Below are 189,000 nucleotides of genomic sequence, written 5' to 3'. Positions count from 1 at the left end.
CTTCGCTAAACATGGAACAACCCTAGCACAAATCCAAAATACTGATTTTGTCCACCAATTTATACGCTATTTTGCCTCCTACTCTAAAGACAAAAAGCGAACTTCACATTGTGAAAAAATATATTTGTTAAATCTTAATTCTTCCTAATGCGATACATATCGGGAGAGAGCTCCGCCTCGAGGGTGGGATGAGCCCAGCTTTGTGCGAAAGCGATTAATTTTTCTTGAATTTTCGTCTCTTTGTTTCAAGACAAAGCGACAAAAATATGTTACGAAATAAAAATTGATTACGCCTTGTACCCTTGTACAAATCTGAAAGTAACAAGATCGAAAAAAGCCCCAAAAGAGGTATATTTAAAATCGAGGAAACCTTAGTTTAATAGGATTGAGATCCCAGCCAGGGCTGGGCCCAGCTTGCCCGTCTAGATCCGTGGTTGGGGCTTTTGGCTTGTTTTCGCCGCCTGTCCCGAAATTCATCATCGGGTGGTACTCAAAAAAAATGAACAATTATTAAATAATACATTGTATATCAATTATTTGCAAAACATCTATCGATGTTCTTTAAACGTTATTCAAGTATTATTAGGACTAATACCTACCTGTATTAAAATGAAACAAAAGCATGTAGTAAAGATTCTAGGAAAAGTACAGATAAGGTAATTTCAGATGATACCTGAAAGCCAAGTCATGGCAAGGACAATAGTAAGTACGATATCCGAGTCCAATTGAACATACTTCTTTAAGGTCTTCAAAGCTGCAACCATGTGGTTTTTGACAGTATTGGGTGAAAGTTCCAATTTTTGGGCAATTTTTCTATGTGATAATCCTTCCTCACGGCTCATTTCAAAAATAATTTTTTGTTGAGGTGTGAGTTGATTGATGGCTTTTTCCAGGGTATTATCGTATTCTTTTTTGAGAATTTGGTCAAAGGTGGAAACTTGTTTTTGAGAGATTACATCCCACATTTCTTTTCTTAAATTTTGATCTTTTGCCCTCTTTCGTAGGAGATCGATCACTTTGTGGTGAGTGATTTGGAAGATAAAGGAACGAATATTATTTATTTTCGAAAGGTCCTTTTGACAAAGGGCAAGAAAAACTTCCTGGACAATATCGTTCGCTGCACTTTTTGATTTTAGGTTTTTAAAAGCAAAACCAAAGACCTGTGTGTGGTAGGCTTTAAAAAGTTCTTCAATTGAAGCATTATTTTTAAGAGATTTAATACTATTATTCTTCTCCATCTTCACATAGATATAATCAGTTGTGTAATTTAAATAAAAAATAATGAAAAAACAACTAGTCCTGTTTAGATGTTTTTTCGACTTGGTTATATAATTTAGGGATACAATTAAAAAAAAGTGGGTAGAATACAATATTTGGAATTATACAAAAAGTTTCTCGAGAATCGTATTTCTGAGGCAGAGTATAAGGAACTAATGGAATGGGTGCAGCAATCGGAAAATACAGGACAATTGAGAAAGTATATGGAGAAATATTGGGAACTAGAAGATCTGACCGTTGAGGAAAGGGGGATAAATTGGGAAAAGTTTGTATCAAAGGTAGAAGGTAAAGATGATGACCGGGAAGTACAAAGTAAGAAAAGCCTAATGCCAAAAATATGGTATTATGCGGCAGCATCTTTAGTGATTTTGATATCTATTGGCTATGGTTTGTCCCAATTCACCGGTACGGATATCGTAGAATATCGGACGGGCTTTGGTGAAACTCAAAATATTGTTCTTGAAGATGGTAGCACAGTTATTCTAAATGCCAATTCTACCTTGAGTTGGAATGGTAGCTGGGAGCGTGAGGAAATTAGGAATGTGGAGTTAAAGGGTGAAGCTTTTTTTGATGTGGTGCATTTGGAGGAAGATATTGCTTTTGAAGTAAAGACAAATGAATTAAAGATCAAAGTCCTGGGGACTTCATTCAATGTAAATAGCAGACGTGATGTAACGGATGTATTCTTACAATCGGGAAAGATCGAGCTCAACCTTGACCGTCAGGAAGAGAATATCTTGAGTATGGTCCCCGGGGATCGGGTGGATTATTCAAAGAAATCGAATACATTGGTTAAAGAAAAGGTTGAGGAAATTGACGAATCTATTGACTGGGTTAATGGGGTATTACGATTTGAGGAAGTCAAGGTAGATGAGATGTTTAAAAAAATGGAGGATTTATACGGAAAGAAATTTATTATAGACGACAAAAAATTATTATCCCGTAAGATGTTTGCCGGTATTCCATTCGAAGATTGGGAAGTAGCGTTGGAAGCCGTTGAATTATCGCTGGGAGTAAAATTCGAAGAAAATGAAAAAAATGAATTAAGAATTAAAAGTGAGTAAGCTTACCTTTTGGTGAAAGGGAGTCAAAGTTTGGCGGCTTTATCCTTTTCGAAGAAAAGCTTACCCAGCATTAGAAAACCTATTTAATAGATTTGAAGGTGAAATTAACTTATTTTACTCAAATAAAGGTAATGATTTCTTTATTAATATCATTTCTGTTCTGTTTACAGATGCCCCAAGTCCAGGGAGAGAATGTAAATACAGAAGAGAGTGATGATATTTCTTTTATGGAAGCAATCCGGGATATTAGTGCTAGGTTCAACGTGTTTTTTACTTTTGACCGGGCACTGGTTGAAGGCCTTACGGTAGAAAAAAGTTATACGGAAATTCCGAATGTCGATGATGCAGTGGCTTTTGTGTTGGAGGACACCAATTTGAAATACCGTATTATTCAGAAGCGGTATGTCATCATATACCAAAACAATGAAGACGATGTTAATTCCATGGAAGAGATGATTCGCCACATGGAAGGAATGATCGAGGTAGAAAGTAAAAAGAGTAAAATTCGGGCAAATAATAAGGAAGTAGGCTTGTTGAAAACAAAAGAATTACGTAAAATCTTCAATAAGCGTTTAGTGTTAAATATATCTGGAACTATAGTAAATGAATACGGTGGTCCTTTGGTTGGGGCCAATGTAATCGTAAAAGGAACGAAAAAGGGGACAGCTACTGACTTTGATGGGAGTTTCCTTTTGGAAGATGTAGGTCAAAATGCTGTTTTGACTATTACGAGTATAGGATATCGATCGGAAGAAGTAAAGGTTTCCGGAAGGTCATCCATTGATATTAGATTATCTTCCAATGCCCAGAAGCTTGATGAAATTGTGGTGACCGCGCTCGGAATTAAGCGGGATGAAAAATCTTTGACCTATGCGGCTCAGAAGGTTGATAACAATGATTTTTCAGTGGCAAAGGAAATCAATGTAGTAAATTCTCTACAAGGAAAAATTGCCGGGGCCGTGATTTCGCGAAGTGCTACCGGACCAGGTGGCTCTTCCAAAGTAATACTGAGAGGTAACAGATCTATCACTGGTGAAAATGAGCCATTATACATTATAGATGGCGTTCCATTGAATACGGGTCGGCGATCCTCGGGAGGGGGTGATTTCGGAGGTCGAGATGGAGGAGGGGGAATTTCAATGCTCAACCCGGACAATATTGAAAGTATGACCGTACTCAAAGGAGCCTCAGCTGCTGCTCTGTATGGAAGTGCCGGACAAAACGGAGTTATTGTCATCAATACAAAGAGCGGAAAAGCGGGTAAAATTCAACTTGAGTATAACGGAAGTGTTATTTTTGACAGGGCTTTTTATCTCCCGGAATTCCAATCGCAATACGGGCAGGGGGATGGCGGTGTATATTCCCCTAATTCTGAACATAGTTATGGTGCGAAAGCTGATGGAAGAGAAGTGGTCTTGTGGAATGGAGATAAAGTACCTTATAGTAACCACACCGATAATATGGCCAATTTTTTCAGAACTGGAATTACTTACAATAATAGTTTTTCTGTTACCGGAGGCAATGACAAAATGAGAACCTTTTTTTCCTATGGGAATGTGACAGCTGGTGGAATTATGCCAAATAATGATATGGTCCGGCATAATCTTGATCTTAAAATTGATAATGAAATAAATGACAAACTTTCTTTAACTACCAAATTGACGTACATATCACAAGAGATTGATAATATGCCTCATACCGGTGAAAGAGGGTATGCTCTTGCCTCTATTTATCGTGCTCCACTTTCAATTCCTCTTGATAAAATGAAAGAGTTTAATTATTTTGATGAATCTGGAGTAGAACGACAGAACTATTGGAAGCCAAATTCGGCAATTTTAGAGAATCCTTATTGGGGTTTAAATCGGGTACTATTTTTTGAAAAAAAGGATAGGGTGCTGGGGTTGATTCAAGCCCGTTACCAATTTACAGATTGGTTGGATTTAATGGTAAGAGCAAATATTGATCGCACATTTGAAAAAATTGATGATCGTTTCTATAACGATACCTACCAGGCTTTTGGACTGGGTTCTAACCTAAGTGTAGGTGATTATTTTAGAGAATCAACGAATATAGATGCTTTACTCACAATGTTAGATCGAAGAATATCAGATGAATTGAGATTGGACTTGCGAGCCGGTGCTTCAATGCGTCAGGGCAATGCAAATTCCTCAACAACTGATGCAAATGGCTTGTATAAAGTAAACTATTTCTTTTTGTCGAATGCAAAAAATCCGATTTCATCCCAATCAGCTTCAAAGTCACCGCAAGTTCAATCCTTATACGGACTTGCCACTCTTTCATATAGAGATTATCTTTATTTAGATCTTACGGCCAGAAATGATTGGTCTTCCGCTTTACCCAAAGACAATTGGTCTTATTTTTATCCTTCCATTGGGATCTCTTGGTTGGTCTCGGAAATGGTGAATCTGCCCTCTTGGGTTAATTATGGTAAAATCAGACTCTCGTATGCAGAATCGGGAAACGGAGGTGGTGCCTACCGTACTCGTGATTACTATTCTGTAGTCGCTGGGGGAGGTATACAAACTCCGACAACAAAGAATCTTCCGGATTATAAACCAGAACTTACTTCATCTTATGAGATTGGTGCGGAATGGTGGTTTGTGAATAGAAAATTAGGTTTTGATTTTACCTATTATACAACAGATACAAAAAATCAGTTAATTACTATTACTACGCCTCCATCTTCTCTTTTTAGTTCACAATATATAAATGCAGGCTTGATTAATAATCGCGGTATAGAAACCTCTTTGTTTCTCACCCCTGTGAGTGTGGAAAATTTTACCTGGCGCTCAACTTTTAATTTTTCAAAAAATATAAATACTGTAAAAAGATTGTCTCCTGATTTGAAGAGATTTATTATAACAGATGAAAGGGTGGTCATGGTTACAGTGGATGAAGGAGGAAGTTATGGTGATGTTTATGGTACCGGTTGGAGGAGAGATGAACAAAATAGGCCATTGGTGGACGCAGAAGGAATGCCCCTACTGACTGGAGGGAAGGATGTATATCTGGGAAATTACAATCCGGATTATATGCTGGGATTCAATAATACTTTACGATTCAAAGGAATAAAATTAAGTTTTCTAATCGATTACAGGAAGGGAGGGGTAGTGACGAGTCAAACGCAAGCTTTGTTAGATGCAGATGGTCATTCGAAGGCATCCCTTTGGGGAAGAGAAGATGGAATTGTTCTCGATGCCTATACGGTAGATGGGGAGAAGAATACGCAGAGAATTGATCCCCAATCTTATTTTGGGTTGATCGGAGAACGATATGCTTCCGGTGAATTTTACTCATATCAGGGAACCAATGTTAGACTGAGGGAAGTGACCATTGGGTATGATTTTAATAAAGTTATGAGCAAGGATAATGTGTTGGCGGGTTTACGGGTGTCTCTAGTGGGTAGAAATTTGTTTTTCTTATACAATGAAGCTCCTTTTGATCCTGAAGTTCTTACTGGTATAGGAAATTATGGAGCTATTGAATATGCGGCTCTTCCTACATCCAGGAGTATAGGAATTAATGTGCAATTGTCCTTTTAATGAGTATGAAAATGATAAATGATTGATTCAACAAAAATAAAAAAATATAGAATGAGGCAAATTCCTGTTATAGGATTGCTTTTCATGATTGTTGTGCTTTTACACTCATGCACGGAACATTTTGAAGAAAGGAATACGAGTCTTACTGGATTGGATGAACTTACTCCACTGGATGTCCGTGCTTTTTTTCCCACTGCTGTGTATGGTGGAATGTCTTTGGCCTACCAAACAGGTCAAAATCTGGCGGCAGGAATGTATTGTCAATATTATTCGTGTACACAGGTAGCGTTCTCCTCTCATCGATACGTAATGAATCAACAATGGTGGGCGAATACCTGGAATGGACTTTATGTAAATGTAATTTCACCACTTACAGTGATTATAGACGAAACAGAGGATAAGCCAACGATGAATGCTATCGCACGAATATGGAAAGCATTTATGTATCATCGCTATACCGATTATTTTGGTCCGATTCCTTATTCTAAAGTGGGGAATTACAGCATTGGGGAGGGCGTTCCTTTCGATAATCAGAAAGACATATATTATAATTTATTTTCAGAATTAGAAGAGGCTGCTACCCTATTAAAGGATAATATAGAAGTACCTTCTTTTACCAATGGTAGTGATTATATTTTTAATGGAGATAATAGGAAATGGTTGAAGTTCGCTAATTCTTTACGATTAAGACTAGCCCTGAGAATATCATTTGTGGAACCAATTAAAGCCAGGCAGGAAGCATTGGGAGCTCTTGCAGGTGGGGTAATGGAGAATGCCGGGGATGATGCTTTTATGGCCGCTGGTGTAACTCATAGAAATTATCTGAATTATATATCTGCCTGGAATGAATTTAGAATGAGTGCCAACTTTGAAAGCCTTTTTAAAGGATATAAGGATCCGCGGATGCCTTTATATTTTTCTCCAGCAGTAGAAGATGAAGAATACCGTGGGGGGAGAGCGGGTTTAATACCCGGGGAACAAATAATGACCTATAACAGCTATAATTGGCTTTCTGATCTGGGACCAAGATTTGATCCCAATGATATGTTTGAAAATCCCTTTCTGGCAATGTATGCTGCGGAAACTTATTTTTTGCGTGCGGAAGGTGCATTAAATGGATGGGATATGGGAGGGACTCCTAAAGAATTGTATGAGAAAGGGATCGAAACCTCAATGCAATCCTGGGGAATAACTGAACAATCAGTCATCGATGAATATATTAATGGAACCAGCCTTCCCGTGACTCCGGCTCCGGAAAGTGGTTGGAATACGCCTCCTTTAACTGATATACCCGTTAAATTTTCTGAGAGTGAAGAGGAACAACGCGAGCAAATTGGAACACAAAAATGGATTGCCCTTTTTCCAAGTGATATGGAAGCATGGGCAGAGATGCGAAGAACAGGATATCCCCGGATGTACCCTTTGATACATTCCGACAATCCCGATATGCCTAGAAATCAAATGATTAGAAGGATCGTATTCCCGGATCTTGCAAAACATACAAACGGTCCTGCAGTTGAGGAGGCGATACAACTATTAGATTCAGGTGAGGATAAAGTAAGTACTCGCCTATGGTGGGACGTAAAAGAATAGATATATGAAAGATTAGATATATGCTAATATAATTTTGAAACAAGCGCAATAATCATATAGGTACCCAATGCTAAAGATGGCAGTAATTGGGGGTAGATAGTATTGCCCCAAAAACATTAATAACATGAAGAATACATTTCAGTTTTTACGAAAAACGTTATTTCACTCAGATCTTTTTGGAAGTGAAGATGACGTAAGAAAAAGTTTGTTTACTAATAAATCAATAATTGACATTCAATAAAATGTGACTATGAAACTAATTTTTACAATAGAGTTAATGCTTGTGTCAATGTTTATTTTTGCACAAGATCACGGTGAGATTCAAGGAGTAATTCGCGATGCAAAGTCAGGTGAGCCAATATCTTATGCCACGGCTCATATAGAAGGTACGGCGATGGGTGGAATTTCTGAAGATAATGGGTTTTATTCCATTGTAAATGTCCCTCCGGGAACATACGATCTGGTAATCTCTTATATCGGATATGAAAAAATGTCAAAAACGATAGAGGTGCAATCCGGACAGGTGACAGAGCAGGATTTTGGATTGACTTTTACCAGTATTGTGGGAAAAGAAGTAACTATTACTGCTATGGCATTGGGACAAGCGAAAGCTATTAATACGCAATTGTCATCTACGAATATCAAAAACGTGGTTTCAGAACAAAAGATTCGGGAATTGCCAGATGCCAATGCGGCTGAAGCACTGGCCCGTCTACCAGGGGTTTCTGTGACAAGGGATGGAGGAGAAGCCGTAGCGGTAAAAGTCCGTGGTGTCAGCTCAAATACTATGTTTGTAAACGGAATGCGATTGGATGGTGGTTTAGGTTCAATAGCTTCCTCTATGATCGGAAGCATTGAACTTAGTAAGGCTTTTTTGCCGGACCAGGATGCGGATGTACTTGGAGGGAATATTGAATTTAAAATGCGGGGGGCCGAGCCGGGATTTAAAAAGGATATTTGGCTTCGGACAGGCTATAATGGATTTACCAATTCATTTAAAATGCATGATGTGAACGCCCTTTTGAGTAATCGGTTTTTTGATGATAAACTTGGCGTGATGTTGAGCTTGAATTATGATAAAAAGGACAGAGGGCGTGATGTGTTGACAGCGGGATATCAATCGATAGGTAGTTCTGAGAATTCGAATGAAGTTTTACCTGTTAGAATTACCAGCTCAGCATTAGATAGGACTGAAAATCAAAACAACCGATATGGTGCTACTTTATACACCGACTTTAAACTAAAAAATGGTAAACTTTATTATCAGGCATTTTTCAGTAAGTTCGATTCAGAAAATTATACGGTAAGCAATAATTATACTACTGCCGCCAGCGTGACTTACAGTGCATCTTTCGATAAAAGTGTTCAGCAGAGCTTTTTGCAAGGTGTGGGTGGAGAACATAATATTTTTGGAGCCAATGTAGAATGGTCTGTGTCTAAATCCAACCGGGATACTGAAACTCCGGAAAGACTCAGTTATTCAGCCATTAACAGGGAGGCAGTTTCCGGGGCTGGAACAATTGATACTACCAGTACCATCAATGATCTTGTTGGGCTGGCAACGCATGATCTGGATGTTACGGGTGCCTCTACCCTGGGAGTGACCAGAACGAAGACTTATTCAGAAGAACTTGCCGCCAGGTTAGATATAAAAGTACCATTTAATTTAGGGAATAATATTAGTGCCTATTTTAAATTCGGAGGTAAGTTCAGAGATTTAAGTCGTGGAAATGATGCAAATTTCAGGGCTACAGGTTTCCAATTTCAAAATGGAGACAATGTAGCGGATGAAATTAAACAGAGAATGCCGGATTTTGGGTGGACCTTTATTCCCGATGGTAACATAAGTCACAAGGTCTTTGCTTCCGGGACGACTGTACAGGACTTTTCAATGTTTGGTCTTAAGACCTATATGGAACCCAATTTTGACAGAGTAAGAGTAGCCGCGAACTCAGTAAATGATTTGTTGAACAAAAGGTTGACAACGGATGTGAATGATTATACAAATAGTGAGCAATACTTTGCCGGCTATGTGATGGCAGGATTTGATATTGGCCAGTTGATTACATTTACACCAGGTATCCGATTTGAAAAATATGATTATTCTACTACCGCTAAGTGGGCCTCTTCCACTATTGGATATGGTCCCTACGAGACACAAGGAATTATAAGAGATACTTCTGCCGGACATTTTTATGATCAGTTTTATCCAATGTTGCATTTAAAGGTAAAACCTTTTGAGTGGTTTGATATTCGTTTGGCAGCTACCAAAACTACTACGAGACCAGGATTTACGCAGATGAGTCCCCGATACTACAAAAATGCGAATCTGGATTTAGTAACCGGAGACATTTTTCTCAGGCCTCAAACCAATTATAATCTCGATTTATACTTGTCCTTTTATACACGTAAATCGGGTTTGTTTACGGTGGGTGCCTTTTATAAACAGTTGACTGACCAGGTGCTTGATTATACAGTACGTGTTATTAATCCTGAACAGTATGGGCTGACGGAGGTTTTTAGGAATAAAAATTACACGTTCCCTCAGAACAATCTACATGATGGATTTGCAAGGGGACTGGAATTGGATTGGCAAACCCACTTCTCTTATCTCCCCAAACCTTTGCACGGTATAGTTCTTAATCTGAATTTAACCCTTATGGAGTCTGAAACGAAATACCCATTTTATAGTTTTACCACGGTTGCCATCTCTGAACCTCCTTTCCGGAAAACAGAAGGGAAAGACGATTTTCGTGTCAACAAGGTAATAGGGATGCCCGATGTAATTGGAAACATAGCACTAGGATATGAGTTGGGCGGATTTGCCGGAAGGATTTCTGCGTACTATCAGAGTGGTACCATTACTACCGCGCAGGCGAGTAACTTGACATTGGACGTAGATAAGGACGAATTACTTAGGTTGGATATGCAGCTTTCTCAAAAAATAGAGAAAATTCCTGGTTTAGCTATTTATTTAAATGTCAATAATATAACAAACAATAGAGACCGTAACATCTTAACACATTATCCCGACCGAGTAACAAGACAGGAGCTCTATGGTGTTTCAGGAGATATTGGTGTTAGGTTTAAATTCTAATAAGTACTATGAATTCAATGAGACGACCAGGAATTAAAATATGAATTGTTTTTAATGTTAAAATTTAGAGGATAGGATATTATTATTTATTATAAAAATCATATGAAATGAAAAAAAATTTACTAAAAATTAAGAGAATAAGCTTTGTGTGTGCATCACTGATGATGCTGACGTTTGGTCTCGTAAATGGACAGACGAGAGTTACCGTTGAACCTGGCTTTAATACCTTGAATGATGCTGTTGCAGCGAATCCAGGGGATACCTTACTACTTCTAAGGGGTGGATCTTATGTAGTTGACCAGGAGGTGGAGATTACAGTTCCCACTGTCATTATCGGAGAAGCAGGTCCAGAGGAAGATCCACCTGCTGTAATTAGTCTTTTTGCTGATCCGGGAGAGGCTGCAGGTCAATATATGGTGGCGCTATCTGCGGATTTTACGTTAATGAATATAGGTGTGCAGGGAATGACATTTGATGGACAACAAGCCAATGGATTTATCCGGGTTCTTGCAGAAGATTTAACAGTCAGGATAGATGGTTGTGTTTATCAAAGTGTTCGTTTCCAAATAAATACTGGAGGAAATAATGGTTTACACCTTATTCAGGAGAACAATATTTATTTCAATCAGGGGGGACCCATTTGGGATAATTCAGTCGGTTATGGCCCTATATTTGGGGGAGACAACCATATTGTTGAGAATACCAACAATACCTATTTCGTAGGTGGACGTATTTTTGGTAATGCGGGTTCAGGTCCTAATGGTGGTCAGTTTATGAATCACAACTCTTATATAGCTACATGGGGAGACCAATTCTTTCCTGTAACGGACAAAGACTTTGAATTAAAAAACAGCCTTTTTTATGATGCTGAGATTAGGGGATATGTAGGGGTTCGTACCAATGAAAATCAAGATACCATTTGGGCTGGCGATTTTATCGACTGGGCATATGGAGAAGATAGTATGTCCGGTAATTGGTGTGTTTATCCACATGCGCTGGATTCTACCGATGGCCGACTCGTAAATGTTGTTAACAATTTGCAGATGTTGAGCCCTACTGTCCAGGCATTTCATGAAGCAAACAACGTAACCCCGATGACTTTTACCGCAGCCAGTGTGTGGGATTTAGCAGAAGAGTTTGATTGGACGATTGCGAATAATTGGTTACAAGAGAATGGAACTGAAATAGATCCGGGCATTGATTTGGAAGATGGAGTTTATACGACTTCTTTTGAACAGCGGATTGCACGTATGGATACAGATCTGGATAATGTGGAAATCGCATGGCGACCTGGAGGAGAAGAACGTGGAGTGTGGATCTGGCCGTTACCGTTTGATTTGAAACCAACCAATGAAGAAATTTGGAATTTAGGAGATGACGGATATCCTCTTGGAGATCTTAACTGGTTTGGAGAGGAAGTGGTTCAAGCCTGGAAAGATGGTCTTCCAAATCCCCTTTTAACAAGTTCATTACAACCTGAGAAATTTGACTTTAAATTGTATAATTATCCGGATCCATTTAGTTCAAGTACCATGATAAAATATGAGTTACCTAATAGTAGCCATGTAACTATAAAAATCATTAATATCTCAGGGATAGAAGTCGCGACATTAATTGATCGAAATCAGGTTGCGGGTACTCATCAACTTGAATTTAACAGTGACAGTTTATCTCCGGGCATGTATTTCTGTAAAATAGTGGCTGATAATAACTTGACACAAGTTCATAAAATGTCTGTAGTAAAATAATTATTGATTTAGTGTTGAACGCGTTCCGTTTACATTATTGAAAAAATACCGATTGGGAATGAAAGATAGTTAATATTTGGAGTCATTTACACGATAAAATGTTGTGTGATTGGCTCCTTCATTCCTACAATGGGATTTTGTTGACCACAATTTCATGGGGAGAAGAAAATTACAATTTACCAGGCCGGATAAGGCACGCATCTATCGGGTTGGATTATTGGTTTTGAGTAATTGGTGTTTTAAAAAAAATTGTGTTAGGGCTTTATAAGATTGCGAAAGAAATGGGTTTGTCTTATGGTGATTTAGTATGATTATGAAATTTCAATGATTTATATAGAAGCTGATTTGGACAACCTGGTAATGATATAGAGACTATTTCTAATTTGCGAGTAAAAGTCCAGGACGCAAAAACATAAGTGGAAAAGGTTCAATTGGTCCTACAGAGAGTGCAGATAGGTTACATTTTAATAATATCAATAAAATTGTTAATATTTTTATTTTGAAAATGTCAAAAGTAAGAAGGATTTTAGTTGTGGTGGGATTCCCATTGTACATGCTATGTTTTGTACAATGTAATAGCAACAATGAGTTACTTCATGGAGACACTGATAATGGAGGTTTAAACTTGCCCGATGGTTTTGATGCAATAGCTGTGGTGGATAGTATCGGTTTTGCCAGACATATTGCTGTGAACACAAATGGTGATATTTATGTCAAATTAACGCGTACGCTGGACAGAAACAAAGGAAATGTTGCACTAAGAGATACCGATGGGAATGGTACAGCGGACAGCGTTGTGTATTTTGGTGATTATGAAGCGAAAAGTACGTATGGTGCTACTGGAATGCGTATATATAATGACTACTTGTATTTTGGTTCAGACTATGCGATATATCGCAATAAGTTGACACCAGGTAAATTGGTTCCTGAAAGTGAGATCGAGGTTATACTGACCGATGATTATGAAAACAGCGTTCATGGATATGAGCATATTGCCAAAGCTATGACCTTCGATACAGAAGGGAATATGTATGTTCCATATGGCGCTCCGGGAGATGTTTGCCGTATAGAAACAAGGGTTCCTGGATCACTAGGTATGGATCCTTGTCCGGAATTGGAAGAGCATGCCGGAATTTGGAAATTTGATGCGAGTAAGAAAAATCAGACCCAAAAGGATGGAGTCAGATATGCGACAGGATTGAGAAGCATTCTGGCATTGGATTGGAATCGTACTAATAGCACTCTGTATGCCGTTCAGCATGGGAGAGACGGGTTCCTAAATTCATGGCCAGAACTATATGATGCCTGGGACAACGCCATGTTGCCGGCTGAAGAGTTTTTTGAAATACCTGAAGGTTCAGATGCTGGTTGGCCATATTACTACTACGATCAGATTCAGGGGAAAAAAATTCTGATGCCAGAATATGGGGGAGATGGTAAAAAGGAAGGAAACGGGAAGGATTATTTGCAACCACTGATAGGTTTTCCGGGGCATTATGCACCCATGGATATGCTGTTCTATACAGGAGATCAATTTCCGGACCGATATAAAAATGGGGCTTTTATCGCTTTTCATGGTTCGAACATTCGAGCACCCTATCCGATGGCGGGAAATATGATTTGTTTTGTTCCATTTGAAAAGGGAAAACCCTCAGGACCATGGGAGATTTTTGCCGATGGTTTTGCAGGACGAGATACAGTACTAAGTTCAAGTGAGTTTGCTTATCGCCCCATGGGACTTGCTATGGGTCCAGATGGGTCTCTTTATGTGACGGATAGTAACAAAGGAAAAATCTGGCGGATTTTGTTCAATGGAGACAAAAAACAGTTTGGTGCAGAGCAGTTAGCTGGTATGGAACGTAAAAGGCAGTTATTAAATATAAAGACACCTGATAAAACCAAGGATGATTTCAGTATGGGCAAGCCCGCAGTGGGTGAAAATCTTTACAACATCCATTGTAGCTCTTGTCATCAAAAAGACGGTAAGGGAGATGGGCTCAGGTTTCCACCTATTGAAGAGTCAGAATGGGTATCCGGAGATAAAAGTGATTTGATTGATATAGTATTGAATGGCTTACAGGGTTCTATTGAAGTAAAGGGTAAAAAATACACGGGGGTAATGCCTGCTTTTAATGCACTTTCTGACGGTGAAATTGCCAGGATATTATCCTACATCCGGCTAAATTTTGGTAATACTTCGAGTGCCGTAAGAACCAAAGAGGTAACAAAAGTCAGAACAGGTCAAAGTACTATTAATTAAAATTATTAAGTAAAATTTTTATGTGTATGAAACCTAGAATAATTAGCCAGACTCGACGCGATTTTATGGAAAAATCATTGGTTGGAATGATTGGCTTATCTGCGTTTCCTTATTTAGCAAATGGGAAAGATATCGATAATAATTCTGCAAATGCATCTGCCATGACGGATGATGATAATACCCTTAAGATAGCGTTGATATGCCAATCCTATTTTAGACTTTCTCATGCAGATGTGATCGGAACTAAATTCTTTGTTGGGTTTCCTACGGATGATGGGATGTTATCACCAAAGGTGAAAATTACATCTATGTTTCTAGAACAAACCGGACCAAAAGACATTGGTGTCCGGATTGCTAAAATGAATGATATCGAAATATATCCTACCGTTGCAGATGCATTAATGATGGGGGAAGAGAAATTGGCTGTAGATGGAATCATTTATATCGGAGAGCACGGAGATTATCCCTATAATCGTCTCGGACAAAAATTATATCCTAGAATGCATTATTTGGAACAAATCTTTAGGGTATTTGATGCATCCAACAAGTCGGTTCCTGTATTTTCTGATAAGGCGCTGTCTTATAGTTGGTTGGATACGATGTGGATATATAACCGCGCCAGGGAGTTAAATGTCCCTATGATGGCTGGTTCCTCAGCCCCGTATTGGTGGCGTAATCCCAATTTAGTACATCCGCTTGGTACGAAAATCTCGGATGCGGTAGCTATAGGGTATGCTTCTCTTGATGCATATGGCTTTCACGTCGTAGAAATTCTCCAATGTATGGTTGAACGCAGGGCTGGTGGTGAAACAGGTGTCTCTATGGTTGAGGGTCTTAGAGGAAGGCAGGTCTGGGATGCCCTGGATTCAGGAAAAATCTCACAGGATTTGGTCGATTCTGCTTGCGATACAATAAAAAGCAAAGCCGATGGTTCAATGCGAGAATTAGTTAAAGATCCTTCCGCTGTAGTTGTTCATTATAACGATGGAACCAGGGGGGCTTGTCTTATGTTGGATGAATATGTAAACAGGGGGTGGGCATATGCTGCTATAGCTGATGGTAAGACCGTAGCAACAGAATTTGTTTACGATCAAACCACTCCGGTATATGCGGCTTTTAGTTATTTGGATCTCAATATTCAGGAATTACTCGTAAATGGGAAACCCCCTGTCCCTATAGAGCGGAATGTTTTGACCAGTTGTGTAATTGATTTGGCCATTCGGTCAGCTCATGAAGGAGAAGCAAAAGAAACGCCTTTTTTGAATATAAATTATAATGTAGAGGATTACCACTCCATCAGACCTTCACTTACAGGTCCCAGAGGACAGAGTTTAGGTCCGTGGCCACCAAAAGGGTATGAGTTTGTCATACCGGATCGCTTTAAGAATAAATAGAATGATTTTGTGTCAATGTGGTGTCTTTAAAATGAAAATATGAACCGTAGAAAATTAATTAAAAATTTGGCTTTAATGCCTTTGGCCGGGAATGCATTTACAAAAACGGCTTTATCCAATGTGGATTTGTTAGAAAAAAGTTCTATAACTTCCTTACATGAATCATCCGGGATTCATTATCCGAAGTTTGTAATGGACGGACACATACATGTAATGTCCAGACAACTTTTGGAAGGACTTGATATCGGGCAAAGATATTCTGACGGTATGGTAGATTTACCCAGAATTAAAGATGGGAAAATTAATGCTATGTTCTTTTCAGTGTATACCCCAGAGGTATATTATCCCAGGCATTTTGAAGTAAAGAACACCTTTCGAGTAATTGAACTTGCACTTGAACAGATACAAAAGAATAGCGACATAATTGAGTTGGCAACAAATGCGACCGAAATTGTGGATATTAATAAAAGAAATAAAATTGCGGCTTTTTTGGATCTGGAGGGAAGTTATGATATGGAGGGAGACCTATATCTCCTGAGAGCACTATATCGATTGGGATTGAGATCAATGCAACTAACTGCACATAACGAATCCAACAGCTTTATTGACGCTTGTTCAGGCGAACGGTTGTGGAATGGGATTAATAACAAAGGCCGGGAGATTATTGCAGAGATGAATGATCTCGGGATGGTCATCAATGTAGCCCATGCCTCATCGGAAGCAATAGTTCAGATAGCTGAGGCGAGTCGTCAACCCGTAGCATATACCCATGGAGGCTTCCGAGGAATGATAGATATTAAAAGGAATATTTCCGATGAGGCTGCTAAAGCTGTAGCATCAAGGGGCGGTGTTATTGCATTACAATTCGGTCACTATTTCAATTATCCCAAGTATTATAACTGGGAAACTTCAAAGCCCAATGCCCTGGCTTTAATTGAAAAACCGAAAGATGTAAAATCAATTGAGGAGGCGGATAAAGAGGTAGCCAAGGATTTGCCCTTTGTTTCTCATCAAGTAATTCCTGAAGAATACAAAATGAGTGTTCATGACTTTGTCGAAGCTATTGATTATGGAGTACAGCTAGTCGGAGAAGATCATGTTGCATTGGGCTCTGATTTTGATGGTGGGCTATCTTTACCAAAGGAAATGAAAGATGCAAGTGATTATCCTCAAATGTTTATTGCTTTGAAAGATAAAGGGTATTCTCAATCAAGAATTGATAAAATAATGGGATTAAACTGGCTTCGATTAATTAAAAAAGTCACTGAAGGGAAATGATGTATTATGTTTCTTATTACAGGTTTTTCAATAATCAAAGTTGTTAAAATATATAATATGATGATTAAAATTTTCAATTCATTTTGTGTACTCATTCTTTTATGTATTGTGTTTCCTCAATTCTCTTATTCTCAGGCTACAGATCCTGAAACGCGAATACAGGAACTTGGTATTTCGCTTCGGACCCCAGGACCTCCAACTGCTAATTTTGTCGGTGCAGTCCGGGTAGGTAAAATGGTATATCTTTCAGGTCATGGGCCACTCCAGGCCAATGGAAAATATATGATAGGAAAAGTAGGTGAGGTCTTTAACCTTGAGCAGGCTCAGGAAGCGGCCCGATTGACAGGGATCAATTTACTGGAAGCTTTGAAGGCCGAAGTGGGCAATTTGAACAATGTTAAAAGAATTGTAAAAGTATTAGGGATGGTTAATGCCACACCCTCTTTTGATAATCATTCGCAGGTAATAAATGGTTTTTCTGACCTTATGGTAGAAGTGTTCGGAGAGAATGGTAAACATGCTCGATCTGCTATTGGTTTGGGATCTCTTCCGAGAAATATACCTGTAGAGATTGAAATGATTGTTGAAATGAAAGAATAGAACCTCAAAATCAAAGAAGTAAAATTGTGAACTTACACAAGACATTTATAATAGTTGCCATTGTATGTGGAGTAGTTGGCATTGTTTTAGGATTAGCTAATAACATTGAACATGCAGGTCCTTTTTTTATCGGTTTTTTTCTGTTCTTAGCTATTGGCTTTAGAAAGTATCAAATTCTTAAAGGCTATTCCTATTCTTTAATCATATTTTCTGCTGTGACGTTGGCTCTATATTATCCCTCTAACTTTGTTGTGTTTAATGGCTTTAAATTGTCTAATCTCATCATTCCTCTGATCCAGATTATTATGTTTGGTATGGGGTCGTCCATGAGTATTAAAGACTTTATCGGCGTGATTAAATCTCCCAAAGGGGTAGGGATAGGAGTTATGTGTCAAATAACGATTATGCCAATTTTGGGATTGGTTTTAGCAAATTTGAGTGGTTTTCCACCCGAAATTGCGGCAGGTCTTATTCTTATTGGATGTTCTCCGAGCGGTCTTGCCTCCAACGTAATGAGTTATTTAGCGAATGCTAATTTAGCACTATCTATCACCATCACTACGGTATCGACCCTCTTAGCTCCTTTTTTAACCCCCTTATTGATGCAAGTTTTGGCAGGAGCATTTGTAGAAATTGACATGATGGCTATGATGTGGGGGATTGTTAAAATGGTCATTTTCCCTATCGGCGCCGGTTTAATCTTCAACAAGGTATTTAAGAACAAAGTGAAATGGATTAATGAAATAATGCCTTTAATTTCGATGTTTGGGATTGCAGTAATTATTGTCATTATCACTGCCGCAGGGAGGGACAGCTTATTAAGCATGGGACTTTTATTGATATTATTGGTTTTTATTCATAATGCATTGGGATATCTTTTGGGCTATTGGGCTGGCAGGATATTTAGATTGAGCGAAAGGGATTGTCGGACACTATCTTTTGAAGTCGGGATGCAAAATGGTGGATTAGCCTCCGGAATTGCAAAAGAAATGGGGAAAATTGCCACACTTGGACTTGCTGCCGGGGTGTTCGGTCCGTTAATGAATATCACAGGCTCAGCGTTAGCATCCTATTGGCATCGAAATGTACCAAATAATAAAACCTCGTCAAATTTAGAATGATATGGATGGATTAATTAAGTATACAATGTTTTTCGGACTGGTGGTTTTTATGATTTTTAGTCCCAAAGAGCCAGAGGAGTCCGATAGTCAGGAAATTGTGTCTATTGTTGAAGATTTTAATAATGCCTTAATTCACTTGAATAAAAGCGGGCTCAAAAAAATGACTTCAGAAGATTTGAGTTATGGTCATTCCGATGGCTCGGTTCAGGATAAAAATGAATTTATTGAAGGAGTAATGAATGGTTCTTTCCGTTTTGTAACTATTGATATGTCCGAGCTCTCAGTTCAAATGGTGGATGATATTGCCATCGTTAGGCATGTGTTGGATTCGGATTACCAGAATCAACAGGATGAAGGGCATTTGCAAATAGGAAATTTAATGATTTGGCGAAAGGATGGCCGGAAATGGAAATTACTGGCAAGACAGTCATTTAAACTATAACAAGACTGAAAAAAAATAGTAACAACCTAATATTTTAATGAATGAATTCTACGATAACATACAAGTGGTCTCTTATTGGATCTGTTATTTCTTTACTGGTTGCCGTATTAATTAGTATAATAGGTAGTATTAGTCAGGCAGGTCCTTTTTTTATTATCTTTTTCCTATTACTAGCCTTTGGTGTACGGGGTTATCCATCGGTAAAGGGGCTTTCATTTACTATTTCAATTTTAGCAGTAGTGACCACAGCCATGTATTATCCTTTTCTTTTTGATAAAATCAATAATTTTGAATTGGCATTGTTAATTACCCCGCTTATTCAAATTATAATGTTCGGTATGGGGTCTTCAATGGGCTTGGGGGATTTTGTAGAATTACTTAGGCGACCAAAATCGGTTATTGTAGGAGTAGCTTCTCAATTCACTATCATGCCGGTGATTGGTTATATTTTAGCGAGTATAAGCCAATTTCCATCAGAAATTTCTGCCGGTTTAATTTTATTGGGAACTGCCCCTACGTCAGTCACCGCCAGTTTATTTTGCTACCTGGCGAAGGCCAATGTAGCATTAGCCATCACCATTACGGCTATAACTACCTTGTTGGCTCCGTTTTTACTTCCATTAATGATGAAAATATTTGCCGGTGGATTTATTGAAATAAATGTACTAGATATGATGTGGGGGATGATTCAAATAATTATTATCCCTATTGGAGCGGGTTTGTTGTTTAATCATTTCCTAAGTGGAAAAGCCAAATGGTTGGATAATGCTATGCCTGTAGTATCTATGGTAGGAGTAGCATTTATAGTGGCTATAATTATTGCGGCAGGGAGAGAGAGTTTGTTGAATATCGGATTCTTTTTGTTATTCATTGTCACGGTTCACAATATTTTAGGATATATAGCCGGCTACTGGGTGGGGCGGTGGTTTCGATTGGATGAAAGAGACTATAGGGCAATTGCTATTTCTACGGGTATGCAAAACGCGGGACTGGCTTCGGGTATAGCGAAAGTGATGGAAAAGATTGCTACAGTAGGTTTGGCTCCCGCGGTTTGCGGACCGATCATGGGATTTACTGCATCCATTGTAGCGTCTTACTGGAGCCATTCCACGGTAGAAAATAAGGACCCAGAGGAAGAAATGATTAAGGGAGAAAAAGAACAATATGTATAAATGCGAAGTCTCAGGGAATAATTCATTTCTGGTTTTGTCAGTATATGGACAATTATGAATTAGGCAAAATGGGTGGAGTCCATGGTTACATTGGAAGTGTGAATATGTTGCTGTAAAACTAAATCGTAAGTTATGAAGAAAAGAATTGCCCTAATGGGCATATATCATGAATCAAATACTTTTGTACCTCAAAAAACCACGCTTGAGCATTTCATGGGAGGAAGGTATTATAAAGGAAAAAAAATTTATAAGGAATATCAAAATGCCCATCACGAAATTGGCGGCATGATTGAGATGCTTGATCGGGATGATTTTGAACTGCTTCCTATTTTTTATGCTGAAGCTACCCCGGGTGGCCCTATTACGAGTGATACCTATGAAAAAATGAGGCAGGATTTAATGAAGGAATTGGAAAAAGTACTTCCGGTGGACGGTATTCTGGTGGTTCCCCACGGAGCGGGTGTAAGCGATATACACAGAGATATGGATGGGCATTGGTTGAGCGAACTCAGGAATAAAGTAGGTTTAGAAATTCCAATCGTAGGCACTCTGGACCTTCATGCAAATGTCAGTCCACTCATGGTGTCGTCCACTGACGCTTTAGTTTCTTATCGTCAAAATCCTCACGTGGATCAACGACAAAGAGGGCGCGAAGCTGCCAACCTTTTGATAAAGAGGCTTAACCACGAAGTGGCGTTGTCACAGGTATTAATCCAGGTTCCTGTAGCCATTAGTATTGAACAACAATTGACTGCTAGTGAACCTTGCAAAAGCCTTTATGCTTTTGCTGAAGAATGTAAAAAAGAAGGTAATATCCTATCTATTAGTATTCAACTCGGTTTCCCATATGCTGATGTAGAGGAAATGGGGACCTCTGTAATAGTAGTTTCTGATGGAGATCCAGATCTTGCGATGGAGATCGCTCAAAAAATAGAAAATTATATCCTGGATCGAAAACAGTCTTTTGTAGGAGAGATGTTGGATGTTACGGCTGTTATTCCAAAGATCGAAAAAAGTGAAAAACCAGTGTTGTTACTTGATATGGGAGACAATATCGGAGGAGGAGGACCCGGTAATAATATTTGTATTATGGAAGCACTGGAAAAGGATGGGAGGTACCCATATTTTGTATGTATATACGATCCGGAAGCAGTGCTTACATTGCAAAATCAAAATAGGAATGAATTTAGTGAAATACAAATTACGGGCGTTAATGGACGGGGAAGTGTACAATATACAATACACGCTAAATTAGTACAATTAACGGATGGAAATTTTCACGAAGAAAGCCCGAGGCATGGTGGACAGGTTAATTATAAAATGGGAAATACAGCCATTGTAGAAACTCAAAATGGGAGTGTGATCATGTTAACATCAAAACGAACTCCACCCTTTAGTCTTCAACAACTGATGGCTTTTGAAATTGATCCTGTACAATTTGATGTTATAGTCGCCAAAGGGGTAAATGCACCCATAGCTGCATATGCACCGGTTTGTCCCACAGTATATCAGGTAAACACTCCTGGTGTTACCCAGGCAGATATGACTATGTTCAATTTCGATCATAGGCGAATCCCTTTATTCCCATTTGAAAAATAATGCTTTTGTGTAACGCATCTAAATAGATCTGGATAGGAAATAAAGAAAGTATTAACCATTAAAAAATTTAAAAGGTATCTAAAATGAAAAATAATAATCGAAGGGAATTTATTAAAAAATCAGTGCTAGCCTCTACAGGTTTGAGCCTTGCACCCGGCGCGATATTTTCACAAAGCATGGATCGAGATGTATCGATTCAGGCCAATCAACACGTTGCAAAAGAAAAAGCTGGTAAGAATATAGCTTTTATTACGAATATCTATCGGAATAGTGCACATGCGGATGTGATCGGTACAAAGCTTTTTTTGGGAATTCCAAGCGATGAGGGTATGGTCGAACCGGCTGTTAATATTGTATCCATGTGGATTGATCAGATCGGCGAAAATGATACGGGTGTTCGTATTGGTAAAATGAACAACACCAGGGTTTATCCCACGATTGAAGAGGCTTTGTGCCTGGGAGGAGAAGAGTTGGCAGTAGACGGGGTGGTTTATGTGGGTGAACATGGGGATTATAAGTACAATAGGTTGGGGCAGAAAATGTATCCGAGAATGAATTACCTGGAGCGGATTTTTCGGGAAATCGATGCCGCCGGAAAACCTGTTCCCGTTTTTACAGATAAGGCATTATCATATAATTGGCTGGACAGTAAATGGATTTATGAGCGAGCCAAAGAGTTAAAGGTCCCTATGATGGCGGGATCATCATTGCCCTATTGTTGGCGCGATCCAAATCTGGTTCATCCCCTTGGGACTCAAATAACCGAAGCAGTAGCTATTGGGTATGCTTCGCTTGATGCTTATGGCTTTCATGTCACCGAAATTTTACAGTGTATGGTCGAACGCAGGGCCGGGGGGGAGACTGGAGTGAAGAGTATAGAAACACTCAAAGGAGATGACGTATGGTCTGCCATTGATTCAGGGAGAATCTCTAAAAAGTTGGTTGAAGAAGCTTGTAATGCCATAAAAGATAAGGCGTCCGGGGCAATGCGCGAAGTCGTTAAAGAACCTTATGCTGTTTTAGTGCAATACCTGGATGGTACGAAAGGAGCAATTCTTACTCTGGATGAATATGTAAATCAAGGGTGGGCATATGCTGCCATAGCAGATGATACTTTAGTAGCTACTGAATTTGTATTGGACCATAGTATGAGTTATTCCCACTTTAGTTATCTATCCCTAAACATTCAGGAATTTATGGTGACAGAAAAACCACCTGTCCCCATTGAAAGGAACCTACTTACCAGTGGTATAATTGATATGGGAATCCGTTCCCTGGCTGAAAATAAAAAGATAATGACGCCCTTCTTGAATATTGAATATTCGGTAGAAGGCTATGAATCAATACGACCAAAAAATCCGCGTCCCACGGGCCAAAGTGTAGGCCCTTGGCCACCAAAAGGGTATGAGTTTATTATACCGGATAAATTCAAAAAATAATCACCTCTAATATATTAGAGAAATGATATACATATGGTGAATAGTTGTGGTTTTCCAATGTCCGGCTTATTGAATATATTTTTATTTTTTTAAATAATTGAAAACAGTTAAAATTTTTTAAATGACCAATCAGATTTTTGCCATATTTATGTTGTTAATGGCTTTCCTTACCTCCGATAAGGAATCCAATATTAGTACTGAAATCAGAAAGTTTGTGATATCAAGCGAGGAAAGTTATAAGGTGAAAGAAAGGGGTGGGCCCATCGTCATTGATGCAGACTGGGATAAGCCTGTATGGAAGCGAATTCCAATAATAAAGTTGAAAAACTATATGGGTAAAGTTCCTTCTTTTCGCCCCAAAACAGAAGCTAAAGTGATGTATGACAAAGAAAATATATATGTTATTTTTCGTGTCAGGGACAAATTTGTGCGCAGTGTAGTCCGGGAATACAATGGGAATGTTTCAGGAGATTCCTGTGTCGAATTCTTTTTTGCCCCGGACGCTAATGCCCCGGAAAAATACTTTAATCTTGAGATAAATGCAGGCGGGACTCCCTTGATATTTTTTGTGTCAAAACCCTGGACCGATTTTGTTAAACTAGACCCTGTTGACATAGCAAAAATAGAAATAGCTCATTCTATGCCAGAGGTAGTTGATCCAGAGATAACTGATTCTGTTACCTGGACTATTGAATATCGGATTCCTATTGCCATCCTTGAAAAGTATTCCCCTGTAACTACTCCAGAATCAGGAGTTATCTGGAAGGCGAATTTTTATAAAACAGCCAGCAAAAGCACGAATCCGCACTGGATTACATGGTCTCCGGTGGAGTATCCAAAGCCCAATTTCCATTTGCCTCAATATTTTGGCAAATTGGAATTTCAATAGATATTTGGATGTGATAGAGGGGTTGAATTTGTAAATGATATCAGTACTAATAATGAATGTAATAATATTGTAAATGGACCAAAATTTGAATTGCGTGGGAATCCTACTTTACCGTAGGATGAAAGCAGTGACGAACCAGTAATTTCCAATGAGAGGTACCAAAATAAATTTTAGGTGTCGATAGAAAACAAAAACATGAATATTAATTTTAAAGATTTAACCGATCGGCTGTATTCGGCAGTAATTTGCGATGCACTGGATAGTATGGGGTATTCAGCCCAATCACCCCGTATCGAATTTTCGGGGTATACAGGGGTTCAAAAATTGATGGGAAGAAGTAAAACAACGCTATGGGTTGATATGTACCACGAAGATCCCGAACCGTATGATTTGGAATTGCAAGCAGTCGATTCTTGTCAACCCGGGGATGTCCTTATTGCAGCAGCAGGAGGATCCGTGAGGTCAGGTATCTGGGGAGAATTATTGTCTACCGCTGCCTTTAATTCAGGATGTAGAGGTGCCATTATTCATGGAGCCATACGGGATATTGATAAAATGGAAAGAATGAAATTCCCGGTATTTGCCACTTCCAGATGTGTTTATGACAGCCAGAACCGGCAAAGAGTAGTAGATTTGGACGTACCTGTGGAGATTGGGGACGTTAGAGTATATCCGGGTGATCTGGTCTTTGCTGATAAGGACGGATTGGTTTTTATCCCTCAAAAAATTGAAGTCGAGGTTATAGAGAAAGCACTAGAGAAAGTATCTGCTGAAAATATTACCCGGGATGCTATAAAAGCCGGAATGAAAGCTACAGCAGCATATGATAAATATGGGGTTTTGTGACCAAATATTCTGTTGATTATCAATAGTAAATAGGGAGTTGTCTAACCAATGATAGACAAACTTAAGCCTGACAGGAAGGAAAAAGTCCAGGAATGGGTCGAATAAAAAATAGGAAATTGGATTAAATTGAGCCGATTACACCCCTAATTGAAAATATACATAAGTGCTAGAAGGGTGAAATTTTGAGTGATACTTAGACGTATTAATGTATTATTGTTTCGAATCGGTATTCGAATTTGCACTTAATGGGGATAAATATTGTTCTTTTTTTCTGGATCACTATAACATGAACAAAATCTAATATCAAATTGATTATTGGCTGTAGCATAAACTTGAAAAGTATTTTCTTTGATAGTGAGGTAAAAAACACCCCGAAGGGATCACTTTTTGGTAGCCATCTAATTAGGATAGGGGATGACGAGGATTTTTAATGATGTTACTGCATAAATGCAATTCCATTTAAACAGTATTTTATAGTCTATTGGGTGTAATATGGCAAAATGGCACAAGACCTGATGATAATCAGTTCAAAATTTGAACACATTGTTGATTTATTTTTTCTGATGGACGAATGTAATAGGCTTTATAAATTATAAAATGTTAGAAGATAGAATTATGATTTCTACTATTGAGAAAGTAATAAAAACAAATTCAAATTACCTGGAATTCTTACGAAAAGTATTTTTACCGGGTCTAATATTATTCGCTTTTGTACCGATCGTTGTGGGCCAGAAGGTGCCTGCAGGAGAACTTTATATTGCTAAGGTCTTTACTCCTCCAAATATTTTTACCTCCGGAATAGAAGGACCTGCGGTAGATAAGAACGGGAACTTATATGCGGTAAATTTTAATCAGAAAGGTACCGTTGGGATGGTCAATTATAAGGGGGAAGCTAGTTTGTTTATCAAGTTGCCAGAAGGAAGTACTGGTAATGGAATACGGTTTAATTCCAGGGGGAATATGCTGATTGCAGATTACGTGAAGCATAACATTCTTGAGGTAGATATGAAATCCGGAAAGATTAGGGTGTTGGCTCATGAACCTCATATGAATCAACCTAATGACATCGCTATTGATAATAAGAATCGCGTGTATGCCAGTGACCCGAATTGGAAAAACGGAAGCGGAAAAATTTGGAGGATAAGTGACAAAGGGGAGGTTACGTTGGTCAGGGATAGTCTGGGAACCACAAATGGAATAGAATTGAGTCCTGATGATAAAATTCTCTATGTAAATGAAACCGTGCAAAAAAAGATTTGGGCTTTTGATATTAATCCGGATGGATCATTAAAGAATAAGCGACTATTTATTGAATTTTCTGACTTTGGAATGGATGGTATGCGATGTGATGTAAAGGGAAACTTATATGTCACTCGTTATGGAAAAGGATCTGTGGTGATGTTGTCCCCTAAAGGTAATCTCTTGAAGGAGATTAATTTGAGGGGTAAAAACCCCAGTAATATTGCATTTGGTGGGGAAGATGGTTGTACGGTATATGTAACTTTACAGGACCAGGGAAATATAGAATCTTTTCGCGTGCCCTTTGCCGGAAGAGCGTTTCGAATGAATAACATGGAAAGAGAATAAATTAAAGTTTAATTTTTTGAAAAATTAAATTTTATGGACAAGATACAAACGGGGCAATCCAAAACATCCCGGGTGTATTTTAGTATATTTCGTCATTTGATTTTGTATTGCGATTAATGGGCTATGCCTGGATTAAGACTAGGCTTGACAATTTTTATGAATGCCAGAGGTGATCGAATAAAATCGATAGAATAATGGTAAATCAGATTCGGTTGTTTTAGAAGAACAAATTTTTATCGATAAATTTTTTCTGTACACACCTATTTTTTCTATTGACTCCGGAGTAAAAATCGAATTAGGATCCCTATCTATATTTGAAAGGATGGTAGGCGTACACTGGAATAGTTACTACCTTTTATCGTTTAGGGTTTTCAATGGATAAGTAAGAACATTACATTTATCATTTTTTTGTTATGTTGGATTCAAAGACCGAAAGTACAGAGCCGCATTGCCATCCTAGTGAATAAGCCGATAGCCAGGGTGCTAATGATCCCGGAGGTGGGCCATTTCCGGTAGTATGAATTATTGGAATCGCCGGTAAGGTCCTAAATATGGTTTTTACCGGGCGACTTCGTGGCGGAATATTTGTGAATTTAGCGTGTTTACACACCGAATTGCCCGCTAAAAGGTACTTTTTTGCGCTCGGCAACGCCACTTTCATACGCTGCTTTCTTAACAGCCTGGGCGACCATACGGGCTACCTTTTTATTGAATACACTGGGAATAATATACTCTGTCCCCAGATCATTTTCATCGATACAATTGGCAATAGCATGTGCTGCAGCTAGTTTCATGGGTTCGTTTATATCCGTAGCCCTGCTATTCAATGCGCCCCGGAAAATACCCGGAAACGCCAAAACGTTGTTAATTTGATTGGGATAATCACTGCGGCCTGTGGCCGTAATACGGGCAATGTCAAAGATGGCCTCAGGTTGAATTTCGGGAACCGGGTTGGCCAGTGCAAATACCATTGGATCCTGTGCCATTGCTTCTACGTCTTCGCGGGTAATAATCCCAGGTCCACTTACACCTATCAATAGATCGGTATTTTTCATAGCATCGTGTACGGTTCCTGATTCATTGAGGGGATTGGTATTTTCGGCCAGCCATTTTTTAATACCATCAGTTATGTCGCTTCGTTTTCGATCTATTACTCCTTTGCTATCACACACCAAAATTTCTTTGGCACCCGCTCCCAGCAAAATACGAACAATAGCTACCCCTGCAGCTCCGGCCCCTACGATGACAATACGTATATCTTCCAGTTGTTTTTTCACTACTTTTAAAGCATTTATGGTTGCCGCGAGGGTTACCACTGCTGTGCCGTGTTGATCATCGTGAAAGACAGGAATATTGAGCTCTTTTTTAAGGCGCTGCTCGATCTCAAAACAACGTGGAGAAGAAATATCTTCCAGGTTTACAGCCCCAAAGCCCGGTGCCATCCATTTTACAGCGGAAACAATCTCATCTACCTCCTGTGTATCTAAACAAATAGGATAGGCATCAATATCCGCGAATTCTTTAAATAGCATGGCTTTCCCTTCCATCACTGGCATGGCAGCTTCAGGTCCTATGTTGCCAAGACCCAATACGGCCGATCCATCACTTATCACAGCTACAGAATTTTGCTTGATCGTAAGTGTATTGGCCTTTTCCTTGTTTTTTGCAATGGCCTCACATACCCGACCAACTCCCGGAGTATAGGCCATGGAAAGCGCATCCCTTGTGTCTACGGGTACTTTGTTTTCAATGCGAATTTTTCCTCCAAGATGCAGTAAGAAAACCCGATCCGAAACATTCCGAACTTTGATGCCTTCGATTTTCCTGACCGCCTCTACAATATTTTTTGAGTGGCTTTGATCTCTCGCGCTTACGGTGATATCCCGAACCTTATATTTTCCTTCTACTTTGACTACATCCACTGCGCCGGGATCTCCTTTTTCTTGTCCAATGGCTTCCAGTACTTTAGCCAGCATGCCCGGTTTATTTTCAATATATAAACGCATCGTAAAACTGTAACCTGCACTGGGCTGAATTTCAATCATAATCCTTTTTTTTATACTCCTCTATTTGAGCATGATGTATTTTTATTACATGCTAATATAACTTCAATGGCCGAAAGATACGAGTCTTAGTAACAAACGCAAAGAATATTTTTGTTTCAGATACCATGCGGCTATAAACAATATCCCCTGTCTCGAAAAGGTCGAAGTGGTGGAAAATACGTAACTTTACTCATATAGTAAGTCAATGGAATAAATTCTTTCAACCTAACAAATACTGTCAACACTATGACCAAACGTAGATCCTTTATTAAAAAATTGGTAGCAGGTACGGTTGCATATCAAACGTTACCCGAATTATTAAAAGCGAATAAAAAAAATAGTGTTTCTACTTTTTCAATCGGTAAAAGGGGAACTGACTCCATACGCCTGGGACTTATAGGAAAGGGGGGAATGGGAACTTCCAATGCGCGGACTGCCCTCCGGGTGGAAGATACCGAATTGATAACTGTATGTGACCTGTACGACGGCAGATTGGAAGAGGTAGCAAAAACCTGGGGAGATAAAATATCAACTACCAGGGAATACAGGGAAGTATTGGATAATCCGGACGTTGATGCCGTCATTGTAGCTACTCCTGATCATTGGCACCAAAAAATTGCCATTGACGCGATGAAAGCAGGGAAACATGTGTATTGTGAAAAACCTGTAATACACAAGTTACAGGAAGGAGCTGACTTGATAAAAGCACAGGAAGAAACCGGGAGTTTATTCCAGATGGGAAGCCAGGGGATGGCTTCTTTGGGAAACCGGGTAGCGAAAGTATTGGTCCGGAATGGGGCAATCGGTAGTGTAAATTCAGTGGAAGCAAAATTTACCCGCCCACCGGGATCGTTGGATCCATTTGTGGCGCCTGATGGGGCTAGCCCGGAAACGATTTGGTGGGATCGATTTATTGGCCCTGCACCAGATCATTCTTATGATGCACAGCGGTTTTTCTCATGGCGGAATTGGCGGGATTACGGAACGGGTTTGGCAGGTGATTTATTTGTTCATGTCATTTCCAGTCTCCATTTCATTACAGACTCTTTGGGGCCTCAAAAAGTGTATACTACGGGGGATATCTATCATTATACCAATGGTAGCAGGGACACACCGGATATTATGCTTGGTTTTTTTGATTATCCCAACCGGAATAATTTGGGGGCCTTTACTATGTCCCTGGGCGCCAATTATGTCGACGGGATATCCGGAGAATGGGGTAGTACAGACTTTGATATTATAGGGAATAAAGGGAAGTTGGAAGTGGGATGGAATACAGTAGTGCTGAAAACGGTTGATTCGGCTGATATGGATACTTTCAGAGAATTAAGTAGTGTGGGGCAAGGGATGGACCATCCCCGAAAGGTTTCGGATAAAGAATTTGTTTTTCAGGCGGAAAAAGGATATAAAGGGGGACATTACGACCATTGGAACAATTTTATCACCGGGATCCGTAAGGGAGGAGGCATTGAGTCAGATGTGAAATTTGGCGTAAGAGCTTCGTCGGCTGCATTATTAAGCTTTAATAGTTACCTAAAAGAACAGCCGGTTTTTTGGGATCCGGAGAACATGAAAGAGATATAGAATTAAGAAACTTCTCATAGGTAATTAGTGCTTGATATAAAAATTATATGGTATATGAGAAAGTATAATTGTAAAAGAGGAGATAAATTTACAGTTGAATTTTCTTAAGCATAAATCATATCCAATTGATGAAATTTTACCAGTAGGATGATTAACTGAATTTGCCGCCACAATGATTGAAAATTCGAAAACTATAATAAATAGTCTAAAATCTTTGCCAAGAAAGTATTTCTTTCACAGAAGAATCGTAAAAAGTGCTTAAATTATTGAAGAATGAAAATGTATTAAACAAATTTTTTATATGTCAAAAACCCTTTACCCTTTGTACGGAATTGTGACCGTATTGAATACTCCTTTTGATAGATATGGCAATATTGATAGGAAGGGAATAGAATTAAATGTTGCCTATGCATTGGAAGCTGGTGTTTCCGGATTTTTGGTTCCCGGGCTGGCGGCTGAAGTAACCAAACTATCCAATGCTGAGCGATATCAACTGGTCGAATGGGTAATGGAAGCTGTAAACGGTTCTGTTCCCGTCATTGTAGGAGCCGGCGATCCTGATTTTGAAAATGCATTGGAAATTTTAGATACCTTTTTACAAATAGGATGCGAAAATGTATTGTTTAATTATGCCTTTTCAGATGAAGAGGACTATCGCTCTCAATTTTTACGTTTTGCAGAACTCAACCCTGAAATGATAATGATCCAGGATTGGAGTGCGAGTGGATATGGACTACCAGATGCGTTAATATGTCAACTTTTTGAAGAAGTAGAGGCCTTTCGCTGTCTAAAAGTGGAGACCGTACCGGCAGGGGTAAAGTATTCTCGTATCCTGGACCTTACTGATGGTAATTTAAACATTAGTGGGGGGTGGGCCGTGACCCAAATGATAGAAGGTCTCGAAAGGGGTGTTCATGCTTTTATGCCTACTGGGTTGCATTATACCTATGTCGCAATTTATGAATCGTTTCATGCCGGGAATGCAGAAAAGGCTTCAGATCTTTTCGAAAAACTCATTCCTATTCTCGCTTTCTCCAATCAACATTTGGATATTTCTATACACTTCTTCAAGAAATTACTTTTTTCGCAAGGAATTTACCCCACAGACAGGGTTCGCGAACCGATACTCCCATTCGATTCTAATCATGATAAAATGGCAAAAAAAATGATAAAAAGGTCAATGGAATTGGAGGCAGAAACAATGGGGTGAACTCGTATATTATGTTCTTTGTTGAATTCCATTGAAATTATTATTGTTTTCCCCCTAAAATTTAAATATATCCTGTGTGTAATTTGAATACATTCCGTATAATTGCTGCCTGATTACTGTATTTTTTTCTTGGATGGTTGTTAAGGACCATATTCTAATTGAACCTATGATTTTGAAAACTTTCTCTTTTGGTATTATATTTAGCTTTTTATTTATAAACTTTAGTTGTTTCAATATGGATTCACAGCAAGATGATGATGAAATCAGGTGGCAAGACCGACTTTGGAATGAATTGCCTTTATTGGGGCACCGCAATTGGATTCTCGTAGTGGATAAAGCATTTCCACTGCAATCTGCTAAGGGGATAGAGGTCGTTTACACCAATGAAAGTATGGACAGTGTATTGACAGAGACGTTGGATTACCTTAGTACGCAAAACCATATTCATCCTATCGTTTATACAGACGCAGAATTGGAATACTTGTCTGATAAAGAAGTACCGGGGATCGTTTCCTATAAGAAAATGCTGGATGATCAATTATCTGAATTCAATGTTCGATCGATCCTTCACGATACTGTATTTACTAAAATAGATGAGGCTTCGAAGCTATTTAAAATTTTTGTATTGAAAACCAATGCTGTATTGCCTTATTCTTCAGTGTTTTTTGAGTTGGATTGTGGGTATTGGGATGGGACGATGGAACAAAAGTTGCGGGAAAAGATGGGGGCTCTACAGTAGGGCAAAGTGGAAGACCATGGGATTTGACTAGTATTTTCCCAGGGAGTATCCCCGTGGTTATGGGCCTTGAGATCTGCAGGTCTGAAAGCTTCTTTGTGCGCTTCGACCGAATGTACCGTATAGATCTCAGCCTCGGGCCGCTTGTCAAAAGTCCTCGAAAGGAGTTGCCTGAAGAAGAAGACAGTGCCTGTCAAAAGTTCTTGATGGCTACGTTAATAAGAATCATAAACACTCAAGACCTACAAAGCCATAGATTTTTGTAATTCTATCAGAATGCAATAATCTGCGAATTTGGTATCAATTCTATAAGGAGGAACCGAGGACAGAAGTAACTATAAACCTGATAACATTCAGTTGTTGAATTATGGGATTTCCACTATTACTGTCCTGCTGCTATATCCTGACTGGTCGAAGGCTTTCAGTTGGATCACCTGAAAATCATTGGATAAAGTAATAGGTTCGGTATACGTTTTGGAATTTCCGTCGGGTTCTGAACCATCCGTTGTATATTTGATCGTTACCCCCGGCCAATAGGCATTAGCGAGTACTTGCTCTTTTTCGATTTTACCTCCGGGAGGTGCCAATCTGTAATTGATCTTATCATCGTATACTGATTTTAACATAGGGATTTGATATTTACCTATATTGTATCGGAAGTTTTCCCAGTCAGTTGCGAAAGAACGGGATGAAGGTTTACCCTCCCATTTTGGAGATGCGTTCCAGGCTCTTTCAAATAATCCGAAAGCTTTAGGAACAAGGTAATACTGAAGAGCAGAAAAAGTGGATACTGTTTCAGACCACAATTGTCCCTGTATTCCAAGGATATTTTCTTTCTTTTCAATATTGGTTTTGCCTGCAGAACTTTGATCCAATGGATGGCCAAAAGGATCTACACTTGTACTGGTGTAAATATTATAAGGCTGCATTGTAAAGGTCTTTTTCATGTCCAGGAATCCGGACCAGTAAAATCCGGGTTCATCTGGATGTTTGTCATAAGCAAAATCAAAATAGAGGTTGGGAGCACTGCTTATTACTACCTTAAAGTCATTATTAGCCAATTTATAAGCCAATTCCTGACTGTCGTCTGGGCTATCGGGATCCCCGGGCATTGTGTTCCAGACATAAGGTATGACCTGTCCTGACTTGTCCGGATCAAGGTGGTGTTCACTATCCAGTGCCACCTCTTGCCATCCGGCCATAATCATACCTTTATCAGTTAAAATTTGTTGGATCCTGGTAAGGAAATCACTCCACAATTGATTTTTGGGAATATTGTTTTCACGAATCCATTGTTCGCATGCGGGGGATGCAGTCCAGACGCCCCGGGGAACTTCGTCTCCTCCAATATGTATTATTTCAATTTCAGCTCCGGCTTTATCATAATAGGATTGTATTTCCGTAACAACTTTTTCAAAAAACCGATAGGCTGAGGGTTGGCATACATTAACGACATTGTCATTATAGTTTTGGATAGAACGGTATTCAGACTGATCCTCCGGGTCGTGAAGCAGATATTCTATAGCTTTATCAGGTTCAGAATCTTTATATTTTTGATATCGATAATCCATACTTTTTATAGCTGCCCTGGAATGACCAGGGAGATCAATTTCGGGAATAACCTTTATGTGTCTTTTCTTAGCATATTGTAAAATTTCAACAAAGTCCGAACTTGAAAAATAACCGGAACCCGGTGAGCTTTCCACATCCGAGCCGGATCCGTACGAAGGTTGTAAATTTTTGCTTTCATCCGGAGAATAGCCTCTTTGGGCGCCAAATTCAGTAAGCTCAGGCAGGCCTGGTATTTCTAACCGCCATCCTTCATCGTCCGTCAGATGGAAGTGAAAGGTGTTGAGCTTGTATCTACTCATAAGGTCCAGAACCCACAATACCTGTTCTTTTGATTTAAAATTTCGTCCGACATCGAGCATAAATCCCCTGTATTCGAGATCCGGATAATCTCTGATTATCATTTTATCAATTGTAACGGTTTCTTTCTGGTATTGGTCGGGATTTAGTAATTGTAGAAAACTTGCAATACCATAAAAGGCCCCTTTTTTGGAAGGGGATTTAATGGATACCTTATTTTCAGCAATGGATAACTCATAACTGTCTATTCCGGATTCCGGAGTAGGCATTTGTGAAAATTCAATATTCAAATTATTGTTCCCTTTGGATAAATTGGGCAGGAGTTTTTTCATTTCCGCATCCAGGTAGTGTATTTCATCCTGAAAAAATTCGTTTTGGTTAATGTTGAAATTATTAAAAGCAACAACGCCATCTTGAACAGAAACATACTTGGGTTGAGGAATAACAGTCCTTGTAAAATGTTGGATGTCAGTAGAGTTTTTATTTATGTCAAAATAAAAACCGGCATCAGGAATGTCCACCAAATCATTATCTGACCTAATCCACTTTGAACCGGGCTCAGGTACGGAAATAGAAAGGTTATTTACTTTTACCGTCATATTATTGTCGGTATTAACAAAGAAAAATCCTGAAGGGAAATCGGAGTATTTTATAGCCCAGGTTTGTGTGGAATAATGGAATTGAATGGTATCCCCGGGTTGTAGTCTGAAATTTTCTTCAGGTACAATTTTAAAGTAATCCCCGTTTATTAACTGTATGTCTAGACCCACTGAGTTTTCAGTTTTTACCGGACTTGCTCCTTTATTAAAATGTAATTCCCAATTATCGCTAAGGGGTGAATTAGCTGAATTTATTAATTCAATTGTCGATGCATAAGAGGGGGAATCGGAAGGGGTATTTCCTTTAAAAATATATCGTACCTGTATATCTTTTAAGTCAGCTGCCGGAGGTGTATTACAACCTATACAACAGAAAAAACTAGCCACTATTGAGAGTAAAATCGATGATTTAAACATCTATTATATATTTGAATATTTAAAGTCTCAAATATAGTAAGCTCTGAAATGCAAATGAAATATGTTCTGATAATTATTAAATGAACCTGTGTTCTATGAATTTTTAGGATTCAGAGCACAAGTGTGAATAGTGAGGTTTGACTTAAAGAGGTGGATAGATAATTGACTAGCTAGTGCCCCTTTTAGAAAGAGAATCGTTGTTTTCAATTGGTTAGCTCTATAGTACACATAGCCATTCAAGAATAGACAAGCTGAATCTACTGCGTTCCCTTTCTTCGCTTAGTCCCGGTAACCCTTCAGAAATTTGCGACCGAATAATGGGGCAAGCCTAGTATATTCCGCTTCCGCTCCCCCTGAACCTATAATTATTTATCTAGGCCAGATTAATGTACAGGTGACAAGATTCCAAAGTATTTGATAATGAAGTATTAACATTAAATTTACTCCGGATTACAAATTTCTTTAATATGAAATTTTATCTTTAGTAAAAATTATTTATATGGCATGGCAAACATTCTCTGGAGCACCCCTTAAAGATGATTTATTTAAAACCGTAGAAGAAACGATTATAAAAGAGACAAAGCAGGGAAATCGCCTAAAAGTTTGTATCGGTACCGATTCCCAGGTTAAAAATGGAACAATCGAGTTTGCTACTGTTATCGTCTTTTTGCGAGAGCGAAGAGGGGGTTTTATGTATGTCAATAAGACCAGAGAAAAGGCCAAAATGGAGTTGAAGCGAAGGATGATTATTGAAGTGGGAAAATCTGTTGATATAGCGTATAAATTGTGCGATTTGTTAGAAAAATATGATATCCCTTTGGAAGTACATGCTGACATCAATACCGATCCTAATTTTCAATCCAATTCAGCACTCAGTGAAGCCATGGGCTACATCCTATCCATGGGTTTTGTCTTCAAAGCCAAGCCCAATGCCTTTGCAAGTTCAAGTTGTGCAGATAAATTAGTATAATTGTCAAAAAACCCGATGATACAAATATTTATCACAGGAGGTACATTTGACAAAGAGTACAATTATATTACAGGTGACTTGTCTTTTATGACCACCCATATTCCCGAAATGTTGAAACGAGGTAGGTGTAGTCTTGATATTGAAGTGGAAACAATCATGATGAAGGACAGTCTGGAAATGAATCTTAAAGATCGAAAGGAAATTGCCCGGAAATGTATTGAAAGTAAGCATCAACAGATTATTGTGACACATGGCACTGATACGATGGTCGATACTGCTAAGGTCATTTCAGAAGAAAATAAGGCAAAAAGTAAAACAATTGTGCTGACCGGTGCGATGATACCCTATACTTTTGGAGTATCATCAGATGGATTCTTTAACCTGGGAAGTGCATTATCTTTTGTTCAGATTTTAGAACCAGGGGTGTATATTACTATGAATGGTAGGTACTTTTCCTGGAATAATGTCCAGAAGAATTATAATACGGGGATTTTTGAAAGATTAGTTGGGGAGGAGTAAGGTATGTAGTATCAGGTTCTTCTCTTCTTTAAACCATTTCATTAAAAATTGTATTTTTATATTGGTAAGTAAAAGAGCATTTCTGATTATCCAATTTGGGTTCAAAAATCAGGCACTGTGTTTATTTACTATGCATACAATTTTTACATTATACTCAAAATTTTTAAGAATGCACTGGAAAAATACTTTTGTTACTCGTACAGGCGGCTTGGTTTTGACCACGGGAATAAACCTGTTTATTCTTTTTTTTGTACTGCCAAATCAATTCTTGGCGCAGGAGGTTTTGACACCAGAGTTAGTCGCTAAGTTACAATCGGTTGGTTCTTCTGACATATCTCCGGATGGGAAGTATATTGCTTTTACAGTATCAGTTCCTTCTGATCCTTATAAAGAAAATGAATCAGCAAAAAATTATTTGCACGTTTATGATACTGAAACCGGGTCGGTAAAGCCGTATTTTACGAGGTCAGGTGTGCATGCTGTAGATTTCAGACCCCAAAATTTAACAATAACTTTCCTGGCAAGTAAGGATGGGGATTCCAAAACTGTGTTGTACGAAATACCAATGGACGGAGGTGAAGCGACTGTTGTAAAAGAGTTTGAAAGAAGTATTTCAAGTTATGCATGGCACCCTTCAGGTGAAAAATTGTTTTTTACCGCTTATGATAAGAAAGAAATTTCGGATGTTGATATGCCTTATAGTGCTGATATCTATGAAGAAAATCAACCTTTACAAAAAGGGTATGTTGAAGATCTCTCACAAGATGGTGAATTACATAAAATAAATATTGAAGGAACGCTGGTGCTTGCGGAGTGGAGTCCTGATGGTGATCAATTGGCCATTTCCGTAGCTCCGTCCTCTGGAGTAGATGATTATTATATGTTTCAAAAGGTTAAAATACTGGATGGTGAGCGTTTTGAAATAAAGGGAGAAGTTGAAAATGAAGGGAAGCTTGGACAAATAAGTTGGTCTCCGGATGGTGAAAAACTCGCACTAAAAGCTGCGGCTGATATACACGATCCTACGGATGGAAGAATAATGCTTGTGTCTGCCAGGGGAGGGAAACCTCGAATAATTGATAGGAATTTCAAAGGAAAATTTGAAGAAATAAAATGGATCGAGGAAGATAAAATTTTGTTTTTAGCCAGTAAGGGTACAAGTTCACTAATAGGAAAAATGAATCCTGGTACCGGTGAAAAGGAGATTTTATTTGAGGGGAAGGATTTCAGTATAAGTTCAATTGACATTGCAGAGTCTGAAACAATTGCCCTGGTTGCCAGCACCCCACTTCATCCGTATGAATTATTTTTACTTGAAAATGGGACGGTTGAAAAAGTTACGAACCACAATCTATGGCTCAAAGATATTGAATTTGGCAAACAGGAAGTTATAGAATATAACAGCCGGGATGGTAAGTTTGTATTGGAGGGAATTCTTATTTATCCGGTTGATTATGTAGAAGGTAAAAAGGTTCCGATTATTACCCTGGTTCATGGAGGCCCTGAATCTCATCATCTCAATGGATGGTTAACGAGTTATTCTATGCCCGGCCAAATGGCTGCGGGAAAAGGGTATGCTGTTTTTTACCCTAATTATAGGGGTAGTACCGGCCGGGGAATTGAATTTTTATACAGTAGCCAGGGAGATCTGGCCGGATCAGAATTCGATGATATCGTGGATGGGGTAGACTTTTTAATTGAAAGAGGGATAGCCGATGAAGATCGAATCGGGGTTACAGGAGGATCTTATGGAGGTTATGCTTCTGCATGGATGAGTACGTATTACTCTGAAAGATTCGCAGCTGCCGTCATGTTTGTTGGAATAAGCAATAACCTGTCAAAATGGGGAACTAGTGATATTCCGGAAGAGTTGTTTCTCGTACATGCGAGGGAACGGATTTGGAATGATTGGGAAGGGTATCTCAAGCGAAGTCCGGTATATTATGTTGATCGGGCTCAGACACCACTGCTTATAATGCACGGGGCGGAAGATACACGGGTATATCCTGGACAATCCCTTGAGTTATACCGGCATATGAAAGTTCGAAAGCCGGAAGTTCCTGTTCGGTTGGTGTGGTATCCCGGTGAGGGGCATGGAAATAGACGTTCGACAGCCAGGTACGATTATTCTTTGCGCTTATTAAGGTGGTTCGATACATACCTTATGACGGGTAATAAGAATGCCCCAAAACCGGATTGGCAGGCCCCCGTCCAAAAGAATACGAAATAGTAATGGTCGCTGCTTCTGAGAATATTTTTATACAGTGATTAATCTTTTTTTTCACCCAGCTGTTAAGGGTTGTATCGACGGAGATTAAAGGGTTGCAGTCTCCTCTTTACGAGGTGAATTATTAACTTGAATTGGATTTTCTGCGAAAGTTTTTCAACTCCATGGTTATCCCTTAGGAATAGGGGAAACCTGAGGCGTTAATTGAAACTTTTCTATCGCTGGAAGCGTCTGACAGAGAAGATTTTCGAGTTTGGTTGCATTTTTTGGTCTAGTTGAATTTATTAATTAACAATCAATTAAATAGCCAATATGGAACTAGGAGTAAGTATGTTTGCTGATTTACCGGTCGATCCAATGACGGGTAAGCATGTAAAGGCAAAGAATCGCTTAAAAGAATTATTGGAAGAAATTAAATTGGCTGATCAGGTAGGTCTTGATGTTTTTGGGGTAGGGGAGCACCATCGAAGTGATTATGCTGTTTCCAGCCCTGAAACAATCCTGGCTGCTGCGTCAACAATTACACAGAATATTAAATTGGGTAGTGCTGTTACGGTATTGAGTTCATCGGATCCAGTCAAAATTTATCAACGTTTTGCAACCATAGATTTGATCTCGGATGGACGCGCAGAACTTATTGCCGGTAGGGGAAGCTTTGTAGAATCATTTCCGTTATTTGGTTATGATTTGAAAGATTATAACCGATTGTTTGAAGAAAAACTGGACCTGTTACTTGCCATCAATCAAAACGAGGAAATCTCATGGAAGGGCACTGTAAGACCAGCTCTTACAAAGCAAAAGGTGTTGCCCCGGGCTTCCGGAGGGGGATTGCCGATATGGATAGCTTCCGGAGGAACCCCGGAGTCTATACTAAGGGCAGGGAAAATGGGGCTGCCATTGATGGTAGCTATTATCGGAGGATATCCCAGCCAATTCAAACGCCATTTTGCATTCTATGAAAATGAATATAAGAAACGGGGATACGATATGACCAAATACCAGGTAGGTATTCATTCACATGGTTTAATTTCTGACGATCGTAAAAAGGTAATAGAAGATTATTTCCCTCTCTATGCGGCTCAAATGGACAGAATAGGAAGAGAACGGGGGTGGCCGGGATATACGATGGGCCAGTTTGAAATGGGGATAAGCCCAATGGGAGCTTTATTCGTTGGAGAACCTGCCGAGATAACGGACAAAATATTAGCACAGGTAGAAATGTTTGGATTGACCAGATTTGTAATGCATATGGATGTAGGAGGGCCTTCTCATCAGGATTTAATGAAATCGATTGAATTGTTGGGAACTAAAGTAGCACCCGAAGTCAGAAAGGCTGTATCTAAATAGAATTTTTAGTTTTAATTAGGTAAGACCCTTCAGACAAATATAATGTAACTGAAGTCGTGGTATGTACGGTGATTATGTGAATCTACGGGCAAACAACGTATGGGGATAATTGCCGTGTGTATCCCCCCTGGAGGATAAATACAGCCGGTTAACCCGGTCTTCTTTTACCAGGGTGAATTTAGACATCAATGTTGTAGCAATCCGGGTAATAGATTAATGTGAGTTCAACAAATAATTGTTTCTGACATTATTTTTTCGAAAAAAACAATGCCCAGGGAATTACTTGGTGGAAATCAATGCCAGGATCGTTGATTTCACTTGTTTCCCGTCCTGGGGTCCCACCCAGGGTTAATTATATTTCGCTTCTTGCTCCACCGTTAAAGTTAAGGGCGGCACGCTGTCAGAGGTCTTATTCTCTCTGTCGAACTCCTCAAGATAATAAAATAGTACATTTTAATGTTTGACCATAAGTATAAAATGTACAACCTATACCAATATCGATTATGCGGTTCGACATAATATTGAAATGTATTTTCTGCGATGATGAGGCTAAAGATGCCCCGAAGGAATCCCATTTTGGCTGTCATTCCGTGAGGATGAGGCACGAATAGGATTTATAATGATTTTATTGCAGAACCACTCTTTTTAATGAAATAGAATTTCAAAACAAATTGGTGTTATGTTGTTTTTTTGCTATGCTATGACAATGCTTTATTAGCGGCTTTCTTGCGCTCGTGTTCTTTTAAGAAGATTTTTCTTAATCTGTAATTTTCAGGGGTTACTTCCAAATATTCGTCATCGGCAATGTATTCCATATTTTGTTCCAGTGACATTTCAATGGGTGGAGCCAATTTAGCTTTATCATCAGCTCCTGAGGACCGCATATTGGTTAGTTTTTTTGTTTTGGTAACGTTGACTACCAAATCATTGTCCCTGGTATGTTCACCGACTATTTGTCCTTCATAGACTTCCTTTCCTGGCCCAACAAAGAATTTTCCCCGGTCCTGGAGCTTGTCCATGGCATAAGGAATCGTCGTCCCTCCCTCCATTACAATAAGAGTACCTTTATTCCGGGAAGGGATTTCACCCTTGAACACATCGTATTTCAAAAACCGATGTGCCATAATGGCTTCACCTGCTGATAAATTCATGATAAGTGTTCTCAGACCAATGATCCCACGGGAAGGAATTTCAAATTCCAGGTGCATCAAATCACCTCTGGGCTCCATGACCAACATGTCACCTTTACGCTGACTAATCAATTCAATGATTTTTCCACTCACTTCCTGTGGAGAATCAATAGTCAATTGTTCTATTGGTTCTTGTTTGACCCCGTCTATTTCTTTTATCAATACAATGGGTTTTCCCACTTGAAGTTCATAACCTTCTCTTCTCATGGTTTCTATCAAAACACTCAAATGCATAACCCCTCTGCCGTATACTTTAAACGAATCAGGCGATGATGTCTCCTCCACTTTAAGTGCTAGGTTCTTTTCTGTTTCTGCATACAATCTATCGCGTAAATGCCGTGAGGTTACAAATTTTCCTTCACGTCCGAAGAATGGAGAGTCATTTACCGTAAATAACATACTCATGGTAGGTTCATCAATAGAAATAGGTGGCATAGCTTCAGGATTTTCAAAGTCGGCAACTGTATCACCAATTTCAAACTCTTCAATTCCACTCAGAGCGCAAAGGTCACCGGGTTCTACCATTTCCACTTTTTCCTTGGCCATTCCACTAAATGTAAAAATGTCCTTTGTTCTGGATTTTACTGCAGAACCATCTCTTTTCATAAGGGTGACGGGCATATTGGGTTTTATTACTCCTCTTGTTACCCTTCCGATGGCTATTCTTCCTATATAATTGGAATGATCTATTGATGTAATCTGAAGTTGTAGTGTGCCTTCCGATGTTTTGGGCGCTGGAATAGTATCGATTACTGTATCGAGAAGTACCCCGACATCTTCTGTTGGTTCTTTCCAGTCTTTGCTCATCCATCCTTGCTTTGCAGACCCGTAAATGGTTTCGAAATCAAGTTGATCTTCTTCTGCATCAAGGTTGAACATAAGGTCAAATACTTCCTCCTGTACTTCTTCCGGGCGACAATTTTCTTTATCAACCTTATTAATGACTAAAATGGGTTTTTTGCCTAATGCAATAGCTTTACTAAGTACATACCGCGTTTGTGGCATTGGACCTTCGAATGCATCAACAAGTAATAGCACACCATCGGCCATATTTAATACTCGCTCTACTTCTCCTCCAAAATCTGCGTGACCGGGAGTATCAATGATATTGATTTTATGCCCTTTGTATTGGACAGAGACGTTCTTTGACACGATGGTTATGCCTCTTTCTCTTTCCAAATCATTGTGGTCCAGAATGAGGTCCCCAGAGGAATTTTTATCGTGGAATTGCTCCGTATGAAACAGGATTTTATCTACCAGGGTCGTTTTGCCGTGATCTACGTGAGCTATAATGGCTATATTTCGTATGTTTGTCATTTGCTATCATTTAAAAAACGCACAAAGGTAATCTTTTAAATTGATATACAAATGTTTACTGGATATATTCCGTATTAATTTTATTTAAATGTTTTGACCAAAATATACAGATTGAATTGAAATGCCTATACGATCAAAAAGGAAATATATAAAAGACAAAATAACCAGTTTTGAATTTGATTTTGATGATCTTGCAGGATCTGTATTTGAATTTCAATATAATAATAATTCCCTTTACAGGCAATATTGTGACTATTTAGGCCGGATACCCGGCAAAATTAATAGCCTTGAAAATATACCCTTTCTCCCTATTTCGTTTTTTAAATCTCATGAAATTGTATCGGGTACCTTTGATGCGGAGGTGGTTTTTAAGTCTTCTGGAACAACAAGAGAGCAAAGGAGTCAACATTTTGTAAGGGATTCCGGCCTTTATAAAACCGTATCAATCAAGCTCTTCGAAGATGTATTTGGTGATCTCAGTCAATTTTGTATTCTTGCATTATTGCCTAATTATTTGGAACAAGGAGATTCGTCATTGGTATACATGGTGGATTTATTCATACACAAATCAGGTAATAAAAACAGTCGTTTCTTCAAATATAATTTTGAAGAGCTTGTAAAAGAAACGGAAAGGTTAAAAAGTAAAGGGGAAAAACTGTTGATAATCGGTGTCAGTTATGCTTTGCAAGACCTGGCTGAAAAGTGGGAAATAGACTGGCACAATCATATTGTATTAGAGACCGGCGGAATGAAGGGCAGGAAGAAAGAAATGCTAAGGGCGGAATTACATGATGTCTTAGGTAAGCGTTTTAATAAAATGGAAATTGGATCTGAATATGGGATGACGGAATTGTTATCCCAACTTTATTCAAAAGGAAACGGGGCTTTTGATTTTGGTCAAACGATTAGGCCGCTTCCCTTTGAAATTAATGACCCTTTTACCAGGGAAGGCCCAAATAGGGTAGGTAGATGCCATATTATTGACTTGGCGAATTTGGATAGTTGTTCTTTTATTGCTACGGAAGATCTATGCAGCGTAAATGAATATGATAGTATAAAGATATTGGGCAGAATGGACCATTCTGAAGTCAGAGGATGTAATCTTCTATATACACACTCCTAATATTTTTATTTTACGAAAAATTTGCTTTTATTAAGGTGATTTAATTTTCAAATAAAAAAAGCGTAAAAATGGAAGAATCTTTAAATTGGGTAAGTGAAATTATTGCTGAATATGCACCCAAGTTAGCCTTGTCTGTGGCCACTTTAATTATTGGATTTATTGTAATAGGGTGGGTGATTCGAATTTTTAAGAAGACTTTGGTGCGTGCAAATATCGAAATTTCTCTCCAGAACTTCTTGTCCTCTTTGGTAAGTATTCTTTTAAAAATTCTATTGATCTTCAGTGTTGCTAGTACTTTTGGAATTGTAACAACCAGTTTCGTTGCTATTTTAGGTGCAGCTGCTTTTGCCATTGGGATGGCATTACAGGGGAGTTTAAGTCATTTTGCATCTGGTGTTTTGATTCTTATTTTTAAGCCTTATCGTGTGGGGGATTTTGTCGAAATAGCGGGTAAGTCGGGAACGGTGAAAGAGATTCAAGTATTCCATACGATACTTACTACGCTTAATAATAATATGATCATAGTCCCCAACGGAAGTATTTTATCAGATCCAATTACTAATTTTACCAGCCTGGGCGTCAGAAGATTTAATATCATTTTTGGAATTGGGTATGATGATGATATAGACCAGGCTAAGGAAATAATTATTCGATTGTTTAAGGGACACGACCTGGTTCTCAAAGAAGAACCCATTGAAGTAATGGTGGAAAGCCATGGAGATTCTTCCGTGAACCTAGCTGCGCGGGCATGGGCCAAAAGTGAAGATTATTGGGGGATTTACTTTTATATGATGGAGAATGTCAAAAAGGAGTTTGACAAAGCCGGTGTTGGAATACCATTCCCTCAAATGGATGTCCATTTCCCGGACAAGGTCGAACAAAACTAGTTCCTGCCGAAAACTCTTTTGTACGTTTTATACCATCTTCTTGAAAAGATCAATTTTTAATTATCTTTGATAGATTTTGACATTCAACTATTACCTCGTACTAGTTGACAGGTAAATAGCCGTACTAGTCAATTTGGAGAAATTTAAATGTTATAAAATTTTAAAAGTTAAGTTCTTCTATCTCTTTGAATCTTTTTTATAATTTTAAGAAGTTTTAGATATTTTTATATATTTTCATGCAGGATGAGCAAAAGATCGGTATATAAGCGCAAAATAATTAAGCACTTCTATTTCGGAAGAAGTTATTCAAGTACGGAGTTGAGTTTGCTATTGAATAAAAGTATACCTTTTACGACCGGCGTTCTTGGCGAGATGGTAGAGGATGGGGTAATTGAGGAAATTGGATATGCGGATTCCAGGGGTGGACGCAGGCCACAAATGTATGGATTAAAGGCGGACTTATTGAATATTGTGGCGGTATCCATTGACCAGATAAATACAAACATTGCAATGTTTGACCTTCACAATGAAATGGTCCATCCCAAGAAAAATATTGAATTTAAGTTAAGCAATACTGATTATAATGACCTGGTTCAGATCACGAACCATATTGAAAACTATATTGAAAACACAGGGATCGATCCTGATAAAATCCTGGGAATTGGAATTAGTATGCCAGGTTTTGTCGATGTAAATAAAGGGGTAAACCATACTTTTCTCAAATCTGCACATGGAAGTATTGTAGATTATATTGAAGATCGGATCGGTTTGCCGGTTCTCATTGACAATGATTCGAGTTTAATAGCATTGTCCGAATTGCGATTTGGTGCTGCCAGGGATAAAATGAATGTAATGGTTTTGAACCTTAGTTGGGGAGTAGGTCTGGGCATGATACTTAAAGGTGAAATATTTAGGGGATCAAACGGTTATGCCGGTGAATTTAGTCACATTCCTTTATTTGATAATAATAAACTTTGCCAATGTGGTAAAAGTGGGTGTCTGGAGACGGAAACGTCACTGCTGGTATTAGTGCAAAAAGCAATTGAACAAATTGAAGAAGGCAAACTATCTTTAATAAAAGATATTTCAGAATCAGATCTGGAAACAGCCGTCAATAAAATAATGAATGCTGCTAAAAGGGGGGATCGGGTCGCGATTAATTTGTTGTCGGATATTGGTTATACGATAGGTAGGGGAGTAGCGATTCTCATACACTTGCTTAACCCTGAAATGATAATTCTCAGTGGTCGGGGAGCTGAGGCCGGAAGGCTTTGGGTAGCCCCTATTCAGCAAGCACTTAATGAACATTGTATTCCTAAAATTTCTGAAGGAATAAAACTTGAAATTTCTAATTTGGGATACGAAGCGGGCTTAATTGGTGCAGCGGCGTTGGTAATGGAGAAGTATGATTCCCTTTCGAAATTTGAAAAAAGGATAAAGGTTGTGCAGAAGTAAGATTTTTGTCTGTATTGAAAACTTTCATCTTTGATCGCATTTTGCGCCAAATCTGAGAAGGTATTTATTTTTCTGTCCGACTCAGTAACTTTTCTTTGGTTTTCTAAATTTGACTACATAGTAGATATTGCTTTCCGCATAGGTACGGTATAACTGCCATTAAAATTTATTTCTAATCACACACCAACCTTTAGTATTGTATGAACGTCTTATTAGAAAATTATAGTTATATGAAATATTCAATTTTCTTTGTCGGTATACTATTTTTTAGTTTTTTTTCATGCGAAAAGTCGGCTATTAATAGTTTGCAGGAAAACAACGACCTTAAGTTGGAAGAAATGAATTTGTCTATGGAACCATCTGATCAGTTCTTCAAAGAATTGAGTAGTATTTATAATGGTAAAGATTTTGTTCATTCTCCTTTGAGTATCCAATTAGCATTATACATGGCTTTAAATGGAGCTGATGGTGTTACTAAAAAAGAGATTAAAAATTTACTTGGGGAAAGTGGAAATGCAGATTTGGTGATCAATCAGAAAGTAAAAAGTATACAGGCGTATTTTAATGAATTGTTAGATAAAGGGACCATTGATATCGCTAATGCCGGGTTTTATGATAAAAATAGAGTGAATTTGAATGCTGATTTTTCAACTATTTTGAATGATTACTTCGGTGCCTCTATTGGCGAGCTTGATTTCAAATCGGAAGAGGCCGTTGCAGAAATTAATAACTGGGCATCGGATAATACTAATGGCAAAATTGAGAAAATCCTAGAATCTATTTCGGACGAAGAAATACTATTCTTATTAAATGCCATATACCTAAATGCTGATTGGGATTATCCTTTCGATCCGGAAGCCACCAGGGCGGATAAATTCTATGTGTCGGACCAGAAGGAATCGGAAGTAGATTTTATGTTCAAAGATGGGGGTTTTGAGTATCTTAATAATGATATGTTATCATTAGTGAGGATGCCTTTATCTGATACCTCCTTATACGCTTGGTTTATTATGCCTAAGAATGTAAGCCTGCAAGAATGGAATAAAGAGTTTCGGTATGCAAATCTACAATCGTATTCCAAAGACTTAAACTCGGGTAGACTGATGGTGTTTCTCCCCAAGTATAAAACCAAAATGCACCAAAACCTAAATTCTATTTTGGTAGAAATGGGAATGCCAACGGCTTTTGACCCTAGTAAATCAGATTTTACAAATTTGGGCGAGGTAAATACTGGTCAAAATATTTATTTATCCAGAGTAATACACGACGCATTTCTTCAGGTGGATGAGAAGGGGGTTGAAGGTGCAGCAGTAACATCAGTAGGTTTTGGTGTGACATCTTTGCCCCCGGTCGTAAAGTTTGACCGACCCTTTGCTTATTTTATTGTCGACGCGCAAACTGACATCCCTTTGTTTGCTGGACAGTTCTACAATAACCCATCTACTGATGAATGGTGATTGTCGAGGTAGTAAAATTGAAATTACTGGATGGATATAAAGAAAGGACTTGAATTTTCTGGAAAACCTTAATTTCGTTGTTGTTCGGTAGTGTCTTCCTTTATGAAATGATTGAGTAATCTTAATAATGAATTTTTGTTTCATCATTTATCCTTAAGAAATGGGTTGGTCCTCAGAACCTATTATTCCAATCGAATGTCCGTTCTTTTCGATGGGATGTAATTGACATACGGTTTATGAAAAGTTCATAAATCTATTGGTATAACTCATGTGTGAGTATTAAGGATTCTCCTTTAAGAGGAATCAAACTTCAGGTATTGAATACTGGATCAAAAGGTCGTAAAACCTTTTTTACGAACTTATTAATGTGGTTTTAGAAATATTTTTTTGTTTGAAGTTTGAATAAAAATGGGTTAACCTCAATTGAAGCTAACCCATAAAAAAATCGCTGTATATGTAATCTTTGTCCTATTAAAAGGAATAGGATAATCCGAGTTGGAAGTCCCTTCCCGGTTCGTATTTTTCAAATATTTGATCAGCTGAACCAAAAGATTGATAAAATCTTTGTCTTTTTTGATCTAGGATATTATTGATGGAAAAACTCGCTCTAAATTTCTTTTCCAGACCAAATTTTAAAGAAGTTTTAAAGTTGAGGCTGTGAAAAGGCATATCAAAAATATCAGGATTTCTACCGATACCTACTATAGTCAAGCTTTTGCCCTGTACATTGTAACTGAGGTTAGCCTCAAAAATATTTTCACTGGAGTTATATCCTGCAAAAATATTTAGGAGATAAGGGGATTGTCCAACGAGATTTCGAGTTCTGGAGATTTCTTCTCCGTCCCTGGCATTGTTCACCCGGGAGGTATATTCAGCTTCGCTCATGTCTACTTCCGATTTAATAAGAGACACGTTACTGCCCACAGTGAATCCTTCCAGGGCCGTTTCGCCAAAACTCAGTTTTTTTCTGACTTCAATCTCCAGGCCAAATACATTTGCCTGGTCAATATTCCTGGGCTGGAAATCATTTGGTGCGACTTCGGAGTAAGCTACTAATTCGATTGGGTTGTTGAACTGCTTAAAGAATCCACTAACCGATAAGACCTGTCCGAAATCAAAAAAGTTTTCCCATCTTACATCAAAGTTGTTGACTTTTGTCTCTAAAAGGTCAATATTCCCTATAAAAGTCCTTCCTGAAATTAAATCCTGTATTTGAGCAACGGACTTTTCTTTAAAAGAAGGCCGGGCCAACGTACGGTTATAGGAAGTTCTGAGATTCATTTTCTCAGTTATAGACCACACTAGATTGAGGGAAGGAAGAAAGTCAAGTTCATCCAGGACTTTAGCATTGTCAAAAACTTCATCTCCCAGATTGTTCTGGCCAGTATAATAATTATCAGATTTTTCAACTCTTATTCCATAAATTGATTTTAACCTATCACTTAAGGGCAATTCATTCATTATAAATGCTGCTAAGATCATTTGTTCTGCGCTGTAAGTATTAGCAGGTTCAAAGTTGCCTCTTACATACGTTCCTGCTCTTTCATCTGCATCCCATATTGCAGAGGGGACAAATAACTCATCGGGGTCTCCCTGTAAGTCAAACCTGTTGGATCTTTCCATACGGAAGAGAAAGTTGCTTATACTATAGTCCCTCTCCTTTAATGTGGCCATCACCCCGAATTTGAGTTTTGATTCCTGTTCGTTCCATTGGTCAAATTTGTAGGTGGCATTTACTTTCCCGCTATAATTTTCTTCTTCAAGTGCTCGCCATACTCTTGAAACACCTGCGCCTACACTGGCGTTTAATTCATATGATAGCTCTTCACCTCTGTTCATTAATTCGTAAGCTGTAACGCGGTTGTCTGGCTCTTGTATTTTTGAAAAAGTAGGGGAAGCGCTCCAATCCAGTTCAAATTTTCCTTCCTTAAAGGAGTGTTTACCAAAAACAAAAGCGTTTCTAATCGACCGCTCTTTATATTCCAGGTTGTTTCTTACGATAGTGGATGGATTTGTTTCATATGTAATCTGAGTGAGGTCTGCCGTACTGGAGGTTCCGTTTTGGATGAGAATGAAATTAGCACCAATTTTATGATTCCTGTTTTTGTAAGCCAGGCCTGCCATTCCACTGATCAACACGTTTTCATCACTTCTTGGCCCTGAAATTCCCCGGTCGATAAAAATGTTATTTTCTGACTTTTCTGGTCTTTTTAGGTACGTATTATATTCTACATTGTCATAATATGTATAATCCGCATTATAGTTAGCAGATGCATTGATCCCTATGGACCCGGATCCTATGGTCAATTGATTTCCGTATGAAATACCGAAGGATTGGTTCAGGAATTTGGAATTTTGTCGGGCGGACATTACATTTCCAAATTGTCTTGTTAAATCAGATAAATGTGGGTTTCTTTCTGATGGATCTGGTATTTCAGATTTTATATCAAAAGGTATTTTTCTACTTCCATCATCAAATCCTAACCAATCGGTCCCTGATCCCTCATAAGTTAAAAATTGATCGTTTAGGTTCATTCCCGGATTATGTCCTAATGAAGCAGAAACGTTAAACGTCTGATCTTCAGGAAAATCTTTGGTGATAATATTCACCAAACCTCCGGTAAAGTCACCGGGTTGGTCAGGGGTGAAAGATTTTAAGACAATAATGTTATCAATGAGATTAGTAGGAAATATGTCCATTTGGACGGAGTTCTTATCCGGGTCCAGTCCCGGAATATCTAATCCATTTAATATGGTTTTGGTATAGCGGTCACCTAGTCCTCTTACATATACATGCTTACCGTCTTCAATGGATACTCCTGTTACTCTTTTAATAGCAGCAGCGGCATTACCGTCTCCTAGTTTGCGAAATGATTCGCTGGATACTCCGTCGATGACATTGGGTGATTTTCTTTGAAGAGTAAGGATAGCTGATTCTGTATTTCGTGCCTGGGTGGCGGTGACTACAATTTCTTGAAGGGTCTCAGCTTCTTCACTGATTTTTGCATCCAGGACGGTAACTTCACCTGCTTTAATTTCTACTTCGCTAATGGTCATGGAAGCATATCCCAAAAATGAATATTGAATATTATGAATTCCTGAAGGCAGTGACAATTCGTATACCCCATCCAGGTCGGTAGTGGTACCGGTTCCCTGATTCGATTCAAGTAAAACTGTGGCAAATGGGATGGTTTCCCCGGTGTTTGCATCATAAATAGTACCTCTTAACGTACCGTTTTGTGCAGATAAACAGGTAATAGTAGAAAAGGTGACTACAATGAAAGTAAATAAGTTTTTCATATACATACGATTTAAATAGTAAAAAGGGCCGGATAAGCTCCAGCCCTTAATTTTATATGGATTGATATCAGTCCAAAAGTCCCTGATTTTGGCTCCATGTCCATCCTTCAAAAGCACTGTAATCAGCACCTTTACCATCTGTTTTTTCGGTAACTATGGCATTATTCCATTCAGCTATTTTAGCGGCTGCATTTAAAACCATTTGATTGGTTACTGCATCGCCACAATGAGGTTCTTCCGGATTTTCAGGATCTTCATCCGGATTAGGATAGATACTGAATAGTGTTTCTACCGTACCCGTTGAAACGATTTCCGAATCTTTAATTACAAAGGTAGGTGTCTCATCCATCATATGGGAAAAGGCATCTTCTTCCGGAGAGCAGTTATTGTCAACATCAAAACTTGCCCTGATTTTTAGGGTGGTATTTTCTCCATACCCTGACCAAACGCAATTCTCAAAAGTCCCTTGTGCATCAGATTTAAAGTCGGCACCTGACCCATTTCCATCAGTTTTGATAAAAGTACCGTTTCTTAATGTGAAAAGACCGTTTGTAGCAGTACCCTCAGGTCCATCAATTTCTAATGCCTCGTCGGAATCATCGCCGCCATGTATGACTAATACATTTTCAATGGTACCTGAATAGTTTTGATCGATATCGATAGCATCGTCGCCCTGATATGCAACGATAATATTTTTAGCATTTACTGTACCTCCGAAAAATTCTACTCCGTCGTCAAGGTTTCCTAATACTTCAATATTTTCTATTGTAGTACCATTCCCGACACCGCCCAGGGTCAAGCCATTTATTTCATTTCCGTCTCCGATAAGAGCACCACCGTGACGAATAGAAATGTATTTTAAGCTACCTGAATTATCAGCAGGGTCATCTCCTCCATATTTACCAAATTCTTCGTCTCCGGGAATTCCTTCGATCTGAGCTTCCGTGTCTCCATCTCCCGCAGAAATAGGAGCTTTGCCCAGGAGAATCAATCCGCCCCATTTTTCACGATCTATTTCAATTAAGTTGGCACCAAATTTTTGACCTACAGTGATATCATCCAATACAGATGTAAAAATAATTGGATGGTCTGCCGTTCCTTCTGCGATGAGTTTGCCTCCCCGTGCTACTATAAAAGCAGAAGCTACGGATCCTGTACCCTCCATTCCTTTGAGAATCGTTCCGGGCTCAATAGTTACTGTATGTCCGTCGGATACAACAAACTTTTGGTTGATTAAGTAGATCTTATCAGATGTCAAAGTCATGTCTCCAGTAGTCAAACCCGAAAGAGTAACTGTTTCAACTTCCATTTCCTCAGGCGTCAAAGCTACATCAATGGTAGTTCTGTTATTTACATCTTCATTTTTTGATATAAATCCTTCTTTGGAAAAAGATAGCAATCCGGCCTTGGGAGCAGTAACTGTATAATTTCCGTCAGCATCTGTAGTCGCATTTGCACTTCCGGCATCTACACTGACATCGGCAAGGCCTGAACCATCTTCTGCATTTGTTACAGTTCCAGAAACTGTAATATCAGTGGGTTCGGGTTCCGGATCGTCATCATCTTCACATGCCACAAATACAAGTGCTGTCAAAGCAAACATTAATGCGGCTAAGAATTTAGTAATCTTCATGCGTTAATTAGTTTTAAGTTTTATTAATTTGCAGCAAAAGTAATTTTGGGTTATTACTCACTCGTTAACTAAAGATTAACTTTATGTTAAGTGGTGTATTAAATGGGTTGAAAATGAATGTATAACCAGCTTTTAGTCAAATTTTTAAATATTGAATAATTAATTTGAAATCGTATTTTACACTTGTAAAGAATAGATGGCAACGCGACAGGAGGGATATAGGAACCTTGCTTTCCACATTGCAATACCTATTGGCAGCTACTTTTATCGTGTATCTTATTTTTAGAGATCTGAGTGCTCAAATGTGGTTATCGCTTTATTGGATTATTGCAATTTTTTCCCTGATTAATGCTTCTTCTACTGCCCTTAAATCTGAGCTAAAGGAGCATCATAAAATGCTCTTTCAATTAGTAGAACCAGAAGTTCTTTTATTTTCCAGACTTTCCATTGGATTGGTGAAAAATACCATCCTTTTAGTTGTTTTGTGGGGATTAATGAGTTTTTTCTTTGGACAGGTCGTTCAGGATTTTTGGGGATTTTCAGTAGCTATAGTGTTGGCAGCTTTGAATTTTAGTGCTATTACTCATCTTGTAAATGCAATTGCATACAGGAGCGAAAAATCTCAAAGTTTGTATCCGGTTTTAAGCCTTCCTGTAATTATTCCGGTGGTGTTGGAATTATATAATATAGGTGCTATTGCTGTGGATATTAATCCGGTGGCCAATGATTGGGGATCGGATGCATTGATTTTGGGAGGGCTGGGATTGGCGATGTGTGTAGCTTCTCTTTTTTTATTTCCATATCTTTGGACGGATTGATTATTAAGAGGGAAGTTTCAGGTGTCGTAACTTTACTTTTGAAATTTAGATAAGACAGCTTTGAAATGGAATTATTTTTACTGGGCACAAAAATGGTTCTGAACCGGACTACCAATGTAGTGAATTCTATAAAAAAGATTAGTAATTAAGCAAAAAATGAAGAACACATAAGAACCAAATTGACAAAGCGTGGTTATTATGACTTTATTCAGCTGAATTAAAATGAATTATTTTAAAATACAAGCAGATGAAATGGTGGAAAATTCTGGCGATTGTCATTATTCTTTACGTGCATATTGCCGGGTTGTTAATCCCAATCGGAATTGGAATTAATAGCGTGAGTCCTTACCAGGTAACTGGTGGGGAAAAAGTTAATTTGAATATTGGGACCTATAATGCTGACATCAAAAATGGGGAAGGGGTTAGAGCCTGGCTAAAATATGATGATGACCATTTAATTACTTCAAAAAGAATATTCTCTGAAGCCCCTACCAAATTAATGGCTGAATTTATTCTTCCTGCTTCCTTGCCCGATGGAAAAAAAGGTAGTGATTTGTCTTTAATTATTGATTTTGAAGACCAGGGAACTGCAGTATCCCCCGGAGCTGTATATTATACAGGTACCGAAAAGTCAAGTGTCGAAGAATGGATGCCGCTGGAGCTTTCGGATTTGAGTGTGGTAGCTAATTTACATTTTCCCTATCGATCCATATTGATTGAAACCATTAGAAATACTTATTTCCATGTCAGCCTATGGCTTTCCATGATGATTTTACTTACCGGGGCTGTCGTGTTTGCCATCCGGAATTTAAGGAGTAAAAATCTTCTGGATGATTCCAGGTCAAGTGCCTTAACCGAAGTAGGGTTCCTATTTGGAATCTTTGGCGTTACAACCGGGATGATCTGGGCTGAATATACCTGGGGAAAAGCCTGGTCCTGGGACATTAAACAAATAACAACTGCTATTGCATTGTTGATATATTCAGCTTATTTTTTGCTTCGAAATTCAATGGAAGACCCCTATAAAAAATCACGAATATCTTCGATATTCAATATTTTTGCTTTTATAGCCCTTATTCCTTTGTTGTATATATTGCCTCGGATGTCTGAAAGTTTACATCCCGGTAGTGGAGGGAATCCGGCCTTGGGAGGCGAAGATTTGGATAGCACGATGAGAATGATCTTTTATCCGGCTGTAATTGGGTGGGCGTTGGTAGGTCTGTGGATGTCAGAAATACTCTCAAAGTATAAAACAGTAAAAATTTTGTCTCTTAAATCATGATTATTAAATAATAATTTATAAATTTCACCTCATAATGTTTAATAATATAATAAAACAATTTTCTATGGTAATGGCTAGTGACTTTATGCATAACATGGGAAAAATGTATGTAGTAGTAGCTGTTATTATATTAATACTAATTGGATTATTTCTTTATCTATACTCACTGGATAAGAAAATTCAAAAATTGGAAAAAAAGGTGAAACATGGCCAAGGAGATTGAACGTAATTTTTTTGAGAGTGTATCCAGGCATTTTGATAAAGCTGCAGAATACACAAAAGTCAACCAGGGAATTCTCGATCAGATCAAAGCGTGTAATTCCGTCTACAAAATGCGGTTCCCGGTAAAAATAGGAAGTAAGTATGAAGTGCTGGAGGCATACCGTGTTCAGCATTCCCATCACCGCTTGCCCACGAAGGGTGGAATTCGTTATAGTTCCAAGGTGAATCAGGAAGAAGTGATGGCATTGGCTGCACTTATGACATATAAATGTGCTTTGGTAGACGTCCCTTTCGGAGGGGCTAAAGGTGGAGTAAGAATTAGTCCCCGGCAGTATACCCCTTCACAGTTGGAGAAAGTAACGAGGAGGTATACTACCGAATTGATAAGAAAGAATTTTATCGGACCGGGAATTGATGTCCCTGCACCTGATTATGGTACAGGTCCGCGTGAAATGGGGTGGATTCTGGATACTTACCGATTGCTTTGTGAAGAAGATATCAATGCTATTGCATGTGTGACCGGAAAGCCTGTGCAGTTGAACGGAATAAATGGTAGGACCGAAGCGACTGGGAGGGGTGTTTATTATGCTATTCGGGAGCTATTAAATGATCCTGAAATGACAAAAAAAATAGGTGTAGAACCCGGTACCTACGATAAAACTGTAGTTATCCAGGGTTTGGGAAATGTAGGTTCCTATACGGGGTCTATTTGTCAGGAAGAAGGCGGAATGAAAATTATTGCGGTTGCAGAATATGAAGGAGCAATTTACAAAAAAGACGGTATTGATATCAAGAAGTTGTTGAGGCACAGGGCTAAAACAGGATCTATACTGGGATTCCCGGGCTCTGAGGAATTGAAGGAACGTAAAGAGGCTTTATTTATTGATTGTGATGTACTTATACCAGCTGCCCTGGAAAATCAAATTCACGAAGAAAATGCCCATAAGGTTCGTGCAAAGGTTATAGCAGAAGCAGCCAATGGACCAGTGACCTCAGATGCAGAACAGATCATTCTTGATAAAGGAATTGTTATAATTCCTGATTTTTATGCGAATGCTGGAGGGGTTACCGTTTCTTATTTTGAGTGGTTGAAAAATTTGGACCACGTTCGTTTTGGAAGATTAGACAAACGCTTTAATCAGGAAACATACCAGAACCTCGTTGAATTAGTGGAAAGGATGACAGGTAAAAAAGTGTCTGAACGAGAAAAATCTGTTCTGACAAGAGGAGGCGATGAGATTGATCTGGTGCGCTCGGGACTGGAAGAAACAATGGTCAATGCCTACACTCAAATAAGGACCCAAATGAAAAAACAGAATATTCCGGATTTAAGAACAGCAGCTTTTGCCGTAGCCATAAAAAAGGTAGCCATGGACTATACCCAATTGGGTGTTTTCCCGTGATGTGGAATTTAAATGTCCGTACATTTATTTTGTTGGAGTATTTTTCTATCCTTTCCTTAATATGGTAAAAATCCAATCATTATTTGTTTCCTATTGTTGGCTTAACATATATAGAATGGTGATTAATAACAAATTGTAAACATTTTTATTGATGATTGTTAAAATTTAAACATTGTTTTAACAATATATTATTCTTGAAATTTTACATATACTAAATATTATTCTATCTTTGCTTTCGAAATTGAATAGCTTTTAATCATTAAAATCGAAGATATGTCTGAAGTTAAATTGGATGCAATAGACAAAAAAATCATTAAAATTTTACAGGAAAACTGCAAGATAACAAATCTTGACTTGTCAAAAAGAATTGGTCTGTCACCAGCTCCAACCTTGGAAAGGGTGAAAAAATTGGAAAACCAAAACGTTCTTTCCAGTTATCATGCAAAAGTAAACAATTCTTCAATTGGATTGAGTGTGCAAACGTATCTACTTGTTGATATAGCATGGCACAAAGAGAATGCATTGGATAATTTTTTGAAAAAGATCAAAAGCATTGACGAGGTCGTAGAATGTTATATCATTACCGGTGAGGCTGATGCATTGATGAAAATAGTTTGTAAAGATATTCCAAGCTATGAAGAATTGTTGTTCAGAACATTATCTAAAATTGATGAAATAGAGCGCCTTAAAACGCTTATGACTCTTTCTCAGGTAAAAGATTCTAAAGTACTGCCGTTTGATTACGGATCAAACTAAAGATATAAATTAGGTATTGACTTTGAATAATTCCCTATTATGGAAAGTTGAATCCGGGCAGGGCAGGGTTTCCTATCTTTTTGGTACTATGCACGTGCGTAATGAGGTGGCCTTTAGGGATCTTGAATATTTGAAGTCTAAGATTCTGGAACAAAATGTATATTATTCAGAACTTGATCTGGATAGCGGCAATATGTCGGCAGTGTACAATAGTCAGGTGTTACCGAAAAACAAGACTGTTGAAGACTACTTTAAAAGAGAAAAGTACCGCAAGATCCGAGAAATATTGTTGAAATCCTTCAAAATTGATATTGAAGGTTTGAAGCAATTTTATCCCATGATCATTACTAATTTCCTGTTGACTTCAGTAGTGGAATCTAACTCGGATTTTATTTTAGATCAAGTTCTTTATAACTTTGCTAAGGAAAAAAATAAAGATCTTCGATATTTGGAGAGTGCAGATCAACAAATTCAAATTTTTAATAAGATTCCTATGGAATTGCAATTAAAAGCGCTATCCAAATTAGCAGCCCATCCTGCAAAAGCCAAAAGGCAAATGCTGAATTTGATGCGGTATTATGAAAATAAGGATACACGTAAGTTGTATCAGTGTTCCAAGAAGCAATTGGGGAAATTGCGGAAAATGCTATTATATCGCAGAAATGATAATATGGCCAGCTTATTATTACATGAGTTGGAAAATACAGAAGCTTTTGTCGGTGTAGGTGCTGCCCATTTATTTGGTTATAGCGGAGTTTTACGACTACTAAAACACGGTGGTTTTAATGTTCAGCCAGTATATTTGTAGAATTAGTCAATAAAATAGAATTTACTGAGTATGAAAAAATCGAAAATAGATATTGTAGTAGAATTGGGAGAAGACCGCGTACCCCAAAAGATTGAATGGAGAGCTGAAGACAGTCCGGAAAAGAATTTCAAAGAAGTGAAAAGTATTTTTCTTTCCCTTTTTGATACAGAGAGTGAAGAGACCATGAAAATGGATCTTTGGACCAAAGATCTTCGCGTCGATGAAATGGATAAATTTGTATTCCAGACTTTGCGAACTATGGCTGATTCTTACCATAGAGCCACGAACAATTCAAAATTAGCTAACCACATGGTAGAATTTGCCAATTTTTTTGGGCAGGAAACCGAAATAATTAAACCGGAGGAATGATACGATATTACCCAAAAACCTCAACTTTCCACATCTTTACTTCCTAATCACTAGAATTCTTTTATAGCTCTTAATTTTTCTGATTAACAACCTGAATAATATATAAGCCGTCATCTTGTTGCTCCAGTTCAATTTCTGATACATCCTATGCGATGCCTTTCCACACTATCTTTCCGACGTTATTAAAGACAATATATTAAAAGAGGCTTTGTCCGAAAGAACAATTTTTTCGAAAGAGGATTGGGAGAAATTTAGAAGACTATTTGAAAATGTTTATTCGGGTTTATCTATCAAGGCATAGAAAAAATTTCCTGAATTGAGTCCTGCTAAAATACGGTTTATGGCTCTTACCAGAAGGCATTTGACAGCTGGGGAAACGGCAAGGATGTTGGGGATATGTCAGAATGACGTCTATAGGACCAAAAGTCGTCTGAAGACAGAACTGCATCTGAGTGAAGGTATTGTATTGATATAGAAGAATGGACTGATAATAGATAGATGAGCAAACTGGTAAAGATGGAGATTTATTTGCTTTAAACCTGAATATTCAGCTTTTATTTGCCTGTGGCATTTAGAACTAGAAAGTTACAGAAAAACACCTTAAATATTTATCGTATACTATAAGGGGCGCAGGGTTTGGATAGATATTTGGATTGAAAAGAAAATTGCATTTAGCTGAGAGAGCTCCCTCTTTCCTTTTTCTCCGCAGGTTACCCTATCTTGTACCCTTTTAGGTTCTTTTCTACTTGAGAAAAATCATATTCCGTAAACCTTAACTTCACATCTTCCAGCTTGGCGATAATGTTGTCATTTTGCAGGTTTCCGATACTTCCTTCATGCGTGTGGTTTAATTCGGGTTGCGTTTCCATTCCTTGTTCCAATTCCTTTTTGACCGCTAAATATGCATCCCTAAAAGGCATTCCTTTATCTACTTTTTCCTTGATCATTTCTACTGAAAAAGCTTGTGAATAGACGGGGCTTTTCATTAATTCGTCTTTAACTTCGATTTTGTCAATAACGAAAGTTAGAATATTAATGCAGGATTCAAAAGTGGATAGTTTTGGAAAGATCACCTCTTTTAACAATTGATAATCCCGGTGATACCCTGTTGGTAAATTTTGTAAGACGGTAGCTATTTCAGCTGGCAGTGCAGTCAGGTTGTTGAATTTAGCGCGCAATAGTTCAAAAACGTCCGGATTTTTTTTGTGTGGCATTATACTGGACCCTGTTGTATATTCATCGGGTAGGGTAAGGAAACCGAAATTTTGGGAGTTGTACAGGCAGATATCCATGCAAAACTTCCCAAGGGAAATAGATGCTGAGGATAGAGCAGTGGCTATTAAATATTCAGTTTTTCCACGGTTCATGGAAGCACTGATAGAATTGTACTCCAAGTCTTTGAATTGCAAAAGTTCTGAAGTCCTTTTCCGGTTGATGGGGAAAGAAGATCCATAACCTGCCGCAGACCCCAGGGGATTGTAATTGATAACTTCCAGGACATTCCTAATTTGGGCGTAATCCTGAATCAGGGTTTCGGCGTATCCCCCGAGCCACAGCCCAAAAGATGATGGCATGGCGACTTGCATGTGGGTATAGCCCGGCATTAAAATATTCTTGTATTTTTCAGATGCTTCTACTAATTGACGAATTAAGACCTCCGTTTTATCGGCTATTTCCAGTAACCATTGACGGTAGTACATTTTTAAATCCACCAGAACCTGGTCATTTCTGCTACGGGCTGTGTGCATTCGTTTTCCTGCGTCTCCAATTTTTTCAGTCAGTAATATTTCTACTTGCGAGTGGACATCTTCTATTCCCGGTTGGATCGAAAAATTCCCTGCTTTGACATCGGTATAAATCTCGAAGAGACCCTGGAGAATTTCCTGTAAATCTTTTTTTGAAATAATTTCACACTCATACAACATTATAGAATGGGCTATGCTTCCCTGAATATCATATTCAGCTAGATAAACGTCGATTTCGGCATCTTTACCTATTGTAAATTTTTCGATTTCTTTGTTGATGGAATTATCTTTCGACCATAGTTTGCTCATGAAACTGTTTTTATTAATTCATTAATAAGGGCCTGATATCTATGGATACCTTCTTCAATTTCCTGTACAAAAATAAACTCATCTGCCGTATGCGAACGTGCGGAATCTCCCGGTCCCATTTTCAGGGTAGGGAAGGGCATTAACGCCTGGTCGCTTAAGGTGGGAGAGCCGTAGGTGGGAATTTGTAAATGTTGGATAGTTCGGAATAAAACGTGTTCTTTTGGAAGGCGAGAAGGATTGAGCCTGAAGGAACGAGCTTTGAGTTCGGCAGAACAATTTTTCTCAAGGATAGCAAAAACCTCACGGTTACTATACAATTCGTTTACCCTGACGTCAATTACAAAAGTACATTGGTCCGGTACTACATTGTGTTGGCTACCTGCATTTATTTGCGTAACAACGGCCTGAGTATCCGGCAGATATTGCGATTTGCGATCAAATAATATATTTTTTATTTCTTCAATCGCCTCGATTCCTTTGTAGATAGCATTGATACCTTCCTGGCGGGCAGCATGTCCAGATTTACCTTTTGACATCCCATCGACTACCATTAGGCCCCTTTCCGCTACAGCTGCTTCCATCAGCGTTGGTTCCCCAACTATTCCTCCCATTATCTCCGGAAAGGATTCAAGTGCGAGGGCAATTCCATTGACGCCTGAAATTTCTTCTTCCGCAGAAGCAATTAATAGAAGATTAAATGGAAGGTTATCGTAGTCACAGAAGCGATTAAATGTCTGTATTAGCGAAACAAGTGCCCCTCCAGCATCATTGGAGCCCAAACCAAACAGTTTTCCATCCTTAATTTCCGGAGAAAAGGGATCATTTGTGTAACTTTTGGCAGGTTTGACCGTATCGTGATGTGAATTCAATAATAATATTGGAAGTTCGTCGTCCCAGTAAGTATTTTTTGCGATCACATTGTTTTTAATTCGGTAGGGATTTGATCCTGTATCTACCAAATGTTGATGGATTATATCAGCAGTTTGATTTTCTTCCCTGCTAAACGAAGGGGTTTTGATCAATCGGCTTAACAACTCAATCGCTACATCTAGTGCTGACATATTTTGCTGCCTTTTATATCAGGATAGGAAAGAAGTCCTTCCAGGTTGGAGATCCATACATTTTCGACGTCATTGACGAGAGCGTAAAACGCATTATCCATTTTCGGAATAAGGCCAAGCTTGATTTTTTCCTCCATTTTTAGAGTTTTATAAAGCTTGTAATTAACTTCACTAATAAGAGAAGTTTCATCATCGGGGTCATCCATGACACCTGGTTTGTCCATACAGTAAAAGAGATCTACATCGTAATAATCCGTGAGGTGGGTTGACAATAAAGTGGCAATAGTATCAGCATTGGTATTAAGTAATTGACCATCATTATCGTGAGTGATGGCGCAGAAGACCGGTACTACATCCAGGTTGAGTAAATCCTGAATGGCATCAGTATTGATATTGACAATATCTCCTACGTAACCATAATCAATAGCTCGCACCGGCCTTTTTCTAGATTTTATCAAATTAAGGTCGGCACCACTCAATCCCAGGCTTTTGATATCATTTTTTTGAAACTGAGCTACCAATTGTTTATTGTATAACCCGGCATATACCATAGTGGCGACGTCAAGAGTCTCACGGTCAGTAATTCTTCTTCCTTCAAAAAGTTTAATTTCCAGGCCCAACCTTTCACTTATTTCCGTAGCTTTTTTCCCGCCCCCGTGCACGACAATTTTATTTCCTGCGATCTTTTTTATCAAATTCGAAAGGTCCTGTAAGGTACTTTCAGATTCCAGGAGAGCCCCACCTATTTTTATTACGGTTAATTTTTCTTTCATAACAACATACAGTTTAGCCTTAGAATTAATGTTAATGTTCCAAAATCGATTTAAGGACACTTTGTGCAGCAAAAACTCTGTTTTGTACTTGCACGTCAATTATTGAATTGGGAGAATCGATAACGGCGTCTTCTACGACTACATTCCTTCGGACTGGTAAGCAATGCATGAATTTACCATTATTGGTCAAGTCCATCTTATCTTTAGTAATCATCCAGCTTTCTTCTTGTAGCGTGGCCCCGTAATTGTGATAAGAAGACCAGTTTTTTACATAAATGAAATCAGCGTTTTGGAAAGCTTCTTCCTGGCTATGGGATACTTTTGCATTTCCGTTGTATTTTTCAGATAACTCCATTCCTTCCGGGCAACAAATGGTTAGGTCAAAACCAGCTTTTTGAATGGTTTGGCTAAAGGAATTAGCTACGGATTGTGGCAGTTGGCGTGGGTGCGGAGCCCAGCTAAGGACGATTTTGGGTTTTTCTTGTTGCTTTTTCTCCAGAATGGTCATTAAGTCGGCCAGACCTTGCAGTGGATGGAGAGAACCTGATTCCAGGTTTACAATAGGTTTTGAAGCGTATTTTGCAAACTGGGAGATAAAATCATTAGTATAGTCCTGGTTGGGATCTTTTAATTCCGGAAATGCCCGGATGGCAATAATATCAGAATATTGGCTAAGGACCATGGCTTGTTCCTGAATATGTTCTGCAGTTCCTCCATCCATTTTTGCTCCTGGTTTCATTTCTAATTTCCAGGCGCTGTCGGTAGAAAGGTTTATACAATGCATCCCAAGATTGGTGGCAGCTATTTCAGTACTTAATCGGGTCCTTAAACTGGGATTGAGAAAAAGACAGGTAAGAACTTTTCCCAAACCGGGCTTATTAGCTAAACCTGAATTATTTTTCAAATCTAATCCCGCCTGGGCCAATGCCCGAATGTCCTCTATGTTTTCAAGATTTAAAAAACTATTCATCGACTTTCTATTATTTCTTTTAAAGATGATATAAAAATATTAATTTCTGTAATATTGATATTCAAAGGTGGAAGGATTCGCATCGTATTTGGCGATTTTGCGGAACCGGTAAACACCTTTTTATCGAAGATCAATTTTTTCCTGATATCCTTTATGGGAAAATCAAAATCCAGTGCTATCATAAGGCCAAGCCCCCTTATTTGTTTGATTTGGGGTATTTTTGCTAGTTCTTTTTGAAGGATTTCACCCATTTTATAGGCATTAAGGATAAGGTTCTCTTTTTCAATTACCTCTAATACGGCAAGAGATGCTGCACATGCCAGATGATTGCCACCAAAGGTAGTACCCAATAGTCCGTATGAAGACTCTATTTCAGGGTTGATAAGTACGGCTCCGACCGGAAATCCGTTACCCATACCTTTGGCGACCGTGATTATATCCGGTTTCAGGCCTGGGGCATATTGATGTGCAAAAAACTTTCCTGACCGACCGTAACCACTTTGTATTTCGTCCAGAATTAATATGGAATTATGGTGGTTTGTTAGTTCTCTACAAGCCGTAAGAAATTCATTGGATGGTATATGTATTCCTCCTATGCCCTGGATACCTTCAACAATGATAGCTGCTACATCATCATCCATGGATTGTTGTAATTGGTCGATATCGTTTAGGGGGAGTGTTTTTACTTCAAATCCTTTGTTGATGGGGGCAATAATCTTTGGATTATCTGTGCATTGCACGGCTGCTGATGTCCTTCCGTGAAAAGCCCCGCTAAAATTAATTACTTTTTTCTTGCCGGTATGGAAAGAAGCTAATTTAAGCGCATTTTCGTTGGCTTCGGCACCTGAATTTACGAGAAATAGCTCGTAGTTATCGTATCCGCTTAGCTTGCCCAAATGATCCGCTAATTCTTGCTGAATAGGCATTTGGACGGAATTACTATAAAAGCCAAGATTATTCAATTGCTCTGACACCCTATTTATGTAATGTGGGTGAGAATGCCCAATACTCACTACCGCGTGTCCACCGTAAAAGTCGAGGTAACGGATACCATTCACATCTTCGACAAAAGACCCCTGGCCTTTGGTGATTTCTATATCAAATCGGGGATATACATCAAATAATTTCATCGATTTATAATTTTATTTAGAAAGCAGATGCTTTAAGCAAAAGTCCTGTTTCTTCCGGCCATCCAGCTATTATATTGAGATTTTGAACGGCTTGTCCTGAAGCTCCTTTTATCAAATTATCCAGAATACTGGTAATGTGAATTTTATCCTTTATGAGCTCAATCTTTAGAAAGCAAAAATTTGTATTAACGACTTGTTTTACATCCAGATTGTTGCTGGTAACTTTTACAAACGGATGGTTTGAGTAATATTCTGAATACAAGTCATTTACATCTTTTTTGTCCAGGTGATTATTATCTAGATAAATGCTGGCTAAAATCCCTCTTGAGAAATTTCCTCTTACAGGAACCATGTAAATTTCTTTGTCAAAAGTATTTTGAAGCGCTTTGGCACTTTGTTGTATCTCGGGAATATGTTGATGAGTGAATAACTTGTATATGGATACATTATTATTTCGCCAGCTAAAATGAGATGTAGGACTCAATGATTGTCCTGCTCCGGTGGAACCTGTGATTGCCGTGACGTGAATATCTGATCGAATAAGATTACTGCTGGCCAATGGCAATAAACCCAATTGAATCGTAGTAGCGAAACAGCCGGGATTGGCTATGTTGGTAGAATTCGCAATTTTGTCCTTTTGCCATTCAGGTAATCCATATGTGAAAGAATGTTTCCCATCCTCAAATCGAAATTCATTGGACAGATCAATTACGATTTTGTCAGAAGATATATTTATCTCTTGTAAGAACTTTCCTGATCTCCCATGCCCCATACATAAAAAAATACAATCAAAGTTCTCGGTCAATTCAGGAGAAAATTCGATATCCAGAGATCCCAATAAATCCGGATGGATGTCCGTGACGGGTTTTCCTGCCTGGCTATTACTTAATACTTGGGTGATTTGTATTTCTGGGTGATGGACAAGTAGTCTTAGTAATTCACCCCCCGTATATCCTGCACCTCCGGCTATAGCTACTTTCATAATTCGTTTAATTTACCAAATGGTTCCAGTTAAATACGGATCTTATTTGTGCATTCATTCTGGTATTTTAAGATGTGACAAAATACCGGATCTTGAAAATAAGCCGTGGTACTACTGGGATTTCTTATTTAATTTATTCTGCACCCGTTTTATGCAATTGATGGTAAATGATGTCTTTGTTCCCATAAAGTTTGATAAAACCTTTGGCGTCATCAGCTGACCATCCCTTGTTAACTTCTCCATATTGCCCGGCTTTCGAAGCCATTAAATCAAAAGGGGAATTAATACCTAATAGTTCAAACCGGTACGGGTGTAATTTAACTTTTACTTCCCCTTCAACATTCTCCTGAGTAGATTCCAAAAACATTTCAATGTCACGCATAACGGGATCCAGAAACTGGGCTTCGTGAATCATCATTCCATACCAATTGCTTAATTGTTCTTTCCAGTACATTTGCCATTTAGTTAATACATGCTTTTCCAGGAGATGATGGGCTTTAATGATGATCATGGGGGCGGCGGCTTCAAACCCTACTCTGCCTTTTATACCAATAATGGTGTCACCCACATGAATATCCCTTCCAATAGCATATTTTTCTGCTATTCTTTGCAAGGCTTTTATGGCATCTATTTTTTTCCCAAAAGCCTTGCCATCAACATGTGTTAATTCACCTCCGTAGAAATGAAGAGACAATTCCCGGGGAGATTTTTCTTCTAACGGGCTGGGATAAGCTTCTTCCGGTAAGGGCGTATTGGAGGTCAAAGTCTCAGCGCCTCCCACACTCGTTCCCCAAAGTCCTTTATTGATAGAATATTTGGCTTTTTGCCAGGATAAATTGATTCCGTGTTCTTTGAGGTAATTCATTTCCTCTTCTCTGCTTAGTGAAAGCTCCCGGATCGGGGTGATTATTTCAATTTCAGGCGCCAGGGCAGAGAAAACCAAATCAAATCTTACCTGGTCGTTTCCTGCAGCAGTACTCCCATGAGCTATTGCTTTAGCTTCGATTTCTTTAGCAAACTTCACAAGGGCCAGTGCCTGGATCATTCTTTCGGCACTTACAGAAAGGGGATATGTATTATTTCTCAGGACATTGCCGTAAACTAAATATTTAATGCATTTTTCATAGTAATCCTCTTCTACATCCAAAACCCGAAATGAAGCTGCCCCCATTAATCGGGCTTTTTCTTTTGCTTCACTTATATCATTATTGTCAAATCCTCCCGTATTGACCATGGCTGCATGAACTTCATATCCTTTTAAGGAAAGGTATTTAACACAAAAGGATGTATCAAGCCCACCGCTATAGGCCAATACTAGTTTATTTTTCGACATTTGTAACAATTTTATTTGTTAGGTTAAATTTCATTTCATCTTCTTTGGATGGAGCCAGCATCCCCGTGCACAAACACATTTTCATGTTATTCCGGTTGAGAATATCATAATTGGGACAACTTTGACAGCCTTTCCAAAAAGCTTCGTCCTGTGTAAGTTCTGAAAAGGTAACGGGTTTGTAACCAAGTTCACTATTGATCTTCATTACTGCTAAACTGGTGGTAATCCCAAAGATCCGTGCCTGAGGATATTTTTCCCGGGCCAGGGAAAAAGCTTTTTTCTTTATCTCCTTCGCTATGCCGTATTTTCGATAGGCTTCTTTGACGATCAATCCCGAATTGGATACGTATTTTTTATTCTGAAAAATCTCAATGTAACAAAAGCCTACAAGCTGGTCACCGTCCAGAGCAATAATAGCATTTTCATTTCTAAATTTTGTCCGGATATATTCTGGTTCCCGTTTGGCAATACCTGTCCCTCTTACCTTTGCAGATTCTTCAATTAGCTGACATATTTCTTCAGCGTAAATAGCATGTTTTTCATTACCCTGTATTATTTGAATATTCATTATTGTCTTAAGTTGCGATTTTGGAAAAAATCATTAATTGGCCAAATAAACCATGCGGGTTTATACGCTAAATGTTTGAAGTGTATAATTTAGGGCCCCAATGGGCCTGCTCAGATGTGAATAATATGTACTGAAATTTTCTCTCATTTCGGAGGTAAAAGTAGGTAATAATTATAATTATAAAGCACTGATTTCAAATAAATTTTAAAGTTATTGTCGATATTTACAGGTGCTCTCTTTTAATATTTGATTTTTTCTTTTAATAAAAAATCAAATTGACATTTAATACGGTGAATTGATGTTTAATAAAAATTATAAATATGCTTCTATGAATAACCTAAAAGGTCTTAAGAAAAAGATAAATTTTTGATCTTGATTTATAGTTTGAGCTTTCAGCTAATACAAATGAAATGTAGAAAATCCTTTAAGTATCAATAATTAGAGTCAATTATTGTAATTTGGCCAACTGTTCTTTTAATTCTAACAATGAATCAGTAGCTTTCTTGGAAATAATGGTCAACTTATCGCGAAGGCTCATTTCATAATTTATATTGGGGCTGGGATCTACATAAAATACGGGAATATGTCCCTGACAGTATTGAGTCAAACCAGCTGCAGGATATACTTGTAAAGATGTTCCGATTACCAAACAAATATCTGCTTCTGTACATTTCTTGATGGCCATTTCCATAGCAGGGACTGCTTCACCAAACCATACAATATGGGGACGTAACCGAGAACCACCAGGGGATCGGTGTGAAAGTAACAGGTCAGATTCCCAATCCAGTATTTCCTGCTCATTATCAACGCTTCGAACTTTGAGTAATTCCCCGTGGAGGTGGATAATGTTTTTACTCCCGCTGCGTTCGTGAAGATCATCTACATTCTGAGTGATTATAGTAACCTCAAATGCATCTTCCAATTCCGCTAGAAATTTGTGGGCTGAATTGGGTGAAACTGAAAACAGTTGTCTCCTGCGTTGATTGTAAAAGTCTAGAACCAACTCAGGATTTTTTCGAAATCCTTCTGGTGAAGCTACTTCCATGACGTCGTGTCCTTCCCACAATCCATTCTCATCTCGAAAAGTCTTAATGCCACTTTCAGCACTGATACCTGCCCCTGTTAATACAACTAATTTATTCCTACCCATAACCATTTATCTAATAAAAGCTTTTGAAAGCTCTTGCCTGAGCAAATTTTGACTAAATAACGCAGCAATTTTTGCCGCTTTTTCCTCATCGACTTTCAGAGTATCTGAGGATTTGAGATCTTCATAGAACCGGATTGAATAAGTCCCTTTTTGAAATTCATGGTGTTTGAATACAAATTTCCCAAAAGGAATAGTGGTATCAATACCTTTAATTTTGCAGTCTTCCAGCACTTTTAGAAAATGGTTTATTGCCTTCTTACGGTTGGTTGCATAAACAGTAAATTTTGCTATCATAGGATCAAAATACAGTGTGACTTCATTCCCAGCTTCGAACCCCGAGTCTATGCGCAAGTCTTGCAAGACCGGAGTCTCAAATATTTCAATAGTCCCGGGCGAAGGAGAAAAGGTATCTAAATAATCCTCAGCGTAAATTCGTAACTCGATAGCATGGCCGTGAATATTAATTTCATCTTGTTGGAGAGGAAGTTTTTGGCCTTCTGCAATTTTAATTTGCCATTCAACAAGATCTACGCCTGTAATCATTTCCGTTACGGGATGTTCTACTTGTAGCCGTGTATTCATTTCCAGGAAGTAAAAATTCTGGGATTCATCCATCAAAAATTCTACAGTTCCACTACTGTAATAGTTACATTGTTCTGCAAGCCTCAATGCTGCATTACACATTTTCTTTCGGGTAGCTGGTTCTATAATCGCACAAGGTGCTTCTTCTACCACCTTTTGATGCCTTCTTTGAATGCTACAATCCCTTTCATAAAGGTGAACACAATTTCCATGCTGGTCTCCAAAAACCTGAATTTCAACATGTTTGGGATTTGGGATATATTTTTCTATAAAAACATCATCATTACCAAAAGAACTTAAAGCTTCGCTTTTGACAATGTCAAAAACCTCTTTAAGTTCTTTTCCGGAGTGAATCGTTCGCATCCCTTTACCCCCTCCTCCGGCAGCTGCTTTTAGCAGAACTGGAAATCCAATACTATTTGCGTATTTGAGAGCTTCTTCTACATTTTGCACGCCATCGACAGACCCGGGTATCAGAGGAACTTCGGCTTTTTGGGCTAATATTTTTGCCGAAATTTTATTGCCCATTTGAATTATACTCTCTTCTGATGGGCCGATAAAAATAAATCCCGAATCTTTTACCTGTCTTGCGAAATCCGGATTCTCACTGAGAAAACCGTACCCAGGATGAATAGCATTTACTCCGGATTGTGTAGCCACTTTAATAATCTTCTCAATATTAAGATAAGTTTCAGAAGAGGTATTCCCTTTTAATTCAAATATTTCATCAGCTTCTCGGAGGTAGGGAAGTTGCCCATCAACTTCGGCATGTACTACAACTGTTTTTATCCCTAAGTTTTTGCATGTTCTTATTATGCGTGCGGCAATTTCTCCCCTGTTTGCAATTAACAATTTCTCAATTTTCATTATCTTTTATTGTATTAAAAAAGTAGTAGAACTGCTACAATCTTCATCTTTAAATTGAGATCTTTGTGACCGTTGCTACAATGATTGGAAAAAATAAGAAATATATTTAATCGAACAAATTTTTAAATACAATGGGAATAATTGCTTCAATTTTTAAGATGAAATGTCCAAAATGCCGACAGGGTGATTTATTTGAAAAACCTTTTTCATTTTCTAATGCATTTAATATGCCTGACCATTGCCCCGTCTGCAACCAAAATTATTTTCCTGAGCCCGGATTTTATTATGGTGCTATGTTCATCGGATATGGAATTACAGCATGGACATTCTTTTTTCTTGGAGCTATTTTAATATTCTTAATTGGAATGGATTTTAATAAAGCCATTATCCTAATTGTTATTTTTGCTGCTCTGACTTTTATTTATTTTTTTCGACTCGCCCGGTCGGTTTGGATACATATTTACGTAAAATACGACCCAAAAACTGCATTGCAGGATGAGCCGGGAAGTTGATGCGATAATAATTGGGGGAGGATTGGCAGGAGCCAATTTGGCTTTGAGTTTTTTAAATAAAGGAATTTCTTGTGCAGTTTTTGATAAAGAAGATCTTGAGTCAGCTTCTTATGTAGCGTCCGGAATTATAAACCCTATTACCGGCAGACGGTTTGTCAAAACCTGGTTGTATGACCAATTGAAGGAATATTTTATTCCCTATTATTCCACATGGGAAGATCGATGGCAAGTCTCTTTTTTCAATGAGGTTAATATCTTTAGATCTATTCCCGACAATAAATTAGTTAACGATCTTGACGCAAAGTTAGCCGACCCGGATTATGCAATGTATTGTCGACCTATGGAAGCATCTGAAGGAGAATTCCTAAGACAAAAGATCAATTTTCAATTGCCGGGATATGTTTTTTTCGGGTACCAGGTAAATACTTCAATTTTTTTGGAAAATGCCCGGGATTATATAACGGAAAATGCCTTTTGGATAAATGATAAAATAAGTCTGGATAGCGTTAATAGCACAAATGGGAAATATAAAATCAAGGACTTTTATTCAAAAAGATTAATACTTGCTTGTGGGGCTCAGGCCCTGGATAGTTCGTGGTTTAATTGGGCAGGGCTTAATCCCAATAGGGGAGAAGTCCTGAAAATTACCTCGAATATACCCCAGCTTTCTGATCTCATAAAGCAAAAAATTTTTTTAGTACCCGAAAGCCAAAATCAATATTGGGTCGGGAGCTATAGTACCTGGGCTCCATCAACCGAAAAAGCTAGTGAAGAAGGTAAAAATTATTTAATACGACATCTGAAAAATCTGATCGGCCTGGATTATAGGATTGATAACCATTTGGCCGCATTCCGTCCGGCCATTACAGACAGACGCCCTGTAATTGGGGAACATCCACAGAAAAATGGACTTTATGCCTTCAATGGTTTTGGTTCTAAAGGAACGAGTTTAATTCCCTACTTTGCCGATCATTTCTACAATTATCTTTTTGACGGGAAACCGTTGGCTGAGGAAGTGGATGTCGCTAGATATTGGTCTTCGAATTGAATTTGTGCTCTAAGGATCCCTTATTTATAGAAGTATAATCTTATTTCTGAAAGATGATTCGGACCATGAAGACAGGAGTCCCAACGCGCCCGTAAAGCCAGATCCCAGGATTTTTAATTTCGATAATACATATATAATGACACATGGAAGTCACGGCATTAGTTGCCTGGAGCTCACTAGCGATGTTTCATCTGCTATCTACGACCGTTGGGGGCAAAGATGTAGACTGTAAATGTCTGTGCGGAATATGTTGTGTATTTGCCGGTCTAATTGTTATTGTCTTAAACTTACGTTAATTATCATTTTATTTTGACTAAATTATAGCTTGAGCCCATCTTATAAGCACAGTCAAATAAAATTTAATTTGGCAAATAGCTGATTATAAAAAGACTACTATGAATAAATTTCGCATTTTTATTATGGTGATAGGTTTAGTTTATGCTTATTCCTTACAGGGACAAAATGATCAAAATTTGAACTGGGAAAATACTTTTGAATCGGATTGGGATAAAATAGATGCCTTGATAAAAGAGGGGAAGAGAGGATCGGCCTATGATTTGGCAAAGTCTACTTTTGAGAAATCATTGGATAAAGGGAATGTTACAGGCGTAGTAAAGGGGCTTATCGCTATGACTGAAAATTTCTATTATGTCAATGATGAAGCTTTGTACACGATTATTGCAGAATTGGAAAATGTGGTAGGCGATCCGGTAATAAAGGCATTTGTCGATTCTTATTTGGCAGAAATGTATCAACTTTACCTGGAGAAAAATCGGTATAGGATCAGTCAGAATACTGAAGTTGGACCAGAGGCAGAAGATTGGCGATTATGGAATGAGAAACAATTTTTGTCAAAGATTCAAAGGTTATACGAATCAAGTCTGGAGGGTGAAGGTGTAATGAATATTTCTTCGAAGAAAGCGCACCATTTTATTAACGGGTCAGAAAATGCCTTGTACGAATTGAGACCTGCTGTCTTTGACTTGTTGATAGATCGATATGTTGGTTTTCTCACAAATGTCCGTTTACAATCCGGTTTAGTACCCATTTATCTCCGGAAAGACTGTCTGGATCAATTACTGAGTTTTGAAATATCTTATTGTGGAAATATTGATTCTGCAGGAAATGATGGATTTCAGAAAACGCTGGAGATGTTTGAAAAGTGGGAGAATGTGCACAGAAGGGCCGGAAATACCTCAGCACTTTTATCGATTATAGACCAAAGGTTGGATTATGTAATAAATTCAGTGCAAAACACCAGAGACTCTGCCCATATAGATGCCCTGGACCGATTAATTACAAAGTACCCGGATGATAAATACCTTACATTATTGTATTTCAAAAAGGCCCAAAAGTTTTTTGCTGCCAGCGAGTACACCAAAGCCATAGAAGTAATTGAGGAGGGCTTGAAATTGGATTCAACTCATTACTATTCGTTTGGAATTGAAAGATTGGAGCAACAGAAGCTCCAAATCCAAGCGAAGGATTTGGAGGTCCAGGTAGAATATGCTTATCCGATTGGCCAGCCACCTTTGTTCTCAATTAATTACAGAAACATTGACAAAGTACACTTTGATGTATTTGAATTGAACGAAGAAGAATTTATGGACCTTGCTTTTTTTCTCAAAGGAAAGAGTTCTGTCCAGGAGGTTGTTTCAGGAAAGAAACCTATATGGAGGGATGAAATTGGACTACTGTCGTCAGATGATTATGCCCGGCATACCACGGAATGGTATATCGATCAAAACCTAAAAAGCGGCAGGTATTTAATTTGTTATTATTTCGACGACGATAGTACAAAAATAAAGGGAACCTCCATTTTTCAGGTTTCAAATATTAAATTAGTTGATGTGTCACAAAACATTGGTAATAAATATTTTGTGCAGGATCGTTTAACAGGAAAATTGATTACAAATGCTGAAGTTATATCCAAAGTTATAGAGGACAGAAGACTCCTGCATAAAGAAAATAATAATCTGATGGTGCAATCCGAAGGGTATTATTTGATGCCGGATAAAAACAGTAATAGAAGAGTGGCTTTTAAAATACGTTCCGGAAAGGATGTGTTTATTTCCCCGCTATCATATCAGAGGTCTTATGTTCGACATCCTGCCCAACAACATTCCCGGACGGTATTTTTCACAGATCGGGCTGTTTATCAACCAGGACAAACGATCTTTTTCAAAGGATTGACTGTTTCTTCAAAAGAGTTAACCAGTGACCTGTTGGTAGATAAAAGCGTTACTGTATACCTCAGGGATCCTAATGGGCGGGAAGTTTGGAGTAAGTCCTACAAAACGGACGAATGGGGATCCATAACGGGTGAAATACCCTTGCCAGTAACGGGGTTAAACGGCAATTGGTCTTTGAGTTCCAATTGGCAGGGACAGCATTCTGTCCAGGTCGAAGCGTATACCCGGCCAAATTTTGAGATTGAATTTAGGGATACCAATTTAAAGGTATCGGAAAAGGTAATTTCAGCTGATGGAAAGGTTTTGACTTATGGTGGTTTTCCTATCCAAAAAGCTACAGGGACGGCGGAAATATGGTTGAAAAAATCCCGTCGCTGGATGTATTTATCAAATGACGGAGATTCGGAGAAATTGGATGTAATTCCTTTGGTTACAGACATAAATGGAGATTTTATGTTTGAATTTGAACGGGTTAAAAAACCGGAATTAGGCCATGGGGATTGGTCTTATTATTATTATGAGGTAAAAGTGACCATTGAAAGCCCATCCGGAGAGATACGAATTAAGGAAATTCAAATTCCCCTGAAAAAAGATCTCATGATCGTAAATTTGAATCTGGAAGAAAGAATAGATTTGGAGGCGGAAGGAGAATTGGTAATTTCCGCAACTAATACATTTAATCGTCCCGCAGAATTCGAAGGGAAGATGATAATATATGAATTGGAGGTGCCCGAACATTTTAAAGTAAATCGATTCTGGAATACGCCTGATCAGAGGATTATTGGAAAAGGAGAATTTGGGAAGAAGTTTGGATCCTATCGTTTTTATGATGGTGATGACGGGTCGGAGTGGCAATGGGAAGAAAAGGATAATATTTGGGATAGTTGGCCAAATAAAAACAGAGTAAGTACCCAAAACCTTGCTTTTACCGGAAATTCGACGGTAGATTTACGTTCCGAACTACCCGGACGGGGATATTTCCGAATTGAGATAATATCAGGGGAAGGAGACACTGTAGTTTCTCAAAATTTCTATGCTTACAGTCGTCAATCGGGTTTTGATTTGATGCACAAAGCTTTTGAGGTTATTCCAGATAAGGATACTTATGTTCCCGGTGATTTAATGGAATTGAAAGTATTGAAAAATTCTAATCTGGCTAATGTTATTCTCGTATTTGAAGGCCGGGATCGGAAATTGCAAACCCGTGTGTTAAAAGGGAGTAAATTTGAAATCAAATTGTCGGAAAAAGACCGGGGGGGGATACAATTTATAATATTGGGACAATTAGAGAATCGAAATTTTAGAGAATCAGTTTTCATAGATATTCCATGGAAAAATAAAGATTTGCATATTCTGAGAGAAGATAGTATTTCATCTATAGATGTGCATACGGAAAAAGAGCTTTCTTTTAGCGTAAAAGATGTAAACGGCAAAGGAATTCAATCTGAAGTTGCTATTGCGATTTACGACGCTTCACTGGATGAATATGCCGTTAATAATTGGAATGTCGATAATGTTTTTTTTAAACAATTTAATTCTTATATACCAATTGTGGATTTGTCGGGTAATTTGGGTCTTACCGTTAGCCATGAAAATAATTATTGGAAAAGAAATAACAGGGAAATTAAAGAGATTGTAATCCCTGTTTTGCCTCCGGTGTCTATCCTGGCACATAGGCCGATGATGATGCGTGGTGGGGATATGATGCATGAAGAAATAATGGTGACAGGGTTTGTTAATATGGCAAAAAATTCCGTACCTGACGCCGTGGAGGAATCGGAATCTTCAGACCATGATCCTAAAGAAGAAGACATTCGTCAGGACTTCAGTGAAAATTTAATTTTTGCCGGTAAGGCATTGACTGATTCGGCCGGAAAAATCCATTTCCCAATTACAACCAATGGTAAAGTTGGACGGTGGAAAGTTTTAGTTTTGGCTCATGATAAGGAACTGGCAAGTGGAGCCAGTAGTTATGAATTCACCACTAAGAAAGACTTATATCTCGAAGATTATTTGCCGGAATACCTAAGGCAGGGGGATGCTATTAACCTGCGGTTTTCCGTTTTCAACACTACTCAAAATACTGTTAAGGGTTCGTTGGAATTGGAGGTTAAGTCTCTCGGAAACAAAGGGGAAGCTTTGTTCACTCAGTTGAAGAAAATTGACCTAAATGGCAGAGGTTCAGATGTTTTAGATTTCTTGATTGCAGTGAATCCGGATCAGGGTACGCCCCTGGTTTTTGATGTATCGTTGGTAGGGGAAGACGGGAGTATATGGGATCGGATGCAAAAGATTGTTCCTGTCTTTCAGGCAAATGAGACGGTACATTCAGGATGGGTATATGTTTTGGAACCAGGGAAAAAGTATGAACTTCCTGATTCTTTAAAGAGTGATTTGCAGGGTGAAATGAGGATTCGGGTGGTGCGAAATATGTACTCCGAATTGTTGAAGTCATTACCCTACTTGCATAACCGTTCTGCCAAAACAACCGACCAGTATTTAAGAAATTGGATGTATGCTAATTTGGGTTTAAAGGTAGCGAAAGATTTACCGGATTTTGAGAATATCTACAATGAGTGGAAAAGAAAAGGAGAATTAGAGGGTAGGTTGTCTGATCAGCAAGATCAGAAATACGAGGAATTATCCAGTACCCCCTGGGTAAGACAGAATAATACACAGGAAGAACAAATGGCATTATTATCCTTGTATTTTGACAGAAACCATATGGTTCGTACGATACAAACAAGTTATGATCAATGGACTTCTAATCAAAATTCGGACGGCGGATTTCCCTGGTTGAAAGGATGGCCATCAGATCCGTATATTACAGGCCGTATCCTGGAGAATATTGGAAAGTTGATGGAGCATGAAATTGAGTATGAAAAAGACGACTTTGATAAGATCGTTGGCAGAGCTATTGACTATTATGATTCCGAGAACTTCAAGTTGTGGAAGAAGTGGAAGCAAGATACATCAGGGATTGACAATCAATGGTATATATCTCCTGACTTTATGCGGTATTTTACTACAAGGGCTGCGTTTGTAAAAGACCACCCAATCCGGGGTGAACACCATGAATTTTGGAACTCATTACTTGTAGAGTTTAAGGACAGCTGGGCAGAAAAATCCTTCTTAGATCAGGCAGGAATTGGAATAGCTGCATTTCATCTTGGGGAGAAATTATGGAGTGAAAAAATCGCAGAAGCTTTTGCGGATAATGTGATTGAGTCGGAAGTTTTAGGTGCTTATTGGAGGTATAATCACCGTTCGATGCAATCCAATTATCTGGACTTGCATAGTATGGGTATGGAATTACTTCAGTTGAATAACATTCATTTATTGGATCAAAAATTGTTGCAATGGATTTTAGTCAATAAAATGACCAATGACTGGAGCGAAAACCCATCGGTTTTTCATATGATTTTATCGGCTATGGGGGCTGGCAAAAATTCATTTACGACCTCTAATCAGGTTGAGATCGTCAACAAGAAAGGAGGCGAATTTGGGGAAGATCATTTTACCCTGAGTCCTGAAGAAAGGCTAGGATTCAAAGTTATTAACCGGGGAGAAAGTCCGGTGTGGGTTGCTGTGCAAATATCTCAGGAGGTGGCCCTAAATGAAATTTCTGAGGATAGTGGAACGGAATTAGATGTTGAAAAGCTGGTTGTATTACCCGAAGAAAGGGAGAATATAAAAATGGGAGACCGTCTCTCCATTCGTTTGGTTTTGAGGGCGGACAGGGATCTTGACTACGTGTACCTCGAAGATCCTTTGGTACCTGGTGTGGATGAAGGGATTTCGCTAAGCGGTTTTCAATGGAAAAATGGATTGTCGTATTATCAAACTTTTGATTTTGACAAAGGACAGTTTTTTATACGGCATCTTCCAAAGGGGACCCATATTATCGAATATGAATTGGGGGTTGTAAGATCCGGTGAATTTGGATTACCGCGAACCAAGGTGCAATCTTATTTTGTACCGGAGATTAGTGGGTGGGACCACTGGAAGGCACTGTGGGAGATAGGGGAGTAGTGTTGGGAAAGAGTTTTTAGCAGGAAGTTGCTCACAGGTTCAAGCCTCAAGCTATGAGTTTCTAATAAAGTCAGTTTACAATATTTTTCAAGGTAAATCTTACCGGGATCCATGAATTTCTCATGGATAATTATATCTCACGAGAATAAACCCAATATTGTACTGAAGACCTCAAATGCAACGAATTTACGTATAAATCATTTTTGAATATTTTGTGTAGTTTATTGGACAACCATTAGAGCATTCTCCTACAGGGATCAATGGTCTTAAGCTATCGAGAACTTGACGAATGATTGTTTCTGTCATTATTTTAGCGAAAAAAGCAATGCCAAAGGCAACAATCTGTGGAAATCATTGACAGAATCGACGATTTCATTTGTATCCCACCCTGAGTTGGTACCCAGGGGTAATTATATTTCGCTTCCCGACAATTTCATGTCATGACAGGCCCTTCACAGTTATTATTTTTCACGTTAAGCTAAGAATTGTTACCGGATTACAGCGCGCTACAAAGTGGTCCGTAGGGCAGATATCGCAGACCCGCCTGAAGAGGGCAGGTTTCCTTAGAAACAGAATGGTTATCTGCGCTAAGCCGCGTAGATAATTGGGAAATATTTGTAATCTGGTTCGATTTATCTCTTAAGTGCATTGAGGGGGCCCAATGGGAGAGGCTGTTATTGTTAGTTCTTCTAGCCTTATTGCCAGAGGGATCTGGCGAGCCCATCCCTCTCGGGGCTATTGGGGCTAATACTCATATTTGTATTCAATTTCGGGTTAATGAAGTTGATTATATTCAGATGAACTTATTTGGTATCGTTTGCTATTCCCTGGAATTCCCATTAAATTCGCACGGTATGTCAATAACTGAAATAAAAAATAATCAAGAATACCAATTGGTTTTAGAATATCTGGAACGGTTTCTTGGTAAAGATCCTACAAATTTAAATCCTGCGGAAGTAAAACGTTTAATCAAACTGATAGAGGAATATGAGGCATCTATCAAAAAAGAGGGACAGACTTAGTTTCATATTTATACTTTCAATTAGTAAACATTAGAAACTGATCTTTTTTCCGGACCCCGCAGCTTCATAGATAGCTTCTATATAGATCATATCTTGCAGTCCATGCTGGCCGGATGCGATTATCTCCGTATCATTTAAAATATTTTGGGCAAAGGCATCCATTTGAACGGCCTGTTGCTTTCGACTTGTTTCTATATTCATTGAGTCCCCGTTAACCATTCCCTTTAGTCCCCCGTAAGAAAAGGCAGGTTCGATTCCATACCTCCCGTTTTCAGTAGAAACCCATACATAGTTTCTTCGGGCTACATAACTACTTCCACAATTGGCTATCATGCCATCGGGAAATTCCATTTGCCAAAAAATACTTTCCTCCATACCCGGTAGTTTATCCTGAATGGTCTTGTATTTTTGCGCTGTAATCGAGATCGGTTCTCTCCCCGTGGCATAGCGGGTGGCTTCCAAACTGTAAATACCGATATCCATTAAAGGACCGCCACCTGATAAGCTGGCGTCTGTGAATCGCCAATTACTGCCATTTACACCGTAAAAAGAGAAGTCCGTATCGATTACTTTTACTTTCCCGTATGTTTTTTCTCGGGCCCATTTCATGAGTTTTTGGTGCCGGGGTTCGTAACGGAGCCTATAGCCGATTTGCAGTTTTCGGTTGGCCTTTTCACATGCATCGATCATCTTCCTGCAATTTTCGGAAGAAATTTCCATAGGCTTTTCACAAATGACGTGTTTGCCTGCCTGGGCTGCTCGAATAGTGTAAGGCATATGCAATGCATTGGGGGTTACCACATATACTATATCTATACTGTCATTGTCAGCTATTTCATCGAAGTTGTCGTAGTTGTATATATTCTTGTCGGGGATATTATATTTTTCTTGCCATTCAGGTACTTTGGAAGGTGTTCCTGTGACTATTCCGGCGAGATAGCAATATTCAGTTTGTTGCAGAGAGGGTGCTAATTGCCCTCCTGCATATCCACCTAGCCCCAGAAGGGCTATACCCAATTTTTCTTTTTTCTTTCTGTGAATAATAGAGAATAGGTGTGGTGTCGCAAATGGGGCAGTAATTGCCATAGCGGATCCGGTTTTTATAAATGTTCTTCTATTTGTCATGTTGACTAAAATAAGAATTTATTGTGAAATTGCGGACGGAGGTTACCCTGTTTCAAGTGAAGCAAAGTTTTTATAGAAATTGATTTTGAAACGGATTTGAAGTTCACTTATTAATTATAGAATCCAAAAAGGCTTATGTCGATTATCAAACAAGTAAAGTAGAATAATTTTGTGTCAGTCACTTCGTAAACTAAAGAGGTGTATTTTTGAAATTAAACATCTTCTGTACTTATTTACATATTATCGATCGGAAGTGCTTGAATTAAATAGGGCAGCATTTTGATTTATTGAACCGCATCATCTATAGCGTCAAAAAATTGATTAACATATTGATCCCCCCAAACTTTTTCAATGATTGATACCTTTACCGAAAGAGTTTCTCTATAGGTCTCAGTAAATTCAACGTCTTTACGCACGAAATAAATTTATTGTATTGATTTACCATTGAGAATTTCACGATAGGATTTAAAGCAAAGTAATTTACCTTCTGATTTATCAGATTCTGCGTGTTCAAATAGTTTTTGGTCATGGTTACGAAGCTTCTCTGTATCATAATCTATTTCCATTGCTTCCAAAACTTCCTTGATGACGTTCCATTTTGTCAGAATCAATATGTAACAATACACGATTCATTAATAACAATCTGTTATATTGATTAAGATGTGTAAAACAAGTGAAATTTTATAATATGTTAGTAAAATAACAGGCAAACAGGTTCGAGTGTAGCATTAAAAGTCGAGTCAATAAGTGATAATTTCCCTGTCACCGGGTCAAGATCAAATACAGAAATATTTCCGGAGTTTTGATTGGCTACATATACAAATTTTCCCGAAGGATCAATGGCAAAATTACGTGGCCAGTCCCCCTGTACAGAAAAGTGGTCGATTAAGTCCAAACTTCCATCTTCTTTGTTTATTCGAAACCCTACCAGGCTATTATGCCCACGATTTGATCCAAATAATAGTTCTCCATCCGGATGGATATGAATATCAGCACAGTAACTTACTTCTTCAAATTCATCTGGAAGTGTAGAATACAATTCGATTTTCTCCAGGAATCCTGTTTCACTGTTATATTCAAATGCCTGTATAGTGTTCCCCAATTCGTTGATCACATAGGCATAGGGTAGGGACGGGTGAAAAGTCATGTGCCTGGGGCCGGATCCCGGAGGCAGGCTAATATCCCTGAAATCTGTTGGTACTACTTTGTTGTCATCGTGTAGAATACGAAATACATGAATTTGATCTGTACCGAGATCTGGAATATATAAAAACTTATTATTGGGCGATATTATTGCCTGGTGCGGATGTGCACTATTTTGATTAGGATGGGGGCCGGAACCCGAAAATTCAAATTTATGAAGGGGTTCTGTAAGGCTGCCGTCCTCATTGCGGTTGTAAACCGCTGCTACACCACTACTGTAATTGGCGGTAAAAACAAATTGGCCTGTTTGGTCCAGAGAAACATGGCAAGCTGAATTACCAAGCGAAGATTGTTTATTTAAAAAAGTAAGGGTTGTATCCGCATTAATTTTAAAAGCGTATACCTGGCCGGTAATTTCCCGATCGTCATGGCTGTCTCCAGAGGCATATAGGAATTTTCGGTCCGGGGAGAAAGTAAGAAAATTGGGATTGTCTACTTCTGCCAGCAAATGCCCCCTGATGATTTCACCTGTTTCGCTATTGGTTTTAATTCCGTAAATTCCTTTAGAACCTGTTTTGGAAGGTGCTGGCTCGGTATAATTTCCTACAAATGCAAATTGAGTATTTATTTTATTCATAACGTTGTTTTCAGTTTTTGAAGATTGGGTGTTACAACCATAAAAGATAAATGGTAATAAAATAATGAGAAGTAAGGAATTGTGAGATAGTTGTGGCATATGGAAAAATTTATGAAGTCAACATTGTATAATATAACTTTTCAGAGATATCAGAATACGGCCTGATGGTTTTGCCGAAATTACTGTATGAATTAAAGACTTCTTTGATTAAATCATCTTCGGATGATAAATTCTCCAGTGTTTCTTTTGTTTTATTTTGCAAGGCAGCTAAAACAGAATCATCGAAAGTCCTTATATCGAGTTTTGAATTATTTTTCATTTCTTCCAGTGCCTGGGCGTTTTTCCAGAGGAATTCCGAACCCATTTGGTCGTTCAGGTGCCCGGCACAAACTTCAAGAATTGCTTTCAGGTGATCCGGGAGGCCGTCAAAGTCTTTTTTGTTGACGATTAATTCCAATGAACTACCGGGTTCATGCCATCCTGGTGTATAATAATATTTGGCTATACGTTGAAAACCCATTAGCTGGTCATGGAAGGGGCCCAACCATTCTGTGGCGTCAATTACACCCCTTTCCAGGTTTGTATATATTTCACCACCTGCTACTAATACCGGTGTCGCTCCGACTTCTTTTAATATTTTGCCAGCCAGTCCGGGAATCCGCATTTTAAGCGACTGGAAATCTTCGACTGTGTTAATCTCTTTATTAAACCATCCCCCCATTTGGATGTTTGTATTGCCGGCAACAAATGGAACGAGATTATAGGACTCATATATTTTTTTCCATAATTCGATACCACCACCGTGGTGAATCCATGCTGACTGTTGCTGGGAATTTAATCCAAAAGGAACCGTAGTAAAGAATTGTGCCGCAGGTACTTTGCCTGTCCAATAATAAGAAGCTCCATGCCCGATTTGTGCAGTCCCGGAACTGACGGCGTCAAATACTTCCAGTGGCGGAATTAATTCCCCTCCACCATAGACACGAATTTCCAATTGACCTTGTGACATGATATTCACCAATTCCGCGAACCGGTTAATACCCGTACCGATGATTGGAAAGTTCGGAGGCCAGGTGGTGACCATGTACCACCTGTATTTTTTATTGGAAATTATATTTGGTGCGGTAGAGGAGGATTCATTCGAACCTGGTCCACAGGAAGCAGCTACCAATGATGCAGCCGAAACCGTGGAAAGTTGTCGAATAAAGCTTTTTCTACCTATTTTTTTCATAATTATTGGACTTCGGCTATATATTTATTTTTCTTCCCGTTTTCCAATAATACATATTTTTCATGGAGAATATCTGATTTATCCAATACGAAATCTATATTTTTTACTTTTTCTTTATTGACAGCCAATGCATTTCCCTTTATTGCCCTTCGTGCGTCACCATTACTTTTGAACATATTGTCATCTCCTACTAGTTGTGATACAAATCCTGTCTTTTCAATCTCTGACAGGGATATTTGTATCATAGGAATTTCCTGGGAAATAGCATGTAATTCGGCAGGTGAGAGATCCAGTACAAATGCTCGATCGACTTTATTATTAAACAATAGCTCAGAAACTTTTAATACACTTTTGAAATTTTCTTCACCGTGAATTCGAATGGTTAGTTCTTCTGCCAGAATTTTTTTCAGATTCCGGGGATCGGTTTCGTTTTCAAAAATTCCCTGGAGTTCTTCAATACTTTTAAGGGAAAATATTTTCAGGTATTTTTCTATATCCCGATCGTCCGTATTAATCCAAAACTGGTAAAATTTATATGGGGAGGTTAGTTCGGGATCAAGCCATATATTCCCTTCGGTAGATTTTCCAAACTTCGAACCATCTGCTTTGGTAAGAAGTGGAGAAGTTAATGCATACGCCTTTTCTCCCAGGTTTCGGCGAATAAATTCCGTTCCTGTAGTAATGTTGCCCCATTGATCGGATCCTCCCATTTGGAGTTTTATCCCGAATTTTTCATAAAGGAGCTGAAAATCATATCCCTGGAGTATTTGATAACTGAACTCAGTAAAGGATAATCCCGTATCGATCCTCTTTTTTACACTCTCTTTGGCCATCATGTAATTAACAGTTAGGGTTTTGCCGGCGTCCCTAAGAAAGTCCAGGGCATTCATATCTTTATAGAAATCGTAGTTATTGACCATAATGGCCCTATTGTCCCCACTTTCAAAATTTAGCAACTGGTGAAATTGTTTTTTTTGATGGTTGAGATTTTTTTCAATTTCTTCAGAAGTCTTTAAGGATCTTTCTTCATCTTTGAATGAAGGGTCTCCAATCCTTCCGGTTGCTCCACCCATTAGCACAACAGGGATATGGCCAGCTTTTTGGAGGTGTGTCAATGACATTATTTGGACATAATTTCCAATTGTAAGTGAAGGGGCAGTAGGATCAAAGCCAATATATGCTTTAATTTTATTTTTTGCTAAAAATTCATCGAGGCCCGGTGTCATATCATGCACCATTCCCCTCCATTGGAGTTCTTCAATAAATGTCATAATTCGTCTTTAATCTTCAATATTTTAAAACTAAATTCAGTAATGTTGGCAAAAATCTAAAGAATTTGCCAAATTGCATAATCAATTTCTATGAGATACATCTGGTTTATAGCAAATAAGATTGGTTTCGGTAAGGGGGCCCGGTTTACAAAATTCATGCTTTTACTGGGCATACTTAGTGTGTCCTTGAGTATTATGGTAATGGTGTTGACGAGTGCAATTACCAATGGATTCCAAAATCAGATTACAAATAAAGTTTATAATTTTTGGGGACATATCCATATTAGCGGTGGTTATCTTGACGAATTTTTTGATTCTGATCCCATTACTTTGTCTTCATCGATTGTGGATTCGATACAGAACCTTGATTTGACAAGTGAAGGAGCTCATGGAAAGGTGACCAATGTAAATGGAATAATCCAGTACCCTATTATAATTCAAAATTCTGAAACGCTGGAAGGTGCTATACTTCGTGCTGTGGATTCCACATATCGGTTTGATATATTGGAAAAGTATATTGTAGAAGGGAAATTAGAAATGTTTAAGCAAGAATCCAGGTCAATTCTTCTGTCAACTACAATTTGCGACCGTATTGATGCTGAAATTGGTGATAAGCTTATTTTATTTTTTGTAAAGGACAATAGGGAAATTCCTCGGAGATTTGAAATTGTAGGTACCTACAATACCGGACTAACTGAATTTGATGAAGAATTTGTATTTCTCAGGCATTCAGACGTGGCGGAAATATTGGGTTTTGAGAGAAATGAATATACAAGTTATGAAGTGACACTTGATTATCCAGAAGATATATCTATCTATGATAATTATTTGTATGAAGAAGTGATTCCTTCGGACCTGTTCAATTTTAGTATAGAAGATCAATTCGATGAAATATTTAACTGGGTGCGATTGCAAGAAGTAAATGAAAAAATTATCATCGGGTTACTAATGTTAGTTTGTGTTATCAATATGATCACGGTTTTTCTTATTTTAGTAATGGAGAAAGTACAATTGGTGGGGATTTTCAAGGCATTGGGGGCGACTGACGGACAAGTCAAACGGATTTTTATCTATTTGGCATTGCGGATTTTGGTTCTGGGATTAATTATTGGAAACCTGGTAGCTTTGACATTAGGATATATCCAGCAAAAATGGAAATGGATTAAATTGGATGAAACAGAGTATTATCTAAAAGCTGCCCCTATAGAATTTAGTTGGCAGTTTATAATTTTGATTAACCTATTATGTCTTGTCGTTTGTCTTCTTTTTATGTTTATCCCAGCCATGGTGGTATCAAAAATTAGTCCGGCTAGAACCTTGCGATTTAGTTAGCAGTAGTCTACTACAAAGTCTTTGAGTGAATGTTCTATCGAAATGATGACAAGGGATCGCTACATGTTATTTCTGTTTCAAAACCTGGTTTAAAATGGTTTATTTCCTTTATTAGATAGGTTTTGTAAATTATTTTAGCCCTTTTTTGAGAAAAATTATAAAAATTTAAAATCAATGTAAAGTTGGTTTTTTGTAATGTTATCTATTTGATTGTTAAATAATTACAATTGCAATTATAGTGAGTAGGTGTAGGTTGAATTGGAAAAGAAAATATACTATTTAAAATTCTATTTGTTTTCAGGAACAATAGCTTTATAATTGTATTCTATACCCGTATCGATTTGGTTTTTATACAAGAACCGATTAGATTAAATAGTTATAATGAATTGCTCACTTTATTAATGGAATCAAAAAGCTATGATTCAATATCTGGTCAAAGAGAAGGGAAATGTCATCGAGCTGGATTCTATTCAATCCGGTTGTTGGATAAATATCAAACCCCCATTCGAACCGAATGAACTCAATGACCTTGCAATATTTTTCGAAATCCCTGTTGATTTTTTTACAGATGCTCTGGATATTGATGAGCGCTCGAGATATGAAAAGGAAGATAATGCCCGTCTAATATTAGTCAATACCCCTATAATCAATGAAAAAGAGCAGGAAAATGAAGCGATTTATTTGACGGCACCTATTGGAATTATACTAACGGATTTTCATATTATAACTATTTCAGGACAAGAGGATCCTGTTTTACAGCGTTTCATTGAAAGTAGAGTTAAAGATTGGGATCCCAGTCAAAGTGAATTATTTGTTTTAAGATTGTTTGAACAAGTCGTATTGAGGTACCTTGCTTGCTTGAAAAAACTAAATCTGAAAAGGCATCTTATTGAATCAGAACTTTATAATAGCAGTCAAAGCTCTGATCTGAAACAATTATTACGAATTGAAAAAAGCCTGGTTTATTTCTTAAATTCTCTTAGTTCCAATGAACTTCTGAAGATGAAAATGAAAAGAACTGATTTTTTAAAATTGAGAGATGACGAGGAATTGACTGACCTTTTCGAAGATGTAATAATTGATAATTCCCAGGCACTGGAGATGGCAAACATCCATACCAATATTCTCAATGGCACCATGGAAGCGTACGCCTCAATTATTTCCAATAATCTGAATCTTTTTGTAAACCGTTTAACAATTATTACAGTAGTACTCCTTTTACCTACTTTGATAGCGAGTTTTTATGGAATGAATGTAGAGGGGTTACCCTTAAGTAATCATCCGTATGGGTTTTATATTATTGTCGGCGTATCCATAGGTGTGTCCCTTATCCTGCTTTTCTTTTTTCGAAAGAAGAATTTATTTTAAAATTATTGGATGGCCCCTGGTGAATTATTCTTTGTGGTAATAATCATCTAAATTTTTCACTTTGGGGACACCGAGTTTATTCAGTGACTTGGCGACTATCATAGATACACTTGCGTCACCTGTGACATTTACTACCGTCCTGCACATATCAAGGGGGCGGTCTACAGCAAATATTAGTGCCAGACCTGCTTCTGGTATCCCGACGGATCCCAAAACAATAACTAACATAACCATTCCTGCACCGGGTACAGCGGCTGAGCCAATAGAGGCCAGGGTCGCAGTAACTACAATCATTAATTGATCTGAAAAAGTCAGGTCAACATTTAGGGCCTGAGCTATAAAAATAGCTGCTACGGCCTGGTAAAGACTGGTTCCATCCATATTGATTGTTGCCCCAATAGGTAGTACGAAACTACTTACTTCTTCGTCAACACCGATATGCTCAGTCACTCTCTCCATTGTGACGGGTAAAGTGGCAGCGCTGGAGCTTGTGGAAAATGCCAGTAATTGAGCCGGGGAAATTCCATTGAAAAAACGTCGGTAGCTGAATCCGGTAATGAGTTTAGCAGCGACCGGATAAATAATAAAAATCATTATAGCAAGTCCGAAGAGTACACATAAAGCATACCATAATAATGCCTGAAACAAGTCCAGGCTAGGTGCTTCTACAACTAATGCGGCCAACAATGCAAAGACTCCATAAGGCGCTCCCAACATAATGATGTCTATAATTTTCAACACGGCTTCATTAAGCCCTTTTACAAACTTCTTTACCGGTTCGGCATCCTTTGGGTCGATCAAAATGAGCGCAATCCCAAAGAGAATGACGAAGAAAATCACCTGCAGCATACTTCCATTATCCGTCATGGCCTGGAAAATATTGTCGGGAACCAGGTCGACTAATGGTTTCAAAGGGCCGTCGTCCTTCTGACTCAAAGCTACTTCAATACTTCCACTGGCATCAGTAGCATAATTTTCCAGTAAATCTTCTCGTGTATCTTCTGCAATTGTATACCCAGGTTGTATCAGATTGACTGTCAATAACCCAATAGTAATGGCCACTACAGTGGATACCACATATATCACGATTGTCCGGCCACCCATTTTAGATAATTTGGAAATGTCCTGTAAGTCTGCTATCCCATTGAGCAGGGAGGCTATAATCAATGGAACTGCTATAAGTTTTAGCAAATTGATAAAAATAGTTCCAAATGGTTTGATCCAATCTTCTATAAATGTAGTACCGTTAAATTCCACGGCAAGGAAACCGGCTAATACTCCAAGAACCATTCCGATCAGTATTTGCCAGTGCAGGGCTAATTTCTTCATGTGGTGTTTGATTTAGGTCGCATAAGATAAAAAAAGAAATCGACCCCGTAAAATTAATTAAAGCACCCCTGCATTCAAGGTGATATCAGATGCCAATAGCCTGGATATACGTTTACAGCAAGGGATGCCGATTCGCTGAATAAATGAGGTAAACATAAAAATCCTTGTTAGGTAGGCCCGATTTACATTTGAATATTTTACTAAATTTTTAATTCGATGTTTAATGACGTACAGGTTAAAACTTTAGAGTTTATTTATCGTCGCGAAATAGAACTTTTTTTGAGCTTTCGAACTGCGCGGAAGTAAATGTGGAATGGAGTGTATTACGGGGCACCTGTTTTGATATGTATTTATGAATACACTAATGTATAAACCAATAAATTAATCCCGCAAGTAGACGGGGACAAGTCTTGATCTTTAGGTACATTTTCCCGTCTCGCAGACATGCGGAATACGGGGTTTTGTTTCAGTCATCCGGTTAGAAATAGGGACCAGTAACTTCCTTCAACGCTGCATTGATTTGCCAAAAATATCTGCGATTATTACCTTAGCAACTTAGTGTTTGACCCGTTAGCTTTTTTCGATCGGTACTATTTCTTCAAGGTGTTCAATAGAAACATCCAGATGGGACGAATGATAGATACATCTTCCTTTGGAAATTACCAATAATTGTGGGGATTCATGTGTAATTGTAAACCTTTCTGCTATTAGATTACTAATTTCTCTATGTTGTATTAAATCCAGATAATGGATGGGATAGTCTGATATCCCTGCAAGCGATTGTTTTTCCAACCTGTTTTTTATAAAACTACTGATATTGCACCGGGTACTGTGCTTAAAAATTATTTGTGGCGAATGTTGAGAATCAGAAATTATTTGCTCCAAATTCTCTTTACTCTGTAACGATTTCCAATTTTCCATGTAGAGATAAACCCACTAAACTAAAATAAGTTTAAAATATATTCAGCGAGTGAAAATTCTCCCGGGCACCCATATCCGCGATTACAACTTGAAAAAAGGAAAGCGATACATATGATAGCCAAAAGAAGGGTATAGGTATTATTTTTATTTTTAACCATGATCTTTTTTTCTTTTCAACGCAAATATTGTAAATATTATTAGCACTTTGCCTATATTTTCTCTTGTTTTTTAGGTAAAACGTTGATTTTTAGCCAATTTTTGCTTCATTGAATTAATAATTTATGGTAATTAAAGATAAAGTATTTGTTGTTTCCGGAGCGGCTTCGGGTTTGGGATTATCCACTGCCAAAGGATTAATTGACAAAGGCGGGAAGATAATAGCTTTGGATATTTCCGCGGAAAAACTGGATAAACTGGGAAATGAATTTCCCGAATCGGTACTTACCTTTAAGACTGATGTGCAAAAAGAGCAGGATATTGCCAATGCCCTGGAAATTTCATACAGTAATTGGGGTAGGTTGGATGCGGCTATTGCATGCGCTGGCGTAGCTCCTGGTGAAAAAATTTATAGTCGTTCAAAGGGTTCCCACTCGAGTGAATCATTTGAGAATGTAATCGGAATAAATCTAATGGGTACTTTTAATTTATTGAATGTTAGTGTGCCCTATATGGTGAAAAATGAAGGTGATAGTACTGATGGGGAAAAAGGGGTTTTTATCGCTACTTCAAGTGTCGCTGCCTATGAAGGGCAAATTGGCCAGGTAGCATATGCTGCTTCAAAAGGTGGTGTGGCATCGTTAATACTTCCTGCTGCCCGTGAGTTGGCTAATTCAGGTATTAGGGTAAATGCCATTGCACCCGGAATTTTTAAAACTCCGATGGTGGAAAATTTTCCGGAAGAAGTTCAGAGTTCATTAGCTCAACAAATACCCTTTCCTCGGCGATTGGGCCAACCGGAAGAATTTGCAGCTTTAGTTGTGTCCATATTGACGAATAAAATGATCAACGGCACGATTATCCGCTTAGACGGAGCTGTGAGGATGGGAGCCAAATAATAGTCCTGAGGTACTGGAAGGCGAATCCAGCAAAAATTTTATGTCATAAATGTTTTATGTCAGAACTTAAAGAAGTAAGGATAGAAGCATTAACCCGTCGGCGTCCCGGGGATCTGGTGTTAATTTGATCCACAATCTCATCTTAACGCGCTCGAAGAATAATTGTTTTTGTCATTATTTTTGCGAAAAAAATAATGCCCAAGACATCGCTTTGTGGAAATCAATGCCAGAATAGACGATTTCACTTGATTTCCACTTTGGGTTGGCAACCAAGGTTATTTATTTTTCGCTTCACGACGATTTCATGTCGGGACAGACGCTTCAGAGCTCTTATTTTCTTTGTCGAACCCTGGTTAAAATAGAGGTCATTGTCTTTTACCCGGGTTAATTCCCCTGGAAATTAGGTTTTCGTTTTTCTAAAAATGCGGAAATACCTTCTTTTGAGTCCTCGGTATCAAAAAGTTGGGCAAAAGATTTGCTTTCATACTGATATCCTTTATCGGGGTCTATAGTATTTAAATGAGTGGCTTTCAATACATGTTTTACGGATAAAGGGGCATGTTCTGTGATTTTGCGAATGACTTCCAGTGATTTGGTTACAGCGTTTCCGGGAGTGGTTACATAAGAGACGATGCCGAGGTCTTTTGCCTGTCTGGCTTCCATCATTTCTCCCGAGCAAATAATTTCTATGGCTTTGGCTCTTCCTACAAGATGCGTGAGCCTTTGAGTCCCGCCATATCCCGGTATCAATCCGAGTTTGCATTCGGGAAGTCCCATCCTGGAAGTACTGGATGCAATTCGTATATGGCAGCAAAGAGCTAATTCAAATCCACCCCCCAGGGCATATCCATTAATAGCTGCGATAACAGGGACCGGGAAATTCTCAATTTCTTCGAACACCTTTTGTCCTTCAATGGATAGGTCTTCTGCTTCCCTGGAAGTTATCGCAGTAAACTCCTTAATATCCGCACCGGCTGCAAAAGCTTTTGATCCGGCACCGGTGATAATAATTGCCTGAATGGCATCATCCCCCTCTAGAGGAATGGTGTCTAATAAAGATTTTATTTCTTTGAATGTATCTTTATTGAGCGAGTTTAACTGCTCTTCCCTGTTAATGGAAATTATTAAAATATCATCGCTTCTCTCCGTTGAAATATTTGTCATAAATAATTCTTTGGCGAAAAGATAAGACGTTTTATTTATTCAAACAATAGAAACTATTTGTGAATTTTAAAATGTATGTCTCGTAAAACCAAGGAATAATTATGCAGGTATATTAGACCACAATTGTTCCCTTACACGAAATGTCATTGATACTCAACCATTCACTATTGGATTGACAACGGATGATTTTGTACAAGTCTTTTGTGAGAATGAAATTAAAAAAAGGTCGTCTTGTGAATCAAGTACCTTTCATTTGTTTTATATCTATTTAGTTTAAATGCGTCTGTGAAAAACCTATATTTAGATCTTTTTCGAGACCAGTATATTAATTAGATCCAGGAGGGGTCAAAGTACCACTTAGTTTGGATAGTTGTTGTAGGGATATGGCCCCCGTTATTTGCATCAGAACGAAGCTCTCTTTGTCGCCCGTCAATAAAATAACCTCGGATAGGGCATCTTTCCCGTTATTTTTGCCAAAAATCCTGACATTACTATTTTCTTCTTTGACGGACATCAGTTCTTCCATTTTATTCAATTCGATGGAACTGATGGCTTCACTGAAGTATTTGGTCCCGTCCGATTCTTTGGTAAGGATCTTCATACCCGTAATATTTTGTAATGCTGCTTTTAGGTCAGGGTCCATATCTTCAGCCTCCAGGCCTGAGATGAGCGAGAACATCTTGGGGCTAATATTTACTACCGTAAAGGATGGATCGTCTTTATATTTGGTGATAAAGTCATTGACGGATTGACTTTTTGCCCCGGTAATAAAAAGAAGAATTAGAAATGTGCTCAGAATAATATTTCTCATTGTAATAGATTAATTTATTGGTTAAAAATGGCAATATATTTATTTAAATTATCCAGTTCTTTTACATTTTTTAATGTCGGATCGGTTCCTTTTTTCATCTGATAGGAAAAGTATTCCAGTGCTTGTGCAGCATTCTCAGCAGCGATATCAGGGGATTGGAAAGTATCTTCATCAAAAGTGTTGGTATTTTTATTGATAAATACAAAAAGGCCGATTAGGATAACAACGGAAGCTGCGGCGTATATCCACGAAAAGGATATGACCCTGGCCTGTCCTGAGGCGGAATTGGCAGGGTTGTCAAAATCGGGAATTTCCGTATGTTGCTTCTCGGCATCAAAATAACTGAATACTTCTTTGAGGTAATGATATTCTTCAGGAACATCGGAACGCATCATTTCTCTTTTGAGGGTATACTCTTCTTCCAGGGAGGTTTCCGCATTTAGGTATTTATCGATAAGCGTTATCAAATCTGTCCTGCTCATTTTATAATTGTTTTTGTAAAAGTTCTCTTAATTCCAATCTGCCTCTGTGTAAATTTACCTTGACTTGCGCCATGGTTAAATCGGTCATTTTCGATATTTCTTTATAGGTATACCCCTCCATGTCTCTGAGTTGGATGACCATACGTTGTATATCATTTAATTTTTCAATTGATTGTTTAATAATTTGATGAATATCCCCCGCTATTGCCTTTTGGGCAGGTCCCCGGGTTTCAGAAGGAGTATCGTATCCTTCGGGAATCGGGCGGAGTTGATTATTTTTACTTTTAAGTTTGTCCAAGGATAAGTTTTTAGTAATGGTAAAAATCATGGCATTCATATTATTCCAATCTTTCCAGTCTTCTCGTTTGTCCCATACTTTGATCAAAACTTCCTGTACTACATCTTCCGCAATGTCGTTTTTTCGGACAATGCTTTGGGAGAATCGGTATAATTTATCCCTTAGCGGGAAAACTTCTTCATTAAAAATTTGGTTGTAATTCATTACAATATATTGACGATTCTTACTGTATATTTGTTACAAATTTGATTGACATAAATTTGAAAAAACTCGATAGACTCATAATATTTGAAATCCTACCGGTATTCGTTGTATCATTTTTGATATCGGTATTTGTCCTAATGATGCAATTTATGTTTTTGTATATAGACGAAATTGCAGGAAAAGGGGTAGGGATCTTCACTATTCTTGAGATGATGTTTTATATGTCTTTGACATTTGTTCCCATGGGAATGCCGATCAGTATATTGATTAGTAGTGTTATGGTATATGGGGCTTTGGGAGAACGCTACGAGTTGGCAACTGCCAAATCGGCGGGCATATCTTTTCTCAGAATGATGTATCCTTCTATTGTTTTTGCACTTTTAGTCTCGGTCCTGTCTTTTATTTGTTCAGAATATATTATTCCTGTCGCCAATGTAAAAGCACGAAGTAGACTCTATGATATTTCAAAGAAAAAGCCTACTCTTAACATAAAGGAAGGAGTTTTTAATACGGATTTTGATGGTTATGGAATTCGGATAGGTGAAAAAAGTAGCGATGGTAGTGAAATAAAAGATGTAGTGTTGTATAATTACAATAGTAATTACGAGGGAACTTCAAATATTATTATTGCAAAATCTGGTGAAATGATTGTTACCCCGGACCAGAAAGCTTTTGTAATGGTCCTAAAAGATGGGAAACAATATCAGGAAGTAAAAAGGTATAATCGAACGAGGTCTTCAGAGGATCCGTTTATGGTGACTTCTTTTGAAAAGTACCAAAAAGTGTTTGACTTGTCTGATTTCCAACTTCAGAATACAAATGAAAATTATTTTAAAGATCACCAGTCTACAAAAAACACCCGACAACTGAGAAGTACCATTGATTCTACAGAAAAGAAATTGGAGGCCCAGAGGGATAGAATCGATCTGGAAATATCGTATGACCTCCCTTTTATTGAGTCACGGATATTGCAGGAACGGGAAATGGAAAAGGAAGAAAAGCAAGATTCCCTGGAAAAGATTGATACGATCCGGGAAAGGGGGGATTCTGTAGACGGAGAAAGGATTGATTCCATTGTTGAAGATGGCAATGTAAACAGGGATGGAGAAAGGAATCATATGGCAGGGGCCAAGAGGGTGGAAAATACGGCAGCCGAACGAAACAAGAAAGTAAATACTACAAGGACCCAGTACCAACTGGATTGGCAAAAATTGACCCCGGAGTATTTGATGGAATTAAGTGAAAAAGATAGTTTGCTTATAGAAGTTATTCCCAATAAAGATAATTCACTGGATTTAATGGGGTCCCTGCGTAGTAATATTCAGAGCATGAAAGATCAGGTAGGGTATAAAACAAAGCAAATCGAATCAGACCGAAGCCGGATTGTAAAATCTACTTATGAACTTCACTATAAATTTGTCATGTCTATTTCCTGCCTGATTTTTGTGCTGATAGGGGGTTCTATGGGGTCGATTGTGCGTAAAGGTGGATTTGGCTATTCTTTGTTGATAGCAATTGTCTTTTTTGTAGCGTTTATTATGATGTCGATAACTTTTAGAAAATTATCAGAGGGATATAGGATTTCACCGGTTTTAGGGGCTTATTTACCTATTATTATTCTTCTGCCAATTGGTATGTTTTTGGTTCACAAGGCCGTTAATGATTCAAAGATGTCCCTTGATTTTTCCAGGATTGTAAGATATTTTAGGAGGGTATTGCCTTTTTTGAAAAGTGAGAAGGAGTAAAATCCGTAAACTAAATTTTTTTTCGACAAATCCGGTATTATTCAGGATATAAGGTTGGTGAAAAATTGAGTTCAAAAGAGTTGTATCTGTACATTTACTTTAAAAGAGTATTCTTGAAAATATTACAAACCAATCAACTTTCGAAAAGCTACGGCCGGATCCAGGCATTGGATAATCTGGACCTAATCGTTAATTCCGGTGAGGTGCTTGGGATATTAGGTCCCAATGGAAGTGGTAAGACGACCACACTCAGTATTGTGCTCAATGCCATATTTGCCGATTCCGGGACCTACTCCTGGTTTGATAAATCCCCTAATCCGGATGTATTGAAGAGAGTAGGGGCCCTATTGGAAACGCCCAATTTTTATCCGCAACTCACTGCAGTGCAAAACCTGAAGATTATCGCCCACATTCGGGGGGTGGGGTTGGATGATATGGATGATGTTTTGAACCTGGTTAATTTGTCCGACCGGAAAAATTACAAATTTGGTTCTTTTTCATATGGTATGAAACAGCGTTTGGCCATTGCAGCCGTCATGTTGGGGGATCCTGAAGTATTGATATTTGATGAGCCTACTAATGGCCTGGATCCCAAAGGAATTGTGGAAGTACGGGAAATTATGGTACGTCTGGCAGCAACCGGGCGGACGATCATCATGGCTTCTCATATACTGGATGAAGTCGAGAAAATTTGTAGCCATGTGGCGATCCTGAATAAGGGGAGACTTCTGGCACAGGGTAAAATTGGTGAGATTCTAAATACGAGCCCCATACTGGAGTTGTGTAGCCCGGATCTGGGAAAGCTGAAGAAATGGTTGGATTCGGTAGATTGGTGTACTTCCTGGAGTGAGAGTAATGGTCTGGTCCAGGTACTTGCAGCAGGGAATGTGGAATCATCGGAAGTCAATGCCCAGGCTTTTGAAAATGGGATTGTATTGTCTCACATTCAATCGAAGAAGCCAAGATTGGAGGATGAATTTATTCACTTAATAGACAATGCTTGAAAATGGGGATCAAAGACTTGTTGGAGTTGGAATGGCTGAAATACCGGAAGAATAAACTATTGTGGTTTTCGGTAGTGGGTTTTGTTGTATTGTTGATGGGAATACTTATGGCTTACAGCCAGGCCAGGGTAAATGGCAGTGATCCGTCCGGGGGAATGATGGATTTAAACAGATATCTGAAGTTCCCCAAAGTGTGGGAATTTACTGGTTATATTGGTGGAAACTGGATGGCCTTTTTCCTGGACGGCTTTGTTGGGGTGTATTTGATTGCTTCTGAATTTTCAAGAAAGACGGCACGGCAACAAATTATAAGCGGGTTGAGCCGTTCCCGGTTTGTATCGGCCAAGTTATTGGATTTTCTCCTCTTTTCTATTATTTTATCGAGTATCTATTTCCTGGTTTCCATTGCTTTCGGAATGGCATATACAGGAGATGTTTCCTGGGGAAGTACGGTTCGTGAAGGAATTTTTATGGCCGGACGTTTTGCTTTAATGAATATGGTATATATTACCGGCGCTGGCCTTATAGCACTATTATTACGCAAGTCAGCCCTTTCGATGTTGATTTACATGCTATACGGACTTTTCCTGGAAGTTATTCTCCGCTGGTATGTTCACGGGAAGATTTTAAGTAATGAAACCAACCGTTTTTATCCTTTTAATGCCGCAGAGGACCTGATGCCCAATCCCGGCCGCGAGATCTTCGATATGACCGGTGTAGGTGCCGAATTCCCTTTGTATTTGGAACCGGGCCAGGCTATCGTAACTTCTTTAATATACCTGGGAATATTTGTGGGTTTGATGTACTTTATTGGCAGCCGTACTTCGGTTTAGGTAATTTGTAGTATTAACTTTTTATGCCAGAAACCTAGCCATTTTTATCTTCAGGCGATAAAAAGTGAAGTATAAAGCCAGGTTTTGTTTTAGGTTGAAATATTTGGTTCTATTATTAGTAATGTAAATTAAGTAGCGGCTCTACGTATTGTTTGTTAAATTTTGAAATTGGTAACGTTACCTCAAGTCCGTAGTTTTTATTTATGTGATATTATAAATATCTTTTGAGAATATATTTTTGTGATATACGAGGCAGGAGTTAGATAAGGGGCGTCCCCAAAGAGCCTGTACAGGTAATGAGTGCCTGTGTATGTATTCTGGCTGATATCGACATGGATCACTTCTCGGCTAACCTTGGAAAATGCTATTGAGATGTGCGACAGATTCTGAGTTGATAATGGACCTGGGTCATTCTACTATCAAGCCAGGCTGCAAGGAGTCTTAATAAGTGGTCAGAAATGTCGGTGGATTCATTGGACTATATGTCGGGGATTACCATAGGGTATAGGTTTTGACAGCTGCAATAAATTTGGGTTATGATAAAATATTATCTATCATGTTTTATCTATTTATTTTTAGCATGTATGACGGTTTTAGCTTGCGAACGTAACAAAATTATTGATGGGGAAGAAGAGTGTGGTAAGAATTGTGACACCCTGCCTGATGAATTAATACGCTGGGAAAGTCCTTTTTTGGGGGACCAAACACTTAAAGGTTTATTTGCTGGGCCACCTGTAGTAGTTGGAGAGAATGTGGTTTTTATCAGCAGAACCGATTTTGAGGAAGATTTGGATAGTGTTATGATCAATTTTATTGCATACGATCGCCTCAGTGGAGAGAGAAAATGGACAACATCTGTTTTAGAATCCAGGCTAGGAATACTGTTTACGGATGTGATACCTGTCGTGGACCAATTAATAGTCCTAAGTGAAAAATTATTTTTAAATATCAATAGTGAAGACGGGTCCATTAATGCTCAAAGATCGGCTGAAGATTTTCCCGATGGCCCATATTTCAAAACCATCGTAGGAGATCGTATATATTTTACTTCCCCGCCTGTAGATCAAAACGATAAATATGTAAAAGTAATGGCTTGTGACCTTTATTTTGATAAGTGGGAAATTATTACTGACATCGAAGAAGAATTACCTCCTCATAATAACTATGAGTACTTTAGGGGAAAGAGCTATTTCAAAAATCAGGACGGTGATCTCATCGGAATTTTTATGGATGAAAATTATTGAGATTATCAAGGTAAATCTGATATTATTGCCCTGAATCTAACTTCCGGCGAAAACCAATACGAAGATCGACGGTTGTGGAAAAGAAAAATTGAAAGCAGTAGTAACATAGCTATATATAATGCTTCTAATGTTTATATAGATTCTCTTTTTGTACACTTAGGCGAAAGTGAAATGTATGGCTTAGATCTGGAAACGGGATTGCTGGCATATAAAGTAAACCTGGGACGTAATATAGAAAGTGAACCTAGCGATCTTCCCTTATTGAAAGACAAAACTATCCTGAGAAAAAATCATTTGAAGGCGAGTATTATTGATATTCGGAGTGGAACGAAGATTGGAGAAGTAAACAATGTGTTGGTACCTTATTCCGGAATTATACCGCATAAAGGACTTTTTTATTTTGCAAACGGAGAAAGATTGATCTCCCTGGATCCTGAAAATTTAGAAGTTGTCTGGAGTTTTATGTCACGGAATTATAATAATTCTGTTTTTAGTCGTTTCCCAGTTGATAATGGAATTGTAATAGATTGGGATAATGATTTATTATTTACAACTGATTTGAGAAATGTAATTTGTGTGGATTTGCCGGAATAATAGAAAAGGCTTTTGATATCCCTATGACGCTTGATACACCAAACCCCGAGGAAACGCTAACGTTGGCACACATCTTTTTTACCCATACGTTTCTGAATAAATTCTACTGAATTTACCTTCTGTAGGGGACTATGGCACGCGATATAATGTCTCTACTCTATTGCTAAACAAGCTTTGTCCCGCCGGGACATTTTCGGAGAGTGCTCTAGTACCCACACTACGTAGAAAGTGGATATAATTATTATCTGTATTAAAAGCGGGCTAGATTTTTTTACAAAAAAAGTCGTCATATGTTTGAATACTAGCAGTCAAACATATGTTTGAACAAGTATGAGACTTTAAATGTTATGGTAAGTAAATATTTAAAGAGGTTTTATCATGAGTACTAATTATAAAAAGGTCAGGGCGTTATTGGCGGCTACTGAGATTGATATGGGAGGTATGCCGGTACGGCAACCATTCCCGACGAAAAGATTTCCCGATATAGATCCCTTTCTATTGTTACACCATGCGGATATCAAAGTACCTCAGCATCGGGATCCTACGAAAACAGGCGTCGGGCCGCATCCGCACCGGGGATTTTCACCGGTAACTTTTGTATTCAAAGGAGGTGTTCACCACCGCGATAGCCGTGGTAACAGCCAGGCGGTATATGCCGGTGGCACACAGTGGATGCATGCCGGTATGGGGATCGTTCACAGCGAGCGTCCACCTGAAGATATTTTCGATCAGGGAGGAAGGCAGGAGATTATACAGTTATGGGTAAACAGTCCGGCAAAGCACAAAATGGACCAGCCATCCTATTTTCCACTAACTGCTGAAGATACCCCAAAGGTGATTTTGGACAATGGGAAAGTAGTCTTCAATATAGTTTCCGGTGAATTTATGGGGACGAAAGGACCTATCCCTACATTAAGCCCTGTTACGACGGCGACCGGCTCTTTACAGGCTGGCGGAAGTGCTTTTATTTCTGTGCAGGAGAACTACCAATCTTTTTTGTATTTATTAGATGGTAAAATTCGGATAGATGGATACGGCATTGTAGAAGGTGAAAATGCGGTTTTATTCGATACAACGGGTAAAGACATTGGAATAGAAGCCCTTGAAGATACACGTGTCTTGTGGGGAAGCGGGCAACCTATAGGGGAAAAAATCATGACCTATGGTCCCTATGTAATGAATGATCAGACCCAAATTCTGGAAGCCATGAGGGATTACCAGATGGGGAAGATGGGTGTGTTGGTGGAGTAGGTTAGTGGGGTAGTGGGTTAGTCTGATAGTAGGTTAGTGGTGGAGTAGGTTAGTGGGGTAGTAGGTTAGTCTGATAGTAGGTTAGTGGGGTAGTAGGTTAGTCAGGTAGTCTGGCATTTACTTCAATGTCTACTGTCTAAAAAACTGATAAATTTGCAGCCTCTATAGGCTCATAGCTCACAGTACTTAATTTTCCTTTATTAACTCGTCGAGGACTTTTTGAATCTCGAATTGGGATGGATGCATCGCATTGCCGTCTATAACGATACCGTTTTTGTCGATCAAAGCATAGCGGGGAATAGTAGTTATATTGAAAAATTTAGCGATGTCTGATTGAAATGCTTTTGTAGTTATCAATTGAAGCCCACCCCAATTATTATTTGTTATAAACTGTTGCCAATCTTCAATACTCGAATCCAGTGAAATGCTGAGGAATTGTATGGGTTGGTTTTGATATTTCTCCTGTAGCTGTTGAAAATGTGGGTATTCTTCAATGCAAGGTTTACACGAGGTAGCCCAAAAATCCAGGTACAGAAGGTCTGAAAATGTTTTGAGGTCCACGGTATCGCCGTTCAGGTTAGTTAGACTTGTTGTCGGTATTACACCTGTGGGTTCTGTAGATTTAATGGATTCTACTAATTGAGAAATGATTTCATTATGATTTTTATTGCCATTTAGTTTTTTAAAGTCTTCTAATTCAGTTGTTATATTACCATATTCGTTTTCATTAAAGAAATCCAGTATTGTCGAATAAAGAGCCATATCCCTAATTTTTCGGTCTGAGATAGCCTGAGCATTTTGAAAATTAATTTTGAACTTGTTAGAATTTTCATACCACTCTGATAGAGATTCAGTTTCTCTTATTGCCAGGGTATTTCTTACATATTCCCGGAAGTTGGGATATCTCATCAAATCATGGTCACTTAAATCAATTTGATCAATTTTGTCCTTGATTATTTCTTTTGTTATGGGTTTGAAATCAGGTTCATAACGGGTCATGGCATTATGAATACCTGTATATTTTATATGGTCATTAATGAAATTCCAATTGGTGAATTTCTTTTGTAATTCTACAAAGTCAGCGTCATTGATAGCCTGGGCGTTTTTTTCTATATACTCGATAGTTTTTTCATTAAGTTCGCTGGTGATCTTGTCAAATTCCAAATAGGGTAATGAAAAGAGGTAATTGGTGAAAACGGTTTGGTGTTGATCCATATAAGTGAATTTTAAGCTATCATTTAATTTTCGTAATGAATATGTAAATTGATTTTGTCTGACGTTGGATCCTTTAAATTTAAGATTGGGACGTAGTAGGTCCGGATTATCTATAATAACGTATATACTGTCCCCGGGTTCTATATAGATTGGAAATGAGTTTCTGGAGATATTTAAAATTACATATTTTGACTCTGCCAATTTGGAGTTAAAGGCGAAAGCCCCATTATGATCTATATGAGAAGATTTCCTATTGATGTAATGATCGGTTACCAGGTAAATGCTGTCTGAATTATTACTTTTTACAATTCCCGAAATTTTTATTTCGTCAGATATAGTATTTGAATTTTGACATGCACAAAATGAAAAAGCGAAGAAAAGTAATATGGAAATTGTATCCCTGGATTGGTGGTGAATTAAAGACTTCATGGACTTTCTGATTTTAAGTGGTCTTTAAATTAAGAAATTTTTCACTAAAAAAGTTTTTCTTACGAGTACATATCCCCCAAAGTAGATTTCTTAAACCTGAGGTAGTTGATTATCCCAAAATCCGAATGCCCAAAGTTCATGACCTCCTAATACCCAACTTAATTCACTGCTCTTCCACTGACCATGTGACCAAAAAAGATGGCATTGGCAAATAGTTTGTTCGTTCCGTACCAAAAAGCCCGGAAATTGGGATTGTCAGCAAAATTGATAATTCTTCCCCGGCCTTCCCCGCCAACCTGCAGGGCGCTTCCCTTGCTAATTATTTCCCTGTTGGAAGAATGAAGGTACCCGCTGATCAAGGGGCTCTCCGTATAGGTCAATGGATTTTTAAATTGTTGTTCCGATGGTTCGAATACATAATTGTTGTTTTTGAACACCGGAAGGAACTCCTGTTCGAAGCCAAATAGTATGGGATGGCTGGGATCAATCTTTGTCTGCATAATACTCCCGCCAGTATATCGGGCCCCGTAGTAATCGCCAATACCGGCATAATTTACCGGAACTTCCTTTTCTGACGGGGAGTCCTTATAGGTAAATTTGCCAATGTTTTGACCGGAAATCCATTTCCCGGCAGATCCCATAGTAATAAAGGTTCCGCCCTTCCGGATCCATTGCTGAAATTTATTTTTATCGAAACTGGAAATTCTACCACCGGCCAGGATAATTACATTATAGGGAGTGAGATCGAATGAAGAAAATTGGCTGCCGTCCAGTTTAGTAATTGGTATCTCATATCGGGTATCCAGCAAATGCCATGCTTCTCCAGATCCTGAAGATGAGGTGCCTTCTCCCACTATAATTGCGATATTGGGTTTTCGGACGGTTTGGAAATTCAGACTGCCAAGGTTGACCTTTTTGGTTGCACCTGTGGATATAGCATTGACAGCCAGACCGTCCTCTTTACACACGATGCCTAATATTTTTTCAATGGTGTTTTTATCCTGGTTTTGCAAAGGTATCATCAACGTTCCATAGCTGTAATCTATTCCATTGAAAGCAAAGGGTTTTTGACCCACTTTTACACGAATTCCGGCATCGAGAAGGCGAAATAGGGCTTTCGGTGCCAAGTATTGATTCCAGGGGATAAGATATGCGTATGTTGCGTCTGTTGAAAACGATGTTGAAGGAAATCTTAGATCGGATACTTTTACCTTCGCCTTGACATTACTTACTTTTTGATAGGGGAGGTTAAACGCCAGGGGAAAGGTCCAGGCGGATACATCGTAAAACAAACTGTCCTGAAAAGAAGAATTGGTTTCAAAAATGGCTTTTACCAGAGTTTGTTGTCGTTGGTCCAGGGGAACATAAAATGAGGATTCCGGAGTAAAAGTCTGATTGTCTACCTCTATATTTTCTCGCAGCTCGTAGAAATCAATGGTATGTGCTTTTAAAATCTCAGCCAATTTATAGGTTTTATAGGAATCCCTATTTCCTCCAAAAACATATCCTTCCTTATTGCCCTTTATATTTTTATAAAAATCGCGTTGATAGGAAAGAAGCTCTTGTCTCAGTTTTAATCCTGCCCTCAATGTAGAAAGGGAAGTGACAAATTGGTTTCGGATGGTAAAGGGAAAAGTCAGAATTCCATTTGCCGAATGCTGGATATGACCACGGGAACTGGCTTGTTCGAATAGGATACCGATACAGCCCTGGATGTCAGGGTATGTAGAACCTTTACCATAGTAGAAATCGTCGTAATTTTCCTTTGAATAATATAATGATCCTATGCTATCCAGAGATTGGCTGTGGAATTTACCAATTTCTTCGGTTAGTTCTTGGTTGATCTTTGGAGTGAGTGGATGGGTCCGTGACGGGATTCCCGGTTGGAAAAAGAAGGAAGAGTTAGTTCCCATTTCGTGATGATCGGTCAGAATATTTGGACGCCATTCCTGGAAAAGGGCTATTTTAGCTTTGCTTTCGGGTTGTTGAAGCGGCAGCCAATCACGGTTCAGGTCAAACCAGTAATGGTTGGTTCTTCCCCCTGGCCAAACTTCTTCGTATTCGCGGTCTTGATTATCCGGAGTGAGCACTTTATTTTTATGACGATTTACCCATGACGAAAATCGCTGCAGTCCATCCGGATTGAAACTGGGATAAAAAATAATTACCGTATTTTCCAGAATATCTTTGATTTCACGGGTATTAGAGGCAGCTAAATAATAAGCAGCTAACATGGCGGCATTAGATCCGGATGCTTCGTTCCCATGAATGGAGTATCCTTGCCATATCACTAACGGTTCCTTTTCGATCTCAACAGATTTTTCCTGTCCTGGAGTTGATATTTTTATATGTTCTTTTTTTATGGATTCCAGATTTTTTTGATTTTCCGGGTCGGTAATGATAAGGGCAAAAAGGGGACGGTTTTCGTGGGTTTTCCCGTGTTCAACATATTGGATGCGCTCCGATTCATTGGCAAGTGTCCGCATGTAGTACAATAGCTGACTGTGATTTACATGCCATTCCCCGATTTGAAACCCTAAAAATTCCTCCGGACTGGTTATTTTCGTGTCGAGATTTCGCGTATTTGGCAAATAATAGGACAGTGGAATTTGGGAGAAAGAGTTGGAGAAGTACAGGAATGCAATTAAGAAAAAGAGGTGTTTCATAGAAAACTTTAACTAATGAGAAATGCTTCAAAGATAAATAATACAAAGTAGATTATAGGATGCAGCTTAAACTTGAAGTGGATTTTCTTTTAGTCCAAGCCAAAAAACATGCGTAGCCGCGGCTATGGATAGTGTTTTTAACGATATTTTCGTGGAAAAGCCATTTAATGTAATAGTATTAATCGAATGAACAGAATGGTAGGCCCTGTCTATTGTTGTAAAGAATAGTGGCAACAACCCATTGTAGTTAAAAGGATATAATTCAAGTATCTGAATACTAATTCCTGCCTTCATTAAATAGAAAGTTTTACCTTTCGGTTATAATTGACCATTTAATGATTGTAAGAAGTTATAGTGAATAAATTGACTTCGTTTTCGTAGTCCATAGATAAATATTGAATTTTATATTATCCGGGTTAGGATCCCCATAATTATTCAACTTGAGGAATAATATAGTGAAGAGTTAAAGCATTGCCACTGAATTGCAATCTACTTTACCGTATACAAAAAGGAAAAGAGAAGTCCATAATTTTCGACCTAAATCTAGAATATTGTTTCCATAATAAGCCAGATTGATTAATTAAGATAGGATTATTATAGAATTTTATATTAATTTTTATCTATTCAGTGCTATTAGATACCTAAAATTGTTTTTCTAATTATATTGTAATTTAAATTATTTGGAAATGATAAATTAATAAATCATATTTACAGTCCCTTTAAGAAAGCTAAACCAAATGGCTTGCTATCTCTTTTACCCGATGGAGATATATAAAATATCAACTGAAAACACACCCTGATAGAATAAAATTTTATTCTGAAAGAAAACTCATGGGCCATAGAGTTTTAAGTATGAGGTATACGATTCAATTCAAATCGTCCATGAGCTAATCTCATCTTTAGGGTTACAAGATGTGTGAAGAGGCCTATAATGTTAGGCCTCTTTTTTTGTATGTAGGAGAATGTAAAGTTAAATCAGTCGCGGAAAAGCTAAATAACTTTTGAAAGAGAATTGAATATGACTCAGTATACTTTATATTGTCCGAAATGACCTGCGATAGGTTTGGTAATACTTTGGGTTTTTATTTTTGCAGAAATATTACCTCCAAGCTCCTAAAATCCAACCCATGACCATAAAACTCAACGTGACATATCCACCGTGAACCAATAAGTAGGAAGTAGGCCTTCTTTCGAATTGTCCGATAACCCACACGGCCATGGTTGCCCAGCCTCCGCCTGCCAGAAGTCCTGCCATCATTCCCCAGGCACCAGTCGTGCTTTCTTCATTGAGAAATATGGCAAGATTAAATGCCATAATCATAGAAAAGAGAAAAGTAAAACCAAATATTTTGAGAGGAGTCCCACGCTTTACATCATCTTCCCTGAACCCGTTGGCTTGCATCCATATTTTACCGAAAAGAGCGGGGGAATACCAAAGTCCACCAATTAAAAAATTTGAAGTGGCTGCTACGATAATAGCCCAAATGTTGAGTGTAGATAGATCCATATTCTATTTTCTGGTAAATGTAAATAGCGAAACCGGTAAAGTATTGTAAAAAATTAACCTTCCCGATCAAGGGGAAAAAAATTTGGTAGAGAGTCATTGTAATTGTTCTCTATATATTTAGAAGGATTGAACCCACTAAATCGTTGGAATTCTTTAATAAAATGTGATTGGTCGGTGTAGCCCGTTTCATACACAATATCTGTCCATACTATTTTTTCCTTTTCATGGATAATATTCAAAAGCGCATTGAACCGGAAAATCCTATGCAATACTTTGGGGGAAATACCACAATATTTTTTGAATTGGTTGATAAGGTTTTTTTGTGTTTTGGGATATGTGTTTATAAGGTCATGGTGCCTGGAAAAGGGAGCATTGGTGAGTAGATCTATCATTTGGCTAATTTCTTGTGGGGTGCTATATTGTTGGTCTATAATGTCGCTGAGCCACCGTTCGACTAGTTGAAATTTCCCATTAACCTCTGATTTTTTCAAAATAGCTTCTCTTAATAAATGTATCGAGGAGCCAAAGTAATAGTCTGTCGACCGGATGGAATCCGTTAATTCATGAACCGGTCGATGGAAAAAGGGCATTGCTCCATCGGGTTTGAATTGGATAACCATCATTTCAGAATCGCGGTGGGCGGAGATATTTATATGGGCTTTTTGTATTCCCGATACCCAGCTATTTCGGAAGTATCCATCGGGATTGAGATCGTCATCATAGGTACTGCGTTCGAACCCGTCCAATTCAATAAGGAGAAAAATATTCCCAGTCGGCACTACCCGTTCAATGCTATGGTCGGGAATAAAATTTTTGTAGTGAAATATGCGGTCGATATAATTAGACAAAGGTAGAGGAATATCATATTGTTGGTATTTCATATAATGATCAACGATGCCTGGCTGCAATCCGCTGTGATTCGGTGATGAATACTTCTTTTTAATAAATAGAATTACTTGTTTTACCTTTCGATATTTTTTATCCTTTACAATCGCAAGTGGCTAATTTGTATCCCGGAAGATTCAAGGAACACACATTTTGAAATCCAAGCCTTTCCATTGTAGGGTTTAATGTGAAGAATTTGGCTCCAACCGGCATTTAATGAAAATTGTTTTCATTCCTTGATTCTATTGTTGTATTCTATAGGGGGGATCTTGACAATTTCAAAAGTAGCCGAGGCGAGTTTTACTTTTCCATCCGTTTGATCAATTCGTTCCCAAATTTGTTCTTGAAGCTGATGCCTGGTCATTCTCCTTTTTTTATAATCTACAATATACCTGAGGTTGAATTGAATCCAATTATCTGTCAGGGTGATGGCGAGTAGAGGATCGACCTGAGCATCCTCTACGTAATATTTGTCGACTACATCTTTCCATGTTGAGACGGATTCATTGACATATTTTGATAATATATCCCTGGCAACAGCAATTACTATACTTTTGGCCAGATCGGTATCCGAGCCGTACCGGATAGGTAAATTGAATTCGTCCCAGACAAATGGGAAATCCTGGGAATAATTGTAGACGGGACTTTTGAAAACAAAAGCATTACTGAGTTTGACTATTCGACCGCTATAATTATCGCTTGATACCCACTGACCTATTTCCATCATTGTTGTATATATGCTATCAATATCTATTACATCCCCTTTTATACCGTTTATTTCAATTCGGTCCCCTGGCTTGTAAACACGGACAAAGAAAATATAAAATGATCCGGCTATACTCAAAAAAAGTTCTTGCAAGGTGAGGGTTATCCCCGCAGTCAACAATCCTATGGCAAGTCCTAAGTCCTTGATGCTTCCCGTAAAATAGGAAATAGTAATAAGGAGGACGAGGAAATACCCTACTACCTCTATACCTTTTTGAGCTTTGTATTTAATAGCATTATCCGGTAGTCTTTTCTTTAAAAATCTTCTCAACCAATTAATAAAAAAGAAAATGATAATGATCCATACCAAATATTTGATGATCCCTGTGGATTCGGGGTGCTCAGTAAGCCAATTTTTTATATTTTCAATCAAGGTGAGTGTTTTTATGCGTAATAATAATTGAATGATTTCCTATCCTGTTAAATGAGTAAAGTAAGATGTTATATTGTTAATTTTTGGTTTTATTCGGTTTTTATTGTGTTTTATTGATCTTTTTTCTAATTTTATTTCTTTATGTTATAACGGTGTATGGGGTTGGTTTTACTGGAATTATATAAATTTCTAATGACTAGTAAAGATATAAGACCTACTTGATGAAATACTTTCAGCACATGATTTTCTTATTTTTTGTAAGATAATAACGTGGAATCTGTCGTCTATGCCAGAAGGACACAGATATTTCAGTGATGAGAATATGGCAAAAAAGGTAGAGTTGCCGCATTATAATATGGATATAACTCTTTGTAAAATATACTAATGGAAGAGGTGCAATTATCCACTAAGACTATTGTTCAAGGGTGAACGGAATTAATATTGAATCAATTGCAGACCGATTGATTAACTAATGAAAAGATATAGTTTTTATAACGATGTAATAAGGAAAGGGGCAGCTGTCATGTTGTTGACGGTTCTGTTGCATTGCTCAATATATGGTCAGGATTTTTATGACGAATATCTTTCGTCTTCTGAGCTAGATAGTGTGTGGAAGAAAAGTGAAAATGGCCAAAAAGTAGCTGCATTATATTCTTTTATTGGAAATAATATAAAAGCTATTCATTGGTACTCCCATAGTAGGAAAGTGAAAATTGGAAGGGAAGATATTATAAATAGGATAAAAGGGGCGGAAAATTATTTCAAGCCTATGGATGACTTTTATGATATTTTGAGCGATGAGAAAATCGTCATTTTTAATGAGGCGCACCATCTACCCAGGCATCGGGTCTTTGTGACCGGCCTTCTGCCCAAACTGAAGAAAATGGGATATAATTACATTGGCTTTGAAGGATTGACTCCCAACTATCAGGATACCACCCGCACCATGATGGATACTTTATTACGAGATCGCGGCTATCCTATTGTCAGTGGATATAGTGGGTATTACATAAAGGAGCCGCAATTTGGAAATTTGATACGAAGTGCTATTCAATCGGGATTTCGGATTTTTGGATACGAAAAAGGGCCATCCGGGATACCACGGGAACGTAAACAAGCACAAAATATCGCCCGGGTTCTTGCGCAAGATCCGGATGCGCGAATCGTTATTTTTTGCGGATATGATCATTTAATAGAAAAAGATACAATAAAATTAAATGATCAATATCCGGACTTTACATATATGGCGGGCTATCTAAAAAAAATGACGGACATCGATCCTTTAACTGTAAACCAGGTAATATTATCGGATTATTTACTCCCGGGATACAATATTTATTATGATCACCTGGAATTTAAAGAAGAAATGTTTGTCTCTTCGAAAGATTTATATGGAATTGATTCACTGAAATATGATTACCTGGTGTATCATCCGCGAACGAAATATAACAACGGCCGGCCGGATTGGGTCAAACAGCAAGGATATAAATATGTCGATATTACAGATCGACTGGATAGGGAGAGATTGCCTTGTGTTGTGAGGGCTGTTAAGCTTGACGAAAAGATAAATGCCGTTCCGATGGATATAATAGAGGTGCAGAAAGATGCTATGTCGCAAGGGATATTAGTATTACCCATCGGAAAGTACAATGTGTATCTCCGATATGATGATAATTCAAAGGATCACTTTGAAATTCATGTAAAATAAGAGTGCTATAGGCATTTAATTTCCTACCTGTTGTATTGGGACAGTTACCAAGGACTTGTATTCGCATTACAAAACCCCCAGGAAAAGGGGAAGAATGCGTGTTACCCGGACATCGCAATTTTTGCCTTCATTTGAATCATTTTGCCCAGGAGGCTGGTATGGATGGTGGAGTCGGATTTTCCGGATTGTTGAGCTAAGCGGGTGATTTCAAGATTTAAACTATCTATTTCTGTCCTTCTTTTGTGGCGGATATCTTCATAAGTAGATATCAATTGGCCTTCTGCCCGCTGGCTGATAAGAAGTAATTTGTTTTCAATGGTTTTCGGGTCGAGTTTGATTTGATAACTGGTAGCCACTTCCACGCATTCTTCAATTATTTTTTGTGCCAGTTCCAGGACGGTTGGGTCCCTGTGGAAAATTCCGTTATCAGTTTCCAAAAGAGGGCAAATAGAATTGAAAGCGCAATTGGTAATTACTTTTTCCCATACCAGTTTAACAATATCGTTGTCCTTTCGAAAGCCAAAGTAGGGGGTGTTGATTTGAGCGACAATCTCGTCAGGTATTGGGTTTTGACCGAAAATTGGTCCGATGGGAGAATCGTCTACCTTTTTGAATGTGATGTTATGAGGCCCATTTAGCTGGCTGGTAGAAAGGAGGACACCCCGATAGACATTCTGAAAATTTTCAAATGGTTTTTCGATATGTAGTCCGTTTTGCAGTAGAACGACGGAAAAATCCCCGGTTATATCTTTTAATTTGTCTGCAATATCCTCATTGGCAAAGGCTTTGGTCGCAATGAGTACAATTCCATTAATGTTCGTTAGATTACTGAAGGTAGTAAGGATAATGTCCTGTTTGAATTTGCGATTGTTTTGGTCAGTTAGGGTGATAGGAACTTTCTCCGCGGGTTGATTGTCCGTCCTTCCCCGGATAAGTAAAACGTTTTTGTTTTCAAGTTGTAGGAAAACAGCGAGGGCTTTGCCTATGGCCCCGGAACCAATAATATAGATGGTTTGATTTGTCATTTATATTTAAAATTTTAAATAGACCAATGGGTTTATTTTTGAATAAAAAAATCAATTCTTTATATTCAAAATCATTTTTTCCAAATAATTCATGGCGATTGTGAGTTCGGTAGTCCTTCCTGATGCCTTTGCTTGCATAAAGGCACCTTCAATCATAGAAATCATGATCACGGCAAATTCTGTGGCATCGGTTTCCGATTTTATTTCTTTTCGTGCAATGCCCCTTTTGATCTGATTCTCCAGGGCTTTTTTCCATACCTCCAGGGCTTTTGCCGCCCGTTTTCTCAATTCCGGATGAGTATCATCTGCTTCGGTAGCGGTATTGAGTATGGGACAGCCTGTTTGCAGGAAAGGAACCTCCTGATAACTTCGGTATACATGGGGGTAGACTCTTAGTCGTTCGATGGAGTGGTCTGTCGCCAATAGCTTTCCCTTGATATAATCGGTGATTCTATTAAAATTGTAGTCAAAAATAATTAGTGCAATTTGGTCTTTATTTTTAAAATGGCCGTAAATACATCCTTTGGAAAGTTCAGTAATTTCCATTATATCGCGCATTGAAGTTCCAGCATAGCCTTGAGTGTTGAATAAGGGAGCTGCTTTTTCAATGATCCATTCTCGGGTTTCTTCTGCTTTTGACATCTTGAAATTGCTATTTTCCATCAAATGTAACAAAAATAAACCAATCGGTTTATTTTATGGAGGAAATATATTTATGACAGTGAGGCAACGTATGAACCGGCACATATTACCGTGTGCATGGTTGTTCAGTTTGTTGTCTTGGGTTTGTATTTGCTTGTAAGGTGTTAAAGAAGGTATTTATGCTATCCTTTGAGGGTGTATAGTTACCGGTTTGGTGATGCTTTCTTCCCGGATTCCCAGTTTAATATTTGTCAGGATAATCATTTACTTGTTGGTCTATGGTTACTGGAATATTTTCATAATTTCATTTATTCAGGAACCATACATTCTATATACGGATAATGTTGTTGACTAACCCAGGTACATATGGTCGTAAAACAGAGACAGCCATCTATAGAGATTTCCATTGTCTATTGGATAATTCGGGGATTATCAGAGTGGAAGATAAGATTCCAGTATATCAGACATAGCGGCTTTCAAGGGAAAAAATAATTAGTTACAGAATTCATTTGATGCTAATATTGCAATGGTAAGGCCATATAGCAATTTTGCACCGATGTCCGTTTTTGCTATCAAAAGTCTGTACACATTACCTGTTAACCATTATGTAATAAAGCCCACTACATTATATATCAACCGGAAGGGGGAAGAATGAGCAATGGATGCTTGGTTTCGCAAAACCCAATTTCTGGTGAACCTCTGGATATTATCCTGCCAGTAATTGCAAATAAGGTATTAATAGTCATCGATGAAAGAAGGTGTTTAGGGTTCTATTTCCCATTTTGTTTTTGGTTTTACTGCCTGTTTATTATATATACATCTTATCTGAAAATTCACTTCTCCCTTTGAGAACCTGATATCAATATTTCTTCAAATTAAAAGTGCATTATATTTTCTTTTTATAGGGCGTAGTAGGAAGCAAGTCGTGGTGAATACGAAGTGAAGAGATTTTCTGAGCATATAACGTGTGTTCTTTCTTTTGACCTATTAATGAAACCAGTACTAATGTGTGAAGTAACTGCTACACCCAATTTACTGTAAATCCGAATGAGTTCCATTCTTGTATAGTAGATTCGGATTCCGGTCTGTCCATAATCAGGCAATCGATGGACTGGATGGCGCCGATTTTACCGATACTGATTTTTCCAATTTTAGTACTGTCAACCAGGGCGATCAACTTGTCAGCAGATTGTATCATTCGACGGTTGAGGGAGGCTTCGTAGGTGCTGGCTGTAGTCATACCCCGTTGGACGTCGATACCGTCTACACTTAGGAATAATTTACTACATACGTATTGGTCCAGCATTTGTTCGGCAATCATTCCTATGGAGGATGCAGAAGTATTGCGCAGTGTCCCGCCGAGAATAATGATATTGTTGGTGGGATTGTCGGTAAGGTCAAGGGCGACTTGCAGCGAAGACGTGACTACAGTGAGATCATTGATGTTTTTGATCTGGTTAGCAAATATCGAGAGGGTCGTTCCGGAACCAATTAACAGAGAGTCTCCCGGTTTAACCATTTCGCGTGCTTTTTTAGCGATTTTCAGTTTTTCAGGATAATTGAGGTGAATTTTTTCTGAGACTCGTTTTTCCCGAATGTACGGATTTTGTAGACTGGCCCCTCCGTGTGTCCGGAATAATAAGTCTCGATCTTCCAGTACAGTTAAGTCTTTTCGTATAGTGACCGGAGAAACCTGAAGCTCTTCGCTGAGTTCGCTAACATAAATATGCCCCAGGGCTTTTACTTTGTCAAGAATATATTCATGTCTTTCGGAAAGTTTCATTTTGGTTTCACTTTATAGCAGTAAAAGTAATAATATTTTTATAAATTTGGCAATATCCGAAATAATATGATATATTTAAGTGTCGAAAACTTTTGTTTTGAGAGATAGAATGGACCGAAAAGCTTTTTTGGAAAAACTAAGAACCGGGGAAAAAGAGTATGATGTTATTGTCATCGGTGGGGGTGCTACCGGTTTGGGAATAGCGGTAGATGCTGCGTCCCGGGGGTTTTCTACCGTATTGCTGGAGAAAACCGATTTTGCAAAAGGAACTTCCAGTCGCAGTACAAAATTGGCCCATGGTGGCGTGAGGTATTTGGCCCAGGGGAATATAAAATTGGTGTTGGAGGCCTTAAAAGAGCGGGGACTGATGCGTCAGAATGCCCCAAATATGGTGACAAATCAATGTTTTGCCGTACCTCTATACCAGTGGTGGGAGATTCCCTTTTATTTTATCGGGCTCAAAATATATGATTTACTCTCTGGAAAGCGAAGTTTTGGAAAATCGCAGTTTATTAGAAGAGGAAAAGCGTTGGAAGCGATGCCCGGTATTTCTAAATCGGGATTAAAAGGTGCTATTCTCTATCATGATGGTCAATTTGATGATGCTTTGTTGGCTGTTGCGTTGGCCAAAACAGCTGTCCGAGAGGGTGCGTTGGTGCTCAACCACGCTGAAGTGGTAGAGATTGACAAAGTAAAGGATCAATTTGTTTTAACAGTTAGGGAGAGTCTTGATGATTCGTATTTTACATTACGGTCTAAGACCTTGTTCAATGCCACAGGTGTTTTTACCGATGATATATTGAGTATGGAAAATAGTAGTTCGAAGCCTATCATAGCTCCCAGCCAGGGAATCCACCTCGTGGTAGATAGTTCATTTTGGCGTTCGGATTGGGCATTAATGATTCCAAAGACTTCTGACGGCAGGGTATTGTTTGGTGTGCCGTGGAATGGGAAGGTTCTTTTGGGAACCACGGATACCCCGGTCCAAAAACCAATCGAAGAACCCATTGCTCTTGACAGGGAAATAGACTTTATACTGGCTACTGCAGATCATTACCTTGATCGCAAACCAGGGCGGGAAGATGTTCTTTCCATTTTTGCCGGTTTACGACCACTGGTGGCTCCCCGCGAAGCGGGAAAAAGTACAAAAGAAATATCCCGTGGACACAAGATATTGATGTCGGAGGATAAAATGATTACTATTATAGGAGGGAAATGGACAACATATCGTAAAATGGCTGAAGATGCGATTAATGAGGCCATAGCTTCCGGGTTGATAGAGGCCCGGGAGTGCCGAACAAAAAATCTGGCCATTGAAGAGATTAAGAGGCCATTGTATGATGAAGGAAAAAACGAGGGGGGGTGTTCAGGTTTTGAATTAACGAAGGGGGACATTCGACAGGTAATACGAGAAGAAATGGCATGTACCATAGAAGATGTTCTTGCGAGAAGAATTCGTATATTGTTTCTCGATGCCCGGGCTGCAATAGCGATGGCTCCGATAGTAAGCGAAGTATTACAAGAACAATTGGGAGATCAGTATAATGCCGGAGAAGATTTGGCCCATTTTATAAAACTGGCTGAGAGCTATCTGGTAGAAAACTACAATCAATTAGACAAAGAATAAATTAAAATACAATATAATTATGTCAGATAAGTATATTTTGTCTCTTGACCAGGGAACAACCAGTTCCCGTGCGTTAATATTCGATCATTCGGGTGCGATCGTAGCCATGGCACAAAAACCTTTTGAACAGCATTTTCCCAAACCAGGCTGGGTAGAGCACGATGCCAATGAAATTTGGTCTACGCAATCTTCTGTAGCGGCAGAAGCTGTGGCAAAGGCCAATCTGTCAGGTCTGGATATTGAAGCCATCGGAATAACGAATCAGCGGGAAACGGTCATTGTCTGGGATACGGAGACCCAACAACCGGTCCATAAAGCGATCGTATGGCAGGACCGACGGACATCTGAATATTGTGAAACACTCAAAGAGGAAGGGCACGCCGATATGATTCGGGAAAAAACAGGATTGATAATCGATGCGTATTTCTCTGCTACCAAATTGAAATGGATTCTGGATAATGTAGAAGGTGCCAGAGAAAAGGCCCGAAAGGGGAAATTAAAATTCGGTACAGTGGATTCCTGGCTCATCTATAAATTTACCCGGGGAAAAGAACATGCAACTGATATTACGAATGCTTCGCGGACCATGTTGTTTAATATCCATGACCAGGAGTGGGATGCTGATTTATTGGACCTATTTGATATCCCCCCGGAGATGTTGCCGGAAGTAAAAGGAAGCAGCGAAGTTATTTGTCAGACTTCTACAACATTATTTTCTTCTAAAATACCGATCAGCGGAATTGCCGGGGACCAGCAAGCGGCCTTGTTTGGCCAAATGTGCCTGAAAGAAGGCATGGCCAAGACGACTTATGGAACGGGATGCTTCCTGGTGATGAATACTGGGAGTAAACCTGTGACGTCAGAAAACAACCTGTTGACAACTATTGCTTGGAAAATTAATGGTACTGTGACATATGCGCTAGAAGGAAGTGTATTTATAGGTGGCGCTGCGATTCAATGGTTGCGGGATGGGTTGCGACTTATTCACGGGGCGGTAGAGACTGAAGCGATGGCATTGTCGGTAGCCGATAACGACGGAGTCTATTTTGTCCCGGCTTTATCAGGGTTGGCAGCACCGTACTGGGATCAGTTTGCCCGGGGAACCATAATAGGGCTTACCCGGGGGACCAAAGCTGCTCATTTGGTCAGAGCCGCCCTGGAGGGAATTGCTTACCAGGTAGCCGATGTGCTCAAAGCGATGGAAGAAGATCTGGGTGCTAAAACCCTTGAGATGCGTGTGGATGGAGGGGCGGTAGCAAATAATTTTTTGATGCAATTCCAGGCTGATTTGTTACAAAACGAAGTGGTTCGTCCCCAAATATTGGAGACTACAGCTATGGGAGCTGCATATTTGGCAGGATTGGGGACCGGATATTGGAAAGATATCAGTGAAATTCAGGACCAATGGAAATTGGACCGGACGTTTTCTCCGGAGCAAGATGTGGAGAAAATCAATCTTTTAATGGACAAATGGCATGATGCGGTTAATCGATCCTTAAACTGGGCTAAATAATATACAATAATTAAGTAAAACAACTATAATGACACCATTTATCGCCGAAATTGTTGGAACCGCTATTCTCATTTTATTGGGAAATGGTGTGGTAGCTAATGTAGTACTCAATGATACCAAAGGGCATGGGTCGGGATGGATAGTAATTACCACTGGGTGGGCGTTGGCGGTTTTTACCGCTGTAGTAGTGGCGGGACCCTATAGTGGTGCCCATATTAATCCTGCAGTGACTGTGGGGCTGGCTATCGCCGGACAATTCCCCTGGGGGGACGTAGCATCTTATATTATAGCGCAAATGATTGGTGGGGCGCTGGGTTCGGTATTGGTTTGGTTGTTCTATCACGACCAGTATAAGCGAACTCCCGATTATGAAGCTCAGAAAGCTACTTTTTGTACAGCACCGGCGATCCGGAATAATGGGAATAATTTCTTTTCAGAAGTGTTGGGTACTTTTGTATTAATTTTTGTTATACTATATATTACCGGAGCTTCATTGGAAGATCCCAACCAGACTCCTATAGGGCTGGGAGCGATAGGGGCTATTCCCGTAGCATTTCTCGTTTGGGTAATCGGACTATCGCTAGGTGGAACAACAGGGTACGCCATTAACCCTGCACGTGACTTGGCTCCACGTATGGTTTATGCCCTATTACCTAAAAAAGTGAAGGGTGAAATTGGATGGGACTATGCCTGGATACCAGTTATGGGACCAATAGTAGGGGCTGCGATTGCTGCCGGGTTGTTCCTGGTATTGTAATTAGTGTATAGTTTCCGGTATAGATCTGTCCGGGGCTCTTTGAATATACCTTTTATTTCGCTTACCTTCAATGGAGGTATTTAATGCCATTCCATAGATCTAACAGCTAAACAATTTGTATACTGAAAATGGAATATTACATTTTGCCTAGCAACATTTACTTTTTCTCAAGACCAGTAAAAAACGAAAGTAGCTCTCCAGGATGTGGGAGCTACCTCGATACTGTTGTGGTTTTAATTGCCGTAGAAGGAGTATTCACCACATTTAAAAACAAAAAAAGATAAGGTATATACGATGCAATTGGATGGTTGGATGTCATCATCCGTTTTATTTTTTTAGTTTTGTCGTGATTATTGAATGGGAAGGGAAAAAGGACATATGATCAGAGATACAAATCCTTCAGAGCTATTGATATATAAGGTTCTTTTGGTGTTGGTGGTGATAGTAAACGGCCTTGGCTTGTTTAATATCATATTTACCGGGGATAGTGCATTATATGCAACCATTTCCAAGACAATCGTTACTTCCGGAAATTATCTTGATTTGTATGTGGGGGGAGAAGACTGGTTAGATAAACCTCATTTCCCATTTTGGATATGTGCACTTTCAATGGAACTATTTGGTCTGAATAGCTTTGCATACAAATTGCCTTCCTTCATTTTCTTTTTAATGGCATTGTGGTATACCTACAAATTGGGAAAGGAATTATATTCCCTGCGAGTTGGATGGGTAGCAATGATAATTTTTGGGTCGGCTCTACATATTATGATTTCGAATAATGATGTCAGGGCAGAAGCGATATTAATGGGAGTAATTATGGGAGGCGTTTATCATATGTGGAAGTGTAGTTTATCGAATTCAGTGATCCATTTCCTGCTGGCAGCTGTCTTTTCAGCGTGTGCTATTATGACTAAAGGAATCTTTGTGCTTATTATAGTATATTCTGCTGTTCTTGGTGACTTATTGATTCGTAACCCGAAAGCTCTTCTTTCTTGGAAGTGGCCTCTGTTGGTTTTGGCAACCGGCGTATTTACTTTACCGGAACTATATGCGTTGTATCATCAATTTGATGTACATCCTGAAAAGGTGGTTTTTGAGCGTACAGGCGTATCTGGTGTTCGTTTTTTTCTGTGGGATAGTCAATTTGGTCGTTTTTTTAATACCGGTCCCATTACCGGTAAAGGGGATCCTTTGTTTTTTCTTCATACCTTCCTTTGGGCTTTTGCACCCTGGGCATTCCTCGCAATTATCCCACTTTTTTATACAGTCAGAAATTTATTGGGATGGAGAAAAGACCGGGAGTACGTCACATTTTTTGGCTTCATCATCATGTTCCTGGTGTTTTCAATATCCGGATTCCAGTTGCCCCATTACACAAATATATTATTTCCGTTTGTAGCTATTCTCACTGGCCGGTACCTAGAGAATTTATTTTCTAACTCCAATGTAAATCCGGGGTTGAAAATGTATGCGATTATTTTGTCTGTTCTTTTCATAATTGCTGTTTTAGGGATTCAATTTCTTTTTGCCCCTGGTAAATGGGGTGTATTGGTTGTCCTTCTTTTGGTATTTGTCGGAGTTTTTTTGGCCTTGAAAATACAGAGCGGAAGATTCCAATTATTGCAACCATTTATCGGATTGGTATTGGCGATTTTATTGGTTGGAGGATACGTAAATACGGTTTTTTATCCCCGGTTATTGTCCTCCTATCAAGCGGGATATTCAGCTGCGCAGTATTATAATTCTTTAGAGACTACGGCACCGGTTATAGCGCTTGAAGAAGATTGGCTATTGACATTTTATATGGATGGAGAAGTATATTATGATATTGAGAAAGGAAAAAATGAAGGTTACAAAGAACTATTTATCTATGGGTCTGATCAAACGATTCATCGATTAGATAAGGAAAGAAAACGGATAAATGAGGTGAAGACTTTTCCCTATTTTCATATTACAAAAATAAATGGAAAGTTTTTAAATACCCGGACACGAGCGGAGGTTTTAAAACAGAAGAAACTGTATAAGTTAGAAGGAGAGTAGTAATAGTATGTAGCCCAAATTTCTGGTCTTTTTCTAAACTTTTTAGCCCGGGTTTTCATCACAATCCCGAAGACATTCGGGAAAATAATAACGATATTGCTTTTTAATGTGAATGAAAGGAATAATCTCTTAGAAAATAGGTTGCAGGACACTGGCAGTATATGCAAAATATTTTTTGCTAAATGTAGGGAGTTGCACAAAACTGACAAATTAGCATTCATTTTATAATTTTCCCGTAATTTATATTTTGCCATTAGCCTGTCCTGCGGATTGAATATGTTTTTCAATTTCCGGGGTTGAGGTGTGAAATCTTCAGGAATCACCGGCTTGTTTGCTTTTAGAAATGTCGTTATTGGATTTTGTTGAATTCTCCCAATGACAAATCCCCCGTGTCGAATCCTCTTTTGAACCAATACATCCGTTGTTGAGAACTTCCGTGCGTAAAAGCATCGGGAACCACATATCCCTGCGTTTGTTTTTGAATTCGGTCATCTCCTATAGCATAAGCAGCCTGAAGGGCTTCTTCCAAATCGTTTTTATCCAGTAAATCTTGCATGTTTTCTGCATAATACCCCCAAATGCCAGCCAGGAAATCTGCCTGTAACTCCATTTTTACGGAAAGTTTGTTGTATTCGACTGTACTCATTTGTTGTCTCATACTTTGTACTTGCTGAGAAATACCGAGAAGGTTTTGGACGTGATGTCCCACTTCATGAGCTATAACGTACGCTACTGCAAAATCTCCCGGCGCCTGAAACCGGGTTTTTAGATCCTGGCAAAATGACAAATCAATATAAACTTTGTTATCGCCCGGACAATAAAAAGGCCCCATGGCACTTGATGCCTGGCCACATGCACTTGAAGTAGCATAATCAAACATTACCAGGTTAGGTTTCTGATAAGTACGGCCTTGCTCCTGAAATAAATGGTCCCATATATCTTCTGTACTGGCCAAAACAGTGCTAACCATTTGGGCGGTTTCGTCGTCTGGCAAAGACTCTCTTTTGGGCTCTGTGGTTTCTATAGTGGGGCTTTCTATAAATTGTAAAAGGCCGGATAAATCAGTTCCCGTTACCAGTGAAAGAATAAGTATGATTATGGCCCCAAGGCCGCCTCCAACTGCTACTTTGCGTCCGGAGCTTCTGCCTCTTCGGTCTTCAACATTTTGGCTTTGCCGTCTGCCTCTCCATTTCATATCGAATTAGGTTTACTTTGGATATAAAGGGATTAGTCCCTGTTAAATAATAGGTTCCATTCTCGTTTTACGGGTATATGGGAATTAACACAAAGAGGATGTTTCAATTTGTGTGGTTATATCAGGGATAATCGAGTTAAATATACTGAATATATTCTTTTTGAATGCGAATATCTGTTAAGTAATCTGACGATTTTACCATAAGTTTGCAGTATGAATTCATTTCAATACGTAGAGGATAAAACGCATTTAAAACCGAAGGGAATTCGCGCTGCCATCAATTTGTTGTCCGATGGAGCAAGCATACCTTTTATTGCAAGATATAGAAAGGATATGACTCAGGGGTTGTCGGAGACAGAATTGCAGTCGGTGAAAGAACATTTAACTGTATTTGAGCAACTTAATGACAGGAAAGAATACATACTTCAGGTAATTGAAGAGAAAGGGCAGTTAACTGGAGACCTTCGGCGAAAGATTGAAAGTACTTTAGATAAGAATGTCCTTGAGGATTTGTATCAGCCTTATAAGTCTTCCCGAAAAACAAGGGCCTCGATAGCAGAAGAAAAGGGATTGGCACCATTAGCAGAATTAATCTGGACAGGTAAGGTGAAAAGACTGCAGGATTCTGTACGACCGTTTTTGGATGAAAAAGTTAACAGTCAGGAGGAAGCTATTCAAGGTGCAAAAGATATTTTGGCGGAGAAAATAAGTAATAGGGTAGATGTAAGATCTTCGGTCCGTGATCAATTTTATAGGTATGCACAGGTCGAAGTAAAAGCTAAATCCGGGGTTGAAAATGAGGGAAAGGATTTGGCAAAATACAGAGATTATATTGATTATTCCGAACGTGTAGATAGAATCCCTTCACACAGGTTTCTGGCTATTCAGCGAGGGGCCAACGAGAAAGTGTTGCGCTTTACCATTCGTCCGGATGATGAAAAAACCATTTGGTTTATCAATAATAGAATCAATACCAATTCCGGAATTTGCGGAAAGTTGATTTTTGAGACAGTAGAGGATAGTTATAAGCGATTAATCCGGCCATCAATAGAAAACCAGGTCATTGCTGAAGTGAAAGAAAAGTCGGACCGGGCAGCTGTGGAAATATTTAGTAAAAACCTTGAACAGTTGTTAATGGCTCCGGTGTTACTGGAGAAAGCCGTATTGGCTATGGATCCTGGTTTTAAAAATGGGTGTAAATGTGTGGTATTAGACAGTAAGGGAAATCTCCGTGATCAATTTATTATATATCCTATGCCTCCACAGAATCAAAAAAGTGTATCCCTGGAGAAGGTTAATACTGTTCTTAAAGAGTTTACCATTGAAAATATTGCAGTGGGTAATGGAACGGCAGGAAAAGAAATTATCCAGTGGCTTAAAGGTGAAGTCAGCGGCCAGCCTGCGATTCATTATGTGAGTGAAAGCGGAGCTTCGATATACTCAGCATCGGCTGTTGCAGTGGAGGAATTTCCTCATTTGGATATTTCCTACAGAGGTGCGGTCTCGATTGGACGCCGATTACAGGACCCGTTATCCGAGCTGGTAAAGATCGATCCTCAGTCAATAGGAGTTGGGCAATATCAACACGATGTCGACCAGAAAATGTTGAAAGGAAAACTGGACGAGGTGGTAGTCAGTTGTGTAAACCGTGTGGGGGTAGATTTGAATTTTGCCAGCAAATATTTATTGAGATATGTATCCGGATTAAGTGAGAGGTTGTCTGAGAATATTGTAAAGGCCCGGGAAAAAGGGGGAAGCTTTCATGATCGATCTGAACTATTATCTGTTGATGGAGTAGGGGATAAGACATATGAACAATGTGCCGGTTTTCTACGAATTTACAATGGGCATAATCCCCTGGATGCTTCATCTATTCACCCAGAACAATACAATTTAGTCGCAAAAATGAGTGATGTGGCAGGTTGTTCTGTAAGGGATTTACTGCAAAACGAAAAGCGTATTGGGCAGTTGCGCGGGGATAAACTACTGGAAAAAGAAATCGGAAAGTATGCATTTGATGATATATTAAAGGAGTTGGCTCGTCCGGGTAGGAATATACGAGGCGAAGTTGAACCTCCTGCTCTGTCCGATCAAATTCATTCAATTGATGATTTGGCAGAAGGGATGTCGCTGGAGGGTGTGGTGACCAATATAACCAAATTTGGTGCTTTTGTCGATTTGGGCATAAAAGAAAATGGGTTGATACATATATCGCAGATGTCAAGCCGATTTATCAAGTCGCCTCATGAGGTAGTTAACCTGGGACAAAATGTCAAAGTAAAAGTTCATGGTATTGATCGAGAAAGAGGGCGGATCCAATTGTCAATGAATAATTTATAATAAATTCCAAATCATTTAAATGCTAAGAGACTGAATAGGACTAATAATTTTGTTTTCAGGTATTGTAGGGGGGATTTGGACAAGGTTTGGCCTATTATTCAAGCTGGTCAATGGTTGTGCATTAAGATATTCGGTTACCGTATCTAGCCCTATAAAAGCAGCGGTCTTCTCATAAAGATTCTATCGTCGAGCTATATATTGGCCATTTCAGATTGTTTGCGAATAGATTCGGGAGTGCTCTACAGTCGGTTGGAATGGTGAATTGGGATTTACTTGTTTTACAATCCAACTAATTCTCATGAAGAAGCAGTCTATAATGATTAGACGAGCTTATTTTTCCCTGTAATATAAAGGGTGATTATTTGGAATATGAACTTGTTTCAAATAAACGAATACTCTGAGTAACGTATCCTCTTCAGGTGGTCTCCTCGATTTCGTACATTTACCCACTTTTATGTAGTCGGAAAAATAATGACGAAATTGCTGACACAGTGTTGTTGATTTTCCATAATGAGACATCAGGTCAAAGAAATTTTAGAATCCAGGGCATTACAGAAAAGGGAGGATTGACCCCAAAGGGCGAATACATAGTTTACTATGTAGAGCGCCCGTAGGATGAAGATCGCTGTTACCAAGTGTTCATTCCGTGTTTACAATCCTCAAGCCTGGATGCTGAAAGTATAACTACTGCATTTTCTCCCTTTACTTTTTCAACGATAAAGCTTCGGGAAAATGGTTTGATGTTTGCGCGTCTTAAGGACCTATTCCTTTATTTAGAGTCAGATTGCTGTCAGTCCAGGCATTGGAATAAGGGAGTTTTCGGTCAAGTATATAGGCCCAGCATCATATAATTTCCTTTTTTTCTGAATGATTAGGGGCTCCAAGAATCCAAGTAAACATATATTTTTTAAAAAATATGAATTTGGATTTTGTATTTTAATAATGATCTGTATCTTTGCAGTAGTTCAGTTGAGATTTTGCATAAAGAGTGCAAGATTCAATTGATTTATAAAGAAGAGGTTAGAGACAGGCTCGATGATCCTCTGGCAGCCCCAGTAATGGAAGGTGCCAAATCCTGACTTTTTAAAAGTAAATATAAATCATTGAAAATTTAAAAAAGATGTACGCACTAAAGCTTATTCAAGCCCATTCGACAAAATCGAATCATTTCCAACAAAATTCTTCTAATAACATTTTGGTAGACTACAATAGCCATGTGATGTGCTGTTGTTGCTGTTGTTGTTAATTGAACCTGTTAAGAAGGTTAGCAGATATTTGGCCTGACGGTTAATATGTATTAATTATTCTTTTAATAGGTTTTAATTATCAATGATCCCTGTATATGGGGATTGGATAATTCTATTTCGGATGGTACAATCACAAAAGAGAAATTAATTAAAATGGAAATACTCAAAAATATAGATATTTTAAACGACATCCTTGGAAAGACAGGACCTATAGAAGCTTTGCAGTGGTTATCAGAACACTCTTCTTTTAATGTTACTTTTTCCACTTCATTCGGACAGGAAGATCAGGTGATAACAGATATGATTTTTAAAAATGACTTGGATGTAAATGTTTTTACATTGGATACTGGCCGGTTGTTTCAGGAAACTTATGATGTACATGGTTTGACCCTGAAGAAATATAAGAAATCCATTGATGTATTTTATCCTTTGCATGAGAGTGTGGAAAGTATGATAAAAGAGAAAGGTCCCAATAGTTTTTACGATTCTATCGAAAATAGAAAACAGTGTTGTAACATTAGGAAAATAGAACCGCTTAGCAGAGCGTTAAAACCCTTTAATGTGTGGGTTACGGGGTTACGGTCTACCCAATCTAAAAACAGAAGTTTACTGAAGAGGTTTCAGTATGATCCAAAGTTTGATATTATTAAATTTAATCCGATATTGGATTGGAACCTTGAGGAAGTGGAAAAGTATTTGGATACGCATAGGGTACCTCAAAATCGACTTCATAAAAAAGGATATATAAGTATTGGTTGTGAGCCTTGTACCCGAGCCATTTCACCCGGTGAAGATATTCGAGCGGGAAGATGGTGGTGGGAAACTTCCAAAAAAGAATGTGGATTGCATTCTTAATTAATTGTAAAATGAAGAAAAAATTAATATGAAAAGTTTTAGAACAGAATTAGAAAATCCGGTTGTTGAAGAAGAGATTCTAGAACTCGGGCAAAAAATTGCTTTGTACAAAAACGGGAAGATCGATGAAGATCGATTCAAAAGCTTACGTCTTGCTCGTGGGGTATATGGTCAACGCCAACCAGGAGTGCAAATGGTGAGGATAAAAATTCCATATGGTTCTTTGAATCGTAAGAAGCTTGCCAGAATAGCTGATGTTTCTGATGAATATGCTACAGGAAACCTCCATGTGACTACCCGGCAGGATATTCAATTACATTTTGTGAGTTTAGATGATACGCCTGAATTATGGGAGAAATTGGCTCGGGATGAAGTGACAATGAGAGAAGCATGTGGTAATACCGTGAGAAATATTACTGGGTCTCACCTGGCAGGAGTACATCCCAAGGAAGCATTTGATATAAGCCCCTATGCCCAAAAGACGTTTGAATATTTGGTAAGGAATCCAATATGTCAGGAAATGGGCCGGAAATTTAAAATTTCATTCTCAGCCACCGAAGAGGATGATTACTATAGTTATATCCATGATATTGGAGTTATTCCTGTGATTCAAGAAATAGATGGTGAAGAACAAAGAGGCTTCAAGGTAATGATTGGTGGAGGTTTAGGTGCCCAACCTAATCATTCTGAAGTAGCTCATGAATTTCTTCCAACGGATCAGCTAATTCCTTTCGCAGAAAGTTTAATACGTGTTTTTGATAGATACGGAGAGCGCGATAGAAGACACAAAGCGCGGATGAAATTTTTGATTAAAGATCTTGGTAGAGATGGTTTGATGGAGCTAGCTTCGGAACAACGAAAAGCATTACCATTTCAATCTTATCCAATTGAAGGAACAGAACAGTCTTACGAAGAGCTTCAGGAAATACATTCATTTGATTTTTCTGATGAATCTTTCAAGACCTGGTTTGAAGCCAATGTTTTTACACAAAAACAAGAGGGATATTTTTCCGTAGGAATAAAGTTGCACAATGGGGATATCTCTTCGAATACTTCCAGGGATTTAATTAAAGTGCTGGAAGAAATTAATGTAGATGATATTCGCACTACTATTCAGCAAAATCTTGTTTTGCGGTTTGTCAAAGGTTCGGATGTAAGAAAACTATATGACGCTTTAGTTGAATTGAACCTGGCGGAAGTTGGTTTTGAAGGGTTGGCGGATATTATTGCTTGTCCCGGCACCGATACTTGTAACCTGGGAATTGCCAGCAGTATGGGATTGGCTACTAGATTGACGGATGTTTTGAAAAAAGAATACAGGCATCTGGCAGCTACGAAAGATATAGATATAAAGATTAGCGGTTGTATGAATGCATGCGGGCAACACAATCTGGCTGCGATTGGTTTTCAGGGAATGACGATCAAGGTTAATAAAAAAGTAGCCCCGGCTGCACAGGTATTGTTGGGCGGTATAAATGAAGGAAATGGGAATGGAAAGTTTGCAGATAAAGTAATCAAAGTTCCGGCAAAAAAAGCTGATGATGCCCTCCGTTATTTACTCAATGATTATTATACGAATAAAAACGAAGGTGAACGTTACGGAGAATATTACGAGAGACTGGGAAAGGATTATTTTTACCAACTGCTTAAACCATTGTCCGACACGACGGATTTCCAGGAAGAATGGTATCAGGATTGGGGCAGAGAAAAAGATTATGTAAAAGCAATTGGCGTGGGTGAATGTGCTGGGGTAGTAGTAGATTTGACAATTACCCTGATTGAAGAGGCAAATGAAAGATTGGAAAAGGCTGTAAAATGTATGTGGCAGGAAAAGTATTCAGATGCCATTTACCATGCTTATACCGCATATATTCATTTGGCCAAATCAATTTTGATCCATACGGATGAAAAACTGAATACACAAAGTAAAATTATTAAAGCTTTTGATAAGTGCTATGGCAATGATTTTAAATGGCCTGCAAATTACAGTTCATTTGAAGAACTGGTGCTTTGCATGAAAGAAAATGAGCCCACAGAGGCTTTTGCAACAGCATATTTGAAAAATGTAGACACGATTAAAGAACAAGTTATTGAGCAACACAAAGTTTTGACAAATGAATAATCACAAAATACCCCGGCTTAGTTTGGTAGGTGGAGGACCGGGCGATCCCAAACTTATAACATTAAAAGCTATAGAGACGCTCGAAAAAGCGGATATAATTCTTTTTGATGCGTTGGTAAACAATTCATTGCTGGATTATGCAAAAAATGCCCAAAAGATTTTTGTAGGAAAGAGAAGGGGCTGGAGCAGATATACGCAACCTGAAATAAACCGACTGATCGTGAAAATGGCGAATAAGTTTGGACACGTAGTACGCTTGAAAGGTGGGGATCCCATGGTTTTTGGGAGGGCCCAGGATGAAATTGCCTATGCAGAGAAACACGGCCTGGTAGTGGATGTGGTTCCAGGTATAAGCTCGTATTCAGGCATTGCAGCCTATAACCAGGTTCCTATTACTTCACGAGGGGTAAGTCAGGGCTTTTGGGTGTTGACAGCGACTAATTCCAGGGGGGAATTGTCTTCGGATATTGCAATTGCTGCTCAATCCAGCAGTAATATTTTAATTTTGATGGGGACGAGAAAGCTTCCGCAGATTGTGGAAAAATTTAAAAGTTTCCATGGTGAAGATTATCCTATTGCTTTGGTACAGAATGGTACAACTCCGAATGAGAAGGTGGTTGTTGGTAAACTATCGAATATAGAAGAATCAGTGAAAAAACACCGGATTTCGAATCCTGCAGTGATTATTATTGGGGAAGCAGCACGTCATGTGCAGTCCAACAATGTAGTCTCTAATATGTTGGGAGACCTGAATTTGCTCAAAAAAATTAGTTAATGCAAGAGCCAAATCAACTTTTTCCTATTTTTTTGAGAACGGATAGATTAACGATTCTTATCGTTGGAGGTGGTAACGTAGCAGAAGAGAAATTGCATTTTTTGCTTAAAAGCAGTCCTAATTCTAGAATAATATTAGTGGCTCCTTATATTTCTGAGAAAATCATTTCGTATAGTAATGATTATGATATCACTTTTATCAATAGAGAGTATAAAAATGAAGACTTAAAGGGAATAGATTTAGTCATTGCAGCTACTAATAATAAAGAAATTAATTCGTATATTTGGACTAATTCTAAATTAAAAGGTGTTTTAATCAATGTAGCTGATACGCCGGACCTTTGTGATTTTTATCTTGGAGGTATTGTGACGAAAGGTGATTTTAAAATTGCCATATCTACCAATGGAAAGTCACCTACTTTGGCTAAGAGACTCAGGCAATTGTTGGAAAAAAACTTGCCCGATGAAATCAATCAGTTGGCAGAACACCTGAATAAAGTACGAAACATTTTTGGTGATAGTTTTGAAACCAAAGTGAAAGAATTAAACCGGATAACAAAAAATTTAATTAATAACTAAATATGATACAGACGGAAATACTTATAATCGGAGCAGGACCCGTTGGTTTATTTACAGTTTTTGAAGCTGGATTATTAAAATTGAGATGTCATTTAATTGATGCTTTACCCGTTCCGGGAGGACAATTAACAGAAATATATCCAAAAAAACCTATCTATGATATACCGGGGTATCCGGAAGTGCTAGCAGGAGATCTGGTTGATAATCTTCTCGAGCAGATAGAGCCTTTCAAACCTACCTATACTCTTGGGGAGAGGGCGCAAACGATTGAAAAGGATGAAGAAGGCCAATTTATTGTAACGACTAATGAAGGTACTAAACATCGGGCACCTGTAGTCATGATTGCTGGAGGATTGGGATCATTTGAGCCGCGCAAACCCCCCATTGAAGCGTTACCCAATTTTGAAAATAATGGTGTATATTATTTTGTTAGAAAACCTGAATTTTTTGTCAATAAGGAAATCGTAATTTCAGGAGGAGGGGACTCCGCTCTTGATTGGGCTACCTATTTTGCGGAAAGAGACATGTGTTCTTCTGTGACATTAGTACATAGACGTACCAAATTCAGAGGACATAAAGACACTGTACAAAAATTATACGATTTGCAGGATGCCGGCAAAATTGAGGTAATTACCAATGCGGAAGTGGTGGATGTAAAAGGTACAGATGAATTGGATACCGTGGTGATTAAGTCCAAAGATGGTGAAATAACAGAAAAGTATACCCATAGTTGGTTGCCACTGTTTGGATTGAGTCCTAAACTGGGACCAATAGGTGACTGGGGACTGGAAATAGAAAAGAATGCTATTAAAGTGAATACCTTTGACTATAGCACTAATATTGAAGGTATTTATGCCGTGGGAGATGTAAATACTTACCCCGGTAAATTGAAATTAATTCTTTGTGGCTTTCACGAGTCTACCCTGGCACTTCAATCTGCATACAATATAGTATTTCCTGATAAAAAATACAGCATGAAATATACTACTGTAAATGGTATTCAGGGATTCGAGGAAAAGAAAGAAGTGGAAGCCTAGTAATATAAGATATAAAGTAAATACTAATGCGCTGGGAAAATACGTCTCTTAGCGCATTTTTTTTTAATGAATGGAGATTTTGCAAAAGAATGCCGCTGAAAGATAAGTTTTGCAGCGAATGATGCTCAATTGGGGCATTTATTATAGTCTGGTGTTTTCCGCCTTTTTAATAGATTAAATTTTCTCTCCTCTTGTCATTTCTCGTTTAAAAGGAGGCCCCGGAAGCGGGATTACATTAAACCCTGCTTTTTTTAATGTTCTTTTGACGGATCCTTTTGCACAATAGGATACCCAATAGCCGGGTGTACTCAAAAGTCGGTAGCAGAGGCCAATGGCATTTTCATCCCATAATTCGGGTTGCGCATTTGGGGCAAAAGCGTCGTAATAAATTATATCATACAATTCAAATTGGTCGTGATCTAGAAATGAACCTTGTATTTTATTCAGACAAAAATAGGGACTTACCTTTTCATTTTTATTCCACTTTTTACGGTGCAAATCATACAGTAATTGAACTGAATCATTGGATAGTCCTTCAAATTTCATTTTTTCAACAATAGAAAAATCTACAGGGAACATTTCAATGCCCGTATAGGTGATATTGATTTTATGTTTTTCTGCTACTTCCTGGCTTAATATTGTATTCAAACCACTTCCCAACCCCATTTCCAGTATGTTGATATTCGCTTTTTGTGGATGTTGTTTTATAAAATTCATAAGGCCGTGTTGGATAAAAACATGCCTACTTTCGGTAATAGCTCCATGACGAGAATGATATAGTTCACCCCATTCACTATGGATTAAGGTATCGGAACCGTCTTTCGTATTTAGCTTTTCAGGCTTGTAATATCTGGGCATCAGGCAGGTGTGTTGGATTTGTAAAATTGCTCCAGGTGGTCTTTAATTCGATCAATAGAGTCGTATAGTCCCAGGTCCAGATTATTTAATTTCTTCTGATCAGACAAGTTTTTTAGCAAGGAATATACTCCCCAATCATTGGTCCAGAATTCTGTATTCATAAATAACATCGGACTGGCGTATTTGAGCGTAAGATAGTGGTTCTGGGTTACTTCCTGAAATACTTCTTGCATAGTACCGGCACTCCCAGGAGTAAATATAATTCCTCCTTTGGCTATGGCCAGCAACCCTTCCTCGCGAATACTATTTGTAAAATACTTGGCAATATGACTTGCGAAAGGGGATGGGGGTTCGTGACCATATAACCAGGTGGGAATTCCCAGGCTATTGTAGTTGCTTTCTTGGTATTGGTCAATGACTTTGAAGGCTGCACTCAACCAATTTTTATCGGTATAGAGTGGAGATTCAGCCAAAATTTCAAGTGCCTGGTCAACGGTATCCTCTGGCGATTCTGCCAGCCAGGCTCCCAAATGCGTAGCTTCCATTGCTCCCGGGCCCCCTCCCGAAATCATTAGTTTCCCTTGTTCGGTAAGCGATTTTGACAATAGAACAATTTTTTTGTACATAGGGTCGGTCCGCAACATACTGTGTCCTCCCATTACCGCTATTATTTGTCTTTCATCATACTTTTGTATGAAGTCCTGCAGTGCATTGGTAATTGATTGGTCGTGGAGACTTCGCGCCAATGATTCTTTAATATCAGTCGTATATTTACCGGTTTTGATAAAGTGGTCGTAGATTATTTTGTGGTAGGTTTTTAAATAAGAATCGGGATTGTCAGGATCATATCCTTTGTAAAGATCAAATCGATTGTATAATTTATTTGGATAAATTAAATATGGGAGATCCATTTTAGGGAATACATAATTATTTTGTTGGAGATAACAGGTCATCGGATCGGTGAGCCCGCAACCAATAAACAGACAATCGTGTAAAGTTGATTGGTAAAATTCGGAAGCAAGTGATGTAAGGTCCAGCCCTTGTACGGCGATATTACTAATTACATGTTGTTCTTGGAGTAGCTTTCGGAATTCGTTTACCGATAAGATCTCTTGAGTGATAATTTTCATGTATTCTTCTATTTCTAAAAAGTGAATGTATGAAATAATAATCACTAGGATGCCAGGGAAGAAGGTCTTTAATAATTTAACGTGAGTTCGACAGAGAAAAAAAGAGCCCTGAAGGGTCGAAATATTATTAACCCTGGGTGCCAACCCTGGGTGGAAAACAAGTAAAATCGTCTATTCTGGCATTGATTACCACAAAGTCTCCATAGGGATGACTTTGCCAGATGCCTTGGGCATTGCATTTTCAGCAAAAATAATGACAGAATCAATTATTCGTCGAGCTGACGTTAATTTATTTTTAACTGGTAGGAAAATATTTTTGGCTCGTATTGTGGTTATCAATATCCGTTCGGGCTGAACCTCTACCACTTCACTATATGCTAAAAGGTCTAAAAGTATCCTTATAAGAAGTTATGCAGGAATAAACCCTGGCGAGCTTTCGACAGAGAGATTCTACGAGCGGTGAGACCAGGCTCATTGTCGAGGTCTCAGCCGGGTCAATATGACCGGAAGCCGTTCTGTTGCTCATCCTGTCTTTGTGAATTTTTTAGCTCTTACCTGACCTCCGGCCAATTCAGTAAGGTACATCGACCCACTTAGATACCACAATCAAATGGAATCCACAGCGTTGTGCAGATAATTTGATAAATTCAAATCGGCTTTTGCCAAGGAAATTAAATAATAATAAATTTTTTAATCCCTAATCCTTTACTGTTTTTTATAATAATAAAGTAAAGTCCAGGTGGCAGGTTATCTGCATGTAAAATAATGGATTGATCACCAGGAGGAAAGGTGCGGTTGGCTAAAAGCGATATTTCTTTTCCTGCCAGTGAATGTACGGAGATTCGGTAATAATCACGTGTATCAGGATGGAATGTAATACGTGTATCAGAATGAACAATATTCGGGGCTACGGAGAATTCAAAAACCTTTGCCCGCTGTCTCTGACTGGATGCTGTCATCACACCCGTACTAATGGAAAATTTTCCACTTATATCTTCGTAATCTCCTCCGGAATTTACCTGGACGATCCGGATTAATGCGTCATGAGTATTTACATAAGGGATACTCCAATCATATGATAGCTGGTCAACAGGCATCCCAGTTTTTATAGGTTCCCAGTTATGTCCATTATCAGTTGAGTAAAAAAGATCCCACCCTTCCTGGTTGTGTTCAATTTCAATTTCCCATTTTATATTAAGATGTTTCCCAGACTGTAAATTTTCACCAGAAAGATAAGTAGTTAATCTACAATGGGCGTGTACAATGGAAGACAAACCTATTATCAATACAGGAATGAAAATGAGTCGATTTATTCCTATTACTTTCATAAGGTTAAATTAAGAAATATAGATAGTAAAATCAATATTTATTAAAAGTTTGAAGGACGTCAGTTAAATTGTATATGTCAGATTTGGTATTATAGAGATGGGGAGATATTCTCATACAATCGCCCCTGAATGAAACATGAATCTTCTTATCAATACAGGTTTTGACTAAATTTTGTCGAACCACTTCATCTAGAATATGGATTCCAATTAAATGATTGGCCCGCCAATTTTCATCTTTTTCTATCCAATACGTTTTACTATCGTGTAATCCTTCCAACATGGTGTTGACGAGGTATTGGCAATATTCCTGAATTCGTTCAACTTTCCATTCTAAAATCATCTCCAGTCCTTTTTCCACCATAGGAATATTTGTAAAATTACTATATTCGCCTACATTATACTTTTGAGCTTTTTTCCTGTAGCTTTGCTCGTATTTTGTCAAATTGGTAAAATCACCACTGTTTTCTCTATTGATCCAGTTGTCTTCTATTGGAATCCCGTCATCAAATACAGGTCCAAAATAACCCAGTGCCGTTCCGTACGGTCCCATAAGCCACTTATAACTTGAACAAAAAACTGCATCAGGCCACAATTCAGAAATATCAAATGGCAAGGCACCAATGGATTGAGTTCCATCAATTATGAACAGTGCATGGTGTTTCTTACAGGCTTCAGCAATCTCTTTAAGATTATACAATGTCCCATCAGTCCAATGCAATACTCCTATGCATACTGCAGCTGTTTGTTGTCGGATTGAATTAATTATTTCCCTGGTTAGTTTGGGACCTCTATCTTTATACAAGTCAGGAAGCTTTATCCTATGAAGATCAAAATGGAAGTTTTTATTTTGCCAGGGAAAAACAGCTGATGGGAATTGGTCTTCGACGACAACTACTTCATTTCCCCTTCCGTTATTGATATTTTTGATTACATTGGCCATTCCATAAGAGACAGAAGGTAGTATGGCAATTCTCTGTGGGTCCGGATTATTAATTAATAATGAAAATGCCTTTCGGACGTTTTCAGCAGTTTGAAAAAAATGTTCCGGAGTAATACTTCCAGGTCTGCATTTGGTTCTTAGCCCCTGAATTCCCGCTACCTCAACTTCTTTGGCGAGTGGGGTCATATAGGCGGCATTGAGGTACGTTTCACCTGCAGGTAAATTGAATAAATGCTGTTGGCTACTTATCATATTTTATTTTTTTGAACCTGTATCAAAAGGTATAGAGAAGCAAAATAAGTGGGTTTTGATTTTAAATGGTTTTGTAGTTGAGAACGGATTTCCAAACTCTCCAAACGTTTTTATAACATATCTTTTCAATATCATTTTTGCTGTACCCCCGCAGGAGTAATTCAGCGATTAAATTGGGATATTGTGATACATCTTTCAGACCAGTGGGAAGTGAATCCCCGACTCCGTCAAAATCAGAACCTAATCCGACGTAATCAATACCTGCTATCTTCACTACATGGTCAATGTGGTCTGCAACCTTCTGAACGGTAGAGTAAAGGGCAGGTGCGTAATTGTCTTTGAAATCCTCTTCTAATTTTCTGGCCTCAGGGCTATTGGTATCGACACCTTGTCCCTCCAGGTATTCCAACCAGTCATTTCGGTATTTTTCTCTGGCCATTGTTATTTCTGAATCAATAAATGTAGATCCAAAATTTATCTGAATAACACTGTTCTTTTCTTTCATAGTACGAATCATATCATCACTCATATTCCTTTCAAATTCAGGCGTAAAGATTCGGCAAGAGGAGTGGGAAGCAATAACGGGTGTCTTTGTAGTTCGCATGACCTGGTAAAAGGCACTATCAGAAATATGGGATACATCAATTAACATACCTACACTATTCATTCTTTCCACTACCTGGTATCCAAATGGGCTTAAGCCATTCCATTTTCGGTCCAGGTCATATGAAGAATCACAAATTTGGTTGTTTTTGGAATGTGTGAGTGTTATGTAACGGATCCCTTTATCAAAGTAGTAATTGATTTTATCTAGATCCATAGCTATAGGAGCTCCATTTTCCATCCCCATCGGAAGGGAAATCAATCCACTTTTAGTATTATTTTCGATATCCTCCGGAGAATGGCCTTTCGCAAATTTGTCCGGATGAGCATTGATAATGCCATGAACCATATTTATCAGAGAATCTGCTAGCTTATCTGCGCCACCCTCAGTTTGATATTTTGCAGGTATGTAAATACTCATAAAGGGGGCATCTAATCCACCTTCCTTTGCTCTTACATAATCGAAGTCCCCTTCATTTGTTTGAATAGGGATGCCAAGGTATTCTCTAGATAACTGAAAGTTCTTTACCCTGAGTCTGTAAGGTAAGTCTATATGGCCATCTGTAATAATTATATCCTTAGCTATCTTTTCAGCTTTAGCCGTAAAATCTACCATTGATTTTTGGGTATTTCTACTGCAACCCCCAAAGGTGATTCCCATAAGGAAAATATAAATAAGATGTTTCATTGCTTCAAAATTGATGATCGCTTACTTTACTACAAAATTTATCATGCGTTTGGGGACTACAATGACTTTAATTATATTTTTATCCCCTATCCAATTGGTTATTTCTTCATTTTCACGTGCAGCTTTTTCCAATGCATCTTTGTCCAAATCTGCAGGAAATGTAGCTGAAGCTCTTTTTTTCCCGTTGATGCACAGTGGATATTCAATTTCGTCATCTACCAGGTATTTTTGGTCAAATACCGGAATTTCCTGATGGTGAACACTGGGTTGGTTACCGAGTAAATTCCACAATTCCTCAGATAAAAACGGTGCAAAGGGAGCTATCAACCGAACCAGTGGATTTAGTATTTCAGATTTATTACAATTGAGTTTTTTTAGATCATTAACACAGACCATCATGGCACTTATACAGGTGTTGAATGAAAATCGTGCAGAGTCTTCTCTTACTTTTTTAATGGCAGTATGCAGTATTTTCAATTCTACTTTAGAAGGTTCTTCGGAGCTGATATCCAACTGCTCATTGTCGTCAAGAAATAGGGTCCACAGTTTTCGTATAAATTTAAATACACCCTCTATTCCTTTGGTATCCCAGGGCTTGTCTTGTTCGATTGGGCCCAGAAACATTTCGTACATCCGAAAACAATCGGCACCATATTGCCGGACTATGTCATCTGGATTAATGACATTGTATTTGGATTTTGACATTTTTCCCTGTTCGGAAACGGTTTGGAATTTGAATTGAGATTCTTCTTCGCCGGTTATTTCACCTCCTTGAAAAATACCCAATGATGTATGAAATTGCGCGTCTTTATAATCTGGTGCCCAATTGGTATACTCTTTTAATCCATTTGCCGTCAAATGGCTACCTTCCTGACCGTAATCCGAAACAAAATCAATAAGAACTGGTATACGTGCATACAAATTTTCTTCATTAGGTCGGACGAGATCTGCGGAGTAAAATTCTCTCGGGTTTTGACTGCCTTTTTTGAGATAAATAGATTCGATGATTCCTTGAATTTTACCCTGATTTATCAACTTTTTAAAAGGCTCTGTGGTATTTACATAGCCGGTATCGAATAAGAATTTATGCCAGAAGCGGGCATACATCAGGTGGGCGACAGCATGCTCAGCACCACCGACATATAAATCTACATTTTTCCAATATTCAATAGAGTCCTGGCTGGCAAACTCCTCATCGTTTTCTGGGTCCATATATCGTAGATAGTACCAACTGGATCCGGCGACAGCCGGCATAGTATCGGTTTCTCTTGTAATCCCTTCCTGGGGGTGTACCCAATCCGATATCCTTGCAAGAGGAGATTGTCCGTCCCCAGCAGGTTTGAAGTTATCCGTATCGGGTAGTGTAAGGGGTAAATCTTCTTTGGACAGGGCATAAGGTATACCTTTTACATCAAATTCAATAGGAAAAGGTTCGCCCCAATACCTTTGTCTGCTAAAATTGGCATCTCGCAATTTATAGTTAATTTGCATTTTGCCAAGGCCGTTTTCTTCTATTTTTTGAGTGGCTTTTTTTATGGCTTCCGGAACTTCCATTCCATTAAGGAATTCTGAATTTATAATTATTCCCACTTTGTCATCAAGGGTAGCACCTGGGTAATTGGATTTATCAACAACATCAATTATGGGGATATTAAATTTTTCTGCAAAGGACTGGTCCCTTTCATCATCGCTGGGTACTGCCATTATCGCACCGGAACCATAGTCTATCAATACATATTCACTTATGAATATTGGGATTTTTGTTTTGGTAAAAGGATGTATACAATAGCTCCCGGTAAAAGCACCAGAAACCTTCTTCTCGGCCATTCTTTCTACATCTGAACGACTATTTACATAATCGATATATGTTCTGATTTCGTCTTTTTGTGTGTCTGTAGTTATGGCTGAAACCAAAGGATGTTCAGGAGCAATTACCATAAATGTTACTCCAAAGATAGTATCTGGTCTCGTAGTATATACTTCTAATTGCTCCTTGCTTTCCGCAATGTCAAAAAATACGGTGGCACCCGTCGATTTCCCGATCCAATTTCTTTGCATTGTTTTTAAAGGATCCGGCCAATCTATATCTTCCAGCTCTTGAAGCATTCTTTCTGCATAGGCTGTTGTTCGCAAGTACCATTGATTCATAGCTTTCTTAATTACCGGATAACCGCCTCTTTCCGAAACCCCATCTTTAATTTGGTCATTGGCCAACACAGTACCCAGCTCCTCACACCAATTCACATAACCGGTTTTTTGATAAGCAAGCCTGTAATTCATCAGTACATCGGATTTTTCTTTATCCGACCATGTATTCCATTCCTGACTGGTAAATGGTAATGGAGTACTTGTGAAAGCAGGATTGTCCATGCTTCCGCTTTTTTCGAAATGTTCGGTTAATCGCTCAATTGGTAAAGCCCTGCGTGCCTCTACATCATAGTAATGGGAGAATAATAGTGTAAAAATCCACTGGGTCCATTTGTAATACTTCGGATCACTGGTCGCTACTTGTCTGGACCAATCAAATGAAAAACCAAGGTTTGAAAGTTGCTCCCTGTAACGTTTCATGTTTTGTTGAGTACTTTCCGACGGATGAATTCCTGTCTGTAAGGCATATTGTTCTGCAGGTAAGCCAAAAGAATCAAATCCTATGGGATGCAGTACATTATAACCTTCCATCCTTTTTTGGCGGGCATAGATATCGGAAGCAATATACCCTAATGGATGGCCTACGTGCAATCCGGCTCCCGATGGATAAGGAAACATGTCCAGGACGTAGTATTTGGGGCGGTCGGATTCATTACTTACTTTGTAAGTATTATTGTCTTCCCAATATTTCTTCCACTTTTGTTCTATTGTATTAAGATCAAGTTTCGTCATTGAATTTCGCAGTGTTTTTGATACCGATTATCGAATAAATTGACAAAAATATGGCTATTCATTTGTTTGAGATAGAATATCTTTGAATTTTTAGAATAAATTTTGTGTTTATCCCTTAGAGTCTAAATATATAATTATGAGATCATTAATAAAGCTGGCCCTGATCATTGTTATTGTCATCGTGGGGTATAATTATTTTTTCGGAACTTCTAATGAAAAGGAAGAGTCCCAGGAAATTGTCGAAAAGGTAAAGGATTTGGGTAAAAGTATTGGAGGGTTGTTGAAAAGTGAAAGGGATAAATTTCAGGAAGGTAAGTACGATGAACTATTCAATAATATTAGTAATACTTTTGAAAAAATAAAAGCAAAAATAGAATCGACTGATATTCAATCCCGTGAAGCACTTGATAAATTGGAGCAAGAAAAATCTAATTTGGAAGAAAAGTGGAAAAATCTTGATCCTGAAGATTCCACCAGCGATGGAAACCGTGAATTCCTGCAGGAGATGGAAGAACTATTGAGGAAGACCGAAGGACTGGTAAAAGATGTTGAGGAGAATTGAAATGTGTAGGCAGGACCGGATACGCAAAATTATTTCTTACAACTTATTATGGCAGATACCTCATTGGTAACAGATACACCTAGCTAATTTAATTGGTGGAAGGAGTAATAATGAAACAATTACACTGAATCAAAACTATTCATCGGGTAGGTTTCTGCTCTTGATTTTGTTTGAAGAATTCTTCCATTAACCCCTACAATAACATTCGGTTTCAATAAAATCCTTCCCTTCCCCAGCATGAACAAAATGCAATTTAATATGAATGTATTAATATTTATTTTAATTTGTTATATTTGTCAAATCAATAACTTAAAAAAGTTGTTTAGTTACTATGGAACGCAAAAATAAATATAGACCCAAACCAAACTTTCTCTTGTCCAATGTCAGTGTAACCTTACTTCTTTTCTTGGCAGGTTTATTGGCATTATCATGGCTTCACTCCAGGGAATTAATTGAGTATTTAAAGGAAAATGTCAATTTAACGGTAGAACTTGATCGGGATATTGAGCGCAAAACGGCGGAATCCATAACGGCTAAAATAAATGAGATAGAGGGCATTAAAGAGGGATCTGTAGATTTAATAACCAAGGAAGAAGGATTCGCAGATATTCAGGCGGAGTTTGGAGAGGATTTTTTAGACGACCAGTTTCCAAATCCTCTTAGCGACATGGTCGTAATGAACCTGAAGGCAGATTATGTGGACAAGGAAAAGGTAGATGCAATAAAGGCAGACATCCGGGGGATGAGTAGTCATATTGACAATGTCTATTTTCAGGACCAGCTTTTCGACAGTGCCATAAAAAACATGAATCTGGTTAACCTGGGATTGACAGTTTTGGGCTTTTTGATTTTATTGATAGCTATATTTTTAATTCACAATACGATAAAACTTTCTCTGTACTCCAATCGATTTTTGGTGAAAACCATGGAGTTGGTAGGCGCAAGATGGTCATTTATATTGCGTCCTTTTGTAACTAAAAGCCTTATATACGGTTTGATAAGTGGAATAGTGGCTGTAATACTCCTCATGGTGCTCGGATACACTGTATATACATATTATCCTTCTATTGATACAATCTTTAATTTTGAGAGTACGTTATTAATTATTGGTGGCGTTTTATTACTCGGATTATTGATACAGGGAATAAGTACCACTTTTGTAGTCAATAAATATTTGAGGAAAAATATGAGTGATTTGTTTTAAGGGTGGTCGCTCCGGACGAGTAAATTTCGCTTACTAATAAAGAATAATTATCTTTGACAACCAATTAATAATTCTACCTTAGTAAAAAATATATATGGCAGCCCAACCTAAGAAAAAAGTCATTAAGCGGAAAAAAAGCTCAGGCAGGAAAGCACCTGTCAAGTCGTTTGACAGCAAGGTCAAACAAAATACGTTTACACATTATGAAGACTTCATTTTTTCGCGCAATCAATATATCTATTCAGGAATAGGGGTATTACTTATTATTTTGGGAATGTTTATTATGAATGGTGGTCATATGCCTGATGACGAGACTTGGGATCCCAATATTATTTACTCTTTCTCCAGAGTAACACTTGCTCCAATTCTAATCCTTGGGGGATTAATATTGCAGGTAGTTGCGATTTTCAAAAAGTAATTGCTGCTTTTGAATGAGTGATATTTTGCAGAAAATTATCCTTGGTATTATTCAGGGACTTACCGAGTTTTTGCCTGTCAGTAGTAGCGGACATTTAGAATTGTTCAAAGTTTTGATGGGTGATAATTCCGTTGCTGAAGAAAGCTTAATGACTACCGTTATTTTGCATTTTGCAACTGCTCTTGCGACTATTGTTGTGTTTCACAAGGATATTTTGCAAATATTTCAAACACTTAGAAAAAAAAGTTCCCAAAAGTTTGTTCTTGCAACTGTAATAAGCATGATACCAGCAGCAGTTGTAGGTATATATTTCGAAGATTATATAGATGCCATGTTTACGGGTAATCTTTTGTTAGTTGGAATTTGCCTTTTTGCTACAGCACTCTTACTTCTTATTGCCGACAAGGCGAAAGATACCACGCGGAATGTAACCATTGGAAAAGGTTTTTTGATTGGAATAGCGCAGGCGATAGCCATTTTGCCGGGTATATCCAGGTCAGGTGCTACGATATCAACAAGTGTTTTACTGGGAATTGACAGAGAGAAAGCTGCTCGGTTTTCCTTTTTAATGGTAGTCCCATTAATTTTTGGAAAGATCGGTAAAGATCTGTTAGATGCGGAGGTTGTATTACAGAATACTTCCTGGGTATCATTGGGATTGGGTTTTCTAGCCGCGTTTTTTACAGGTATTTTCGCTTGTCAATGGATGATAGCCCTTGTGAAAAGAAGCAAACTGTATTATTTTTCAATTTATTGTTCGATTGTAGGCATCATAGCCATGTTGGCCTACTTTATTTATTAAATATTTGTGGATGGATATATCCAAAGAATTGCTCAAAGAACAGGGAAAGGTCTTTTTAATTGACAAACCTCTGGAATGGACATCATTTGATGTAGTTGCCAAACTGCGAAATGCTTGCAAACGGGTTCTCAATCAAAAAAAATACAAGGTAGGTCATGCCGGTACTTTAGACCCTTTGGCCAGTGGTTTACTTATTATTTGTACCGGGAAAATGACAAAACAAATAAATCAATTCCAGGATCTTCCAAAAGAATATACCGGGACGATCTTTCTGGGAGCAACAAGGCCTAGTTTTGATAAAGAAACTCCGATAAACGAATATTTCAGTACAGATCATATTACCGAGGAAATGATGCAAAATGCGGCTGCCAAATTAACGGGAGAAATAGACCAGAAGGTGCCAATATTTTCAGCCGTTAAGGTGGATGGCCAGAGAATGTATAAATTAGCGAGAAAGGGAGAGGATGTTAAAATAAAATCAAGGAAGGTTTTTGTTGAAGAATTTACTATTAATTCTGTTACTTTCCCGGAAGTAGAATTTAAGATCCGATGCAGTAAAGGTACTTATATTAGAGCTATGGCAGACGATTTTGGCAAACTTCTAAATGGTGGTGCCTATTTATCTTCATTGCGTCGAACAGCCATTGGCGAATATTCGGTTGAAAATGCATGGGAAATTGAAGAATTGGTTGAAGAACTTAATACATTGTAAATGTATGTTAATTAAATAGTTACAATGGGCATCCAGGTACAAAATATTTCCAAGTCTTTTGGGACGCAAACGGCTGTGCAAAACTTGACATTTAGCGCAATTAATGGAGAAATATTGGGTTTTCTCGGTCCGAACGGGGCAGGTAAAACGACTTCATTGCGAATGATAGCAGGTCATTTGATACCGGATAGTGGAAATATCCTTTACGATGGAATTGATATCTGGCAAAATCCTGTTGAAGCAAAACAAATGATAGGTTATCTACCGGAGTCTAATCCGCTTTATTACGATTTGTATGTTAAGGAAATACTGGGATTTTACGCTCGACTCCACCATATTCCAAATAGTAAAAATAGAATTGAGGATGTTATTGAAATGGTAGGGCTTAATAAGGAGCAAAAAAAGAAAGTTGGAAATCTTTCAAAAGGGTATAAACAACGTGTGGGGGTGGCCGTTGCTATTTTGCATGATCCGGAAATTTTATTGTTAGATGAACCCGTGTCAGGACTCGACCCCAATCAATTGGCAGACATTAGTGAACTGATCCGGAATTTAGCCAAAACAAAAACAGTTATTTATAGTTCTCATATCTTATCAGAGGTTGAAAAGACCTGCGATAAAGTTTTGATCATAAGTGATGGTGAGCTTAAGGTAATTGACAGGTTGGATGTGCTTAAAGCCAAAAGTGTTAATAGTCAAATAATTTGGGCTACTTTCGATGTCAAAATAGATGGAAAACTTCTGCGGCGGATAGAAGGTATTAAAAATGCAACTTGTATAGCTGGTAATACCTGGAAAATTGAAGCGGTTCCCAATGTTGATATTCGAAGAAATTTATACGACTGGACCGTTGTTAATAATGCACCGTTACTGGAAAGTAAAGTTGAAGAATCCACTATGGCATCGGTATTTAAAGAATTAACTAAAGAATGATATAGAGGTGACAGCAATTCTTATAAAAGATATCAATCAATTTTTCGGAAATCTGGTTTCTGTAAGTAGTTTATTGGTATTTTATGTTTTGATGGGGCTTATTCTTTGGGTCTTTCCGGATTACAGTATCCTGGATGGGTATTATAGTAGTATGAATTCTTTTTTTACGGTGGCGCCAATGATTTTGTTATTTCTAATTCCAGCCTTAAATCGCGATGCGATTGCTGAAGAATTAGATACCGGAACCCTGGACCTATTACTTACGAGGCCGATTACTTCACTGCAAATTGTGTTATCTAAGTTTCTGAGCGGTATTATTATCATTTCAATTGCTTTATTTCCCTCGATTATGTATGTACTTTCTGTCTACTGGTTGGGAAACCCGGTTGGAAATCTTGATATGGGTGGTGTGATTGGAAGTTACATTGGACTATTCTTATTATGTTCGGTATTTACCAGTGTGAGTATTTTTTCTTCTTCATTGCTTAAAAATTCCATTTCTTCCGTATTAGTATCTATTTTGTTATGTTTCCTTTTGTATTGGGGCTTGTATTTAATTAGCAGTTTACCCGTTTTGTATGGAAAGTGGGATTATTGGGTACAGTGGATGGGTTTGGATTTTCATTATGCTGAATTGGGCAAAGGATTGGTAGGGTTACATAGTATCGTCTATTTCTTTTCTATAGTAACGGTTTTTTTGTTTGGATCCTTCTTGAATATAGAAAGACTGAAAAGATGAAGAGTGGTTTGAAGAAAAATGTTGTGGTTTACTTTTTGGGTATGATTGCATTCTTAATTGCCTTGAATGGCATCATATCATACCTTGATGTTCGATGGGATCTAACGGAAGACAAAAGGTTTACATTATCGCCATCGACAGAAAATATATTGGCGTCAATTGACGACCGAATGATACTTGAAGTGTATTTAACTGGAGATTTTCCTGCTGTTTTCAAAAAATTAGAACAGGGCACTCGCGATCTATTGACTAGGTATTCCCGCGAAAATCCCAACCTTATTATACGATATGAAAATCCCTCAGTAGGGTCTCCGGAAGAAGTAAATAGCCAAAGGCAGGAATTCCAACAAGATGGTTTGACCCCAGTAAGGCTTAATATTACCGGAGAATCTGTTGAAAAATTGATTTACCCTTATGCTTCATTAAAATACGGATCAAAGAAAGTGTATATTAACCTCCTGGAAGCAGATAGAGCAGGAGTCCCCAATGACCGGGTAATTAATGAATCCCTTTCATTGCTTGAGTATAAATTTACTAGTGGATTATTGAGGTTGTTTCAGAGCCGGAAAAAAAATGTAGTTTTTACCTCGGGACATGGAGAGCTTAATCCTTTGGAGACAGCAGATTTGGAACGCAGTTTAAGGGCCTATTATAATACATCGAGAGTAGAATTGGATTCGATGGTCCATATTCCTGAGGTGGTTGATATTGTTGTATTGGCAAAACCCCAAGGTCCGTTTTCAGATCGGGATAAATTTATTCTCGATCAGTATATAATGAACGGAGGGAAAGTAGTTTTCCTCTTAGATAAAATGAGGGTTAACGAAGACAGTTTGAGAACTGTCGGAAAATTTGTCGCTACGGATCGAAATCTCAATTTAGATGATTTGCTTTTTAATTACGGTGTTCGGATACAGACCAACCTGGTGCTAAGCCTGGAAGATAATACAAGAATCCCCTTGCAGGTGGGGCAAATGGGTGGAGAAAGCCAATTTAATCTTTTCCCGTGGTACTATTACCTGGCAGCAATACCCAGTTCTGAATCCACGATAACCAAAGGGTTGGATAGAATCCGTCTAACCTATGCCTCATCTATTGATACTTTGGAATCAGGAAAGGGGGTACGGAAAACTCCTTTAATTGTTTCTGGGAGATACAGTCGTTACCAATTTAACCCGGTGGAAATTGACTTGAATATTGTCCAGTACCAACCCGATGTGTCAGCTTTTAATCATTCTAATTTGCCACTAGCCGTTATGTTGGAGGGAGTATTTGGATCATTGTACAAAAATCGTGTTACCCCGCAGATGAAAGCCGGGTTAGAGCAATTGGAGCAATCTTTTAAGCAGAATTCAGAGGAGACTAAAATTATGGTTGTTTCGGATGGCGATATTGCGAGAAATGAAATAAACCCTCAGACCCGGGAGCCGAGAGCTTTGGGATATGATCGTTACGAACAATTTACTTTTGCTAACAGGACTTTTTTAATCAATGCAATAGAATATATGACGGGTATGGAGTCGGTATTATCATTGCGAAATCGAGAGATACAGTTGCGACTGCTGGATCAGCAGAAGATAAGACAGTCGGGAATTTATTACCAGATATTCAATATTGGTGGTCCGATTGTATTATTTTTAATGGTTACTTTACTGTGGATTTATTTCAGAAAGTGGAAATACGGAAGATAATATGAAGTATTTGATTTCGATTATTGTTTTATTAATGTTGGCTGGAGGTGTATATGTTATGCAATATGACGGAGAAGATATCCGTAAGGAATTAGTATTGCATGTTTCCGATACTTCAAATGTTCAGCATATTCGGATAATAAACCGTGATAGTCCTTCTTTTGAATTTTCAAGAAAGAGAGGAATTTGGATAAATGAAGATGGAAGCTATATTAGAAAAGATGCCATTGATAATTTATTGATGACACTCAATCGTCAACGGGTATCTTCACTCGTTCCCAAACCAGCTCTGGATAATGTAGTTAAAGATCTTAGTACGCAAAGTGTGAAAGTAGATGTATTGGATGGAAATAAAGAATCTATAATTTCTTTTTATGTCGGCGGAGTCACACCGGATGAACGTGGTACTTTTATGATTCGTGAGGGCTCTGATATACCTGTAATAGTAAATATTCCTGGGTTTGAAGGAGGACTTCGGACCCGATATATCATGTCAAAAAATGATTGGGAATCAAGGGAACTGATACCGGATCTTAATGAAATTTCGGTTTTGGAGATAGAATATCCCTCTCGGCAGGATCAATCTTTTCGTATACGTAAAAACAATAGAAATAATCCGGAAATATCAAAGCTGGGCGGTACAAAAAGAGAATTCCATACATTTAATAAATACTTGCTCCTCGAATTGCAAAGGAGACTTAAAAATTTATACAGTGAGGCAGTCCTTCCCGAAGATAATAGGGCGAAAATTCACAAAAGTATTCCCTTTTGTCGCATGTATATTCGCAATATTGATGGTGAAGAAATTCGATTGGAATTTTATCCCAAAGCCTGGGTAGATTACGAGGATCCGGGTGCTGTTAAAAAGCAAATTGAACGGTATTATACACTAAGAGGTGATGGAAAATTATTTCTAACCCAGCACCTTTTAATGCAGAAGATTTTCGTAGGGTACGAACATTTCGTACCTTCAGGAGTAAGTGAAAGCGAAATATAGGTGTTGTTTTTTGGTTTTTTTCACCGTTTTCTTGTTTCTACATTTGAAAATGGAGTGGGGTTTCTATGCTCACAGGAAAATAAATTATTACGCAATTTTCACAGTACCTCCTCCTCTGAATCAGTTATTTAAAGAGCATATTGATTATATTTCTGAACACGCAATTGATCCGGATAAAAGAAGATATGCCAATACATATGAAGGATGGAGACATTATATTGATCTAGATAGCTGGATGAAAGAAGATAGTTGTGTTCTCCAACGAAATTATTTTCTCGATCGGGCCATGACGGGGAATTGGAGTATAAAACAAGGGGAGGAGGTGCACGCAGTTGAACTTTGTGGATTTCATTCGGGGCAATTGCATCTCATGCATGATTCTTATAATTTATCCCTGGATTCGGTAGGAATAGCACTTGATTTTTTAGAACATTATTACCATGATCAATTTTCTATTTCCGATTTTATAACAGAAGAATATACATTTGAGGAATTGATTTTTGAAGATAACTTACTTGAAAGCGGGATTCTACCGTATTATTTTTTATCCGGATATCATCAGCTTGTCAAAGAAATGAAGGGAGGATCCGTTTCAGAAGTTCTTCAAAAATGTGCTGAATTGGGGCATTATATCAGTGATGCACATGTCCCTTTACATACAACCAGTAATTACAATGGACAAGCTACCGGACAGGAAGGCATTCATGCATTTTGGGAAACGAGAATACCCGAATTGTTTGCAGAAGGAGAATTTACCCATTGGGTGGGCAAAGCGGAATATATTGGTAATAAGGTAGATTTTATCTGGGAAATAATATTGTCGAGTCATAAACTTGTAGATAAAGTTTTGAATGCGGAAATAACAGCACGTGCGCAAATAGATGAGATGGACCATTTTTGTTTTGAGGACAGGGGGAGTCAGTTTGTAAGAACCCAATGTCCTGAATTTGCAAAAGCCTATAGAGAGGCTATGGGAGGGATGGTCGAAGATAGATGGAAAGCCTCAATTAAAGCCGTTGGATCAATATGGTACTCTGCTTGGTTAGATGCAGGCGAACCCGAATTGTGGGGTATGGAAACAGGTCTTCCTTTGAAAGATAGTTCTATATTGAATAATATGGAAAATGTTATGAAAAACGGTAAATTCCTGGGACGGGACCATTAATATTAGGCATTTACAACGTTATAATATTTAAATTTTTGATTTTTCAGACTTGATAGGCCTACTATTTCTTTTCCGCATTATTTGAATATATTTGGGAAACTAAATAAGCAACTATATTGAAAAGTAAATTCCAGGTTATTGTAGGAGCTGTTATGGGGCTAGCTGAAGTTGTCCCGGGCGTATCCGGAGGTACGATAGCCTTTGTGGCGGGTATATACGAAAGACTGATAAATGCCATAAAGAATGTTGATGGGAAAGCAATTGGGATGCTGGTTCAGGGCCAGTTCAAATCATTTTTTTACAAAATTGATGGAGTGTTTTTATCTACCCTGGTTGTCGGGATGGCGGGAGGACTTATTACAGGTGTTTTTGCAATGACTTATTGTATTGAAAATTATCCTGTTTTAGTGTGGTCATTGTTTTTTGGATTGATTTTAGCTTCTGCAGTATTTATTGCCAACAAAATACAAAAGTGGAATTGGTTTACTATTGTTTTACTTTTATCGGGTACGGCTATTGCTTATTTCATTACCGTACAATCGCCTGTGCAGGGAACGGATGCTTTCTGGGCGTATGGAGTTTCAGGAATGATTGCGATCAGTGCATTGATTTTACCGGGAATTTCAGGCAGTTTTATGCTTCTAATAATGGGAATGTATACTTTGGTATTGGGTAATGTAAAGTCAATTTTGACGGGGTTAGAAGTTACTTCAATAATTAAAATTGCTGTTTTTGGGCTGGGAGCGATTGTGGGATTAGCTTTGTTTTCAAGGGTCTTGAGTTGGACTTTTAAGCGATATCGGAATCAAACTTATGCGGTATTGACAGGTTTTATTTTGGGGTCTTTAAATAAGATCTGGCCCTGGAAGTTACCGATTTTGGGTCAGACAGAGGACGGCAAAATTATTGAAATTGATCCCGGGACTTCTTTTGAGGGGGATCATATTAAAATTATTCAAGAATTGAACATATCACCATTTAATGAAAGCATTGATAAGCCTTATGTACTACCTGCTATATTGTGTTTTATAATTGGTTTAATTCTTATTTATTGGCTTTCGCGGTATGAAAATACCAGTCCTGAGACTTAAACCTGTTTCGTTATAAGTTAAGCTTCCTAAATTCAGTTGGGGTCATATTCATTATTTTTCTAAAGTGATTATTAAAATGAGGTACGTTTGAAAATCCAGATTCGTATGCAATATCTTTTATTGTATAGTTTGTAAATTGTAATTTTTGACAGGCAAAATTGATTCTCAACTCGAGCAAAAAAGAAATATAAGTTTGATTGGTTTTTTGTTTGAAGTATCGGCAGAAAGACTCTTTCGTCAAATGTACCATTTCTGCCACATCATTTAATTCAACCGGATTCGTAAAATTCTCATATGTAAAAGCCAGTATCTTATTCATTCTTTCCTCTTTGGGATTATCATTAATTGACAAATTCGGAGAAGAAAGTATTTTCAATTTCTTTGCACTACCGAGTACATCTAGAATTTTGAATACATGTAAGGCCTGATCAAGCTGAGACTTACCTTCAATGTCGTCAAAGAGTGGAGGGAATTTTCGTGCTTCTTTTTTAGTAACATTGAAACTATATCCGAAATTATTGAAATTTTGTCTCAGCGATTGGAATTCAGCAAAATTTTGTGATAAAGATTTTATTTTATTAGTGTTTAAGTAGATGATATTTAGGTAGGACGATTCAGCACCCTTCGTTTTCTTTGAGAATTTATAGGAATGTGGTAAGTTAGAAGCGATAAAGAATATATTGTCTTCAGTGATTGTTTCTATTCTTTTGCCTAATAGCAACATACCTTTCAGGCCCTTTGAAAATAAAATTTGAGGCGAAGCATGTAAATGCCAGGGGACTGATATTTCGTTTTCTTTATATACTGATATAGAATAAGTAGTATTACTCTTGAAAAGTATCTTTTTAACGGGCGCTTTCATTTATGTTAATATACTATAAACTATTGATAATAATTAATAATAAAATAAATAAATAATTCTTTTACTTTGAAATATCAATCTCTTGAATCTGTTTTGCATATCACTCCTTCTATTAATCAAGAGTTAGCACAACTTTTTATCTTATAATTTTGGTCAATTAATGCAAAGCAGATTCTTTTTTTTATTCTTTAGGTATTTTTTCAACGAAATATAAAGAGGGCATACTTATTAATTCTTCAATTTAATTGAGAGATCAATGGAGAGTACTTTGGAAGAGTATCATCTTCCGGCTTGATAATTTTATAATTACTATTTAGTTCTCGAAATGCTCTATCAGTAATACCCCATTTAGTTCTTTTCATATCATTTAGTGAGTGTATTAACTAAGGTTATTTTTCAGTATAATCTAAAAATGGTATCCGTAATACATGTTAAAGAACGAATTTGTATTTACTTGATACGTAATTTTTATTTGTTAGCTCCACAAGTGATTGTTAAAATCATAAAAAGTATATATTTTTTTTAATGTAATATCAAATTTCAGAAATACAGATAACTTATTTTCATCGGAGGTGAATTACCAAAGTAAAGTGTTTGATTTAATATTTGATATTTAATTATTAATATATGTTATATGTTGATAATATTAAAACTTATCAATATGTAATTATATATATAAAAATTAGACCATGAGATTTTGATCTCATTATATTTTACCACAATGTTAATGTATTCTTAAAGCTTTGGCATGGATATTGCCAATTTGAAAGTAAGGAGACTGGAGTGCATAATTATTTTAAAACGAGTGACTTAAATTCAAATTTGAGTAAAAATTGGAATGATTTGCAAGTTTATAAATAATTAGTTGTATATGATTTTCCGTTTTTGCAAGTAAAGTATTAATACAGTCGGAGAATTATTGCAAACAGGCTTCTTGAATATTCTTTGGTGTTCTGTATTGTTCCGTTTGGTGGAAATAAAAACGAATCGTATCGAAGAGAAACTCGGATATTTTGATGTAACTGTTATATTCCGATTTCGATGATGAAAGCGGTTATTTCTTTTCCATTTAATGGGCAATATCAATCATCATAGATGTAGTTTGGATCAAAAGGGGAGTAACGTAAAAGCTTTATTATCTATGAATTAAATTTAATAAGGCTAAGTCTTGATAGACCTTAAATATAATGGTTTTGATGTACCACAATAGTTGTTATTGTAATCATGTGGTAACTATCTATTATATGTATTTATGGGACTAAAGACTACAATGTATAAATGCCAATTACGCTGAAAGCATTGAATGAGTAGGTTTCTACATGTTTTTGGCCTGGAAAAAAGTAAGCATTTAACGGCTGGCTTTAATAACCAATACTTATACTGTCTTCATTGACAGTTCTATAATTAATTGGGGTTTCGAAGGACATCCTCTTCTGGATGAAGTAATCTTCTTTTGGTTTTAATTACAACTTTCTAGTAGAACAGATTCGAAGTCAACGCATGAATTTGAAGGTGTTGCATAGATTGATAATTGACCAAAAACTGTATTATGAGATTTTATTTGTTTACCTTATTGACACTACTTGTTTTTTCCTGTAGTCTGGATTCTTCATTCAAGGATTTGACTCCCGACAATGGTTTTGAATCCGAATTCTGGTTCGATGCAATGAATTTTAATTCTGCTATAGAAAAAGTAAATTCCGATCCGGAAAATGCAGGTGAAGTTTTTACTGTGCCTCGGCCAGATCATTTGTATTTTAATAACGCATTGGGCACTTTAAAAGATACCAGTTGGGTTTCTACAGATACTTTTGCTTTTCAAAAAAGTGATTATCAGAGAGTGCTTAATAAAATTGTAAGCACAGCAGAGTCCAGACCAGGAATAGTAAATTCTCGTCAGGAAGGGCTGAAATGGAAGAATTTGAGTGGAAGCAGAGCGTATTCAAAACCAAAGACCAAGAACCAAGAGGCTTACTATTTAGTACCGATCAGAGTTTTAGACGAAAAAGTAATTTGGCTTAAAGTAGTTAGGAAGAAGGAAGAAGGAAACCCTTTCGGAGCTTATTTCTATACCGCTCATGGTATTTGGCTCGAAGGCGTATTTGAAGTTCTTGAAAAAGGAGGCAATATTAGTTAGAGATGCCAGACAATAGGATATATTATTTCCGGGAATAGTTTTTACAAGCCTATTTCATGAGGTTTATTTCTTGTACGATATGGTTTCTATTTCCGGGAATATTTTGATGCCCTTAAATAAAATTGGACATATTTTTATTTTGACATATTTGTAATTCACCTGACCTCGACAGATAGTTATAAGTTTCGACGGAGTGTAAGGGGAATAGGTGAAGAAGCTTCTGAATTTAATGGGGATAAAGCTAAGGGAGGGCGCGTAAAGATTGACCTTCTTGATCCAATCATGAGAATTGCAATAAAGGAGGTATTACTTGATAGGAGCGATCCTCTTCCTCAATATAGCTCTAATTAGTCCATTATGTATTTATCCCTTTTCGTCGAACCTTCCTGTTTTCAATTGTTCTGAATTCTAAAAATCATCGAAGGCAGGTTTGATTAATACCCTCATGGTGAAAAGTGAAATCCTTTCGAATTGATTATATTATTTTTATGGACTTGGGGGGGAATAGTAAGAGTTTCTGTTTGCCGGGACTGGCCATATGGTCAAAACAGAACTCAGGAGCTTACCTTAGAATTATTACAGAGTAATTAAGGAGGCCGACTTCATTAAATTTCCTGGTTTGATCATTTCAGGCAAAAGGCTTTAATTCTGTCATTCTATTAAAGAGAAAAGTAAGAATTGGCAACCCGGTTTTAATCTCTTTCGGCAAATTAAGTTCCCTAATTTGAAAAACTTATTCCGGGGGATGCCTTCCATTATGCTCTGTAGAAACAGCCTTATTTATTAGGGTATTCCTCAGCGACTTTCTTTATTTTTTCATTTACTTTATTTGATAATTCGAGCTTATAAGCATCCAGCTTATTAGCAATATCCGGATTAGATGAACCCAAAATGCTGGCAGCTAATATTCCCGCATTCTTTGCTGCGTTAAGGGCCACGGTGGCTACGGGAATACCATTAGGCATTTGAAGAATCGAAAGTATACTGTCCCAACCGTCAATACTGTTAGATGATTTAATAGGTACGCCAATCACAGGTAGGGAAGTGAGTGAAGCAACCATGCCTGGCAGGTGGGCTGCCCCTCCGGCCCCAGCTATAACCACTTTTACCCCTTTTTCTCTGGCGGTACGTGCATAAGAAAACATCCTGTCCGGGGTTCTGTGAGCAGAAACAATGGTAAGTTCATATGAGATGCCGAAATAGTCAAGAATTTCAGCCGCATCTTTCATTACGGGAAGATCCGAATCGGATCCCATTATTATGCTTACTTTATTCATTTTGAAATAACTTTTAGTGTGTTTTGTACTTTTTTTACTTTTTCATCAATTTCATTGCGGTTTGTACCACATACCGTAATATGTCCCATTTTACGGTAAGGACGTGTCACTGGTTTGCCATAGATATGTACATGTACATTGGGAATGGCCATAACTTTTTCCATTCCTTTGTAATAGGGAGGCCCTTCATATCCGGGTTCCCCCAGGATATTGAGCATAGCTGCAGGCTGAAGAAGTCCTGTACTCCCAAGTGGAAGATTTAGTATTCCGCGTAAATGCTGTTCAAATTGCGAAGTAACTGCATTTTCCAGGGTATGGTGGCCACTGTTGTGGGGGCGTGGGGCTACTTCATTTATAAATACTTTGCCATTTGTATCCAGAAAAAATTCTATAGCAAGCAAACCGCAGATTCCAAAGGCTTCAATAGTCTTGTGCGAATATTCGTATAGTTTTTCATGTATTTCTTTTGATATTTCAGCAGGGGCGAAAAGGTAGTCAAGCATATTTTGTTCATTGAATACCATTTCGACAGGGTCAAAGCATTTGACTTCCCCAACTTCATTTCTTGCAACTACGACTGCCACTTCCTTGTATATTTCAGTTTTATCTTCGGTAATACAAGGTCCTGGAAGAAGGTCTTTTAGGTCGTTAGTGTTGTTAACTATTTTTACACCCCTCCCATCATACCCTTCTCCCCGGGTTTTTTGTACAAACGGTATTTCAAGTTTCGAGCTTTTGATCGCTTCTACAATTTCGATTTCGGATTCAAATTTCCGATAATTAGGGGTTGGTAATTCATGGGAGACGTAAAATGCATTTTGTATGTATTTATCCTTTATAATTTGAAGAGCATCCGGATCGGGGTGAATTTTTATGCCTTCTTTTTTCAGGTCAAATAAAGCCTGAATATTTACGTGTTCTATTTCAATCGTCAAAATATCCATCTGACGTCCGAATTTCATAACATCGTCGTAATTCTTGAAGTCTCCTTCCTGAAATTTATAGGCATTGATAGATGCAGGAAAGGTTGGGTCTTTATCCAGGTTCCACAAAGCCAGGTTCCACTGATTACCCGTATAATTGAGCATTTTACCCAATTGCCCACCTCCTAATATTCCTACTTTTAAATTGGCTATATCCATAAAAAGTTTAAATTTAGCAGTTACAAAAATATATAAACTTAAGAGAGTATGGCTAAAATTGGAATAAGGAATGCAAAAATTGTGAATGAAGGGAAAATCGTTGATGGAGATGTTTTGATTGCCGGAGATAGAATCGAAAGAATAGGAAGTTTTTCAGAAAAGACAGATGCAGATTATGAATTTAATGGGGATTATTTATTGCCCGGCATAATTGACGATCAGGTTCATTTTCGACAACCCGGTATGGAATGGAAAGCTGATATCGCCAGCGAATCAAGAGCTGCTTTAGCAGGAGGGGTTACCAGTTTTATGGAAATGCCCAATACCAAGCCCCCGGCCATTACCCAGGAATTACTTCAGAAGAAATACGATATAGCTGCCAATACAAGTTTCGTGAATTATTCCTTTTATATGGGGGTGAGTAATGATAATTTGGAAGAAGTCCTGAAGACGGATTCTACCCGTGTCTGTGGCCTGAAAATATTTATGGGGTCCAGTACAGGGAACATGTTGGTAGATGATATGGATCAACTTGAAAAGGTGTTTAGCCAATCGGGTATGTTGATTGCCACTCATTGCGAAAATGAAAGCACGGTTGTGAAAAATACCGAATTTTTCAAAAGCATTTACGGAAATGAGATACCATTTGCACTTCATCCGGATATTCGTAGCCGGGAAGCTTGTTATTTGAGCAGTAGCCAGGCGGTAGAGCTGGCCAGAAAGCACGGTACTCGTCTTCATATTTTGCATATAACCACGGCAGATGAATTGTTGTTATTTGATAGTGATATACCGCTTCGGGATAAAAAGATTACTTCAGAAGTTTGTGTACATCATTTGTCTTTTAATAGCGATGATTATGAACGGTTGGGAGGCTTGATCAAATGCAATCCTGCGATCAAAAGAAAGCGAGATCAGCAAAAATTATTGGAGGGACTGGTTTCTGGCGCACTCGATGTAATTGCTACTGACCACGCACCGCACACCTGGGAAGAAAAGGATAATCCATATACTCTATGCCCTTCGGGATTGCCATTAATTCAACATACACTGGTTGGCGCAGTCGAATTAGTGCTTGAAGGTAAGTTAAATGTTAAAGGAGATGTATCAGCCCTGGCTTTTTTGGTTGACAAAATGTGTCATTCCGTTGCCGAGTGCTTTAATGTCAAAGATCGTGGATATATTCGTGAAGGGTACAAAGCAGATCTTGTTCAATTGACAACCAAAGAATCCTGGAAAGTCGAAAAAGAAAATATTTTATACAAGTGTGGATGGTCCCCTTTCGAAAATAAAATATTTAACTCAAAAGTCATTAAAACCTTCGTAAATGGCAAATTATGTTTTGAAAATGGAACGTTTCATTCACCTCTTTTTGGGGAGCGTTTATTGTTTAATAATTAGCATATTTGGTTTATAATTCCGTCTTGCAAATTATACCCGGTAAATGTTTTACCACTAAAAAAAATATGTAAATTAGCCCGAATTAAGACGAACGCTACTTGAGAACGAGGCGTTCTCATTGTAAAATGGGGTAGTTGTTCTCGTTGGAAAACCAAATTATAATTAAATTGTAGAGCTAAAATGAAACGTTTATTTTTATTTCTATGCAGTGCAATGTTTTTTCTTTTGATGAGCTGTGGTTCCGAAGGGGACAGTGGGAATTCAGGGGAATCGACTAAAACTGAAACAAAGAAAGAAGAGACCAAAGAAGAAACTACGGATATGTCGGGTTCTGATGTTCCGGCCAGTAAAAGGGTGGTATTGGATAATAAAGGAGTAGGTCCGGTGGAGAATGTTGACATACCGGAAGATATCGACCGAAAATTGGCTGTAGAGGGAAAAGAAATCTATGATACCAAGTGTATCGCCTGCCACGCTGTTGACCGCAAAGTGATCGGTCCGCCTCAAAAAGGGGTTTTAGAGCGAAGATCTCCAGAATGGGTGATGAATATGATTATGAATCCAACCGAGATGTTGGAAAAAGATCCATTAGCTAAGGAATTATTAAAAGAATTTAATAATAGTCCCATGTTGGATCAAAATATTTCCAGAGAGGAAGCGAGAGCTTTGTTAGAGTATTTCAGGACGCTGTAATATGGCTTTGTAAAGTAACGGTAGGGCAATATTTCCTGGGAAGTATTGCCCTATTTTATTGTAAAAATGTCCGAAAAAATTGAGACACCGGTTATCTGCTTTGTTTTGTGAAAAGTACATTGAGGTTAGATAAAAGATCCCTCAAAATTAGCAGTTAATAGCTGTCTGCTCACGGTTTTAGTTGGCCCCACACCCTCACTCACCTAATTACCAAAATCGATCCCGCTTTCGTTTTTAATCTACCGTGTTGGTCACGGTAGTTAACTTTTACCATGTAGACCCCGGGCGGTAGCTGTAACCATACTGTGGTATCTATAACTTGTGAATCGGTTGTATGGATTGTGTTTCCCCATTTATCGATCAATGCCACGGATTCGATGCTTTGGCATCCGGTAGAAAAGATGGTCAGGGCATCGTTGATTCCGTCCCCGTTAGGAGATACGGCATTGGGTATGGAGATGGCGCATTCTTCTTGTTCGCACTCCGGGCCGTCGCTGGGTACTACGGTATATATCGCGCGAAAAGAACAATTCCCGTCCGATATGTCAAAAGGGTATTCTCCGTCGTCATCCACTGTCAGTTCCCGGTCCGGATGCCCGTCTGTCCAGGAAAAGCTATATTCTTCCGTATCATCGGGTAAAGTAATCGATAGAGAGGTGCCGTTGCACCGGGGGAAGGTCTCGCTGTATTGTCCGGAAGGATCATTATAGGAAGTAACCGATACGGAATGCGTAGCAGTACATCCGCCTAAGTAACCGGTCAGGGAATATTCTCCCGGGTCGGTCAGGTTGATCACATCCCCGGATACATACATAGCACCATCCAGTAGTATGGAGTCCAGTCCCTGTACGGTAATTTGGCCGGTAGTGCCGGGGCAAAGTCTGAGGGTGTCGGGATATGAACCGGGGAATAGAATTTCTTCCCCAACGGATACATCGAAGTCAGCGCGGAAATAGCACCCGTCCTGCTGGGCTTCCACCCAGAAAGGCCCGGTCTCATCGCTGTTAATGGTAGTAGAATCCCCGCTTTCACCGTTCCACCAGATAATATCGCTGTAGGCGCCGGCCGGTAATCCGATTTGGGTGCTTTGTCCTTCACAGGTGGAGACGGGGGCAAAAGGCAGTTCCTGAGTCCCGGTTTCTTCCATGGTGATCTGTGCCGTATCGGTGCAGCCTTCCGATTCCACGATGTATTGGTAGATACCGGGATCATCGATACCGGGCCTGAAAACGGATCCCCCGTTTTGGAGGCCGGGTTCGAGCCAGCGGGTACTTCCCGTGGGAGCGGGGAGATGATCGTTGAAATCAATGGCCGGCCCTTCCGGACAGTAGGTGAAAGTAGTATCCGGCCCGGCGAATGGGGTGTCCGCCAGGTTGGTTACGGCAATAGGGATGCGCACATGGCAGGAGCCTACGGACACGAGCGCATAGGGATCTATGACGCTGTGGCTGATCAATATGGAGTCGCCCGTACTGCCGTCCCACCATTCGATGGACTCGTACACACCGGGTGGGAAACCGATGCGTATCTGGCTGCCACCACAGATTTTCACGGTATCGAGCTCCAGATCTGCCAACCCGGTTTCCAGGGTTTCTACAGTGATGACGGCAGTGTCGGAGCATCCATTTTCTTCGAGTATGTACTGGAATTCCCCGTCATCGTCCGTGCCGGGGACAAACATACCGCGCCCACCGGAAAGCATGGGCTCAAAGCGCCCGGTTTCGGCATCCACTCCCTCGCTCAGGTAGGAAGTCAGGTCGATGTGGTCCCGGGCATCAGGGTCGGCACAGTAGGTAGCGGTGGTATCCCGGCCTGCGTAGAGGTCGTCGGGTTCCAACTGGAAGACGGACCAGGAAGAGGTACTGTCTTCGCCTACGTGCATAGTCACTGCTACAACGCGTTCCCGGCTCTCTTCAGAGTTCCCCGGGTCCCAGTTAGCGTGGTATCGCAGGCTGCGCAGGAAATCTTTGATGCTTTCGGTATCATTGCCGTAGGGATTATTCCACACCCATCGGGAAGGATCAGAAGTGGGCTGTAGCTGGTCCTCGAAGCCTTCGGCGGTGATGTATTCTTCGGGCAGGCGGGGCTGGTCGTAGTACTTCAGCCGGAAAGATATATAATCCACCTCCGCCCCGCAGGTTGAGATCTCGATATCGTCGTCGGTGATGGGGGCTTGCGGCATACAGGTAGTGAGGGTGTCGTAGTAGCCGGCGGTAGCGTGGTAGGAGGAGTTGTCCGCATCCAGGTCAATGCGGAGCGGGGATTGGCGGAAGTCGGTGGGGTTGGCAGAGCCCAGTGGAGTATATCCTATTATTTCGTCTTCACATTTTTGTGCTACATTTTTATTTTCCAAATCAATTTCAACAAATTGACTAGTGCCCTCTAAAACTCTTTGTACTAATAAACTATTGGATTTACAGGCAGGAGTATACATAGAAGGCCAAAAGTAGGAATGTTCTTCAGAAGAATCACTCCAGAGGTCATATAAGTTTGCACTATCAGGATTCCATAACCTGAATCCGCGATTATTTAAATCCTCTGTTCCGACATATAATAAAAGATGATTACCTATAAATCCTGTCATCCCTTTGATAACTTGTGGTGGTATACCGTTATCATCAATTATTTGGATTACCTTTCGATTTCGAAGGTCGTAGTCATAAATTTGGGACATATGATCGCCACCACTGATAATAAACCTACCCTCTTCCGAAATGGCGAGAAAGAAACCATCATTGACTTGCTGGGCAAAATCGTCGATAGGGATAATATCTTTCACCTCTTTGCGTAAAATGTTGTAGCGTATCAAGCGAAATCCTGTTGTTAAATATAGGTATCCATCTGGATGAAAAGAAGATCCCCGGATGACAGTTTCACGAGATTGCAATACCTCTTGAAAATTAAATTCCAAATGGGTTTCACAGGTCTCCAAGTTTAATTTGACTAATTCTATTGTTCGTGGGAAGGCATTAAAATAAATATTTTGGGCCATAATCGAATAGGGAAAAAGAAAGAAAAAACTTAGTAGAGTTAAAAAAACTATTTTCATTTTTAGTATTTTACACTATGTAAAATGAAAATAGAGCGTATCTTTTAAATACGCTCTATTACTTCTAAGGATATCAATTATGGACAAACAAAATAATCAATGTCTGTAATTTCCCCAAACTCACCTGATGTAGCATCAATTCCATAAAACCAATAACTTGTTGCTCCACCACTTGGACGAACAACATTAAATGAAAAATCTTCAGAAGAACCACCTCCACTTGAAACCCCTATTACAAAATCATAACTTTTTGTATCATCTATTGAATAGTATAATATTTGTGAAGGATTTCCTGTAAAGTTCAAAAAAGCTATAGGACTAGTACCATTCTCTAAAACTAAGACTGAATAACCAGTTGCTGTACCTGATAATTTACGAAGACGACCAGCCGCTTGGCATGAGGCGCGAGTACTTATTCTAGGTTTATTAGATAAATCATCTGAAGAAGAACTAATTACCCGAACATCATCATAGTTAGATTCTAAATTACTGAAGTCATAATTTCTAAAGTGCGCAAGAATTTCATGCTCTTGCATGGAAGATACATCGAGTCCCAGGAATAAATTACTACTTTCTGGATTTTTTATTACCGGATCCTCTTTTTCACAACCAGTAAATACAAACATTACAGCCATCAACATCAGGGTGATTTTCCAGCCGGAGCTAAAGGCGGTTAGTAAATGGGGGGGGGGTAGCTTTTGGTTTTTTTAAATAGTACATAAAAAAAGTTTTATAGTTAAAAAATATATAGTACAACGGTTTGAGCTTGTGCAGGCCAAAGCACCTATAAGCCAACGAGCTCTTGAAGGCTACGCTCTTCCGCGACTATGGGTTACAAATTTTGAAATTGGATGTCTGTGACCCAAAAATTCGGCAAATGAGGTAAAAATTGTAGGTTATTCACTAATGTATGTAATTTAATTTATTGTAACAAATAAATTTCATTTTTTTATTGGTAATTGCCCGAATTTTAAAGTTGTAATGAATGGAAAAAGAAAAACAATGAAATGAATATTGAAATTCATCAAATCATTTATTATATTGAAAATAATAAAAGGGCATATCCAGGTATGATTATGATTTACTGGATCATCCCGGAGCTGTTGACCTGCATCTGTTAGATTAAAATAGTATTTCACGGTATTGAGTACCTATGTACACTACCGAATTGGATCTGGCTTCCTCCTAATGTGGAAAGGGGGTGCCGCAAAAAAATTCACCGGAGCAAGACGCTTTGATAGATTTCGTACGTTCCTTTCATATCAATGTAAAACTGACGCTATTCTTCGAGTTGCGGTGAATATTTATCCCAGTCGCAAAGGCGGTCTATATAAAGATAGGATTCTACATATTTTCGGTGATCTCCGTTGGTAAGTTTTTCCACTAATTCCAGAGATGAAATGTAGCTGGCCAGATTCCCATTAGAAGAGAGAAATTTACCGTCTTCTACAAAGCTTACCACAGAATCATCCTGAACCTTAAGATTCGGATAGGTGTTTTGAAGTTCTTCCCCACCGCCAATCCAGGTTACGATTTTCTTTCCATCTGCTATACCGGACTGTCCAATAAGATGAGCTCCGGCACAATTACTTACGGTATATTGGGTGTTTTCATTCTGTTGCTTGATAAATTCTATAATAGCTTGGTTATTGACCTGGGCATGCATATCATAGGCACTTGGTACAAATAATACATCGAGTTGCGGGGCATTCTCAAATGAAAAATCGGGAATGATCTTCAGGCCTTCCTCGCTCACAACCGGTTCGGTTTCTTCACCAATAGTAATGACATTAAATAGAGGCTTACCATCTTCGGAATGCTTTGTAAAAACATCCATAGGGGCTGTTACTTCCGTCGTCAAGACTCCTTCAAATGCCAAAATTCCAATAAGAGGTAATGTTGTGTCTATTAATTTGGTATCCCTGGTGTATTGATGAGTATTTTCATCTGACGTATTGGATGTTGTCTTGCCGGTACAATTCCAAAACAGGGTTAAGATGCTTAGGATAAGTGTGATGTTGGTATTCATAAGGTATATTTTGAATGTAAAATATTTTTCATCTATTATTTGAGAACGTGTCAGGAGATCCCGCAGACATTGGTGAACTGGCATGAACTCCTAATTACTTCACTTCTATATATTTGTCGAAGTAGTATTTATTCTGTCGATTTTTTACAAAAGTAAGGCATAATAGAAAGAAAAAAATTAATCTGGATTAAGAACGCTTTTTCGCCCTGATTTTGCTGAGGTACTCAGGAGTAAGTCCCAGGAAAGTAGCCAAAAGGTATTGCGGGATCCGTTGTGCGAATTCGGGGAACTGGTCCCTGAATCTAAAATAAATTTCCTCCTTGGAAAAATTAAAATTGTATTTAGTCCTTAACATAGCGGCTCCATAGGCGATTTCATAAATTTTTCGGAAATATGTTTCCATGGTTGGGTGTTTTTCTACTAATTGATCCTGTTGGATCCTGGAAATACTTAATAAATTCGATGATTCTATGGCCTGTAGAGAAAATTCAGTCCTGGAGCCGTGGTGAAAGGCCAGGAAATCTGTAATCCACCAATTTTCAATCCCGAATTGAACGGTTTTTTGCAGACCATTTTCATCGGTAAAATAGAGATGCAGGCATCCTTCAGAAATATAATACAACGTATCACAAAGATCATTTTCCCTAAACAAAATTTCTTTTTTACGGGTTCTTAGGGGAATAAAATAGGATTCAATTTTGTCAAAATTTCTTCGATCAATGGAAGTGAATTGATTGATATGGTCCCTTAATGTTTGAAATACATCTCTATTTTCGCTGGTCATCACACTCAAATGTACATGAAAATAGGGAATTTGGATCAATGTGTTTGCGAGAGGAAGATTTAGTTTTAATCAAATATTTCATGAAAAACATCTTTGTGTGTAGTCAGGTCTGTCTCACTAAACAGTACTATTTTTATTTTTGTTATATGCTTTAATCTCGGAATGTAAACTTGCAAAGTTGAAAAAGCTACACGGGCAGCGTCTGCTACCGGATACCCAAAAATTCCGGTTGATATAGCAGGGAAAGCAATGGAATCTACTTTGTGGTTTTCTGCTACGACCAAAGCATTTTTATAACAATCACTAAGTAGCTTATCTGCTGGGATGTCCTTTCCGTACACCGGCCCGAGGACATGAATTACATATTTATTCGGGAGGTTGTGGGCCGAAGTAACGACCGCCTGGCCTGGCTGAATAGGTGCATAGCTTCGACATTCTTCCTCTAATCCCGGACCAGCGGCACGGTGAATGGCACCAGCTACGCCACCACCGGATTGAAGTTGAGCATTGGCGGCATTTACAATGGCTGAAATAGTAGTTTGAGAGGCTATGTTGCCCAGTGTGATTTCCAGGGCTACACCTGATATGTCTTTTTTCATAATTACAACTTTTACTAATTGGTTCCTTACAAAGATTTTTTTAGGATACTACATCATTTGTTTTGCAATTTTAATGGCAATTAGAAAATTACTATTATAGAAAGAATCCAGGAGTATCCCACTAGTAATGGGTTAATTATGTGGATTTGATAATATCTTAGCAAAATTCTGATTAGCAAACTATTATATTCATCTAATATATAAATGTTTAGGAGAAAAGTTAAATAGCGAGATTTGGAGAATACTATTGAAATATAAAATAAGTATGGTTATTTAACTATATTTATTCATGGGGGGTAAAGAACCCGGATTTATTCAAGAAAGGTTTTAATCTTTATGATATATTGTCCCTGCACTTGCCACTTCATGGTCGTCATCTACAGTGCTTCCACTAACTCCGATTGCCCCAATAATATTGTCATTTTTGTCTTTGATACATACTCCACCCGGAAAGGTAATTAACCCTCCATTGCTGTGTTCTATATTGTACAAAGCTCCACCTGGCTGGGAAAGTTTACCAATTTCCCCGGAATCCATATTAAAATATCGGGCTGTTTTTGCTTTTTTTAAGGCTATGTCGATAGATCCCAGCCATGCACCGTCCATTTTATTAAAGGCTACAAGGTTGGTTCCTGCGTCTACTACGGCAATATTCATTTTGACTCCAAGTTCATTAGATTTGGCAATACAGGCATCTAGAATTTTACGTGCTTGGTTTAGTGAAAGATTAGACATATATTTTTATTTAAATTATAAAATAGTTGTAATGATAGAATATAGTATCATTGTAAATCCATTAAAGCAAAATATTATTATTGTTTAAACAAAATTTAACGCAATATGAGGGCGACGATAGATAGGCTTGAACTAGAAAAAAATACTATGCAAAAGTATGGATACCGGGTTGTAGATGCAATTGTAGAACATTGGGTTCATCAGAAGGAAAAATTGCCTGTGACCCATGCCACCAGGGAGGAAATGGATTCTTTATTTTTGGAATCCGCCCCTGAAATGGGAGACGATATGAATAAAGTTCTTGATTTTGTACTGAAAAATGTAATGAACGAGAGTACCAATTTATCGCACCCTAAGTCTTTTGCATTTGTACCGGGCCCCAGTAATTATATTAGTGTAATGGCTGATGCTTTGGCTACAGGATTTAATATTTTTTCCGGAGGCTGGTCCGGTTCTCCAGCAGCTGCAGAATTGGAAATCGTTACGATGAATTGGCTATTAAAAATATTTGGTTTTCCTGTTAAACAAGGAGGTGGAATATTTACCAGTGGAGGATCGATGGCGAATTTGACTGCTATAGCAGCTGCACGCAGGTTGAAATGCGGGGACGAATTTTCAAATGCGATAATATACATGTCTGATCAGGCCCATTCCTCCAATATTAAGGCCATTCGTGTCCTAGGCTTCCGGAAAGAACAAGTGAGAATTATTCCTACGGATATGGAGTTCAAAATATCATTGAATAAATTAAAAAATGCAATAGCAAAAGACCGTATAAAAGGGGGACAACCTTTTTGTTTAATAGCCTCGGCCGGCACAACAAATACGGGAACCGTTGATCCTCTGGAAGATATGGCTAAAATTTGTGAAGAGGAAGGAATTTGGTTTCATATAGATGGTGCTTATGGAGGTGCGGCTATATTATCAGATAAGGGAAAGAAGTTGTTGAAGGGGATTGATAAGGCAAATTCGCTTACTGTAGATCCGCACAAATGGTTTTACCAACCTTATGAGATTGGCTGTTTGTTGGTCCGGGATCATCGATGGTTAAAAAACACCTTTACAGAGAAGCCCGAGTATTTAAGGGATATTGAAGGAAATACTTCAGAGATAAATTTTTATGACCACGGAATTCAATTAACGCGTCGTTTCAGGGCTTTGAAGTTTTATATGTCAGTCAAGACATTTGGTCTAAAGGTATTTAGGAATGCTGTTTCATATAATATTTCTCTGGCTGAAAGGGTCGAACAAGAATTGAGAATAAGTGAAAATTGGGAAATTGTTTCACCCGCAACATTGGCTGTGATTAATTTTCGATATAATCCGATTAATGAAGATCTCAAGCCCGGTCAAATCGATCAGATAAATGAATATATTTCTAAAAAAGTCCTGGTAAGTAGAAAGGCATTACTTGTAACAACTATTTTAAATAAACAAGTGGTCCTTAGGATGTGCCTTATAAATCCCCGTACTGAATTAATGGATGTTCTGGAAACGATCAATCTTTGTGAATCATTTGGTATTCAAAAGTTGAAGGAAGGATTTATAAAGTAAGTCCTTATTTGGTGAGTGAATTGATTAAAATCTTCTAATGTACCTAATGGATTATGATGGATACCGTTTAATAATTAAGCACAATTCAAAGAAAATGGTTTTGAATGTTGTTGCCCATCTACTTTTCATATGTGGGAGTAAGATATATATATATATCACAAACTGAACTTCAATATAAATGGTTGGTAAAAATGTAGGAAATATGTGAGTACATACTATTGAACCGTTTCAAAACCCGGGAACATAAAGCTCCCGGACCGCTTCCAAAAATTATTGACCAAAACAACTTACAGGAAACTATTTAGCCATTGATAATAAATTCAAATAACCAATAGCTAAATTGAATATATTGCAAAATGCGTAAAATGGAAAAAAAAATTATATAAAATTTTCAATTTTATTTTATTCGGCTTGTATGTTAGTTAAATTGATTTTAATTAGTCTAATTAGATGGCAAATTAATTATTCTCTCTATGAAGGTGATACCGTATAGGAATCATATCTTGTAGGTATAAATCTCTCGCAAGGTCATTTTTTGAGTCAATTCTTATTTTTAGCTAATTAGAGAAATATGGTGCCTACAGATTTGAAAAAGAATAAATGGATTCCTAAAAAGAACAGTCATATTTTGACTAAAACTATTTGTTCAACTTTTTTGTTATCCGCACTAAATTATAATTCTTTGACTGAAATAGTAGATTTAAGCCAGGAAATATATCCGGGGATGCCTGTATTCAATGGAATTCCTGAAGTCAAAATGAACATTCATGCTACTCACGAAGAATGGGACAAGATTTCTGGGTCTAAAGAGCAAACCCCTAGTGTCCATAAAATAGAAATGGGGGAACATACCGGAACACATGTAGATTCATTAAGTCATATGGACAAGGCTTATCGCGAGAAGTCAATCGATAAAATGCCTCTATCTATGTTTTATACGGAAGCATTTTGTTTGGATTTTTCGACAAAGGGATTGAATGAATTGATTAGTGCTCAGGAGTTGGAAGATAAGTGTAAAAAGGCGAGACAAATAATAAAACCAGGGGATACCGTTCTAATTTATACAGATCATTATCGTCGGTATTTTGGAACGGAACAATGGTCAAATGGACCTGGAATTACAGAAAATGCAGCCCGCTGGCTTGGAGAGCAAGGAGTGTCAGCTTTTGGAGTTGAAACAATGTCGCCCGGGGTCCGTAAGGTTTCAAATAAAGGAGTCCATAAGATTTGTGGAAAACTTGGGTTTACCCATTACGAAAATTTGATCAATCTACACAAACTGGTAGGAAGGGGGCGCTTTCGATTTATTGCATTACCATTAAAAATCAGGGGAGGAACAGGATCTCCTGTAAGAGCTGTAGCCGTTTTTGAGGATATGGGGTAACTTTCTAAAACATATCCAATTCCAACTTAGCTTCTTCGGTCATCATATCTTTATTCCATGGAGGATCAAAGGTAAGATCAACATGTACATCATTTACTCCTTCTACTGCACGTACTTTTGATTCCACATCAAATAAAATTTCTCCTGCAACGGGACAGGCGGGAGCAGTCAATGTCATCGTAACGTGGACATTTGATTCATTAGTAATAGTGATATCATATACCAATCCCAGGTCATAAATATTAACCGGTAACTCAGGGTCGTAAACCGTATGTAAGGCTTCTATAATATTCGATTTCAAATCGCTCATAATAATATAATTTATCTATTTTTCCAGTTGGTGCCGTGTTTTTAATGCCAGGGCATACAATTTCATTTGTTTGAGCATGGAAAGCAGCCCATTGGATCGGGTAGGGGATAGATGGCTTTTCAATCCAATCTGATCTATAAAGTAGATATCAGCATTATGGATATCTTCTGCTGAATGGCCTGAAAGTACTTTGATAACCAGGCTTACCAGACCTTTGGTAATTAAGGCATCACTATCCGCAGAAAATAGGACTTTACCTTCTTTTTCTTCAGCGTGCATCCAAACCCTGGACTGGCATCCTTTAATTAATTTATCATCAGTCTTGAATGCCTCATCTATTAAGGGTAATTCTTTTCCAAGCTGTATAATATATTCATATTTATCCATCCAATCTTCGAAAAATGAGAAATCTGCTATAATCTCATCTTGCTTTTCCTTTATCGTCATATACCGGTATATTTAAAGAAGCATTTGTTTTGCTCGATTCAGTCCCAAAACCAGTCGATCTACTTCATCCTTTGTATTATAAAATGAAAAGGAAGCCCGAATTGTTCCGGGTATTTTAAATTGATCCATAATTGGTTCTGTGCAATGATGCCCTGTTCTCACAGCGATGCCTTGTTTGTCAAGGATTTCTCCTACATCGAACGGGTGCGTATTTTCGATTACAAAAGATATAGCACCAGCTCTTTCTTTAGCTTCACCAATAAATGTTAGTTCTTTAATTGAAGAAAGTTTTTCCAATGCGTATTGGTAGAGTTTATTTTCGTAGATATGGATGGAATCAATACCTAAATTAGTAACGTATTTCAAAGCGGAATCCAGACCAATTGCTCCTGCAATATTTGGTGTACCTGCTTCAAACTTGAATGGCAGTTCATTATACGTTGTTTTTTCAAAGGTTACAGTATGTATCATTTCTCCCCCTCCCTGATACGGAGGTATTTTTTCTAGCCATTCTTCTTTTCCGTATAGAATCCCCATTCCTGTCGGACCATAAATCTTGTGACTGGAAAAAGCGAGAAAGTCAACATTGAGCTCTTTAACATCTACCGGTATATGTTGTACGGCCTGGGCTGCGTCCAATAATACCGGAACTCCATGACTATGGGCTGCTTCAATTATTTTTTTAACGGGATTAACGGTTCCCAGGGAATTAGATACATATGGAAGAGCCAAAATCCTGACATCGCTGTCCAGGAGTTTTTCAAATTCCTCAAAAATCAGTTCCCCCTTTTCATCGATGGGAATAACATCAAGCTGAGCTTCCCTGTCCTCACACAAGATTTGCCAGGGAACAATGTTGGAATGATGTTCCATAGCTGTAATTAACACTCTATCTCCTTTTCGGACAAATGCTTTGCCAAAAGATGATGCAATGAGATTAATACTGTCAGATGTGCCCCTGGTAAAGATTATTTCTTTCTCACTTTCTGCATTGATAAAGTCGCGAACTGTTCTTCGTGCTTCTTCAAACCGGTCTGTTGCCATCTGGCTCAAATGATGTACTCCCCTGTGGACATTACTATTATAGTTTTTGTAGTAATCAGAAATACTATCTATTACTTGATTTGGCTTTTGTGTAGTAGCGGCATTGTCAAAGTAAACCAATGAGTGCCCGTATATATTGGTATTCAAAATAGGAAAGTCAATCCTGATTTTGTTGACATCCAGTTTGGTAATTTCTTTTTGCTCTTGTGTAATCATATTCGAAATTAAGGATTATTTTACGATTGAACTCTTTAATCTAGAATTAAATTTAGCGGAAATGGTTCATCGAAACTTATCTTTGAAATAAGAAATTTTTCTAAAATCCATTCTGTTTTTGCTACAAAATTGTGATTTAATTAGACTATAATTTGATTTGTAAGTTGATATTCTTGTTCGTAGCAATGTTTTGAAGAATGCAAATAGGTTTAAAAAATACGTAATGCCGGATAAATACCAGATAACTCACACCGACAATAGTAGAAAAATTTATAGTGTTTCACTCTAATAGAAGTATTCCATTCGATTAATTTTATTGCTTATCCAAAGGTTTATATTTTGATTTGCGGACCACAATGATTTGTTTCATTTTCGAAAGTGGAAGTAAATTTAATTCTTTCCCCGACCAGGATATTTAGCGATATCCTGCCATCCTGAGGTATTAATCAGGAGAGAAGAAGCAAAATAAACGTCGAAAAGTTTTCTCCTTCATCCAGTAGGTTAACTATACCGTATGGCAAGAATTCCATGGTCCTTAAAAAAAATCAATCTTTTAGTAATGCAAAATATCTCAACCGACCTCTATATATTGTTCTTTATTTAATTTAAATTTTAATCCGGATAAAGAACAATATTTTTCATACAGACCTTACTGTCTTTATTAAGCAACAGGCAACTGCGGGATCACCTCCTGATCGGGGCTTGAGAACACCGGGTATAGATTACCTCAAAATTGTAGTGTATTAATTATGAGATAGTTCTCATATAAAAGCTGATTTATCTTCATCGTGACATCCCCAAATTGGGTGTAAAATATTTTTCATTTACCTACTGTATACAGATATTGTACATTAACAATCAAGTATTGAAAAAGTAATATCTCCATTATTTCAGAGAGCCTTAGGGATTGTCATGAATAAAATGAGTTAAGTATTTATCGCTTACAGGAAATAATCTTTTTTAAATCAATTTTCTATATATCCAATGCAATCTTTGAAATTTTACTCATGCCAATAAATAGAATCTTACTTTATTAGAATTGATAACAATCTTTGGTCAACGACAAATATAATGTAATTTTAATTTTGAGGGTATCAATATTCAACCCCTGTCATGGTTTTGGATATTTCGTTTTCCAGCAGTTCTCTTATCTCGGGATTCTCAATCTTTTCCGCAACATCAAAAGCAAATGCATTGACGAGAAGACTTCTTCCTTCAGATTCGCTAATACCTCTGGCCCTCAAATAAAATAACGCTTCAGGATCTAACTGTCCAATCGTAGACCCATGGCTACACTTTACATCATCTGCAAATATTTCCAATTGTGGCTTGGAATATACCGAAGCGTTGTCGCTAAATAAGATATTGTTATTTTGTTGAAATGCGTTGGTAATCTGAGCAATAGGATGAACATATACCTTCCCATTGAATACTGCTCTGGACTTATCCATCATAATTCCTTTATACAATTGGTTACTCTCGCAATGGGGTTGCTGATGATCGACCAAAGTATGGTTGTCAACTAATTGTTTCCCCCCCGTGAGATATAAGCCGTACATATGGGATTCAATATTTGAACCTGTTAAGGCGAGATTAAGATTGTTTCTGACAAATTGATATCCCGGGAAAGTAAAGGTATAATTATTGTATTGACTATCCGCTTGCTGTTCAACTTCAGTATGTTCTACCATTCGTATATTTTCACTACCTTTTTGAAGTTTGTAGTGATTAAAGGTAGCATTAGGTTCTACTAATATCTCGGTTGAAGCATTTCTGAAGAAATTATTATGTCCGGTATTTTCGACGCTTTCTATCAGTTCAAAATGACTGCCTTGCCTGGCAATGACAACATTTTTGGCCAATTGAAAGTATTCCTGATCCAAATCAGATAAATGTACCAAATGGATTGGTTTATCCAACTGGAAATTTTTCTCGACTTCGATATAAATTCCTTGTGTAAAAAGGGCATTATTGAGAGCCAGGAATGGATTGATTGAATAATCCCTTTTACATTTCAATCTTGAAAGAAAGCCGTCGGTTGCATAGCTTTCGCTAATTTCCTGTATCCTAACACTATTTGTGTCCGGCACATTTGATTTCTCAAAATTTATTTTTCCATTAACGACATAAACAGTATATGCAGAAAGTTCTTTTCCAAAGAAATTTTCTGTTTTTGCAGGGATTCCGTTTTGTATTTCCTGCAAATTGGGGATGATCGTAAAATTAGATTTCAAATAGGGTTTAACATTGGTATATTTCCAGTCTTCATTTTTGATAGTGGGAAATCCCAAATCCATGAAGGCGGAAAAAGCTTCTTTCCTCCAATTTTGCAATGATTCTGGCTCACTACTAAACACACCATTTGATAAATCTTCGAATGTATTGGTAATTTGCTCTTGAAAATCTGTATCTACCTGAGCTAACATATAATAAAATTAAACCGTTTTATTTAAAGCATCTTCCTTCAACCAGTCGTATCCCTTTTCTTCAAGTTCAAGTGCCAGTTCTTTGGTTCCTGACTTTACAATTTTTCCGCCTGCCAGGACGTGTACTATATCGGGAACAATATATTCTAAAAGCCTTTGATAATGCGTAATTATCAAAAATGCATTGTTCTCGGATTGTATTTTATTGACACCATCCGCTACAATTCGTAAAGCATCTATATCCAGTCCGGAATCAGTTTCATCTAAAATAGCCAATTTAGGTTCCAACATGGCCAGTTGAAAGATTTCATTTCTTTTTTTCTCTCCACCTGAAAAACCTTCGTTTAAAGATCGGTTCACTAATTTGGAATTGAAATCAACTAGCTTTTGGCGTTCTTTAGTCCTTTGCAGAAATTCTTTGGCAGTTAGCGGAGGAAGTTGTCGATGTTCCCGTATATCATTAATGGCTGTTTTTAGGAAACCAATATTGGATACTCCTGGAATTTCAACCGGGTATTGAAATGCGAGAAATATACCTTCCCTTGCCCTGATTTCAGGATCCATATCCAAAAGGTCTTTGCCTTCAAATTCTATTGATCCTTCAGTCACTTCATATTCTTCTTTTCCTGCTAAAACGGATGCCAGGGAACTTTTGCCTGATCCGTTTGGTCCCATTATAGCGTGAATTTCGCCAGGTTTGATATCCAGGTCAATTCCTTTGAGTATTTCATTTCCTTCTACACTTGCGTGAAGATTCTTAATTTTTAGCATTAATCTTTTCCTTTTGAATGAATTAAAAATTTAGCCAACACTTCCTTCCAGTGTAAGCGACAATAATTTGCGCGCCTCTACTGCGAATTCCATTGGTAATTGGTTTAACACTTCTTTCGCATACCCGTTTACAATTAGAGCAACTGCTTGTTCGGGGTCTATACCTCTTTGATTCAGATAGAAAATTTGATCTTCCCCTATTTTTGAAGTTGTTGCTTCATGCTCCAACATGGCGGATTTATTTTTGGATTCAATATAAGGGAAGGTATGCGCCCCACATTTATTTCCGATAAGGAGTGAATCGCATTGGGTGAAATTTCTGGCATTTTGAGCCCGATTTCCAATTTGGACAAGACCCCTGTAGCTATTTTGACTCTTGCCGGCTGAAATCCCTTTTGAGATAATTCGACTCTTTGTATTTTTACCAATATGATTCATCTTTGTTCCGGTATCAGCTATTTGGTGGTTTTTAGTGACGGCAACGGAATAAAATTCACCAGATGAATTATCACCTTTTAGAATTACACTCGGGTACTTCCAGGTAATTGATGATCCTGTTTCCACCTGTGTCCATGATATCTTTGAATTATTCCCTTTACAGATACCTCGTTTGGTTACGAAATTGTATATCCCTCCTTTCCCTTCATTATCCCCGGGAAACCAGTTTTGAACCGTAGAATATTTTATTTCAGCGTCTTCCATTGCTATCAGTTCAACAACGGCTGCATGTAATTGATTTTCGTCTCTGCGCGGTGCAGTACATCCTTCCAGATAGCTTACATAGCTACCTTTTTCAGCTACAATTAGTGTTCTTTCGAACTGACCGGTATTCTGTGAATTGATTCTAAAATAAGTGGATAGTTCCATTGGGCATCTTACTCCTTCCGGAATGTATACAAAGGAGCCATCTGAAAAAACTGCTGAATTGAGAGAGGCATATATATTGTCATTGGGGGGAACTACAGTACCTAAATATTTTTTTACTAATTCAGGGTGTTCTTTAACAGCCTCGCTCATAGAGCAAAAAATAATACCCAGTTTGCGCAATTCGTCTTTATACGTTGTACCTATAGAAACGCTATCAAAAACAGCATCAACAGCGACGCCCGCCAGTGCTTTTTGTTCATTGAGTGGAATTCCTAACTTTTCGAAAGTTTCCAACAATTCCGGATCAACCTCATCCAGACTTTCGTATTTGGGTTTATCCTTTGGTGCTGCATAATAAGAAATGTCTTGAAAATCAACGTCTGGAGCCTCAAAATTTTGCCATTTTGGCATTTTTTGCCTTTTGAAAGCCTCGTAAGATTTTAATCTCCAATCTAACAACCACTGCGGTTCCTCTTTTTTAGCGGATAAAAAATGAATGACCTCTTCATTCAATCCAGGAGGAAGAACATCCATTTCTATATCTGTAACGAAACCAAATTCATATTCCCTGGCTGTAAAATCGTCAATTATTTCATTTTCGCTTTTCATTCAATTATTTTTTCGTTCTCTTCAAATTGCTCTCTTCCTCTTTCTTACCGGTAGGAAAATATATTTCCGGTAAAAATCAACACATTATAAACTTATTAAGTCCTATATGTGTACAAAATTGCTGCAAAATTAACTTCTTTTAGTGAGAATAACAAAAGGTTTTGTCTTAAGTTTATTTAGAATAGATATAATATTGGAAAATATTGTTAAAAGTCTGGAGGGAAGGTCTTGAGATTTTAGAACTGGTCCTCTTTGCAAAATAAGTAAGGGATTTTTTGTAATCCGCATTCTCCCTTTCCGCGTTTTATGCCCCTGCTAATATAATAACTATTTCTCCTTTTATATTTTTTCGATTTTCTATTTCTTTTATTACTGTTTCTACCGTTCCCCGAATGTATTCTTCATGGATTTTGGTTATTTCTCGCGCAATGCATATTTGTCTGCCAGGGCCACAAGCGGTATATGCTTCTTTTATACATTTTTTTATCCTGTGGGGTGATTCGTAAAGAACCGTAGTTTCTTGTCTTTCCGAAATTTCTTTCCATTTGGATTGTCTGCCTTTTTTATGAGGTAGAAAACCTTCAAAAGTAAATCTGTCACATGGAATTCCCGAAGTGATAAGAGCTGTGATCAGTGCTGTAGGCCCCGGGAGTCCAGACACATCAATGTCTTCGCGAACACATTCCCTCACCAGGAGGTATCCGGGGTCAGAAATTCCAGGAGAACCTGCGTCCGATACCAAAGCAATTTGTTTTCCCGATTTCAGATCCTCTATAATAGAAGGAAGCTTATGGTGTTCATTGTGTATGTGAAAGGAAAACGAAGGTGTCACAATCCCGTACTCTTTCATGAGTTTGCCGCTTTGTCGTGTATCCTCGGCTAGTATATAGTCGACACTTTTCAATACTTCTACAGCACGGTACGTGATATCTGACAGGTTGCCTATGGGTGTCGGAACCAAGTATAGCATTAGGCTATTTCCAATAATTTGAATTCGTATTTTTCCATTATAGTGTTGGCCAATAGTTTTTTACATGCAGTGTCTACTATTGCTTTAGCAGATTCTTCGTCGTCTGCCTCAACGGTAAGTTCGATATGTTTCCCAATTCGCACATTTTCTATACTGTTGATTCCAATATTGGGAAGATTTTTCGTTACTGTTTTGCCTTGAGGGTCAAGAAGTTCTTCATGAGGCATTATCTGGATTTCTGCTGTAAATTTCATTGTAACTATTGTAATAGTGAAACGCAAAGATATTGAAGTCTATATTCTTTAAAGAATTTTTTTGTTTCCTTCTTTTCAAAATAAAAATAAGTAAGTATGCTATTTGATCGTAAACGATTGCGTGTTTTTTCAGTCTTTTTTCCCTTTTTGTGTGAAATATACTTTTATATTTGGGAGGGAATAAATGAAATGCAAGGGTAACGATTATTCGTTGTCAAATTTTGAAAGGGGAGTAAATATTTTTTAAAATTCTGAAGTAGGAAAAAAAATGAGATAACCTTCCTTTCCTAAAAAAGACTGCATGCGAAAATGAAAAAATTGAAGAGTTTTATTTTGATAAATCATCTTTTTTGATGTAGTTTTAGCATTTTTAATTTTCATTTTTTGAATCTAATTTGAAATAATAATTCTAAAAGAATTTTGATGTCAATATTTAGTATTGAAAGTAAGCGTATTGTAATAACCGGAGGCTCCGGGGTTTTGGGAAAGGAGGCGGTCAATTATTTATTGGAAAATGGCGCAAAGGTTTGCGTAATTAATCGCACCCCGGAAAAGCTAAAAAAGCTCTTGATGCATTGGAGTGAAAAGGGAGATGTGTTGGGGTTCTCAGGAGATGTATTGGATGAAGACTTTTTATTAAGTGTAAAGAAGGAGCTGAAAGAAAAATGGGGAGGAATAGATGTGCTCATAAATGCAGCGGGAGGGAATAAACCCGGTGCAGTGATTCAACCGGATAGTTCTTTTTTTGATGCGAGTATTTCAGATTTACGAGAGGTATTTGATCTCAATTTGATGGGAACTTTATTACCCACTTATGTGCTAGCTGATTTGTTCCCTGAAGGGAGCAATAGTAGTATCATAAATTATTCTTCTATGGCAGCAGACAGAGCCATTACCCGGGTGCTGGGCTACTCTATGGCAAAGGGTAGTGTAGATATATTTACCAAGTGGTTGGCGGTAGAATTTGCAAAGAAATATGGAGAAAAAATTCGTGTAAATGCTATTGCGCCTGGCTTCTTTTTAACTGAGCAGAACGAAAGATTATTGACTAATGAGGATGGTTCTTTAACTTCCAGAGGGGAAACGATTATAGCTAGTACACCGTATGGTCGATTTGGAAAACCTGAGGAATTAAATGGGGTTGTCCACTACCTGAGTAGTGATGCCTCCAGGTTTGTTACCGGAGTGATCGTTCCTGTAGACGGTGGTTTTAGTAGTTTTAGCGGAGTTTAAATTAATTAGAATATATATTACGAAACAATGAAGAAAAATATTTTTGAGCATACCATGCGGTGGTATGGGCCATCGGATGCCGTAAGCCTTTTAGATATTAGACAGGCTGGGGCGACAGGAATTGTTACAGCTTTACACCATATTCCCAATGGAGAAGTTTGGCCGCTAGAAGAAATCCTAAAAAGACAAAAAGAAGTATCTGATGCAAATTTAACCTGGAGTGTTGTAGAGAGTCTGCCCGTACACGAGGATGTGAAATTGAATGCAGCGGGAAGTGAGAAAATTATAGAAAATTATAAGGAGTCCTTGAGAAACCTTGGTAAAGCTGGAATCAAGACCGTAACCTATAATTTCATGCCGATTCTCGATTGGACGCGGACACGCTTGTATCATAAATTACCGGATGAAACCTTAGCTCTCTATTTTGATATTGTCGATTTAGCTGCATTTGATCTTTTTATCCTAGAACGGGAAGGAGCGGCTGCAGATTACTCTCAGGAAATAATTAGTAAGGCCGGAGATTTGTACCAAAAAATGAATGATGAAGCGAAGAGGATTTTGCAACGGAATATCCTTGCAGGATTGCCGGGTTCTGAGGAAGGGTATGAATTGGATGAGTTTAAGAAAAAACTCTCGCTATATGATGGAATAACCAAACAAGATCTCAAAAATAACATGGTTGCTTTTTTAACAGAAGTAACTCCTGTAGCTGAAGAATGGGGTATAAACCTTGCCATACATCCTGACGATCCCCCTTTCGAGATTTTTGGTATTCCCAGATTTGTGAGTAACCGGGACGACCTTAGATTTTTGATGGACAACGTCCCTTCAAATAATAATGGGATTTGTTTTTGTACGGGGTCATTTGGAGCGAATCCTGAGAACGATTTGGTAGAGATGGTAAAAGAGTTTAAAGACCGAATTCATTTTCTTCATCTTCGAAGTGTGGAAGTGGTGGACGATCGCCATTTTTATGAAGCTGACCATCTGGAAGGGAACGCAGATTTTGTATCAATAATAAGAGCATTTTACGGCCAGGACAGGCAGGTACCCATGAGACCTGATCACGGCCATGCAATGATGGATGACTTGAAGAAACAGACCAATCCGGGATATACCTGTATCGGTAGAATGAAAGGGCTTAGAGCATTGATGGGAATAGAAAGGACAATTGTTGAATTGAATAACACCTAAAAATAATGAGCCGATACATTTCTATTGTCGCCACAATTTTAAGTTTTCTTTTCTTCTCCTGTTCAGGTACTCAAGAAACGAAAACCATAATAATGGCGCATTCCCTTCCCGTGAGTCACCCTGTGCACAAGGCCATTGAATTTTTAAATGAGAAAGTGGTTGAAAATTCTGGTGGCAAAATGGAACTTAAGATTTACCCTTCAAGCCAGTTGGGATCAGAACGTGAGGTACTGGAACTTCTGCAGATTGGTAGTGTGGCTATGACCAAAGTTAGTGCAGGGACTATGGCTAATTTTTCTCCCAAATACAAGGTTCTTGGAGTACCTTATCTATTTCGGGATGCAGATCATGGTTGGGAAGTTTTGGAAGGAGAAATTGGAAAAGAAATACTCGAAAGCGGACAAGATTACCTATTAAAAGGTTTATGTTTTTACGATGCGGGAAGCCGAAGTTTTTATACTAAAGACAAGCCGATACGTACCGCTGATGATGTGGAGGGGCTCAAATTGAGAGTAATGAACGACCAGATGGCCATTGAAATGGTCAATATGTTGGGTGGGTCTGCTACTCCTATGTCTTTCGGGGAATTGTATACTGCCCTTCAACAAGGTGTTGTCGACGGTGCGGAAAACAATCCTCCTTCAGTGGTGTCTTCCAACCATTATGAAGTTTGTAAATATTATTCCCTGGACCGCCATACGTTTCTTCCGGATGTTTTGGTCATTGGTACGAGGGTATGGGAAAGTCTTTCCGCAGAAGAACAAAGTTGGTTAATGGATGCGGCTGAGAAGTCTCTGGTGGCTGAAAAACAGTATTGGGAGGAGGCCGTAGAAAGTGATATGAAGTATTTGCGAGAACAGGGCGTAGAGATAATTCAACCTGATACTGAATCTTTTCGGGAAAAAACACGGCCTATAAAAGAAAGACTAATGAAGGATCCTGTATTGGGTGATTTGTTAACCAGGATAGAAAATGTTGGCTCATGATAACAGTAATGAACAAAACCGTCGAAAGAATTTTGATAGGTATATTTATTATAATGACATTTAGTGTTACATGGCAGGTATTGAGTAGATATATCTTTAATTTTTCAGCTTCATTTACGGAGGAACTGGCTCGTTTTTGCCTGATGTGGCTTGCTATTTTGGGAGCAGCTTATATGACAGGGCAGCGAGAACACATCTCTATTGATTATTTTTTTAATAAATTCTCCCATAAGCAACAGAAGAAATTGGATTATTTTATCGAGATTTTGATATTGCTATTCTCTCTTGCCGTTCTTGTTATTGGGGGTGCGTATTTAATGTATATGACCTTTTACCTCGATCAAAAATCTCCTGCATTGCAAATCCCTTTAGGTATTATTTATTCGATATTACCCATTAGTGGCATTTTGATTATCATCTATACTATAGATCATTTGAAAAAGATTTCAAATTCTAAAAACCCAACGCATGAATCCTGAATTGATCAGTATACTGATTCTGTTTGTTTCGTTTTTCCTACTGCTATTTCTTAAGGTTCCCGTTGCATACAGTATTGGTATTTCCACTACCATAACACTGGTTTTGAGTATTCCTTTTTTACCGGCAATGACGACGGTTAGCCAGAGAATGATGACTGGACTGGATTCATTTGCTTTATTGGCTATTCCGTTTTTTGTTTTGGCTGGTGAAATAATGAATCAGGGCGGAATTGCCAGGCGGCTGATTAATTTTGCTAAATCTCTGGTTGGTTCACTGCCGGGAGGATTATCATTTGTGAATATTTTGGCTGCTATGTTGTTTGGGGCCATATCCGGATCAGCTGTGGCTGCGGCCTCAGCAATTGGTAGTACCATGACAGATAGAATGGTCAAGGAAGGATACCCGAAGCCTTATACGGCGGCGATTAATATTACTTCATCTTCCACCGGTTTGGTCATTCCTCCGAGTAATGTACTGATTGTTTTCGCACTAGCGAGTGGTGGATCTGCCTCGGTCGCTGCTCTATTCCTGGCGGGGTATGTCCCGGGAATTTTGACCGGATTGGGATTGATGTTAGCTTCTTTCTTTTTTGCACGTAAAATGAAATTGCCCAGAGGAGAGCGAGTTCCATTTTCTCAACTTTGGAAGGATTTTAAGGGAGCTTTCTTCAGTCTGTTAATGTTAGTAGTTGTGGTGGGAGGAATTGTTGTAGGGGTATTTACTGCAACAGAAGCTGCTGCAATTGCCGTTATATATGCTGCAGTGCTGGCATTGGCTTATAAAGAAGTGAAATTTTCTGATTTTAAACACATATTTCTCAGTAGTGCCAAGACCAATGCTATTGTTACATTTTTGATCGGTACTTCAATGGCCATGTCGTGGTTGTTTTCATTTGAAAGTTTTCCTCAGTATATAACTGATTTGATTCTGACCAACATTAGTAATCCTATACTCATTTTGTTGATTATAAATATCACTTTACTTATTGTTGGAACATTTATGGATATTACACCGGCTGTACTTATTTTTACTCCAATCTTTTTACCACTAGTCACTGAAATGGGAATGCACCCTGTGCATTTTGGAATCATAATGGTAATGAATTTGTGCATTGGAATATGTACTCCGCCGGTAGGTACTTTATTATTTGTCGGTAGTGGAGTGGCAAAAGTAAAAGTAACGGAAGTTATTCGACCATTGTTACCCTTTCTATTTACTATGATTATAATACTATTTATTGTTACATACATTCCTGACTTGGCACTTTGGTTGCCAAGATTATTCGGATTTTAAAATTATTATACTATGAAGAATATTACACTAGCTATTTTTGCACTTCTGGGCGTGCAATCAATTTTTGCCCAGGACCTGAATTGGAAAGAGTTATTTAACGGACAGAATTTTGACGGTTGGACACAATTGAATGGAGAAGCAGAGTACAAAATTGATGGTGATGAAATTGTAGGAATATCAAAGTTGAATACTCCTAATTCATTTATGACAACTGATAAATTATACTCGGATTTTATTTTGGAATTTGAAGTAAAAGTAGATCCGTCACTCAATAGTGGTGTCCAGTTTCGATCGAATAGCTTCGATGAATATAGAGATGGCAGGGTCCATGGATACCAATGTGAAATTGATCCCAGTTCCAGAGCTTATAGCGGTGGGGTATACGATGAAGGAAGGAGAGGATGGCTCTATCCTTTGGCCAGAAATGAAGAGGGAAGGAAAGCTTTTAATGTAGGGGGATGGAATAAATACCGAATTGAAGCTATCGGTCCAAGTATACGTATTTGGGTGAATGGAGTACAAACTACTAATTTGTTGGATGATATGACTTCAGAAGGGTTTATCGGACTACAGGTTCACGGAATAGGTAGAGAAGAACAGGCAGGAAATGAAATCAGGTGGAAAAATATCCGAATTGCTACAGAGAACCTGGAAGAGAACCGATGGCCTGTAGCCACCTATGCACCAGAATTAAATTATATAGCTAACCATTTGAGTGAACACGAGAAAAGAACAGGTTGGAGAATGCTTTGGGACGGTAAATCAACAGACGGTTGGAGAGGAGCTAAATTGGAATCTTTCCCGGCAAGAGGATGGGAAATAGAAGACGGTGAGTTGGTTGTTTTAGAAGGAAATGGAGGTGAATCAACCAACGGCGGTGATATTGTAACGGAAGATTTGTTTGGTAATTTTGAACTAAAATTTGAGTTCAAAATTACGGAAGGCGCCAATTCCGGCGTGAAATATTTTGTTGATGCCGAGTTAAATAAGGGTTCTGGTTCAGCTATTGGATTAGAATTCCAGGTATTGGACGATAAAGAACACCCGGACGCCAAAAAGGGAGTTAATGGTAACAGGACTGTAGGATCATTATATGATTTAATTCCGGCCTCCAATCTTTCCGTACCCAGTAGGGGAAAACCTTTTAGGGGCGTGGATAATTGGAACCAGGGAAGAATTGTAGTAAAAGGAAATCATGTAGAACACTGGTTAAACGGATTTAAAGTGGTTGAATATGAGAGAAAAACACCCACATTCAGAGCTCTAGTTGATTATAGCAAGTATGAAAAATGGCCGAATTTTGGGGAATTAGATGAAGGGCATATCCTTTTGCAGGACCATGGTAATCGGGTGGCATATAGAAGTATTAAAGTACGTGAGTTTTAATTTTTTTCAAAACCCTGGTGTGACTTTGAGCATTGCCGGCGCTACATTTAGATATTGTTTTTTTGATTTATAAATTTATTTATGTCAGACTTTATAAGTGATGATTTTATTTTAGGAAATGATTATGCAAGGCGGTTATATTTTGACCATGCGGAAAAAATGCCAATAATTGACTATCATAACCATTTGCCTCCTGATGATATTCTAAGTGAAAGAGTTTTTAAAAATATCACGGAAGCATGGTTGGAAGGAGATCACTATAAATGGCGGGCAATGCGAGCATTGGGTGTTGATGAGTCATTAATTACCGGAAATGCCTCAGATGAAGATAAGTTTCTTGCCTGGGCGCAAGCCGTTCCACATACGATGAGAAACCCTTTATACCATTGGACGCATTTGGAGCTCAAGAGGTATTTCGGCATCGGTGATTTATTGAATGGGAATACCGGAAAAGCCATCTTTGATGAATCATCGCAGAAAATAAATAGTACTGAATTTTCTGCAGTTAAGTTGCTTGAAATGATGGACGTTGAAGTGGTTTGTAGCACAGATGATCCCGCAGATTCTTTGCACCAACACACTGTGTATGCCCAATCCCCGAGAGGAAATTTTAAAATGTTTCCTACTTTTCGACCTGATAAATCTATGAATATAGAAAAGGAAGATTTTCTGGACTACCTCGATAAACTAGGTGCTACGGAAGATACCAATATTGAAAAAGTGGTTGATTTGATTGAGGTTCTGGATAAACGGGTTGTGTTTTTTAACAATCTTGGTGGCAAAGCATCTGATTATGGATTGGATACTGTTTATTCTCTAGAATGCGGTGAAAGTACAGCGGAAAACATTTTTCAGAAAAGAAGAGACGGACAATTGTTATCAGAACTGGAAATTTCTCAATTCAAATCTTTTGTTCTTGAGAAATTATGCAGAATGTATTATAAGGTGGGTTGGGTCCAGCAGTTCCATGTCGGGGCATTGCGAAATAACTCTGGAAGAATGTTGGAAAAGTTAGGTCCTGATACCGGATTTGATTCAATGGGAGATCAGAACCATGCAGAAAATATGTCCCGATTATTTAACAAACTTGATAGTGATGGGGTATTGACCAAAACAATAGTCTATAATGTCAATCCAAGGGATAATGCTACTTTCGCAACCATGGCCGGTAACTTTAATGATGGTTCTGTTCGCGGTAAAATGCAATGGGGTTCTGGCTGGTGGTTTCTAGATCAGAAGAACGGAATGGAGGACCAAATGAATGTGTTGTCTGATATGGGGTTGTTGTCATTGTTTGTTGGAATGCTGACGGATAGTAGAAGCTTTTTATCCTTTCCCCGACATGAATATTTTAGGCGGATATTGTGCAATTTATTAGGAAATGATATTGAAAAAGGCCTTTTACCGAAGTCCGAAATCGAGTTTATTGGTAATATGGTTGAAGATATTTGCTACAATAATGTGAAAGAATATTTGAACTTTTAGTTTACTGATGAATTTTGAATTAGTTTTTTGAAATACGTATATCGCTATGTGACCTTGCTAAATTTGTTACGCATTTAATTTTATCTACTACTTTTTTATAAATTAGTAAATTATTTGGTTTAAGCAGGATGTCTTATTCTCAGAAGGGTGTCAAATATATGTTGCTAATGGTATGGGGAAATTGCCGGAAAGTTTTTTCTGGACATTAGTCTTATATGTTGATAAACATGATTGGTATGGGAACTTGATTGAATGGTTTATATTAGGCTGGGGTAAATAATCTCAATGTTTTTGGATAAGGAATTAGAATGCAAAAAATGAAGTTTAAGAAGAATGGTCAGGATTATACAATTGTAGATATCGCAAGAGAATTAAATATTTCAGCAGCTACCGTCTCAAGGGCCTTAAATAATCACAATGATATAAGTGACGCTACAAAGGAGAGAGTACGAAATATGGCCCGTAAGATGGGATATCAACGCAATCGGATCGCATCCGGATTGCGAAGTAAGAAATCCTATACAGTAGGGTTTATTATTCCCAGTTTATCTTCATTTTTTCAAACGGAATTATTGACAGATATCCAAAATCAAATGCATGAGTATGGGTATAATGTGATTATTTGTCAATCCAACGAATCGTTTGAATTGGAGCAGGAGTTGGTGAATACATTATATTCTTACCGCGTCGATGCACTATTTGCATCATTGACATTATTTACTAGTAATTACAATCATTTTCAGGCCTTTATAGACAGGGGAATACCGGTGGTGTTTTACGATCGTGTCCCAAAGGAAAAAATGCATGCCCATGTTATCAAAGGGGATGATTTTAGAGGAGGCTTCCTGGCGGGAAATCATTTAATTGAAACCGGCTGTAAAAGTTTTGCATTTATTAACGGTCCGGTTACCTGCAATTTGTATCACGATAGATACAAGGGATTCAAAGCTGCACTCGAAGGAGGGGGTTTTGTATTAGAAGAAGATATGGTCTTTTGTCATGAACTGACCTATGAAAACGCATGGGATACATGCAGGAAGATTTTTGATGAAAAGAAAATACGACCTGATGGAATTTTTGCAACCAATGACATATCTGCTATCGCCATACTTCAATATGCTAAAGAAAGAGGGATTAAGGTTCCTTCTGAATTAAAAATAATTGGTTATTCAAATGATCCAAGAACATCGTTTGTCACGCCTTCTATTACTACTATAGATCAAAAGATTCCTGAAATAGCAGACTCTGTCGTCAAGGCTTTTCTCGACTTAATTAATGGGAATAAAGACATTGCACCGGCTCAAGTAAAAAATATAAAAACAACGAATGTAATTGGTGTGGAACTTATCCGTAGGATGTCTACTTAATAGAAGCTATCTCCATATCGATTGAAGTTCATGTATCTCAAAATGATGTATTTTTATTTTTGAACCGCTATCGTCTAATTTTAATGCTGCATTAGTGGTTGGAACATCCAATTCCTGGATAACACTGAATTTGCCATGGTCAGCAAACACTTCCAGAGATGTTTTGTCAATTAATATTTCCAGATAAATTGTTCTTTCTTGCGTTTGGTCGCTTTCATAAAATTCTCCGTTAAGTGTATTATGGTTCATACTGTAATGGAGAATTTCATTACCTCTGAAATTGAGGGAAAACCGAATTCCTTCAACTATTTCTATTTTCATTTTTAAATGCAAAAGGTCACTTGTGATAGCGGCCAGATGATCGTTGAGTCTATCCAGTGATATTTCTGACCAGAGGGCACTCTTTTTATGAAGTTTAGATATTTCACGGATTGGTTCGGAGTACATCCGTATTCCATTTCTACCTGATCGTAATGTTAACTCGGTGGGGAAGAGCATCATTTGATTAAATGGCATCCCGGGATGGGAAATCTGGCCCCAACCTATTTGAATTCTCCTACCATCCGCCTTTGGAATATTATTAAAGGTTTGTGCTGCGTACATTTTGCCTGAAAAGTACTGATGTTTGCCTGATTCAATAGAAAACTCTTTTCCGTTAAAATCGCCGATTGCATAGGTTCCTGAAGCACCGTATAATACCCATTTTGTATGTTTTGGATCACCGTCTACCGACAATTCAAACAACTCCGGACACTCCCAGAATCCTCCAAGATGACTTTGGAATTTCCAGGATTTGAGGTCATCGGATGTATAAAATGAATGACCGTTTTTTTCAAATAATACCATAACCCATTTTGAAGTTTCTCGGTGCCAGAAAAGCTTTGGATCGCGAAGATTTTTAGAGTTCCATTTAATTTTGGTGTCGAGGATGGGATTTCCATAATATTTGGACCAGGTTCTGCCTTTATCATTGCTAAAGGCTATACATTGGACTTCATTGTCTCGGCTATGGGCGGTATAAGCGGCGATCATTGGTTTTTCTTTTCCGGTTTGGAATCCGGAAGTATTTTGGCTGTCTACGACCACTGTTCCTGAGAATATAGTTCCCATATCATCGGGATATAAAGCTTCGCCTAATTCTTTCCAATGGAGAAGGTCATTACTTACTGCATGTCCCCAATGCATATTTTCCCAATGAATTTCGTAAGGATTGTGCTGATAAAAAAGGTGATATTCATTGTCGTAATATACCAGACCGTTTGGATCGTTATTCCACCCTCTTTTTGAGGTAAAATGAAATTGTGGTCTGTTTTTTTCTTTGTAGAGTGAATCGGATCCGGCAATGGTATTGGCCTGGTAAATTTGATCAATTCCGGAGGCTTTTTTGGGGTAGTCCAGTGAGATGGTTTGGTCTTGGAATTCCGTCATATCAACAAAAACCCAATAATCCGGAACTCCGTTACTTATTCTAATTGCAAATTCTCGCAATATATTTCCATTAGAAAGTATTTTTAGAATGCTTCGATCTTCATCCATCGAAACAGGGATATTGAAATATTTTGAGGTAATCTTAAATTCGCGAGAAACGGAATCCTGGGCACCTAATATAGGTAGATAAAGTAGAAGAAGGAATATGGTTTTTAGTATCATTTCCGAATCAATAATTTGGATATATGTATGAATATAAGATAAATAAATCTGATGTGAAACAGATTTTCCCTGGAAAACTGGCTAGAACTTTTAATCACATAAAAAAAGGCCATCTTAGAAAAAGATAGCCTTTTTAATCACAAGCGGAGGAGGAGGGATTCGAACCCCCGGTACCCTCTCGAGTACGTCGGTTTTCAAGACCGGTGCAATAAACCAGGCTCTGCCACTCCTCCGTTTAGTTATTAGTCAAATGATACCGTTCTCTTTTAGAAATTTTTATCCATCAATTGACTTGAAAAACATTTCCCTTTTGTACGCATCAGATTTTGAATTATACGTTTCAAAATAGTGAAGCTTCGAGGACATTTTACATATTGTGTTCCGGACGTTTCCAGGACAAAAGATACTTACCCGAATTAGAAGAATTTTATCTCCTTTTTCATTTGGCACTGCAAATTTATAATCTATTTTGTAATTTCAAAATTTCAAACTCTTTTTTATGCATCATTTGGGACGAAAAATTTATAGATGGCAGTTGATATTGGTTTTGAGTTTAATTTTTTTTGCGGGAGTCATAAAAGTTTCATTAGCTCAAGAGATAATATTGAATCCTCCTTCTATCAATATTTTGGCTAATTCAGTCATCATTGAAAATGCTTCTTCCGGTGGGATGTACGCGCCACAATTTTCTCCTTTTGATATTGATAACGATCAGAGAGATGAAATCATAGTATTTGACCGATTTTCTGAATTGTTTGGTATTTTGAAATGGAATACGGAAGATAAGTCCTATCAGTATGAATATAATATAGAAGTTCGGTGGCCGAGGGTTAATTCATGGGCATTGATTAGAGATTACAATAATGACGGTATAGGGGATATTTTCACGCAGGGAGAGCACGGAATTGCCGTTTGGAAAGGGGACATAGAGGCGGGTATTTGGAGCTTTTCAAGGGTGACCGGGCCCCAATTCTTGGATGACTCTTTAATTTTTAAGTCGGAAGATGGATCCACTACTAATATTTATCATGCAGCATCTGATATCCCTGTGATTGAAGATTTGGATAATGATGGAGATTTGGACATACTTACCTTTGAATTGAGTGGCTCATATTTATATTTATATGAGTGTATGAGTGATGACTCTGGTCTGGCTCTAGATTATAAATTATCAGATAAATGCTGGGGAAAATTTGTCGAAAATGGCAATACCAATGGTGTTAAGTTGTCCCAGACTCCTGCATTTTGTCCTTTACCTTTTACTACCAGACACGCGGGTTCTTCAAATTGCCTGATAGATATAGACCAGGATAGTATTCCAGATCTTTTACTCGGGGATAAAGGATATCCCACCTTACGCGTATTGTATAATGGCAATACGGCTGATTCTGGCTTTATTACTCACCAGGACAATGTATTTCCAGAGTTTTCAGAGCCAGCATATATTTACGATTTTCCAGCGGCCTATAAATTAGATGTTAATCTGGATAGTATAAATGATGTTGTAGTAGCTAATAATGGCAGTGTTGATTATGATAACGATGGACTATTTTTATACAAAGGGACAAATGAAGAGGAAAAAGCATTTAAATGGGTAACAAGTAATTGGTTATTTGAACAATTTTTTGATTTGGGTAGATTTTCCGCACCACTTTTTATGAATATTGATGGTGATCAACGAACCGATATCCTGGTTGCTTACAATTTAGCTAACGATCAGTCTCAATCGGTTAACCGGCTGGCATTCTTAAAGAATGAAGGTATGGATACTGAGAATGGTCAAATATTGTATTCTTTGAAGGACGCTAATTTTTTGAAACTCGGAGAAAGAATTGAAAGCGGAATACGACCTGTGCTGACTTCGGGTGATATCGATAATGATGGAGACATGGATTTGGTCATCGGTATGTCAAATGGTGATATACATATGCTGAAAAATGGATCTGGAGAACCCCATCGATTTGAATTTGAGTCTTTTGAAAGAGATTGGCAAGGATTTGTTGTTGGATCAGGTGCGGCACCTGAATTATTTGATATTGATGGTGACGGTTTATTGGATTTGTTGGTAGGAGAGGATCAGGGGGAGATTAATTTTTTTAAAAACTTGGGCACCCGTGAAGTAGCTTTGTTTGAACCTGATCCTACATACTATCCCAATGCTGAGCGATTGGGTAATATTCGAATTTCCAGCCCTGCATCTGTACTTGGAAGATCAATTCCCAGGATTGTACAGAAAAATGGGGATAATATTTTAAGTGTGGGATCCTACAGCGGGGACCTTCATTCCTTTAAAATAAATCTAGAAGATCTTTACTTTTCTACTTTTGAAGAAATTGAGTTGTTTGGTGGTTTGTTTATGGGGAAAAACAGTAACTTTTCAGTTTTGTATTCGGAAGGAGAAAAAACCAAAATCGTTACTGGAAATATAGCTGGTGGACTACAGTTTTTTGATACGGATGTCCTTACGAATTCTAATTATATTGATTATGTAGGAGAAGAAATAACTGTATTTCCTAACCCCAGCCATAATGGTAGCATCCAATTTGAATGGAATAACATGGTTGGCCGAGGAAATATTACTATTTATAATACAATGGGTAAAATAATCGATCAGAATGCTTTTAATACCCATTCCTTTACCATAGATATAGAAAATTGGCACAGTGGTGTATATTTTGCAGTAATAAGGTTTTCTAATGGTGAAAATAGGAGTTGTAAATTTATCGTTCAATAATTACGGGAGCCAAATATCAAACTACCGATCCTGACCATATTACTTCCACATTCAATAGCTAATTTATAGTCTCCTGACATTCCCATACTTTTGATTCGAAAGTCCTCATTGCCGGGGAAATGCTCCTTTTTTATAGTTTCAAAAATGGTAGTTAATTGATCAAATTCAGCTTTTATTTGAGCAATGTCTTTTGTGAATGTAGCCATTCCCATGACACCTGCAATTTTGATAAATGAATAATTACGTTCTTTATATTTTTGCATAAAAGAATGTATGTCGGAAGGAGGCACCCCAAATTTTGTATCTTCTTTGGCTATTCGTACCTGAAGTAAACACGGAATAATCCGGTCGTTTTTCCTTGCTTCTTTATTGATCTCTTTAGCCAGTTTTAACCGATCCAGGCTATGTATAAGGCTTATAAAAGGAGCTATGTATTTTACTTTATTGGATTGCAAATGGCCTATCATGTGCCATTGAATATCTTGGGGTAATAAGTCTTTCTTTTCGATTAGTTCCTGAACTTTATTCTCCCCGAATATCCTTTGACCGCTATCATATAATTTTTTAATTTTGTCGACACCGTGGGTTTTGGATACTGCAACAAGCTCTACTTTTTTTTCGGAAAGTGATTCTTTAATTTCGGAATAATTCATCTCACATTATTAAAACAAACCATGTAATTGACTGGAAACTTTATCTATTACTTCCCCCAGATCTTCGGGGTCATTTTTGAAGTCCAATTCATCAGCATTAATAACTAACAAAGGTCCTTCATTATAACTTAAAATCCAATCTTCGTAACGTTTATTTAATTTTTTTAAATAATCCAAACTCATATTCCCTTCATATTCTCTGCCGCGGTCCTGAATATGCGATACGAGCGTAGGAATTCCTGCTTTAATGTAAATTAAAAGATCCGGAGGAGAGATATAGGATGTCATAGTGTCGAACAGTCCTTTGTAATTATTAAAATCACGGGTTGACATTAGCCCAATTTCATGGAGATTAGGAGCGAAAATAAATGCATCTTCATAAATGGTACGATCCTGAATAACTGTATTTTCTCCTTGTTGGATTTTTAGAATTTGCTGATAACGGGAGTTAAGGAAATAGATTTGCAAATTAAAAGCCCATCGTTTCATATCTTCGTAAAAGTCGATAAGATAAGGGTTGTTTTCTGTACTTTCATAATGGGCTTTCCAACCGAAATACTTGGATAGACTGGTAGTGAGGGTGGTTTTTCCGGCACCAATATTTCCGGCTACTGCGATGTGAAATACTTTTTCCATTTTTTACGAAGGACTAAAATATAAATAAATTGAAATACTCTGCCCTTATTACTCATTTATTTATCTTTCCCACTGAACCAATTTTAGCCTGAATCCAACCATCGCAAAGTAAATTAGCCTAATTTCCATTCTTTGATCAACATTTTATATTTTTGACTATTAACTTTAATTTTTAATAGTAAATGAAAGAGATACAGGATTGGGAAATTAGGAAGCTGGAAAAACTAAGTAAACTAGAGCTCAGTGACAGCGAACGAGAGGAAATAAAAAAGGATTTGGAGTCCATCGTCGGAATGTTCGATAAGTTGCAAGAATTGGATCTGGATTCGGTTGAACCGCTACGTCATATTACCGATGTAGTCAATGGATGGCGAGAAGATGTTCCAAGGGAGTCAATCCAGATCGAGAAAGCTTTGCAAAATGGACCTTCTACGG

The 189,000-nt window shown here is 38.2% G+C and carries 149 protein-coding genes, 1 tRNA gene and 1 riboswitch (1 of these 151 cut by a window edge); of the genes, 85 read left to right on the top strand and 65 right to left on the bottom strand.

Annotated features, from left to right (window positions below; translation table 11 throughout):
• Positions 1–662: 662 nt before the first annotated feature.
• The gene (locus LVD47_RS10810; RefSeq protein WP_236975871.1) at positions 663–1,238 is read right to left on the bottom strand and encodes an RNA polymerase sigma factor; all 576 of its coding nucleotides are present in this window, start codon (positions 1,236–1,238) and stop codon (positions 663–665) included.
• 117 nt (positions 1,239–1,355) lie between these two features.
• Between LVD47_RS10810 and LVD47_RS10805 the strand changes: the two genes are divergently transcribed.
• The 17 genes from LVD47_RS10805 to LVD47_RS10725 all read left to right on the top strand — a co-directional run bounded on the left by LVD47_RS10805 (position 1,356) and on the right by LVD47_RS10725 (position 26,970).
• Entirely contained in the window at positions 1,356–2,342 is a 987-nt protein-coding gene (locus LVD47_RS10805) for a FecR family protein (RefSeq protein WP_236975869.1), read from the top strand.
• Positions 2,343–2,473: 131 nt separating this feature from the next.
• Positions 2,474–5,905 (top strand): SusC/RagA family TonB-linked outer membrane protein, encoded by a 3,432-nt coding sequence (locus LVD47_RS10800; RefSeq protein ID WP_236975867.1) that lies wholly within the window; start codon positions 2,474–2,476, stop codon positions 5,903–5,905.
• Between the two features lie 51 nt (positions 5,906–5,956).
• Positions 5,957–7,498 (top strand): SusD/RagB family nutrient-binding outer membrane lipoprotein, encoded by a 1,542-nt coding sequence (locus LVD47_RS10795; RefSeq protein ID WP_236975866.1) that lies wholly within the window; start codon positions 5,957–5,959, stop codon positions 7,496–7,498.
• Between the two features lie 250 nt (positions 7,499–7,748).
• Positions 7,749–10,595 (top strand): TonB-dependent receptor, encoded by a 2,847-nt coding sequence (locus LVD47_RS10790; protein ID WP_236975865.1) that lies wholly within the window; start codon positions 7,749–7,751, stop codon positions 10,593–10,595.
• A gap of 107 nt (positions 10,596–10,702) precedes the next feature.
• Positions 10,703–12,343, top strand: coding sequence for a T9SS type A sorting domain-containing protein (locus tag LVD47_RS10785; RefSeq protein ID WP_236975864.1), 1,641 nt, complete (start codon positions 10,703–10,705; stop codon positions 12,341–12,343).
• A gap of 505 nt (positions 12,344–12,848) precedes the next feature.
• On the top strand, positions 12,849–14,603 hold the full coding sequence (locus LVD47_RS10780; protein WP_236975863.1) for a PQQ-dependent sugar dehydrogenase: 1,755 nt from the start codon (positions 12,849–12,851) through the stop codon (positions 14,601–14,603).
• A gap of 26 nt (positions 14,604–14,629) precedes the next feature.
• The gene (locus LVD47_RS10775) at positions 14,630–15,997 is read left to right on the top strand and encodes a hypothetical protein (RefSeq protein ID WP_236975862.1); all 1,368 of its coding nucleotides are present in this window, start codon (positions 14,630–14,632) and stop codon (positions 15,995–15,997) included.
• Between the two features lie 39 nt (positions 15,998–16,036).
• Positions 16,037–17,275 (top strand): dipeptidase, encoded by a 1,239-nt coding sequence (locus LVD47_RS10770; protein ID WP_236975861.1) that lies wholly within the window; start codon positions 16,037–16,039, stop codon positions 17,273–17,275.
• Between the two features lie 57 nt (positions 17,276–17,332).
• Positions 17,333–17,875, top strand: a complete 543-nt coding sequence (locus tag LVD47_RS10765; RefSeq protein WP_236975860.1) for a RidA family protein — start codon at positions 17,333–17,335, stop codon at positions 17,873–17,875.
• 59 nt (positions 17,876–17,934) lie between these two features.
• Positions 17,935–18,996, top strand: a complete 1,062-nt coding sequence (locus LVD47_RS10760) for a bile acid:sodium symporter family protein (RefSeq protein ID WP_439652002.1) — start codon at positions 17,935–17,937, stop codon at positions 18,994–18,996.
• A 1-nt stretch (position 18,997) separates the two neighbouring features.
• Complete coding sequence (locus LVD47_RS10755) at positions 18,998–19,438, top strand: nuclear transport factor 2 family protein (protein WP_236975858.1); 441 nt, start codon at positions 18,998–19,000, stop codon at positions 19,436–19,438.
• A 41-nt stretch (positions 19,439–19,479) separates the two neighbouring features.
• Positions 19,480–20,610: a bile acid:sodium symporter family protein gene (locus LVD47_RS10750; RefSeq protein WP_236975857.1), complete on the top strand. Its 1,131-nt coding sequence runs from the start codon at positions 19,480–19,482 to the stop codon at positions 20,608–20,610.
• A gap of 132 nt (positions 20,611–20,742) precedes the next feature.
• Entirely contained in the window at positions 20,743–22,209 is a 1,467-nt protein-coding gene (locus LVD47_RS10745; RefSeq protein WP_236975856.1) for a M81 family metallopeptidase, read from the top strand.
• An 83-nt stretch (positions 22,210–22,292) separates the two neighbouring features.
• Positions 22,293–23,648, top strand: coding sequence for a hypothetical protein (locus tag LVD47_RS10740; RefSeq protein WP_236975855.1), 1,356 nt, complete (start codon positions 22,293–22,295; stop codon positions 23,646–23,648).
• A gap of 121 nt (positions 23,649–23,769) precedes the next feature.
• Entirely contained in the window at positions 23,770–24,537 is a 768-nt protein-coding gene (locus LVD47_RS10735; RefSeq protein ID WP_236975854.1) for a carbohydrate-binding family 9-like protein, read from the top strand.
• Positions 24,538–24,732: 195 nt separating this feature from the next.
• Positions 24,733–25,383: an RraA family protein gene (locus LVD47_RS10730; protein ID WP_236975852.1), complete on the top strand. Its 651-nt coding sequence runs from the start codon at positions 24,733–24,735 to the stop codon at positions 25,381–25,383.
• A 597-nt stretch (positions 25,384–25,980) separates the two neighbouring features.
• Positions 25,981–26,970 (top strand): SMP-30/gluconolactonase/LRE family protein, encoded by a 990-nt coding sequence (locus LVD47_RS10725; RefSeq protein WP_236975851.1) that lies wholly within the window; start codon positions 25,981–25,983, stop codon positions 26,968–26,970.
• A gap of 602 nt (positions 26,971–27,572) precedes the next feature.
• Here LVD47_RS10725 and LVD47_RS10720 read toward each other — a convergent pair.
• Positions 27,573–29,015, bottom strand: coding sequence for an NAD-dependent malic enzyme (locus LVD47_RS10720; protein WP_236975850.1), 1,443 nt, complete (start codon positions 29,013–29,015; stop codon positions 27,573–27,575).
• Between the two features lie 246 nt (positions 29,016–29,261).
• Here LVD47_RS10720 and LVD47_RS10715 point away from each other — a divergent pair, with 246 nt between their 5' ends.
• The 3 genes from LVD47_RS10715 to LVD47_RS10705 all read left to right on the top strand — a co-directional run bounded on the left by LVD47_RS10715 (position 29,262) and on the right by LVD47_RS10705 (position 32,548).
• The gene (locus tag LVD47_RS10715) at positions 29,262–30,599 is read left to right on the top strand and encodes a Gfo/Idh/MocA family protein (RefSeq protein ID WP_236975849.1); all 1,338 of its coding nucleotides are present in this window, start codon (positions 29,262–29,264) and stop codon (positions 30,597–30,599) included.
• A gap of 301 nt (positions 30,600–30,900) precedes the next feature.
• Positions 30,901–31,809 (top strand): dihydrodipicolinate synthase family protein, encoded by a 909-nt coding sequence (locus LVD47_RS10710; RefSeq protein ID WP_236975848.1) that lies wholly within the window; start codon positions 30,901–30,903, stop codon positions 31,807–31,809.
• 235 nt (positions 31,810–32,044) lie between these two features.
• Complete coding sequence (locus LVD47_RS10705; protein ID WP_236975847.1) at positions 32,045–32,548, top strand: hypothetical protein; 504 nt, start codon at positions 32,045–32,047, stop codon at positions 32,546–32,548.
• A gap of 362 nt (positions 32,549–32,910) precedes the next feature.
• Here the strand turns inward: LVD47_RS10705 and LVD47_RS10700 are convergent, their stop codons facing one another.
• Positions 32,911–35,430: a family 20 glycosylhydrolase gene (locus LVD47_RS10700; RefSeq protein ID WP_236975846.1), complete on the bottom strand. Its 2,520-nt coding sequence runs from the start codon at positions 35,428–35,430 to the stop codon at positions 32,911–32,913.
• Between the two features lie 499 nt (positions 35,431–35,929).
• On the opposite strand from LVD47_RS10700, the gene LVD47_RS10695 reads away from it, so the two are divergent.
• The 4 genes from LVD47_RS10695 (at position 35,930) to LVD47_RS10680 (ending at position 40,493) form a co-directional block, all read left to right on the top strand.
• A complete protein-coding gene (locus LVD47_RS10695) occupies positions 35,930–36,400 on the top strand; it encodes a ribonuclease H-like YkuK family protein (RefSeq protein ID WP_236975845.1) in 471 nt (156 codons plus the stop codon).
• A 15-nt stretch (positions 36,401–36,415) separates the two neighbouring features.
• Positions 36,416–36,919 carry an asparaginase domain-containing protein gene (locus LVD47_RS10690; protein ID WP_236975844.1) on the top strand — a complete coding sequence of 168 codons (504 nt, stop codon included), beginning with the start codon at positions 36,416–36,418 and terminating at the stop codon, positions 36,917–36,919.
• Between the two features lie 169 nt (positions 36,920–37,088).
• Positions 37,089–39,149: a S9 family peptidase gene (locus tag LVD47_RS10685; protein WP_236975843.1), complete on the top strand. Its 2,061-nt coding sequence runs from the start codon at positions 37,089–37,091 to the stop codon at positions 39,147–39,149.
• Between the two features lie 309 nt (positions 39,150–39,458).
• Complete coding sequence (locus tag LVD47_RS10680) at positions 39,459–40,493, top strand: LLM class flavin-dependent oxidoreductase (RefSeq protein ID WP_236975842.1); 1,035 nt, start codon at positions 39,459–39,461, stop codon at positions 40,491–40,493.
• Between the two features lie 698 nt (positions 40,494–41,191).
• On the opposite strand, the gene typA is transcribed toward LVD47_RS10680, so the two are convergent.
• The gene (gene typA, locus LVD47_RS10675; RefSeq protein WP_236975841.1) at positions 41,192–43,000 is read right to left on the bottom strand and encodes a translational GTPase TypA; all 1,809 of its coding nucleotides are present in this window, start codon (positions 42,998–43,000) and stop codon (positions 41,192–41,194) included.
• Between the two features lie 121 nt (positions 43,001–43,121).
• On the opposite strand from typA, the gene LVD47_RS10670 reads away from it, so the two are divergent.
• The 4 genes from LVD47_RS10670 (at position 43,122) to LVD47_RS10655 (ending at position 47,922) form a co-directional block, all read left to right on the top strand.
• Positions 43,122–44,123, top strand: a complete 1,002-nt coding sequence (locus tag LVD47_RS10670) for a LuxE/PaaK family acyltransferase (RefSeq protein ID WP_236975840.1) — start codon at positions 43,122–43,124, stop codon at positions 44,121–44,123.
• 68 nt (positions 44,124–44,191) lie between these two features.
• Positions 44,192–45,010, top strand: a complete 819-nt coding sequence (locus tag LVD47_RS10665; protein WP_236975839.1) for a mechanosensitive ion channel family protein — start codon at positions 44,192–44,194, stop codon at positions 45,008–45,010.
• A 243-nt stretch (positions 45,011–45,253) separates the two neighbouring features.
• Entirely contained in the window at positions 45,254–46,465 is a 1,212-nt protein-coding gene (locus tag LVD47_RS10660) for an ROK family protein (RefSeq protein ID WP_236975837.1), read from the top strand.
• Between the two features lie 230 nt (positions 46,466–46,695).
• Positions 46,696–47,922, top strand: coding sequence for a serpin family protein (locus tag LVD47_RS10655; protein WP_236975835.1), 1,227 nt, complete (start codon positions 46,696–46,698; stop codon positions 47,920–47,922).
• Positions 47,923–48,393: 471 nt separating this feature from the next.
• Here the strand turns inward: LVD47_RS10655 and LVD47_RS10650 are convergent, their stop codons facing one another.
• Together LVD47_RS10650 and LVD47_RS10645 are read right to left on the bottom strand one after the other, a co-directional pair.
• A complete protein-coding gene (locus tag LVD47_RS10650) occupies positions 48,394–51,222 on the bottom strand; it encodes a TonB-dependent receptor (protein ID WP_236975833.1) in 2,829 nt (942 codons plus the stop codon).
• Positions 51,223–51,289: 67 nt separating this feature from the next.
• A complete protein-coding gene (locus LVD47_RS10645; RefSeq protein WP_236975831.1) occupies positions 51,290–52,855 on the bottom strand; it encodes a carboxypeptidase-like regulatory domain-containing protein in 1,566 nt (521 codons plus the stop codon).
• Between the two features lie 164 nt (positions 52,856–53,019).
• Here LVD47_RS10645 and LVD47_RS10640 point away from each other — a divergent pair, with 164 nt between their 5' ends.
• The 7 genes from LVD47_RS10640 (at position 53,020) to gldC (ending at position 58,513) form a co-directional block, all read left to right on the top strand.
• A complete protein-coding gene (locus LVD47_RS10640) occupies positions 53,020–53,673 on the top strand; it encodes a heme exporter protein CcmB (protein WP_236975830.1) in 654 nt (217 codons plus the stop codon).
• Positions 53,674–53,920: 247 nt separating this feature from the next.
• A complete protein-coding gene (ccsA, locus tag LVD47_RS10635) occupies positions 53,921–54,955 on the top strand; it encodes a cytochrome c biogenesis protein CcsA (protein WP_236975827.1) in 1,035 nt (344 codons plus the stop codon).
• 34 nt (positions 54,956–54,989) lie between these two features.
• Entirely contained in the window at positions 54,990–55,178 is a 189-nt protein-coding gene (locus LVD47_RS24075; RefSeq protein WP_369427773.1) for a CcmD family protein, read from the top strand.
• A complete protein-coding gene (locus LVD47_RS10630; RefSeq protein WP_236975826.1) occupies positions 55,162–56,580 on the top strand; it encodes a Glu/Leu/Phe/Val family dehydrogenase in 1,419 nt (472 codons plus the stop codon). Before LVD47_RS24075 ends, LVD47_RS10630 begins: the two co-directional genes overlap by 17 nt.
• A 273-nt stretch (positions 56,581–56,853) precedes the next feature.
• Positions 56,854–57,336: an Lrp/AsnC family transcriptional regulator gene (locus LVD47_RS10625; RefSeq protein ID WP_236975825.1), complete on the top strand. Its 483-nt coding sequence runs from the start codon at positions 56,854–56,856 to the stop codon at positions 57,334–57,336.
• 22 nt (positions 57,337–57,358) lie between these two features.
• Positions 57,359–58,144: a TraB/GumN family protein gene (locus tag LVD47_RS10620; RefSeq protein ID WP_236975824.1), complete on the top strand. Its 786-nt coding sequence runs from the start codon at positions 57,359–57,361 to the stop codon at positions 58,142–58,144.
• Positions 58,145–58,174: 30 nt separating this feature from the next.
• Entirely contained in the window at positions 58,175–58,513 is a 339-nt protein-coding gene (gene gldC, locus LVD47_RS10615; protein WP_236975823.1) for a gliding motility protein GldC, read from the top strand.
• Positions 58,514–59,223: 710 nt separating this feature from the next.
• Here gldC and argH read toward each other — a convergent pair.
• The 10 genes from argH to LVD47_RS10565 form a co-directional block, all read right to left on the bottom strand.
• Positions 59,224–60,567, bottom strand: coding sequence for an argininosuccinate lyase (gene argH, locus LVD47_RS10610; RefSeq protein ID WP_236975822.1), 1,344 nt, complete (start codon positions 60,565–60,567; stop codon positions 59,224–59,226).
• Complete coding sequence (locus LVD47_RS10605) at positions 60,564–61,628, bottom strand: M20/M25/M40 family metallo-hydrolase (RefSeq protein ID WP_236975821.1); 1,065 nt, start codon at positions 61,626–61,628, stop codon at positions 60,564–60,566. The genes argH and LVD47_RS10605 overlap by 4 nt, the downstream gene beginning before the upstream one ends.
• Positions 61,616–62,401 carry an acetylglutamate kinase gene (gene argB / locus LVD47_RS10600; protein WP_236975820.1) on the bottom strand — a complete coding sequence of 262 codons (786 nt, stop codon included), beginning with the start codon at positions 62,399–62,401 and terminating at the stop codon, positions 61,616–61,618. Before argB ends, LVD47_RS10605 begins: the two co-directional genes overlap by 13 nt.
• 31 nt (positions 62,402–62,432) lie before the next feature.
• Positions 62,433–63,371, bottom strand: a complete 939-nt coding sequence (locus tag LVD47_RS10595) for a Rossmann-fold NAD(P)-binding domain-containing protein (RefSeq protein WP_236975818.1) — start codon at positions 63,369–63,371, stop codon at positions 62,433–62,435.
• Positions 63,368–64,501 carry an aspartate aminotransferase family protein gene (locus LVD47_RS10590; RefSeq protein WP_236975816.1) on the bottom strand — a complete coding sequence of 378 codons (1,134 nt, stop codon included), beginning with the start codon at positions 64,499–64,501 and terminating at the stop codon, positions 63,368–63,370. The genes LVD47_RS10595 and LVD47_RS10590 overlap by 4 nt, the downstream gene beginning before the upstream one ends.
• Positions 64,502–64,517: 16 nt before the next feature.
• On the bottom strand, positions 64,518–65,483 hold the full coding sequence (argC, locus tag LVD47_RS10585; protein ID WP_236975815.1) for an N-acetyl-gamma-glutamyl-phosphate reductase: 966 nt from the start codon (positions 65,481–65,483) through the stop codon (positions 64,518–64,520).
• 133 nt (positions 65,484–65,616) lie between these two features.
• A complete protein-coding gene (gene argG / locus LVD47_RS10580; protein ID WP_236975814.1) occupies positions 65,617–66,816 on the bottom strand; it encodes an argininosuccinate synthase in 1,200 nt (399 codons plus the stop codon).
• Entirely contained in the window at positions 66,803–67,384 is a 582-nt protein-coding gene (locus LVD47_RS10575) for a GNAT family N-acetyltransferase (RefSeq protein WP_236975813.1), read from the bottom strand. The genes argG and LVD47_RS10575 overlap by 14 nt, the downstream gene beginning before the upstream one ends.
• Before the next feature lie 448 nt (positions 67,385–67,832).
• The gene (locus LVD47_RS10570) at positions 67,833–68,534 is read right to left on the bottom strand and encodes an SIR2 family NAD-dependent protein deacylase (RefSeq protein ID WP_236975812.1); all 702 of its coding nucleotides are present in this window, start codon (positions 68,532–68,534) and stop codon (positions 67,833–67,835) included.
• Between the two features lie 6 nt (positions 68,535–68,540).
• On the bottom strand, positions 68,541–69,983 hold the full coding sequence (locus LVD47_RS10565; RefSeq protein ID WP_236975811.1) for an acetyl-CoA carboxylase biotin carboxylase subunit: 1,443 nt from the start codon (positions 69,981–69,983) through the stop codon (positions 68,541–68,543).
• Between the two features lie 158 nt (positions 69,984–70,141).
• Between LVD47_RS10565 and LVD47_RS10560 the strand changes: the two genes are divergently transcribed.
• From LVD47_RS10560 to LVD47_RS10545, 4 genes are all read left to right on the top strand, one after another.
• The gene (locus tag LVD47_RS10560; protein ID WP_236975810.1) at positions 70,142–70,495 is read left to right on the top strand and encodes a DUF983 domain-containing protein; all 354 of its coding nucleotides are present in this window, start codon (positions 70,142–70,144) and stop codon (positions 70,493–70,495) included.
• Positions 70,479–71,543 carry an NAD(P)/FAD-dependent oxidoreductase gene (locus tag LVD47_RS10555; protein ID WP_236975808.1) on the top strand — a complete coding sequence of 355 codons (1,065 nt, stop codon included), beginning with the start codon at positions 70,479–70,481 and terminating at the stop codon, positions 71,541–71,543. Before LVD47_RS10560 ends, LVD47_RS10555 begins: the two co-directional genes overlap by 17 nt.
• Before the next feature lie 395 nt (positions 71,544–71,938).
• Complete coding sequence (locus LVD47_RS10550; RefSeq protein ID WP_236975807.1) at positions 71,939–77,767, top strand: MG2 domain-containing protein; 5,829 nt, start codon at positions 71,939–71,941, stop codon at positions 77,765–77,767.
• A gap of 854 nt (positions 77,768–78,621) precedes the next feature.
• Positions 78,622–78,789 carry a hypothetical protein gene (locus LVD47_RS10545; protein WP_236975806.1) on the top strand — a complete coding sequence of 56 codons (168 nt, stop codon included), beginning with the start codon at positions 78,622–78,624 and terminating at the stop codon, positions 78,787–78,789.
• A gap of 30 nt (positions 78,790–78,819) precedes the next feature.
• Here the strand turns inward: LVD47_RS10545 and LVD47_RS10540 are convergent, their stop codons facing one another.
• From LVD47_RS10540 to tyrS, 6 genes are all read right to left on the bottom strand, one after another.
• Positions 78,820–79,914: a Gfo/Idh/MocA family protein gene (locus LVD47_RS10540; RefSeq protein ID WP_236975805.1), complete on the bottom strand. Its 1,095-nt coding sequence runs from the start codon at positions 79,912–79,914 to the stop codon at positions 78,820–78,822.
• Positions 79,915–80,198: 284 nt separating this feature from the next.
• The gene (locus LVD47_RS23720) at positions 80,199–80,330 is read right to left on the bottom strand and encodes a hypothetical protein (protein WP_255785089.1); all 132 of its coding nucleotides are present in this window, start codon (positions 80,328–80,330) and stop codon (positions 80,199–80,201) included.
• A gap of 9 nt (positions 80,331–80,339) precedes the next feature.
• Positions 80,340–80,525, bottom strand: coding sequence for a hypothetical protein (locus tag LVD47_RS10535; protein ID WP_236975804.1), 186 nt, complete (start codon positions 80,523–80,525; stop codon positions 80,340–80,342).
• 80 nt (positions 80,526–80,605) lie between these two features.
• The gene (locus LVD47_RS10530) at positions 80,606–81,694 is read right to left on the bottom strand and encodes a lactonase family protein (protein ID WP_236975803.1); all 1,089 of its coding nucleotides are present in this window, start codon (positions 81,692–81,694) and stop codon (positions 80,606–80,608) included.
• A 109-nt stretch (positions 81,695–81,803) separates the two neighbouring features.
• A complete protein-coding gene (locus LVD47_RS10525; RefSeq protein ID WP_236975802.1) occupies positions 81,804–82,925 on the bottom strand; it encodes a TRAP transporter substrate-binding protein in 1,122 nt (373 codons plus the stop codon).
• A 2-nt stretch (positions 82,926–82,927) separates the two neighbouring features.
• The gene (gene tyrS, locus LVD47_RS10520; RefSeq protein ID WP_236975801.1) at positions 82,928–84,196 is read right to left on the bottom strand and encodes a tyrosine--tRNA ligase; all 1,269 of its coding nucleotides are present in this window, start codon (positions 84,194–84,196) and stop codon (positions 82,928–82,930) included.
• A gap of 90 nt (positions 84,197–84,286) precedes the next feature.
• Here tyrS and LVD47_RS10515 point away from each other — a divergent pair, with 90 nt between their 5' ends.
• Both LVD47_RS10515 and LVD47_RS10510 read left to right on the top strand, forming a co-directional pair.
• The gene (locus LVD47_RS10515) at positions 84,287–85,528 is read left to right on the top strand and encodes an ABC transporter permease (RefSeq protein WP_236975800.1); all 1,242 of its coding nucleotides are present in this window, start codon (positions 84,287–84,289) and stop codon (positions 85,526–85,528) included.
• Positions 85,529–85,945: 417 nt separating this feature from the next.
• On the top strand, positions 85,946–86,896 hold the full coding sequence (locus LVD47_RS10510; protein WP_236975799.1) for a magnesium transporter CorA family protein: 951 nt from the start codon (positions 85,946–85,948) through the stop codon (positions 86,894–86,896).
• Positions 86,897–86,920: 24 nt separating this feature from the next.
• Here the strand turns inward: LVD47_RS10510 and LVD47_RS10505 are convergent, their stop codons facing one another.
• Together LVD47_RS10505 and ytxJ are read right to left on the bottom strand one after the other, a co-directional pair.
• A complete protein-coding gene (locus LVD47_RS10505) occupies positions 86,921–88,225 on the bottom strand; it encodes a dicarboxylate/amino acid:cation symporter (RefSeq protein ID WP_236975798.1) in 1,305 nt (434 codons plus the stop codon).
• Positions 88,226–88,795: 570 nt separating this feature from the next.
• Positions 88,796–89,146 (bottom strand): bacillithiol system redox-active protein YtxJ, encoded by a 351-nt coding sequence (ytxJ, locus tag LVD47_RS10500; protein ID WP_236975797.1) that lies wholly within the window; start codon positions 89,144–89,146, stop codon positions 88,796–88,798.
• Between the two features lie 281 nt (positions 89,147–89,427).
• On the opposite strand from ytxJ, the gene LVD47_RS10495 reads away from it, so the two are divergent.
• Complete coding sequence (locus tag LVD47_RS10495; protein WP_236975796.1) at positions 89,428–90,201, top strand: SDR family NAD(P)-dependent oxidoreductase; 774 nt, start codon at positions 89,428–89,430, stop codon at positions 90,199–90,201.
• Between the two features lie 384 nt (positions 90,202–90,585).
• On the opposite strand, the gene LVD47_RS10490 is transcribed toward LVD47_RS10495, so the two are convergent.
• The 4 genes from LVD47_RS10490 to LVD47_RS10475 form a co-directional block, all read right to left on the bottom strand.
• On the bottom strand, positions 90,586–91,365 hold the full coding sequence (locus LVD47_RS10490) for an enoyl-CoA hydratase/isomerase family protein (RefSeq protein ID WP_236975794.1): 780 nt from the start codon (positions 91,363–91,365) through the stop codon (positions 90,586–90,588).
• Between the two features lie 325 nt (positions 91,366–91,690).
• Complete coding sequence (locus LVD47_RS10485) at positions 91,691–92,176, bottom strand: DUF4252 domain-containing protein (protein ID WP_236975791.1); 486 nt, start codon at positions 92,174–92,176, stop codon at positions 91,691–91,693.
• 14 nt (positions 92,177–92,190) lie between these two features.
• A complete protein-coding gene (locus tag LVD47_RS10480; RefSeq protein WP_236975790.1) occupies positions 92,191–92,658 on the bottom strand; it encodes a PG0215 family putative anti-sigma factor in 468 nt (155 codons plus the stop codon).
• A 1-nt stretch (position 92,659) separates the two neighbouring features.
• Positions 92,660–93,160 carry a GFO_1088 family ECF-type sigma factor gene (locus tag LVD47_RS10475; protein WP_236975789.1) on the bottom strand — a complete coding sequence of 167 codons (501 nt, stop codon included), beginning with the start codon at positions 93,158–93,160 and terminating at the stop codon, positions 92,660–92,662.
• 41 nt (positions 93,161–93,201) lie between these two features.
• On the opposite strand from LVD47_RS10475, the gene LVD47_RS10470 reads away from it, so the two are divergent.
• The 6 genes from LVD47_RS10470 (at position 93,202) to LVD47_RS10445 (ending at position 99,831) form a co-directional block, all read left to right on the top strand.
• Entirely contained in the window at positions 93,202–94,905 is a 1,704-nt protein-coding gene (locus LVD47_RS10470; RefSeq protein WP_369427772.1) for an LptF/LptG family permease, read from the top strand.
• 113 nt (positions 94,906–95,018) lie between these two features.
• Positions 95,019–95,909: an ABC transporter ATP-binding protein gene (locus tag LVD47_RS10465; RefSeq protein ID WP_236975788.1), complete on the top strand. Its 891-nt coding sequence runs from the start codon at positions 95,019–95,021 to the stop codon at positions 95,907–95,909.
• Positions 95,910–95,911: 2 nt separating this feature from the next.
• The gene (locus LVD47_RS10460; RefSeq protein WP_236975787.1) at positions 95,912–96,742 is read left to right on the top strand and encodes an ABC transporter permease; all 831 of its coding nucleotides are present in this window, start codon (positions 95,912–95,914) and stop codon (positions 96,740–96,742) included.
• Between the two features lie 536 nt (positions 96,743–97,278).
• Positions 97,279–97,986 carry a hypothetical protein gene (locus LVD47_RS10455; protein WP_236975786.1) on the top strand — a complete coding sequence of 236 codons (708 nt, stop codon included), beginning with the start codon at positions 97,279–97,281 and terminating at the stop codon, positions 97,984–97,986.
• 72 nt (positions 97,987–98,058) lie between these two features.
• Positions 98,059–98,580: a PQQ-like beta-propeller repeat protein gene (locus LVD47_RS10450; protein ID WP_236975785.1), complete on the top strand. Its 522-nt coding sequence runs from the start codon at positions 98,059–98,061 to the stop codon at positions 98,578–98,580.
• A gap of 378 nt (positions 98,581–98,958) precedes the next feature.
• On the top strand, positions 98,959–99,831 hold the full coding sequence (locus LVD47_RS10445; RefSeq protein WP_236975783.1) for a pirin family protein: 873 nt from the start codon (positions 98,959–98,961) through the stop codon (positions 99,829–99,831).
• 186 nt (positions 99,832–100,017) lie between these two features.
• Here the strand turns inward: LVD47_RS10445 and LVD47_RS10440 are convergent, their stop codons facing one another.
• The 6 genes from LVD47_RS10440 to LVD47_RS10415 all read right to left on the bottom strand — a co-directional run bounded on the left by LVD47_RS10440 (position 100,018) and on the right by LVD47_RS10415 (position 107,668).
• Positions 100,018–101,475, bottom strand: a complete 1,458-nt coding sequence (locus tag LVD47_RS10440; RefSeq protein WP_236975782.1) for a TlpA family protein disulfide reductase — start codon at positions 101,473–101,475, stop codon at positions 100,018–100,020.
• A gap of 158 nt (positions 101,476–101,633) precedes the next feature.
• A complete protein-coding gene (locus tag LVD47_RS10435; RefSeq protein ID WP_236975781.1) occupies positions 101,634–104,141 on the bottom strand; it encodes a M14 family zinc carboxypeptidase in 2,508 nt (835 codons plus the stop codon).
• 66 nt (positions 104,142–104,207) lie between these two features.
• Positions 104,208–104,435 carry a hypothetical protein gene (locus LVD47_RS10430; RefSeq protein WP_236975780.1) on the bottom strand — a complete coding sequence of 76 codons (228 nt, stop codon included), beginning with the start codon at positions 104,433–104,435 and terminating at the stop codon, positions 104,208–104,210.
• An 805-nt stretch (positions 104,436–105,240) separates the two neighbouring features.
• The gene (locus LVD47_RS10425; protein WP_236975779.1) at positions 105,241–105,648 is read right to left on the bottom strand and encodes a DUF1761 domain-containing protein; all 408 of its coding nucleotides are present in this window, start codon (positions 105,646–105,648) and stop codon (positions 105,241–105,243) included.
• A 53-nt stretch (positions 105,649–105,701) separates the two neighbouring features.
• Entirely contained in the window at positions 105,702–106,529 is an 828-nt protein-coding gene (locus LVD47_RS10420; RefSeq protein WP_236975778.1) for a helix-turn-helix domain-containing protein, read from the bottom strand.
• Between the two features lie 233 nt (positions 106,530–106,762).
• A complete protein-coding gene (locus LVD47_RS10415) occupies positions 106,763–107,668 on the bottom strand; it encodes a mechanosensitive ion channel family protein (protein WP_369427776.1) in 906 nt (301 codons plus the stop codon).
• A 475-nt stretch (positions 107,669–108,143) separates the two neighbouring features.
• Between LVD47_RS10415 and LVD47_RS10410 the strand changes: the two genes are divergently transcribed.
• Entirely contained in the window at positions 108,144–109,379 is a 1,236-nt protein-coding gene (locus LVD47_RS10410) for a hypothetical protein (protein WP_236975775.1), read from the top strand.
• Positions 109,380–109,480: 101 nt separating this feature from the next.
• Here LVD47_RS10410 and LVD47_RS10405 read toward each other — a convergent pair whose 3' ends face one another.
• From LVD47_RS10405 to LVD47_RS10395, 3 genes are all read right to left on the bottom strand, one after another.
• The gene (locus tag LVD47_RS10405) at positions 109,481–110,404 is read right to left on the bottom strand and encodes a ketopantoate reductase family protein (RefSeq protein WP_236975773.1); all 924 of its coding nucleotides are present in this window, start codon (positions 110,402–110,404) and stop codon (positions 109,481–109,483) included.
• A 51-nt stretch (positions 110,405–110,455) separates the two neighbouring features.
• The gene (locus LVD47_RS10400) at positions 110,456–111,046 is read right to left on the bottom strand and encodes a TetR/AcrR family transcriptional regulator (RefSeq protein WP_236975771.1); all 591 of its coding nucleotides are present in this window, start codon (positions 111,044–111,046) and stop codon (positions 110,456–110,458) included.
• A 1,021-nt stretch (positions 111,047–112,067) separates the two neighbouring features.
• Positions 112,068–112,829 carry a DeoR/GlpR family DNA-binding transcription regulator gene (locus LVD47_RS10395; protein WP_236975770.1) on the bottom strand — a complete coding sequence of 254 codons (762 nt, stop codon included), beginning with the start codon at positions 112,827–112,829 and terminating at the stop codon, positions 112,068–112,070.
• 109 nt (positions 112,830–112,938) lie between these two features.
• On the opposite strand from LVD47_RS10395, the gene LVD47_RS10390 reads away from it, so the two are divergent.
• The 4 genes from LVD47_RS10390 (at position 112,939) to LVD47_RS10375 (ending at position 118,766) form a co-directional block, all read left to right on the top strand.
• A complete protein-coding gene (locus tag LVD47_RS10390; RefSeq protein WP_439652001.1) occupies positions 112,939–114,456 on the top strand; it encodes a glycerol-3-phosphate dehydrogenase/oxidase in 1,518 nt (505 codons plus the stop codon).
• A gap of 19 nt (positions 114,457–114,475) precedes the next feature.
• Positions 114,476–115,969: a glycerol kinase GlpK gene (gene glpK / locus LVD47_RS10385; protein ID WP_236975768.1), complete on the top strand. Its 1,494-nt coding sequence runs from the start codon at positions 114,476–114,478 to the stop codon at positions 115,967–115,969.
• A 28-nt stretch (positions 115,970–115,997) separates the two neighbouring features.
• Positions 115,998–116,726: an MIP/aquaporin family protein gene (locus LVD47_RS10380; protein WP_236975767.1), complete on the top strand. Its 729-nt coding sequence runs from the start codon at positions 115,998–116,000 to the stop codon at positions 116,724–116,726.
• 378 nt (positions 116,727–117,104) lie between these two features.
• Positions 117,105–118,766 carry an ArnT family glycosyltransferase gene (locus LVD47_RS10375; RefSeq protein WP_236975766.1) on the top strand — a complete coding sequence of 554 codons (1,662 nt, stop codon included), beginning with the start codon at positions 117,105–117,107 and terminating at the stop codon, positions 118,764–118,766.
• A 349-nt stretch (positions 118,767–119,115) separates the two neighbouring features.
• Here the strand turns inward: LVD47_RS10375 and ypfJ are convergent, their stop codons facing one another.
• Positions 119,116–119,961, bottom strand: a complete 846-nt coding sequence (gene ypfJ / locus LVD47_RS10370; RefSeq protein WP_236975765.1) for a KPN_02809 family neutral zinc metallopeptidase — start codon at positions 119,959–119,961, stop codon at positions 119,116–119,118.
• Between the two features lie 213 nt (positions 119,962–120,174).
• On the opposite strand from ypfJ, the gene LVD47_RS10365 reads away from it, so the two are divergent.
• The 6 genes from LVD47_RS10365 (at position 120,175) to LVD47_RS10340 (ending at position 128,915) form a co-directional block, all read left to right on the top strand.
• Positions 120,175–122,301: a helix-hairpin-helix domain-containing protein gene (locus tag LVD47_RS10365; RefSeq protein ID WP_236975764.1), complete on the top strand. Its 2,127-nt coding sequence runs from the start codon at positions 120,175–120,177 to the stop codon at positions 122,299–122,301.
• Between the two features lie 1,003 nt (positions 122,302–123,304).
• A riboswitch (SAM riboswitch) is annotated at positions 123,305–123,403 on the top strand.
• A 298-nt stretch (positions 123,404–123,701) separates the two neighbouring features.
• A complete protein-coding gene (locus tag LVD47_RS10360; RefSeq protein ID WP_236975763.1) occupies positions 123,702–124,403 on the top strand; it encodes a phosphoadenylyl-sulfate reductase in 702 nt (233 codons plus the stop codon).
• 28 nt (positions 124,404–124,431) lie between these two features.
• Complete coding sequence (locus tag LVD47_RS10355; protein ID WP_236975762.1) at positions 124,432–126,525, top strand: ferredoxin-like domain-containing protein; 2,094 nt, start codon at positions 124,432–124,434, stop codon at positions 126,523–126,525.
• Complete coding sequence (gene cobA / locus LVD47_RS10350; protein WP_236975761.1) at positions 126,518–127,300, top strand: uroporphyrinogen-III C-methyltransferase; 783 nt, start codon at positions 126,518–126,520, stop codon at positions 127,298–127,300. Before LVD47_RS10355 ends, cobA begins: the two co-directional genes overlap by 8 nt.
• Positions 127,300–127,878, top strand: a complete 579-nt coding sequence (locus LVD47_RS10345; RefSeq protein WP_236975760.1) for a precorrin-2 dehydrogenase/sirohydrochlorin ferrochelatase family protein — start codon at positions 127,300–127,302, stop codon at positions 127,876–127,878. Before cobA ends, LVD47_RS10345 begins: the two co-directional genes overlap by 1 nt.
• Positions 127,879–127,880: 2 nt before the next feature.
• Positions 127,881–128,915, top strand: coding sequence for an NAD(P)/FAD-dependent oxidoreductase (locus tag LVD47_RS10340; RefSeq protein WP_236975759.1), 1,035 nt, complete (start codon positions 127,881–127,883; stop codon positions 128,913–128,915).
• 174 nt (positions 128,916–129,089) lie between these two features.
• Here the strand turns inward: LVD47_RS10340 and mnmC2 are convergent, their stop codons facing one another.
• From mnmC2 to leuS, 6 genes are all read right to left on the bottom strand, one after another.
• Positions 129,090–129,773, bottom strand: coding sequence for a tRNA (5-methylaminomethyl-2-thiouridine)(34)-methyltransferase MnmC2 (gene mnmC2 / locus LVD47_RS10335; RefSeq protein WP_236975758.1), 684 nt, complete (start codon positions 129,771–129,773; stop codon positions 129,090–129,092).
• Positions 129,773–130,903 carry an LOG family protein gene (locus LVD47_RS10330; protein WP_236975757.1) on the bottom strand — a complete coding sequence of 377 codons (1,131 nt, stop codon included), beginning with the start codon at positions 130,901–130,903 and terminating at the stop codon, positions 129,773–129,775. The genes mnmC2 and LVD47_RS10330 overlap by 1 nt, the downstream gene beginning before the upstream one ends.
• A 671-nt stretch (positions 130,904–131,574) precedes the next feature.
• Positions 131,575–132,231: a T9SS type A sorting domain-containing protein gene (locus tag LVD47_RS10325; protein ID WP_236975756.1), complete on the bottom strand. Its 657-nt coding sequence runs from the start codon at positions 132,229–132,231 to the stop codon at positions 131,575–131,577.
• Between the two features lie 31 nt (positions 132,232–132,262).
• Entirely contained in the window at positions 132,263–133,423 is a 1,161-nt protein-coding gene (locus tag LVD47_RS10320) for an aminotransferase class V-fold PLP-dependent enzyme (protein ID WP_236975755.1), read from the bottom strand.
• A 61-nt stretch (positions 133,424–133,484) separates the two neighbouring features.
• Positions 133,485–134,714, bottom strand: coding sequence for a dipeptidase (locus LVD47_RS10315; RefSeq protein ID WP_236975754.1), 1,230 nt, complete (start codon positions 134,712–134,714; stop codon positions 133,485–133,487).
• Between the two features lie 21 nt (positions 134,715–134,735).
• Complete coding sequence (leuS, locus tag LVD47_RS10310) at positions 134,736–137,594, bottom strand: leucine--tRNA ligase (RefSeq protein ID WP_236975753.1); 2,859 nt, start codon at positions 137,592–137,594, stop codon at positions 134,736–134,738.
• A 136-nt stretch (positions 137,595–137,730) separates the two neighbouring features.
• Here leuS and LVD47_RS10305 point away from each other — a divergent pair, with 136 nt between their 5' ends.
• The 11 genes from LVD47_RS10305 to LVD47_RS10255 all read left to right on the top strand — a co-directional run bounded on the left by LVD47_RS10305 (position 137,731) and on the right by LVD47_RS10255 (position 147,908).
• Positions 137,731–138,156: a hypothetical protein gene (locus LVD47_RS10305; RefSeq protein ID WP_236975751.1), complete on the top strand. Its 426-nt coding sequence runs from the start codon at positions 137,731–137,733 to the stop codon at positions 138,154–138,156.
• A gap of 331 nt (positions 138,157–138,487) precedes the next feature.
• On the top strand, positions 138,488–139,360 hold the full coding sequence (locus LVD47_RS10300) for a cell division protein FtsX (RefSeq protein WP_236975750.1): 873 nt from the start codon (positions 138,488–138,490) through the stop codon (positions 139,358–139,360).
• Between the two features lie 94 nt (positions 139,361–139,454).
• The gene (locus LVD47_RS10295) at positions 139,455–139,778 is read left to right on the top strand and encodes a DUF3098 domain-containing protein (protein ID WP_236975748.1); all 324 of its coding nucleotides are present in this window, start codon (positions 139,455–139,457) and stop codon (positions 139,776–139,778) included.
• A 13-nt stretch (positions 139,779–139,791) separates the two neighbouring features.
• Positions 139,792–140,580, top strand: coding sequence for an undecaprenyl-diphosphate phosphatase (locus LVD47_RS10290; RefSeq protein WP_236975746.1), 789 nt, complete (start codon positions 139,792–139,794; stop codon positions 140,578–140,580).
• Between the two features lie 10 nt (positions 140,581–140,590).
• Complete coding sequence (gene truB / locus LVD47_RS10285; protein ID WP_236975744.1) at positions 140,591–141,292, top strand: tRNA pseudouridine(55) synthase TruB; 702 nt, start codon at positions 140,591–140,593, stop codon at positions 141,290–141,292.
• A gap of 24 nt (positions 141,293–141,316) precedes the next feature.
• Complete coding sequence (locus LVD47_RS10280) at positions 141,317–142,225, top strand: ATP-binding cassette domain-containing protein (RefSeq protein WP_236975742.1); 909 nt, start codon at positions 141,317–141,319, stop codon at positions 142,223–142,225.
• A gap of 7 nt (positions 142,226–142,232) precedes the next feature.
• Positions 142,233–142,964, top strand: a complete 732-nt coding sequence (locus LVD47_RS10275; protein ID WP_236975740.1) for an ABC transporter permease subunit — start codon at positions 142,233–142,235, stop codon at positions 142,962–142,964.
• Positions 142,961–144,655 (top strand): gliding motility-associated ABC transporter substrate-binding protein GldG, encoded by a 1,695-nt coding sequence (gene gldG, locus LVD47_RS10270; RefSeq protein WP_236975738.1) that lies wholly within the window; start codon positions 142,961–142,963, stop codon positions 144,653–144,655. Before LVD47_RS10275 ends, gldG begins: the two co-directional genes overlap by 4 nt.
• A gap of 1 nt (position 144,656) precedes the next feature.
• Complete coding sequence (locus tag LVD47_RS10265; protein WP_236975737.1) at positions 144,657–145,652, top strand: DUF4340 domain-containing protein; 996 nt, start codon at positions 144,657–144,659, stop codon at positions 145,650–145,652.
• Positions 145,653–145,701: 49 nt separating this feature from the next.
• The gene (locus LVD47_RS10260; protein WP_236975736.1) at positions 145,702–146,817 is read left to right on the top strand and encodes a zinc dependent phospholipase C family protein; all 1,116 of its coding nucleotides are present in this window, start codon (positions 145,702–145,704) and stop codon (positions 146,815–146,817) included.
• Positions 146,818–146,933: 116 nt separating this feature from the next.
• Positions 146,934–147,908: a DUF368 domain-containing protein gene (locus tag LVD47_RS10255; RefSeq protein ID WP_236975735.1), complete on the top strand. Its 975-nt coding sequence runs from the start codon at positions 146,934–146,936 to the stop codon at positions 147,906–147,908.
• A 10-nt stretch (positions 147,909–147,918) separates the two neighbouring features.
• Here LVD47_RS10255 and LVD47_RS10250 read toward each other — a convergent pair whose 3' ends face one another.
• Positions 147,919–148,770 (bottom strand): AraC family transcriptional regulator, encoded by an 852-nt coding sequence (locus LVD47_RS10250; protein ID WP_236975734.1) that lies wholly within the window; start codon positions 148,768–148,770, stop codon positions 147,919–147,921.
• A 1,549-nt stretch (positions 148,771–150,319) separates the two neighbouring features.
• Here LVD47_RS10250 and LVD47_RS10245 point away from each other — a divergent pair.
• Positions 150,320–150,907 (top strand): hypothetical protein, encoded by a 588-nt coding sequence (locus tag LVD47_RS10245; RefSeq protein WP_236975733.1) that lies wholly within the window; start codon positions 150,320–150,322, stop codon positions 150,905–150,907.
• 776 nt (positions 150,908–151,683) lie between these two features.
• Here the strand turns inward: LVD47_RS10245 and purE are convergent.
• A complete protein-coding gene (gene purE, locus LVD47_RS10240) occupies positions 151,684–152,184 on the bottom strand; it encodes a 5-(carboxyamino)imidazole ribonucleotide mutase (RefSeq protein ID WP_236975732.1) in 501 nt (166 codons plus the stop codon).
• On the bottom strand, positions 152,181–153,326 hold the full coding sequence (locus LVD47_RS10235) for a 5-(carboxyamino)imidazole ribonucleotide synthase (RefSeq protein WP_236975730.1): 1,146 nt from the start codon (positions 153,324–153,326) through the stop codon (positions 152,181–152,183). Before LVD47_RS10235 ends, purE begins: the two co-directional genes overlap by 4 nt.
• A gap of 48 nt (positions 153,327–153,374) precedes the next feature.
• On the opposite strand from LVD47_RS10235, the gene LVD47_RS10230 reads away from it, so the two are divergent.
• Positions 153,375–154,727, top strand: coding sequence for a dihydroorotase (locus tag LVD47_RS10230; RefSeq protein WP_236975729.1), 1,353 nt, complete (start codon positions 153,375–153,377; stop codon positions 154,725–154,727).
• A gap of 180 nt (positions 154,728–154,907) precedes the next feature.
• Positions 154,908–155,420 (top strand): c-type cytochrome, encoded by a 513-nt coding sequence (locus tag LVD47_RS10225; RefSeq protein WP_236975728.1) that lies wholly within the window; start codon positions 154,908–154,910, stop codon positions 155,418–155,420.
• A gap of 199 nt (positions 155,421–155,619) precedes the next feature.
• Here the strand turns inward: LVD47_RS10225 and LVD47_RS10220 are convergent, their stop codons facing one another.
• The 6 genes from LVD47_RS10220 to LVD47_RS10195 form a co-directional block, all read right to left on the bottom strand.
• Positions 155,620–158,469 (bottom strand): T9SS type B sorting domain-containing protein, encoded by a 2,850-nt coding sequence (locus tag LVD47_RS10220; protein WP_236975727.1) that lies wholly within the window; start codon positions 158,467–158,469, stop codon positions 155,620–155,622.
• 77 nt (positions 158,470–158,546) lie between these two features.
• Positions 158,547–159,110 (bottom strand): hypothetical protein, encoded by a 564-nt coding sequence (locus tag LVD47_RS10215; RefSeq protein WP_236975726.1) that lies wholly within the window; start codon positions 159,108–159,110, stop codon positions 158,547–158,549.
• Positions 159,111–159,748: 638 nt separating this feature from the next.
• A complete protein-coding gene (locus LVD47_RS10210) occupies positions 159,749–160,498 on the bottom strand; it encodes a DJ-1/PfpI family protein (RefSeq protein WP_236975725.1) in 750 nt (249 codons plus the stop codon).
• Between the two features lie 187 nt (positions 160,499–160,685).
• Positions 160,686–161,282 carry a Crp/Fnr family transcriptional regulator gene (locus LVD47_RS10205; protein ID WP_236975723.1) on the bottom strand — a complete coding sequence of 199 codons (597 nt, stop codon included), beginning with the start codon at positions 161,280–161,282 and terminating at the stop codon, positions 160,686–160,688.
• A 65-nt stretch (positions 161,283–161,347) separates the two neighbouring features.
• Positions 161,348–161,881: a macro domain-containing protein gene (locus LVD47_RS10200; protein WP_236975721.1), complete on the bottom strand. Its 534-nt coding sequence runs from the start codon at positions 161,879–161,881 to the stop codon at positions 161,348–161,350.
• Between the two features lie 327 nt (positions 161,882–162,208).
• Positions 162,209–162,616 carry a GlcG/HbpS family heme-binding protein gene (locus LVD47_RS10195; protein WP_236975719.1) on the bottom strand — a complete coding sequence of 136 codons (408 nt, stop codon included), beginning with the start codon at positions 162,614–162,616 and terminating at the stop codon, positions 162,209–162,211.
• Between the two features lie 105 nt (positions 162,617–162,721).
• On the opposite strand from LVD47_RS10195, the gene LVD47_RS10190 reads away from it, so the two are divergent.
• Both LVD47_RS10190 and LVD47_RS10185 read left to right on the top strand, forming a co-directional pair.
• On the top strand, positions 162,722–164,170 hold the full coding sequence (locus LVD47_RS10190) for a pyridoxal phosphate-dependent decarboxylase family protein (protein ID WP_236975718.1): 1,449 nt from the start codon (positions 162,722–162,724) through the stop codon (positions 164,168–164,170).
• Positions 164,171–164,852: 682 nt separating this feature from the next.
• A complete protein-coding gene (locus LVD47_RS10185) occupies positions 164,853–165,554 on the top strand; it encodes a cyclase family protein (RefSeq protein ID WP_236975717.1) in 702 nt (233 codons plus the stop codon).
• A 4-nt stretch (positions 165,555–165,558) separates the two neighbouring features.
• Here LVD47_RS10185 and LVD47_RS10180 read toward each other — a convergent pair whose 3' ends face one another.
• From LVD47_RS10180 to purS, 8 genes are all read right to left on the bottom strand, one after another.
• Positions 165,559–165,864, bottom strand: a complete 306-nt coding sequence (locus tag LVD47_RS10180) for an SUF system Fe-S cluster assembly protein (protein WP_236975716.1) — start codon at positions 165,862–165,864, stop codon at positions 165,559–165,561.
• 15 nt (positions 165,865–165,879) lie between these two features.
• Positions 165,880–166,311, bottom strand: a complete 432-nt coding sequence (locus LVD47_RS10175) for a SufE family protein (protein WP_236975715.1) — start codon at positions 166,309–166,311, stop codon at positions 165,880–165,882.
• A gap of 12 nt (positions 166,312–166,323) precedes the next feature.
• A complete protein-coding gene (locus LVD47_RS10170; protein ID WP_236975714.1) occupies positions 166,324–167,571 on the bottom strand; it encodes an aminotransferase class V-fold PLP-dependent enzyme in 1,248 nt (415 codons plus the stop codon).
• 1,094 nt (positions 167,572–168,665) lie between these two features.
• Positions 168,666–169,997, bottom strand: a complete 1,332-nt coding sequence (sufD, locus tag LVD47_RS10165; RefSeq protein WP_236975713.1) for a Fe-S cluster assembly protein SufD — start codon at positions 169,995–169,997, stop codon at positions 168,666–168,668.
• 9 nt (positions 169,998–170,006) lie between these two features.
• Positions 170,007–170,768 (bottom strand): Fe-S cluster assembly ATPase SufC, encoded by a 762-nt coding sequence (sufC, locus tag LVD47_RS10160; protein WP_236975712.1) that lies wholly within the window; start codon positions 170,766–170,768, stop codon positions 170,007–170,009.
• A 30-nt stretch (positions 170,769–170,798) separates the two neighbouring features.
• The gene (gene sufB, locus LVD47_RS10155) at positions 170,799–172,244 is read right to left on the bottom strand and encodes a Fe-S cluster assembly protein SufB (protein WP_236975710.1); all 1,446 of its coding nucleotides are present in this window, start codon (positions 172,242–172,244) and stop codon (positions 170,799–170,801) included.
• A 304-nt stretch (positions 172,245–172,548) separates the two neighbouring features.
• Positions 172,549–173,214 carry a 16S rRNA (cytidine(1402)-2'-O)-methyltransferase gene (gene rsmI, locus LVD47_RS10150; protein ID WP_236975708.1) on the bottom strand — a complete coding sequence of 222 codons (666 nt, stop codon included), beginning with the start codon at positions 173,212–173,214 and terminating at the stop codon, positions 172,549–172,551.
• Entirely contained in the window at positions 173,214–173,468 is a 255-nt protein-coding gene (gene purS, locus LVD47_RS10145) for a phosphoribosylformylglycinamidine synthase subunit PurS (RefSeq protein WP_236975706.1), read from the bottom strand. Before purS ends, rsmI begins: the two co-directional genes overlap by 1 nt.
• 423 nt (positions 173,469–173,891) lie before the next feature.
• Between purS and LVD47_RS10140 the strand changes: the two genes are divergently transcribed.
• From LVD47_RS10140 to LVD47_RS10105, 8 genes are all read left to right on the top strand, one after another.
• Entirely contained in the window at positions 173,892–174,701 is an 810-nt protein-coding gene (locus tag LVD47_RS10140; RefSeq protein ID WP_236975704.1) for an SDR family oxidoreductase, read from the top strand.
• Positions 174,702–174,728: 27 nt separating this feature from the next.
• Positions 174,729–175,895 (top strand): mannonate dehydratase, encoded by a 1,167-nt coding sequence (gene uxuA / locus LVD47_RS10135; RefSeq protein ID WP_236975702.1) that lies wholly within the window; start codon positions 174,729–174,731, stop codon positions 175,893–175,895.
• A gap of 92 nt (positions 175,896–175,987) precedes the next feature.
• Positions 175,988–176,881 (top strand): TRAP transporter substrate-binding protein, encoded by an 894-nt coding sequence (locus LVD47_RS10130; RefSeq protein ID WP_236975700.1) that lies wholly within the window; start codon positions 175,988–175,990, stop codon positions 176,879–176,881.
• Positions 176,878–177,360, top strand: a complete 483-nt coding sequence (locus LVD47_RS10125) for a TRAP transporter small permease (RefSeq protein ID WP_236975699.1) — start codon at positions 176,878–176,880, stop codon at positions 177,358–177,360. Before LVD47_RS10130 ends, LVD47_RS10125 begins: the two co-directional genes overlap by 4 nt.
• On the top strand, positions 177,350–178,654 hold the full coding sequence (locus LVD47_RS10120) for a TRAP transporter large permease (protein ID WP_236975698.1): 1,305 nt from the start codon (positions 177,350–177,352) through the stop codon (positions 178,652–178,654). The genes LVD47_RS10125 and LVD47_RS10120 overlap by 11 nt, the downstream gene beginning before the upstream one ends.
• 12 nt (positions 178,655–178,666) lie before the next feature.
• Positions 178,667–180,040, top strand: a complete 1,374-nt coding sequence (locus LVD47_RS10115; protein ID WP_236975697.1) for a 3-keto-disaccharide hydrolase — start codon at positions 178,667–178,669, stop codon at positions 180,038–180,040.
• An 81-nt stretch (positions 180,041–180,121) separates the two neighbouring features.
• Entirely contained in the window at positions 180,122–181,525 is a 1,404-nt protein-coding gene (gene uxaC, locus LVD47_RS10110) for a glucuronate isomerase (protein WP_236975696.1), read from the top strand.
• Positions 181,526–181,842: 317 nt separating this feature from the next.
• Positions 181,843–182,892: a LacI family DNA-binding transcriptional regulator gene (locus LVD47_RS10105; RefSeq protein WP_236975695.1), complete on the top strand. Its 1,050-nt coding sequence runs from the start codon at positions 181,843–181,845 to the stop codon at positions 182,890–182,892.
• Between the two features lie 6 nt (positions 182,893–182,898).
• Here the strand turns inward: LVD47_RS10105 and LVD47_RS10100 are convergent, their stop codons facing one another.
• Both LVD47_RS10100 and LVD47_RS10095 read right to left on the bottom strand, forming a co-directional pair.
• Positions 182,899–184,542: a glycoside hydrolase family 32 protein gene (locus LVD47_RS10100; protein WP_236975694.1), complete on the bottom strand. Its 1,644-nt coding sequence runs from the start codon at positions 184,540–184,542 to the stop codon at positions 182,899–182,901.
• Between the two features lie 144 nt (positions 184,543–184,686).
• Positions 184,687–184,775: transfer RNA gene (locus tag LVD47_RS10095), tRNA-Ser, on the bottom strand.
• Positions 184,776–185,041: 266 nt separating this feature from the next.
• Between LVD47_RS10095 and LVD47_RS10090 the strand changes: the two genes are divergently transcribed.
• Entirely contained in the window at positions 185,042–187,276 is a 2,235-nt protein-coding gene (locus LVD47_RS10090) for a T9SS type A sorting domain-containing protein (RefSeq protein WP_236975693.1), read from the top strand.
• Here the strand turns inward: LVD47_RS10090 and LVD47_RS10085 are convergent.
• Together LVD47_RS10085 and LVD47_RS10080 are read right to left on the bottom strand one after the other, a co-directional pair.
• Positions 187,270–187,929: a YggS family pyridoxal phosphate-dependent enzyme gene (locus LVD47_RS10085; RefSeq protein ID WP_236975691.1), complete on the bottom strand. Its 660-nt coding sequence runs from the start codon at positions 187,927–187,929 to the stop codon at positions 187,270–187,272. The two genes, LVD47_RS10090 and LVD47_RS10085, sit on opposite strands and share 7 nt — an antisense overlap.
• 9 nt (positions 187,930–187,938) lie before the next feature.
• Entirely contained in the window at positions 187,939–188,565 is a 627-nt protein-coding gene (locus LVD47_RS10080; protein ID WP_236975690.1) for a deoxynucleoside kinase, read from the bottom strand.
• 182 nt (positions 188,566–188,747) lie between these two features.
• On the opposite strand from LVD47_RS10080, the gene gatC reads away from it, so the two are divergent.
• Positions 188,748–189,000: the 5' portion of an Asp-tRNA(Asn)/Glu-tRNA(Gln) amidotransferase subunit GatC gene (gene gatC / locus LVD47_RS10075; protein WP_236975689.1), read on the top strand. 44 nt of this gene lie beyond the right edge of the window; the window shows 253 of its 297 coding nt (coding positions 1–253); its start codon is at positions 188,748–188,750; its stop codon lies beyond the right edge, outside the window.

The sequence above is a fragment of the Membranihabitans maritimus genome (assembly GCF_021729145.1).
Lineage (GTDB): Bacteria > Bacteroidota > Bacteroidia > Chitinophagales > Saprospiraceae > Membranihabitans > Membranihabitans maritimus.
Note: the sequence above shows the minus strand (reverse complement) of the source record. Positions and strands in the feature narration are given on the sequence as shown.

Excerpts from the sequence above, each read along its gene's own strand:
- LVD47_RS10730 (WP_236975852.1), top strand. The coding sequence starts at position 24,733 with ATGAATATTAATTTTAAAGATTTAACCGATCGGCTGTATTCGGCAGTA.
- LVD47_RS10320 (WP_236975755.1), bottom strand. The coding sequence starts at position 133,423 with ATGATAAGTAGCCAACAGCATTTATTCAATTTACCTGCAGGTGAAACG.
- purE (WP_236975732.1), bottom strand. The coding sequence starts at position 152,184 with ATGAATAAAGTAAGCATAATAATGGGATCCGATTCGGATCTTCCCGTA.
- LVD47_RS10590 (WP_236975816.1), bottom strand. The coding sequence starts at position 64,501 with ATGAAATTATTTGATGTATATCCCCGATTTGATATAGAAATCACCAAA.
- LVD47_RS10685 (WP_236975843.1), top strand. The coding sequence starts at position 37,089 with ATGCACTGGAAAAATACTTTTGTTACTCGTACAGGCGGCTTGGTTTTG.
- LVD47_RS10775 (WP_236975862.1), top strand. The coding sequence starts at position 14,630 with ATGAAACCTAGAATAATTAGCCAGACTCGACGCGATTTTATGGAAAAA.
- LVD47_RS10315 (WP_236975754.1), bottom strand. The coding sequence starts at position 134,714 with ATGAAACATCTTATTTATATTTTCCTTATGGGAATCACCTTTGGGGGT.
- LVD47_RS10555 (WP_236975808.1), top strand. The coding sequence starts at position 70,479 with ATGAGCCGGGAAGTTGATGCGATAATAATTGGGGGAGGATTGGCAGGA.
- LVD47_RS24075 (WP_369427773.1), top strand. The coding sequence starts at position 54,990 with ATGTTTAATAATATAATAAAACAATTTTCTATGGTAATGGCTAGTGAC.
- uxuA (WP_236975702.1), top strand. The coding sequence starts at position 174,729 with ATGAAGAAAAATATTTTTGAGCATACCATGCGGTGGTATGGGCCATCG.
- truB (WP_236975744.1), top strand. The coding sequence starts at position 140,591 with ATGGATATATCCAAAGAATTGCTCAAAGAACAGGGAAAGGTCTTTTTA.
- argH (WP_236975822.1), bottom strand. The coding sequence starts at position 60,567 with ATGAGCAAACTATGGTCGAAAGATAATTCCATCAACAAAGAAATCGAA.
- LVD47_RS10200 (WP_236975721.1), bottom strand. The coding sequence starts at position 161,881 with ATGAAAAAAGACATATCAGGTGTAGCCCTGGAAATCACACTGGGCAAC.
- LVD47_RS10605 (WP_236975821.1), bottom strand. The coding sequence starts at position 61,628 with ATGTCAGCACTAGATGTAGCGATTGAGTTGTTAAGCCGATTGATCAAA.
- LVD47_RS10125 (WP_236975699.1), top strand. The coding sequence starts at position 176,878 with ATGATAACAGTAATGAACAAAACCGTCGAAAGAATTTTGATAGGTATA.
- LVD47_RS10550 (WP_236975807.1), top strand. The coding sequence starts at position 71,939 with ATGAATAAATTTCGCATTTTTATTATGGTGATAGGTTTAGTTTATGCT.
- typA (WP_236975841.1), bottom strand. The coding sequence starts at position 43,000 with ATGACAAACATACGAAATATAGCCATTATAGCTCACGTAGATCACGGC.
- LVD47_RS10120 (WP_236975698.1), top strand. The coding sequence starts at position 177,350 with ATGAATCCTGAATTGATCAGTATACTGATTCTGTTTGTTTCGTTTTTC.
- LVD47_RS10400 (WP_236975771.1), bottom strand. The coding sequence starts at position 111,046 with ATGTCAAAAGCAGAAGAAACCCGAGAATGGATCATTGAAAAAGCAGCT.
- LVD47_RS10740 (WP_236975855.1), top strand. The coding sequence starts at position 22,293 with ATGAAAAATAATAATCGAAGGGAATTTATTAAAAAATCAGTGCTAGCC.
- LVD47_RS10735 (WP_236975854.1), top strand. The coding sequence starts at position 23,770 with ATGACCAATCAGATTTTTGCCATATTTATGTTGTTAATGGCTTTCCTT.
- LVD47_RS10190 (WP_236975718.1), top strand. The coding sequence starts at position 162,722 with ATGAGGGCGACGATAGATAGGCTTGAACTAGAAAAAAATACTATGCAA.
- LVD47_RS10290 (WP_236975746.1), top strand. The coding sequence starts at position 139,792 with ATGAGTGATATTTTGCAGAAAATTATCCTTGGTATTATTCAGGGACTT.
- LVD47_RS10265 (WP_236975737.1), top strand. The coding sequence starts at position 144,657 with ATGAAGTATTTGATTTCGATTATTGTTTTATTAATGTTGGCTGGAGGT.
- LVD47_RS10625 (WP_236975825.1), top strand. The coding sequence starts at position 56,854 with ATGTCTGAAGTTAAATTGGATGCAATAGACAAAAAAATCATTAAAATT.
- LVD47_RS10595 (WP_236975818.1), bottom strand. The coding sequence starts at position 63,371 with ATGAATAGTTTTTTAAATCTTGAAAACATAGAGGACATTCGGGCATTG.
- LVD47_RS10100 (WP_236975694.1), bottom strand. The coding sequence starts at position 184,542 with ATGATACTAAAAACCATATTCCTTCTTCTACTTTATCTACCTATATTA.
- LVD47_RS10475 (WP_236975789.1), bottom strand. The coding sequence starts at position 93,160 with ATGAATTACAACCAAATTTTTAATGAAGAAGTTTTCCCGCTAAGGGAT.
- glpK (WP_236975768.1), top strand. The coding sequence starts at position 114,476 with ATGTCAGATAAGTATATTTTGTCTCTTGACCAGGGAACAACCAGTTCC.
- LVD47_RS10525 (WP_236975802.1), bottom strand. The coding sequence starts at position 82,925 with ATGAAAAAAATAGGTAGAAAAAGCTTTATTCGACAACTTTCCACGGTT.
- LVD47_RS10565 (WP_236975811.1), bottom strand. The coding sequence starts at position 69,983 with ATGAAAATTGAGAAATTGTTAATTGCAAACAGGGGAGAAATTGCCGCA.
- LVD47_RS10695 (WP_236975845.1), top strand. The coding sequence starts at position 35,930 with ATGGCATGGCAAACATTCTCTGGAGCACCCCTTAAAGATGATTTATTT.
- LVD47_RS10510 (WP_236975799.1), top strand. The coding sequence starts at position 85,946 with ATGATTCAATATCTGGTCAAAGAGAAGGGAAATGTCATCGAGCTGGAT.
- LVD47_RS10645 (WP_236975831.1), bottom strand. The coding sequence starts at position 52,855 with ATGAAGATTACTAAATTCTTAGCCGCATTAATGTTTGCTTTGACAGCA.
- LVD47_RS10480 (WP_236975790.1), bottom strand. The coding sequence starts at position 92,658 with ATGAGCAGGACAGATTTGATAACGCTTATCGATAAATACCTAAATGCG.
- LVD47_RS10690 (WP_236975844.1), top strand. The coding sequence starts at position 36,416 with ATGATACAAATATTTATCACAGGAGGTACATTTGACAAAGAGTACAAT.
- sufB (WP_236975710.1), bottom strand. The coding sequence starts at position 172,244 with ATGAAAAGCGAAAATGAAATAATTGACGATTTTACAGCCAGGGAATAT.
- LVD47_RS10325 (WP_236975756.1), bottom strand. The coding sequence starts at position 132,231 with ATGAAAGTAATAGGAATAAATCGACTCATTTTCATTCCTGTATTGATA.
- LVD47_RS10455 (WP_236975786.1), top strand. The coding sequence starts at position 97,279 with ATGATAAAATATTATCTATCATGTTTTATCTATTTATTTTTAGCATGT.
- LVD47_RS10345 (WP_236975760.1), top strand. The coding sequence starts at position 127,300 with ATGCAAGAGCCAAATCAACTTTTTCCTATTTTTTTGAGAACGGATAGA.
- LVD47_RS10545 (WP_236975806.1), top strand. The coding sequence starts at position 78,622 with ATGTCAATAACTGAAATAAAAAATAATCAAGAATACCAATTGGTTTTA.
- LVD47_RS10765 (WP_236975860.1), top strand. The coding sequence starts at position 17,333 with ATGATGATTAAAATTTTCAATTCATTTTGTGTACTCATTCTTTTATGT.
- LVD47_RS10745 (WP_236975856.1), top strand. The coding sequence starts at position 20,743 with ATGAAGAAAAGAATTGCCCTAATGGGCATATATCATGAATCAAATACT.
- sufC (WP_236975712.1), bottom strand. The coding sequence starts at position 170,768 with ATGCTAAAAATTAAGAATCTTCACGCAAGTGTAGAAGGAAATGAAATA.
- gldG (WP_236975738.1), top strand. The coding sequence starts at position 142,961 with ATGAAGAGTGGTTTGAAGAAAAATGTTGTGGTTTACTTTTTGGGTATG.
- LVD47_RS10220 (WP_236975727.1), bottom strand. The coding sequence starts at position 158,469 with ATGAAAATAGTTTTTTTAACTCTACTAAGTTTTTTCTTTCTTTTTCCC.
- LVD47_RS10650 (WP_236975833.1), bottom strand. The coding sequence starts at position 51,222 with ATGAAAAACTTATTTACTTTCATTGTAGTCACCTTTTCTACTATTACC.
- LVD47_RS10445 (WP_236975783.1), top strand. The coding sequence starts at position 98,959 with ATGAGTACTAATTATAAAAAGGTCAGGGCGTTATTGGCGGCTACTGAG.
- LVD47_RS10485 (WP_236975791.1), bottom strand. The coding sequence starts at position 92,176 with ATGAGAAATATTATTCTGAGCACATTTCTAATTCTTCTTTTTATTACC.
- LVD47_RS10425 (WP_236975779.1), bottom strand. The coding sequence starts at position 105,648 with ATGGATCTATCTACACTCAACATTTGGGCTATTATCGTAGCAGCCACT.
- LVD47_RS10440 (WP_236975782.1), bottom strand. The coding sequence starts at position 101,475 with ATGAAGTCTTTAATTCACCACCAATCCAGGGATACAATTTCCATATTA.
- LVD47_RS10810 (WP_236975871.1), bottom strand. The coding sequence starts at position 1,238 with ATGGAGAAGAATAATAGTATTAAATCTCTTAAAAATAATGCTTCAATT.
- LVD47_RS10665 (WP_236975839.1), top strand. The coding sequence starts at position 44,192 with ATGGAAGAATCTTTAAATTGGGTAAGTGAAATTATTGCTGAATATGCA.
- LVD47_RS10530 (WP_236975803.1), bottom strand. The coding sequence starts at position 81,694 with ATGAATAAAATAAATACTCAATTTGCATTTGTAGGAAATTATACCGAG.
- LVD47_RS10725 (WP_236975851.1), top strand. The coding sequence starts at position 25,981 with ATGTTAGAAGATAGAATTATGATTTCTACTATTGAGAAAGTAATAAAA.
- LVD47_RS10670 (WP_236975840.1), top strand. The coding sequence starts at position 43,122 with ATGCCTATACGATCAAAAAGGAAATATATAAAAGACAAAATAACCAGT.
- LVD47_RS10205 (WP_236975723.1), bottom strand. The coding sequence starts at position 161,282 with ATGACCAGCGAAAATAGAGATGTATTTCAAACATTAAGGGACCATATC.
- LVD47_RS10780 (WP_236975863.1), top strand. The coding sequence starts at position 12,849 with ATGTCAAAAGTAAGAAGGATTTTAGTTGTGGTGGGATTCCCATTGTAC.
- LVD47_RS10250 (WP_236975734.1), bottom strand. The coding sequence starts at position 148,770 with ATGAAAGCGCCCGTTAAAAAGATACTTTTCAAGAGTAATACTACTTAT.
- LVD47_RS10795 (WP_236975866.1), top strand. The coding sequence starts at position 5,957 with ATGAGGCAAATTCCTGTTATAGGATTGCTTTTCATGATTGTTGTGCTT.
- LVD47_RS10435 (WP_236975781.1), bottom strand. The coding sequence starts at position 104,141 with ATGAAACACCTCTTTTTCTTAATTGCATTCCTGTACTTCTCCAACTCT.
- LVD47_RS10140 (WP_236975704.1), top strand. The coding sequence starts at position 173,892 with ATGTCAATATTTAGTATTGAAAGTAAGCGTATTGTAATAACCGGAGGC.
- purS (WP_236975706.1), bottom strand. The coding sequence starts at position 173,468 with ATGAAATTTACAGCAGAAATCCAGATAATGCCTCATGAAGAACTTCTT.
- LVD47_RS10420 (WP_236975778.1), bottom strand. The coding sequence starts at position 106,529 with ATGAAATACCAACAATATGATATTCCTCTACCTTTGTCTAATTATATC.
- LVD47_RS10355 (WP_236975762.1), top strand. The coding sequence starts at position 124,432 with ATGAAAAGTTTTAGAACAGAATTAGAAAATCCGGTTGTTGAAGAAGAG.
- LVD47_RS10560 (WP_236975810.1), top strand. The coding sequence starts at position 70,142 with ATGAAATGTCCAAAATGCCGACAGGGTGATTTATTTGAAAAACCTTTT.
- LVD47_RS10460 (WP_236975787.1), top strand. The coding sequence starts at position 95,912 with ATGGGGATCAAAGACTTGTTGGAGTTGGAATGGCTGAAATACCGGAAG.
- argC (WP_236975815.1), bottom strand. The coding sequence starts at position 65,483 with ATGAAAGTAGCTATAGCCGGAGGTGCAGGATATACGGGGGGTGAATTA.
- LVD47_RS10515 (WP_236975800.1), top strand. The coding sequence starts at position 84,287 with ATGAGATACATCTGGTTTATAGCAAATAAGATTGGTTTCGGTAAGGGG.
- gldC (WP_236975823.1), top strand. The coding sequence starts at position 58,175 with ATGAAAAAATCGAAAATAGATATTGTAGTAGAATTGGGAGAAGACCGC.
- LVD47_RS10800 (WP_236975867.1), top strand. The coding sequence starts at position 2,474 with ATGATTTCTTTATTAATATCATTTCTGTTCTGTTTACAGATGCCCCAA.
- LVD47_RS10755 (WP_236975858.1), top strand. The coding sequence starts at position 18,998 with ATGGATGGATTAATTAAGTATACAATGTTTTTCGGACTGGTGGTTTTT.
- LVD47_RS10305 (WP_236975751.1), top strand. The coding sequence starts at position 137,731 with ATGAGATCATTAATAAAGCTGGCCCTGATCATTGTTATTGTCATCGTG.
- LVD47_RS10490 (WP_236975794.1), bottom strand. The coding sequence starts at position 91,365 with ATGACAAATATTTCAACGGAGAGAAGCGATGATATTTTAATAATTTCC.
- uxaC (WP_236975696.1), top strand. The coding sequence starts at position 180,122 with ATGTCAGACTTTATAAGTGATGATTTTATTTTAGGAAATGATTATGCA.
- LVD47_RS10080 (WP_236975690.1), bottom strand. The coding sequence starts at position 188,565 with ATGGAAAAAGTATTTCACATCGCAGTAGCCGGAAATATTGGTGCCGGA.
- LVD47_RS10430 (WP_236975780.1), bottom strand. The coding sequence starts at position 104,435 with ATGAAGGCAGGAATTAGTATTCAGATACTTGAATTATATCCTTTTAAC.
- LVD47_RS10720 (WP_236975850.1), bottom strand. The coding sequence starts at position 29,015 with ATGATTGAAATTCAGCCCAGTGCAGGTTACAGTTTTACGATGCGTTTA.
- LVD47_RS10375 (WP_236975766.1), top strand. The coding sequence starts at position 117,105 with ATGATCAGAGATACAAATCCTTCAGAGCTATTGATATATAAGGTTCTT.
- LVD47_RS10495 (WP_236975796.1), top strand. The coding sequence starts at position 89,428 with ATGGTAATTAAAGATAAAGTATTTGTTGTTTCCGGAGCGGCTTCGGGT.
- rsmI (WP_236975708.1), bottom strand. The coding sequence starts at position 173,214 with ATGCTATACTTGGTTCCGACACCCATAGGCAACCTGTCAGATATCACG.
- LVD47_RS10390 (WP_439652001.1), top strand. The coding sequence starts at position 112,939 with ATGGACCGAAAAGCTTTTTTGGAAAAACTAAGAACCGGGGAAAAAGAG.
- mnmC2 (WP_236975758.1), bottom strand. The coding sequence starts at position 129,773 with ATGCCCAGATATTACAAGCCTGAAAAGCTAAATACGAAAGACGGTTCC.
- LVD47_RS10660 (WP_236975837.1), top strand. The coding sequence starts at position 45,254 with ATGAGCAAAAGATCGGTATATAAGCGCAAAATAATTAAGCACTTCTAT.
- LVD47_RS10365 (WP_236975764.1), top strand. The coding sequence starts at position 120,175 with ATGAATTCATTTCAATACGTAGAGGATAAAACGCATTTAAAACCGAAG.
- LVD47_RS10245 (WP_236975733.1), top strand. The coding sequence starts at position 150,320 with ATGAGATTTTATTTGTTTACCTTATTGACACTACTTGTTTTTTCCTGT.
- argG (WP_236975814.1), bottom strand. The coding sequence starts at position 66,816 with ATGTCGAAAAATAAACTAGTATTGGCCTATAGCGGTGGGCTTGATACA.
- LVD47_RS10395 (WP_236975770.1), bottom strand. The coding sequence starts at position 112,829 with ATGAAACTTTCCGAAAGACATGAATATATTCTTGACAAAGTAAAAGCC.
- LVD47_RS10295 (WP_236975748.1), top strand. The coding sequence starts at position 139,455 with ATGGCAGCCCAACCTAAGAAAAAAGTCATTAAGCGGAAAAAAAGCTCA.
- LVD47_RS10785 (WP_236975864.1), top strand. The coding sequence starts at position 10,703 with ATGAAAAAAAATTTACTAAAAATTAAGAGAATAAGCTTTGTGTGTGCA.
- LVD47_RS10170 (WP_236975714.1), bottom strand. The coding sequence starts at position 167,571 with ATGATTACACAAGAGCAAAAAGAAATTACCAAACTGGATGTCAACAAA.
- LVD47_RS10105 (WP_236975695.1), top strand. The coding sequence starts at position 181,843 with ATGAAGTTTAAGAAGAATGGTCAGGATTATACAATTGTAGATATCGCA.
- LVD47_RS10505 (WP_236975798.1), bottom strand. The coding sequence starts at position 88,225 with ATGAAGAAATTAGCCCTGCACTGGCAAATACTGATCGGAATGGTTCTT.
- LVD47_RS10360 (WP_236975763.1), top strand. The coding sequence starts at position 123,702 with ATGGAAATACTCAAAAATATAGATATTTTAAACGACATCCTTGGAAAG.
- leuS (WP_236975753.1), bottom strand. The coding sequence starts at position 137,594 with ATGACGAAACTTGATCTTAATACAATAGAACAAAAGTGGAAGAAATAT.
- LVD47_RS10215 (WP_236975726.1), bottom strand. The coding sequence starts at position 159,110 with ATGTTGATGGCTGTAATGTTTGTATTTACTGGTTGTGAAAAAGAGGAT.
- ytxJ (WP_236975797.1), bottom strand. The coding sequence starts at position 89,146 with ATGGAAAATTGGAAATCGTTACAGAGTAAAGAGAATTTGGAGCAAATA.
- LVD47_RS10235 (WP_236975730.1), bottom strand. The coding sequence starts at position 153,326 with ATGGATATAGCCAATTTAAAAGTAGGAATATTAGGAGGTGGGCAATTG.
- LVD47_RS10705 (WP_236975847.1), top strand. The coding sequence starts at position 32,045 with ATGGATTCACAGCAAGATGATGATGAAATCAGGTGGCAAGACCGACTT.
- LVD47_RS10750 (WP_236975857.1), top strand. The coding sequence starts at position 19,480 with ATGAATTCTACGATAACATACAAGTGGTCTCTTATTGGATCTGTTATT.
- LVD47_RS10700 (WP_236975846.1), bottom strand. The coding sequence starts at position 35,430 with ATGTTTAAATCATCGATTTTACTCTCAATAGTGGCTAGTTTTTTCTGT.
- sufD (WP_236975713.1), bottom strand. The coding sequence starts at position 169,997 with ATGTTAGCTCAGGTAGATACAGATTTTCAAGAGCAAATTACCAATACA.
- LVD47_RS10300 (WP_236975750.1), top strand. The coding sequence starts at position 138,488 with ATGGAACGCAAAAATAAATATAGACCCAAACCAAACTTTCTCTTGTCC.
- LVD47_RS10210 (WP_236975725.1), bottom strand. The coding sequence starts at position 160,498 with ATGAATACCAACATCACACTTATCCTAAGCATCTTAACCCTGTTTTGG.
- LVD47_RS10090 (WP_236975693.1), top strand. The coding sequence starts at position 185,042 with ATGCATCATTTGGGACGAAAAATTTATAGATGGCAGTTGATATTGGTT.
- LVD47_RS10770 (WP_236975861.1), top strand. The coding sequence starts at position 16,037 with ATGAACCGTAGAAAATTAATTAAAAATTTGGCTTTAATGCCTTTGGCC.
- LVD47_RS10115 (WP_236975697.1), top strand. The coding sequence starts at position 178,667 with ATGAAGAATATTACACTAGCTATTTTTGCACTTCTGGGCGTGCAATCA.
- LVD47_RS10380 (WP_236975767.1), top strand. The coding sequence starts at position 115,998 with ATGACACCATTTATCGCCGAAATTGTTGGAACCGCTATTCTCATTTTA.
- LVD47_RS10630 (WP_236975826.1), top strand. The coding sequence starts at position 55,162 with ATGGCCAAGGAGATTGAACGTAATTTTTTTGAGAGTGTATCCAGGCAT.
- LVD47_RS10710 (WP_236975848.1), top strand. The coding sequence starts at position 30,901 with ATGTCAAAAACCCTTTACCCTTTGTACGGAATTGTGACCGTATTGAAT.
- LVD47_RS10680 (WP_236975842.1), top strand. The coding sequence starts at position 39,459 with ATGGAACTAGGAGTAAGTATGTTTGCTGATTTACCGGTCGATCCAATG.
- LVD47_RS10195 (WP_236975719.1), bottom strand. The coding sequence starts at position 162,616 with ATGTCTAATCTTTCACTAAACCAAGCACGTAAAATTCTAGATGCCTGT.
- LVD47_RS10570 (WP_236975812.1), bottom strand. The coding sequence starts at position 68,534 with ATGGGTAGGAATAAATTAGTTGTATTAACAGGGGCAGGTATCAGTGCT.
- LVD47_RS10180 (WP_236975716.1), bottom strand. The coding sequence starts at position 165,864 with ATGAGCGATTTGAAATCGAATATTATAGAAGCCTTACATACGGTTTAC.
- LVD47_RS10340 (WP_236975759.1), top strand. The coding sequence starts at position 127,881 with ATGATACAGACGGAAATACTTATAATCGGAGCAGGACCCGTTGGTTTA.
- LVD47_RS10230 (WP_236975729.1), top strand. The coding sequence starts at position 153,375 with ATGGCTAAAATTGGAATAAGGAATGCAAAAATTGTGAATGAAGGGAAA.
- LVD47_RS10130 (WP_236975700.1), top strand. The coding sequence starts at position 175,988 with ATGGCGCATTCCCTTCCCGTGAGTCACCCTGTGCACAAGGCCATTGAA.
- ccsA (WP_236975827.1), top strand. The coding sequence starts at position 53,921 with ATGAAATGGTGGAAAATTCTGGCGATTGTCATTATTCTTTACGTGCAT.
- LVD47_RS10225 (WP_236975728.1), top strand. The coding sequence starts at position 154,908 with ATGAAACGTTTATTTTTATTTCTATGCAGTGCAATGTTTTTTCTTTTG.
- LVD47_RS10540 (WP_236975805.1), bottom strand. The coding sequence starts at position 79,914 with ATGACAAATAGAAGAACATTTATAAAAACCGGATCCGCTATGGCAATT.
- LVD47_RS10175 (WP_236975715.1), bottom strand. The coding sequence starts at position 166,311 with ATGACGATAAAGGAAAAGCAAGATGAGATTATAGCAGATTTCTCATTT.
- tyrS (WP_236975801.1), bottom strand. The coding sequence starts at position 84,196 with ATGACATTTATTGAAGAACTCCAATGGAGGGGAATGGTGCATGATATG.
- LVD47_RS10715 (WP_236975849.1), top strand. The coding sequence starts at position 29,262 with ATGACCAAACGTAGATCCTTTATTAAAAAATTGGTAGCAGGTACGGTT.
- LVD47_RS10790 (WP_236975865.1), top strand. The coding sequence starts at position 7,749 with ATGAAACTAATTTTTACAATAGAGTTAATGCTTGTGTCAATGTTTATT.
- LVD47_RS10575 (WP_236975813.1), bottom strand. The coding sequence starts at position 67,384 with ATGAATATTCAAATAATACAGGGTAATGAAAAACATGCTATTTACGCT.
- LVD47_RS10330 (WP_236975757.1), bottom strand. The coding sequence starts at position 130,903 with ATGAAAATTATCACTCAAGAGATCTTATCGGTAAACGAATTCCGAAAG.
- ypfJ (WP_236975765.1), bottom strand. The coding sequence starts at position 119,961 with ATGAAATGGAGAGGCAGACGGCAAAGCCAAAATGTTGAAGACCGAAGA.
- LVD47_RS10280 (WP_236975742.1), top strand. The coding sequence starts at position 141,317 with ATGGGCATCCAGGTACAAAATATTTCCAAGTCTTTTGGGACGCAAACG.
- LVD47_RS10655 (WP_236975835.1), top strand. The coding sequence starts at position 46,696 with ATGAAATATTCAATTTTCTTTGTCGGTATACTATTTTTTAGTTTTTTT.
- LVD47_RS10260 (WP_236975736.1), top strand. The coding sequence starts at position 145,702 with ATGGAGTGGGGTTTCTATGCTCACAGGAAAATAAATTATTACGCAATT.
- cobA (WP_236975761.1), top strand. The coding sequence starts at position 126,518 with ATGAATAATCACAAAATACCCCGGCTTAGTTTGGTAGGTGGAGGACCG.
- LVD47_RS10410 (WP_236975775.1), top strand. The coding sequence starts at position 108,144 with ATGAAAAGATATAGTTTTTATAACGATGTAATAAGGAAAGGGGCAGCT.
- LVD47_RS10405 (WP_236975773.1), bottom strand. The coding sequence starts at position 110,404 with ATGACAAATCAAACCATCTATATTATTGGTTCCGGGGCCATAGGCAAA.
- argB (WP_236975820.1), bottom strand. The coding sequence starts at position 62,401 with ATGAAAGAAAAATTAACCGTAATAAAAATAGGTGGGGCTCTCCTGGAA.
- LVD47_RS10085 (WP_236975691.1), bottom strand. The coding sequence starts at position 187,929 with ATGAATTATTCCGAAATTAAAGAATCACTTTCCGAAAAAAAAGTAGAG.